This is a genomic window from Wolbachia endosymbiont (group B) of Protocalliphora azurea (assembly GCF_947251865.1).
Taxonomy (GTDB): domain Bacteria; phylum Pseudomonadota; class Alphaproteobacteria; order Rickettsiales; family Anaplasmataceae; genus Wolbachia.
Window position 1 is genome coordinate 519042 of record NZ_OX366394.1, and the last position, 230686, is coordinate 749727.

Annotated in this window: 195 protein-coding genes, 3 tRNA genes, 1 other RNA gene, 21 pseudogenes and 1 riboswitch (2 of these 221 only partly in view); of the genes and pseudogenes, 94 read left to right on the plus strand and 126 right to left on the minus strand. The window is 33.8% G+C overall.

Annotation, left to right across the window (positions count from 1 at the left end; all coding sequences use genetic code 11):
• The 15 genes from rplR to OPR35_RS02495 form a co-directional block, all read left to right on the plus strand.
• Positions 1 to 188 carry the 3' portion of a 50S ribosomal protein L18 gene (gene rplR / locus OPR35_RS02425; protein WP_213863922.1) on the plus strand. It extends 184 nt beyond the left edge of the window, so only the last 188 of its 372 coding nucleotides appear in the window; the start codon falls outside the window, past its left edge; it ends in the stop codon at positions 186 to 188.
• A gap of 12 nt (positions 189 to 200) precedes the next feature.
• Positions 201 to 713 (plus strand): 30S ribosomal protein S5, encoded by a 513-nt coding sequence (rpsE, locus tag OPR35_RS02430; protein WP_007302549.1) that lies wholly within the window; start codon positions 201 to 203, stop codon positions 711 to 713.
• Positions 714 to 716: 3 nt separating this feature from the next.
• Positions 717 to 1187, plus strand: coding sequence for a 50S ribosomal protein L15 (rplO, locus tag OPR35_RS02435; RefSeq protein ID WP_019236927.1), 471 nt, complete (start codon positions 717 to 719; stop codon positions 1185 to 1187).
• Positions 1188 to 1190: 3 nt separating this feature from the next.
• Positions 1191 to 2519 (plus strand): preprotein translocase subunit SecY, encoded by a 1329-nt coding sequence (secY, locus tag OPR35_RS02440; protein WP_213863923.1) that lies wholly within the window; start codon positions 1191 to 1193, stop codon positions 2517 to 2519.
• Positions 2516 to 3157, plus strand: coding sequence for an adenylate kinase family protein (locus tag OPR35_RS02445; protein WP_052265056.1), 642 nt, complete (start codon positions 2516 to 2518; stop codon positions 3155 to 3157). The genes secY and OPR35_RS02445 overlap by 4 nt, the downstream gene beginning before the upstream one ends.
• 59 nt (positions 3158 to 3216) lie before the next feature.
• Positions 3217 to 3585 carry a 30S ribosomal protein S13 gene (rpsM, locus tag OPR35_RS02450; protein WP_213863924.1) on the plus strand — a complete coding sequence of 123 codons (369 nt, stop codon included), beginning with the start codon at positions 3217 to 3219 and terminating at the stop codon, positions 3583 to 3585.
• A gap of 24 nt (positions 3586 to 3609) precedes the next feature.
• A complete protein-coding gene (gene rpsK, locus OPR35_RS02455) occupies positions 3610 to 3996 on the plus strand; it encodes a 30S ribosomal protein S11 (protein ID WP_006012273.1) in 387 nt (128 codons plus the stop codon).
• 20 nt (positions 3997 to 4016) lie between these two features.
• The gene (locus tag OPR35_RS02460) at positions 4017 to 5084 is read left to right on the plus strand and encodes a DNA-directed RNA polymerase subunit alpha (RefSeq protein ID WP_007302554.1); all 1068 of its coding nucleotides are present in this window, start codon (positions 4017 to 4019) and stop codon (positions 5082 to 5084) included.
• Between the two features lie 7 nt (positions 5085 to 5091).
• The gene (rplQ, locus tag OPR35_RS02465) at positions 5092 to 5520 is read left to right on the plus strand and encodes a 50S ribosomal protein L17 (RefSeq protein ID WP_010404731.1); all 429 of its coding nucleotides are present in this window, start codon (positions 5092 to 5094) and stop codon (positions 5518 to 5520) included.
• Between the two features lie 11 nt (positions 5521 to 5531).
• The gene (locus OPR35_RS02470; RefSeq protein WP_265024967.1) at positions 5532 to 5885 is read left to right on the plus strand and encodes a YraN family protein; all 354 of its coding nucleotides are present in this window, start codon (positions 5532 to 5534) and stop codon (positions 5883 to 5885) included.
• Between the two features lie 38 nt (positions 5886 to 5923).
• On the plus strand, positions 5924 to 6472 hold the full coding sequence (atpH, locus tag OPR35_RS02475; RefSeq protein WP_265024968.1) for an ATP synthase F1 subunit delta: 549 nt from the start codon (positions 5924 to 5926) through the stop codon (positions 6470 to 6472).
• Entirely contained in the window at positions 6469 to 8010 is a 1542-nt protein-coding gene (gene atpA / locus OPR35_RS02480) for a F0F1 ATP synthase subunit alpha (RefSeq protein ID WP_007302558.1), read from the plus strand. The genes atpH and atpA overlap by 4 nt, the downstream gene beginning before the upstream one ends.
• 9 nt (positions 8011 to 8019) lie before the next feature.
• Complete coding sequence (gene greA / locus OPR35_RS02485; RefSeq protein ID WP_007302559.1) at positions 8020 to 8514, plus strand: transcription elongation factor GreA; 495 nt, start codon at positions 8020 to 8022, stop codon at positions 8512 to 8514.
• Positions 8515 to 8517: 3 nt separating this feature from the next.
• Complete coding sequence (gene ribB / locus OPR35_RS02490) at positions 8518 to 9162, plus strand: 3,4-dihydroxy-2-butanone-4-phosphate synthase (RefSeq protein WP_007302560.1); 645 nt, start codon at positions 8518 to 8520, stop codon at positions 9160 to 9162.
• Positions 9163 to 9233: 71 nt separating this feature from the next.
• Entirely contained in the window at positions 9234 to 10523 is a 1290-nt protein-coding gene (locus OPR35_RS02495) for a M48 family metalloprotease (RefSeq protein WP_007302561.1), read from the plus strand.
• Between the two features lies 1 nt (position 10524).
• Here the strand turns inward: OPR35_RS02495 and OPR35_RS02500 are convergent, their stop codons facing one another.
• The 3 genes and pseudogenes from OPR35_RS02500 to OPR35_RS07495 form a co-directional block, all read right to left on the minus strand.
• Entirely contained in the window at positions 10525 to 10860 is a 336-nt protein-coding gene (locus tag OPR35_RS02500; protein WP_007302562.1) for a TrbC/VirB2 family protein, read from the minus strand.
• A gap of 95 nt (positions 10861 to 10955) precedes the next feature.
• Positions 10956 to 11690, minus strand: a complete 735-nt coding sequence (gene fabG, locus OPR35_RS02505; RefSeq protein ID WP_007302563.1) for a 3-oxoacyl-[acyl-carrier-protein] reductase — start codon at positions 11688 to 11690, stop codon at positions 10956 to 10958.
• Positions 11691 to 12163: 473 nt separating this feature from the next.
• Positions 12164 to 13104: pseudogene (locus OPR35_RS07495) on the minus strand (IS5 family transposase).
• Between the two features lie 334 nt (positions 13105 to 13438).
• Here OPR35_RS07495 and ppdK point away from each other — a divergent pair.
• From ppdK to OPR35_RS02540, 4 genes are all read left to right on the plus strand, one after another.
• Complete coding sequence (ppdK, locus tag OPR35_RS02525; protein ID WP_265025024.1) at positions 13439 to 16093, plus strand: pyruvate, phosphate dikinase; 2655 nt, start codon at positions 13439 to 13441, stop codon at positions 16091 to 16093.
• Between the two features lie 184 nt (positions 16094 to 16277).
• Positions 16278 to 17648 (plus strand): hypothetical protein, encoded by a 1371-nt coding sequence (locus OPR35_RS02530; protein WP_265024969.1) that lies wholly within the window; start codon positions 16278 to 16280, stop codon positions 17646 to 17648.
• 257 nt (positions 17649 to 17905) lie between these two features.
• Complete coding sequence (locus tag OPR35_RS02535) at positions 17906 to 18940, plus strand: efflux RND transporter periplasmic adaptor subunit (RefSeq protein WP_230609147.1); 1035 nt, start codon at positions 17906 to 17908, stop codon at positions 18938 to 18940.
• Between the two features lie 148 nt (positions 18941 to 19088).
• A complete protein-coding gene (locus OPR35_RS02540; RefSeq protein WP_231834404.1) occupies positions 19089 to 20000 on the plus strand; it encodes a hypothetical protein in 912 nt (303 codons plus the stop codon).
• A 57-nt stretch (positions 20001 to 20057) separates the two neighbouring features.
• Here the strand turns inward: OPR35_RS02540 and grxD are convergent, their stop codons facing one another.
• Positions 20058 to 20375 (minus strand): Grx4 family monothiol glutaredoxin, encoded by a 318-nt coding sequence (gene grxD / locus OPR35_RS02545; protein WP_007302570.1) that lies wholly within the window; start codon positions 20373 to 20375, stop codon positions 20058 to 20060.
• Between the two features lie 16 nt (positions 20376 to 20391).
• Complete coding sequence (locus OPR35_RS02550; protein ID WP_007302571.1) at positions 20392 to 20610, minus strand: BolA/IbaG family iron-sulfur metabolism protein; 219 nt, start codon at positions 20608 to 20610, stop codon at positions 20392 to 20394.
• Between the two features lie 119 nt (positions 20611 to 20729).
• Here OPR35_RS02550 and OPR35_RS02555 point away from each other — a divergent pair, with 119 nt between their 5' ends.
• A complete protein-coding gene (locus tag OPR35_RS02555; RefSeq protein WP_019236934.1) occupies positions 20730 to 21644 on the plus strand; it encodes a P44/Msp2 family outer membrane protein in 915 nt (304 codons plus the stop codon).
• 10 nt (positions 21645 to 21654) lie between these two features.
• Here OPR35_RS02555 and OPR35_RS02560 read toward each other — a convergent pair whose 3' ends face one another.
• Positions 21655 to 22977, minus strand: a complete 1323-nt coding sequence (locus OPR35_RS02560) for a malic enzyme-like NAD(P)-binding protein (RefSeq protein ID WP_082241867.1) — start codon at positions 22975 to 22977, stop codon at positions 21655 to 21657.
• A gap of 121 nt (positions 22978 to 23098) precedes the next feature.
• Here OPR35_RS02560 and pgsA point away from each other — a divergent pair, with 121 nt between their 5' ends.
• The 8 genes from pgsA to OPR35_RS02600 all read left to right on the plus strand — a co-directional run bounded on the left by pgsA (position 23099) and on the right by OPR35_RS02600 (position 29193).
• Positions 23099 to 23641, plus strand: a complete 543-nt coding sequence (pgsA, locus tag OPR35_RS02565; RefSeq protein WP_006012406.1) for a CDP-diacylglycerol--glycerol-3-phosphate 3-phosphatidyltransferase — start codon at positions 23099 to 23101, stop codon at positions 23639 to 23641.
• A 99-nt stretch (positions 23642 to 23740) separates the two neighbouring features.
• The gene (locus tag OPR35_RS02570; protein ID WP_007302576.1) at positions 23741 to 24697 is read left to right on the plus strand and encodes a hypothetical protein; all 957 of its coding nucleotides are present in this window, start codon (positions 23741 to 23743) and stop codon (positions 24695 to 24697) included.
• A 67-nt stretch (positions 24698 to 24764) separates the two neighbouring features.
• Positions 24765 to 25451 carry an outer membrane protein assembly factor BamD gene (bamD, locus tag OPR35_RS02575; RefSeq protein ID WP_019236936.1) on the plus strand — a complete coding sequence of 229 codons (687 nt, stop codon included), beginning with the start codon at positions 24765 to 24767 and terminating at the stop codon, positions 25449 to 25451.
• Between the two features lie 7 nt (positions 25452 to 25458).
• Positions 25459 to 26199 carry a YebC/PmpR family DNA-binding transcriptional regulator gene (locus tag OPR35_RS02580; RefSeq protein WP_265024970.1) on the plus strand — a complete coding sequence of 247 codons (741 nt, stop codon included), beginning with the start codon at positions 25459 to 25461 and terminating at the stop codon, positions 26197 to 26199.
• Positions 26196 to 27236 (plus strand): M23 family metallopeptidase, encoded by a 1041-nt coding sequence (locus OPR35_RS02585; protein ID WP_265024971.1) that lies wholly within the window; start codon positions 26196 to 26198, stop codon positions 27234 to 27236. Before OPR35_RS02580 ends, OPR35_RS02585 begins: the two co-directional genes overlap by 4 nt.
• On the plus strand, positions 27220 to 28089 hold the full coding sequence (locus OPR35_RS02590; protein WP_019236939.1) for an SPFH domain-containing protein: 870 nt from the start codon (positions 27220 to 27222) through the stop codon (positions 28087 to 28089). Before OPR35_RS02585 ends, OPR35_RS02590 begins: the two co-directional genes overlap by 17 nt.
• 76 nt (positions 28090 to 28165) lie before the next feature.
• Positions 28166 to 28268, plus strand: a riboswitch (TPP riboswitch).
• Positions 28257 to 28541 (plus strand): SemiSWEET family sugar transporter, encoded by a 285-nt coding sequence (locus OPR35_RS02595; RefSeq protein WP_010404806.1) that lies wholly within the window; start codon positions 28257 to 28259, stop codon positions 28539 to 28541. It overlaps the preceding riboswitch by 12 nt.
• Positions 28513 to 29193, plus strand: coding sequence for a thiamine diphosphokinase (locus tag OPR35_RS02600; protein ID WP_019078558.1), 681 nt, complete (start codon positions 28513 to 28515; stop codon positions 29191 to 29193). Before OPR35_RS02595 ends, OPR35_RS02600 begins: the two co-directional genes overlap by 29 nt.
• A 544-nt stretch (positions 29194 to 29737) precedes the next feature.
• Here OPR35_RS02600 and OPR35_RS02605 read toward each other — a convergent pair.
• Positions 29738 to 29908 carry a hypothetical protein gene (locus tag OPR35_RS02605; RefSeq protein WP_265024972.1) on the minus strand — a complete coding sequence of 57 codons (171 nt, stop codon included), beginning with the start codon at positions 29906 to 29908 and terminating at the stop codon, positions 29738 to 29740.
• 45 nt (positions 29909 to 29953) lie between these two features.
• On the opposite strand from OPR35_RS02605, the gene OPR35_RS02610 reads away from it, so the two are divergent.
• Positions 29954 to 31186: an IS256 family transposase gene (locus OPR35_RS02610; protein ID WP_265024688.1), complete on the plus strand. Its 1233-nt coding sequence runs from the start codon at positions 29954 to 29956 to the stop codon at positions 31184 to 31186.
• Positions 31187 to 31219: 33 nt separating this feature from the next.
• Here the strand turns inward: OPR35_RS02610 and OPR35_RS02620 are convergent.
• A pseudogene (locus OPR35_RS02620) lies at positions 31220 to 33147 on the minus strand (hypothetical protein); the annotation flags it as partial.
• Between the two features lie 41 nt (positions 33148 to 33188).
• Complete coding sequence (locus OPR35_RS02625; protein ID WP_007302750.1) at positions 33189 to 35762, minus strand: valine--tRNA ligase; 2574 nt, start codon at positions 35760 to 35762, stop codon at positions 33189 to 33191.
• A gap of 157 nt (positions 35763 to 35919) precedes the next feature.
• Between OPR35_RS02625 and OPR35_RS02630 the strand changes: the two genes are divergently transcribed.
• Complete coding sequence (locus OPR35_RS02630) at positions 35920 to 36423, plus strand: hypothetical protein (protein WP_007302751.1); 504 nt, start codon at positions 35920 to 35922, stop codon at positions 36421 to 36423.
• 117 nt (positions 36424 to 36540) lie between these two features.
• On the opposite strand, the gene OPR35_RS02635 is transcribed toward OPR35_RS02630, so the two are convergent.
• Positions 36541 to 37833 carry a cbb3-type cytochrome c oxidase subunit I gene (locus OPR35_RS02635; RefSeq protein WP_007302752.1) on the minus strand — a complete coding sequence of 431 codons (1293 nt, stop codon included), beginning with the start codon at positions 37831 to 37833 and terminating at the stop codon, positions 36541 to 36543.
• Positions 37834 to 38148: 315 nt separating this feature from the next.
• On the opposite strand from OPR35_RS02635, the gene OPR35_RS02640 reads away from it, so the two are divergent.
• From OPR35_RS02640 to OPR35_RS02650, 3 genes are read left to right on the plus strand one after another with little or no spacing between them, the layout of a single operon-like run.
• Complete coding sequence (locus OPR35_RS02640) at positions 38149 to 39258, plus strand: outer membrane protein assembly factor BamB family protein (protein ID WP_265024975.1); 1110 nt, start codon at positions 38149 to 38151, stop codon at positions 39256 to 39258.
• Positions 39251 to 40630 (plus strand): dihydrolipoyl dehydrogenase, encoded by a 1380-nt coding sequence (lpdA, locus tag OPR35_RS02645; protein ID WP_265024976.1) that lies wholly within the window; start codon positions 39251 to 39253, stop codon positions 40628 to 40630. Before OPR35_RS02640 ends, lpdA begins: the two co-directional genes overlap by 8 nt.
• 2 nt (positions 40631 to 40632) lie before the next feature.
• On the plus strand, positions 40633 to 41553 hold the full coding sequence (locus OPR35_RS02650) for a tyrosine-type recombinase/integrase (RefSeq protein WP_010401376.1): 921 nt from the start codon (positions 40633 to 40635) through the stop codon (positions 41551 to 41553).
• 682 nt (positions 41554 to 42235) lie between these two features.
• Here OPR35_RS02650 and OPR35_RS02655 read toward each other — a convergent pair.
• The 3 genes from OPR35_RS02655 to pdhA all read right to left on the minus strand — a co-directional run bounded on the left by OPR35_RS02655 (position 42236) and on the right by pdhA (position 48203).
• Positions 42236 to 45460 carry an ankyrin repeat domain-containing protein gene (locus OPR35_RS02655; protein ID WP_230609112.1) on the minus strand — a complete coding sequence of 1075 codons (3225 nt, stop codon included), beginning with the start codon at positions 45458 to 45460 and terminating at the stop codon, positions 42236 to 42238.
• Positions 45461 to 45592: 132 nt separating this feature from the next.
• The gene (gene gatB / locus OPR35_RS02660; RefSeq protein ID WP_265024977.1) at positions 45593 to 47017 is read right to left on the minus strand and encodes an Asp-tRNA(Asn)/Glu-tRNA(Gln) amidotransferase subunit GatB; all 1425 of its coding nucleotides are present in this window, start codon (positions 47015 to 47017) and stop codon (positions 45593 to 45595) included.
• A gap of 205 nt (positions 47018 to 47222) precedes the next feature.
• Complete coding sequence (gene pdhA / locus OPR35_RS02665) at positions 47223 to 48203, minus strand: pyruvate dehydrogenase (acetyl-transferring) E1 component subunit alpha (RefSeq protein ID WP_007302758.1); 981 nt, start codon at positions 48201 to 48203, stop codon at positions 47223 to 47225.
• 65 nt (positions 48204 to 48268) lie between these two features.
• Here pdhA and hemJ point away from each other — a divergent pair, with 65 nt between their 5' ends.
• The 7 genes from hemJ (at position 48269) to OPR35_RS02700 (ending at position 57678) form a co-directional block, all read left to right on the plus strand.
• Positions 48269 to 48697, plus strand: a complete 429-nt coding sequence (gene hemJ, locus OPR35_RS02670; RefSeq protein WP_254229658.1) for a protoporphyrinogen oxidase HemJ — start codon at positions 48269 to 48271, stop codon at positions 48695 to 48697.
• Positions 48698 to 48851: 154 nt separating this feature from the next.
• Positions 48852 to 50363, plus strand: a complete 1512-nt coding sequence (locus OPR35_RS02675; protein ID WP_007302760.1) for an HlyD family type I secretion periplasmic adaptor subunit — start codon at positions 48852 to 48854, stop codon at positions 50361 to 50363.
• Positions 50364 to 50919: 556 nt separating this feature from the next.
• A complete protein-coding gene (gene coxB / locus OPR35_RS02680; RefSeq protein ID WP_265024978.1) occupies positions 50920 to 51684 on the plus strand; it encodes a cytochrome c oxidase subunit II in 765 nt (254 codons plus the stop codon).
• A gap of 15 nt (positions 51685 to 51699) precedes the next feature.
• On the plus strand, positions 51700 to 53250 hold the full coding sequence (gene ctaD / locus OPR35_RS02685) for a cytochrome c oxidase subunit I (RefSeq protein WP_096097191.1): 1551 nt from the start codon (positions 51700 to 51702) through the stop codon (positions 53248 to 53250).
• 1 nt (position 53251) lies between these two features.
• Positions 53252 to 54139, plus strand: coding sequence for a heme o synthase (locus tag OPR35_RS02690; protein ID WP_265024979.1), 888 nt, complete (start codon positions 53252 to 53254; stop codon positions 54137 to 54139).
• A gap of 175 nt (positions 54140 to 54314) precedes the next feature.
• Positions 54315 to 54752, plus strand: coding sequence for a ribonuclease HI (rnhA, locus tag OPR35_RS02695; RefSeq protein WP_007302764.1), 438 nt, complete (start codon positions 54315 to 54317; stop codon positions 54750 to 54752).
• The gene (locus tag OPR35_RS02700; protein WP_265024980.1) at positions 54745 to 57678 is read left to right on the plus strand and encodes a DUF3971 domain-containing protein; all 2934 of its coding nucleotides are present in this window, start codon (positions 54745 to 54747) and stop codon (positions 57676 to 57678) included. The genes rnhA and OPR35_RS02700 overlap by 8 nt, the downstream gene beginning before the upstream one ends.
• A 30-nt stretch (positions 57679 to 57708) precedes the next feature.
• Here the strand turns inward: OPR35_RS02700 and OPR35_RS07440 are convergent, their stop codons facing one another.
• From OPR35_RS07440 to OPR35_RS02725, 6 genes are all read right to left on the minus strand, one after another.
• Positions 57709 to 58122 carry a YqaA family protein gene (locus OPR35_RS07440; protein WP_012481730.1) on the minus strand — a complete coding sequence of 138 codons (414 nt, stop codon included), beginning with the start codon at positions 58120 to 58122 and terminating at the stop codon, positions 57709 to 57711.
• Positions 58091 to 59485, minus strand: coding sequence for a cysteine--tRNA ligase (gene cysS, locus OPR35_RS02705; RefSeq protein WP_012481729.1), 1395 nt, complete (start codon positions 59483 to 59485; stop codon positions 58091 to 58093). The genes OPR35_RS07440 and cysS overlap by 32 nt, the downstream gene beginning before the upstream one ends.
• Positions 59478 to 60134 carry an exopolysaccharide biosynthesis protein gene (locus OPR35_RS02710; protein WP_007302767.1) on the minus strand — a complete coding sequence of 219 codons (657 nt, stop codon included), beginning with the start codon at positions 60132 to 60134 and terminating at the stop codon, positions 59478 to 59480. Before OPR35_RS02710 ends, cysS begins: the two co-directional genes overlap by 8 nt.
• Positions 60135 to 60248: 114 nt before the next feature.
• The gene (locus OPR35_RS02715) at positions 60249 to 60902 is read right to left on the minus strand and encodes an exopolysaccharide biosynthesis protein (protein WP_007302768.1); all 654 of its coding nucleotides are present in this window, start codon (positions 60900 to 60902) and stop codon (positions 60249 to 60251) included.
• Positions 60903 to 61028: 126 nt separating this feature from the next.
• Positions 61029 to 61196: a twin-arginine translocase TatA gene (tatA, locus tag OPR35_RS02720; protein ID WP_265024981.1), complete on the minus strand. Its 168-nt coding sequence runs from the start codon at positions 61194 to 61196 to the stop codon at positions 61029 to 61031.
• A 140-nt stretch (positions 61197 to 61336) separates the two neighbouring features.
• Positions 61337 to 62074 carry an ABC transporter ATP-binding protein gene (locus OPR35_RS02725; RefSeq protein ID WP_007302769.1) on the minus strand — a complete coding sequence of 246 codons (738 nt, stop codon included), beginning with the start codon at positions 62072 to 62074 and terminating at the stop codon, positions 61337 to 61339.
• Between the two features lie 151 nt (positions 62075 to 62225).
• On the opposite strand from OPR35_RS02725, the gene OPR35_RS02730 reads away from it, so the two are divergent.
• A tRNA-Arg gene (locus OPR35_RS02730) sits at positions 62226 to 62299 on the plus strand.
• 77 nt (positions 62300 to 62376) lie between these two features.
• On the opposite strand, the gene OPR35_RS02735 is transcribed toward OPR35_RS02730, so the two are convergent.
• Positions 62377 to 64191 (minus strand): ankyrin repeat domain-containing protein, encoded by a 1815-nt coding sequence (locus OPR35_RS02735; protein WP_265024982.1) that lies wholly within the window; start codon positions 64189 to 64191, stop codon positions 62377 to 62379.
• A 27-nt stretch (positions 64192 to 64218) separates the two neighbouring features.
• A pseudogene (locus OPR35_RS02740) lies at positions 64219 to 65221 on the minus strand (IS630 family transposase).
• Between the two features lie 192 nt (positions 65222 to 65413).
• Between OPR35_RS02740 and glpX the strand changes: the two are divergent.
• The 3 genes from glpX (at position 65414) to OPR35_RS02755 (ending at position 67938) form a co-directional block, all read left to right on the plus strand.
• Complete coding sequence (gene glpX, locus OPR35_RS02745) at positions 65414 to 66337, plus strand: class II fructose-bisphosphatase (protein WP_007302771.1); 924 nt, start codon at positions 65414 to 65416, stop codon at positions 66335 to 66337.
• A 143-nt stretch (positions 66338 to 66480) separates the two neighbouring features.
• Complete coding sequence (locus OPR35_RS02750; RefSeq protein WP_265024983.1) at positions 66481 to 67566, plus strand: hypothetical protein; 1086 nt, start codon at positions 66481 to 66483, stop codon at positions 67564 to 67566.
• A 120-nt stretch (positions 67567 to 67686) separates the two neighbouring features.
• The gene (locus OPR35_RS02755) at positions 67687 to 67938 is read left to right on the plus strand and encodes a hypothetical protein (protein WP_265022210.1); all 252 of its coding nucleotides are present in this window, start codon (positions 67687 to 67689) and stop codon (positions 67936 to 67938) included.
• A gap of 5 nt (positions 67939 to 67943) precedes the next feature.
• On the opposite strand, the gene ychF is transcribed toward OPR35_RS02755, so the two are convergent.
• The gene (gene ychF, locus OPR35_RS02760; RefSeq protein ID WP_010406370.1) at positions 67944 to 69038 is read right to left on the minus strand and encodes a redox-regulated ATPase YchF; all 1095 of its coding nucleotides are present in this window, start codon (positions 69036 to 69038) and stop codon (positions 67944 to 67946) included.
• 118 nt (positions 69039 to 69156) lie between these two features.
• Here ychF and OPR35_RS02765 point away from each other — a divergent pair, with 118 nt between their 5' ends.
• Complete coding sequence (locus OPR35_RS02765; protein ID WP_010406367.1) at positions 69157 to 70338, plus strand: hypothetical protein; 1182 nt, start codon at positions 69157 to 69159, stop codon at positions 70336 to 70338.
• Between the two features lie 395 nt (positions 70339 to 70733).
• On the opposite strand, the gene OPR35_RS02770 is transcribed toward OPR35_RS02765, so the two are convergent.
• The 6 genes and pseudogenes from OPR35_RS02770 to odhB form a co-directional block, all read right to left on the minus strand.
• Positions 70734 to 71510, minus strand: coding sequence for an enoyl-ACP reductase FabI (locus tag OPR35_RS02770; RefSeq protein WP_007302843.1), 777 nt, complete (start codon positions 71508 to 71510; stop codon positions 70734 to 70736).
• A gap of 122 nt (positions 71511 to 71632) precedes the next feature.
• The gene (locus OPR35_RS02775; RefSeq protein ID WP_264686125.1) at positions 71633 to 73045 is read right to left on the minus strand and encodes an IS4-like element ISWosp2 family transposase; all 1413 of its coding nucleotides are present in this window, start codon (positions 73043 to 73045) and stop codon (positions 71633 to 71635) included.
• Positions 73046 to 73437: 392 nt separating this feature from the next.
• Positions 73438 to 74283, minus strand: coding sequence for a hypothetical protein (locus tag OPR35_RS02780; RefSeq protein ID WP_007302842.1), 846 nt, complete (start codon positions 74281 to 74283; stop codon positions 73438 to 73440).
• 107 nt (positions 74284 to 74390) lie between these two features.
• Positions 74391 to 74809 (minus strand): annotated as a pseudogene (gene tnpA, locus OPR35_RS02785) (IS200/IS605 family transposase).
• Positions 74810 to 75103: 294 nt separating this feature from the next.
• Complete coding sequence (locus tag OPR35_RS02790) at positions 75104 to 75265, minus strand: hypothetical protein (protein WP_007302841.1); 162 nt, start codon at positions 75263 to 75265, stop codon at positions 75104 to 75106.
• Between the two features lie 68 nt (positions 75266 to 75333).
• On the minus strand, positions 75334 to 76506 hold the full coding sequence (gene odhB, locus OPR35_RS02795; protein ID WP_007302840.1) for a 2-oxoglutarate dehydrogenase complex dihydrolipoyllysine-residue succinyltransferase: 1173 nt from the start codon (positions 76504 to 76506) through the stop codon (positions 75334 to 75336).
• Positions 76507 to 76649: 143 nt separating this feature from the next.
• Between odhB and OPR35_RS02800 the strand changes: the two genes are divergently transcribed.
• From OPR35_RS02800 to OPR35_RS02810, 3 genes are all read left to right on the plus strand, one after another.
• Entirely contained in the window at positions 76650 to 77867 is a 1218-nt protein-coding gene (locus tag OPR35_RS02800; RefSeq protein ID WP_007302839.1) for a hypothetical protein, read from the plus strand.
• Between the two features lie 276 nt (positions 77868 to 78143).
• Positions 78144 to 78839: a polyprenyl diphosphate synthase gene (gene uppS / locus OPR35_RS02805; RefSeq protein ID WP_007302838.1), complete on the plus strand. Its 696-nt coding sequence runs from the start codon at positions 78144 to 78146 to the stop codon at positions 78837 to 78839.
• Complete coding sequence (locus OPR35_RS02810; RefSeq protein ID WP_007302837.1) at positions 78829 to 79455, plus strand: phosphatidate cytidylyltransferase; 627 nt, start codon at positions 78829 to 78831, stop codon at positions 79453 to 79455. Before uppS ends, OPR35_RS02810 begins: the two co-directional genes overlap by 11 nt.
• A gap of 15 nt (positions 79456 to 79470) precedes the next feature.
• Here OPR35_RS02810 and OPR35_RS02815 read toward each other — a convergent pair whose 3' ends face one another.
• On the minus strand, positions 79471 to 79680 hold the full coding sequence (locus OPR35_RS02815) for a zinc-finger domain-containing protein (RefSeq protein WP_007302836.1): 210 nt from the start codon (positions 79678 to 79680) through the stop codon (positions 79471 to 79473).
• Positions 79681 to 79751: 71 nt separating this feature from the next.
• The gene (coaD, locus tag OPR35_RS02820) at positions 79752 to 80258 is read right to left on the minus strand and encodes a pantetheine-phosphate adenylyltransferase (RefSeq protein ID WP_007302835.1); all 507 of its coding nucleotides are present in this window, start codon (positions 80256 to 80258) and stop codon (positions 79752 to 79754) included.
• Positions 80259 to 80332: 74 nt separating this feature from the next.
• Here coaD and OPR35_RS02825 point away from each other — a divergent pair.
• Positions 80333 to 80405 (plus strand) — tRNA-Phe (locus tag OPR35_RS02825).
• A 60-nt stretch (positions 80406 to 80465) separates the two neighbouring features.
• Complete coding sequence (locus OPR35_RS02830; RefSeq protein ID WP_265024984.1) at positions 80466 to 81404, plus strand: glutamine amidotransferase; 939 nt, start codon at positions 80466 to 80468, stop codon at positions 81402 to 81404.
• Between the two features lie 117 nt (positions 81405 to 81521).
• Here OPR35_RS02830 and OPR35_RS07500 read toward each other — a convergent pair.
• Positions 81522 to 82451: pseudogene (locus OPR35_RS07500) on the minus strand (IS5 family transposase); the annotation flags it as partial.
• Between the two features lie 250 nt (positions 82452 to 82701).
• Positions 82702 to 83859 (minus strand): 2-octaprenyl-6-methoxyphenyl hydroxylase, encoded by a 1158-nt coding sequence (gene ubiH / locus OPR35_RS02850; RefSeq protein WP_052264691.1) that lies wholly within the window; start codon positions 83857 to 83859, stop codon positions 82702 to 82704.
• A gap of 161 nt (positions 83860 to 84020) precedes the next feature.
• On the opposite strand from ubiH, the gene OPR35_RS02855 reads away from it, so the two are divergent.
• Entirely contained in the window at positions 84021 to 84656 is a 636-nt protein-coding gene (locus tag OPR35_RS02855) for a hypothetical protein (RefSeq protein ID WP_052264692.1), read from the plus strand.
• A gap of 225 nt (positions 84657 to 84881) precedes the next feature.
• Here OPR35_RS02855 and OPR35_RS02860 read toward each other — a convergent pair whose 3' ends face one another.
• Positions 84882 to 85550, minus strand: a complete 669-nt coding sequence (locus tag OPR35_RS02860) for a septal ring lytic transglycosylase RlpA family protein (protein WP_012481726.1) — start codon at positions 85548 to 85550, stop codon at positions 84882 to 84884.
• Positions 85551 to 85576: 26 nt separating this feature from the next.
• Between OPR35_RS02860 and OPR35_RS02865 the strand changes: the two are divergent.
• Positions 85577 to 86405, plus strand: a pseudogene (locus OPR35_RS02865) (Mur ligase domain-containing protein); the annotation flags it as partial.
• Positions 86406 to 86845: 440 nt separating this feature from the next.
• Here the strand turns inward: OPR35_RS02865 and OPR35_RS02870 are convergent.
• From OPR35_RS02870 to OPR35_RS02880, 3 genes and pseudogenes are all read right to left on the minus strand, one after another.
• The gene (locus tag OPR35_RS02870) at positions 86846 to 87196 is read right to left on the minus strand and encodes an MFS transporter (RefSeq protein ID WP_264685825.1); all 351 of its coding nucleotides are present in this window, start codon (positions 87194 to 87196) and stop codon (positions 86846 to 86848) included.
• Entirely contained in the window at positions 87189 to 88601 is a 1413-nt protein-coding gene (locus OPR35_RS02875; protein WP_264686125.1) for an IS4-like element ISWosp2 family transposase, read from the minus strand. Before OPR35_RS02875 ends, OPR35_RS02870 begins: the two co-directional genes overlap by 8 nt.
• A gap of 80 nt (positions 88602 to 88681) precedes the next feature.
• Positions 88682 to 89515: pseudogene (locus OPR35_RS02880) on the minus strand (MFS transporter); the annotation flags it as partial.
• Positions 89516 to 89531: 16 nt separating this feature from the next.
• Between OPR35_RS02880 and OPR35_RS02885 the strand changes: the two are divergent.
• From OPR35_RS02885 to OPR35_RS02895, 3 genes and pseudogenes are all read left to right on the plus strand, one after another.
• Positions 89532 to 90087: pseudogene (locus OPR35_RS02885) on the plus strand (GNAT family N-acetyltransferase).
• A gap of 253 nt (positions 90088 to 90340) precedes the next feature.
• Positions 90341 to 91270, plus strand: a complete 930-nt coding sequence (locus OPR35_RS02890; protein WP_007302828.1) for an AEC family transporter — start codon at positions 90341 to 90343, stop codon at positions 91268 to 91270.
• A 443-nt stretch (positions 91271 to 91713) separates the two neighbouring features.
• Positions 91714 to 93420 carry a recombinase family protein gene (locus tag OPR35_RS02895; protein WP_264336141.1) on the plus strand — a complete coding sequence of 569 codons (1707 nt, stop codon included), beginning with the start codon at positions 91714 to 91716 and terminating at the stop codon, positions 93418 to 93420.
• 178 nt (positions 93421 to 93598) lie between these two features.
• Here the strand turns inward: OPR35_RS02895 and OPR35_RS02900 are convergent, their stop codons facing one another.
• Positions 93599 to 94042: a leucine-rich repeat domain-containing protein gene (locus OPR35_RS02900; RefSeq protein ID WP_012481725.1), complete on the minus strand. Its 444-nt coding sequence runs from the start codon at positions 94040 to 94042 to the stop codon at positions 93599 to 93601.
• A 118-nt stretch (positions 94043 to 94160) separates the two neighbouring features.
• Positions 94161 to 95252, minus strand: a complete 1092-nt coding sequence (gene prfA / locus OPR35_RS02905) for a peptide chain release factor 1 (RefSeq protein WP_007302826.1) — start codon at positions 95250 to 95252, stop codon at positions 94161 to 94163.
• Positions 95253 to 95365: 113 nt separating this feature from the next.
• Here prfA and yihA point away from each other — a divergent pair, with 113 nt between their 5' ends.
• Positions 95366 to 95959: a ribosome biogenesis GTP-binding protein YihA/YsxC gene (gene yihA / locus OPR35_RS02910; protein WP_007302825.1), complete on the plus strand. Its 594-nt coding sequence runs from the start codon at positions 95366 to 95368 to the stop codon at positions 95957 to 95959.
• Entirely contained in the window at positions 95934 to 96872 is a 939-nt protein-coding gene (gene argB, locus OPR35_RS02915; RefSeq protein WP_007302824.1) for an acetylglutamate kinase, read from the plus strand. The genes yihA and argB overlap by 26 nt, the downstream gene beginning before the upstream one ends.
• Before the next feature lie 373 nt (positions 96873 to 97245).
• Here the strand turns inward: argB and OPR35_RS02920 are convergent, their stop codons facing one another.
• Positions 97246 to 98778: a hypothetical protein gene (locus tag OPR35_RS02920; protein WP_052264694.1), complete on the minus strand. Its 1533-nt coding sequence runs from the start codon at positions 98776 to 98778 to the stop codon at positions 97246 to 97248.
• A gap of 179 nt (positions 98779 to 98957) precedes the next feature.
• Here OPR35_RS02920 and OPR35_RS02925 point away from each other — a divergent pair, with 179 nt between their 5' ends.
• The 4 genes from OPR35_RS02925 to OPR35_RS02940 all read left to right on the plus strand — a co-directional run bounded on the left by OPR35_RS02925 (position 98958) and on the right by OPR35_RS02940 (position 103228).
• On the plus strand, positions 98958 to 100235 hold the full coding sequence (locus tag OPR35_RS02925; protein ID WP_007302822.1) for an adenylosuccinate synthase: 1278 nt from the start codon (positions 98958 to 98960) through the stop codon (positions 100233 to 100235).
• 158 nt (positions 100236 to 100393) lie between these two features.
• The gene (locus OPR35_RS02930) at positions 100394 to 102325 is read left to right on the plus strand and encodes a hypothetical protein (protein WP_264376811.1); all 1932 of its coding nucleotides are present in this window, start codon (positions 100394 to 100396) and stop codon (positions 102323 to 102325) included.
• A 71-nt stretch (positions 102326 to 102396) separates the two neighbouring features.
• Positions 102397 to 102660, plus strand: a complete 264-nt coding sequence (infA, locus tag OPR35_RS02935) for a translation initiation factor IF-1 (protein ID WP_214303387.1) — start codon at positions 102397 to 102399, stop codon at positions 102658 to 102660.
• Positions 102638 to 103228, plus strand: coding sequence for a Maf family nucleotide pyrophosphatase (locus OPR35_RS02940; protein ID WP_214303388.1), 591 nt, complete (start codon positions 102638 to 102640; stop codon positions 103226 to 103228). The genes infA and OPR35_RS02940 overlap by 23 nt, the downstream gene beginning before the upstream one ends.
• Here OPR35_RS02940 and OPR35_RS02945 read toward each other — a convergent pair.
• Both OPR35_RS02945 and OPR35_RS02950 read right to left on the minus strand, forming a co-directional pair.
• Positions 103215 to 105428: a hypothetical protein gene (locus OPR35_RS02945; RefSeq protein WP_264685466.1), complete on the minus strand. Its 2214-nt coding sequence runs from the start codon at positions 105426 to 105428 to the stop codon at positions 103215 to 103217. The genes OPR35_RS02940 and OPR35_RS02945 overlap by 14 nt on opposite strands.
• A gap of 380 nt (positions 105429 to 105808) precedes the next feature.
• Positions 105809 to 107146 (minus strand): alanine/glycine:cation symporter family protein, encoded by a 1338-nt coding sequence (locus OPR35_RS02950; protein ID WP_052264771.1) that lies wholly within the window; start codon positions 107144 to 107146, stop codon positions 105809 to 105811.
• Positions 107147 to 107784: 638 nt separating this feature from the next.
• Here OPR35_RS02950 and OPR35_RS02955 point away from each other — a divergent pair.
• The gene (locus OPR35_RS02955) at positions 107785 to 108675 is read left to right on the plus strand and encodes a hypothetical protein (protein WP_265024987.1); all 891 of its coding nucleotides are present in this window, start codon (positions 107785 to 107787) and stop codon (positions 108673 to 108675) included.
• A gap of 144 nt (positions 108676 to 108819) precedes the next feature.
• Here OPR35_RS02955 and OPR35_RS02960 read toward each other — a convergent pair whose 3' ends face one another.
• The 5 genes from OPR35_RS02960 to OPR35_RS02980 form a co-directional block, all read right to left on the minus strand.
• Complete coding sequence (locus tag OPR35_RS02960) at positions 108820 to 109092, minus strand: protein-disulfide reductase DsbD domain-containing protein (RefSeq protein ID WP_320157137.1); 273 nt, start codon at positions 109090 to 109092, stop codon at positions 108820 to 108822.
• A 131-nt stretch (positions 109093 to 109223) separates the two neighbouring features.
• A complete protein-coding gene (locus tag OPR35_RS02965) occupies positions 109224 to 110171 on the minus strand; it encodes a hypothetical protein (RefSeq protein ID WP_265024988.1) in 948 nt (315 codons plus the stop codon).
• A gap of 127 nt (positions 110172 to 110298) precedes the next feature.
• On the minus strand, positions 110299 to 110802 hold the full coding sequence (locus OPR35_RS02970) for a protein-disulfide reductase DsbD domain-containing protein (RefSeq protein ID WP_019236345.1): 504 nt from the start codon (positions 110800 to 110802) through the stop codon (positions 110299 to 110301).
• 287 nt (positions 110803 to 111089) lie between these two features.
• A complete protein-coding gene (gene groL, locus OPR35_RS02975) occupies positions 111090 to 112748 on the minus strand; it encodes a chaperonin GroEL (RefSeq protein ID WP_007302814.1) in 1659 nt (552 codons plus the stop codon).
• A gap of 89 nt (positions 112749 to 112837) precedes the next feature.
• A complete protein-coding gene (locus tag OPR35_RS02980; RefSeq protein ID WP_007302813.1) occupies positions 112838 to 113128 on the minus strand; it encodes a co-chaperone GroES in 291 nt (96 codons plus the stop codon).
• A gap of 112 nt (positions 113129 to 113240) precedes the next feature.
• Here OPR35_RS02980 and ygfZ point away from each other — a divergent pair, with 112 nt between their 5' ends.
• Together ygfZ and OPR35_RS02990 are read left to right on the plus strand one after the other, a co-directional pair.
• Positions 113241 to 114038, plus strand: a complete 798-nt coding sequence (ygfZ, locus tag OPR35_RS02985; RefSeq protein WP_006012580.1) for a CAF17-like 4Fe-4S cluster assembly/insertion protein YgfZ — start codon at positions 113241 to 113243, stop codon at positions 114036 to 114038.
• 127 nt (positions 114039 to 114165) lie between these two features.
• Positions 114166 to 114984 carry a hypothetical protein gene (locus tag OPR35_RS02990; RefSeq protein WP_265024989.1) on the plus strand — a complete coding sequence of 273 codons (819 nt, stop codon included), beginning with the start codon at positions 114166 to 114168 and terminating at the stop codon, positions 114982 to 114984.
• A gap of 755 nt (positions 114985 to 115739) precedes the next feature.
• Here OPR35_RS02990 and OPR35_RS02995 read toward each other — a convergent pair.
• A pseudogene (locus OPR35_RS02995) lies at positions 115740 to 116405 on the minus strand (IS6 family transposase).
• A gap of 75 nt (positions 116406 to 116480) precedes the next feature.
• The gene (locus OPR35_RS03000; RefSeq protein ID WP_019236348.1) at positions 116481 to 117470 is read right to left on the minus strand and encodes a ribonucleotide-diphosphate reductase subunit beta; all 990 of its coding nucleotides are present in this window, start codon (positions 117468 to 117470) and stop codon (positions 116481 to 116483) included.
• Between the two features lie 129 nt (positions 117471 to 117599).
• On the opposite strand from OPR35_RS03000, the gene OPR35_RS03005 reads away from it, so the two are divergent.
• On the plus strand, positions 117600 to 117938 hold the full coding sequence (locus tag OPR35_RS03005) for an outer membrane protein assembly factor BamE (protein WP_007302809.1): 339 nt from the start codon (positions 117600 to 117602) through the stop codon (positions 117936 to 117938).
• 30 nt (positions 117939 to 117968) lie between these two features.
• Here OPR35_RS03005 and OPR35_RS03010 read toward each other — a convergent pair.
• Both OPR35_RS03010 and OPR35_RS03015 read right to left on the minus strand, forming a co-directional pair.
• A pseudogene (locus tag OPR35_RS03010) lies at positions 117969 to 118364 on the minus strand (hypothetical protein); the annotation flags it as partial.
• Positions 118365 to 118657: 293 nt separating this feature from the next.
• Positions 118658 to 118825, minus strand: a complete 168-nt coding sequence (locus tag OPR35_RS03015; protein WP_246485284.1) for a hypothetical protein — start codon at positions 118823 to 118825, stop codon at positions 118658 to 118660.
• A gap of 95 nt (positions 118826 to 118920) precedes the next feature.
• On the opposite strand from OPR35_RS03015, the gene OPR35_RS03020 reads away from it, so the two are divergent.
• On the plus strand, positions 118921 to 120429 hold the full coding sequence (locus OPR35_RS03020; RefSeq protein ID WP_246485285.1) for a WH2 domain-containing protein: 1509 nt from the start codon (positions 118921 to 118923) through the stop codon (positions 120427 to 120429).
• Here OPR35_RS03020 and metG read toward each other — a convergent pair.
• From metG to OPR35_RS03035, 3 genes are all read right to left on the minus strand, one after another.
• Positions 120426 to 121955, minus strand: coding sequence for a methionine--tRNA ligase (gene metG, locus OPR35_RS03025; protein WP_052264938.1), 1530 nt, complete (start codon positions 121953 to 121955; stop codon positions 120426 to 120428). The two genes, OPR35_RS03020 and metG, sit on opposite strands and share 4 nt — an antisense overlap.
• Before the next feature lie 126 nt (positions 121956 to 122081).
• A complete protein-coding gene (locus OPR35_RS03030) occupies positions 122082 to 122996 on the minus strand; it encodes a hypothetical protein (RefSeq protein ID WP_096097170.1) in 915 nt (304 codons plus the stop codon).
• A gap of 83 nt (positions 122997 to 123079) precedes the next feature.
• A complete protein-coding gene (locus tag OPR35_RS03035; protein WP_052264766.1) occupies positions 123080 to 124483 on the minus strand; it encodes an NAD(P)H-dependent flavin oxidoreductase in 1404 nt (467 codons plus the stop codon).
• Positions 124484 to 124618: 135 nt separating this feature from the next.
• Here OPR35_RS03035 and coaE point away from each other — a divergent pair, with 135 nt between their 5' ends.
• Positions 124619 to 125197, plus strand: a complete 579-nt coding sequence (gene coaE, locus OPR35_RS03040; RefSeq protein WP_007302729.1) for a dephospho-CoA kinase — start codon at positions 124619 to 124621, stop codon at positions 125195 to 125197.
• Here the strand turns inward: coaE and OPR35_RS03045 are convergent.
• From OPR35_RS03045 to OPR35_RS03065, 5 genes are all read right to left on the minus strand, one after another.
• Positions 125187 to 126371 (minus strand): ribonuclease D, encoded by a 1185-nt coding sequence (locus OPR35_RS03045; protein ID WP_265024990.1) that lies wholly within the window; start codon positions 126369 to 126371, stop codon positions 125187 to 125189. The genes coaE and OPR35_RS03045 overlap by 11 nt on opposite strands.
• 84 nt (positions 126372 to 126455) lie before the next feature.
• On the minus strand, positions 126456 to 127775 hold the full coding sequence (locus tag OPR35_RS03050) for a dihydroorotase (RefSeq protein ID WP_052264764.1): 1320 nt from the start codon (positions 127773 to 127775) through the stop codon (positions 126456 to 126458).
• Between the two features lie 104 nt (positions 127776 to 127879).
• Entirely contained in the window at positions 127880 to 130381 is a 2502-nt protein-coding gene (locus OPR35_RS03055) for a lipase family protein (RefSeq protein ID WP_019236352.1), read from the minus strand.
• Between the two features lie 91 nt (positions 130382 to 130472).
• On the minus strand, positions 130473 to 131075 hold the full coding sequence (locus OPR35_RS03060; protein ID WP_007302723.1) for an RDD family protein: 603 nt from the start codon (positions 131073 to 131075) through the stop codon (positions 130473 to 130475).
• Between the two features lie 22 nt (positions 131076 to 131097).
• A tRNA-Leu gene (locus tag OPR35_RS03065) sits at positions 131098 to 131180 on the minus strand.
• 102 nt (positions 131181 to 131282) lie between these two features.
• Between OPR35_RS03065 and OPR35_RS03070 the strand changes: the two genes are divergently transcribed.
• Both OPR35_RS03070 and OPR35_RS03075 read left to right on the plus strand, forming a co-directional pair.
• Entirely contained in the window at positions 131283 to 132725 is a 1443-nt protein-coding gene (locus OPR35_RS03070; RefSeq protein ID WP_007302722.1) for a replicative DNA helicase, read from the plus strand.
• A 347-nt stretch (positions 132726 to 133072) separates the two neighbouring features.
• Positions 133073 to 134560 (plus strand): proton-conducting transporter transmembrane domain-containing protein, encoded by a 1488-nt coding sequence (locus OPR35_RS03075; RefSeq protein ID WP_007302721.1) that lies wholly within the window; start codon positions 133073 to 133075, stop codon positions 134558 to 134560.
• 14 nt (positions 134561 to 134574) lie between these two features.
• Here the strand turns inward: OPR35_RS03075 and OPR35_RS03080 are convergent, their stop codons facing one another.
• From OPR35_RS03080 to OPR35_RS03110, 8 genes and pseudogenes are all read right to left on the minus strand, one after another.
• Positions 134575 to 135225 carry a VirB8/TrbF family protein gene (locus OPR35_RS03080; RefSeq protein WP_007302720.1) on the minus strand — a complete coding sequence of 217 codons (651 nt, stop codon included), beginning with the start codon at positions 135223 to 135225 and terminating at the stop codon, positions 134575 to 134577.
• Positions 135226 to 135254: 29 nt separating this feature from the next.
• Positions 135255 to 136049 carry a hypothetical protein gene (locus OPR35_RS03085; protein WP_019078583.1) on the minus strand — a complete coding sequence of 265 codons (795 nt, stop codon included), beginning with the start codon at positions 136047 to 136049 and terminating at the stop codon, positions 135255 to 135257.
• A 36-nt stretch (positions 136050 to 136085) separates the two neighbouring features.
• Positions 136086 to 136937, minus strand: a complete 852-nt coding sequence (locus OPR35_RS03090; protein ID WP_007302718.1) for a DNA polymerase III subunit delta' — start codon at positions 136935 to 136937, stop codon at positions 136086 to 136088.
• 17 nt (positions 136938 to 136954) lie between these two features.
• Positions 136955 to 137542 carry an L-threonylcarbamoyladenylate synthase gene (locus OPR35_RS03095; protein ID WP_214303401.1) on the minus strand — a complete coding sequence of 196 codons (588 nt, stop codon included), beginning with the start codon at positions 137540 to 137542 and terminating at the stop codon, positions 136955 to 136957.
• A 79-nt stretch (positions 137543 to 137621) separates the two neighbouring features.
• The gene (locus tag OPR35_RS03100) at positions 137622 to 138140 is read right to left on the minus strand and encodes a hypothetical protein (protein ID WP_265024991.1); all 519 of its coding nucleotides are present in this window, start codon (positions 138138 to 138140) and stop codon (positions 137622 to 137624) included.
• Between the two features lie 203 nt (positions 138141 to 138343).
• A pseudogene (locus OPR35_RS07395) lies at positions 138344 to 138448 on the minus strand (helix-turn-helix domain-containing protein); the annotation flags it as partial.
• A 34-nt stretch (positions 138449 to 138482) separates the two neighbouring features.
• The gene (locus OPR35_RS03105) at positions 138483 to 138815 is read right to left on the minus strand and encodes a helix-turn-helix domain-containing protein (protein ID WP_214303408.1); all 333 of its coding nucleotides are present in this window, start codon (positions 138813 to 138815) and stop codon (positions 138483 to 138485) included.
• Positions 138816 to 138866: 51 nt separating this feature from the next.
• Entirely contained in the window at positions 138867 to 139811 is a 945-nt protein-coding gene (locus OPR35_RS03110) for a hypothetical protein (RefSeq protein WP_264376787.1), read from the minus strand.
• A 177-nt stretch (positions 139812 to 139988) separates the two neighbouring features.
• Between OPR35_RS03110 and OPR35_RS03115 the strand changes: the two genes are divergently transcribed.
• The 3 genes from OPR35_RS03115 (at position 139989) to OPR35_RS03125 (ending at position 143026) form a co-directional block, all read left to right on the plus strand.
• Entirely contained in the window at positions 139989 to 140792 is an 804-nt protein-coding gene (locus tag OPR35_RS03115) for a hypothetical protein (protein ID WP_265024992.1), read from the plus strand.
• Between the two features lie 268 nt (positions 140793 to 141060).
• Entirely contained in the window at positions 141061 to 142746 is a 1686-nt protein-coding gene (locus tag OPR35_RS03120) for a recombinase family protein (protein WP_264704252.1), read from the plus strand.
• A gap of 19 nt (positions 142747 to 142765) precedes the next feature.
• Positions 142766 to 143026 carry a hypothetical protein gene (locus OPR35_RS03125; RefSeq protein WP_265024993.1) on the plus strand — a complete coding sequence of 87 codons (261 nt, stop codon included), beginning with the start codon at positions 142766 to 142768 and terminating at the stop codon, positions 143024 to 143026.
• Between the two features lie 216 nt (positions 143027 to 143242).
• Here the strand turns inward: OPR35_RS03125 and OPR35_RS03130 are convergent.
• The 7 genes and pseudogenes from OPR35_RS03130 to OPR35_RS03160 all read right to left on the minus strand — a co-directional run.
• Positions 143243 to 144223: pseudogene (locus OPR35_RS03130) on the minus strand (IS256 family transposase); the annotation flags it as partial.
• A 14-nt stretch (positions 144224 to 144237) separates the two neighbouring features.
• Positions 144238 to 145240, minus strand: a protein-coding gene (locus OPR35_RS03135; RefSeq protein ID WP_230608967.1) for an IS630 family transposase whose coding sequence is annotated in 2 segments (ribosomal slippage) — positions 144238 to 144729 and positions 144731 to 145240 — 1002 coding nt in all. Because the reading frame shifts where the segments join, the coding sequence is not laid out codon by codon here.
• Positions 145241 to 145317: 77 nt separating this feature from the next.
• A pseudogene (locus OPR35_RS03140) lies at positions 145318 to 145578 on the minus strand (transposase); the annotation flags it as partial.
• Between the two features lie 76 nt (positions 145579 to 145654).
• Positions 145655 to 146017: a helix-turn-helix domain-containing protein gene (locus OPR35_RS03145; protein ID WP_214303409.1), complete on the minus strand. Its 363-nt coding sequence runs from the start codon at positions 146015 to 146017 to the stop codon at positions 145655 to 145657.
• 1 nt (position 146018) lies between these two features.
• Positions 146019 to 146354, minus strand: coding sequence for a helix-turn-helix domain-containing protein (locus OPR35_RS03150; protein WP_213864000.1), 336 nt, complete (start codon positions 146352 to 146354; stop codon positions 146019 to 146021).
• Between the two features lie 105 nt (positions 146355 to 146459).
• Complete coding sequence (locus tag OPR35_RS03155; protein WP_214303410.1) at positions 146460 to 147119, minus strand: JAB domain-containing protein; 660 nt, start codon at positions 147117 to 147119, stop codon at positions 146460 to 146462.
• A gap of 127 nt (positions 147120 to 147246) precedes the next feature.
• The gene (locus OPR35_RS03160; protein WP_019236353.1) at positions 147247 to 147717 is read right to left on the minus strand and encodes a hypothetical protein; all 471 of its coding nucleotides are present in this window, start codon (positions 147715 to 147717) and stop codon (positions 147247 to 147249) included.
• Between the two features lie 75 nt (positions 147718 to 147792).
• Here OPR35_RS03160 and miaA point away from each other — a divergent pair, with 75 nt between their 5' ends.
• Positions 147793 to 148686, plus strand: coding sequence for a tRNA (adenosine(37)-N6)-dimethylallyltransferase MiaA (gene miaA / locus OPR35_RS03165; protein WP_019236354.1), 894 nt, complete (start codon positions 147793 to 147795; stop codon positions 148684 to 148686).
• Positions 148687 to 149044: 358 nt separating this feature from the next.
• Here the strand turns inward: miaA and OPR35_RS03170 are convergent, their stop codons facing one another.
• From OPR35_RS03170 to OPR35_RS03190, 5 genes are all read right to left on the minus strand, one after another.
• Entirely contained in the window at positions 149045 to 150607 is a 1563-nt protein-coding gene (locus OPR35_RS03170) for a Mur ligase family protein (protein ID WP_007302714.1), read from the minus strand.
• On the minus strand, positions 150576 to 151808 hold the full coding sequence (gene metC, locus OPR35_RS03175; protein ID WP_265024994.1) for a cystathionine beta-lyase: 1233 nt from the start codon (positions 151806 to 151808) through the stop codon (positions 150576 to 150578). The genes OPR35_RS03170 and metC overlap by 32 nt, the downstream gene beginning before the upstream one ends.
• 7 nt (positions 151809 to 151815) lie before the next feature.
• Positions 151816 to 152100, minus strand: coding sequence for a BolA family protein (locus OPR35_RS03180; protein ID WP_012481743.1), 285 nt, complete (start codon positions 152098 to 152100; stop codon positions 151816 to 151818).
• Between the two features lie 72 nt (positions 152101 to 152172).
• A complete protein-coding gene (gene dnaK, locus OPR35_RS03185; RefSeq protein WP_052264747.1) occupies positions 152173 to 154086 on the minus strand; it encodes a molecular chaperone DnaK in 1914 nt (637 codons plus the stop codon).
• A gap of 73 nt (positions 154087 to 154159) precedes the next feature.
• Positions 154160 to 155908 (minus strand): Rne/Rng family ribonuclease, encoded by a 1749-nt coding sequence (locus OPR35_RS03190; protein ID WP_265024995.1) that lies wholly within the window; start codon positions 155906 to 155908, stop codon positions 154160 to 154162.
• A gap of 149 nt (positions 155909 to 156057) precedes the next feature.
• On the opposite strand from OPR35_RS03190, the gene rpmG reads away from it, so the two are divergent.
• On the plus strand, positions 156058 to 156258 hold the full coding sequence (rpmG, locus tag OPR35_RS03195; protein ID WP_012481745.1) for a 50S ribosomal protein L33: 201 nt from the start codon (positions 156058 to 156060) through the stop codon (positions 156256 to 156258).
• 549 nt (positions 156259 to 156807) lie between these two features.
• Here rpmG and OPR35_RS03200 read toward each other — a convergent pair.
• Positions 156808 to 157683: a zinc ABC transporter substrate-binding protein gene (locus OPR35_RS03200; RefSeq protein ID WP_007302707.1), complete on the minus strand. Its 876-nt coding sequence runs from the start codon at positions 157681 to 157683 to the stop codon at positions 156808 to 156810.
• Between OPR35_RS03200 and OPR35_RS03205 the strand changes: the two genes are divergently transcribed.
• Together OPR35_RS03205 and ubiB are read left to right on the plus strand one after the other, a co-directional pair.
• Positions 157675 to 158406, plus strand: a complete 732-nt coding sequence (locus OPR35_RS03205) for a metal ABC transporter ATP-binding protein (RefSeq protein ID WP_265024996.1) — start codon at positions 157675 to 157677, stop codon at positions 158404 to 158406. The genes OPR35_RS03200 and OPR35_RS03205 overlap by 9 nt on opposite strands.
• The gene (gene ubiB / locus OPR35_RS03210) at positions 158403 to 159824 is read left to right on the plus strand and encodes a 2-polyprenylphenol 6-hydroxylase (RefSeq protein ID WP_012481747.1); all 1422 of its coding nucleotides are present in this window, start codon (positions 158403 to 158405) and stop codon (positions 159822 to 159824) included. Before OPR35_RS03205 ends, ubiB begins: the two co-directional genes overlap by 4 nt.
• Positions 159825 to 159967: 143 nt before the next feature.
• Here the strand turns inward: ubiB and OPR35_RS03215 are convergent, their stop codons facing one another.
• From OPR35_RS03215 to gap, 8 genes and pseudogenes are all read right to left on the minus strand, one after another.
• Positions 159968 to 161641, minus strand: a complete 1674-nt coding sequence (locus OPR35_RS03215) for a TomO hydrophobic C-terminal domain-containing protein (protein WP_265024997.1) — start codon at positions 161639 to 161641, stop codon at positions 159968 to 159970.
• An 82-nt stretch (positions 161642 to 161723) separates the two neighbouring features.
• Positions 161724 to 162671 (minus strand): thioredoxin-disulfide reductase, encoded by a 948-nt coding sequence (gene trxB, locus OPR35_RS03220; RefSeq protein ID WP_265024998.1) that lies wholly within the window; start codon positions 162669 to 162671, stop codon positions 161724 to 161726.
• Entirely contained in the window at positions 162658 to 163257 is a 600-nt protein-coding gene (locus OPR35_RS03225; RefSeq protein ID WP_007302702.1) for a peroxiredoxin, read from the minus strand. The genes trxB and OPR35_RS03225 overlap by 14 nt, the downstream gene beginning before the upstream one ends.
• A 157-nt stretch (positions 163258 to 163414) precedes the next feature.
• Entirely contained in the window at positions 163415 to 164599 is a 1185-nt protein-coding gene (locus OPR35_RS03230) for a hypothetical protein (RefSeq protein ID WP_007302701.1), read from the minus strand.
• A 562-nt stretch (positions 164600 to 165161) separates the two neighbouring features.
• Positions 165162 to 165314, minus strand: a pseudogene (locus OPR35_RS07445) (IS630-like element ISWpi11 family transposase); the annotation flags it as partial.
• 189 nt (positions 165315 to 165503) lie between these two features.
• Positions 165504 to 166796, minus strand: coding sequence for a WD_0033/WD_0034 family tandem repeat-containing protein (locus OPR35_RS03240; protein ID WP_265024999.1), 1293 nt, complete (start codon positions 166794 to 166796; stop codon positions 165504 to 165506).
• 155 nt (positions 166797 to 166951) lie between these two features.
• Complete coding sequence (tatC, locus tag OPR35_RS03245; RefSeq protein ID WP_149168864.1) at positions 166952 to 167710, minus strand: twin-arginine translocase subunit TatC; 759 nt, start codon at positions 167708 to 167710, stop codon at positions 166952 to 166954.
• 3 nt (positions 167711 to 167713) lie between these two features.
• A complete protein-coding gene (gene gap, locus OPR35_RS03250; RefSeq protein ID WP_265025000.1) occupies positions 167714 to 168685 on the minus strand; it encodes a type I glyceraldehyde-3-phosphate dehydrogenase in 972 nt (323 codons plus the stop codon).
• A gap of 151 nt (positions 168686 to 168836) precedes the next feature.
• Here gap and OPR35_RS03255 point away from each other — a divergent pair, with 151 nt between their 5' ends.
• The 5 genes from OPR35_RS03255 (at position 168837) to OPR35_RS03275 (ending at position 173773) form a co-directional block, all read left to right on the plus strand.
• A complete protein-coding gene (locus OPR35_RS03255; protein ID WP_019236364.1) occupies positions 168837 to 169196 on the plus strand; it encodes a hypothetical protein in 360 nt (119 codons plus the stop codon).
• A gap of 211 nt (positions 169197 to 169407) precedes the next feature.
• Positions 169408 to 170265, plus strand: a complete 858-nt coding sequence (locus OPR35_RS03260; protein WP_264684803.1) for a hypothetical protein — start codon at positions 169408 to 169410, stop codon at positions 170263 to 170265.
• Positions 170266 to 170529: 264 nt separating this feature from the next.
• Entirely contained in the window at positions 170530 to 170658 is a 129-nt protein-coding gene (locus OPR35_RS03265; protein WP_019078577.1) for a hypothetical protein, read from the plus strand.
• A gap of 353 nt (positions 170659 to 171011) precedes the next feature.
• Positions 171012 to 171545, plus strand: a complete 534-nt coding sequence (locus OPR35_RS03270; protein ID WP_007302694.1) for an HK97 family phage prohead protease — start codon at positions 171012 to 171014, stop codon at positions 171543 to 171545.
• A 101-nt stretch (positions 171546 to 171646) separates the two neighbouring features.
• The gene (locus tag OPR35_RS03275) at positions 171647 to 173773 is read left to right on the plus strand and encodes a hypothetical protein (protein ID WP_265025001.1); all 2127 of its coding nucleotides are present in this window, start codon (positions 171647 to 171649) and stop codon (positions 173771 to 173773) included.
• Here the strand turns inward: OPR35_RS03275 and OPR35_RS03280 are convergent.
• Positions 173766 to 174992 carry a CCA tRNA nucleotidyltransferase gene (locus tag OPR35_RS03280; RefSeq protein ID WP_265025002.1) on the minus strand — a complete coding sequence of 409 codons (1227 nt, stop codon included), beginning with the start codon at positions 174990 to 174992 and terminating at the stop codon, positions 173766 to 173768. The genes OPR35_RS03275 and OPR35_RS03280 overlap by 8 nt on opposite strands.
• A 312-nt stretch (positions 174993 to 175304) precedes the next feature.
• Positions 175305 to 177134 (minus strand): translational GTPase TypA, encoded by a 1830-nt coding sequence (gene typA, locus OPR35_RS03285; protein ID WP_007302691.1) that lies wholly within the window; start codon positions 177132 to 177134, stop codon positions 175305 to 175307.
• 222 nt (positions 177135 to 177356) lie between these two features.
• Here typA and gltX point away from each other — a divergent pair, with 222 nt between their 5' ends.
• Complete coding sequence (gene gltX, locus OPR35_RS03290) at positions 177357 to 178691, plus strand: glutamate--tRNA ligase (RefSeq protein ID WP_052264733.1); 1335 nt, start codon at positions 177357 to 177359, stop codon at positions 178689 to 178691.
• Positions 178692 to 178922: 231 nt separating this feature from the next.
• Here gltX and OPR35_RS07505 read toward each other — a convergent pair.
• From OPR35_RS07505 to OPR35_RS03325, 6 genes and pseudogenes are all read right to left on the minus strand, one after another.
• Positions 178923 to 179858: pseudogene (locus tag OPR35_RS07505) on the minus strand (IS5 family transposase).
• A gap of 142 nt (positions 179859 to 180000) precedes the next feature.
• Positions 180001 to 181020 carry a DNA polymerase III subunit delta gene (gene holA / locus OPR35_RS03305; RefSeq protein ID WP_007302689.1) on the minus strand — a complete coding sequence of 340 codons (1020 nt, stop codon included), beginning with the start codon at positions 181018 to 181020 and terminating at the stop codon, positions 180001 to 180003.
• A gap of 5 nt (positions 181021 to 181025) precedes the next feature.
• The gene (locus tag OPR35_RS03310; protein WP_007302688.1) at positions 181026 to 181208 is read right to left on the minus strand and encodes a hypothetical protein; all 183 of its coding nucleotides are present in this window, start codon (positions 181206 to 181208) and stop codon (positions 181026 to 181028) included.
• A 114-nt stretch (positions 181209 to 181322) separates the two neighbouring features.
• Positions 181323 to 182132, minus strand: a complete 810-nt coding sequence (locus OPR35_RS03315; RefSeq protein WP_015588476.1) for a metal ABC transporter permease — start codon at positions 182130 to 182132, stop codon at positions 181323 to 181325.
• On the minus strand, positions 182126 to 182473 hold the full coding sequence (locus OPR35_RS03320; RefSeq protein ID WP_007302686.1) for an Mth938-like domain-containing protein: 348 nt from the start codon (positions 182471 to 182473) through the stop codon (positions 182126 to 182128). Before OPR35_RS03320 ends, OPR35_RS03315 begins: the two co-directional genes overlap by 7 nt.
• A gap of 3 nt (positions 182474 to 182476) precedes the next feature.
• Complete coding sequence (locus OPR35_RS03325; RefSeq protein WP_265025003.1) at positions 182477 to 183343, minus strand: 4-(cytidine 5'-diphospho)-2-C-methyl-D-erythritol kinase; 867 nt, start codon at positions 183341 to 183343, stop codon at positions 182477 to 182479.
• Between the two features lie 74 nt (positions 183344 to 183417).
• Between OPR35_RS03325 and OPR35_RS03330 the strand changes: the two genes are divergently transcribed.
• Positions 183418 to 186687, plus strand: a complete 3270-nt coding sequence (locus OPR35_RS03330) for a UvrD-helicase domain-containing protein (RefSeq protein ID WP_265025004.1) — start codon at positions 183418 to 183420, stop codon at positions 186685 to 186687.
• A 59-nt stretch (positions 186688 to 186746) separates the two neighbouring features.
• Here the strand turns inward: OPR35_RS03330 and OPR35_RS03335 are convergent, their stop codons facing one another.
• The 7 genes and pseudogenes from OPR35_RS03335 to dnaG all read right to left on the minus strand — a co-directional run bounded on the left by OPR35_RS03335 (position 186747) and on the right by dnaG (position 193772).
• Entirely contained in the window at positions 186747 to 187148 is a 402-nt protein-coding gene (locus OPR35_RS03335; protein WP_012481753.1) for a cytochrome c-type biogenesis protein, read from the minus strand.
• Entirely contained in the window at positions 187132 to 188145 is a 1014-nt protein-coding gene (locus OPR35_RS03340) for a hypothetical protein (protein ID WP_007302682.1), read from the minus strand. Before OPR35_RS03340 ends, OPR35_RS03335 begins: the two co-directional genes overlap by 17 nt.
• 7 nt (positions 188146 to 188152) lie before the next feature.
• On the minus strand, positions 188153 to 188500 hold the full coding sequence (locus tag OPR35_RS03345; RefSeq protein WP_007302681.1) for a ferredoxin family 2Fe-2S iron-sulfur cluster binding protein: 348 nt from the start codon (positions 188498 to 188500) through the stop codon (positions 188153 to 188155).
• 237 nt (positions 188501 to 188737) lie between these two features.
• Positions 188738 to 190162: a TomO hydrophobic C-terminal domain-containing protein gene (locus OPR35_RS07400; RefSeq protein WP_458694360.1), complete on the minus strand. Its 1425-nt coding sequence runs from the start codon at positions 190160 to 190162 to the stop codon at positions 188738 to 188740.
• Positions 190163 to 190216: 54 nt separating this feature from the next.
• A pseudogene (locus OPR35_RS07510) lies at positions 190217 to 190498 on the minus strand (DnaJ domain-containing protein); the annotation flags it as partial.
• A 143-nt stretch (positions 190499 to 190641) separates the two neighbouring features.
• A complete protein-coding gene (locus tag OPR35_RS03355) occupies positions 190642 to 191940 on the minus strand; it encodes a Na+/H+ antiporter NhaC family protein (RefSeq protein WP_007302679.1) in 1299 nt (432 codons plus the stop codon).
• A 98-nt stretch (positions 191941 to 192038) separates the two neighbouring features.
• Complete coding sequence (dnaG, locus tag OPR35_RS03360) at positions 192039 to 193772, minus strand: DNA primase (protein ID WP_019236374.1); 1734 nt, start codon at positions 193770 to 193772, stop codon at positions 192039 to 192041.
• A gap of 145 nt (positions 193773 to 193917) precedes the next feature.
• Here dnaG and ubiG point away from each other — a divergent pair, with 145 nt between their 5' ends.
• The 3 genes from ubiG to tsaB all read left to right on the plus strand — a co-directional run bounded on the left by ubiG (position 193918) and on the right by tsaB (position 196927).
• A complete protein-coding gene (ubiG, locus tag OPR35_RS03365) occupies positions 193918 to 195084 on the plus strand; it encodes a bifunctional 2-polyprenyl-6-hydroxyphenol methylase/3-demethylubiquinol 3-O-methyltransferase UbiG (RefSeq protein WP_052264730.1) in 1167 nt (388 codons plus the stop codon).
• A gap of 107 nt (positions 195085 to 195191) precedes the next feature.
• Entirely contained in the window at positions 195192 to 196322 is a 1131-nt protein-coding gene (locus OPR35_RS03370) for a cation:dicarboxylate symporter family transporter (protein ID WP_007302676.1), read from the plus strand.
• Positions 196322 to 196927, plus strand: coding sequence for a tRNA (adenosine(37)-N6)-threonylcarbamoyltransferase complex dimerization subunit type 1 TsaB (gene tsaB, locus OPR35_RS03375; RefSeq protein ID WP_007302675.1), 606 nt, complete (start codon positions 196322 to 196324; stop codon positions 196925 to 196927). The genes OPR35_RS03370 and tsaB overlap by 1 nt, the downstream gene beginning before the upstream one ends.
• On the opposite strand, the gene OPR35_RS03380 is transcribed toward tsaB, so the two are convergent.
• Positions 196897 to 197481, minus strand: coding sequence for an AAA family ATPase (locus OPR35_RS03380; RefSeq protein WP_265025006.1), 585 nt, complete (start codon positions 197479 to 197481; stop codon positions 196897 to 196899). The two genes, tsaB and OPR35_RS03380, sit on opposite strands and share 31 nt — an antisense overlap.
• Positions 197482 to 197716: 235 nt before the next feature.
• Between OPR35_RS03380 and OPR35_RS03385 the strand changes: the two genes are divergently transcribed.
• Positions 197717 to 198427: a class II aldolase/adducin family protein gene (locus OPR35_RS03385; RefSeq protein ID WP_007302673.1), complete on the plus strand. Its 711-nt coding sequence runs from the start codon at positions 197717 to 197719 to the stop codon at positions 198425 to 198427.
• A 182-nt stretch (positions 198428 to 198609) separates the two neighbouring features.
• Here OPR35_RS03385 and OPR35_RS03390 read toward each other — a convergent pair.
• Positions 198610 to 199438: pseudogene (locus OPR35_RS03390) on the minus strand (IS630 family transposase).
• A gap of 78 nt (positions 199439 to 199516) precedes the next feature.
• Entirely contained in the window at positions 199517 to 200164 is a 648-nt protein-coding gene (locus tag OPR35_RS03395; protein WP_007302672.1) for a heme exporter protein CcmB, read from the minus strand.
• Between the two features lie 108 nt (positions 200165 to 200272).
• Here OPR35_RS03395 and OPR35_RS03400 point away from each other — a divergent pair, with 108 nt between their 5' ends.
• Entirely contained in the window at positions 200273 to 200650 is a 378-nt protein-coding gene (locus OPR35_RS03400; protein ID WP_007302671.1) for a TraR/DksA family transcriptional regulator, read from the plus strand.
• Here OPR35_RS03400 and OPR35_RS03405 read toward each other — a convergent pair.
• The 4 genes and pseudogenes from OPR35_RS03405 to OPR35_RS03420 all read right to left on the minus strand — a co-directional run bounded on the left by OPR35_RS03405 (position 200640) and on the right by OPR35_RS03420 (position 204570).
• Positions 200640 to 201117, minus strand: a pseudogene (locus OPR35_RS03405) (transposase). The gene OPR35_RS03400 and the pseudogene OPR35_RS03405 overlap by 11 nt on opposite strands.
• Before the next feature lie 27 nt (positions 201118 to 201144).
• Positions 201145 to 202311 (minus strand): ankyrin repeat domain-containing protein, encoded by a 1167-nt coding sequence (locus OPR35_RS03410; protein WP_373051521.1) that lies wholly within the window; start codon positions 202309 to 202311, stop codon positions 201145 to 201147.
• Positions 202312 to 202643: 332 nt separating this feature from the next.
• Positions 202644 to 203867, minus strand: a complete 1224-nt coding sequence (gene ispG / locus OPR35_RS03415) for a flavodoxin-dependent (E)-4-hydroxy-3-methylbut-2-enyl-diphosphate synthase (RefSeq protein ID WP_264685037.1) — start codon at positions 203865 to 203867, stop codon at positions 202644 to 202646.
• A 73-nt stretch (positions 203868 to 203940) separates the two neighbouring features.
• Complete coding sequence (locus OPR35_RS03420; RefSeq protein ID WP_012481754.1) at positions 203941 to 204570, minus strand: TRP75-related protein; 630 nt, start codon at positions 204568 to 204570, stop codon at positions 203941 to 203943.
• A 191-nt stretch (positions 204571 to 204761) separates the two neighbouring features.
• Between OPR35_RS03420 and OPR35_RS03425 the strand changes: the two genes are divergently transcribed.
• Positions 204762 to 205994 (plus strand): IS256 family transposase, encoded by a 1233-nt coding sequence (locus OPR35_RS03425; protein ID WP_265024688.1) that lies wholly within the window; start codon positions 204762 to 204764, stop codon positions 205992 to 205994.
• A 97-nt stretch (positions 205995 to 206091) separates the two neighbouring features.
• Here OPR35_RS03425 and OPR35_RS03430 read toward each other — a convergent pair whose 3' ends face one another.
• From OPR35_RS03430 to OPR35_RS03440, 3 genes are all read right to left on the minus strand, one after another.
• Positions 206092 to 206649 carry a hypothetical protein gene (locus OPR35_RS03430; RefSeq protein WP_007302667.1) on the minus strand — a complete coding sequence of 186 codons (558 nt, stop codon included), beginning with the start codon at positions 206647 to 206649 and terminating at the stop codon, positions 206092 to 206094.
• 181 nt (positions 206650 to 206830) lie between these two features.
• Positions 206831 to 208942 (minus strand): DNA translocase FtsK, encoded by a 2112-nt coding sequence (locus OPR35_RS03435; protein ID WP_265025007.1) that lies wholly within the window; start codon positions 208940 to 208942, stop codon positions 206831 to 206833.
• On the minus strand, positions 208943 to 209221 hold the full coding sequence (locus tag OPR35_RS03440; protein ID WP_012481756.1) for a YggT family protein: 279 nt from the start codon (positions 209219 to 209221) through the stop codon (positions 208943 to 208945).
• Between the two features lie 408 nt (positions 209222 to 209629).
• Between OPR35_RS03440 and OPR35_RS07515 the strand changes: the two are divergent.
• Positions 209630 to 210570 (plus strand): annotated as a pseudogene (locus tag OPR35_RS07515) (IS5 family transposase).
• A gap of 223 nt (positions 210571 to 210793) precedes the next feature.
• Here the strand turns inward: OPR35_RS07515 and OPR35_RS03460 are convergent.
• The 10 genes and pseudogenes from OPR35_RS03460 to OPR35_RS03505 form a co-directional block, all read right to left on the minus strand.
• Complete coding sequence (locus tag OPR35_RS03460; RefSeq protein ID WP_007302665.1) at positions 210794 to 211222, minus strand: ClpXP protease specificity-enhancing factor SspB; 429 nt, start codon at positions 211220 to 211222, stop codon at positions 210794 to 210796.
• Between the two features lie 16 nt (positions 211223 to 211238).
• Positions 211239 to 211576: a transfer-messenger RNA gene (gene ssrA, locus OPR35_RS03465) on the minus strand.
• 448 nt (positions 211577 to 212024) lie between these two features.
• The gene (gene cgtA / locus OPR35_RS03470) at positions 212025 to 213038 is read right to left on the minus strand and encodes an Obg family GTPase CgtA (protein ID WP_052264985.1); all 1014 of its coding nucleotides are present in this window, start codon (positions 213036 to 213038) and stop codon (positions 212025 to 212027) included.
• Positions 213026 to 214300, minus strand: a complete 1275-nt coding sequence (gene eno / locus OPR35_RS03475; protein ID WP_052264984.1) for a phosphopyruvate hydratase — start codon at positions 214298 to 214300, stop codon at positions 213026 to 213028. Before eno ends, cgtA begins: the two co-directional genes overlap by 13 nt.
• 66 nt (positions 214301 to 214366) lie before the next feature.
• Positions 214367 to 214500 (minus strand): annotated as a pseudogene (locus tag OPR35_RS07520) (WPE palindromic element domain-containing protein); the annotation flags it as partial.
• Positions 214501 to 214620: 120 nt separating this feature from the next.
• On the minus strand, positions 214621 to 215619 hold the full coding sequence (locus tag OPR35_RS03485) for a recombinase zinc beta ribbon domain-containing protein (RefSeq protein ID WP_179943897.1): 999 nt from the start codon (positions 215617 to 215619) through the stop codon (positions 214621 to 214623).
• Positions 215620 to 215628: 9 nt separating this feature from the next.
• On the minus strand, positions 215629 to 216240 hold the full coding sequence (locus OPR35_RS03490) for an SURF1 family protein (RefSeq protein ID WP_052264983.1): 612 nt from the start codon (positions 216238 to 216240) through the stop codon (positions 215629 to 215631).
• Between the two features lies 1 nt (position 216241).
• The gene (gene bfr, locus OPR35_RS03495) at positions 216242 to 216718 is read right to left on the minus strand and encodes a bacterioferritin (protein ID WP_007302660.1); all 477 of its coding nucleotides are present in this window, start codon (positions 216716 to 216718) and stop codon (positions 216242 to 216244) included.
• A gap of 53 nt (positions 216719 to 216771) precedes the next feature.
• Positions 216772 to 217245, minus strand: coding sequence for an RDD family protein (locus OPR35_RS03500; RefSeq protein WP_007302659.1), 474 nt, complete (start codon positions 217243 to 217245; stop codon positions 216772 to 216774).
• Positions 217245 to 217886 carry an HAD family hydrolase gene (locus tag OPR35_RS03505; protein ID WP_007302658.1) on the minus strand — a complete coding sequence of 214 codons (642 nt, stop codon included), beginning with the start codon at positions 217884 to 217886 and terminating at the stop codon, positions 217245 to 217247. The genes OPR35_RS03500 and OPR35_RS03505 overlap by 1 nt, the downstream gene beginning before the upstream one ends.
• 143 nt (positions 217887 to 218029) lie before the next feature.
• Here OPR35_RS03505 and OPR35_RS03510 point away from each other — a divergent pair, with 143 nt between their 5' ends.
• The gene (locus OPR35_RS03510) at positions 218030 to 219214 is read left to right on the plus strand and encodes a hypothetical protein (protein ID WP_019236380.1); all 1185 of its coding nucleotides are present in this window, start codon (positions 218030 to 218032) and stop codon (positions 219212 to 219214) included.
• Between the two features lie 128 nt (positions 219215 to 219342).
• Here the strand turns inward: OPR35_RS03510 and OPR35_RS07525 are convergent.
• A pseudogene (locus OPR35_RS07525) lies at positions 219343 to 220283 on the minus strand (IS5 family transposase).
• 304 nt (positions 220284 to 220587) lie between these two features.
• Between OPR35_RS07525 and OPR35_RS03530 the strand changes: the two are divergent.
• Both OPR35_RS03530 and OPR35_RS03535 read left to right on the plus strand, forming a co-directional pair.
• A complete protein-coding gene (locus OPR35_RS03530) occupies positions 220588 to 220710 on the plus strand; it encodes a hypothetical protein (protein WP_265025008.1) in 123 nt (40 codons plus the stop codon).
• A 35-nt stretch (positions 220711 to 220745) separates the two neighbouring features.
• Positions 220746 to 221507 (plus strand): hypothetical protein, encoded by a 762-nt coding sequence (locus OPR35_RS03535; protein WP_019236381.1) that lies wholly within the window; start codon positions 220746 to 220748, stop codon positions 221505 to 221507.
• A gap of 24 nt (positions 221508 to 221531) precedes the next feature.
• On the opposite strand, the gene fumC is transcribed toward OPR35_RS03535, so the two are convergent.
• The 3 genes from fumC to OPR35_RS03550 all read right to left on the minus strand — a co-directional run bounded on the left by fumC (position 221532) and on the right by OPR35_RS03550 (position 227532).
• Positions 221532 to 222920 (minus strand): class II fumarate hydratase, encoded by a 1389-nt coding sequence (fumC, locus tag OPR35_RS03540; protein ID WP_265025009.1) that lies wholly within the window; start codon positions 222918 to 222920, stop codon positions 221532 to 221534.
• Between the two features lie 192 nt (positions 222921 to 223112).
• Positions 223113 to 224519 carry an ankyrin repeat domain-containing protein gene (locus OPR35_RS03545; RefSeq protein WP_265025010.1) on the minus strand — a complete coding sequence of 469 codons (1407 nt, stop codon included), beginning with the start codon at positions 224517 to 224519 and terminating at the stop codon, positions 223113 to 223115.
• 214 nt (positions 224520 to 224733) lie between these two features.
• A complete protein-coding gene (locus OPR35_RS03550; protein ID WP_179943890.1) occupies positions 224734 to 227532 on the minus strand; it encodes a PD-(D/E)XK nuclease family protein in 2799 nt (932 codons plus the stop codon).
• Positions 227533 to 227640: 108 nt separating this feature from the next.
• On the opposite strand from OPR35_RS03550, the gene OPR35_RS03555 reads away from it, so the two are divergent.
• Positions 227641 to 230686 carry the 5' portion of a phosphoribosylformylglycinamidine synthase subunit PurL gene (locus OPR35_RS03555; protein WP_265025011.1) on the plus strand. The gene runs 14 nt beyond the window's last position, so only the first 3046 of its 3060 coding nucleotides appear in the window; its start codon is at positions 227641 to 227643; its stop codon lies beyond the right edge, outside the window.

Here is a 230686-nt window from a genome sequence, read left to right on the forward strand (position 1 = left end):
AAATTAGGAATGTATGTAAAGGTAGGGTTAATGCTGAAACTATAAAACAGGTTTCTTCTTTATTGATTGAGCGTCTCCCTAGTACAAAATTGCAGCAGCGGTTCGTCTTTGATCGGGGGGCATATAAGTATACAGGATTGATTTCTCAATTTGCTGAAGCTTTAAGAAGCTCTGGATTTGAATTTTAGAAGGTTTGAAGTATGGCTGTAAAGAATTTACAAAATAATAATGATTTATCAGAACTTTTGGTTTCAGTCCGAAGGGTAACAACGGTTACTAAAGGTGGTAGAAGATTTTCATTTTCAACTTTGGTTGTTGTTGGTGATGGTAAGGGTAGGGTAGGATGTGGAATAGGTAAACACGCAGAGGTTGCTGAAGCAAGAGTGAAAGCTTTAAATGCTGCAAAGAAGTCGATGATTAGGGTGTACTTACGTGAAGGTAGAACTTTACATCATGATATTAAAGCTAAATTCTGTTCTGGTGAGATAGTTTTAAGAGCTGCAAGAGCTGGAACAGGTATTATTGCTGGTGGAGCAATGAGGTCGGTTTTTGAGGTATTAGGTATAAAGGATGTGGTAGCTAAGTCTACTAGATCAAATGATCCTCATAATATTATATGTGCAGTATTTAAGGCTTTTGATGTTATGTTATCTCCTCGCCAAGTGGCAGGTAAGAGGGGTAAAAAGATTAGTGAGATAGTTGGAAATAGGTAAACTATGAATGATGCTGTAAAATTAAATTCTATATTTACCAAATTATCTAAGAAAAAGAAGCCTAAATTATTAGGTAGAGGTATTGGTTGTGGTAAAGGTAAAACATCCGGTAGGGGGCATAAAGGGCAGAAAGCGAGAAGTGGCGTTTCTATAAATGGTTTTGAAGGTGGACAGCAGTCTATATATACTCGTTTACCTAAAAGAGGTTTTAAGCCTATACGCAAAAACTTATACTCTATATTTAATGTTGGGGATGTACAGTGCTTAATGGAAGCTAAAAAAATAGTCAAGGATTCTATCATAGATAAGGAGCTACTGCATAAGTTAGGTTTTATCAGATCTGTTAAAAGTAAAATCAAACTTCTTAATAAGGGTAAATTAAGCGAAAAATTTGTGTTTCATGTTGATTTTGCATCAGAAGCTGCAAAAAGATCTGTAGCTTCAGTTGGTGGTAGTGTAGAAATACTATCGTAAATCATGAACAGTAAATTTGCATTTAATAGTTTGGATTCTACGCTGTTATATAAAAGTGATTTACTAAAGCGTATATTTTTTACTCTAATGGCTTTAGTTTGTTATCGTTTAGGCACTTATGTTCCTATTCCTGGAATTAATCTTGATATAATCAATGATATATTTCCAAAAGAGAGTTCTGGTGTTTTTGGAGTATTTAATTTATTTTCTGGTGGCGCTTTAGCTAGAATGACGATCTTGGCGTTAAACGTTATGCCATACATAGTTGCATCCATAGTTATGCAATTATTATCTTCTGCCGTTAAAGGAATCAATGAAATTAAAAATGACGGAGAGTTGGGACGTCGAAAGATGAACTCTTATATACGCTATATGACTATAGTGTTTTGTATCTTTCAATCAATTACGATCTTAATAGGGTTAGAAAGAATGAATATAGAAGGGGTATTAGTTGTAGTTGAACCTGGTATTATGTTTCGTACTATAGGTGTCTTTAGCCTTTTAGGTGGAACTATATTTTTAATATGGCTTGGTGAGCGGATCAGTGTGAGCGGTATAGGCAATGGTATCTCATTAATCATTTTTACTGGCATAACATCTGAATTACATAATGCTTTATCATCTCTGCTAACATTAAATAAAAATGGTAGTATGTCGTTTTTCATTACCCTTTTTGTTATAGCATTGTTTTTTTTACTGCTCCTTTTAGTCATTTTTACAGAATCTTCTTATAGAAAGGTAATTGTTCAATATCCCAAAAAACAGTTTAAAAAATTACATAATGATGATTTTACTTACATTCCATTGAAGATCAATTTATCTGGTGTAATACCAACTATTTTTGCTAACGCAATTTTATTAACGCCTATTTCAATTGCAAATTTCTATAAGGGTCATGCCATTGCTGATTTTATTTTAAACTACTTTATGGAAAATAAAGTGATGTACATTATAACTTACTTAATACTCATAGTACTTTTTAATTTTTTCTATACCAATTTTATATTTAATCCAGAGGAAAATGCTGATTTTCTTAGGAAAAATGGTGGTTTTATTCCTGGTAGAGGGCCTGGAAAACATACTTCTGATTATCTTCAAGATATAGTTTTTAAATTAACATTTATTGGGTCTGCGTATTTGGTGGTAATATGTACTATACCTGAAATTATGAGGTATCATTATGATATACCATTTATTTTTGGTGGGACGAGCTTGCTGATTATAGTTAACGTTATTACTGATACTATTATGCAAGTACAATCTTATGTTTTTTCAAATAGGTACGATAGTTGGATAAAGAAATATGAGTCTAAAACAAGGAAGCTAAAGTGATTATTACAATTTTTGGTCCTCCTGGCTCTGGTAAGGGTACTCAGTCCAGTTTGTTAATAGCAAAGTATAATTTTAAATTAGTTTCAGTAGGAGACTTATTAAGGAATATTATATCTAGTGGGAGTAAATTAGGTAAAGGAATAAAGGATACTGTTGAATCTGGTAATTTAATTCAAGATGAAGTTATATGTAAATTATTGTGTGACCAGCTTGCATTAATAGATGGTGATTTTTTGTTAGATGGTTTTCCAAGAAATTTAAATCAAGCTCATTTTTTAACTCAAGTTTTGCAAAAAAGATGCAATAGGGATGTTGATCTTGTAATTGAGTTGCAGCTTGACGATAATATTGCAATTGATAGATTAAAAGATCGTCTTACTTGTTTGGATTGTAAAAGTATATATAGTATATCTTCTTTTAAGAATACTACTTGTGCTAAATGTAAAAGTACGAGATTGGAGAAGAGAATTGATGATGCTAATATGCTTGCAATTAATAAGAGGATAAGAGAATATCATTCTCAGATAGAGGGTTTGCGCGAGTATTATAAGGACAAGTTGTTAACAATTAACGCTAATTTGAGTGTTGATAGAGTAATGCAAGAGATTGAAAGTAAAATTTCTTGTAATTTGATTTGACTATAAGTTGTTTTATGGTATAAATTAAGAGTTATTATTAATAAAGTATCGAGGTATCAGTGGCACGTATTGCAGGCATAAATATTCCAGTGAAGAAGTGTGTTCCTTTTGCATTAACTTATATACATGGTATAGGTATTACTACTGCGAATATAATTTGTCGTAGCTGTAAAATTGATGAGCGTAAGCGTGTTTTAGAATTACAAGATGAAGATATAGAGAAAATTAGTAGTTTTATTAGGCAAAAATATGTCATAGAGGGTGAGCTCAGAAAAAAAGTAGCTATGGATATAAAATCTTTAATGGAAATCGGTTGCTATAGAGGATTAAGGCATAGAAAAGGTTTGCCTGTGAGGGGACAAAGAACCCATACTAATGCTAAAACTCGTAAAGGCAGATCTAAATTGCCTATTGCTGGAAAAAAATAAAATTTGTTATTATCGTGAGTTTTTATGAAAAAAGTTAAAACGGTTGGTAAGAATACAAAAAGGTTTATTACTGGTATTGTCCATATTCGTGCAACTTTTAATAATACTTTTGTAAATGTGACTGATGTTTGTGGTAATACGCTTTACCAGACTTCTGTTGGTGCATGTGGTTTTTCTGGTTCGAGAAAATCCACACCTTATGCTGCAGGTAAGGTTGCCGATTCTGCTGCGAAGAAAGTAATAGAGAGATTTGGTATGAAGGTTGTTTCTGTAATAATTCGTGGTCCTGGTTTTGGTGCAGAAGCTGCAGTTAAAGCACTTCGGAATTGTGGATTGACTGTCACTTCAATTGCAGATAAAACGGCGATACCTCATAATGGGTGTAGACTAAGGAAAAAAAGAAGAGTATAGGATATTTGGAAGGTTTTTGTATGTATTATAGTGATAATGTCTCTTTCTGTGGAAATTTAGATAGATTAACTAAGCCTAATGCGATTAAGGTAATATCAGGTGATTCAAGTAAAAAAAGTGATATAGTTCTAGAACCTTTGGAAAGTGGTTTTGCTTTAACGTTGGGTCATGCATTAAGGCGTGTAATGTTGTCTTCTCTTCGCGGTAGTGCTGTTTATGGAATAAAAATTGAAGGCGTGAATCATGAATTTACTTCGATCCAAGGAGTTAGGGAAGACATAACTGATATAGCATTAAATATGGGCATGTTGAGATGTAAGTTAAATAACACGTCTAATAAGTGCTTAAATTTGAGCGCTAAAGGGCCTTGTCAAGTATTAGCTGGAATGATAGAAACTGATGACCAATGCTCTATTGTTAATAAAGATTTGGTGATATGTACACTAGGTCAAGATGTGGAGCTTAACATTACTATATATATTGCTAGTGGAAAAGGTTATCTTTCTGTAAATAAATATAAAGAAAATGAATTTTTAAAGTCTATGAATGAACAAGATTTAATTGGTTTTATTCCAGTTAATGCTTTATATAGTCCTGTTGAGAGGGTTTCGTATAGAGTAGAGAATAGTCGTGTTGGTCAAGTTACTGATAAAGATAAGCTGATATTGTCAATTGAAACTGATGGTACAATCTCTCCAAGTCAAGCTGTTGACTATGCTGCAAGAATATTACAGGAGCAATTTCAGCCTTTTATTAGTTCTGATATGAGTTATAAAAAATCGCAAGTTTCTTTGTCTAGTGGTGCTAAAGATTTGGGCTATGATCCTGTTCTATTGCGTAAAGTAGATGAAATGGAATTATCTGTTAGATCTCATAACTGTCTGAAAAATGAAAATATCACTTATATAGGTGATCTTGTGCAAAAGACGGAAGTTGAAATGTTAAGAACTGCTAATTTTGGCCGAAAGTCTTTGAATGAAATCAAGGCAATTTTAAATAATTCAGGTTTGTCTTTGGGTATGAATATACCAAATTGGCCGCCTAAGGATATAGATGAACTGGCTAAACAACATACTGATGAGGATTAGGTAGTATATGAAACATGGAATAAAGAAAAATAAACTGTCTCGTTGTACCGAGCATAGGTTATCAATGTTAAAGAATCTATCTATCTCGTTAATTAATCATGAGCAGATTGTAACTACTTTACCAAAGGCTAAAGCACTTCGTCCATATGTGGAAAAGTTTATTACAATTGCTAAGAATAACGATTCTTTACATGGTAGAAGGCTTTTGCTTTCACGTCTTCATAATAGTAAGTTAGTAGTTGATAAATTATTAAGCGTTCTAGCTAATCGTTATCAAGACCGTAAAGGTGGATATTCTAGAATAATAAAATTTGGTACTCGAAAGGGTGATTGCGCTCCAATGGCAGTGATAGAGCTAGTTGATAGAGATATTTCAGCAAAAGGTGAGATTTATAGTAAAAATAAAAAAGGAAGCAAAGTAGTTACACAAAGCTAATTATTCTTTTTATGGTAAGTAGGTTACGCTATTTTGTAGGTTACTTTGGAGAATTGTTAGTTTCGATATATTTAAAGCTGAAATTCTATAATGTTATAAAACGTCGCTTCCGTTGTAAGTTGGGTGAAATTGACTTAATTGTATCTAAAAAAAGGGAGCTGATTTTTATAGAAGTTAAAACAAGTTTATTTGGAAAAGAAGTACCGATGTCTCATTTTCAGTGTCAGTCTATTATAAATTCTTCTAAATATTTCTTAAGTAAAAATCTTGATTTTTTAGATTATTCAGTCAGATATGATTTATGTTTTCTTTCCTTAAGGAGAAGACCTATTTATATAAAAAATGCTTGGATTGAACAATGGTAGCTAAAATAATTTAGATTTACTAGAACAGGTAATTGAATATGAAAAACAATAATTTAGTTTCATCTTATGCTGGAGCACTGTTTCATGTCTCAGGAAGCAGATTAGGTATTATAAGAAAAGAAGTAGAATTTTTGTTAGCTTTTTTTAAAGATCAAGATGTTTTTGTGTATCTATCTCATCCTATGGTTTCTCTTTTGCACAAAAAAGAAGCGATACTTTCTATAAAGGAGAACTTGAGTGAAAACTTAGTCAAATTTATTATGGTTACACTTGCAAACAAGCGCTCCCGTTTATTAATCCTTATATTAGAAAAATTCTTAAATCTTGTAAGGGAAAGTGAAAATGAATTGGAAATTACTATAAAATCAGCAGAGATTTTAAAGAAACCTGATATAAAAATAATTACTGAATCTTTGAACTTTCTTGGTAAAATAATAAAAGTCAGTCATGTGGTTGATCCTTCTATACTAGGTGGCTTTGTAGTTAGGTATGGTTTTAACGTGATTGATGCTTCGCTTAAGAGTTATTTGGATAGATTGGTTGATTTGAGTAAAATGGAAATGTTGAAAATAAGGAATTGTATATGAAGAATAGCATAAATGCCTCTGAAGTAGTAAACATAATAAAAGAGAAGGTTGAGACATTTGATAATCCTATAAAACGAGAAAATATAGGTGAAGTAATTTCAGTAACGGATGGTATCACATTGGTCTATGGGCTGGAAAAAGCAAAGTTTGGTGAAAAGGTATCTTTTGCAAGCGGTGTAGAAGGAATAGTTCTTGATTTAGATCATGATACAGCTGGAATAGTTGTGCTTGGCAATGACCGTGATGTAAAAGAAGGGGACGTTGTAAAATGTAGTGGTGATGTTGTACAGGTGCCTGTAGGTCATGAATTATTAGGGAGAGTTGTAAATGCATTAGGCGATCCTATAGACGATGGCGGAGAAATTAGAGCCAAGAACAAAATGTATATAGAATCTAAAGCGCCAGGTATTATTGACCGTAAATCTGTGCATGAACCTCTGCAGACAGGAATTAAAATTATAGATTTGTTGATTCCTATAGGTAGAGGGCAACGTGAATTAATTATTGGCGATAGACAAATTGGTAAAACCACTATTGCGATTGATACTATTATCAATCAGAAGAAGATTAATGATGAGGTAAACGAAAATCAAAAAATTTACTGTGTTTATGTTGCTATTGGACAAAAAATTTCGACAGTAGCAAAAGTGGTGAATAAGCTAAAAGAAAGTGGAGCATTAGAGTATACAACCGTAGTTGTGGCTAGCGCATCTGACTGCGCGCCTATGCAATTTTTAGCACCTTATACCGGTTGCACTATTGGAGAATTTTTCCGTGATAATGGAATGCATTGCTTGGTGGTATATGATGATTTATCTAAGCATGCTGTGGCATATAGGCAGATGTCCTTATTGCTTAGACGTCCTCCTGGTCGTGAAGCTTATCCTGGAGATATATTCTATGTACACTCTCGCTTGCTTGAAAGAGCTGCCAAAATGTCTGATGAAAAAGGACAGGGATCTTTGACTGCTTTGCCGATTATTGAGACTCAGGCTGGCGATGTATCTGCATATGTTCCAACTAATGTGATTTCAATTACCGATGGACAAATTTTTCTTGAGTCTGAATTGTTTCACAAAGGATTTCGCCCTGCAGTGAATATAGGTTTATCGGTTTCTCGGGTTGGCTCTGCTGCACAATTGAAATCTGTGAAAAAAGTTGCTGGTTCTATAAAGCTGAGTTTGGCCCAATATAGAGAACTGGAAGACTTTGCTAAATTTGGTTCTGATCTTGATGCTACTGTTCAATTGTCCTTAAACAAAGGTAAATACCTTATTGAATTATTAAAGCAAAAACAGTATTCACCTATGCAAATAGAAGAGCAAGTATTGCTTATGTATATCTTTTCTAATCTGTATGGTCAATTAAATAAGGTACAGGTGAGCAACATCAATAGGTTCGAGTGTGATCTTATCAATTATTTTCAAACTGTTCACCCTGGAGTTTTAAAAAAGTTGTCGGGTGACATGAATGATGATATAAAAGATGATATTCTTGGTATTGTGAGTGATTTTGTCACTCAATTTAATTGCGTTTAGGCGGTGATTATGACTTCATCCATTGTTAACAAGTTTCCTATTACAAGGGAAGGTTTTGAGAGTATGCAAGTCGAACTTGAGAAATTAAAGGAAGAAAAACCTTCTATCATACAGGCTATTTCTGATGCTCGTGATCAAGGCGATTTATCAGAAAATGCAGAATATCATGCAGCACGGGAGAGATTAAGTTTTATTGAAGGCCGTATAATTGAGGTAGAAAGTAAACTTTCACATGCAGAAGTGATAGAAGTAAAAAATTTGTCTGGTGATACAGTAATGTTTGGTGCAACTGTTACGGTAAGCATGCTCGGTGATGATAACAGTGAAATTGAATATGTTTATAAGATTGTAGGTGGATATGAAGCTGATGCTTCAAAGCAGTTGATCTCTACGGATTCACCACTCGGTAGTGCTTTAATTGGCAAAAAAGTTGGTGAGTATGTGGAAGTGATAGTGCCAAATGGAGAGAAATTGTATAAAATAGTTAAGATTGAGTTTAAGTAAATCATGGTACAAGTAACTTATCCTTCAATTAGTCTACCTGGTATTTCTTCTGTGGAAGATGTATTGAGGGATGCTAGTTCTGGTAAATTATTCATTTTAGTTGACGATGAAAACAGAGAGAATGAAGGTGATCTGATTGTATTAGCTGAGAAATTAGAGCCAGAACATGTGGCTTTTATGGTTAGATACGGTACAGGGATTGTTTGTTTAGCAATGACTAAAGTTCACATGAAAAGGTTAGGCCTTAGTTTCATGGAAAAAAAAAATGTTGGTGAAAATCATACTGCTTTTACTACATCAATTGATGCACGTTATGGTATTACTACGGGTGTTTCAGCTGAGGATAGAACAAAAACTATACATGTTGCTATTGATAAAAATAGAACTCAGGATGACATTATAACTCCCGGTCATATTTTTCCTGTGATTGCACATGAGGGTGGAGTAGAGCAACGTGCTGGTCATACTGAAGCAAGTGTTGAGATAGCTAAGTTAGTGGGATGTAATCATTCTGCAGTTATTTGTGAATTAGTGAATGATGATGGCTCTATGATGCGCTTACCCCAGTTGCTTGAATTTGCTGAACAACATAATATTAAGTTAACTACCATTGATAAACTTATCAGTTACGTTCAAAATTTAAACTAGCGTTTATAGATTCGTATAGTTTAAGTGTTAAAATACAAAATTCCTCAAAGTTATACAAACAAGGAATTTCCATGTCTAAGCTTTTTGTTTTACTATTTTTTTTCGTATACTGTAATAGCGCTTACTCTGTTAGTATTATTAGAGATAGTGAAGTGGAAGCGGTAGTTAAGGATCTAGCGCAACCTTTATTTTCTGCTGCGGGTATTGATAATGATAAAATAAAAGTTTTTATAGTTGATGATAGATCGATTAATGCTTTTGTAATTAACAATAATAGCATTTTCATTCATTTAGGGCTTTTACAATATTCGACTGAACCTTATGTCTTACTTGGTATATTAGCACATGAAATTGCTCATATATCTGCTGGTCATGTATTACAAATGAGTAGTGCTGTAGGTTATTTTCAATCAATAGCAATGATTAGTTATATGGTAGGATTAGTTTCTAGTATTGTCATTAACCCTCAGGTTGCGAGTGCAATCTTGCTTAGTGGTGTAACGCTTAGTTCAAGGTTGTTTTTTAACTATTCTCAAGAGCAAGAGAGTGTAGCAGATAGCTATGCTTTAAGATACCTAGATGAATCTGGCTATGATAATTTGGGTATGAAAGAGATTTTTGACTATTTTAAGAGTATTGAGCATGAAAACACTGAAGAGTATTTCCGCACTCACCCACTTAGTGATAAGCGTATATTTGCTGTACAGAATTATAAGGTTAAAAACAATATAAAACCAATCCTTGCAGATAAATTGCTGAAGTTTGAGCGTATGGTTGCAAAGCTAGACTCTTTTTTTGCTCCTATTCATGTGTTATCTAATAAATATGAAGGTAGTTCTAAGTATGTAAATGCTGTAATTCACTATAGGCAAGGAAAGATAGAAGAGGCTATTACTAAAGTTAATTCATTGATTCAAGAGTCACGCAATGATCCTTATTTATATGAATTAAAAGCGGAGATGTTATACAAAGCTGGAAATTTAAGTGAAGCAATAAAAATGTATGAAGAATCACTTAGATATTTATCTGAGAAGAATAACTATTTAGTGAAACTTGCGTTATCTCATACTTTATTATTACACGGTGAAATAGAGAAGGCAATTTTTTACCTAGAGCAGGTTGCAAACGTAGAAACAAATAACGCCTTTGTCTGGAAGTATTTAAGTATTGCATATAAACGTAGCGCTGATATGGCAATGTATTATTTTGCTTTGACGAAAAAGGCTTGTATTGAAGGTAATTTAGAGAAATTTATGAAGTACGCTGAGTTAGCTATTAAAACTTTACCGAAAGACAGTCATTATTTGTTACAGATTGAAGACATGAAGGAACAATACACACAAAAACATCCTGATTTTTAAGTTATTTTTCCCCACACTTGCTCAACATACTATCTTGTTTAATGCTATCGGGTATAATTTTCATTATAATCGCTTTGGCACCAAAAAATACACCACAAAACATACCTAGGGCAAAGAGAGCTGGCCATGGCATTCTACCAAATATTGCAAGCAAAGCTGCACCTATTATGACTACAGTCATAAGTGGCCCACCTATTCCCCAAATATAACCAATAATATTGCATATTACTTGGGCAGTTGTATCATCTATATCAGTAGCAGCATTTGCGTAATCTGAAAAAGAGAGAAACAGCACTATACACAAAGCATTAAAAAATTTTTTTATTATATAGCTCATTCTTTTGCCTCCAAGTAATAAACTAACGCGAAAATAAATTTATATATATACTTATTGTAGAGTAAAACTTATAATTTGTCCATAAATAAGTGTTGCTACATAAATAGCCCACCATTGATGTTAAGCACATGTCCCGTTATATATTTTGCCTCATCGCTTGCTAAAAACAATACTCCTGCTGCTATTTCTTTTCCTGTTCCCATTCTTTTCATTGGGATGTTATCTAATATTTTTTCCTTTTGTCCTTCATTTAAAACTTCAGTCATTTTAGTATCTATAAATCCAGGAGCAATGCAATTTACTGTTACACCGCGACTTGCAACTTCTTTTGCTATAGATTTGCTCATAGCTATTATTCCAGCTTTTGATGCTGCATAATTTACTTGCCCGGCATTTCCTGTCAATCCTACTATTGAAGAAATATTTATGATTCTTCCCCAATTATTTTTAATTAATTTCTTGCATGCTTCTCTATTTAGCTTAAATGTGGAGGTCAAATTAATATCAATCACCTTTTGCCATGCTTCATCTGTCATTCTCAACAATAAGCTGTCTTGTGTAATTCCTGCATTGCATATGAGTCCATCAAAGCCTTTCATCAACTCACTTGCTTTATTTATTAGTTGATTTACCTCTTCAGGATTTGATAAGTTGCAAGGAAGTACGTGAATGTTTTTTTCATATTTTTTAGCAACTTCTTCGAGTATTTCTTTTTTTGTACTAGAAATACATAAAGTTGCTCTGGCCTTATGCATAATTTCTACAATTGCCTGGCCTATTCCGCCTGATGCACCAGTAATCAGAAATTTCTTATTCTCTAATCCAAACATAATAATTTTTATTTGTTCCAGCTCTTAACAGAATATTAAAAGACTTGCAATAGATTTTTTGCATAACTTTCATTTAATAGAAGCTTCTTGATAAATCTTGTGTTTATTGGCGAAATTATGGCGGTTGCATGCCTTTTTTTATTTTTTTCTATTCAGCCTAAACACGCTTCGTTTAAGCGTTAGCACATTATCAATTACAGTAATAAAATCAGCACCATGTGGATTCTTTTGCCTTTTTTTGATTGGTAAATTTCTTAATACTTATAGCTAAAGTAATTTAAGAGAGCCAGCGCGTGACTAGTTCTTATTACTTGATCAGTCTTCTGGATCCCAGTGTCTGGGCACTGGGATGACAGGAGTGTGAGATAAGGCTACATTCATACTCTAACAGGTATGACGGTGTCATTCCAGCACTTGACGCTGGGATGGCTTTGTTGCACAGCTCTTCGGATAGTGGGTAATGTATAATAAATTCATGAAGCCATATCAAACTTAGCCATGCCTATTTCAGTAAATTTGTTAAGCAAATAACACTTGAGTAGCAGTTCCTTCTCACGATTAATCTCAGATTTATTCCTAAAACTAAATCCAAATATTTGCTTCAGTCGCGAGAAAAAACTTTCTATATAAGATCTCTTCCAATAATTTATCTCTTTTTTCCACCTCTTCATACCATCTTCATCATATGACTTTATGAGCTTGATTGTAGAATTTCTCTCATTCATATAATCCAACTTTGGATGCTCTACTGCATTATTTTGCGGAGGAATCCTTGTCTTTATGTCAAGCTCATCGCACAGTTTGTATAACTTCTTTCGATCTATCTGCATATATCGTGCTTATGTTATACTTGGTATCCACTCTTTCAATAAGATCACAGGCTCCATAGTGGTCGGAATAAACTCCACTACTGTATTTTGCAGCTATAACTTTTTTACTACCTATCTCTAGCATTACATCTTGTTTGCTCATAGCGGCGATACTTTCTATCTGTACCATTTGCCTTACTATGGCCTGGAATATTATTGTAGATGCTGATACCTGTACTATCTATAGCAATTTCAATATCTTCCATATCGTTCTTATCAACTCTGCAGTCGTTGATTTTGATATTAAGCTTTTTAAACCTTCTTGAAGCCTGCGAATAGCTGATAATTTGCAAAATTTTCCCTATTTGCTCAAGATATTTCTCTATAAATCCCACTGTTTGCCTAAGACCAATCCTGAATAGATAGGTTATTATGTGAATTAGAATCACTACTTTGTCGCTGTAGACATTGTTGCCACCTGCTACTTTTGGACTATTTTCGTACCAATTTTCAATGGCATCGTTGATATAATGAAAAACATTTCCCCTTTCTTGAAGAAATTTGTTATATTCATTGCAGTTACTGACTTTCATTCTTATTGGCATATTTTTCCTTTGTCGGCTAAATATCTATTTTATAACAAATTCCATCAGTAACTGCCTGTTCTTTCCTTGAGTGGTGCAACAAAGCCTGCTGGAATCCAGAAGTCTTTACTATAAATAAGCATATTGAGCACAAAATTATGCTAAAACACAACGTTTTTGTTGAGATTATGGACGAACTGGATTCCAGCGTCATGCGCTGGAATGACATCATAGAGGTCATTGAGATGACAGAAAAGAGTACTGGAATGAAAGGAAAAGAGGCTATTTAATTGTGCTGAATTTTACAAAATTTATTACTCCTGCCTGACAAATTTATTAGAATAGTATGTATAGTATGTTTATTAGTGAAAATCCGAAAAAAATGCAAGAAAAGTTAATATATTACTTTAGCCAAAGCAACTGTGAAGGTAATGCAGCAATGAGAAATCTACTAGGAGGGAAGGGAGCAAATCTGGCAGAGATGTGTAACATTGGCATTCCTGTTCCACCTGGTTTTACAATTTCCACTGCTGTTTGTCAGGCCTATTGTCAAGATAATGAATTGTCTTGTGATCTACGTAACGAGATAAAAAACTACATGGCGATGCTCGAAAGTGACATCGGTTGTAAATTCGGGGATTCAAATAATCCTTTATTAGTTTCCATACGCTCTGGTAGTGTGAATTCAATGCCGGGCATGCTCGATACAGTCCTAAATGTTGGCCTAAATGATGCAACCGTTGTTGGGCTTGCAAAAAAAAGTGGCGAACGTTTTGCCTATGATAGCTACTGTCGTTTCATCATGATGTACTCGAGTGTTGTACTACAGCTTGACCATCACTTATTTCAAGACATTGTTGATAGTGAACAGCAAAAAAGTGGAGCAAAAAGCTTAGCTGATCTTAATGTTGATGTTTTAAAGAAAATTGTTAATGATTTTAAAGAGATAGTATGTGAAAAAACTGGAAAGCATTTCCCGCAGAACGTTGAAGAGCAATTGTTAAACTCGGTTAATGCAGTATTTGCCTCTTGGAAAAACGATAGGGCTGTTTCCTATAGAAGAATACATAATATTCCTGAAAACCTTGGAACAGCGGTCAACGTGCAAGCAATGGTTTTTGGTAATTTAAATGATAATTCTGCAACCGGCGTGATATTTACACGTAATCCTTCAACTGGAGAAAAAAAGCTTTTTGGTGAGTTTTTAGTTAATGCTCAGGGTGAGGATGTGGTTTCTGGTGTTTATACTCCTATGCCAATTGACGGGGAGCAAGAAAGTACCATGGAGAAGTTGCTACCAAGTGTCTACCGAGAATTATGCGCGGTATGTGAAAAACTTGAAAGTCATAATAAGGACATGCAGGATATCGAATTTACTGTACAGGACGGTAAGTTATGGATTTTGCAGACTAGGTCTGGCAAGCGCACAGCCGAAGCTGCTATTCGCATAATAGTTGATATGGTAAACGAAGGAGTGATTACAAAAGAGGAAGGAATATTGAGAATTGATCCAAAAACTTTTGACAATTTATTGCATCCAGTTCTTGATGTTAAAATCGATCAAGAAGTAATAGGCAAAGGACTGCCAGCTTCTCCAGGTGTTGCTTCTGGATATGTAGTATTCAGTGCAAGTGATGCTGAAAAAGCTGCAGAGCAGGGTAAAAAAGTAATTTTGGTAAGATCAGAGACGAGCCCTGAAGATATTAATGGAATGAATGCTGCAAGTGGAATAGTAACAGCGCGAGGAGGTATGACCTCGCATGCCGCTGTTGTAACTCGTGGAATGGGTAAACCATGCATTTGTAGTCTAAATGGACTTTATATTGATAAAGATGAAAAATTTCTTTCTATGGGGGATATAAAAGTAAATAAAGGTGAATCAATCACCATCAATGGAGGAACAGGAGAGGTTATGCTTGGTATTCTTCCGACAGTTTTGCCTGAATTATCTCAAGAATTCAAAACGATAATTAACTGGGTAGATGAAATCAAAACAGTGAAGGTGAGAGCGAATGCTGATACTCCAAAAGATGCAAAAATTGCAAAAGAATTCGGTTCAGAAGGTATAGGATTATGTCGCACAGAACATATGTTTTTTGCTAGTGATAGAATCGAATTCATTCAAAAGTTGATAATAGCTGATGATGAAAATGAAAGGACAAATGCATTAAATAAACTCGAAGAAATGCAAAAGTCTGATTTCAAAGAAATATTTTCTATTATGGAGGGCAGGGAGGTTACTATACGTTTACTTGATCCACCTCTACATGAGTTTTTGCCCCACAATCAATCTATTATAGAGAAAATTGCCAAATCACTGAATAAGTCAGTTGAATCAGTAAAAAATAAAATAGCACAGTTATCAGAAAAAAATCCAATGCTTGGCCATCGAGGTTGTAGACTTGCTATTTCTCATCCTGAAATATATGGCATGCAAATTAGGGCAATACTCAGTGCTGCAAGTGAATTAAGGAAAGAAAAGAAGATAGAAGTGAAACCTGAAATCATGATTCCTTTTATCATGAGTGAGAAAGAGTTTATTCTGATATGCGAGTTAATAAAGAAAGAAGCCGAAAATTTCGATGTGAACTATTCAATTGGAACGATGATAGAACTGCCAAGAGCAGCACTTATTGCTGACAAACTCGCAAAACACGCAGAATTTTTTAGTTTTGGCACTAATGATTTAACACAAACAACTATGGGACTTTCACGAGATGATTCAGTTAATTTCCTCGATTCTTATAAGGAAAGCAACATATTCAAAAACGATCCCTTTGAGGTGCTAGATGTCGAAGGGGTAGGGGAATTAATCAGAATAGCTATCGAAAGGGGCAAAAAAACCAGAAAAGAAATTAAACTTGGTATATGTGGAGAGCATGGAGCGAATCCACAGTCCATAGAGTTTTTCATCAAATCAGGGGTTGATTATGTGTCATGCTCGCCTTATAGAGTACTGGTTGCAAAATTAGTGGCAGCACAGCTTAGCATAAGTTTGTTGGGTAAATAGCGATAACTAACTGTGCGAACATAGATTCGGCTAACAAGTAGCGGAATGATGATTTTTCAAATTGTCGATAAATCTAAGTCAGTTTAGCTATTTTGCTGCTGCTTTTTCTTTTCTTAATATCTTAAGAAAGATTGACTTTTTGTCTAAAATAATATAGGATAAAATAATAGTGAGTGAGGTAAAAATGTCAATATCAAAAGAACGTAAGGAATATTTACTAGAAAAGTTTAAATATGCTGCCAAAGAATTTGGCAAGTCTGGTACAAAGTCCAATCATCTAGCAGTACCAAAGGAACAGCAACTCTCTATTGATTTAGGTAATAGAAAAGTTTTTGGTATCATAAATAAGATTCTGTATTGGATAGAGAATAATTTTACTTATTTTTTTCCACGATATAATTTGTTTCCAGAAGTTGGAGTTGAAGGAAGAAAAATTCCTGGAACTGATACAAGGGTTAAGTATTTTAACTCTGATGAACAATTTGATCAAAGAAAATTTATTGGCGAGCAAGATGGGGAACTTAAGTTATACAACTTAGAGGGCAAATTATATGATACAACTGATAAAATTAGTAAGGGTAAAAAAGGTTGTGTAGCTTATGTTATCACGCTTGATGGAAAATTAGTAACTCATGAACATATTAATGTTAACAAAAGCGAATGGGCTTATCGTCATTCAACTCTTGCAGGCGGTAAGCCGATTTTATGTTCTGGTTTAATGAAAGTGGTAAATGGTAAAATAACTTATATAGACAATAATAGCGAGCATTATAAACCAGAATCAGCAAACTTATACAATGCAGTGAAAAAGTTAGAAGGTCTATTTTCGAAAGATGCGAAAGTTGTTTGCTTACCATATTGGATTAGCTTGAAAAAACAAATTCCGCTTATACGCAAAATTAATCTAGCCAAACGAGAGCCAGTAGAGGAATTCTTGAAAAGGATGGAGAAAAAAGGGAAAGATGGATTGACTCAATATAAAAGACATTTTGAAAAGATAAAGAAATTTAATGAGCAATATGAACAAAAATTGCTTCTTGCAAACTATAAGTCACCTACAAATGAACTGTCCTACAAACCAACTATACATAAAAAACACAGATTGAAATACTCTGAATATATTAACTTACACCTTAATTTTTTGAAAGAGTTTGATGAAAGTCCTGAAGTGCAAAAAATAGCAATAGAACATTCAATAAGAAGGGTTATTGGAGCAAATTATGGCCATAAGCCTACAGTTGCGCTTGCTAAGGCACAGGTAATAGATAAAGATGGAAAGCTGCAAGAAACGGACGAAATAGTAGGTATAAATGTTGCTTTTCACCATGAGAATGATCGTGATGGCTTTGCTAAACTTCTAGATTTTAAAAAGTATAGCTATATTTGCGAACCTCATTTGCAAGATAAAAAAAATAGAGCAGATATGGAAAAATTAATGCCCAATAAACATGCAGTTTTTATGAGTACAGACCAGGCTAATAAATTTATAAAGGGCACTTTACAAATTAAAATTGATAGTGTTGAGCAATTGGGTGTTGGTTTAGTGATGGGCTAAAGCTCTGTTTAAATATATATTTAGTTTTGTTACAATATTCTTATTTTCATCATATAATATGATGGAAATTTTATGCACAACTTTTTTATTTGATTAAAAATTGCATTTTTGCAATAAAAACTTATTTATTGTAAGAAAACTTGCTCATATAAAACTATTTATAGAGTGACAATAGCTGTGTTATACTTACACTTCTGATTCGAAAATTTATGCAGTTATTTCTAACAAGATTGGTCAATAAATTTTACTGTTTAAGGATGAGAAACAAAGTAATCATCGTTTCCGGTATTGCTCTTATTCTACTGTTTTTTATCAACAGTACATTTTTAAAAAAAGATCAGGCGGTTCATAGTGATAATCCAATTAGTAGTTTTTCATTAAAAACTCAGGATTATACTCCACAAAATCGCACTGTATATTTAAATTTTTCTGGTACGGTAAATCCCTTGCATAGGTTCAGCCTTGTCTCAAGAACAAGTGGTCAAGTTATTGCTATTTATTTGTCTGATGGTGAAAAAGTAAAAAGAGGCGATGTAATTTTAAAGATAGAAGATTATGACAGAGTTGAGCAAGTTGAAAAAGCCAAAGCTTTATTAAATCAGCGTGAAATTGAGTATGATTCCTCTCGAAAATTGAATACAAAAGGGTATGGAGCACAGATAAGAGTGGAATCAGCTTTTACTGCATTGCAGAGTGCAAAAGCTGACCTAAAAAGGCTAGAGTTGGATTTAGAAAATACTGCGATTAAATCCCCTATTGATGGTTATGTAGATAAGATCAACGTAAATGAAGGGGATTTTGTTAATCTTGGACATAAGATAACTGACATAGTTAATTTTGATCAGGTTCTTGTGGTGTTATATGTTTCAGAAAATGAAGTAAATAAAATAAAGCTAGGTAGCACAGCGCAAATTAATTTGCTAGACGGAAGGGAATTAGTAGGTGAAGTGAGTTTTATTAGTAAAATTGCTGAGCCTAAAACTGGATCTTATAGAGTGGAGGTAAAGGTAACTGATAATGAGATTATATCTTTGCAAGGACTGACTGCTAGTGTAAGCCTCCCTTCAGGTGAAAGATTTGCATATAAAATTCCTTCTTCGGCCTTAAGCTTAAATGACGATGGTATTCTTGGAATAAAGATTGTTGATGATAATAATTATGTAGTATTTACAGCAATAGAAATTGTTGATTATGAAGACGATGGAGTTTGGGTAGTCGCAAATAATGAAAGTAAGCCTATAAAGTTGATAACATTGGGTCATCTATTTGTTAAGCCTGGTGATAAGGTTTAGCTTTTATATACACTTTTAGTAAAAATCAGATAAAATTCCGTGTTAGCAATAATTATAAAAATACTTACTAATATACTTATCTAAGTATTGACAATTATTAACAAGAAAGCTAGTTGTATAAATGTTTTATAAAAAAAGAGTGTATTATATGCCACGTATTAGTGAAGAAAAGTATAAGCGTTATCGTGAGTTGAATAACCTTGACTTAAATAAAAAGTTAAAAGAAGCTATAAATGAGCTAGATTATAATAAGATAAGGAGTATTATTTTTGACAATGAATTGGAGTCAATTGACGATGAAATATATGGTGCATTATTTTTGAATAAATATCCTAGATTTCCCGAGTTTTTACTTATGCTAGGAGACAGTAGTTCAAGTGATGTAGTTAACTTTTTTATACAACATGTTCCAAGTAAATTTTTGTGTGGAGAAGGCCCTAGAAATAGTTTAGGTAATATTCCATGCATAGAATTTATCTTTAGTTACAGACAAGACGCAATACCTACTCTATTAGAGGCTGTTTCAAAATCAGACAGAGACGATACTATCGTATTTGGAAAAGGTTTAGTTTCTAGTGTAAAGAAGAGAATAGAAAACATTGAGAGTAATGGGAGTCCTTATTATAGAAATGAATCTTGTGCAGCATATTCTTGTTCTGATAATCCACAAGATTACTACGATGCAAAAGAGGCTATTGAAGAATATTGCACACAAAATGTTAATGGTGATTACGAAATCGTTCCAGACTATCTTTTTACTATAAAAGATCAACCTCGAGAGCTAAAGCGATTGTTTATAGATATTGCTGCTGCCATAAGAAGTGATAGCCTTGATAAAGTGCAAAGTGGTCTGAAAGCAATTGAAGCAAGTGTTCCTAAAGCTGATCTGCGCATTATTGATAAAATCAGTACGTCATTAAGTTCTCTAATAAAAAAGGCTAAACAAAATGTAAATATGGCACGCGCTATTAGTGATGTACAGGCAAATATTACTTGGCCTGGTACATTTCTTAAAGAGAATGTCTTATGTACAAATAGTGTACAAAAGTCAAAAAACTAAAGTTTTTAATCAGGCTAGGTGTGAGGCACGCCTATTTTTTTCTTGCTTATTTCCTTACTAAACAATCTGTTTTTCTTTCAATAAACTCTGTAATTCACCTTTTTCATACATCTCGCGGATTATGTCACAGCCACCAATAAACTCTCCCTTTATATATATTTGTGGAATTGTTGGCCAATCAGAAAAACTTTTTATGGACTGACGTATTTCATCATTCTCAAGTACGTTGATGCATTTAAACTTTACATTCAAATTTTTGAGAATTGATACGACGAGCCCAGAGAATCCGCATTGAGGAAAGTCAGAGGTGCCTTTCATATACAGCACTACATCGTTTTCTGCTATGTCTTTTTTTATTTGTTCAAAGTTGTTCATAAATATCACCTTAATTTTAAGCTCCAGTTTCTAGTTGCAATGCATGTATAGATTGACCTTCAAGAGCCTTATATACCATTCTATGTTGTTCTATTTTTGTCCTTCCAGAAAAACACTGGGAAGTTATTTTTAAATGGTAGTGATCATCATCTCCAGCAAGATCCTTAATCTTTATATCGGCACCAGGGAATGACTGTTTGATAATTTTCTCTAATTCATGAACTGCAACAACCATTGATTCACTTTAAATTACAATACTCTTATTCTAAATCTAAAACAACTGAGCGCAATAAAAAATTGCTACATAAAAAATAGAAGTATGTTAGCATAAAAGTGAAATTATGTGAGGTTTATATGGCGAATAAAAGATTTAAATTTACATACCTACTAACTTTGCTCACTTTTTCATTTAGGTGCTTATCTTATGATAGTGAAATAAATAATTTAAAGAATTTTTATATTCAAGCTAACTATTTTGGAGCATTTTTCAATGCAATAGGTTCTCTAAAAGGAAAAGAAGATGCAGGTGAAAATGTAACGGAAGGTGTTTTTAGCTTTAATGAGGAGGAGAGGATTGAGGCTGGATATAGTCCTAAATACGTTCCAGGACTTGCAGGTGGTGCTTCAATAGGATATGTATTCAAAAATATGAGAGTTGATCTTGAAGTTCTATATTCTCAGACTAACTTAGATGATGAAGATTACTCAGATAAAGGAAAAGCAAGATATATTGAACTTCGTCGTAATGATGATGTTTCTGTTGGAACAGAACGTAAATCACCTTGGAGAAGTGGAAAAGTTGATATTGAAATTCAAGAAAAGCCGCCTAATGTTCAAGTAAAGTTCAAAGCTGCATTTAAGATGAAAAATGAAGGTTTTAATAATTTGGCTGGAATGATCAATGTGTATAATGATTTTAACGTCGGAGAAATGCTCTGCATTCCATATTTTGGAGTTGGTGCAGGTGTAACTAAGGTTAAATTTTTAGGAAAAACCAGATATGCTTTGGCTTACCAAGCAAAGCTTGGTGTTAATTATCCACTTACAACAAACACTCAAGCGTTTGCTGGTTTACGCTATTTTGGTATTCTTGGTAACGAATTTAAAGGTATTCTGCCAGTAGCAAAGATACTAGCTGGCGAAAAATATATTCCTGCTGGTAAAAGCAATGAAGTTGATGAAACTGCACGTATGCAATCAACAACTACAACAATTACCAATAGGTTTGGCATATATGGCTTAGAGTTTGGATTGGTTTATCGCTTTTAAATTTATCCAATTACGTATGTGAAGACAATAAATTGAGCGTGCTGAGAGCCTTAGCGAGGCGAGATTTTAATTGACTTGCATACTCATTCCAGTCCTCTATTTCCTTTCTTGCCACACCTGAGGTAACGGCAGCTTTTGCAACAGCAGGAGATACCATAGAAATTAATCTTGGATCAAATGGAGTAGGTATTATATATTCACGTCCATAGCTCATTTTACGACCGCCATAGGCTGCAGATATCTCATTTGGCACTGGCTCACGGGCAAGCTTCGCTATTGCATCTGCAGCTGCAATTTTCATTTCTTCATTTATTGTCGTTGCATGTACATCAAGTGCTCCTCTGAATATATAAGGAAACCCCATTACGTTATTGACTTGGTTGTTATAGTCTGACCTACCAGTTGCAATTATTGCATCTGGCCTTACAGACTTTGCAAACTCAGGCCTTATTTCTGGATCAGGATTAGCAAGAGCAAAAATGATCGGGTCTTTACCCATGCTTTTTAACATCTCTTCGCTGAGCACATCCTTTGCAGAGAGTCCGATGAATACATCAGCGCCTTTTATGGCATCAAGTAGAGAACGTTCTTTAGTGTCAATTGCATATTTTTCCTTCCACTTATTCATGTCCTCTTTTCTGTCTTTGTGTATTACTCCTTGTTTGTCACATAGCACTATGTTCTTAGCGCCCATGGACTTTAGTATTTCCAAACACGCAATACCAGCTGCTCCAGCACCATTCATGATGATCTTGACATTCTCTAATTTCTTTTCAGCAATATCGAGGGCATTTTCTATACCAGCTGCAACAACTACTGCAGTGCCATGTTGATCATCGTGGAACACCGGAATATCCATCAACTCATTTAGACGTTTCTCTATTATAAAACAATCAGGAGATCTTATATCTTCTAGATTTATTCCCCCCCAACTTGGACCAAGATACCTTACTGCATTGATGAAATCTTCTATGTTTTCTGTGTCAACTTCTATATCAATTGCATCAATGTCAGCAAAACGCTTAAATAAAACAGCTTTGCCTTCCATGACGGGTTTTGAAGCAAGAGGACCGATATTGCCAAGTCCCAGCACTGCGGTGCCATTTGAAATGACAGCCACATAATTGCTTTTTGCCGTGTAATCATAAACAGCTTTAGGATTTTTAGCTATTGCAAGGCATGGGGCTGCAACACCAGGGGAATAAGCAAGTGATAGGTCATGCTGTGTGGATAAGGGTTTTGTTGGTATAACTGATACCTTACCAGGTTTACCACTTTTATTATGGTACTTAAGTGCTTCTTGTTTTGTGGTGTTATCTAAATCATTATTCATGCTTTGAGCTTATTGTTAGTAATTTCCTAAGTATATGGGGTTTTTATGAATGTTCAACTATTAGCTTGTGAACTCTATTGTACTTCTGTATAAATTTATCTACTACGTAGGGTGATGTGACATGCTTAAGAAAAACGTGCCTAATTTGCTAACAATTTCTCGTGCGCTCGCAATACCGGCAATAATATCAAGCTTTTATATAGAGAGTAAGTATGCAAGTCTAATAACAATATTGATCTTTATGTTTGCGTGCATTACAGATTTTTTTGATGGTTATTTAGCGCGTGCATGGAAAGTCCAATCGAATTTTGGCAAATTATTTGATCCAATTGCCGACAAGTTAGTAGTAGCTTCAACAATAATCATGCTAGTTTATAAGCATAAGATAGATGATATTACAATTATACCGTCAGTTATAATTGTTTGTAGGGAGATATTAGTTTCAGGCTTGCGGGAGTTCTTGATAGCTACAAACGTTAGTTTACCTGTGAGTAAGGCTGGGAAAATTAAAACATTTTTGCAGATGGTTGCTATAGTAGCGTTAATAATGAGTGATTATGAAGCAACTAAATATATAGGTGTGGTTTGCTTATGGGCTGCGGCTGTTATGACTATGTGGTCAGGCTATAATTACGTTCTAGCTGGCATCAAACAGATTGACTAAATTGCTTAAGAGTATACAAAGAAAGTTAATAATTTCATAACATTGACTTAGTAATTAAAATCCTATATAATGTATTAGTTCATAAGTTGGTCTGTTCATATGACTAGTATTACAGGCACTAAGTTTTTTTTAAAAAGATCCAAAGGTAAAAAAGGTGCTAAAATGGAAGATTTTTTCTGGGATTTTTGGCCAACAGTTGATGAAGAAGTCAGAAAAGAAAGAGAGGAAGAAAAAAGCAAAAAGCTCGAACAAGAACTATTAACACTAAAAAAAAGAGAGCTACATAGGAAATGTGTATCATTGGTAACAATGGTTCCATTTGCATTATTGATGGCAATTGAGCTCGAAAAAACATGTAGCGATCAGGTATTACTTGGCCTTATAAGCAGCTCATTAGGCCATACTATATTACCTTTCACAGTCTTATCCCTTATTTGCACGCTATATTTAATTTATAATAATAGAAAAATAGCACAAAAAGAACGAGAATTGGAGAATATTGAAAGTGGGAAAACAGTAGAAAAAGAAAAGAGAGACCTTCCTTGTACCGTTGATGATTACTTTAACTATGCTGATGCTGCTTTAGTTACATTAGTTATTGTGGCTAGCATAGTAGGTGAAGCATTGGAGCAAGGAATAATAGGAGACGTAGCTTTTTCAATTTCTAGTCTATTTTACTTTGTAGCGAGTGCTACTTTCTGCTATCGCGAGTACAAGAAAAGTAAAAAATATGAAGTAGAAAAAGAGCAAGACTTTGATGAGAAGTTTGAAAAAAAGACAAGCAATATGTCTTCAGCTAAGTTAATGCTCGCTGGTTCTTCTTTATTACTAATCAGGAAAATAATATTGATTTCTGGAGTAGCATTAGCATCATCTGCTGTTGGGCCTGCTTTAGGTCTGGTAGGTATTGCTCTTTTGATGGTAGGAAGTGGATTGATCACACATTCTTATAGTAGAAAGCTAGAGAACGTAGAAGTGAGTGGAAAGGGTGTTGCAATAGGTGGTGGTGCGAGCAATATAGGTAATGGTGGCCAAGAGACGCTTTTCGTTCGATGATAATGCCAAAAATTTGTTTATTTAGGTAATATTTAGTCTATACTTTATTTTGATCAAAAAAAATCTTATGTATAAGACTTTAATCATATGCTTTTTTCTTCTGACTTGCCCCTTCACGCAGTTATATGCGAATGATCTTGAACACACTGAAACTGAACTATATGAGGAGGCAGTTAAGCTTTATGATCAGAAAAAATATAAGCAAGCTATTAGAGCATTTCAAAAGATAGAGGATTTGTATCCTTTATCTTATTGGGCAATGAAAGCAAAATTATTATCTGGAGTTTCTTACTATAATATGGGTAACTACAGCAGTGCTGCAAGTGATATAGATGATTATATATACGTTTATCCAAATGGTGAAGATTTGCCATATGTATATTACTTAAGAGTATTATCTTATTACATGCAAATTAATAAAGTGCAGCTTGGGCAACAAATTGCATATAAAACTTTAGAGCTAGCTACTGAATATATTAATCTTTTTCCGAATAGCGAATATATAGAAGAGATCAAAGAAAAAGAAAAATTAATCACAGAACATATATCAAAAAAAGAGTATTCTATTGGTGAATTTTACCTAAAGCGTGGTGAATATTTAGCAGCAATTAAGCGTTTTCAAGATATGATAAGCAATAAAGATTCTAAATATTCTTCTAGAGTTATTAGTTATTTAATAACAGCTCACTTAGCTCTTGGCCTTGACTTAGAAGCTGAGCAGTATGAAAATATGTTAGTAGAAGGGGTGAATTAGTTTTCTTATGGCTGGTCATTCACAGTTTTCAAATATAAAACATCGAAAAGGTGCTCAGGATGCAAAGCGCTCGCAAAAATTTACGAAGCTCATTAGGGAAATAACAGTTGCTGCAAAACAAGGGCTGCCTGATCCCGAGCTTAATCCACGTCTTCGCTCTGCTATCTTTGCTGCGCGAAAGGAAAATCTACCAAAAGATAAAATAGAAACAGCAATAAAAAATGCAGCTGGTAACGTTGCTGGAGAAAGTTATGAAGAAATACAATATGAAGGCTGCGGACCTTCTGGTGCTGCACTTATTGTCCATGCTCTGACAAATAATCGCAACCGAACTGCTTCTGAGATACGTTATATCTTTTCTCGCAAAGGCGGTAATTTGGGAGAAACAGGATGTGTGAGTTACCTTTTCGATCATGTAGGCTTAATTGTCTATAAAGCAGAGGGTATAAATTTTGAAGATTTATTTAACTATGGAATTGAATTAGAAGTATTGAATGTTGAGGAAAATAACAAAGAAGAATTATATGTTATAACTTGTGAAGTAAAAGACTTTGGTAAAGTACGTGACGCTTTCTATACAAAATTTGGAGAACCAGAACTTGCTCGTCTTTCATGGCAACCAAAGGACCTGATTAAAGTTAGCGACAAAGAATTAATTGATAAATTATCTACATTAGTTGAAGAGCTAGAAGATAATGATGATGTGCAGTATGTTGAAGGTAATTTTATTTTTGCTGATAAACTATGAGGCTGGTAATACTTCCACTGCTTTGTATTTTACCAGCATATGCAACTGAAACATTTGCGCAGAAATACTATTGTCATTCCAGTGCCCAGACACTGGAAATTGATTGTAAACAGCACGCTATACAACATTTTCGATTAAAAAACTGTTCAAGCACTGGAATAACAGAAAGCAACCTAAACCACTTTCCAGCGTTACTTCAGCACGGGATCAGAAAAAAAAAAGCTACAGAAAGTGATAGAAAGTTGTTATTCATATCCAGTGACATAAAATCCTCTTTTTTTGACGCAGAAGGTTTGGCGCCAAATACGGTGATGAAATTAATCAACGTATATAAAGATTTTGGTATAGATTTTAAAAAAGACATTGTGCCAAAAGGTAAGTTGGAGGTTCTTTTTGAGAAATCGCTCGGTAATCAGAAAGCTGAAGAAAAAATTTTATATACTTCGCTGACAACAAACAATAAAGCCATTAGCTTATATCATTATAAATCGCAAGACGGCAAAGAAAGGTATTTTAATAAAGAGGGGGTAAGCTTAAAGAGTTTCGTAAGTCCTTTAAACGGAGATTTTCGTATATCCTCGAATTTTGGTAATAGAAAGCATCCCATTCATGGTAAAATTGCTTTTCATAAAGGAGTAGATTATGCAGCTAAACTTGGCACTCCTATACACGCCACTGCAGAAGGTGTAATAGAATATATAGGAAAGAATGGTGGCTATGGGAATTACATCAAAATAAAGCACAACAATAAATATTCAACTTGTTACGCACATATAAGCAAATTTAGTAGCGATGTAAAGTTAGGCTCTAAAGTAAAGCAGGGACAAATCATTGCTTATGTTGGCAGCACTGGTGTTGCAACAGGACCTCATTTACATTATGAAGTTATATATAATGGTAAACATATTGATCCGCTTACGATAGCTCATGGCAATGAGATAAAGTTGCCTGATTGTGAATTAAGAGAGTTTAAATTATTTGTAAGTAAGGTAGATGAAATAATCAGCAGAGAGGGTGCAAGTGAAAAAGCAATCTGATGAAGACAGTACAGATAAAAATACAATAAATGATAGAAATCTAAGTAAAATTCGGGCTTTTCCTGTACTAATAGCGCTAGGGTTAATTTTATTGGTACTTTTTGTGTATGACAGCACAATTGCACTTGGAGTTGCTGCTGTTTCAATATTGACTTTTTCTCAAGGATTTTTCGTTAATGATCCTAATGAAGCAAGAGTGATAGAGTTTTTTGGTCATTATATTGGAACTTATTTTAAGTCTGGAATATGCGTAACGCTTCCGTTTTCGAGTAAATATAGAGTTTCTTTGAAATTTCAGAATATCAATACAGAAAAAATTAAAGTTAATGATGCTAATGGAAGTCCGATAGAGATTTCAGTAGTAATTGTTTGGAGAGTGAGCAGTCCTGCGAAGGCATATTATAATGTTAATAATTATCATGATTTTGTTTTTGTGCAAAGTGACTCGGTAATTAGAGAACTGGCAAGTAATTATCCGTATGATAGCGAAAACGATGAAGAATCTTTGCGTAAAAACTCTGACAAAATTTCAAATGAATTGCGGTCAATGCTACAACAAAGATTGAATATTGCTGGAATTGAAATTGCAGAAGCAAGAATATCGCATTTGGCCTATTCATCTGAGATTGCACAAGCAATGCTGAGGCGTCAACAAGCACATGCCATCACCTCTGCAAGAAAGCATATAGTGCAAAATGCAATAGGAATTATCGAAGAAGTAATAGCCCATTTTGAAAAAAATAAAAGCTTACAATTGGATGGAAAACAAAAGGTTCAATTGATAAACAATTTGCTAGTTGCTCTGATCTCTGAGCAGGATGCACAGCCGACTATTAGTTTGGATAATAATTAGCATAGAAGCCGATTGGGTTTCATGAATGCAAGTCACTGTTAATTTCTTGATTAATAGACTAAATGATGTTATAAATTACACGCATTAGGGGTGCTCTAAAAAAGCTGAGAGTACATAAAGTACAACCCTTTGAACCTGATCTTGTTAAAACAAACGTAGGAAAATGTATGTATATAAATATTGAAGAATGCTTTGGCTTCATCGCGTTCATTACATCTCTCATTGGGTTATTGCCTCAAGTATATAGAGCATATATCACAAAACTTACTCGTGACATATCGATGCTAATGTTGGTGAATTATCTTATTTGTTCATCATCTTGGCTTATTTACGGTATTTGTCAGGGTTTAACTTTTGTGATACTCAGTAATATTGCTGGATTAGTGATCAGTATAATATCAATTGTTCAAAAATGTTACTACGATGCAAAAACTGCACGGAGCGTTTTATAACCATATGCTACATTGTAGCGTGGAGCAAGAATATCGCTCTATTGTAGTGCTAAATGGAGAAATACCTGATTCATCGTTTTTTAAACAAGATATACCTGTTATTGCTGTAGATGGAGGAGCAAACAAGCTTCTATCAATTGGCGTAAAACCTGATCTTGTAATAGGAGATTTGGATAGTATAAATCCGAATTTACGTGCTAACTTAAATACAGTATATCTACCTGATCAAGATTATTGCGACTTTTCTAAAGCAATGGCTCACTTAAAAACAGTAAAGTTATTGCCATCAATAGTAACGGGTATTATTGGAGGAGCAATTGATCATATACTACAAAATATTAACTTTTTTTTAAGTACAGATAGTATCTTTTATATGCCTTCGCCTCCCATGGTGGGGTACGCCTTACAAAAAGGTATTAGCTATTTTTCCTCTTTGCTAAAAAATACTAAAATATCCTTACTTGGTATACCGAAAGCTCAAATATCAACTAAAGGATTAAAATGGGAACTATGCCATAGTAACCTTGCTTTTCCAGGAAAGAATTCTTGCTTTAATCGAAGTTTAGGCAATGAGTTATCTATAGAAATACACAGCTGCGTGTGTTTAGCAATGATATATTTAGAAGCAGTAAATGATGATGGTGTGTATTGAGTTAAAACATTAAGAAAAAAAAAGTAGAAAAACCGTGTTAACACTAATTCTAAAAACTACAGGCGCCTGTTGTTAGCTAAAGTAAAGGTCAAATATCTGGAATTCTGGACATAAAATCCTCCTGTATAAAAAAGATTCAAAATGTACACACAACAGATGTAGCTGAATTTTTATTGAAAAATTGGTTAAAAGGTCTGCAGACCAAGATAAATTTTGAGCTCTCTAAATATCTCTACCATCATTATAATGGCATCTTGAGTATGCGGAAGCAATTTTTTCATTAAAATAAAAAATTTTATTCTACAGCTTAAAAAGGAGTTTGCTAATTTTCACACTGAATCGGATTTCACTACTCAAACCTAGAAACTTTAATGTATCAAGGTATCTGTTCAGGGGAATGTTCAAGTCAGTGCTCCCTTTCTTGTCATTCCAGTGCTTGACACTGGAATCCATTATACTCCGTAAATTTAACTGGGTGCCAGTGTCAGCTACTTTCATGACATCAACTGATTTTCCTTTGAATGCCAGTTATGCAAGAAATCTATTATATAATATTATTGTCACCCTCTTGATAGTTTGTTAGCTCCTCTCCTCCTGAGTTACTTGGTGCAATTATTTGATCATATTCAGTTGATGGTTCATCAGATCCAAACAACCATGAAAAAAAGCCACCAAAAAATGATGCAATTAGGGAATGTTCAAAAAAGTGTGTCAAACCGAAAAAAAAGTAATAAATTGATATAAAAAATGGAGGTTTGATATGAGTCAAGCAAATAGAACTACTGGTTTGGTAGATTATAAAGAATTAGAAACAAATATCCTGTCATCTATACGAGAAGGAAGACCATTGACAGGAAGAGATGGAGCATTAACACCGTTTATAAAAAGGCTGCTAGAGGCAAGTCTGGAAGGTGAAATAGAAAGCCACATGTCAGCTAAAAGTGAAGAAAATAACCGAAGAAATGGAAGGAATGCAAAAACTTTACGTACAAGTTCAGGCTCATTTGAACTATTAACACCAAGAGACAGAGAAGGAAGCTTTGAACCGCAAATAGTCAAAAAAAGGCAAACAAGCCTACATCCAGAACTTGAAGCAAAGGTCTTAAGTACATACGCCAGTGGCATGGGATACAGAGACATAGCTTCACACGTTGAGGAAATATATGACCATAAAATATCAGCAGCAGAGATATCCAATATTACTGATAAACTGCTACCAATAATCAATGAATGGCGCAGCCGTCCATTGCAATCAGTGTATCCAATAGTGTTCATGGATGGCATGTTTTTTAAGGTCAAGGAGGACGGACATTGCGTAAGTAAATGCATGTATAATATATTGGGTATAAATCAAAATGGCAGAAAAGAAGTATTAGGTTTTTATCTGGCTGAAAGTGAGGGAGCTAACTTCTGGTTGGGAGTTTTAAATGACCTCAAAGAAAGAGGAGTAGAAGATATTCTGATTGCATGTGTAGATGGGCTAAAAAGCTTTCCTGCAGCCATCAACAGTGTATTTCCCAGTGCAGAAGTGCAGCTATGTATAGTACACCAAATAAGAAATTCTCTGAAATATGTATCCAGTAAAGATGTAAAAGTTTTCATGAATGATCTGAAAAAAATATATCGTGCTTCAAGTAAAGAAATTGCTGAGAATTATCTGCTTGAGCTGGAAGAAAAATGGGGAGAAAAGTATCCTTTAGTTATAAAATCCTGGCAGAACAATTGGGAAAACTTATCCAGTTATTTTAAGTATTCTGGGCCAGTTAGGAAGCTGATTTACACCACTAATCCAATTGAGGGGTTGCATAGACAAATCAGGAAATTTACTAAAACTAAGGGTTCATTTACTAGTACAAATGCCTTGTACAAACAGGTATATTGTGCTATAAAAAAGGTAGAGCAAAGGTGGATTATGGCTCTCCCTAATTGGGCTTTAACTATGTCTCAACTTGATATTTTCTTTCCAGATAGATTGAAAATTGAGTTGAACTAAAAATGCGGCTTGACACACTTTTTTGAACGTTCCCGTTTGTACAGATATTTCTTCAATTACTCCTTTTATTTCTTGATCACTGACTCCAACATTCTTGATTAATTCCTCCAATCTATTCAAAATCTCTAATACAGTTTCCTGCGATATAATCACTTTATCTCCTTCTCTTACATTCTCTTTGAACAAATATATCATGTTTTTTGCCAAATCTTGTGCTAAGCTCACACGATTCTGATGAACTAATGAAGATTGATCATTCAAATCTGAAATTTCTTCTTTTATAGAATGCTTCTCAAATAGTAACTCTTTGTACTTTTCATGTTGAATTTGACTTTCTTCCTCCAGATTGATGCTATAATTTTCCAACTCTTCACTGTTTTTTCTAACTCTTTAATCCTACTGAAATATTTAGTTTCTTTCTCTTCCGATTGCTTACTTAGTTCTTCTAAATCTACAGTTAGTTTAATCACTTCTTGAGTTTTTTCATTTAACTTTTCTTGTAATCGTCTTTTTTCTTCTTCTAAATCCGATGATTTAAGTATTAAATCATAAGTTTCAGAACTTTCTTTTTGCAACTGCGCTTCTAACTCTGCTATTTTTTTCTCTTTCTTTTCTAAACATGTCATCAATTCTGTTACTTTTTTAGATTCTAATTCATGTGATTGATTTTTTAATCTCTGGATTTCATTGTCCTTATTACTTAACTTTTTTTGAGCATCATTCAGTTCTTGTTCTAACCTTTTATTTTCATTCATTGATTCAGCCAGTCCGTACTCTGATTTCCTTATTTGATCCTTTAGTCTTTTTACTCTGACATCTCGACCTTCAGCATATTCTTCCAAATTTTGCTTTTCTTTACTTAACTGTTGTATCTTTTCTTGCATTTCCCTTAACTTCTTATTTAACTTTTCCTTCTCTATTCTTTTCTCCTCAAATTCACTCTCTACCGAATCACTTAGCTGCTTGAGTTTTTGTGTTACTTCAGCCAAAACTTCATCTTTTTCCCTTACCTTTCCATTTAATTCCTCTACCTCTCTCATTTTTTGCTGTAATTGTTCTAATATAGTTTGATTATTTCCAGTTAATCTTGTATTTTCTTTTTCCAATTTATTAATTCTTTCGTTTAAGCTTTCATCTACAACTTGTGCAATTTTGTCTTGCATTTTAGTACTACCTATTTGAGCTTTTTTGATGCCACGCTCAATTTCTTGAGTTGTTTGAATGTTAATATTTCTATTACTATTTTCTATCACAATCTCAGATGATTTATGATTGCCTTTCTCCTTATTTCTAAATTTTATTTGATACAAGAATAAGTTACCTATTTTTACATCTTTATTTGCTTTCAATTGATCATCAGTAACACGATTACGCTCGATAAGTTCTATACCATTAGCATCAATATTAATTATAATAGTGCACTTTTTTCCGTCCTCATCACACCAATTCAGAGTCATTTCGTATGCACTATCAGTTACAACATAGTGCCTTATTCCTTCTTCAGAAACAAAACCGTGCATTCCATTTTTTCCATTGCTATGCAGAGTTGAAAACCCTGAAATTCCATTATCTTGACAGAAATTACTATTCAAAAACTCACTGACTTTGAATTTGTTTTTATTAGCTCCCAATTTAACTTCTGCACAACTACCATATATTGACACTGTTTCAACACCACTTTCAATATACCCATTCAATACTTTTTTAGCCTTATCTTGAAGCTCTAGTCTCGCCTCCTTTACATTATTGAAATCTTGGATAACGGCTTTATACAATTCATCTTCATTAAAATTGGCATTGTATTTTATTAAAAAAGATAATATGTGAAGACTAGCTACAGCAGTGTGAATTGATTTATTCTTTTCTTTTATCTTACCGAGCAAAAACAAAAACCTTTGAATGAAGTCATGATAATCATCTTTTTGCTCTTCAATTTTATTATTATATGAATTACCAATCATTATTACCTCACAACTAAATAATTAGTATAGTAATACGAATGCTAAGTTACATCAATCAATAAACTTACAGTAAATTTTCCATTCTCAGTTATAAGCTCTGCTTCTGTACCCTCAACCCATTCTATCACTTCAGCATTGCAAACTGACTGCAAATCATGCTGAGCAGAATAATTTAACTCATCCTCTTTTACACTCGCTTTTATCATCAACTTTTGTATAAGATGCTTAACTGATACGTTATTATCTGCTTTTATTTTTCTCACAAGGTTTAATATCTGCACGAAATTATCTCCCATTTCTTCAGAATACTTATCATAGATAAGTTCTTCCTTGTTAGGCCAATTACTTTTATTGTGAACGGAGTTATAACTATACAACTGATGATATATTTCCTCTGTAATGTATGGCAAAAATGGTGCAAATAACCGCAAAATAATATTGAGTACATATGCCAAACTCTGTTTCGCACTCATGTTTGCCTCGCTGTCCAATGCATCTCCATATGCACGTTTTTTAACTAACTCTAAGTAATTATCACAAAAATCTTTCCAAAAAAATTCTTCTATTGCGCTCAAAGCTTCGCAGTATTCAAACTGTAATAGGTTGTTCGTCGTTTTTTCTATCACTTTATATAATTTGGACAATATCCACTTATCCATCGTCTCACTGATGGAATTTATGCTCAATGCTTGATGTTTTTCCATAAACATGGAAACAAATTTGCTAGCATTCCAAAGTTTCGTAACAAGTCGTTTGCCAATTTTGAAGATATTTTCAGAGTAGACTGTGTCAACTCCAAGTCTTGAGTTTGCTGCCCAATAGCGTACTACGTCAGCTCCATAGGTTTCAAGCATTACATGAGGAGTGATGATATTACCTTTTGATTTACTCATCTTTTTTTTATCATCAGCCAAACACCAACCACTAATCATGATATTTTTCCACGGCAGTGAATCTGCATGATAATGTGCCTTCAAAATCGTATAAAAAGCCCAAGTTCTTATTATCTCATGGCTTTGGCTGCGCAGATCTGCAGGAAATATCTTATCATACCGATGGCTTGGTAAACCGAGCTCACTGTTTACTGCCAGTGCACTTAATTGAGGAGTGATCGCACTTGTTGCCCAAGTATCCATCACATCTTGATCTGAAGTAACTTCTTCTTTAATATACCCTTTCGGCAAATCTTTGAGTGGATCTACAGGTAAATCCTTTACTTCAGCTAGAATGATTTTGCCTTCTTCTCCCTTACGTTTTGAATACCAAACTGGAAATGGTACACCAAAATAACGCTGTCTTGAGATGCACCAATCCCAACTTAGCCCTTCTATCCACACCTCTATACGTTTACGCATAGATTCTGGATGCCAATTACATTTACTCACTTTATCTAATACTTGAGTTTTTTGCTCTAAAGTCTTGACAAACCATTGATAAGTAGGTAATATTTCAAGCGGCGCACCAGATCTTTCAGCACATTTAACAGAATGAGAAATGCTAGTGCTTTCTATTAAAAGGCCCTTTTCAGTTAGGATTTCAATAATTCTCTTTCTTGCTTCTTTAACTCTTAGGCCATTTACTTCATCGTAGATTCCAGCGTCACGCGCTGGAGCGTGTGTCTCCTCTAATGTCTGGATTCCAGTGTCAAGCACTGGAATGTCACTCCCCTTTGTCATCCCAGTGCCTTGACACTGGGATCTATTATTACCATACACTGAATCTAGACTTATCCTACCATCCTGATCGATAATAATTTTCATCGGCAGACCATGCTTTTGCTGCCAATATATGTCGAGCTCATCACCAAACGTACAGCACATAACAAGCCCAGTACCTTTATCTATTTTAACTTTATCATCAGCTATTATTGGAACTTTTGCTCCTGTTATTGGCACTACGGCTATTTTTCCAATCAGCTGAGTGTAGCGTGCATCTTCTGGATGGCAAAAAACTGCAACACATGCTGGAAGCAACTCAGGCCGTGTAGTTGCAATCTTAATCTGCTCATTTTCTTCAGTGGAAAAAACTATCGTGTTCAAAAATGACTCAAAGACTTTATCCTCTATTTCTGCTTGTGCAATTGCAGTTTTATCGACTGGGTCCCAAAGAATAGGTTGCATTTTTTTGTATGCATACTCTTTATTATATAGATCAATGAATGACATTTGAGAAAGTGCCACAGCTTCTTTACTAATTGTGTGATACTCTAAATTCCAGTCATAACTAATACCGACTGATTTAAACAATTCCTTGAATTCCTGCTTTGACTTCTCAATAACTTCATGGCACATCTCTATAAATTCTTCTCTGCCAACTTCTTTTGCACGGGTTTTATAGGTCTGCTCAACTAACCTTTCAGTGGGAAGCCCATTATCATCAAACCCAATTGGATAAAATACATCTTTCCCCAGCATACGTTGAAACCTTGCAATAAAGTCCGTATGGCAATAGCTAAATATATGACCAATATGCAACTTTCCAGATATCGTTGGTGGAGGCGTATCTATAGTGAAAGTATTATCCTTTTCACCATTCCATTTATAAACTTTACTCCCTTCCCATAATATGTTGTATTTGTCTTCAATTTCCCTAAAGCTATACTTTTCTTCTAACATAAATATTTCTCAGTTTTAAGCTTTAAGTTATCACAATTGAGCAAATACAGCAATTTTAATGTCTGCCATTTAATTTAGCCTTGTTATGATACAAATTTTTCTTGATCTTATAATTTTTAATGTATTACATAATAAATTTTTAGTATTGAGGTTTATTATGCTTAACTTTCATAACTTAAAAGAGCTTATAGATATTCTAAGTAATCCATACTATGTGCCTCACCCAGCAAAAGTAGACTTAGTAGAATTGCTTGAAGACGTGCTGGAATTAAAAGATAAAAAAAGCCCAGAAGAGGCAATAACTACATTGAAAGATAAAATAAGAAATGAACTCAAAAGTGAAATGTCGAATGAACTGAAACAAAAAATAAATACTCAAATCCAGCAGTTACAGCAAGAAAAGAAAATATTAGAAACCAAAAATGAAGCAAATAAACAACTAAAAGAAAAAGCAACATATATCGCTACTGCTAGTACTGGTCTTGCTGTTGGGTTAGTAGTGTATATTACACTTGAACATACAAATAAATTGGACATGTGGTTAATCGTTGTTATAGCAACAGTATCTGCATTCTTAGCTGGTGATTTAATAATGAAACCTAGCTCTCAAGTAAATGGAACACAAGAACCACAAGGAGTAGCAAATAAGAATTCAGTGTAGCTTGATATAGTTTTTTTCATTTCACTGCCTTTCCAAATTTGAAGCAGGTTGTTTGAGCCATAGTACAAAGTAAATATAGTAATTTTACACTAAAATTTTTAGTTTTGTTTCTGTGGGTTAGTTGGTACGAGCCTTGCCTTTAAGAAGATGTAAAATCACAATTATTACGAATAACATTCCACCAATAACTGATATAGCTCCACCCGTAATAAAACAAGCACGTGCCAACATTGATGAAATACTTGGCAGATCTGCAACTTTTCTTAAGGCACCATATCCACCAAGCCAAACAAGTCCAGTAATGTGGAGAAAATGTCCCAAGCTATATGCATAAATCTGTAATCTTACTATGGAGCTTTTTATTTCTTTACAGCCCAATTTTGGTAACAGCCAGTAGACAAAATTCATAAAAGCTATAGTAATACCAACTACAGAACCATGATAATGCGCAGGAATAGTGACATTTCCTTCAATAGTTAGCACTCCAAGCACACCTCCATAAATGAACAATACAAACGAGTGAAGAAGATAATTGCCCTTATCATTGAGCAGAGTTTTTATGTTGCAATACACTAATATTGTTAAAAAGCACGGCAGAACTGCTCCAGCAATTCTCATATGCCAGGTAAAAAACTGTATCAATTCAGCACTATCCGCCGAATAAATAAAGTATATAAACGGCGCACCTACGGTCAAAACTGTGTTTATAAATAGTGGTAAAATGGTAATTTTATTTAGACTAATATAGCGAGCATTCAGTATGATCAAATAAACTAAAAACATTGCTTGAGCAAAGGCAAACTGCAGTAAATGTCCGCCTCCCCAAAAGAGATATTCATAAAATAAATTCTTGTCTGAGTGATATAGACCTGGAGGCATATTTTTATGTGCTAAAACAACACAAAGAAATGATGACACAAGTATAATGACCAGGCCAATTTGTCCGATTGAAAGATATGAGTCTTGTTTATTTGATATGTAGGCTAGAGCTGTATTTATCAATATGCTGGTAATGAAAAGACTGAGTCCAAGTAAAAATAATTTGTTTTGTAATACAGGTATATAGTTACTTTTGATAACTTCAGTATTTGGAACAAATGCAGATATAAACATTAGCAGCATGGAAAGGATTGAGAGAATCCATGAGAAGTTAAACCAATGATTGGTGTTTTTTAAGTTTATGATGAAGAGCAGAGATATTATAGAGCACATCCATACCAAAATTGACAAATTTACGTGTATCACCAGTGCATTATCAAAGATATATTGTGCAGAAGGAATGAGAGAAGAAATAAAAGGCAATCGTAGAAAAATAACAATTATTGACAGCAGTCCAGAACAAGCAAGAGCAAGTACTGCCAAGAATATCCATTGCCTGCAAAGTGAAGCGTTATTTTGTATGTTGAGCATTTATTTTTAGGTACTATAGCATAAGATAGTATACATTTTTCAAATTGATATGAGTAGTTCAAATGAATGACATCACAACAATATCTTTCATCCTGAAAATGCTGCCTGTTTCATATTGGAGTAGTATTACTGACAGCATTAGTTTGAGCTATAGATATTTCTTTTAGTCCATACTTGATAAAAGTTATTACAGTAAGAGAATCTTTACATAATGGTATGACATTACGTTAATGCTTTTGATCCACAATTAAGAACATTTTCGTTGTGATTTACGTTTCTAGTATGTATATTAATGAATCTTGTTTTCACTAAATAATGAAAATAATAATTGTCATGATAATGTTATTGTATAGTAACTATACAATGGCAAGCGAACGAATAAGTTTAGTAGATAAAAAATTATCTCAAGGATATGTAGCTCCAATACTTACAGAAAATAGCGTTATTTTACCAGACAAGCACGGTACCTTATATTCCTTTGATATCGATAACCCAAGAGTTATAAATTGGAAATTATACCTCTCAAGTAGGAAAAAAATTGGTAATATGAGTTTATCGAGCTACAAAGAAAACGTTTTCTTCATAGTGGATAACATTCTACACACAATAGATGCGAAAACAGGAGAGATTCAATGGGAAAAAGAATTAAGAGCTCCGGCAAGAGGGAAAGCAATAGTAATAAACAATAAGTTGGTAGCATTGACTATTGATAACTATCTAAATGTATTTGATATAAAAGATGGCAGACCCATTTGGGCTTATCAAAATGGTATAAATGAGGTTCGAGGTTTGTATTCCATCTCACCAGCAATCTCCAATGATAAAATAATAGCACCATTTTCAAATGGTGAATTGATAGCTTTTAATGAAGAAGGTAAAAAACTATGGAGCCAAAAATTAGCTACAAATCTTTTAGACACACAGCTTACAGATGTAACTACTACACCTAGAGTACACGATAATATCTTAATAGCTACGAGCAACTCTTATATTTATAGCATTGACGTAAACTCAGGAAATATTTTATGGTCAAGGCCACTACAAGTAAAAAGTATATCAAACATTGAGTCATATTATAGCCCTCTTATTCCTGCAGAGAAACAAAAAGAAGGCGGAAGAATTTTCATGGTGACTAAAGATAATAAGGTAATTGGCATCGACATACAAAGTGGAAAAACAGTTTGGACATCTGATTTTATAGAGAATGTGCAATTGTTTGTTCCAATTATGTATGCCCATACGCTTTGGGTAACAAGTAATAAAGGTTCAATATTTGCTTTTCCTGGATCTGAAAGTACAGGAAGGGTAATTAAAATACCCGGTAATGTGTTTCATGCTCCAGTATTTACCCATGGTAAGATGTATATAACGACTGAAGGAAATGGTGTTTATTCTTTAGAAAATAGGTTTGTTTTTTATGACTGATTATGATTTGATTATTATAGGTGGTGGTCCAGGTGGTTACAAATGCGCTATTGCTGCTGCAAAACTTGGACTCAAAGTTGCTTGTATAGACAAAAATAGCATTTTTGGTGGCACGTGTTTGCGAGTTGGGTGTATACCATCAAAAGCATTACTCCATTCCTCTTATCAGTATGCTAGCGCGAAAAATAATCTATCAAAACTTGGCATAAAAGTTAAGGATGTAAGTCTCGATTTGAGAGAAATGATAGGCTATAAAGACGCTAGAGTTCAGGAGCTTGGAAAAGGCATAGAATATCTGTTTAACCTTTACAAAATTACTAAGATCAATGGACTTGGAAAAATTACTTCTTTTGATCAAGGCAATCTTGAAGTTTCAGTTGAAGGTAAGGTACTGAAGGCAAAAAATATAGTAATTGCAACTGGTTCTGATGTTAGTTCTCTACCAGGAATTGATATTGATGAGAAAAATATCATTTCATCAACTGGTGCATTGTCTTTAACTGAAGTACCAAAAAAACTTGTTGTAATTGGAGCTGGGGCAATAGGGCTTGAAATGTCTTCTGTATGGAGGAGGCTAGGGTCTGAAGTCACTGTAGTAGAATTTTTTGACAGAATCGCTGCAGCAATTGATGGAGAATTAAGTAAGTCTCTACTTTCTAGTCTACAAAAACAAGGAATAAAATTTTTACTTAGCACTAAAGTTGAGGGAATAAAACAAAGTAGTAACTCTTTGAGTGTGAAAGTTTGCTCTGTAAAAGATAATCAAACAAATACTATAGAGGCGGATAAGGTATTGGTGGCAGCAGGGCGCAAACCATGCTCTGAGGGTCTTGAAAAAATAGAAAAAGACAGTCGTGGCTTTATTAAAGTCAACAATAGTTATGAAACCAACGTAAAAGGAATATTTGCTATTGGTGATGTGATTGGTGGAGCAATGCTTGCTCACAAAGCTGAGGAAGAAGGGGTGGCAGTTGCAGAGATACTAGCAAGGCAATTGCCTCACGTTGATTATGAAATCATACCGTCAGTCATTTACACCCACCCTGCAGTTTCTTCAATCGGTAAAACTGAAGAAGAACTAAAAAGTGCTGGTCGAAAGTATAAAGTTGGTAAATGTCAATTTGCTGCAAACGGTAGAGCAAAAGTCACTGACGATGCTGAGGGATTCGTGAAAGTTCTGACTTGTAGCAAAGCAGATACAATACTCGGTGTACATATCATAGGAGCATACGCTGATACGCTAATCAATGAAGCAGCGGTTGCAATGGCATATGGTGCAGCAGCAGAGGATATATACAGAATTTGTCACTCTCATCCTGATATAAATGAAGCCTTTAGGGATGCGTGCATCGATGCTTTCTTTAAAAAGTAACTGTGGACCTCGGTTCAATCATTGAAAAATGGTATGATTGGCTAAAGTACAACAGGTCTTACTCACCAAACACTTTGGAGTCATACATGAGGGACCTCAAGGATCTTATAAGTTTCCTAAATACTCACATTGGTGAAGAAGTAAATGTTGGCTCTTTAGAAAAATTAAGCATACCTGAACTGAGAAGTTGGTTTACCTCTCGTTATGCAAGAGGTGTAAATGCGAGATCTAACACTCGCGCATTGTCAGTAATCAGAAATTTTTTCAAATATATAAAAAACAATTATGAAATAAATAATGAAGCGGTATTTTCTTTATCAAGGCCAATTCAGAGAAGAACTCTACCTAAAGCACTTTCAATATCTAACATAGAAACTCTATTGAAAGAAATGAAATTGCCTGATCTAGGCGAGCCTTGGGTGGTAAAAAGAGAAATTGCAATTGTCGTTCTGCTATATGGTACGGGCTTAAGAATCACTGAAGCACTGAATCTTAAGGTTAGTGATATTAGCAATGAAAGTTTAATAGTAACAGGTAAGGGAGATAAACAAAGGCAGGTATTTATTCTTCCAGTAGTAAAAAAGTGTATACAAAAATATATAAAAGCTTGTCCCCACTTTGACGAAGCGGGACATCTTTTTGTCGGGGTAAGAGGAAAAAAATTGGGAAGAACTTATGTTGCTAATCGTTTGCAAAAAATAAGAAGATTTTTAAACTTACCAGAAATTTTATCTCCACATGCATTTCGCCATAGTTTTGCTACTCATTTGCTTCAGGAAGATATTGACATAAGATCAATACAACAGCTGCTTGGCCACTCAAGCCTTGAAACTACTCAAGTTTACACTCACCTAAATTATCAAGATGTCTTCAATATGTATAAAAACTTTCAGAAGAGTTTGAATAAAAAATCGAAATCTTAACTTCGTCTTAAATCGATAATATTGCCGAACTGAGTGCTTGCAACATCATTCAGTACTGTACTTGCTTTATATAAGCAATAGTGACCAGCAGAGAAGAAAGCAAAAACGTTTTGCAAAAGGTTATGAATGAAAGAGAATAGACAGCAGAATTTAAATTAGAAGCTATGTAAAGAAACAAGTCAAGCAAATAGCAAAAGAGCTAGGCTCTGTGTACAAAATGTTAGCAGGTCAAATTAATTGAGGACGGGGATTTGCGACTAAAGTTCATGCACTTGTTGACGTACTGGGAAACCCATTCAAATTTATTTTGACCTCAGGCTAGAGGAACAAAATTACTCAGTTGACTAAAAATGTCTCTAGCTACACTATATGGCTTCTTTAAAATTTTGTTTACAGAGCCTAGAAAGAAAGCTGAGGAAAAGTAGAGGTTACCTTTACATATGAACTACATCTCAACCTGATATTGTCGTTCCTAATATGTTGGATTTCTTGCATAACTCGAATTCAAAAGTTGATGTCATTCCAGCGCGTGACACTGGAATCCAGATATTGGGTTCCAGCTGGGATGACACCTGTTTATGCAAGAAATCTATTGAAAATTGAGTTAAACTAAAAATTCAGTTTGACACACTTTTGTTAAACATTTTTGGGACGTTAAAATAAACAGATAAATAATTTTCTCTTAAGCTACTTCAACACTTTCATCATGGGTTAAAAGCAACTCCACAAGTTCTTGGCAGTTATCAACTGCACAGTCCAGTACTGTATTCCCTAAATTATTTCTAGCGTTAACGTTTGCATTGTGTTTTAGTAGCGTCCTCGTTATATCAACCTTTTGCCTAATAACAGCCAAGTGTAGTGCAGTGTTGCCATCTTTATCCTTAGCATTAATATTAGCACCTTCTCGAATAAGGCATTCTGCAATATTGCAGCTTCCAGATAAAGCAGAGTAGTGTAATAGAGTTCTACTATTTCTATCTCTAGCATTAACATTAGCACCTTTATTGATTAGAAACTCCACTATTCTTAAGTCTCCACTGAAAGTGGCTTTATAGACAACGCGGTGTAACGCTGTTTCGCCATATTCATTCTTGGCATTAACATTAGCACCTTTTTCAATTAGGCACTTCACTACATTTAATTTTCCATTCTCAGCAGCAAAAAATAATGGGCTTCTGTAGTGTTCGTCCCTAGCATCAACATAAGCATCCTCATTAATTAGGTGTTCCACTATACCCAATTCCCCAACGTCAGCAGCTAAATGTAATGGAGTCATACCACAATTGTCTTTAGCGTCAATATTAGCATACCTTTTGATTAGATATTCCACCATATCTAGATCTCCATTTATAGCAGCAATGTGTAATGGAGTCCTGCCATATTCGCCTTTAGCATTAATGTTATTATTTTTAATAATCAGGTATTTTACTATATCCAATTCCCCAGCGTAATAAGCAGCTGAATGCAATGGAGTATTATCATATTTATCTTTAGTATTAGTGCTAGCACCTTTATTGACTAGACATTTCATTACATTCAAATTTCCACTCTTAGCAGCAATATGCAACAAAGTTTGACCGTGATTGTCCTTAACATTAACAATTTTTACCAATTCACCTGGGTAATATTTTTCTATATGTGTTATTATTGCACTAATTGCTTTACAATCACCACTTTCAGCAAGCAAGTGCAAAGGGGTGCTTTTCCTTATAAACAGTGTTCCTCCATATACATAAAATGAGTTAAAGTAAAAGTTATCAATCAACTTACCGTATGTACTTGCGTATCCCCATACAAATGCAATATGGCTCATACTACCTTGTGCTAAACCACCACTGTTTATCAATTCCAAAGCTTTCCTTAGAACTTCCTCTTCTTGTCGGTTCTCTTGTAATTTTAATCTTGTTACTTTTTGTACTAGACTGTGGATATTTAATACACTTTGGTTTTGTTCACCGCCCACCATGGAATATCTCACAAGTAAACGGATGGCTAGCTTTAACTGCTTTTTCTTATAATCACTTACCGAATTTAAGAATATTTCTCTAGCGATTTTATCAGGTGCAAAATAAGCCAAAACATCTAAAATCTCTGAAGCTAATGGTCCATATTGTTCATCACTTCTTACTTTATCCATCGTAACTTCCCAAGCTGTAAAAGTTGTTTTAGTATAGTTATTATCAATTCCTTGAAATATTTTAGACTTAAGCAACTTCTTAGCTTTCTTTTCATACTCTTTTAGGTAATCACTAATTTTAAACTTCTCTATTATTCTCTGATCTTCGATATATGATATTGCTTGTTGTATAGCTAAAGGAAAGCATTGCAACCTTCTTACCAAATTTTCTATCTCCCGATCTTGCGATTTATCTTTTTTTAGTATATTAAATCCTTTTTTAACAAACTCTATAGCGTCTCTTTGTTCCAATTCTCCTAGCTTTATAACGTCTATTCCCTTTTCCAGTTCCTGATCATGCGAGGTAATCAAAATATGAGGCTTGTTAAGATCAGGAGATAAAGAAAATGGCAAAAATTTACTTATCTTTTTGTACTCTTGAACGTTATCGAAAATGAACAGGCTCCTCCTTCTTGCGAAGAAAGCATATACTTCTCTAACAATAGTTTCTATCGTTTTGTCGTTTCCATACTTATCTTTAGGGGAAATACCTAATCTATTTCTAGCTAACCTTAAGAAAGAATCTTTCATAGCTTCAAAGTTTTCAGCGTCTATCCATATAACATTGTCGTCATAATATCTTCTATATTTACAAGCATATTTTCTAGCTAACTGGCTTTTTCCCATCCCCCCAGGACCACTAATAGACGTTATGTATGAAATTACAGCACCTTTGGGATTGCGTTGTAGCGAATCATGTAGCATTCCCAATTCCTCATCTCTTCCTGTAAATAGTCTGACTGGACCTCTTACATCAAACCATACCGCTCCTAAAATTTCCTCTCTTATTTTTTCAAAAAACTCATTTATTTCTTCATGTGATAGAAACTTTCCCTCTCTTGCTTTCATCCAATCCAGAACTTCTACCAGAAAGCGACCATAAACGTTCTTTTTATCGATATTATTAAATTCTTTGCCTAACTCATTCTCAATGATTTCCGCTAGTTTTATCTCGTTAGGTTGATTTACTGCAAATACTAATTTATCAAAAAATTCCCTTATATTCTCTTCTAACTTGCCTTCATTTGTCATTCGCTCAAACTCACGTTGCCATACCTGATTTCTTTCCAATTTTCTTTTTGAGTTTTGATCTGATTTACCTTGAAGTTCTTTTATCTCCTTTTCCAATTCTTCTATTGCTTCTTTTACAGCACTCTTAAATGCCGGTTGCACTATTGAAATCATGTTATCGTGAGTACAAGAGAACTTGTATCTCGTACCGCCGTATTTAAAAAAAATATCACTAGTGCTTATTACTTCAACTGCAATTTCTATTCCTTTGTTTGGTCCCGAAGTTTTTGCTTTCAACTTTTTTATTGTATTTTGTGTTGTACTTTGAGCTAGATCGAAACCGATATTAGTACAGATAGTAAAGTCCTTTAGGTCACCATCTGCAAAATCTGGATTAATTTTAATCTTTAGATAGGAAACAAAATATTTTGGAACGCTAAATTCACCACTTTTATTTTTTGAAAGCAATTTACCTACACCGATTTTTTCGCATTCATTTTGCTTGTGTTTGTTTTGTATAAACCTATGTACTATTTTTTCATTTTTCCTATCCTGAAAAACAATATCATCAAAACCCGTAGCTGATTCCATTTCTGTAGCTAAACGGAAAGAATATCCAACATCTACTGCACGTTTGAGAAGCAGCATTACCCACTTTAGTTGGTAGATATCACCATGAAGAGACCGCTTTCTTCCCCAAGCAGGATAAGTTTCAGGCATCCTCAACCTCACATAATTTTAAAAACAGTACCAACAAATGGTAAAAAAGTTATATGTCATGATATACAGATATCGTAACAAAGACCTTGGAATATCTACGAGATGTGCTGTTATGTAAATAAAAAAATGTGACTAATTACTTAATCTCTCACTCAAAATTGAATTCACCACATCAGGGCTGGCTTTTCCCTTAGTGGATTTCATAACTTCGCCAACAAAGAATCCGTATAATCTTGTTTTACCGCTTTTATATTCTTGAACTTTATCTTGGTTGTTATTGACGATTGTGTCGATAATTTCCGATATTTGATCTCTATCGGTTATTTGCTTGAGGTCCTGTTCTTCTATAATCAAAGACGCAGGTTTGCCAGTTTCAAACATAATATCAAAAACTTGTTTGCCAAGTTTAGCAGAGATCGTTCCATCGACGATAAAGTCGAGGAGCTCGGACAAAGCATCTGCTTTAATTGGGGAGCTAACAATATCAATATTTGCTTTGTTTAAACGACCGAAAAGCTCTACGGTTAACCAGGTAACTGCAATCTTTGAATCATGCTTTTTTATTAATTCCTCAAAGTAATCAGCGGTTGCTTTATCAGAAGTGATAACGTCTGCATCGTATTCATTTATACCTAATTCATTAATGTACCGCAGTTTTTTTTGATCTGGTAACTCGGGTAAAGATGATTTAATAGAATCAATTTTGTCTTGGCTTATTTCAACAGGTAGCAAATCAGGTTCAGGGAAATATCTATAGTCACTTGAATCTTCTTTGCTTCTCATCACTTTTGTTTTTCCTAAAGTGACATCAAACAATAAGGTATCTTGACTTATTTCTCCTCCGCTTTCCAAAATTTTGATCTGCCTTTGTGCTTCATAATCTATAGCTTGTACAATATAACGTATTGAATTTAAGTTTTTTATTTCACAACGAGTGCCAAATGTGCTACTACCCTTTGGGCGAACAGAAACATTTGCATCACAGCGAAGTGACCCCTTTTCCATATCACCATCACATGAACCGATGTAACGCAAAATCTGCCTCAATTTTTTCATGAATTCTGCAGCTTCTGCAGATGAACGAAGATCTGGCTCTGAAACAATTTCCATTAAAGCAACACCTGCACGATTTAAATCTACGTAAGTTTTGCTTTCTTCATGAATACTCTTTCCTGCATCTTGCTCTAAGTGAATTCTTGCGATTCTTATTTCTTTTTCATTATTATTGATAAACACTTTACCATTTTTAACTATTGGCTCAAAGAACTGGGTTATTTGGTAACCTTGTGGTAAATCGGGATAAAAATAATTTTTCCGGTCAAAGTAAGAGCATTTATTAATTTCTGCAGAAATTGCAAGTCCGGTGCATATTGCTTGCTCTATGCAGCTATAATTTAATACTGGTAGTGTACCTGGCATTGCTGCATCAACTAGAGAAACTTGAGTATTGTGCTCAGTGCCAAATTCCGTTAGTGAACTAGAAAATAGCTTTGTCTTAGAAGAAACCTGAGCGTGTACCTCAAGTCCAATTACTGTCTCCCAGTTTTCTTTTGTCATGTATTTTATTCAATTAATAACTTTATATTCTGCAAACTAGCACAAAAAGTCAAATAAAACTCATTTAACCTATGATCCAAGAGCGGTGTATATCAATAATATAAGAGTTACTACAGTTTCTATTGACTAGGCTGTTATATAATAAAGTTAAGTGCTGCCAAAAAATATCTATAGTAGGCCAAAACATAATTTTGATGGCAACTGATTAGCTAACAAATTTATAAACATCAGTATACAGCTCATCAATCTCTGGCTCTTTACTACTTTTAGCAAAATCTTCTGACTTTTTTACTAAGTCTCGTATTTCCTTATCAATAGCTTTGCATTCTTCATCAGAAGCTATTTTATTATCTTTCATATACTGCTTTAAATTACTTATAGGATCATGATTTTGCTTCATATCTTCAACTTCTTCTTTTGTGCGATAAGTAGCAGGATCTGACATCGAATGGCCACGATATCGATATGTCTTCATTTCAAGCAAGAGAGGTCCTTTTCCCCCACGTACGTGCTCAGCTATTTCACTTGTTACCTCATAGACAGAGAAAAAATCCATTCCATCAACTTGTTTTCCAGGAATACCAAAACTCTCTCCTCTTTTATATAGTTCAGTTACTAAAGTTGATCTTTGCACAGAAGTTCCCATTGCGTATTCGTTATTTTCTATGATATAAACCACAGGTAACTTCCACAAAGATGCCATATTAAATGATTCATATACTTGTCCTTGATTTGCAGCACCGTCACCAAAATATGTGAATACAACGTTATCTTTTTTCTTGTATTTATTAGCAAATGCTATTCCTGTACCAATTGGGACTTGTGCACCTACTATTCCATGTCCACCAAAGAAATTTTTTTCAACATCAAATATGTGCATGGAGCCACCTTTACCTTTTGAACACCCTGTTTCTTTGCCGTTTAGTTCTGCCATCACAACATTTGGATCAGAATTACATGCAAGCATTAAGCCATGGTCTCTATAGCTTGTGATAAAAGCATCACCAGGTTTTGATGCAGCTTGAGTCCCAACTGCAACTGCTTCTTGCCCTATTGATAAGTGACAGAATCCGCCTATTAATCCCATTCCGTATAATTGTCCTGCTTTTTCCTCAAATCTGCGTATTAGAAGCATTTTTCTGTAGAACCCAATCACTTGCTCTTTAGTGAAATTTCCTGCTTTCATATTGACTTTCTTTTATTAAATTGAGATCATACCAGAAATTTTTAACATTTTATAATACTATCTATATGGGCTACTATCACTGGCTTGAAGCTTTTCACGTTATCTCTGTAATTATGTGGGTGGCAGGTATGCTCTATTTGCCAAGGCTTTATGTTTATCATGCATCTGTAAAACCAGGGTCAGAAAATGACAGCTTACTTCAAATAATGGAGAAGAGACTCCTTAGATATATCATAAACCCTGCAATGCTTTTCTCCCTTAGTTTTGGAATTATGCTAATGATTATTAGGGAAGCATATCGCGAAGGGTGGTTTCATGTAAAAGCGCTAGCATTATTCTTAATGTTTGCTATTCATGTCCTACTTGCAAAGCATAGGAAAAATTTTGCAGTGGGCTTGAATAAGAAAACTCACGTTTATTTTCGTGTTTTAAACGAAGCAGTAACAGTGTTAATAATAATTATAGTTATTATGGTTATTGTAAAACCTTTTTGATTTTCTAGCCTAATGATGAACCATTGAATGGAGTATAAGAATTGTTACTAAATAGTTTATTCTGATGTTCCGTAGTCTAAGTAAAGTACTTAAGGTATAGATTCTTTGTTTTTGTGTGTTATCCTGGTTAACAAGAATTCGCAGTAGTATTATAATGAGTAAGTTAAAAAAGCTTAGTGCTGGACTTTCTTTGACAGGCCTAATTGGTAGTGATGATATAGATATGCAAAGGGCAGGAAATAGAAAGAAGAAATATCAATTTTTGGATAAGACGTTCGCATGGATTGATGCGATGATAAATTTTATTTTTAAACGTGAGAGTAATAACGTAAATGAAGTCCTAAAAGTCACATGGGGACCACTATTTTTTGGTTTAGTGGTGATATTCATCTTTTTTGGAATAGGTGGTATTTGGTCAGCTATAGCTCCAATTGACGGAGCAGTGCATGCAAGTGGAGAAGTTATTGTCTCTTCAAATAGAAAAATAGTGCAACACTTGGGTGGGGGAATAATAAGCAAAATTTTAGTAAAAGAAGGTCAAGCAGTTAAAAAAGATGAGCCTTTAGTTTTATTAAGTGATGTTAACGAAAAGGCAAATTTGAGTATAATTAAAGAAAAACTCTTATCACTTTTGGCAACTGAAGCAAGACTTATTGCAATCAGGGGAGACTTAGATACGCTAGAATTTTCTGATGAGGTTAAAAGATTATCTAACGATGAACTTGTAAATAAAGCGATAAAGAATCAGGTAAAGTTGTTCAACTCTCAGAGAAAGAGTATATTAGGAAAAACTGACATACTGCAACAACGTATAAAGCAGTTAAATGATGAATTAGCAGGGCTAAATTTTCAACTAAATGCAGCCCATAAGCAATATGACTTGATAACTGAGGAGTTAGAAACAAAAAGACAATTACTTGATAGTGGCCATATAAGCAAACCACACATTTTAGCTTTAGAAAAACAGTTTGCTGAAATTGAGGGTAGAGTTGGACATTACCGTTCTGCAATATCTCAAGTACAGCAAAAGATTGGAGAAAATGAGTTAGAGATTATAAATGTGAAGAATGATGCTCAAGAAAGAGCAAATGCTGAGCTTAAGGAAGTTAATACATCTATTGCAGACTTAAAAGAGAGGCTGATGGTTGCTGAAGATTCGTTAGCACGTACAATAATTAAATCACCTCAAGATGGTATAGTTACAGATATAAGATACCACACTGAAGGTGGTGTTATACAATCTGGAGTCCCAATCCTGAGTATAGTACCATCAGATGATGATCTAATAATAGATGCTAAAGTTCTAACCAGAAACATAGAAGAGATACTGTCAGCAAAAAAGAAAGATAGCAATATAGTCTCTATCGACGGACTAGAAGGGCTGAAAGTTAAAGTAAGGCTGAGCGCTTATAGTGCACGTCGCTTAAGTTTAATTAACGGTATAGTAAACCATATTTCCCCTGATGCTCTTGATGATCCAAGGATGGGGCGTTATTATTCAGTGCGAGTGGTGATACCAAAATCAGAACTTGCTCAATTTAAAAACGTATACCTATATCCTGGTATGCCAGTAGAAGTATATATAGTTACTCAATCTCGCACTCTTTTATCGTTCTTGTTTACACCTATAATTGCAACATTCGATAGATCTTTCATAGAGAGATAATTTATTTGGCTTTTCTAGAAAATTTGTTTACAGAGTTTGATATGCAAAAAAATTTACACACAAGTAGTGTATTATTTTATAATTATTTTCTACAATATGTAAATCTTTGATTTAAGATGCAAATGCTAACGTAAACATTAAAGGTTAATTAGTAAACTCAGCTGTATAATAGAATTAAAGGAATTAGTAAGATTTTTACCTCAATGAATTATAAATAGGCAAACTTACTTAAAGTTTAATAGTGTCTGTTACTGCTTTTAGGTGTGAGGCTAGAGGGTTATTAGCAATAACAGACACTATTAAACTTATTATAGAACTTCCTTAAAGTAAATACTTAACTTAAAATATTATAATATTTTAACTTAAAATAGATTCATGTAAATGCTTTTTCCTCAAGTTAGTATCGTATTATTATATTTATTAAATGCTAAAAAAACATTAATCATCATTTACTTTTGATTCAATATTTAGCAAAACACTTGTGTAAATTCTATAATCTCTGTTTGCATAGTAAGTGTATATATATTATTATACAGTTAGTTTTACAGCAAAAAATATGGTGAAGTTACTTGCATTATTGATAATGTTTTACTCAAATATATCAATTGCTTCTGCTCCTACTTCTTGGCAATTTGGATTTCCTGCGCCTGCAACTGAGATAATGGAGGTTGTAGTTAAGTCACATTCGTTTGTGATGAGTGTAATGATTGCAATTATGCTTTTTGTATGGGCCCTGCTTGCTTATGTAGTATTTCGCTTTCGTAAGGGCAAAGTGAAAAATGTCAGTAAAATAACTCATAATATCTTTGTAGAAATTATCTGGTTTGTTATACCAACGATTATTGTTGGGGTATTGGCTTTTAAAAATGCTGAATTAATTAAACTACAGGAGAAAGTGCCAAAAGCTGACATAACACTAAAAGTTATTGGTCATCAATGGTATTGGAGTTACAAGTACCCAGAATATCAAGGTATTTCATTTGACAGCTATATAAAAGGAAAAGAAGACCTTACCGAAAGAGATTTAAAACTATTCTCTGTTGATAATAACGTTATTTTACCTATCAATACTAATATTCGTTTACAAGTGACAGCAGGAGATGTAATACATAGCTGGGGAATACCTGCTTTTGGTATAAAAATTGATGCAATACCAGGTAGGCTGAATGAAGTATGGTTTAACGTTACAAAGCCCGGTATTTATTATGGGCAATGTTATGAACTATGTGGTCAAGGTCATGGATTTATGCCAATTGTTGTTGAAGCAGTGAGTAAAGAAGATTTTAATAAGTGGATTGAAGATAAAAAATTAGTAAGTTAAGTTTGGAGTATAGATATGAGTGATGTACCAAAAGGTATAAGACGTTGGCTGTTTTCTACTAATCACAAAGATATAGGGACACTATACATTATTTTTTCCATATTAGCTGGAATTATTGGTGGATTATTATCGGTAATTATTCGTACTCAGCTAATGCACATTAATATACTTAACAATAATTACCAGCTATATAACGTAATGATTACAGGGCATGCGGTAATAATGGTGTTTTTTATGATAATGCCAGCCTTAATGGGAGGATTTGGTAATTGGTTCGTACCTCTCATGATTGGTGCACCAGATATGGCATTTCCTCGTATGAATAATTTAAGTTTTTGGTTGTTAGTTTCATCTTTTATTTTGCTTATCCTCTCGGTATTTGCTGGCGAAGGTCCTGGAACAGGATGGACTTTATACCCACCTCTATCGCAAATCATGTCTCACCCAAGTGCAGGAGTTGATCTTGCTATACTTGCACTTCATGTTGCTGGTATGTCATCAATTGTTGGGGCGATCAACTTTATAGTTACCATATTCAATATGCGTGCAAAAGGTATGTCACTAACTAAGATACCACTATTTGTTTGGTCTATTTTACTCACGTCATTTATGTTAATTGTTGCCTTACCGGTACTTGCTGGTGCTATAACTATGCTGCTCACTGATCGTAATATAGGTACCTCCTTTTTTGATCCTGCTGGTGGTGGTGATCCTGTGTTATTTCAACATCTGTTTTGGTTTTTTGGTCATCCAGAAGTTTACATAATTATTTTTCCTGCATTTGGTATCATCAGTCAGATTGTGTCAACTTTTTCTCATAGGCCAGTATTTGGTTATATGGGAATGGTTTATGCCATGATAGGAATAGCAACGTTTGGCTTCATGGTTTGGGCTCACCATATGTTTACTGTTGGGCTTAGCGAGGATGCTGCTATATTTTTTAGCACTAGCACAATTTTCATTGGTGTTATAACTGGTGTAAAAGTCTTTAGTTGGATTGCAACTATGTGGGGTGGAGCGATTGAATTGAAGACACCAATGCTGTTTGCATTAGGTTTTATTTTCATGTTTGTTGGAGGTGGTATAACCGGAATAATTCTTTCTCACGGTGGAATAGATAAGCTTTTGCACGATACCTATTATGTCGTTGCTCACTTTCACTATGTCATGTCGCTTGCTGCATTATTTGGAGCTTTCGCCGGTTTTTATTATTGGATAGGCAAAATGTCAGGTAAGCAATATAACGAGTGTTTAGGAAAGATACACTTTTGGCTCACTTTTATTAGCACCAATGTCACTTTCTTACCTCAGCATTTCCTGGGATTAGCCGGCATGCCAAGGCGTATACCTGATTATCCCGACGCGTTTATCCCTTGGAATTATATATCCTCAATTGGCTCATATATGTCCTTTCTTTCAGTTATGTTTTTTGTATTTATAGTTATACATCTCTTTAAGTGGGGCAAAAAAACTGGAGATAATCCTTGGGAAGGTGACACTTTAGAATGGACGGTATCTTCACCACCGCCTTTTCATACTTTTGAAAAACCACCAGTGATAAAATAGAATGTACACAAGTGTTTTGCTAAATGTTGAATCAACAATACTGGATTTTTGGCATTTGCTAAAGCCAAGGATAATGTACCTTGTAGTGTTTACTGCAATTGCTGGAATAGTTGCTGCACCAGGTAGCATTCATCCTTTCCTTGCACTAATATCTCTTATGTGCATTGCTCTTGGTTCAGGATCTGCAGGTGCAATAAATATGTGGTATGACAGAGATATAGACTTGGTTATGGAGAGGACAAAAAATCGTCCTATACCTTCAGGTAGAGTTTTTGCAGAAAGCGCGCTTGAGTTTGGCATAACTATTGGAATATTGTCAGTATTTATCATGGCAATAGCAGTAAATTATATTTCTGCTGCTTTACTTGCAGTTAGCATATTATTTTACGTTTTCGTATATACAATTTGGCTAAAAAGGCGTACTCCGCAGAATATCGTTATCGGTGGTGCAGCAGGTGCTTTTCCTCCAATGATTGGCTGGGCGGTTGTAACTGACTCTGTAAGTTGGGAAAGTTTTATTCTATTTTTAATAATTTTTATGTGGACTCCACCACATTTTTGGGCTCTATCTTTAAATAGATCTGAGGACTATGTAAAAGCATCGATACCAATGTTTAATGTTATCCATGGACCGAAAAAGACAAGAAAACATATATTAATTTATAGTATATTGTTGGTATTAACTAGCTTACTCCCAGCACTATTTTTGAAAAAGTCATTATTCTACCTCAGTATGGCAATTATTGAAGGTTGCGTTTTTATTTGGTTTGCCATATCAGTTATAAGGCTTAAGAATCATAGCTCGCAGAAAAAAATGTTTTCTTACTCAATTTCTTATCTATTTTCTCTATTTGCTAGTATTATTTTTTGTTCTATTGACTTATTTTAACTATGAAAGAACATAAAAACTATCTTTTACTTTCTCTTCTAATAATGCTCGTTGTAGCACTTTTTTTTATTTCCATAATAAAATTTAAAGGTGCGGCTTAAATTGCCTCTATATCTATAAAAATTGTGATTTTATAGAAGCAACGATATACTTTATTAATTCACTACAGTTAAAGATGAAGAAAAAGGAAGTGACAATATACACAGATGGAGCATGCTCTGGTAACCCAGGGACAGGAGGGTGGGCAGCAATCATATTATTTCAAAATCATAGAAAGAACATCTGTGGTAGAGAAGAAAATACTACAAATAATAAAATGGAGTTAACAGCAGTGATCAATGGACTGAAGGTATTAAAATTTCCTTGTAATATCAGTTTGTATACGGATAGCCTCTATATTAAATACGGTATAACAGAATGGATAAATAAGTGGAAAATGAACGGCTGGAAGACAAGTAATAAGAAGTCAGTAAAAAATATAGAATTATGGAAAGAATTAGATAATGCTGCTTTGCAACACGAAATTAATTGGAATTGGGTGAAAGCGCATAATGGTGACAAATACAATGAGGAAGCTGATATTCTAGCAAGAAAAGCAATAATCAATGCTTAAAAAAATTACTATATCATTTTCTATAATTTTATTATTTATATCCTGCTTCTTTATCTTTTTTAAAGGTGAGGGACCTCTAGAAATCAATATTAGTTATATTAATTTTTATATAAAGAAAAAAATATTAAAGATATTTACCAATTCGGATGTCAGCATGGAGAGTACTTCGGTTATTTGGCATCAAGATGGCAAGCTAGTCATTACAGATTTAAAAATAACAAATCCTGATTTTACAATAGAAGTTCCTGAGCTTTTCGTACACTTTAAGTTAAGTTCCAAAAAGTTCTCTCAGGTTTTAGCTGATAATGTACACATATATATCAAGAGGGAGGAGAGCAAAGAGATAACATCTGTAATGACAGAGAAGATGAATAGTACAAAAAATCTGCTAAAGACAATAAGAAAATTTTTTTTCTACTTCAATGCAGACTCAAGGATTAAAATTACTAACATTGCTATCAATAAAAGCATGGAAGGTGAATTTTTTATTGATAAAGTATATGTAGGGAAGGGGGAAGATTTCAATGTTTTGGATATTCGTGTCCATACAAAAGAAGGTAAAGGGTTTCTAGATGATTTATCCATTACGATAAAAAACCGTAATAATTTACTAAATTTCTATGGAACATTCTATAACCTAAAGTTGGGGCTATTTAACGAATTTTCCACACTAGTTAAAAGTTACAATTTGGACAAAGAAATAGGATTCAAAGGAAACTTTTCAATTAGAATTAATGGAAAGGATGAAGTTGTGGACGGAAACATATACGTGTTAAATACAGAGAGTCACTCAGGTAAAAACTTAGCCTTGACTAATGTAAATGTAAATTTGACATATAGTGATGAAATCATTAGCATAAAAAACTTTCATTTTAAGTTAAATGATACTTACCTTTCTTTGATTGGTAAAATGAACTTTGGCACAAATCATGCTTTGCTTAGAGTTAATATTAGTAAACTTGTTGCAAAAGATTTATGTACTTATGTACCAGATGGTCTAGTGAACAATGAATTTAGAAAGTGGTATTGTAATAATATTGATGGGAATATTATAAATACAATTATAAGTTTTAACGGTAAAATCGATAGTTTAATAAATGATGATCTGTCAGGTATTGTAATTGTTGCTGATATAGAAAATGGCAGCGTTCAATTTGATGAGGATTTTGAACGAGTAGAGAACTTGAACGGTGAGTTAACCCTCAAGGATAACAATCTCAAAATTATTGTAAATAGCGCTAAGTTCCAGAATTTCAATATTGATGGTGGCGAAATTGAGATGCAATCTCTTAATAAAGAGGATTCTGTTCTCACAATTAATGGTCAGGCTGTAAGTGATGCTTATGGGTTATATGAACCTATAAAATTTAAGCTGGATGATATGATGAAGATTACAAGGGACAGTATAGGTGGAATAGCAAAATCTGTATTCAGTTTTCACATTTTTAATTTAAATGCTGATGATAAAAAAGTAGATTTTTTAGCCAAATTTCATTCTGAAATTGATAATTTTGTCGCGTATAATGGCAGTCTTGGTAAATATGAGATTAAGCTTGATTTCGGCGGAGATTTTATTGATTTAAATGGCAGTGGTATGGTAAATAATACACAGCTGCTATTTGACCTCAAAAGTAGCAATAAAAATGAAAATTTTGCCTGGAGTTTGACTGGAGATTTGCCTGCTCAAATACTTAATTTCGGTGATGGCTATATCAATGCAAATATAGAGTCAGTAATGTATCAAGACAAAACAGGGTATGTTAATGGTAATATAGATTTATCAGAGCTCGAGTTGCGTTCAAGCTACTTAGGGTGGAAAAACCATTTTGAAGATCACAATGAAGTTTTATTTTCTACAAGGCTAAAAGGAGTAGGTAAGTTACTAATAGATAAACTAGATGTTGTAGGAAATGATCTAGACATAAAATTTAGCGGAAGAGTAGAAAATGGAAATCTATATTTAAATTCTAGCAACTTTAAATTACCTGATAATAATTTTAGTATAGAAATTGAATCAGGTAAGGAGAAAAATGCCATAACTATTCACGGTGAGAAAATCAACTTAAGTGATGTGTTAGGTTTACTTGGCAAAGATAGTAATCGATTAAATAACAAAATAGAAGTTACTATGAATGTTGATAATATAATTATGAAAGAAGGAATTATCATAAAAGATGCTAAGCTAAATGTAACTTGTGCTAAAGGTGATTGTAGTGGAAGTCAATTCACAGGACAGTTTTTAGAAGATAACAGTAATATACTAGTAGAACATAGTGAAATAGGGCTTGAAATATATTCGGATAATTCAGGTATGCTTTTGCGTTCTTTAGGTATTGGTAAATCAGTTAAAAATGGCAAATTATCTCTTTATCTATCTTCTAAGAGAGAAAATGGAGAACATTATGGTATGTTATCTATCAGCAATTTCTATATCAAAGATGCTCCACTGCTTACCACTTTATTATCAATGTCTTCACTGCCTGGTATTGTAAATGCTATAAAGAACGAAGGTGTACATTTTTATAAGTGTAATGCACCTTTTTCATATAAAGATGGCACTGTTGAAATTGAAGAATCTTGGCTTGAAGGAGCGGAACTAGGCATTAGCACTAGTGGTACGCTCGATATTAAGGGTTATAAATTCCAGGTTGAAGGACAAGTAATACCGGCATACTCAATTAACAAATCTTTGTTGAAAATCCCTATAATCGGAAAACTTCTGACTGGTGGAAAGAGTAGGGGGATTATTTCAATAGACTACAAAGCAAATGGTGATGATAAAAACAACAACGTATCTGTTAATCCTATCTCTTCGCTAACCCCAAGCTTACTTAAGAGGTTATTAGGAGTATTTGATCGTATTATGACAAAAAGTAATAAAAGCATTTTAAAAGGTAGTTTGAAGAAGAAATTTAGCTCAATATGACCAGAAGAAAAGTTGTTTATTGATGTTTAGTTAGATGGTAAACGTTAGATACAACAAACAGAGGAAGTTAGATAAAATAATTAAGGGAACAAGAATATAAAGGTTTAACTTGAAGTAACCGGATAAAATCTGAGTCACACTTCCAAGTGCTGGTACCCACGAAAGCAATGCAACTGCACAAATCAGTAGGTGCCTTACAATTTTTGGTGTTTTGTCTTCATTCTCTAATTTGTGATGTGATCTTCTGATAAAAATTGTTATTCTACCTAAATACCAGTTAGCTATTCCACCAAGACTGGATCCTAATACTCCAAAAAGTAATATAAGTAGTTGATCGTAGTTTGACCTAAAGCATAACATAGTGTAAAGTACAAAACCTTGATGTATGGGTAAGATAAGCGATGATACTAGGCTATCTATAAACAATAGGAGATAATTTTCCATACCAAGTTGTTGTACCATCTTCGTTGTCAGAAATTGTAACCCCCATTTGTTTCAATTGCTCTCTTATTTTGTCTGCAGTATCATAATCTTTATTTTGTTTTGCTACTTTTCTTAAGTCTATCAACCTTTCTATTTCTTGATGACTCACACCACTTGCAAACCACTCTTGATAACTTGACTCAAGAATACCAATGAACCTTGCGCTTTTAACAAACTTCTTAGTTAATTTGAGCTTCTCATATTCATTACTTGTCTTATTGATTTCTGTAGCCATTTCATGCAATATGGCTACAGCTTCAGGAATGTTTAAATCGTTTTTCAAAGCCTCTATAAAATCTTTAGAGACTTCTGTATCACTTTCCTCAATACATGTACTACGTAATAACCGATAAAACTTGTTTAAAGTTTCTTGCGACTCAGAGATAACATTTTCTGTCCAATCAAGTGGTTTTCTGTAGTGAGTTTTAAGCAGCGCATAACGTATTACTTCACCCTTTATTCCACTATCTAACAAATCCCTTACTTTGACTATATTAAATAAGGATTTGCTCATTTTCTCTTCATTTACCGTAAGAAACCCGTTGTGTACCCAATATTTTGCAAACGTTGACTCAGCAAATGCAGATTTACTCTGTGCAATTTCATTCTCATGATGAGGAAATTGCAAGTCTATACCCCCACCGTGAATGTCAAAATCTTTGCCAAGGTAAGCATATGACATTGCTGAACATTCTATATGCCACCCTGGTCTTCCCTCTCCCCATGGACTATTCCAGTGACTTGAAAGTTTATAGTCAGTTTCGTTTGCAGGTTTCCAAAGTACGAAGTCTCCTGGGTGTTTTTTATTTTCACCAACTTCAACTCTACTACCGTAGTTTAATTCATCAATTTTTTTTCCTGATAAAACGCCGTATTCAGGGTAAGATTCTACACTAAAATATACATGTTTATTGGATTCATAAGCATGACCAGCTTGCAGCAAAGACTCAATTAACTTGATAATGTTATCTATGTTTTCCGTTGCTTTTGGTTCATATGTTGGTTCTGCACAATTTATGCTTTCCATGTCTTCATGAAAAGTTTTAGTGTAATATTTGCTAATGCTTTCTATATTACTATTTTTCTCATTTGCTGCATTGATTATCTTGTCATCGATGTCGGTTATATTACGCACATAAGTAACTTTTCCATAACAAAATTTAAGCAGTCGAAATAATACATCGTAAACAACAATAGAACGTGCATTACCTATATGTGCTGTATCATATACTGTTGGCCCACAAACGTACATTTTTATATGATCTTTATCGATCGGTGTAAAGGGCTCTTTTTTTTTTGTTAAAGTGTTGTAAAGCTTAACCATATACAAAGCTTTTTAGAAAAGAAAATGCTCCAAATATAAGCTGTGGTCCTTTAACTATTACGACAAGAGTAAGTAATAACCCACACAATGATACTAATACTCCCATTATAGAGAGAAATCCATCTTTGCTCATGATACCCAGTGAAATGAGAGTTGTACCAATTGCAGGAATGAAGTTAGTTAAAGGAAGTGGGATTGCTATCGATAATGCACAAAGCAGCATTATAAATGCTAAAATATTTTCACCAGGACCACGAAAAATGAAAGACATTCTTGGTTTCATGAACTTTTCTATTTTTTTTAATGTAGGTGAAGTTTTCTCTACCACGAGAGCTAGTGTTGAACGTTGAAAAGATTTCCTTTCTAGCCAATTAGGCATCCAAGGAGAATCAAACCCAAATAGAAGCTGCAGTGAAAATAAGATTAAAGGTATAGAAAGAATGGTTGTATAGCCAGGTGGAACAGGTATAGGTACTGATAGCGGTAAAGAGAAGATGATTATTAAAATACCAAAACCACGCTCATGTAAAGCTGTTTTAATATCAAATAATGTTACTTTATCATTATCGTTATTATTAGTATCTGCAACCTCTTTTAGAATATCAGAGGCCAATTTTTTATCTTCAGTCAATTTCACACTTTTTTCCACAGTTACCCTTTAATAACAATATAACTTCTAACTAACATAGTTATTGCTATATTTCAATATCGATTATTCATTTCATGCTGTACTTCATTCTTTTATTAAAGTGTTGTAAAGCTTTTAAGTTATAAGGCTTTTAAGAAGAGAAAGTGTTCCGGCTATAAGTTTTGGTCCTTTAACTATTACAATAAGGGTAACCAATAACGCACAGAATGAAACTAACACTCCTAACGTAGATAAAAATCCATCTTTACCCATAATGCCGAGTGAAATAAGAGTTATACCAATTGCAGGAAGGAAGTGAGTAAAAGGTAATGGAAGAGCTATTATTATTGCACAAAGCAACATCATAAAAGCTAGAATCTTTTCACCCGGACCAAGAAAAATAAAAGACATTCTTGGTTTCATGAACTTTTCTATTTTTTTTAATATAGGTGAAGTTTTCTCTACCACGAGAGCTAGTGTTGAACGTTGAAAAGATTTCCTTTCTAGCCAATTAGGCATCCAAGGAGAATCAAACCCAAATAGAAGCTGCAGTGAAAATAAGATTAAAGGTATAGAAAGAATGGTTGTATAGCCAGGTGGAACAGGTATAGGTACTGATAGCGGTAAAGAGAAGATGATTATTAAAATACCAAAACCACGCTCATGTAAAGCTGTTTTGATGTCGAACAATGTTACTTTATCACTATCGTTGTTATTGGTATCTGCAACCTCTTTTAGAATATCAGAGGCCAATTTTTTATCTTCAGTCAATTTCTCACTTTCTTCCACGATTAACCTTTAATAACATTCTAACTAACATAATTATTACTGTACTTCAATCATAACTCTTCAATTCTTTAGCCTTGTTTAAACAAATGACACGCACTTTAGTGCGTGTCACGAAACATAAGGAAGCTAACGATCTGGTTCACTAGATGATAGTTTCTCTGAATCCTTAAGTTCTTGTTTAAGGTTTTTAATGCCTTTGCCTAAATCACCCATAACTTGTGGTAACCTACCTGCACCAAACAGAACTAAGATTATTATTAAGACTAGAAACAGCTGCCATGGACCTAAACTCATTTGTACCTCCGTTGAAAATATTAACTTTTAGGTATTAAAACTTGACTGAAGCCAAGTGATACATAAATTATATCACTTTTATTGAATTATAAATCAAGAGTTTTTAATTATCTTATAATAGTTTTAGCCTAACATTAAGTTTAGTTTAGCTGTAGAGTAAAAGGAAGCTCACTAAAAAATTTTGCTAACGTATCATCTTTAGGTCTGTGGTATATGTAGCTAGGAACTCCTGATTGAATAATTTTACCATTTTTCATCACGTAAATAAAATCTGCAACTTTCAACGCTTCTTGCGGATCATGAGTTACCATGAGTACAGGAATATTTTTGCTTCTAAAAAGTGACAATATATGGTGCCTTATTCGATATTTGAGCAGTATATCTAAATTAGAAAATGGTTCATCGAGCAAAACAACATCAGGATTTTGCGCCATTACTCTTGCTATTGCAACTAATTGTTGCTGTCCTCCTGATAAAGCATGAGGGTACATGTTTTCATATTTTTCTATATTAAATAGCTTTAAGATTTCCAATGCAGTAAGGTATTTTTCTTTCTTAGAAGTACTGCAAATAGCAAAAGTTATATTTTCTATTACTGTTTTATGAGGAAATAATGCAGAATGCTGAAAAATCAATCCGATATTTCTACGCTCTATAGCAATTGACACTTTGTTACTTGCAACTAATTTATCATTTATAACAATGGTTCCAGATTTTGGATTTTCTATTCCTGCGATTAATTTTAGAATTGTTGACTTGCCACAGCCAGAATGACCTAGTAAACAGGCAACACTTCCTTTCTTCACTTGAATGTTGATGTTGCTTAAAGCAAAGCCATCTTGATTACTATAAAAGTAACTAATATTGTTAACTAGCATTAATCTTTCAATTGGAATCGTATTATTAAATATAACAGTATTACATTCAAGAAATACAGAAATATTTTTTATTATTGTGAATTAATTGTACAGGGTACCTAGAAAAATGCGAGACTTTTTGCTATAATTTTGCATAAATAGCAGAAGACATGGGACTATAGCTCAGTAGGATAGAGCGTTGGATTCCTAATCCGAAGGCCGTGCGTTCGAATCGCACTAGTCCCACTTAATTTTAATAAAGTAGGAGAAACTAACACAGGTTTACAACACCGTTCTAGGAGTTAGAGTCCCAGTTTCTCAACTTACAGCGTTTGCATGCTTGGGTTTATATGCTCAACCTTATTTTCTTCCATTGCTCTATAACTTGGCAGTGTAGAATTTTTTACATGTAATCCAGTTACTATTACAACTAAAATAGCTAGGACACTGCAAACTAATGCACCAGCTAAAGATGGAACCATCACAGCAGCAGCAACAAACAATCCTGCAATAACAACTCCAACAACATCACTCCTTAATGAGGCGTAAAAACTCTCCTTACTTTTTTTGTATTTAGTTTCTTTTTCATGTGGTGGAGAAAATTGAGCCTCTACAAAGCCGTTAGCTTTCTTATCATTATTTGGTGTGACAGTTGGGCCAGTCCTTGTTGATACAGGTGCTTCATTTTTGTTATTATTGCAATTAGTACTAACAGGGAGCACTGTTGCTACAGGTCTACTAATAACATTTCTATTACTATTGGATACACTATTTGTTTCTATGTGGCATGTTTCTTGTTCCTTATTTGTTGCTGATCCATGCGGCACAATTATTTCTCGATCATTTTGTATCAGTGCTGTTGCTGCCACAGAATTCTTTTTTGAAGAAGCAGTGCAGAATGCATCATCCTTTAACTGTTGATATAATCTGTACAATTCACTTTCAGGATCTAGTTTTGATTGCTCTGCATTAACACTTTGCAGTAACGTGCTCAGAATCTCAGCATTGTCATCATCAGTGTAAGAGACAACAAAGCATAATATAGGTTTGTCTCCTTCAATTTTGCTAACGTAATACCTTCCTTCTTGACCGATTGCATTGATGATGGTCATTCCATTTTGTAAGAGAAATTTTATAACGTTCAAATTTTGATCTTTAATTGCATATTCTAGTACAGCATTTTTTTCACATTTGCTCTGAAGATTAATTCCCTTCCTTCTTAACCTTTTTTGCAAATCTTCAAAACTAGTAACTGTGCTATCCTGTTTTGTAACCCTATCTATATCAAGACACAGATTCCTAATGTCATCATTATTTAGCGTGAGACCAGTGCTTGTATTACTGACATTGGACTCCGCTCCATCAGGTGTGTTTTGCTTCTTGTTTATTGCTGATCTAAGCAGTGCAATTATTACACAGCTTGAGAGATATTTATTGTGATCAGAATTGCTGAAGTCGACTTTAAACTCAGAATCTATTTGAAGTTGTTCTCTGAGTGATAATTTCCCTTCTTCAATTATTTTTAGAAGATTTCTTATGTCATCTTCTGGTATACCTGTCATATACTTTAAAAGTAACTTAACTTTTGGTAGGTCGCCATCTACAGAGGCATTACTCAAAGCCTGAACTTTCTCTTCTCCAGTAAATCTTTTGTTATTCAAGAGTATCTTCATAACTTCAGTGCTCTCATTGTGAGGAGCTGTGTTAAGAACCTCTAGTATTTTCGTATGATCTATGTAATCTAAAAATATCTCAAACTCTTGAACTTTACCTTCATTAACGGCGGTCAACAAAGCATTCGATTTTCTTTCTTGATCAAATTTATCGCTATCCAAAAATATCTTTATAACGTTAGGTTTTTCACCTGACACAGCGTAATCTAATACAGTTTTAGAAGTAGTATCTCCAATATCAATTTTAATATTTGACTTTGCGAGCAATTCAACAATTTTTAGAAATGTATCATAATCATTTAAAATACTGCTTTTCCCTGAGCGGAGAATATCCATAAACAAATCACAAATCTTTGCATCTGTTGGACCACTTTGTTTTAGCTTCTCACCAAATTCCTGAGCAACTATATTAGGATTATCAGTTACAAATTTCTTTACATCTTCATAAGTTAAATTACCGATCATATTCAAATCTTATACCAAATTCCATTACTAATCGAACAAATAAGAAACATTACAAACTCGTTTAATAGTAGTGCTGGAAATACTGACAATAAAATTACACAGAACATCTGCAAGTAAGCCTATGGTATCGTAGACTCTGTTACGTAAAGTATTGTATTTGATATATTGCTACAACCTCTCAACAGGATTCAGTTCCGGTGAATAAGGAGGCAAGTATATAATGGTAATGTTTTCCTGAAATTTCAAACTTTTTGATCTATGCCAACTTGCACAATCCATTACAAGAAAGGCTTTTTTCGTGCCTAAATCTTTCGACATCTGCTCCAGAAATATATTCATACAATCAGTGTTTACATATGGAGCAAGTAGGCTGATTTTCTTACCACTTCTTGGATTTACCGCACTGTAGATATAGAAATTTTGTCTACCAATTTTCATTTTAACCTGCGTTCTGACCCCTTTTTTAAACCATCCGTGTCCGATTTTTGAATGAGTTCCAAATCGTGATTCATCAAAAAAACACCTCTTTTTCAGGGTGGGAATTGACTATTTTATTGAAGTATTTTTTAAACTCTTCTTGCTTGTTTTTATCTTGTTTATGGTGCATTGGCCTCGGTGTTATATAAGAAAATTTCATCCTTTGTATCTCACGGTGCACTGTTGATTTGCTAATGTTTAGGCCAAATTCCTCTGAGATTTTTATCTGCACTTCCTTAATAGTAATATTTGGATTTCTTTCTACCCATATTTCAATTTGCTCACGTTGATTTTTCTTTAATTTGCTTTTTCTTCGCCGCTGAGACGGGGCAAATAATCTTTCTACTCTACCAAATTTTAGATGCTTTATCCATTCAGTCAAAGCAGTCCTTGAAATTTTACATATTCTTGCCACAGCGCTTATACTACTTTCTTTTCCTGCTATCACCGCTTGTAACTTTTTTGAAACATATGCGTTATTTCTGACCTTTTTTAACATTTCTTTCGCCAAATTTACAACTTTTTCGTCTAATAGTTTTGACCTTAATGCCATTTATACCTCTCTATTTTATCTACTTTATTATCACTTCTTTCCCATTATTGTCTATCTGTTCTTTGCATAGTGGGAATTGGTATTACTATTATTGCTATACGCTTATTATATCAACTTTTTCATTATTCAGTCAAGTAATCTTGCAGTATCAAGTGGCATGATATATATTGATTTATGATTCTCGAGCAAATGATAGAAGATTTAGCCTATAAGTTAGTGAAAGTAACCGAAGCTGCAGCACTTGCTGCATATAAATTGGCAGGCCTTGGTAATGAAAAAAAGGCCGATCAGGTTGCAGTTGATGCAATGCGTACGGTGCTAAACTCAATGGAAATAAATGGTACAATTGTGATTGGGGAAGGGGAGAGGGACGAAGCACCGATGCTATATATCGGAGAAAAAGTTGGCACAGGAAGTGGCCCTGAGATTGACATCGCTGTTGATCCACTTGAAGGCACTACGATTTGCGCTCATTATAAACAAGGGGCAATGTCTGTTCTTGCTGCAACAAAAAAAGGTAATTTTTTACATGCACCTGATGTTTATATGGAAAAGATAGCAGTGGGAAAAAATCTCCCAGAGGGTGTAGTCTCACTAAAAAATAGGATTGAGAAGAATCTGGACAATTTAGCCAAGGCAAAAGGATGTAAAGCAAGTGATCTTATAGTAACTGTACTTAAACGTGAAAGACATGATGAATTAATAGCAAAAATTAGGAAGCTAGGAGCAAAAGTGAAATTAATAGATGATGGTGATGTTGCAGCCATAGTTTCGCTAATAAATGGCAATCACGATATGTATATCGGCACAGGAGGAGCTCCAGAAGGAGTGCTTGCAGCAGCAGCGCTAAGCTCAATCGGTGGGCAGATAGAAGGAAGATTAATATTTGACACGGATCAATTAAAAGAAAGAGCAAAAAATTTGAATATCACTGACCCAGAAAAAATCTACACCGTGAAAGACATGGCAAGAAGTGAATCAGTGTTCATTGCAACTGGAGTAACAAATGGAGAGTTTGTGGATGGAGTAAAGTTTGGCCAAGATATTTGTCTGACTAATTCATTAATAATATTGCCTGGTAAAGTAATAAAAATACAAACAAAATCAATATCTTAAACATTTGTCATATGCTGATTATAAAATTTTTATAGAAGGAAGATACTTATAATTGTCTTAAAAAAATGAATTTACATATTAATTTTAGCTTTACAACATTTGGCATTAAGTTATAGTTAAATAGTAATACTAAGAGGTGCTTAATGTTTAGTTCACTAACTAATTTTTTTACTAATACGTCTAAAAAGAAAAGTTCTCAATCTGAAGAAAATAATCATTCTTTCTCTAACAGCACAGAAAGTTTATTAGTCCAATCTACTAAAAAAAATCCTCAACTTGATGATCAAAGTAGAACTGACGTGTCTCCTCAAACAAATCTTCAATTTAGTGAGGATGATGTAAAAAACGTGCTCCAAGACTTCGAAAAATTGGATTTTAAGAACAGTAATGAGTGTTTTAACGAAATAGCAGAAGATTATGAAAGGAGGAAAAAAAGTGACCTTTTTAACTACGTAATATTGAATAAGCGAAAATACATAACAGATATATTAGATCAGAGGCTTGCCCACAAAGATCAAGAAAATTTTAGGAAGAAATTTAGTGAATATCTTCTTAAAATAAATGAGAAAATGAATTATGGGAAAGAATTTCAAAATAAACTTCAATTTTTTGAAGATAGGGTAGAAGAAGTATTATCAGATTTTAGAAAATTGAATTTTGGCCTTAAGGATAATTTGTGTAAAGATGATAAGGATAACGTAAATTATAATAAAGGCTGGCCTGCAGATCCATTTGACAAAATAGCGAATTATTATCGATGGAATAAGAACATTTTCCTTTTTAATTATGTAGTATTAAGTAAGCAAAAAGAAATAATAAGTATATTGAATGAAAAGTCTATTCCTGAAGACAAGCGAAAGAATTTTAAAAAGAGGTTGGGTAGATATCTTCTTCGAGTTGAAGAAGGGATGAGTAACGGACAGGAATTTCTCAAAACTGATAGTGCAGTTGCCTTTTTTGATGGATGTTATGTGCCATGCGCATATGCAAAACGTTCTCTTAATCATTATGATCATCTTAGTATTAATATTTCTAAGCCTGGGTGTAGCTTAGAAATCAGCCGTCTTTTCACTGACAAAATTGAAGGGATGGAAAGAAATAAAAATGAGGTAAAGATAGTAGAAATATACAGTAACGATAAAAGAATAGCAACGGTTGAGAAGAATGATAATGGAAAAAGAAATTACCGCTTTGCAAAAGATGCAACATGCGATATGAAAATTAGGTGAAGTGCAGAAGATGAGAAAGGTAATTCTGTTAACTGCTTTATTAGTTTAAATGTAAATCCTAGTGAAATTGAGATTGGTCAGGCAACTATTAATGGTAAAGATGTTGAACTAGACGAAATTTTGAAATTAGCTGAGCAAAGCGAAGATGTGCTTATAGAAGGTAAAGCTTTACATGAATTTTTAGAAGGATATCTGGAGCAAGATGTACAATCACAGGAAGAGATAATAAAGAGATGTGATGAAACTCCTGGAACTAAACTTGATAATCTGGAGATAGGGCAGTTCTCTTTCTCTCCTTTATCTGAAGAGGAGATAGAGGAAGAAGAGAGAAGAGAATATAAAAATTCACGGGCTGCATCAGGAAGGTGCTAGACTAATTAGACATTAAATCTAAAGTGCATTATATCGCCATCTTGCACGATATAATCTCTGCCTTCGAAGCGAATTTTCCCTGCATCTTTGCAAGCTAATTCGCTTCCATATTTTATATAGTCTTCAAAGCTTATGGTTTCTGCTTTTATAAAGCCCTTTTCAAAATCAGTGTGAATTACACCTGCTGCTTTGTCAGCTGTTGATCCTATCTTTATTGGCCATGCACGTGCTTCTTTGGGGCCCACAGTAAAAAAAGTTATCATACTTAGCACTTCATACATAATACGTGCTACTCCATCAAGTCCTGATTCTTGTAAGCCAAATTCTGATAAAAAATTCTGTTTTTCCTCTTCACTATCAAGATTTGCAATATCTGCTTCAAGTTTCGCTGAAATACAATAAAATTTGCTTTTATTTTCTTCCGCCATTTTTTCCACCCTTTTAGATAGTTCATTACCAGTTATGATATTCGTATCTTCAACATTGCATACATACATAACAGGCTTTGTTGTTAGCAATTGAAGCAACTTCATCTCATCTTCATCAATATTCTCCAAGCTTCTTGCCGGTTTACCTAATTTTAAAGTAGCTAATACCTCTTGCATTAATTCAAGTTGTCTCTTTAGCTCTTTATCACCTTGCTTTGCTTTCTTTTCCAATTGAGGAAGCCTTTTTTCTATGCTATCAATATCAGCTAGAATTAACTCCATTTCCACTATTTCAGCATCTGATATTGGATCTATTTTACTGTTTACATGGCTGATATCGTCATCCGTAAAGCACCTGAGCAGATGAACAATGGCATCAACTTCTCTGATATGACTCAAAAATTTATTTCCTAGTCCTTCACCCTTGCTCGCACCCTTAACCAAGCCGGCAATATCGACAACTTCCAGTTGATTGTAGATTATTTTCCCTGAGTGAGCAATCGAGGCAATTTGTTTCAAACGCTGATCTCGTATTGGCACTTTGCCAACATTTGGCTCGATTGTGCAAAAAGGATAATTTGCAGCTTCAGCTGCACTTGACTCTGTAAGTGCATTAAATAAAGTTGATTTTCCTATATTTGGTAACCCAACTATACCACAGTTAAAGCTCATATTTGCTATTTAAAGCCTTAATTATTGCATAATTAAAAAATTTTTGCTATACCTAATTAGTTACTTATTAATAAGTTAGTTAATATAATAACATATAGCTTGAATTAAGGTAGAAATTATGGTTGGGCTTAGAAAACGGAAATTACCAAATGGTTTTGACAGTATTGAAAATGCTAAAGGACGCAAGACTTCAGAGAGTAATGTAGAAAAAGAACCTTCTAATAACCAAGTAGTTAAATATGATACTGCAGGTGATGGCAATTGCTTTTTTCATGCAGTGTTTGGTGATAACAGTTCTGGTACATATAAAGCTGAAAGAGCGCAAGATATGAGAATGGAATGGCACAAATTTTTAAGTCGATTTACGTCTTTAGATGATCCAAGTATGCCAGCTCCTTTAAAGGATCAGCTAGAAAAGGTTTTTAATATGTTTTTTAATAAGCCAGGGGATTTAACTGGCAAGTCTGATAAAATAAAGGGTCTGGTTAAGCAAACAAATAGGAAAATTGAAAATGCTGAAGGTAATGTGAAGAGGTTAGTAAGTAGAGCTGTTAGCAAATTTAATATATCGCATAATCAAGCTGTGCTTAATCTAAGTGAATATGCAGAGGCTCTTGATGGCATTGGTGAGAGTGACTATAATGCCGAATATAACAGTGATTTTATTACACGCTCATTTCTTGACAAACCTGAACTCTATCAATCCTATCTAGAAGCAATAGAAAGTAAAAGTTATTTTCCTTTTATTGAAGAAATTCAATTATTAGCTTCTTTAGCCAACATTGAAATTAATGTCCATTGTAAAGTTAGCGGCAGAGAGAAACAACAAAAGTTTGAACCAAATCCTGAAATGATAAACAATGATCAACTAAATCAGATGTTTAATCGTGAGAGTTATAAATTAAATGACGAGTTATGGGGTAGTAAAGAGAGAGAAACAATATATCTTGAAGGAAATCATTACTCTAGGGCTAAAATTGTAACTCAAGAGTTAATAAAACAGCAGCAGGAGCAAGAAGACTTTCTATTAGCAAAACAACTTCAGATAGATGAAATTTTGGAATATTGTGATCTTTCAAAGGATATCTCTGAGAGAGTAGAGATTGAGAGGGAGTTTGATGAGTTATTGGCAAAAAATGCTGATGGAAAAATTGGTGATGTTATAGGGCAGTGCATTAATGATGTACAGCAACGTATAAAATGCCTTGAGGAGCCAGTCTTATCAAGAAGGTGCAGTGTGGAAGAAGCACGTGTAGAAAAAACATTTTATCAACAACAAGTACCACAACCTGTAAGATAAGTCTTCATAGTCTATATACTTCTATAGGGGGGCATTCTATAATAAAAGCCATGCTCATTTTTAACCACTGCTTAATAAGAATAAAGTCTTAGCAAAACAAACACAAGAACAATAGGATTTCTTGCTTGCAAAGCAACTCCAAGATCGGGAGGAAAAAGACTTTTTCCTTGCAAGGCAACTTCAAGAGCAACCCTCACGCACAATCCCTTAACCCAAATGGAGGAAGTAAAAATAGAAGATCAGCAGCAACAAATACTTATAAAATAATAACTCTATGGTTAATGTGCGAGATTTAATTAAAAAATGTTGTCATTCGAGTAGCTGACACTGGGCTCCAATGTCAATTACTCGGATAACAAAAAAACACAGGCTTCACATGCATCTGCAGTACTGTATTAGTCTACTATCTTCATTCCCACAACATTATACCCTGAATCAACATGTAAAATTTCTCCAGTTGTACCACTACTCAGGTCGCTTAATAAGTATAGTGCTGCCTTGCCAACATCTTCTATTGTAACATTGCGTCTAAGTGGAGAATTAATTCTATTCCATTCCGATATGGAGTGAAAGTCACTTATTCCAGAAGATGCCAAAGTTCTGATTGGACCAGCAGAAATTGCATTTACTCTGATGTTCTTTGGCCCAAGATCACATGCTATATATTTTACACTTGCTTCAAGTGCTGCTTTACATAAACCCATCACATTATAATTTGGCATAACTTTTTCAGCACCATAGTAAGATAAAGTAAGTAAACTACCACCATTTAACATCATTTTTTCGGCGCTTTTTGCTAAAGCAGTAAAAGAATAGCACGATATATGCATTGCATTGAGAAAGTTGTTTAGTGAAGTATCGACGTATTTACCATTGAGCTCATTTTTATCAGAATATGCTATTGCATGTACCAAAAAATCAATAGCACCCCACTTTTCCTCTATTTCTTTAAAAGCACTATGTATGATTTCCTCATTTGAAACATCACAATGTAGTGTTAGCTCCACATTTAATTCATTCGCTATTGGTAATAATTTCTCTTTTATTACTTCATTTTGATAAGTGATTGCAAGCTCAGCTCCGTGCTCTGAGAGAGTCTTTGCTATACCATATGCTATTGACCTCTTATTTATTATTCCGGTTATTAACCCTTTTTTACCCTGCAATATCATAGAAATTATTTGCCTTTTTTATAATTTGAAATATTAACTAGGCAAAGTCAATTATGTTTTAACTGTAGCTAACGTATAAAAATTACTTCCGCATATTTCCAACCTCATTATAATTCTTACTATTACCCACAAATATAAAGTTCGTGAGCAAGTCGCCATCCTTCTGCTAGATCAAAGAGACGTCTCCATCCTTTCCAAATAGTAATGGGTCCTGGTTCTAGATCATTTTTTCTAGCCAAATGTCCTCCAAGTTGAGCAACCCATGAAACAGCTTCTTTTATAGTAGGAGTTGCATTTGAACATGGTTTTCTATGTATTTTTACATATAGAACTTTCCATTCTTCTTCGGCTAATAAGGTAGTACACGGTAATGTTGGATCAGTTCTTGCAATTGTTGTAATAAAGAAAATTCTCCAAGCAATAATACTCATTACTGTTAAATATCGCATCAACCTTTCTGCTGTTCCAAGCCTACATTCTTCAACTTTGAGACCAGATTTTAAAATTTTATGTAATATTTCTATTTTCCATCTAAGACAATACCACCTAACTTTTTCAACAGCTTCATCAAAGGTATTGACTGGAAGATTTGTTAAAAGCATCCACTCTAGCGGACTTGTTTCAGAAGGAAAGTCTTTTTCAACAACGTAAACTGCATAGTGTGGTAATTTAAGTAATTCTTCTTTCTTATGCCTAATACTATTCTTAGATGGATGCATAATAAACTTTCCGAATCTAACTTCCAAATGTGCTGTTCTTTTTGGCTTATTATCTTTTGCAGGAACTTCAACTTTTACCGTACCTGCACAATGAGAGGATTTAATAAATTCCCATAACTTCTGCTCACCTTTTTCAGGATATCGAGATTTTCTATTTACTGCCCTATCTTTGGAAGCTCTAACTAACACTGCCGAATTAAGATTATGTGCAAGCTCAAAAAACTCATATATATCTGCTTCTCTATCGCATATAGTTATAGTCTCAGTTTGAGTTGAATCAATAATGTTGTTTGTGTTGCTTAAAGTTTCTAACCATTTTATACTCTCTTTATCTTCAATGCGGATACTGTCATTGTTCTTTTTTTTTATGTTTTCAGATTCTTCAGGTCTTGAATAAATTTTTTGATCTAGTATCCCTAGTACCAAACCTTCTATACTAACAGCTAGAGCTGTATGCATTATAATACCTTGACTATGTTTTCTTGTAATAACTCCCAATCCACTTGTTTTTTCATGGTCTGTGTATGAAATATAACTTGTATCTTGGATCACAAAAATTTTTTTATGGGCTTTTGTTCTTTCAACTGTTTTAGCAACGTGTGAAGCTAGAATATCGCCTTCTTTCACGTTCTCATTTTGAAAAAAACGATATGCTGCTTTTGCTTCTGACCAACTTCCACACGCCTGATTGATTGAGCTTTCAGGTAAACTTGTAAAACTATCAGCAATATTTACTAATCGGTCAGTTAACCTTTTATCTCCAAGTACAGCATCTCCAAATTCATTTTCAGCCCATTCATTATTCCTGTTTGCCATTTTTTACCCTCAATGTTTGCAAACTTTAATGTTGTAATACTTTATTTTTATGTCCATTTATATTTGTGGGTAATAGTAAGATTATAATTACAATTAGAGATATTTTAAGAGCTCAAAATCTATCTTTAGTCTGCAGACTTTTTAATCAAATTTATTAAAAAATATATTCTTCAGTGTATATCTGTCGTATATGCACTGCATTTTTTTCTAACTTTTTTTACACAGGAGGATTTTATGTCCAGAATTCCAGATACTTGACCTTTACTTTAAAACCAACTGGCGCCTATGGTTTTTATAAAAAGATTACAGGAAATAAAAATACTCTAGAGAACATGAAATAAGGATACTGAAATATAAGCTGCCTATATTTGCAAGCAGCTCATAAAGTCTTCTTATTTACTTACTCCTTGAGCAGAAGAAAGTTGTTTTGATATAGTCACACTTTCCATACTTGTTGAAGGATTCTGTGAAACTTTTACTATTTCAGAACCTTCTTTACGTAAGTAGGATAGTGCATCATACAAGGACTTCGCTTCGTATTGTTTTCCTACTTTTACTTCTTTATGTGCAGCTATTTGCTCCCAAGTGATATCATTGCTTTCAATAAGCTTGATAGAACCGTCATCACTAATATTAATTTTCATTTTACATTCTTTTTCTTCATCGTACCAATTCAAAGTCATGTTATATGAGCCATTAGCTACTTCATAAATTCTTACTCCATGCTCATCAACTCGTCCACGCATTCCTCTTTTTTCATCTCCAGGTAGCAACAATGTAACCGCCGTTATCCTATTGCTTTCAAAAAAATCATTAGTTAAAATATTACTAATGTTTATTTTTCCTTTATTATCATTCAGCACAGTTCTTGCAGTCAACATAGTTCTAATTGGACTTCTCACTCTAAGCTGTACAGATTCTACATCACTGTTTTCTATGTGTTGAGCAATTTCTTGCTTAGTTTCATCAATAATCTTGCCTTTTAGATATTTACCGTGATTTTCATTTTCTGAATTATAAGGAGAGCTATCAGCAAGAATTCGCCTTTTTGACTCTTCATCATCACAATCTAAATATTCAATTTTGCGGTCATGCTTGGTACCTAAAAATGGATGATCATCTGCTCTCACCCTATTATTCGGAGGAAAATTGAAAGTCCTATTCGGTTTATCACTCGATACTGATTCAGATATACCTTGAACAGCTTCAAAACTTTTTTTAAAAGAATTAGTTAACATTATATACCCCCTTATTCTATAAATAGTCTTATCTTAGAATGTTTTTAACATATGTCAATTCAACCACTATGGATTAAAATCCAAAGATTGAGAGAGAGCATAGAATGCTAACTTTCGACTTGAAAGTCACCAAATTTATCTTCTTTTTTAGAGTGATTTTCAATATAATTTTTTATCATTTCGTCAGTTACATTTCCGCTAGTCCTGACAAAGTAGCCTACTGCCCACAACCCAATATCTCTTTTTTAGCTCTGGAAAGTTTTGCTGGATTTTTCTGGAACTTTTTCCTTTTATTAACTGCACTAACTTACTAATACTTAAGTATGGGGGTACAGAAACGTATACGTGTACATGACTTGACGCAACTCTACCTCTGATAATTTCTACTTGATTATTTGCACATACTTCTTGTACAACTTCTTTAGCTTTCTTTCCAATATCTCCAACTAGTACTGGATATCGATATTTTGTTATCCACACTATGTGATATATATACAGAGTGACTGCTTTTTCTATAATATTCCACATTCTTTCAGATTTTTCACCTTAAAATTATATTCTTAAAAGGATGGACTTCAAGTCCAGGGTTTTTCTCCCAAATTTGGGACAATAAAAATTTGATATATTTGACATAAAAGCGTTTTAAATAATAAGAGCAAAATGGACAAATCTATTTCGTGAGTAACCAAAAACCGTTTTGTATTCATTCAGATAAGGAAAAATAGCAGATAGTGTCATGCAAGTAGCTGACACCCTTTTGGTGGACCACACACACAACTTTACAAACATTGCAATATGGCACATAGTAAATGATGTTATTCTATAACGCAAGACCTATACTCACCCAACCTAATGCATTACTTGCAATTTGGATCCCAGTGTCAGCTACTTGGATAACACCAAATGGGCTACTCGCATTTTTTAGGCCTAAATCACAATGCTCGTACTGACCATTTTTCGTATAAGTTACCTTTATAAACAAATGTTTGTACAGCTGTAACACCCACCTTAAAAACTTCAGAAAAACTTACTTGTCTTTTTTTAATCTGTTTAAATTTCCAAAACCAATCTATTTGGATCTTCTATGTAATTTTTGATTTTAACAAGGAAAGTAACTGCTCCTTTGCCATCAACTATTCTGTGGTCGTAAGAGAGGGAAATGTACATCATAGGTCTGATTTCAATTGAGCTACTCACAGCAACTGGCCTATTTTGTATTGAGTGCATGCCAAGTATTCCAGATTGCGGAGGGTTTATTATCGGAGTAGAAAGAAGTGAACCATATACACCACCGTTTGAGATAGTAAATGTTGCACCTTCCATTTCCGATACTTGCAGCTTACCTTCTCGTGCTTTTTTGCCAAGAGCAACTAAAGTTAGTTCAATTTCAGCAAATGACATTTGATCAGCATCACGAATAACTGGTACAACAAGACCTTTATCAGTGCCAACAGCAACACCTATGTCATAGTAATTTTTATATACAATTTCATCACCTGAAATCTCAGCGTTAATCTCACGAATTTCTTTTAGTGCTTGCACTGCTGCCTTTATAAAAAACGACATGAAACCCAGTTTTATTCCATATTTCTTTTCAAAAGTTTCTTTATACTTTGCCCTCAGATCCATGACGTTTTTCATGTCAATTTCATTGAACGTGGTCAGTATTGCAGCAGTATTTTGCGATGCTTTCAAACGAGCAGCTATTACTTGCCTTATTTTGCTCATTTTCACTCGCTCTTCTCTTCTCTCTCCACTTACTACACTTTTTGGCGATTCATATTGTTTTACCGAAGGTTGTTCAGCTTTACTCATATGGTCTATCACATCCGCTTTAGTTATTCTACCTCCCATGCCAGTTCCTTTTACATTTTCTGCACTAATTGCATTTTCTTCCATAATTTTACGAGCTGAAGGGGCATCTTTTTTATCAGGGCCTTCGCCTTTATCTTCTTTTTTCACTTCTTCTTCTACTTCTCCTGCAGCAAGTTTTGCCAGTAATTGATCAGGGCTAATTATATCATCTTCTTTCACAAAAAATTCAGTTATTTGTCCTGAAGCTTCTGCAGTTAGTTCTAGCGCCGTTTTATCAGTTTCAATTTCAAAGATCAAGTCATCTACTTTTACTGCTTCGCCGATATTTTTCTTTATTTTTACTATACCTTCCGTAACTGATTCACCACCAAGAGTTTTTGGCGCTCTGATTTCTATAATTTTGCTCATAAAATAACTTCTATATAAAACTTTCTATAAATTTATACATGAAAAGAAACATAAATAAACTAATAAATTCATTAGGCCTTATGCTTGATTCTTTCCTCCTAATACATGCAAAATTAAAATACTAAGTAAATTGAAATAAGATTATGGATTTTGATAAGGCAGGCAATGCAGAAGACTTATATAACGAAAAACTTCAACTGATATGTAAGACTTATAACAGAGAATTACTATCAAATCAAAGAGTTGTTGATGGCATCAATTCAATGGATTACAGTAAGCTTAAAATCTTATGCAAGTATCATAATAAGTTTAGTCACAAAGGTATTGAAGAATTATTATTAGATGAGAGCATTGTTAATCACATCAACGATTATGATGATGAAATGTTTAGGTCCATGCTAAATAATGCACCTGCGGAGCACAATATTCTAGAAATACTAAAAGGTGGAAAGATTTGCAATATCAACAATGAATTCGAAAGTAGTGATAGTGAGGAGAATGGAGAAAATTATGGATATTATGATTACGAGGAAGATGAAAAAAATGATCCGAATAACTTCGCTAAAGAAGCACTAGGAAATAAAGGAATTAATGAAAAACATGTTGATGATGTTCAGTTTTGCAACGATGCAGATGTGGGAATACCACCAAAAAATCAAAATGATATTAGGAATATCCGTCTTATTCAATGGATGATAGTTGAGAGTGATGGTAAGCTTAGTGAGCAAAATGTTACAGAATTACTAAAAGATCAGAGTTCTATTGATCGAATTAACTCTATTGGTGATAAAAAGCTTCAACTTATACTCAAGAGTAATAAGTTTAGTGGTGAAAATATTATGGAGTTATTAGGAAATCAAAAAGTTGTTGAATACCTCTGTTTTATTGATTATGAAAAATTTGAACTCATTCATAATAGCGATAAGTTTAATAGTAGCAATTATACTAGTAGCAGTTACAAGATTATAAGGTTGCTAGAAAATCAACAAGTTGTTGAGCACATCAATTTTATTGATTATGAAAAACTTAAATTCATACTTTGTAATGATAAGTTTCTCTTTAGCGATATTGTAAGACTACTAAAAAATCAGGAGGTTGTTGAGAATATCATTTCTTTTAACATTAAAAAATTTCGACTCATATTTTATCGTGATAATCTTAACTACGTAGATACAATAGAATTACTAGGAAATCAGAAAGTTGTTAATGGAATCGGTTTTACTCCTTTTGAAGAGTTAAAATCCATGTGTAGTCATTCTAGTCTTAGCGATATTATAAAACTACTAGAAGATAAAAATGGGCCTAGTAATGTCTTAAGTGGGACACGGAAAGAAAAAATGCAAGTCAGTTACATATCATGACATAGCTTAAAAAGTGTTTATATCCAAGGTTTTGCTTTATAAATTTAAGAGGGTGTTAAATAAACCATACGCATCAAATTAAGAAAACACGCTCAATTTAGACCATTTTTGCCATATTTCTTAGTAAAATCACTGGCAGCTGACACCGAGGTTGAGAAAATTTTTGTAATATAGACTATCAATGATTTTTCAGTAATAATATAGTTTTAGGTGGATATAGTGAACGTTTCATACAGAGATATAGACATTAAGCTAATTAGAACAGGTTGAATTCAAATGTTGAATCTAGAATCTCTGCCAAAACATCTAGCAATTATTATGGATGGTAATGGTAGGTGGGCAAACAATCAAGGAAGGGTAAAAATTGATGGCTATAGAAAAGGCAGTGAGGTTGCATTTGATATTGCTAAGCATTGCACAGTCCTGGCCATACCTTACTTAACTTTGTATGCATTTTCCATGGAAAATTGGCTCAGATCTGAAAACGAAACAGACTACCTATTTAATTTATTTTACTACACTTTAACTAATGAAGATAAAATGAAATTCATTTACAATTGTAACATTAAGTTAAATTTTATTGGCAATTTAAGTCTATTGCCCAGTAAAATATTCGATCAAATCAAAAAAGCAGAAGAAGTGACACATAAGAACGATGGTCTATTACTCACTGTTGCAGTTAGTTATGGAGCAAAGCAGGAAATTATACATGCTATCAACAACGTCATAAAAGGAAATATTGATTGCGTATTGGAAGAGGAATTTGAAAAATTTCTGTATACTAAAGATTTGCCAAAATTGGATTTATTAATTCGCACTGGTGGCGAAAAAAGGTTAAGCAATTTTTTATTATGGCAAGCAGCTTATGCTGAATTGTATTTTTGTGATACTTTGTGGCCCGATTTTTCTTGTCAAGATTTGACCAAAGCACTAGAAGATTATACGAAAAGAGAAAAAAAATATGGTAGATAATAACTTTATGGTTAGAATATTGTCCTCAATAGTAATATTACTCATATTTTCTTTTGCTACATATTTCAGTGATTTATCATTTTATCTACTAATTTTTTCAATTGCAGTTTTATCTTCTTTTGAATGGTATAATCTAACTCAGGGCAATAGAATCTTATACATTTTCGCATTACTATTAATCGCACTACCAAATGCCTCGCTAATATGCCTATATAATCTACCACAGGGAAAATATGCATTAGTATGGCTTATCTTAACTATTTGGAGCATCGATATTGCTGCCTATTTTTTCGGCAAAAATTTTGGTAAAACTAGAATTTGTCCAATCATTAGCCCTGGGAAAACTTGGTTAGGACTTTTTGGTGCAGTCTTAGCTGGAATAGTGTGTACAATTTTTGGCTCAATATTTTTGAGTTTATTTCCAATTTTTTATTCTCCAATAATTGGTTTGATAGTTGCTATTCTAGCCCAACTTGGAGATTTCACTGAGTCACTCATCAAAAGAGTTTACAATGTTAAAGATAGTGGAGGTATTATACCAGGCCATGGAGGAGTACTCGACCGTATGGATAGTTTCATTTTTACTGCCCCTCTCATTGCTATTTACATAAGCTAAAAAAATGAAGTACTATTAACCTTTGGTTCTTTCCTTCTTGCTTATTACTTTCACCTCAACAGATTGAAATTCTTCGGCACTCACTATTTCATCCATTGACTTATTACAATAAGGACAATACATTTCTCCTTCTTTGTGTAAGTATACTATTGGATGACCAGAACCATCATCATTTTCATCACCACGGCAGCAAACTATTACATTATTATCCCTCACTTTTAACATGTCTCTCCTTTAGCTTACAATATTTTACACATCTAACATACTCGTTTGGAAATAAAAAAGACAACAAATACTTATTCTCCATTTTCTACCCTATTTAGATTAATCAATTCACTTTGGACACTTTTTGACACAAAGTTGCTAACATCTCCTCCTAATCTCGCTATTTCCTTTACAAAACTTGATGAGATAAATTGAGTATCCTCAGATGCAGGAAGAAATATAGTTTCGATTTCAGGAAAGAGCTTATAATTTACCCAACTCATTTGAAACTCGTAATCAAAATCCGATACTGCTCTCAGTCCTCTAATAATAACAGAAGCATTTTGCTCTTTGGCAAACTTCACTAGCAACCCATTAAAGGATATAATATCTGCATCAATTCCTGCTCCTTTCACTTCATTTTTAGCCATGCTTGTGCGCAGTCTTATGTCAAAATTAGTATGTTTATTAACATTCTCTGCAACACCAATTATCAACTTATCGACTAGCTTACATGCTCTTTTTATTATGTCAAGGTGCCCAAAAGTTATGGGGTCAAATGTACCAGGATAAATTCCTATTTTGTTACTAATGTTCATTCTTTGTTTCTATACTTCAAAAACTTTTGATGGACATGATAACGTTTTTTATCTAAAAATGAAAGTACGTAGTTGGCCTGATAGCTCAGTTGGTAGAGCAAAGGACTGAAAATCCTTGTGTCGCTGGTTCGATTCCTGCTCAGGCCACATTCTTTTTCTTAATGTTCTATAATATATTATAATATTAATATAATTATTTAGGAAATAATGTATAAATGTTACAATAGAATATTTAATATACTATTAATTACATTTCTACTATTAAGTAATATCGCTTATAGTGAAAAAGTAAACAAAGAACCATCTGCTTTGACAGCAGAGAATGCAGTAAATTATAATATAATTGTTGGTTTATTGCAAACAGATGAATCTCAAAATATCTATGAGATATTCAATAATTTTGGGGTTAAAACTATATTCATTGACTACGACAAAATAATTAATCTAAAAGAAATCCAAGAAGAGTTCGCAAAACAAGATGAAATATTGGCAAAAAAGCTGATACTAGATCGAATAAAAGTTGAAGTTGCAAAATTTATCAAAGAGCAAAAGATAAACAGAATATTTATTTCAGATAACTTTCATTCAGCTCTTAACCCTTACCGCCAGCTTGTGAATGAAGCAATTGTAAAAATAGTAGATGACAATCCTACAATTCATTTGCTTGCCATATGCGGTGGTTTACAAGACATTATGCATGCAAAAGAAATTGAAATAACAAATGTTGTTAATGATGAGAAGAATCATTTAAAATCAGCATCCTATCCACAAAAAGAGAATATACCTCTTCAGCAGATAAAAATTGTTCCAGGTAGTAGTTTGGAAAAAGTGGTAGCTAGATTTTTACTACCTAATCAAAATGGCTGGTTTTCAACTTATTTTCCGAATGCTCATTCAGGTACAGTAAGTAATACTACAGAGAATAGAAGAAGGCTAGAGCTACTTGGATATAAAATTGTAGCGTTTGCCAATGAAGGATTAATAGAAGCTATCGAAGATAAGCATAGTAATATTTACTTTCAAAGTCATCTAGAAGCCCTTGTTGTCAAATCAGATAAAAACTCTCGTTTGTCAAGCCAAAAGGTACGTCAGGTTTCAACACTAGTTGCTATAGCGATTATAAATGATTTTCTTCATCGCGTTTAATGCTAAAATAAGGAGAATCATTTAATGTAATGCCAGTACTCTTTCTTCTTGTCATCCCAGTGCTTGACACTGGGATGGCTTTATTGCATCACTCTTCGGATAATAGGTAACGTGGAATGAAGCTATCTCAAATTTAGCCATGCCTATATCAGTAATTTTGTTAAGCAAATAACACTTGAGCTCTCTCACGATTAACCTCAGATTTGTTTCTAAAACTAAACCAAAATGTTTGCTTCAGTCGCGAGAAAAAACTTTCTATATAAGATCTCTTCCAATAATTTATCTCTTTTTTCCACCTCTTCATACCATCTTCATCATATGACTTTATGAGCTTGATTGTAGAATTTCTCTCATTCATATAATCCAACTTTGGATGCTCTACTGCATTATTTTGCGGAGGAATCCTTGTCTTTATGTCAAGCTCATCGCACAGTTTGTATAACTTCTTTCGATCTATCTGCATATATCGTGCTTATGTTATACTTGGTATCCACTCTTTCAATAAGATCACAGGCTCCATAGTGGTCGGAATAAACTCCACTACTGTATTTTGCAGCTATAACTTTTTTACTACCTATCTCTAGCATTACATCTTGTTTGCTCATAGCGGCGATACTTTCTATCTGTACCATTTGCCTTACTATGGCCTGGAATATTATTGTAGATGCTGATACCTGTACTATCTATAGCAATTTCAATATCTTCCATATCGTTCTTATCAACTCTGCAGTCGTTGATTTTGATATTAAGCTTTTTAAACCTTCTTGAAGCCTGCGAATAGCTGATAATTTGCAAAATTTTCCCTATTTGCTCAAGATATTTCTCTATAAATCCCACTGTTTGCCTAAGACCAATCCTGAATAGATAGGTTATTATGTGAATTAGAATCACTACTTTGTCGCTGTAGACATTGTTGCCACCTGCTACTTTTGGACTATTTTCGTACCAATTTTCAATGGCATCGTTGATATAATGAAAAACATTTCCCCTTTCTTGAAGAAATTTGTTATATTCATTGCAGTTACTGACTTTCATTCTTATTGGCATATTTTTCCTTTGTCGGCTAAATATCTATTTTATAACAAATTCCATCAGTAACTGCCTGTTCTTTCCTTGAGTGGTGCAACAAAGCCTGCTGGAATCAAGTTTTTCGTTTCATCAAATTTAGCATAACTCAAGTTTGCTTATAAATTTTTCTGGATGCCAGTGTCTGGGCACTGGCATGACATTATGGAATTTGAGCTCCAGTGTCAACTACTCTAATGATACCTGATTATGATGAAAGAAATCTAATGATTTATATAAACCCCATAGCATGTCGAACGAAGCTTTTTTTAAGAAAATCTGAATTTTCAACTACCATTAAACCAAGATTTCTCAGAACTTGAGCGCAAAGTATTCTGTTGGAAAATATTCTATTTAGTCCATCAGTTGCAAGTGCCATAGTAAAATTATCAAAGTATCTGTCATATGAAATTTTCTTCAATAGATAATTACTGCCAACATCAATGCCAGAGGATTTTGCAGCAGTTATTTGTCTAATAACACTCTCTACATCTCTCATTCCAAGGTTAAGTCCTTGACCTGCAACCGGGTGGATTGAATGTGCTGCATCGCCAATCAGCAAAATTCTGCTTTTATGCAGCTTTCTTGCAAAAGAAAAACTCAAAGGATAGAATCTTCTTTCACCCTCTAATTCAATTTCTCCCAAATAAGAACCAAATCTTTTTTTGAGTTCTATGACAAATTCCTCTTCGGATAAGCTCATCAGCATTTTTGAAATTTCGCATTTTTCTGTCAAAACTATTGAAGAAGTATAGCCACCTTTCATTGGCAAAATTGCAAATGGACCACCAGGAAAAAACCGCTCTACAGCTAAGTTTTGGTGATGTAATTCATGTTTTACATTAAATACCATGCTATTTTGTTTATAATCAAATTTTATCATTGGTATAGAAAACAACTCTGGCAACCTAGAGTTTTTACCTTCAGCACAGATAAATAGTGATGATATCAATTTTTGATCATTATCAAGAGTAACTTCCATGTATCCTTCGTCACAAGAGATTGTTTTATAGGAACGTGGAGAATATATATTGAGTTTATGCAAAAAATTTTTATTGATTGCATTCCATATAATAGCGCTCTTGATTACATAGCCCATTGGCTCTTCACCAACCATTTTATGGTCATAATGCACAGTAAATGGACTATCTCCATCTAATATGCATATATCAAGTATTGGTTCAGTTTCGCCTTCTAAGAGCCGCCAAATCCCTAATTTTTCTAGTATTTTTTTTGATCCTTGAGAAATGGCAAATGCTCGATTATCATCAACTGCACGTGGTAAACTATTTTTCTCAATTACGGCTACAGATACAGAGTCATTACTCAGGCCAATAGCAGTAATAAGACCAATTAGCCCACTACCTGAAATGATTACATCGTAATTCATTTTATTAACCTAAAATTATATTATACCCATTTTGAAAATAGTTTAAACGAACTTTGTAGACACTGAACTTCTCATTACTATCTTAGTTATAACCAAAATAGTAATAAAATATTAATTATTTTACACTAAATTAGGTCTAATTTTATTAAAGGAGCTAGATTATGACTACAGATTGCAAAAAAGAATTACTAAATTGCATTAGCAAGTACAGAGAAGAACTTGCAGAAAATAAAGCAGCAATTAGACAAACTTTAACTAGCGATAAAATTAATATAAGCGATTACTTTTATAAGGGTGATAAAATCTGTAACAAAGAGCTGTTTAACATAGGAAGTGAGTGTCAAGATAAAAAATATGGTAGTCGACAAGAATATACGTATGATGAGTGGAAGGAAAAAATTGAAAAACCTCATGCTAAAGATTTGCTAAAGATGTTACAAAATGAAATCAAAGGTAAAATATTAAAAAGTTTTGAAGATTATGAAAAATATCATAAAAATTCTACTGAAGCTATAAAAAGAGAATTAGACATAGATTCAAAATTAAAGGCAATACTCAAAGAAAAGCAACAACCAGAAACTGATGAAACTCGAGCATATTATGACGTTATACGAGGTTTATATGAAAATGGAGACATGCGCTCTCAACTAAAGTGCAATGATCTTGATTGTTTTAATAGAACAATAGAAGATAATCTATCTCAAAAACAATCCGAGCTAGCTGCTATAAAGGATGACTTTTTGGATAATACGCAAAATATTTTTCAACATATTCAAGTTGAAGATAGTATTTTTTAGAGAAATAAGATTATGCTATTTTTTTTAATGAAATTTCTTAAGTGGTAGATTATTTTTTACAGCTACATCTGAGGTAGCTGTCACTACCTGAAATGTAACAAATAAAATACCAATCTTAAATATTGCTATATTTCACGATAGTTTCTCAATTTAACGCACATGCTTTTGGAACATTCTCATTTGTCAAATAGTTTCTGTCATGCTACACAATCTGTAATGCAGGTTTTAACTTACTTTTACGCAATATTGATCATTCTTGAAAAGCAATCTAACATTTTCTATTCCTTGATTACGAAGCTTTGATGCAGCTGATTTAGCTACCTGAGCGTTTACAAAAAATGCTACATATCCCTTACTTTCTGCATTGTTTTGTTTTGGGTGACGTTTCTGCATTTCTTTTTCATATTGCCTTTTGTAATGAGGAGTATTTTGTATCAATTGTTCTGACCTCTTTCTTAAGTACTCGACTTTTACCTTCGCAAGCCCAGACTTATGAAGTCCTAAAACTTGTGCTGCTTTTTCTGACAAGTCTATTATTCTACCTTCAACAAATGGCCCTCTATCATTAACTCTTATAACAAGCTTTCTTCCATTTTCTAAATTAGTAACACGAACAAAGCAGGGTAGGGGCAAGGTCTTATGTGCTGCAGAAATCAAGTGACGATTAAACACTTCACCGTTAGCTGTAATTGTGCCATGATCTTCTATTCCATACCACGATGCTATTCCTACTTCCTCATAACAGCTACAGTATTTTGGGTGGTAGGTGATACCATTTATTGTATAGCTATTGCCAATTTTATAATGACCTGCGGTGTGATTACACCTATTGCTAAAACTACAACTACTCATCAAAACGAATATTAGACATAGAAAGGCTAGTTTTTTTATCATTGTACTTAGTGAAATGGTTCGATACCATGAGGATTTTAAATTATACTATAATAAATTTAGTAATAAGTAAACGTCTACTGCCAAATATGCACAGCACTAAAAAAGAAGTAATACATATAATCGGTATAGGTGGAATTGGAATGAGCGCAATTGCTGAAATTCTTCATAATTCCAGTTATAAAGTTCAAGGCAGTGATACGCGATCAAACGACAATATAGATAGGTTACAAAAATTAGGTATAGAGGTCTATATTGGTCACGATGCAAGTAGTATTAGACAAGCTCAAATAGTTGTACATTCTTCCGCAATAAAACCTGATAATGTGGAGCTAGTTGCAGCAAGAAATAACAATAAAACCGTTTTGCATAGGTCAGACATGCTGGTTAAAATTATGAAAGGTAAATATGTGATAGCAGTTTCAGGTTCAAGTGGCAAGACGACGACGACAGCTATGATTGCTTCCATTTTTGATCATTCTGGTGCTGACGCCACTGTAATTGTTGGAGGAATATTAAATTCCTATCAGAGTAATGCAAAACTTGGCAAAAGTGACATTTTCTTAATTGAGGCTGATGAGTCTGATGGAACTATGTTAAAAATTCCTGCAGATATTGCTGTTGTAACAAGTATTAATGACGACCATATAGACCATTACGGTACATTTAACGACATCAAAAATGCGTTTTCTAGATTTGTAAACAACGCGAATTTTGCTATTTTGCCTGATTCTGCAGACATCAATCATGATGCGAGTAATTCTATAAAGTTTTGGTTTGGAAATGGTAAAATTAGAGCTAGCAACATCAAACAACACAATAATAGCATAGAATTTGACGTGCTGATTAGTATAAACGAAAGTAATCGTATTCCATTGTCCACTACTCGAGTAGTTGAGAGTGGTGGAATAAAAGCAGCTCTTGATTCGTCACTTCAATGCTTGAAACTGGATTCTCGTTTCAATGTTAAACAAGATACTATAGAATTTAAGAGGACAATCCCTAGAAAATCTCTACATTCAAAAAAAGTAAATCGTACTAATGCTATTTGAACAAGCTAGCGTAAAAGTAAGCTAAATTTTTTAAGGTACAAAAATAGCAAGAAACAGTTGTTTGAAAAAAATTGGAATTTGATTGGATTGCTGAAAATTGGCTCTCAAACTTTAGACGCATGAGCAAGATAATACTCTTTAACTAATATAGATTAGGTGATTTGGAAGAGATACATCTAGAGCAGCCAGCAAAGTTACAATACATATTACCGCAATAACTAGAAATGAGAAGGATCTATATGGTGATTATAGATTTTTCCAGACCTTGAAAACAATAAATAGACAGTAAATTAGAACTACTGCAAAAAAAACAAGAATAGCTACACTGGTTGCTTGACCATCGTAAACGTAGCTTGTTAAGCCGATAAAAATAGCCATGATAGAAGCTCTAATAAATGAAATTGCAGAAGAAGTTGTGCCTTTCATTTCAGGGAAAATATTTAATGATGCATTGAAAATGACTGCTTGACAAATTCCACAGCCAATACAAAAAATAACCATAGACAGCGTTACTAAGTAGTAAGCACTGGGCATGATTATACTGAATATTAAAAGTGATAGGGATCCAATAGCAATTACGCCCTTACTATTACCCACAAATATAAAGTTCGTGAGCAAGTCGCCATCCTTCTGCTAGATCAAAGAGACGTCTCCATCCTTTCCAAATAGTAATGGGTCCTGGTTCTAGATCATTTTTTCTAGCCAAATGTCCTCCAAGTTGAGCAACCCATGAAACAGCTTCTTTTATAGTAGGAGTTGCATTTGAACATGGTTTTCTATGTATTTTTACATATAGAACTTTCCATTCTTCTTCGGCTAATAAGGTAGTACACGGTAATGTTGGATCAGTTCTTGCAATTGTTGTAATAAAGAAAATTCTCCAAGCAATAATACTCATTACTGTTAAATATCGCATCAACCTTTCTGCTGTTCCAAGCCTACATTCTTCAACTTTGAGACCAGATTTTAAAATTTTATGTAATATTTCTATTTTCCATCTAAGACAATACCACCTAACTTTTTCAACAGCTTCATCAAAGGTATTGACTGGAAGATTTGTTAAAAGCATCCACTCTAGCGGACTTGTTTCAGAAGGAAAGTCTTTTTCAACAACGTAAACTGCATAGTGTGGTAATTTAAGTAATTCTTCTTTCTTATGCCTAATACTATTCTTAGATGGATGCATAATAAACTTTCCGAATCTAACTTCCAAATGTGCTGTTCTTTTTGGCTTATTATCTTTTGCAGGAACTTCAACTTTTACCGTACCTGCACAATGAGAGGATTTAATAAATTCCCATAACTTCTGCTCACCTTTTTCAGGATATCGAGATTTTCTATTTACTGCCCTATCTTTGGAAGCTCTAACTAACACTGCCGAATTAAGATTATGTGCAAGCTCAAAAAACTCATATATATCTGCTTCTCTATCGCATATAGTTATAGTCTCAGTTTGAGTTGAATCAATAATGTTGTTTGTGTTGCTTAAAGTTTCTAACCATTTTATACTCTCTTTATCTTCAATGCGGATACTGTCATTGTTCTTTTTTTTTATGTTTTCAGATTCTTCAGGTCTTGAATAAATTTTTTGATCTAGTATCCCTAGTACCAAACCTTCTATACTAACAGCTAGAGCTGTATGCATTATAATACCTTGACTATGTTTTCTTGTAATAACTCCCAATCCACTTGTTTTTTCATGGTCTGTGTATGAAATATAACTTGTATCTTGGATCACAAAAATTTTTTTATGGGCTTTTGTTCTTTCAACTGTTTTAGCAACGTGTGAAGCTAGAATATCGCCTTCTTTCACGTTCTCATTTTGAAAAAAACGATATGCTGCTTTTGCTTCTGACCAACTTCCACACGCCTGATTGATTGAGCTTTCAGGTAAACTTGTAAAACTATCAGCAATATTTACTAATCGGTCAGTTAACCTTTTATCTCCAAGTACAGCATCTCCAAATTCATTTTCAGCCCATTCATTATTCCTGTTTGCCATTTTTTACCCTCAATGTTTGCAAACTTTAATGTTGTAATACTTTATTTTTATGTCCATTTATATTTGTGGGTAATAGTAAGAATTACGCCTGTACCGGAAATTACACACCAAATTGCTCCAAGTTTCTTTAAGATCTTACTGGAAAACAGGCTAATTAGTGAGAAAGACCCAACCATTGCACCTTGATGTAGCGCATAAATAGTGCTGGATAAACCAAAAGTTTCCATATACAAAAAAGGGCCACAAGTAATGAATGACATATAAGCCGCAGAAAAAAGGCTCTGTGCCAAAGACAACACCATAAATTTTGAACTTGATAATAATTTTTTATAGTCTTTCATCATTTTTTTTAGACTAAAAATATCACGGTCCTTTTTTGTTTCTGGTAACAGAAAAAGCAGCAAAACCCAAGAGATGAAACAAAGTATTGCAACACTTGCATAGTTACCACGCCACCCAACAATTTTGTTGATGAAACTGCCTAATACTGGTGCAATTGCTATGAGAACTGTGATAATAGAATTCATGATTCCAATAAATTTTACTGCTTCGTTGCCTTTATAGCTGTCTGCAATAATTGCAAACACAACTACAGATGTGCTAACACCAATGCCTTGAATAAAGCGAGAGATTAAAAGCCAAGAAACTGACAGCGCAAAAACACAGCCAACAGCACCGATGAGTAGCAAAGTGTTGCCTATGATCATCATCCTTCTTCTGCCATAGCATTCAGACAATGGACCAAAAAATAACCCTCCTATGCAAACGCCTAAAAAATTATAAGCAATAGTTAATTGAATTGTGCCTTCCGGTACGTTAAAATAGCGTACTATATCAGGAAAACTAGGTACAGAAATATCAATTTCAATGAACTTAGCAATTAGAGATAGAATTAATAAAAACGGTAGTAACACTTAAAATCTTTAATTAATGAATAAAAATATCACATTTAAAGCGTTGAAAGAAGAACATTTTTCACTATTATTAAAATGGGTAGAAATGCCCCATATAAGAAGTGGTGGGATACGGATATAAATTGGACACCAGAGTTAATTGAGAAAAAATATAGCAACTACGTTAAAGGATTCAAACGTTTGAAATTTAAGACACAAATTATTGAAAAACCAATGCACGCATTCATTATTAATTGTGATGGAGTTGATATTGGTTATATTCAATATTACAACAAACATGATTTCCCACCTAAACAGATCTATAACACTTTAGAACTTCCAGAAAGTTGTGCTGCTATAGACTGGTATATCGGAGAGCTGAACTATGTAGGTAAAGGAGTTGGTTCACAAGCTTTGAATATATTTTTAAACAAATTTGTCTTTAAAGTTTATGAGAATGCCTTTGTCGACCCAGGTATAGCAAATGTTTGTGCAATCCGTGTTTACGAAAAAGTTGGCTTTAAAAAATTATGGAAAGTAATAGTGCGATTTTAATGATTAAGGCAAGAATTCCTGAGAACCATTCAAGATGAGTGTTTTTTCAACAATCTACCTAAATTACTAAAAGTGGCTTATAAAAATATACAAGGAGCTTTATACAAACTTAACATAATTTAGTCATAAAAATATCATTATTAAGTCCTATATAAGAACAAATTTTGGCACTCAGTGAATCTTTTTTAACTAACTATGAACTTGATTAATTGGAAAATAAATTTTACTTGCTTTTACAATACCTTAAAATCTAATATCACTTTATCAGCAAAGATATCACAATAGGCTAGTATGTTCTTCACTCTTTTCCTCAAAATATTACCTATTTACATTACAATACTTATTGGTTACTTAGCAGGAAGATATCTTAAAATTGATAGAAATACTATATCTCAAATACTCTTTTATATAGCTAATCCAATAGTGATTTTATACGGAGTATCTCATACAGAAGTTAATTTAAAAGTAATTTCTCTGCCGATTTTGATATGGTTTATAGGTAGTACTATGTCCTTATCAGTGTATTATCTTTCTTCTTTTTTATTTAAGGACAACACGAGAAACATATTAGCGTTTAGCTCGGGCAGCACAAGCATGGGTTATTTTGGTCTACCGATTGCCATGGCTTTATTTGATGAAGATTCAGTGTCTGTGTATGTTGTCTGTTACATAGGAATGGCACTATTTGAAAATAGCTTGGGATTTTATATAGCTGCAAATGGTATCTATACTGCAAAAGAATGCATATTAAAGTTACTCAAACTTCCTTCATTATATGCGATGATTCTAGGCTTCTTTTTAAGTATATATGATATACAAATACCCACTTTTTTGACGGATGTTATGATAAATATCAGAAGTACATTTATCACATTAGGAATGGTGCTGCTTGGAATAAGTATTGCACAAATTACAAATTTTAAAGTAGATTGGAAGCTTGCTTTGACCACTATTGTAGCAAAGTACATATTCTGGCCGTTATTTGTTTTGGGAATTGTCTTACTAGACAAGCATGTTACAGGTATATATGATGAAAGCATCTATAAAGCACTGATGTTACTGGCTATTATTCCAATTTCTGGATCCAGTATAATACTTGCTAATATTTTAAATTACCAACCAGATAAAGCTACTTTATTGCTCCTAATTAGTACTGCAGTGGGACTATTTTATGTTCCACTTATAATATCATTATTTTTTACTAAACTTGTCCCTTTTTAATCAAAAATTTAAGCGCTAGGCCTATTCACAAAACTTGAATTTAGACTAGACTTCTTGGATAATCATAAAAGAAACTAATCCTTTTTTTCCTCTCCTTTCTTATTTTTTTACACAGAATAGGAAGTTATCAATTGATGGAATTTTTACACTACCGACAATGTTGCAAAAAACATAAAAATAAAACTAGAGAAAACCATTTCTCGAAAACTTCTGTGTCCAGAACCAAGAGTCCGATTTACTTATAGCGCTAATAATCAATTAACCATCGGCTTTAAGGAATGATATGAACATATTATTTCAAGGAAAAGTCATGAGAAACAAGAGATTAGCTATCCAAATTAGCTGTAGCTATGAACCTAATCGGTTAGCAGAACAATGCTTATCAGATGCTTATGAAAAGGTAGTGTCAAAGGAAATAAGTCAAAAAAACTTAAAACATAAAAATGGGATTCAAGGAGGGTCAAATGGTAACAGTATGTTTATATGCGAGAGTTTCTTCGGGGAAACAAGTAGAAGGAAATACGATAGAAAGTCAAATTGCAGCTTTAGAGAAGCAAATTAATCTGGACGGATACAGATTGTTAAGTGAGTATAAATTTATTGATAACGGCTACAGTGGATCTCATTTAGTCCGCCCTGATTTAGAAAAATTACGTGATAAAGTAACAGAAGGTAAAATTGATAAGATTTACATTCATTCTCCTGATCGTTTATCTAGAAAATATGCATATCAAATGGTGCTGATTGAAGAATTTGAAAAAGCAGGAGCAAAAGTGGTTTTTTTAAATTATGAGATTAACGGTAACCCAGAATCTCAATTACTGTTACAAATGCAAGGTATGATAGCAGAATATGAACGTGCGAAAATTATGGAACGAAGTCGTCGTGGTAAAATCTATGCAGCTAACAAAGGCTATGTAAATGTAATGGGAGGAGCTCCTTATGGTTATCGTTATATAGATAAGCATATGGGAGGAGGACAAGCTTTATTTGAGATTAACGAAAAAGAAGCTGATGTCGTTCGTAAAGTATTTTTGTGGATAGGCAGAGAAAGAACAAGTATTGGGGAAGTATGTCGTCGGCTAAATACTATGTCCATTAAGACACAAAAAGGAAAAGAACGCTGGAATAAAGGTACAATTTGGAGTATGTTGAAAAACCCTGCTTACAAAGGACAAGCAGCTTTTGGTAGAAGAAGGTTAGGAGTAAGATTAAAGCAAGTAAGACCACAGAAAGGCTCTTGTGAGCAGCCAAAAAGTAACCACTCTGTCTATCCTGTTGAAAAAGCAAATTGGATTTATATTAAAGTGCCAAATATAGTAGATGAAGATATATTTGATATTGTTCAAGAACAATTAGCTGAAAATAGAAAAGTAGCAAGGACAAGAAAAAGAGGAGCAAAGTACTTACTACAAGGTTTAGTCATATGTAAGCGTTGTAATTACGGATGTTACGGAACTTGCATGAGAAGTAGACGAGAAGAAGAAGGTGGTCATTATGCATATTACCGTTGTAGTGGTAAAGATTCTTACCGTTTTGGTGGTAATAAGATTTGTGACAATAAACCCATTCGCTCAGATGCATTAGAAACAGCTGTGTGGGAAGAGGTTAAGCAGTTATTGAAAAATCCAAACAGGATTTTAGAAGAATACAAGCGTAGGCTTTCAGAACTAAAAAAATCATCATTGGATCAAAAAAGTGACCTGCTAGAGAAACAAGAAAATAAATTAAAACGTGGTATTGCTAGACTTATCGATAGTTATGCTCAAGAATATATCAATCAAGAGGAATTTGAACCACGAATTAAAGCAATGAAACAAAGCTTAAAAACAATTAAAGAAGAGAAGAAAAAGATATTTTATCAAAAGGAATTAGAACAGGAGGTAACTCTGGTTGTGGCCAATTTAGAAGACTTTTCTTCCAATATTACGTTAAACCTTGATAACGCAGACTGGTTAACTAAACGTGATATTATCAGAACATTGGTCAAGAGAATTGAAATTAACCTTGAGGACGTAAATGTGGTATTTCGCGTAAAAGAGCTACCGAACTCTTCTGGACATAATGGAAAGGAAAATAAAAATTTGCAACATTGTCGTAGGTGTATTCGCAATAATGTCAATAGCAGTAAGATTTCCTACACCTTTTAGCAGGTCTATAGTTGAATTTGGATGTTCTATGAGCAGCAACAAATAAATGTAACTTGCCTTTTTCTATATGATGCTATTAACCGAATAGGTATTCGTTTGACATTTCCATATCTTTGTTATCATTAGTAATACTAAAGGGAAAACTAAACTTAATAAGATTTGGAAGCATATTGTTGTTCTATGATTCACGTAATGCTGCTATGCCTTCGTTGCAGACGTTGTCATAAAGTAAATTAAATTCTTTAATATTTGAAAAACTACTACCCCTTAGCGCACTCATTAATATTATTCCACTTTCAACATCAATATCATTAGAAATTAAATCAAGTTTAATAAGATTTGGAAAGTTACCATTCTTTAACAATTTAGTGATTGCTATTGAGCCTTCTGCGCCAATAATGCTAGAAGTTAATTTACACTCAGTAATATTTGGAAGATTAATATTCTCTAATGCTTCATTTAAAACTTCTCCGCACTGAGCATCAATATAACAATTAGATAAAGTCAAGCTTGTAATATTTTGCTTTTTCTGTAAAAAGTTTACTAGCTTTTCCATATATACATATAGATTATTTAACTCTAAGGTGTTACTATTAACATATTGATTAAAGTCAACTTCCATGGTTTCTGTAAGTTATAGAGCTGCTAATTATAGCATAAATTTAAATAATTGTCAACCTTATGAACAACTAACTTTACTTCTTTTTAACCTGATACCTATGCTTTGTTTCAAATTTCCATCAAAAAGTAACATTACCCCCTCCAGTCAACCTTTCTGCTTCATTTCGTGAAATCAATGCCTCAATAAATTCATCTAGTTCACCTTCTTTTATAATCTGTTCTAGTCGATGTGAAGTGAGATTAATTCTATGATCTGTTATTCTTGATTGTGGAAAGTTATAAGTTCTTATACGTTCAGAGCGATCTCCAGAACCAATTTGGCTTTTCCTCATTGTTGACCTTTCCATTTCTTTTTTTTGTCTTTCAATTTCGTATAGCCTTGCTCTCAACACTTTGAGCGCTTTAGCCTTATTTTTGTGCTGCGATTTTTCATCTTGCTGTATTACAACTATCCCTGTTGGCAAGTGGGTGACCCTTACTGCGCTGTCAGTTGTATTCACTGATTGCCCTCCAGGACCACTGGATCTATAAACATCTATGCGTAAATCTTTTTCTTCTATTTCAAAGTCAACCTCTTCTACTTCAGGTAATATTGCAACAGTAGCTGCGGAAGTGTGCAATCTTCCTGAGGATTCAGTTTCTGGCACTCTTTGTACTCTGTGCACCCCTGACTCAAATTTCAGTCTTGCAAAAACTTCTGTTCCATTAATGAGTGCAGAAGCTTCCTTATAGCCACCTATACCTGTATTAGAAATACTTATTGGCTCAAACTTCCAATTTCTTCTTTCTGCATATTTTTGATACATACGAAATAACATCGCTGCAAATAATGCTGCTTCTTCTCCGCCTGTGCCTGCTCTAATTTCTAATATTGCATTTCTTGAGTCATCTTCATCTTTGGGTAATAATGCCAACTTTAGTTTTGCTTTTACTTTCGGTAATACTATCTTTTGCTTCTCAAGAAGTTCTTCTTTTGCTAACTCTTTTATATCACCATCGCTGTTCTCATCTTTCATGATTTCTTCTAAATCTGAAATTTCCTCTTTTAATATATTATATTCATCGATTATCTCGATAATTGGTCTGAGTTCAGAGTATTCCTTTGAAAAACTAACGAATTCTTTTTGACTCAAATTGGTAGGGTTTTCCAGATTTCTCTCTACATCAGAAAACTTTTTTTTTAAGTCTTGTAAATTATTCTCTATATCCATATAGTACAGGTCTAGTTTTCAGCTGTTTAAGTAAGTAATATATACTGAAATAAAAAATTTCTTATATCAAGCAATAACACTATAATTGTCTCGAATATTTCTACCTAAGTATAATGGCAAAACAGATAACATCAATCTGCAGCTTCATATTTGGAGCTTCAGACAAAAAATCATTACCAGATGAGTCGGCTCCAGAGATTGCATTTGCTGGTAGATCAAACGTAGGAAAATCAAGTTTAATCAACTTGCTGATAAACAGCAAAAAAGCTGCAAGAGTTTCTTCTAAACCTGGATGCACTAGACAAATAAATTTTTACTCTATGTACAATGATAAGTTTAGGATTGTCGACCTACCGGGTTATGGCTATTCTTGTGCAAGCAAGGAAGAAGCAGTACAATACTTAAACCTAATTGAGTACTATCTAATTCACAGGAGAAATCTAAAAAGAGTGTTTGTGCTTATAGATAGCAAGGTAGGATTAAAAGAAATAGACAAAGACTTTGTTTATTGGTTAATATGTAATAATATTAACTTTAATATTGTGCTAACAAAAATAGATAAAGTGAATCAGGAAAGTCTAAATGCTATTCTAGAAAATACTCAAAAGTGGGTTAATAATGAACATGTATCAATTCATCAAATAAGCATTCGTGTTAAGCATAAAATCACCAAGGTAAGAGATGAGTTTTTCAAATTTACAAGATAAAAAAATGAAAAGTGATGAATCTTTAAATGGTAAGATGCCATTGAAGGAAAAAACAGAAATATTATTTGAAGTTCTGTCTAACATACCTAAATTTGTAGGCGAAACTTTTATCATCAAATGCAGCAGTGTAATAATCTCAGATGAAACGCTGCTTAGTGCTTTTGCGCATAATGTTGTTCTGTTGAAACAGCTTGGTATAAATCCGGTAGTAGTTCATGACGGAGAATATGAAATTAACTTAGTGTTAAAAATGCTAGATATGAATGATAAGTTTATAAATGGTGTCAGACTTACAGACAAAAGCACTATGAAAATCATTGAAATGGCACTGTGTGGTTCAATTAATAAAAAAATTGTTCAGCATATAAATTCTGCTGGTGGTTCAGCTATTGGACTATGTGGAAAAGATGGCAACCTCATAAAAGCTGAAAAGATAAGCACTACGCTTAGGGAAAATAGATTAAATAATATTGAAAAAATACTAGACATGGGATTTATCGGTAGACCAACTGAAATCAATCCTGATATATTATTCTTTATTGAAGAATCAGATTCTATACCAGTTATTGCACCTATCGGTTATGGAAAAAATGGAGAAACATATCATATTGATACTGATAGCACTGCAAGTGCAATTGCACTTGCAGTTTACGCATCTAAAATGATAATCTTGAGTGATACAGATGAAGAAATAAACAAAGTTGGCAATGGAAGAGTCTTGATTAAAAATTTAAAAGAATCGATTGATTGTGGAAAAATTAAAGGAGAAAAATTTGTTGAAAGGCTTATGTCATATACTAAAATGGTAGAAGAATGTGCAGGGGTTGTTCACATAGTTGATGGTAGAGTACCTAACATTATACTTGATTTATTTACTGAGAATAATTCAGGTATATCAATAATGGATGATTAATAGCTGTACTGCTTATAACCATATGAACATTGAAAATTTGGGAATAGCTTATGTCAAATTCCTATTCTCTTTTCCAGTTTTTTTAGGGTTTTTTTTTCTTGCAAGCATAATAGTTTCGTATACATAATGAAACCAAATGGTATTTTTAGCTTGATAACAGAGGAAAATAAAGAGGGCTTGGGTGTAACACTCAAATAATGATTTACCTTATGGATACCGCTAGAAAAGTTGACCAAGGTATACAATTCTCTCTGCGTCAAGTTACTCAAGATATCGAATCTACAAACGCTTTGGATTGAGTGTGTTTGGTCAATTTGAGTGCTTTAAATGAAAGGCGAAAATTGAGCATACTACGCCTCTGTACACAGTATCTTTAATGCAAATGCCCATGTGATTCCACAGATAATTTCTGTTTTTTGATTCTATCTGTCCATTTACCATTTTCCATATCTTGTTTATTGGTTGCTTTTTTTTCTTGTTCAACAATTGCCTTATCTATCTTCTGATGAATTGCATCAATTGCATTAATTGCATTTTTTTCTTTGTATACTTCGCTTTTTCCTTCAACAATTAAATTGGTAAAAATATTTACAACAAACTGCACTTGATTATGATTAACCTGACCTTTTATCGAAGAAGGTAAAGAGTTTAATTCCATCAATACTTCTGATGCTGTTTTATCTTGAGTGGAAAGCCCTAAATTATCTGCTACTTCACTTATTAATAACTCTCTGTTTTCTTTATTATCTTCCAATTTAGTATAATCACGCAGTAGATCCATAACTGAAGATACTCTGACTTCAATAATATCATCAACATCTTCACCTCCTAGAGCAACTCCTGATCCCAATAACCTCTCTCTGAGATTTTTCTTTAAAAGATTGGTAAATTTTTCATTTGCATCCGATCCTGTAGTAGATATTGTACCATCTAAATAGTTGTTTACTTTGATTTGAGTACCTAAGCTATGCTCTATTTGTATTTTTGCCTCAGGTTTAAATCCTAATTTTGCACAGAATTTCTGAAAATATTCTTTAATAGTGTCAAACAAGGTCTTGCCATTGTCTTTATAGTTTTTCAACTCTTCAGGAATAGTAAGTGATAATTTACCATCTCCATATTTTACAAGGTCTTCACCATATTGAGACTCAAGTGTAAATTCTAATGAGCTGGATAGGTCACATATTTTCTCTTCCGGATTGTCAATCGTGGTTATAGGTATTGCCATATCAGACGTCACTTTTATGCGGTTGTGGTCAGTGCAGTAAATGTTTAGCACTTTTTTAGGACTGTGTGGAGTTAAATTACAACTACTGAGTGCGGCATGAGATTCATTAAATATACCAGCCCCATACCCTGCTTGATTACAATTGGTGACTAGCTCTTCTAAAATAGCATTACTTGGAACTTCTGCCCCAGCGTACCTGAACATTTCCTTGAAAATTTCCTTTGCTAATGCACGGTAATCTTTTTTGGAGAATAGATGATAAGAGCTTCTCCCTGCGTTATAAAATCTCTCAAATTCCTTTCTATATTCATCAATTTTTTTTTCATCAGCAACTGTAGGGCTATTACAATGATTTTCCCAAACTTCAGATAGTCTATCTTGATCAAGCTCCTTAAGTACTGGTTCCATAAAAGCTTTACCTTCTTCAGAGAGGTTATCAAAATTATCACGGTTAAAAATCTCATTTTTATAATCTTTAGCTCCTTCCTTAAATGCAATAATAAAATTTTTATCTATTTCTTTTTCATTAATAATAAAATTCATTCTTTGAAAATCTAAGAACATTGTTTCACCGGAATTCGCTAATTTATTATCTTGATCTGCTCTTAATTTACTAAAATTGAATTCTTTAGCTGTGGCCTTTAATCTAACTACCGGACTCTTCTTTGCCTCTTTCATAATTAACACCTTACTATAAATATGCTGTAAGTTGTACCATATAATGATGAATAATTTTATAATATATAAAAAAGTCGATAGTCTATTTCTTTATTTTAGGGATATAGGAAAGGCGTAGATTTCTCTTTTCATTTGTAGCATGCTGCATTAATATTTACGTATTAATCTAGAAAATAGTGATGAATAATATTGTAATTGTTGGTCTGCAATGGGGTGACGAAGGCAAGGGTAAAATAGTAGATTATCTTTCTGAGAATGCAGATGTAGTTGTGAGATTTCAGGGAGGAAATAATGCAGGGCACACTATAGTAATAGATGATGAGGTTTATAAATTAAATTTACTGCCCTCTGCTGTTTTGAGAGCGGACAAAATATCTATTATAGGAAACGGTGTTGCTCTTGATTCACATGCTCTAGTCTCAGAAATAGAGTCATTGAAAGTTAAAGGAGTAGACGTAAACTATAACAACTTGATGGTATCCGAGAGCTGTCCATTAATACTTAGCGTACATAAGGACAAGGAAAAGCTATTTGAAGATTTAAACGGAAATCACAAAATTGGTACAACAAACAAAGGGATAGGGCCATGTTATGAAGATAAAGTTGGCAGGAGAGCTATACGCCTTTGTGACTTAGAAAACACAGATGAGCTCAATCAAAGAGTGGATGCTCTCCTGAGTTACCATAATGCTATCAGAAAAGGACTTAACTACCAGGTAGTTAAAAAAGAAGAAATATTAAAGGAAATTCAAGAGATTTCAGAAAAAATTCTTTTATATAAAAAACCTGTGTGGAAGATACTAAATGATTTTATGAAAGAAGGTAAGAAAATAATATTTGAAGGCGCTCAAGGCGCATTTTTAGATATCGACCACGGAACTTACCCTTTTGTTACTTCAAGTAATACCGTAGCATCGCAAGCGATAACAGGCTCAGGATTATCCTACAATGCTCAAATTATTGGTGTAGCAAAAGCGTATACAACAAGAGTGGGTAATGGTCCATTTCCTACTGAACAAAATAACGAGATTGGAGACAGCTTATTTTCTATAGGTAAGGAACTTGGAACAGTAAGCAATAGAAGAAGGCGCTGCGGATGGTTTGACGCAGTTTTAGTGCGCCAGGCCGTACAACTCTCTGGAGTTTCAAGCATTGTATTAACCAAATTAGATATTCTTGATTCTTTTGATACTATTAAAATAGGCACTGGTTATAAGTATGGCGGAAAAATGTATGATTATTTACCCGCATCACATTCAATACAAAAAGAATTAGAGCCAATATATGAAGAATTTCCTGGTTGGAAAGAGAAAACTCAAGGCAAAAGGTCAGTTAAGGAATTACCTGCAAATTTGATGAAATATGTGAGAAAAATAGAAGAATTAATAGGTGTACCAATTCATCTAATTTCAACTAGTCCCAATAGAGAGGATGTTATTAAGCTTAAAAATCTATGAAAACGTCTTGTTAACTTTTATCTAATAAAAAACGATACTTGTGTGACTTCAAGCAATCTATTATGCAAAGTAGCAGCGTAAACGTACAGTGAGCAGTGTGATTTTTCTTAAATACATGTTGATTGTTATAATATAAACATAGTTAAAGGAGGCGTATTATGATTGCAGGTTTGACTAAGGGAGACAAAGCAGTAAGAGCGGAAAAAACAAGTGATCAGCCGAGAGAACTGTCAGTTGCAGAATATGTAGTTAAGTCAATACATGACTTGCAAAAATTGCATAATAGATTATGTTCATCACAGGGCAACAATTGTGTTAATGATAGAGAGAAGTTTGTCCAAGATAGTGATGGGCTTGGTATATTTCAATTTCTCAAAAGCTATATTAATGATGCAGAAAAAAATGAGCCTTTCATTAAGAACCTTACTATAATGAAATTTCTTCGCTCAATTATAGAAGATAGGGAACTGTATAAAAAGTTATGCAGTTTCGATGATTTTCTCGATTGTGAGTTAGAAAATTTGAGAGATAAGATAAGCTTATTAGCGCTTTTGAGAGAAAAGATGGACTTTACTGATATACAAAAAGCTTATGGTAATTGGCGTTTTAGTAATCTAATAGGTGATAATGATTTTAAGCGAATGTATGTGGATGAAGCAGTAAAAGAAAGAGAAAAGCCTGTTAATGAGGACTTTGAGAAAAATATAGGTAAATACATAGAGTTAGTAAAGGAAGGAAAAGAAGTTGCAAGTAGGTATTTTGGAAAATGGAAAGAGGACTTTCAAGTTTACTGTGAAGAAATTGACAATAATAATAAAGTTTTGAATATTAACCTTACTCATTACGACAATAGTGAGCCAACAAAGATTAGTGACGTTTTACAGCAAGAGAAAGATATTAAAGAACTGAATATCTATTGCAATAAAAAACATGAAATACACGCTCATAAAAAAGATAAGAAAAGATATTATGAATTTAAAGAAGGTGCATATTATGAAATGACAAGCACTTGGGCTGCAAAAGATGGATCAGGAATGTGTACCATGATTATGAATGTGAGTAGTGATGGCATAACTGAAGTACTAAAATTTGATGGTGAAGATTTTGTGTCATCGAAGGAGATTCTAGAATTAATAAAGCAAAACGATGAATTATATATTCAAGGTCTCTCCTTATATGATGCTGTAATGGAATCACTAGAAGAGGATAGGGCTACTCCTATTAATTTTTACAATGAATCTATGGTGGCTTATCAAGGTAAGGAACCAGAGGGGAAGTTAGATCATAAAGTTGATGCTGATAATAGCCTTCCTTCTTCTCCTTCTATTAATAGCAATGCATTGGAAGTCAATTTACAGCACACTGAAACTCAACCAGAAATTGCTTCACAACAAATCAGAACTCAAGCGGAAACTAACTCACAAAAAATGGATGAATTGATTCCAGATAATCAAATGCTACCTAAAGAAAATGTTGAATTAAAGCAAGAAATAGAAGCAGAAACAATTGTAAAGTTAGAGAGGCAGTGTAGCAATTTGAACGATGAACTTGAAGAAGAGAGACTAAAGTTCGACATTGAGGAGCCAGAAAACGAGTACGAGGAATTTCTAGACGATATACTTGAACTCACTGAAGATGAAGATAATATTGATGAATTGAAAGAGAACTATATCGACGTAATTGCAGATCAAATTCAAACAATTAAAGAAATGAAAGAGGAGATAGAAAACTTAAATCATCAAGTGAAATACTTAGAGGACCAACAAGATCAAGTTACTGATAAACAAAGAATGAATGAAATCCCCAGTGGTTGTATAAAAAAATATTATACTCTAATGGGAGAAGTTTTTAATGAAACTGATAATGAGTCTAATGTTCCACTGAAAGAAAAAACAACATTATGCAGATCTTTAAGCTTTGATGGAGGATATGGTAGCGATGAGGAAAATTGTGATAATGATTTATCTTCTAACATAACTTCTATTGAGAAGGTAGTAGAGAGTAGAAGCGTAGGTAGCTCGCTTTCCTCTTGCATTGTTAAGGAGATGATTGGAGTTAAGTTGCAAGAGCAATACTCAAGTAGAGTATAAAAATCTCCTGTATTGATAATAATTTAAAATCTATAGTAGACTGAAAAAGATTATTAAATTATAATACGACAATGATAAAAGAAGACAAATCAAAAACAATTTTTGAAGTGGAAGGGGCAGTAACTGCTTTACTACCTGCAGCAGAATTTAGAGTGAAGCTGGACAATGAACATGAGATTATCTGTCATGTATCAGGGAAAGTGAGAAGAAGTAAAATACGCATAATTATAGGCGATAGGGTGTTGGTTGAGATGAGTGTTTATGATAGGAATGCAAAAAAGGGTAGGATAATTAGAAGGCTTAAAGGTACAAGTGAAAGAACGATCTCTAAATAATCTTATTCTTGCTTCATCATCGAAAAGGCGTATAGCTTTACTAAAACAAATAAATATTGAGCCAGGTTTAATTTTGCCAGCAGACATAGATGAAGTTCCTTTAAAAAAGGAACTTCCAAGAGATTACTCAATCCGTATGGCAAAAAGTAAAGCTGAGAAAACACAAAGTTCAAATCCAGATTACTTTGTGCTTGGTGTTGATACAGTTGTTGCTTGTGGTAGAAGGATACTGCTCAAAGCTGAAAACGTTGAGCAAGCAGAAAAATGCGTTCGCTTGTTATCAGGAAGAAGGCATAGAGTATACACCAGTGTGTGTTTATTAACTCCTGATCAATCTAAACAGCATATTAGGACTGTAGTTACAATAGTGAAATTTAAGCGTCTCAGCGAACAAGAAATTAAATATTATTTAGCATCAGAAGAGTGGAAAAACAGGGCAGGGGGGTGCAACATACAAGGTCTTGCAGGAATGTTTGTATTATTTTTACGTGGCTCATACTCTTCTGTAATAGGGTTACCATTACATGAAACCAATTGCTTGCTAAGTAATTACTTTAACCTATACTAATACCACTGTCCTTTTTTTGTTTTTCTTCAGCAATAAGTTTAGCCCAGATTCTATTTCTATTTGCTAATGCAATTCTATTGCGATCAGGACTATCATTGCATTCTGTTAAAGTATCTTTTCTTTCCTCTTCTACTATTCCAGCTTTCAGTTGTGCTGCATCTTTTTCTAGCAATTTATATAGTTCGCTATTTTTGTCTATAGTCAGATTAGTATTATCATTTTCTTGTTCTGCTACTTTTCTTTCTAATAACTTACGTACAGGGTCATATTTTTTACCTTCTTTTACTTCTTTCAACATACTTTCTGAGAATAAATCTTTAGTAGCCTGGTCTCTCAATCCTTTATTCAATTTTTCCAATGTATCTTTTGGTTCAATGGTTTCTAATTTCCTCTCTAATTGTTCAGGATTTACCTGAAAATTATCGTGGCTAGTGTAAGTTGGAGATGAGTAACCTGAGTCGTTTATTTCTTCCTCCGCTGCATTGTCTTTTAGCAATCCAGCTGCTAATAAATGTTCTTTTGTTTGTTCACTCATTTTCTTTTGATTTACTGGTTTTAGCGGGAATTTCTGAGTTTCTTTATCCAACCTACTGGTAAATTCCGTAAGTAGGGTATAATCTCTTTGTTCAACATTCATTAGGCTCGCTTTTAACTGTCCAGAATTTACTCGAGATTGTTCATGATTAGAGTGAGTTGGAGATGAATAGCCCGAATCGTTTGTTTTTATATCTGTTGAGCTGTATTCTAGCGATTCATTTTCTTGTTCGGTTTCTTTTTGTTCATCGTTTCCTCTTTCTTCGTTTTCCTTAGTGCTAAGATAATCTTTTTCTTGTTTATAATCTGATTGAGGTTTTGAAAGCGTTATATACTCATCTTCGTTATCGCTCCAACCATCTTCGAAGTCAGAAAATTCTTCACCATACTTACTTTCACTACGTAATAACTCATTTTTTGCTTTCCATGCAAGAATCGAAGCTACATCATTTAGTGATTGCTTATTTCCAGTATTGCTTGATTCTTTAGCGTTTTCATACTTAAATGCACCTTTAACTTTTTTGAATGCAACGTCTTGTGCTGCTGCAGTGCTTTCATTAGTTGTAGGATCAAAAATTGCACCTTTTTGCCGATTATTAGATATTTGCTCACTTTCATCTGATCTTCGGCTTCCAGATGCAGTATATCCAAACGTAGTAAATGTAGACTGCCTATCGTTTTGATTTTGGCTTACAGATTTGGTGAAAGCAGTACTGTTTGAATGATCAGAATATGGAGAATTGTAGTTATTTCCACTATTAATCCGTATTGGCTGATACTCACCTTTTTGCTGATTATTAGGTAATGAACTAGTTCTAGTTGGCAGTGACGGTGGAATCTTTTTAGCAGATGCGTTATTAGAATGTGTAGTGCTAGTCGTTGCATGCTTAAACTTAACTTCTTGATCTTGAGTAGCTTGAACGCCAACACCTTTACTAATATCATTTTCTATGAAAGTTTCAGATGATTGTTGATTCTCTTGTTCTTGTCCTTTCTCCTTGAATTGTATTTGATATAGGAATAAGCCACCTATTTTTACATCTGTGTTTGCTTTTAATTGTTCCTCAGTAACACCATTACGTTCAGTGAGATCTACACCATCTTTATCAATCTTGATTTTGATAGTACATTTTTTGCCATTTTTGTCATGCCAATTCAAAGTCATTTCATATGAACCATCGGTTACAACATAATGCCTTATTCTTTTCTCTCCTTCTTCGGCAACAAAACCGTGCATTCCGCTCTTTCCATCACTATGCAGCGTTGAAAATCCCGAAATTCCTTTCTTCTGACAAAAGTCACTATTTAAAAACTCGCTGATTTTAAACTCTTTTTTGTCATCTCCCAGTGTAATACTTGCGTGATCGCCATATATTGAAACTCCTGCGATATCATCAACATACTCTTTTAACCTTGCTTTAACTTCACTTTCAAGCTTTTGTTCGGCTTTCTTTATCTTGTTCTGCTCTGGAAGAATAACTTCATAAGCTTTATTTTTGTCTTCATCTGTCTCCAAATTCCAGACGGAGTGCTTTATTAGAAACTTTACTGCATTAAAACCAACTCTGGAATTATAAATTGGGTCGTCTTCCTTTTTTATTTCATCGAATAAAGTAAAAAATCCTCGAATGAATTCATGATATTGTTGTGTGCTTTGAGTATTCATATTTTCCCTCACTAATAACCCTCTGCCTTTTAGCCTTAGCTAGTACAATTATTACGGGAATTGATTTAGTTTTTATTAAAGAAGTTGTATTGCTAACGTGATGACATGAGCTATTTTATGTTCACATCAAGCAATTTAAGTTGTCATTCCAGTCTGGAATCTAGATTTTTCTAGACTTGATCCTATAGTCAAATTCATAACTACAAACGTTGTAATATAAGAGTAATTTTCACCAAAAAGTATGTCATTTGAGTAGCTGACACTGGGATCCAGTGGCACTCAGTTAGTGAGCATAAAAGTATTATGTTAAAACATAAAATTTTTGATGAAGTTCATGAAAGGCTGGATTCCAGACTGGGATGACAACTTAAAATATTGCTTTAGCTCTGTTTTTGCAACTTCAGGTATTTGCTACTCATAGTAAATACTTCTGGATCTTGAGAAGTGAGCTTGAGTATAGCAAGTATGTTTATGAGTAGCAAAGCAGCAATTGAAATATCAGCGATATCCCAGAGTAACTTAACTCCACCGATTGCACCAAATGGAATGATTAAGGTAAAAACTACAGTCCAGATTTTAGTGTATTTATTATCCATAGATACATAGCGTATTGTTTGTTTTGAACAAAAAAACCAAGTAAAGATAGTAGTAAAGGCAAAACAAAACATTATAGCCATAATTAAATAGTCAGTATAGGGCCAATTCATAGCTTTTCTAAAAGCAAAAATGCACATGTTAGTGCTCTCTAAATCAGTAATCCAAGAATCTGTGACAAGCAGTACCATTGCTGTAATGAACACTATGAGTGCAACTATAAAAGGAGATATTATTGTGATTAGACTCTGTTCAATGATAAATTTATTGTTATTTTTTTTAGGAGTAATCGAGGAGTGTACAATTCCTTCGAGGCCAAGTCCTATATCTGTTGCAAAAATACCTCGCAGAGTTCCTACTTGAATAATAGTCAACATTTCTAAAATTAAACCTAAAGATAAGCCAGAGTTAAAGCTACTAGTTGTAAAAAAATTGCTTGTTATTAGTTTTAGAGAAGGAAGAATATTTTCACTAAACTTAAATAATATGATACCGCAAAGTGTGAGGTAACTTACCGTCATTATCGGTATCATAGCCGATATAAAAATTTTAATTTTTTTTAAGCTGAGAGCTGCAACAACAAAAAATATTATGGCCATTACAATGCCGCCAATGACTACAGGTATATCTACCATGCTGAGTGGTATTGATAGAGAATTTACCTGAACAAGGTTACCAACTGTTATTGAAACCATCATCATAATAACTAGAAACACAACTGTAGCTTTTCTAGAATTAAATGCATCAGTCATGTAGGCTACAGGTCCACCTATAAACCGTCCATTTTTTTCTTTTCTGGTTTTTATACTTAGGTAACAAGTAACATATTTTATCACAGAAGTAACAACAATAATTATTGCCATCCATAAAATGGATCCTGGTCCTCCGGTTTTTAGAGCAACAGCAGTGCCTGAAACGTTTCCTACTCCTAAATTTCCTCCTAAGATTGTAAACAGGGCGGCTATAGAAGAAAATTTATTTTCTCCTCTTTTAGCTCCAATAAGTGAAACGGCATACGGTAGTCTAAACACCTGTAACCATTTTAGTTTAACCGATAGGTAAACACCAGCAACTAGTATGAGTAGTATTGTTGGCAGTAAGAAAACAAACTTTACTGTATCCATCTGTAAAAGAGAGATTTTTACTTGAGTATATAGCAAAAGTTGAAAATACCCAACCTATTTTCTATGTATGACTTCGGTTTCATTATTCTAGCACCTCTTAATCTTGTCATACCAATCACAACTGATTGTAATATGGTACAATGTTCATACAATGTCATTCCAGTGCTTAACACTGGAATATTGTGTTTTTACATAAGGTTAGCTGCTTTTATACTTATCAACTTAGTGTCTAATCTGGATGCCAGAGGGCTTTGTTGCATAGCAGGAGAAAAACTAGCGATTACTGACAAAATTCATTATAAAATAGCCATTTAACCGCTTAAGGATAAATATATCATAAAAAATGAGAGTCAGTAACCAAGGTAAATATAACAAATTTTTCCAAGAAATAGGAATATTTTCATTTAGGCAAGGTGTTGATAAGAAGTTTAAGCTACAAGAGCATTAAATATAGTGATGAAGCACGAGAATATCTAAATCACACATATTGAGAAGCAACCTTCAACAAGTGTAGATGAAGCACAAGCACAATCTTTAGCAGGTGAAAAGAAACAACTATAGTTTTCGTTATTGTTTAGTGTTGACCTAGAAGGTCAACACTGATATATACCTCTATATAGCTAATATGTGGAGGTAATATGGTGGTAGATAATCCAAAAGCAGTTAATAATCAGGATTATTTTGATAAAAGTAATCGTTTTTATTTGCGCTTAAAAGATAATTTTTTTAAAAATCTGAGCCCAGATAGTAAAGTATCTATGGATTCTGAAGATAAGAACGAAGAAGTTAGTATTGATGATGATGAAAAGTGGTTTAAACACTTTTCTACTGTACTTTCCAATGAAGAAGGACAGGAAAAGTATAGATATGAGGTTAATGGCAGGTATGAATATAAACATGCCAATAAGTACGATAGCAAAAATGTCGTAGGTGCAATTGCTCAGAAAATTGCAAAAGATGTAAAGGAAAGTATAAAAGATAATACTTTAGAATATATAGGAATTAAAGAAAGTAGAAAGAAAGGTAAGATTAAGCCTGCACTCAGAATTATGCTTGGCGATCCTACAAAATCAATAAATGTGGTTGATGTTTTAAATAGTGATATATGCAGAAAATATGGTGTAGATGGAATTACATTATTGCTGCCTAGTAAAAGCAAATGTGAAACAAGGGGAATACGCTGCAGAGTTGATGAGAATGGAACAAGAATTTATAAAGTAGCTAACGGCTCATATTATATGACTTTAAATTGGTATGCTGAAGGAGAAGAGTGTGAAATGAAAATTATCATTAGTGATAATGGTGCTGTAGAGTTTATTGAAAGCAATGGTGTCACTTGGGAGCAATTAGCTGCAAATAAAGAAGTAAAAGTAGGAAGACAATATGAAGCGAAGCCTTTATATGAAGCATTGTCATATTTAAAGCGAGAAGGCTCTGAAGTAATAAAAGGATTTTATCCTTCAACAAGTGTGGAAAGCATACAAATCACTACAGGAGTTAATAAGCAAGCAGCTCTTTCAAAGTTATAATTTTCGTTATTGATTGAAATGAAGCCTTTTGGGGACCAAAAGGCTTCATGATCGAAATTTTTGGAAAGATCTTTATTGGAAAATTCAGGGACAGGAATAACATTTTTAAGCTATCGTATAACTATCACTTGCTCGCTGGGAGCTCTATTTTTCATACCACTCATTTATGAGTTTATTGATATCGGAATCCATAAAATCCTTTAGTGGTTGACTGTTTTTTATCTCGGCATTTTTAGGGATACACCTATCTTTACATATTGCGTACTTTATATGAAAGTTAATATCAGCGTATTCCTGATTTGGAATGATATTAGTTTTAAAGGGAAATAACACCATATCTTCATATATGTTACTAACAAATGTAACTTCCCCAACTTTATCTTCATGTTCCTTGGGAGTAGACCAATGAATATCTATATTGTATGTTTATAGCTGAAAGGAAAGAGAGTAGGTATCAAACCTTATAAAAAAGTTAAAATACCTAAGCTTATTTTTGTATCATGAAAATTGTAGCAATAAACCTTTTCTTGAGCGTACATTCAAGAAAATTATAGCACATAATCACTACTGTAGTTATAGCTAGGGAGCTCTTCGTTATCAGTAGTTATCTCATCACTCTTTTGAATTACGCTCTCACTTTTACTAGGAGAACCTAAACATCTCATATTACCAGTGTCAGGAATTATCAACTTTACTTCTTTGTCGGAAGTCCATAAAACTTTATCTTTTAATTCAATTAATTCAGTGGGTTTCTTAGTGAGGTTCTTATAAATTGCACAGTTGTTTTTAGGATCATCTTTAAGCTTACCGTCAAAAGTTAAGAAGTGCTCTAAGTGAAGATAGGGTATTTTAGTATTGTTGCCATCTTTATCTATTATCATATTACTCTTATCAACAATTATTAAAGGTGATACCAATTTTGCAACTATAGTTTTACCTGCACATTCTTTTAGCTCTTCTACGCTACGATCTAATACTAGATTAGGACACGTTGTATTCCAGAAGAAATTTTTGTTATGAAGTGCATTTTTATTAAAATCTTTACTGTGATAACATGCACTTTTATTGTTATTATCAGCAGAGAGATCATTGTAAGGATAACCCTTACCGCTAGTATTCGTTTTACCTTTTCCACTACACCATATACCGCTAGGTAAAAAGTTTGTATAATCTATTGCATTTCCACACTTTGCATCTTCCTTACATTCAAATGTTATAGCAAAATTTGCTGCATAGTATTCCTTAACAGGGTTTGGGTTAGTATAATGCATGATGTTTTCATTGTGTATTAATTCAGGAAAAAATTCCTCCAATAGGTCCTTTATAAACCAACCAGGTTGACAAATGTGCTTAGTAAGAGTAGAATAATTTGCACGTTTTACGCAGTTGTGCATATCATCTGAAGCGTGTGCTGTAGTAATAATCACACCTTCTATTCCTTCTTCTTTTTTTTGATTAGCAGTTTCATTTATTATGTGTTTACATTGATGAGTCATGATTGTATATCAAAAAATTAATATTACTATATTAACATAATATAGTAAATAATTAATGACTTTAATTGCACATAAGGCTTTTAAAGCTCTTTCTCAACTATAGTTGTTAAGCTCTTGCTTTTTAACCTTACTTCTTGTACCACTCATTTATGAGTTTATTGATATCAGAATCTATAAAATCCTTTAGTGGTTGACTGGTTTTTATCTCGGCATTTTTAGGGATACACCTATCTTTACATATTGCGTACTTTATATGAAAGTTAATATCAACGTATTCCTGATTTGGAATGATATTAGTTTTAAAGGGAAATAACACCATATCTTCATATATGTTACTAACAAATGTAACTTCCCCAACTTTATCTTCATGTTCCTTGGGAGTAGACCAATGAATATCTATATTTGATATGTTACCCTGACAGTCAAAGGAAGTAGGAAGGCCGAAATCTCCAGGGTCTTTGTAATATATATGCCAACCTGGTTTTATTGTAACCTTTATTGCGCCTTCAATGGTAAGGTTTGCTTTATTTATCTTACCAATGAGCAGATCAAATTTTGCAACTTCTTCTTCAGCGCACAATTGAGTGCAAGAAAAAAGTAAAAGTAGGATTGAGTATATACGTATTTTCATAAATACTCTATTTATGAAGAAAATAATTTAAGTTCTATCTATTATAATAAAAATATTATATAAATCATTTATTAATATAATATTATACTAATAGTAATATACTAGCAATTATAACTTTCATATATTATTTTTTTATTTTTAAGCAGTTATAATATTAAAGAGACGTAACAAATATAAATAGTAGTGGCTTTGCATAGAAAATCACAAATTTATTTCCTTTATAAATGTAAGACTTTTTAGAACTAGAAAGATACCTTGGAGCAAGTTGCTCCAAGGCTCTTGTTTACTTAGAATCCACCCATTCCGCCCATTGCTCCTGCACCCATAGGTGATGAAGCATTTTCTTCTTTGTTTGGTAGATCAACTATCATAGATTCAGTAGTAATAAGTGCGCTTGCTACAGACACTGCCGTTTCAAAAGCAATACGAACTACTTTTGCCGGATCAATTACACCAGCTGTTGATGCATTAGCGTAGTTCATAGCCTCAACGTTGTATATAAGCTCTTTATCATTCTGCTTAATCAAATAGTCAATTATAACAGCAGATTCAAGACCAGCATTTTTAACCAATCTTTTGATTGGAGCACTGAGAACTTTTTTGACAATGTTGATACCTATTTGCTCTTCATCGCTTGAAGCTTTTAGCTTATCAAGAGCAGATGCAGCGTAAAGAAGTGCAACTCCTCCACCTGGAACTATCCCTTCTTCAATTGCAGCTCTTGTTGCATGAAGTGCATCTTCTACTCTATCTCTACGTTCTTTTACCTCTACTTCAGTTGCTCCACCAACTTTGAGTACAGCAACGCCGCCTGATAATTTTGCTAAACGCTCTCTTAGCTTTTCTTTGTCATAATCAGAGGTTGAAGTTTCAATCTGAGATTTAATCTGGTTAATTCTAGCATTTACTCTGTTTTGTTTGTCACAGTCGCTGTCTTCACTAACAATTGTGGTATTGTCTTTAGTGATTTTAACATTTTTAGCAGTACCAAGATCTTCAAGAGTCAAATCTTCCATCTTGATTCCAAGCTCATCTTTTATGACATACTTAGCACCTGTTAAAGCTGCTATATCTTCGAGCATCTCCTTTCTCCTATCACCAAAACCTGGAGCTTTTACTGCAGCAACTTTTAGACCACGTAATTTGTTGATCACTAAAGTGCTTAATGCTTCACCTTCAACATCTTCTGCAATGATAAACAAAGGTTTACCAGACTTAAAAATAGCCTCAAGAATAGGAAGTAAAGGTTGAATAATATTAAGTTTTTTTTCTGTAATCAGCAAATATGGATCATCAAGCTCCACGCTCATCTTTTCATTATTTGTAACAAAGTATGGAGAGAGATAACCACGGTCAAACTGCATACCAGTTGTAAGTTCAACTTCTAATTCTTTTGAACCCTTACTCTCTTCAACAGTGATGACGCCTTCTTTTCCAACCTTTTTAACAGCATCAGCAATGCTATTACCAATATCTTTATCACCATTTGCAGAAATTATTGCAACTTGTGCAACTTCATCCATTTTCTCTAAAGAAATTGTGCGAGACATTGATGTAATTTCCTTTAATATCACATCTTTTGCCTTCTGTATTCCATTTTTGATACAAATACGATCATTTCCAGCTGCAATTGACTTTGAAGCTTCCATTATCATATTGCTAGTCAGTATTGAGCATGTTGTGGTACCATCACCAACTTTGTCATTACACTGAGAAGCACTTTGAGCAATGGTGCTTACTATCGCAGAGTGTAATGGTTTTTCAGGCTTTATACCTTTCATTACCTTATAGCCATCCTTTGTGACCTCTGGTCCACCATATGGCTTGCTAATTCCTATTGTATTTCCCCTAGGCCCTGCAGTTGCTCCCACCGTTGAGTCAACCATTGCTGCAACTTCACGAAAGGCTTCTTGCAACTGTTCGCCTGATACTACTATGTTAGCCATTTTTATCACTCCTTAAATTAATAAAAAATTTAGAATATTAAAATACATAATGCACTATATAGCGCATTAGTTTAGTAAAATAGGGATACCTACTTGATAACAGCAAGTAGGTCTGACTCCTTCATCACGACATACTTTTCATTGTCATGCTCTACTTCTGTGCCAGCCCACTGCCTGTAGAAAACCTTATCACCAGTTTTTACAGTTAAAGCTATACGCTCTCCGCTTGAGTTGCGTGAACCACTACCAATTGCTATAACTTCACCTTTAGTAGGCTTCTTTTCAGCACTTGATGGTAGTACAATTCCACCTTGTTTTTCTTCAGTAATAGGCTTTATTAGCACGTTATCATCTAATACATTCAAATTTACACTTGACATTTATGTTTCCTCATTAATAGATTAACCTACAATTCTATGTAGTCATCTAAAGGTTACATTTCAAGGGTTGGAGTTAGTAAAAGTGTATAATTAAGATTTGAACAGAAGTTTTATGGGTTACATACCGCTAGCAAACCGTAGTCTAATATCTTTATACGGACCAGATACGAGAGATTTTCTTCAGGGTGTTATAACAAATGATATTAATAAACTAAGTAGCCAGCAGGCAATTTACTCTTTATTACTCAACCCTCAGGGAAAATATCTGTACGATTTTTTCCTCATTGAGCATGATAAATATATTTATTTGGAGTGTGAAAATGCCCATCTACAGCAAATAATTGAAAAATTAGACTTGCTCAAAACTTACCTTAGAGTGAGGATTAAAGACATTAGTTCACTATATAAGGTTGGAGTTTTGTTTGATGCTAAGTTGGCGAAGTGTAGTAGTAAGTCACAAGTTATTTTTCAAGATCCAAGGCACAAGCTGCTAGGAATGAGGATCATACATGAAGATGAAATAAAAGAACCGGTTGGAGATTTTATTCAGTATGAAAAAGTTAGAATTAAAAACCTTGTCCCAGATGGAGCAAAAGATATGGTGCAAAATTCATCATTTCCGCTGCAATATTTAATCGATAAGATAAATGGTATAAGCTTTAATAAAGGGTGCTATATAGGTCAGGAAGTTGTAAATCGAATGAGCAGACAAGAAAAATTCAGAAGGAAACTTTACCTTGTTGAGGGAAAAAATGCACTTCCAAATATTGGCACTAAAGTAATCAGTGAACATAATGAAGAAGTAGGAGAACTACGCTCTAGTGTCGACAATATTGGACTTGCATTGCTTAATACTGGAAAAAGCCACGCAAATTTATATGTCGGTGGAGTTAGCATTAAGACGTTATAAAATATCTATTCGAGTAAAAGCCCCTTTTTCTTGTTTAAGTGTTTGCAATACTAGTTAAATTCTTGACTTTATTATTTAAATATATCATAATTAAAGTATATTATTATTTTTAATAGGAGAGTTTGATATGCCATTAACAGCAAAACAGAAAGTATCATTTCAACAATTATATAAAAGCTTTAGAGATAATAGAGATATTGGTGAACTTTTAGGAAAAGTATCAAAAGAAGATTTTCTTACTATTTTTAGTGAAACTAATGAAAAAACTCAGGAGTCAATAATTGGAACTTATGAAGCAACTCGTGTAGACTATCTTAAAGCAGTTTTGAAGCGTGCGAAAGAACTAGTTTTGCTTAAAGAAGTTGTAAGAGCAAAGATTTTATCTTCTAACAATCAAGGTAAGATAGAATCTATTTCACTGATTGAATATATTACAGATCCTAGTCGCCAATATCCATCAAAAGTTTTAAATAATGTTCTAGAAGCTTTGAAAGAAGAATTTTTCGATTCTTTAAAAAAAGGTGAGCTTGAAGAAATTAAAGATGCTATAGAGAGAGAATTGATAAATGAAAAATGTGTACAGCAAAAAGAAAATCTTAAGAAATTGATAACCTCAATTAGAGACCTTATTGAAAATAGAGTGAAAGCTGAAAGCAGTACGGATAAAATAAATCCAAATGTTGAAAATAAGCTATTTAGCCCAACTAGTAAAGCAATTGTTGCTGGTGCTATTTGCAGTGTTATAGCTGGATTAGCAGTTGGTGGTGGACTTTTTGCTGCTGGTGCTTCATTACCAATATTGGCTTTAATTGGCATAGCTGTAGCTGCTGCTGTACTCACTGGACTTGTTGCTGGTGGTATTACATATAAAATATCAAAGCCTAGTGGGAATGTAGATAATGTTGATCTACTATCAGAAGAAATTTATGCAAGTCTAGACGTGTAACAGTGTAGTTAAGTAAAAAAAGGAAGAAGCTTCTTCCTTTTCTCCAAATTTTTTGAAGTATCTATTAACAGGATTTTAGATACCTTGTTTTACGATATGTATAACCATAAACTCGCACAAAAGCCCCTTTTTCCTGTTTAAGTTATTCACAGAATTGTTAATAACTAAGTTGATAACCTAGTAGAGTACATAACTTTACATTTCTGAGTACTTTGGAGATCTATAATAAATATGATCTCCAAATACTAATATATAATTGAGAATAAAAAAACTGTGGATAACTCTGAAAAGTTATATTTATTTTAATATTTTAAAAAAAAAAGAAACAACCATTAAGGGAGCTAAGCTAATACAATCATATAAAAGATTACATATTTGGTTATAGTTTTAATATTTTTCTAACAAAAGCCAATAAGGGGGTAGTCTTGGAAAATTTTTCCTAAAAGATAAAATTTTTAAGTGCTTTTGAAGTGATACTTTAGGTATTTTTAAAGTAATACTTTTAAAGTATCAATTGAACATTTTTGAGCATTAATCTGGAGGTTCAACAGGCACTTTTTTATGCTGTTTGAGAAGAGCAAAAATTGCATTTTCTCTTGCTGAAAGCTTGTGTTTCTTATATTTTCCATAATACACATTATGTAATTTTTAATACTAACAAAAACATTTCCCAAATTTTTACACAGCAACCTATCTGGTTCTGTTGCATCTATAAACCATAGAAAAGAAGATCATTAAAGCTGGGATTATAGGAGTTATAGAGCCATTAACATAGCAAAATTCTCAAAAGTAGAAACATTGTCATTAGCTCCGATAATTTGTTTTTTCTGAATCATGCGAATATTTTCTATACCTGTAATAGTAATCTTTGCGGAATGAAAATTTTTAAAACTAAGCATAGGCTTTATTCGCTTCTTGATAAACCTCTCAACAATATTATTTAGATATTTTATTTGAAGAACTGTGATTCTATAATCTTCAGAAATTTCTGCATTCAAATCATCAAGAGCAGCAGTATTACTGCCGCTTTTATCAATGACAATTTTCTCAGGAAGATAGTTACTCCTGAAGGCTTTACGAAAGAATGCAAGTGCTGCAGACTTGTCTCTACTAACACACAAGAGGAAGTCTACAGTATTACCAATAGTGCTCTATATAAATAAACCCATTTACCGTTTAATTTAATGTAGGTCTCTCCAACTACTACCAACCTGCTTCTTTCTTTTCCTTACTGCCTAATCTATCAGTGGTGATAACCCACTTTGTAACGTAGCATGGTCAATTTTTGCTCCCCTTATACTCATAATTTCTTCCAAATCTCGATAGCTCAAAGAGAATCGACATTTCATGTATACAGATAACATCGCTGAAAAGCTAAATCCTTTGAAGGATGGCAATAATTTTTGATTGATACGAAACATCTTTGCTTTATTTTTAGACAATTATATCATTCTTTTTTCTACTTCCCTACAAATGCGACAGAACCGAAGTTACTGCTATTCACTTTTTGTATCGTTTTTAGCAAAAGCTTCCTCCCAAGTGCCTTGAGTTGCTGCACGGCTATACTCTGTTACTCTATTTTCAAAGAAATTTGTATGTTCCACGCCATTTAGTATTTCATCAAGCCACGGAATAGGGTTATCTTTAACATTATATATAGATTTAAGACCTAATTGCGTTAACCTTCTGTTTGCTATGTAACGTATATAATTGCGCACTTCCTCTGCAGATAGCCCTTCAACATCTCCTAAATCAAAAGCAAGACTTATAAATTCATCTTCAAGTTCAACAATAGTGTGACATGCAGAATATAATTCTTCTTTGAACTCGTCATTCCAAATTTCATTATTCTCTTTAATAAACGTATTGAACAAATTGATAATTGAATTGGTGTGCAAGGTTTCGTCACGTGCTGACCAAGCAATTATTTGCCCCATACCTTTCATTTTTCCAAACCGTTGAAAATTGAGCAAAATTGCAAATGATGCAAATAACTGCAATCCTTCAGTGAAGGCACCAAATACTGCTAAAGTTTTAGCAACATGTTTTTTATCTTGCTTTTTACTTTCCTCAAATTCTAACATATATTCATACTTCTTTCTCATAGCATCATATTTTAAGAATGCTTGATATTCACTTTCTGGCATGCCAATCGTATCTAGAAGGTATGAATAGGCTGCAATGTGTATAGTCTCCATATTGGAAAAGCTTGCAAGCATCATACATATTTCTGTTGGCTTAAATATATTTGAATAATGCCTCATATAGCAGTTATTTACTTCAATATCTGCTTGAGTAAAAAACCTAAAAATCTGGGTCAATAAATTTTTCTCTACATTCGAAAGTTTAGTTTTCCAATCTTTCACATCATCAGCAAGCGGAACTTCTTCAGGTATCCAGTGTATCCTTTGTTGCTGCAACCATGCATCATATGCCCAAGGATAATTAAAAGGCTTGTATATTGGATCTGCTTCTAGCAATGACATAAGGTACCTAATTATTTTGAAGTAAATATTATATTAAATGATATTGAGAATCAGTCAATTTAACTTTTTTGAAATTTGACGACAGATAGTTTATCAGTGTATTATGATTTCAAATAATTAATTGACGAAATGCGAGTATTAATATCTTTTATTTTATTATTTACAGTGAGCTGCACTCACACTATTCACAATCACGGAGTTCCTGGCATTAATATTGAACTGTGGAGCAAAATACAAGTAGGTGATGATAGAGAAAAAGTGGTTCATACTTTAGGATCGCCAACACTAGTATCAAAGTTCGACGAAAATGTTTGGTACTATGTCTCATATAAAATTAAACAAGCTAACTTCTTGGGAAAAAGGAAGTACAGTAGTAAGTCTCTGCAAATTTCGTTTAATCAGAATGACGAAGTTACAGATATAAGAGAAATCAACGTTGCAGAAAGGTCTTTAGCTGTTGTTGATTGAAAATTTGCTGATCTATTTTTCATCACAAGTATCAGCACTTTGAGCTATTTCATTGTTAGAGTGGGGATAATCATCCGGATGATGCCCCTCATCACCGTAGTCCATACCCATTCCTTCTGATGGCATATCTTCTCCACCTCCACCTGAAAAATATTCAGCAAGACTTTCAAGAAATTTTATGCCAAACATATTACCTGATTTCCCAAATAACGTTACTAGACTGCTACCACTGACCAAACCTTCAAACACATTATTATAAGCAGCAATTGCTCCTTCATGAAAGTTGAACATCCACTTCATTCCATCCACAATTGTTGCAACAGAGTCACTATGACCAAGACCGAAACCACTTTTCTCACTAGCGGCTTCCTGGTGTTGCTGCTGTGCCTGCCATTCTGCAATATTTGGACCTTGTGCTTCACTCATAAACTTTTATTCTAAGCCTTAAGCTATTATTTTACCAAAAACACTGTAAAATATCAATTGTTTAAGAGAGGTTATCATAAAAATATCTAACACTAAGCTATTTTTATGATTCTGAATACCAAAACATCGATGATGTGCTGTGGTAACAAAGTGATGACTTGAGGTTTAAGATAGCTTCTATTTCTTCTTAGAAGACTGCTCCTCTCTCTTTCCTTTTTATTTTATTATCTTAATGTTAACTTACTCAAAAATTATTAACAAGTACTAATAATTTAATTGTTAATAACATTATATTAATAATAAGGAAGAGAAATTCCTACTACTGATTCATCTAATAATAAAATACCTGCATCAGTTCCACCACCACCTCCTTTACCACTCGAAGGTTTAAAGAATTGGACACCTCCACAGGATAATAAAAAACCTTCTAATTTGGCTACATCAGGAATTAGCAGTCGCACTGAACCAAAAAAAGGTCAATCTAAGAGTCCTGTTCAACAATCATCTCTTAATTTTGCAGAAAATCCACTATTTAAGAAAATACAAGAAAAAAATAATGTGGATAGCAAAAATGCAGATGAAGGAAGCAAGAATAGTACTCATGTTAAGAATCCAGAAACCAGAAATAGCGCTCAGTCATAAAGAAGAAGATAATGCGAGTGACAAAACTAAAAATGATAGAAGCAATACTAAACAGGGTGTGCCGAAAAAACCTATGACTGAACAACATAATGGTGTACACTCTGATAGTGAAAATCAAAAGTCATCTGTAGCAGAACAAAAAAAGGCAACTGCCTTAAAATATTCAATTGCTATTTTGTTATTGTGTACATCCGGTCCTGTAGCTGGAGTATGCACGTATTTTATCATTTCAGCAGTATTAAGTAGTGCTGCAGTGCCAGTTTCTTCTGCAGTTATTGCTTTTGTTTCTGCATCGGTTATGTTGAGCTTAGCTGCATATCTTATCTATTCATACCTTTCTGCAATAAACAGCGAGAAAGGAGTTGATCCTGGTAGAAAACAATCACAAGATTTACAGAAAGCAAAAGGACTTGAACATAGCAATACTCCTACACCATCATTTCCAGTAATGTCTGGAATACCCATTGTACCACTACTACCTCCACCACCTCCTCCATTGCCACAAAATGCTGCACCACTACCATCTCCGCCGCCTCCTCCTACAGCTTCCAAGTATACGGAGAAACCTAAGAATGGTGCACCGAAAAAGGCTAATGAATCTAAGCATGATCGTTCTGATCTGCTTGAACAGATAAGAAAAGGTGTTATTTTGAAGCCAGTTCCAAAGGATGGTTTAAAAATACCTCAAAAACAAGAGGAGGAAAGTGTTGCTGAAAAGCAAGAGAGCGACGTACAATCGCGAAACAAAGAAGTACATCAAATAAGGAAAGTTGAAAATCAAAAAACTGACAAAGAGCAAAACAATAGTGAGAGTATTCAACAAGGAAATTATATGAATGAGGGTTTGAAAAGCAAAGTTCTAAAGCAAAGAAATAAAAGTGGTTTTCAAGATGAAGAGCTAGATTCCTTAGACAAACAAGATGATTCTCTTTGTAGTTTGGAAGAATCACTTATAGAACCAAATAACACGTCCAATAAAGAGCTAAAGAAACCCGTAAAACCGCTAAACTTACCAATAGTATTAAAGAATATAATGTCCAGTGAAAATCCATTACTAAATAGCCCTAGTAATAATTTATTGAGCAATAGTAGTAATGTATCTGATGATGAAGAGTGGGATACATCCCAAGATTCTATGTCTTTTCAGTGTGATAATATAAAACAAGAGAAAATGAAGAATAGGGATAATTATCCATATTCAGCTTCTTCTTCAACAAAACCAGGTGAGGTAGAAGATTCATCAAATCCTCCTGTAGCCGAGATCATAAAGCAGCTTGATCAAAACAAAAATAAAGTCATTTCTTCCAAAGTAGACAACGGTATAAACACATCAAAACAGCAAGGTACCTTTGTTGATTCTGTTGAACTAAGCAAATTAACTACACAACGACCAATTCAGCCTGGTTTACTAAGGGTTCTTTAAATATCAAACCTCAAAAAAATCGGCGTAGGCTTAGGTAATGTAACACCTAAGCTTACACATGCGTTGCACAGAGATTTTAAATCACGTTGTTCTTTTGGAGTCTGTAATTGGTCAAGTATTATTTCTGCTGACTTTGGAACAATTGGCTGCAATAAAATACCAATTATTCTGATATATTCGAGTAATTTATAAATCACTAAATTCATGCGCTCTCTATCGGTTTTACTGAGTGTCCAGGGTGCACTTTTATCTATGTAAGCATTGGCCTTGGAAGAGATATTGATAATCAGGAGTATAATCTGGTTAAATTCATACTTTGATAGATGATCCATTACTTGATCAATTATGGCTTTGCAATTTTGTAAACTCTCATCATCTTTAAGCAAATTGCGATCGACCACTGGTACAACTCCAAAGCATTGCTTGTGCAGAAATGAAATTGTTCTTTGCACTAAATTGCCTATATTGTTTGCCAGCTCTGAGTTTATGCGGCTGATCATGTTCTTCTTACTGAAATTACCATCTTGACCGAAACTTGCTTCCCGAAGGAGAAAATAGCGTAGTTGATCAACACCAAACTCTTCTGCAAGATTAATTGGATCTATAACGTTACCAAGGGATTTGGATATTTTTTCCCCCTCGTTTAGCCACCAACCATGAACTGCAATTTGCTTTGGCAGTGGTAAATCTGCTGCAAGAAGAATAGCTGGCCAGTATACAGCGTGAAAACGCAATATGTCTTTACCGATCACATGAATGTTGAAGGAGTTTGTCCAAAACTTCTTATATTCCTCATCTTCTATATTAGGAAAGCCTATTGACGTGAGATAGTTAGTGAGCGCATCTATCCAAACATAAATTACGTGCTTGTCATTCCCTGGTACTTTTATTCCCCAATTAAAACTAGTACGAGAAATCGAAAGGTTAGTAAGTCCTGATTTTACAAACGATACCACCTCGTTTTTTCTGCTCTCAGGAAAGATGAAATTCGGATGATTTTCGTATAACTCTAGTAATTTATTTTGCCAACTTGACAAACGAAAAAAGTAGCTCTCTTCTTTTATCCACTGAACTTCAGCGCCTGTTGGTGCTCTGCCATCTATCAACTCTGATTCCTGATAAAACGCTTCGTCACGAACTGAATACCAACCTGAGTAAGAATCCAGATATATTTGCCCTCTCTCTTCAAGCCTATTCCATAGAGCTATAACTGCTTGTTCATGACGTTCTTCTGTGGTGCGGATAAAATCATCAGAATTAAAGTTCATTAGCTCAGCTAATTTTCTGAACGTAACACTTATTTCATCTGTAAATTCTTTTGGCTCTATTCCCTTTGTTTTAGCTGCTTTTTCAATTTTTTGTCCATGTTCATCTGTACCAGTAGTAAATTTGACGTTCTTTCCAGCTAATTTCATAAATCTAGCTGTAACATCACAGATAAGGGAAGTATATGCGTGGCCGATATGTGGCTTGTCGTTTACGTAATATATTGGCGTAGTGATGTAAAAGCTCTCAAATTGCTCCATTTTGTACTAGTTTAAAGCTTTATCGTATCTGCACTAGTAATAAAAATCAATACATATCCTACCAGACAAGCAATCTGAAAATCCATTATACCGCTGCGCGTTGCAGCGGTATTCTCGATTAGTAACTTATGGTTTAGCAGCACAACCTCCAAACTGTTGTGTCGCATTAGGATCACCAAATGCATACCCAGGTGTGCCATCATAAGAAGGAGCACTTGAAGCAGTATTAGGATCTTGAGGAGAGTAAGGAGGTGGTGGTTCAAGATTAGAAGAATCTCCCAAATCATATCCAGGTTCTGATTTATGATAGTTAATTACCGCTTCTTCAGCCTTCTTAATATTTTCTGACTCTTTCTCATGTTTCATATGAAAAGCCACACCACCAGCAAAACATACAAGAGAATTAATACCAAGAATGACTAAACCCCAAACTGGTAAGACTGGGTTAATAGCGCAACCTACCAAAGCTGCTAAAGAAATTGCACCAACTGCAAATTCTATATTTCTGAACATTTTAAGTTTATTATCCAGGTAATCTACCTTTTCTGATTTTCTAGCCGTTTTTTCGCTGCTGTTGTACCAAACACACATTAAAGCATGGAAAGCAACACACGTAACTACAGCTACTATCCCTAAAGCTAATAATTTCCTGTTGTCTTCTGCGTCTTTTTTCTTATCTTCTCTGCATGGCTGGTTACTGCTACCGGAACCAAGGTTATTTATCACTGTAGTATGACCACTAAACAGGTTGCTAAGTAGTAAATAATCCCAAAAATCTAAACCTCTATTATTGTGTACATGTACGTGTGTAACCTGAGGGCTTGTAGGTTGTTGCCTACTATCACGTCGATCACTTCCTATATTGTGTTCATTAGTTGGGTTATAGCGCCTAAATTCCTTATACGCATTTTCAAAATTTTTATCACTCCAGTTCTCAATATTTTGCATACCACGAGAACGTAAAAATTCTTGAACATTCTTATCACTGCCATTTTCTTTTATATAGGCAAGTGCGTACCTTTTTAAAACACTATCGCGCATAGATATTCCCCTCAAATTAAGATTAAATTAATAAACAATTATTACTATAAATTATATAGAATAATGTCTTCTTGTCAAGTTAGTCATAAACCAACCAATATTCTATCTACCAATTCTTTTACTGTCGGTATGCAACCATTTTTATAAAATGGGTCTTGCTTAAATTTGTACACATTGTGCCCAGAAAACATGAGTTCATTTTCAACATTGCCGTCATGTACAATGTTTTGCAGTGTCTTTTGTATACAGAAACTCCGTGGATCTGGCTTTCGCCCTGTTGAATGGTCACCATGATCTTTCCAATTGCTAAACAGACAATGGCTCAAACATCCCATGCAATTAATTTGATCTTGTCTTATTTCCGCAAATTTGCCTGGCGTCACAAAAATAACAGTTGTATCTGGAGTTTTCATTACCTCTGTATACCCTGCTTTAATCCATGCATTTGCTAGCTCTTTGTCTTTTGCAGTGAGGTAAATCTTTCTACCTCTGCTACCCATTGCAAATTCATTATTAAACTCTCCACTCACATTTTCTGAAAATTTCATTTGACGTGAATTTCGTTCCTGTAGCTCATATATGAAGCTATTTCTTACTGCAGATGAGTAAAATCCTGTTGGACTAAATTTGTTTAAAAATACATCACCTTCTTCTAAAGTAAGTAACTTCTTTTTCCATTCTGTAGAAATCGGACTTTCTTTTGTTAAAAGTGGACGAGTGCCAAACTGAAAAGCTATTGGTCCGATTTGTAAATTGTCAAACCAATGTTCCCAATCCTTCAAATTCCACACTCCCCCCGCCATAACAATTGGCGTTTCAGAAAGACCGACCTCATTCATGAAAGATCTAAGCTCTGCAACTCTTTCAAATGGAGCCTGCGGTAATTCTGGGTCTTCACTATTACTGAGTCCATTGTGACCACCAGCAAGCCACGGATCCTCATATACTACTCCACCAAGTAAAAAAGAAGATATTTTTTGGTAAGCACGTTTCCACAACGCTTTAAAAGCGCGCGCCGATGAGATAATAGGGTAGTAATAAACTTGATATTTAGCTGCAATTTCTCCAAGCCTGTAAGGCATACCAGCACCGCAAGTGATGCCATGAACTAAACCTTTTGCTTTTTCTAATATGCCATGAAGGACTTGTTCTGCTGCTCCCATTTCCCAAAGCACATTCATATGTATTCTTCCACGGCCCTTTGATATTTCATTCGCTATTTTTGCTTGACTAACTCCAGCCTCAATACTATACTTAATTAATTCCTCATGCTTTTCATTTCTTGTTTTACCTCTATAAATCAGCGGCACCAACTCACCATTGTCATCAATAAGTTTAGCATTTGCACCAGAAAACGTACCAACAGCATCTGCTGCAGCAAATGCTCCACTTGACCTTCCATCACTGACTGCAATGCCTTTGCCGCCCTCGATGATTGGCCATACTTCCTTCCCTGAAATTGCTATCTTTTTTATCTTATTTTTCAAAATTTCCTCTTAATCTTTCACTCTATTTTACTTGATTGCTAAAAAAATAATAGCTTTTCTTTTAATGCACACAAATTCAGTTTTAAGTAGACATAACAGCTACGACACATATTCTTTTTAAGAAGTCTTTGATATATGATAATAGGTCTAACAGGTGGAATTGCAGTCGGAAAGAGCTTTGTAGCCAATTGCTTTAAAGAATTTGGTGCCGCTTTGTTTGATGCTGACTCTGTCGTACACCAGCTTTATAAAGTGGACAAAAACATAATAAGTTATGCAGAAGAAAAATTTCCTGGGGTAGTAGTAAATGGAAAAATTGATAGAACAGTATTGTCTAAATATTTTTTAGCACATGATGAAAATTGGAAGCAATTCCAGTCTTTAGTACATTCCGCTGTGCAAAATGAATTAGAATTTTTTATTGCTCATGAGAAAGAAAACAACAGAAAACTTCTAGTTCTAGACATTCCACTCCTGCTGGAAACGAGATTCCATTTGTATTGCGATTTTATTGTTTTTATCCATGCAGATAGCGTTGTGCAAGCTCAAAGGATTAGTGAGCGTAATATGGATAAAAAAAAGCTGGATCTAATGTCTAGTATTCAGCTCCCTATTGAAGAAAAAAAGCAAATGAGCGACTTTATCATCGATACCAGCGCAAATGTTCTTTCTCAAGTGAAAGATATAATAAACTCGTTAGACCTCAACACGTGATACGGTTATTCTCCACAAGATTACTCCGAATTTTAGCTGTACTATCAGCAGATTTTACCATTAAAATTTCAAACCTTGAGCCTGCATTCAAAAACGATTCTACTGATCTGCCGAAAAAATCATATCTCCATCCCTTGAACAATTTATCTATCTTCCCAGATATTGATCCAGCTAACTCATCTTTTGACGAAACTAACTTTCTCGATATGTTATTTTCCTTACATTTGCTCTCTAAAATAATCGAGAGTATATCAAAGACAGATTTATCATAATTATCCGACAGAGTATAATTTTGCTGCACAAATTCCTTCTCATTCTCATTGAAAATATCTATAAATTCTAATAAATCTTCCTCTTTTATATTTTTTGTGTTTCTCTTAAGGTCATCTAAAATGTCATCAATATGTTCCACGTTTTTTTCAATTAAACCAGTTATTACGGCATTATTGACTACCTTATTACGATTTATATTGTAACGCTGTGCTAAGGTCTCTTGCCACTCACTAACTGCTTTAACAGTTAACATCAACCTTGGATTTGCTTCATAATTAAATTTAATCCTCTTCCATGCATCTTTTGGATTATGCAAATACTTATTAACATCAACTATTGATTCCATCTCTTCTTGAAACCAGCCTATCCTATTATTTTCTTCAAGTTTATTGCACAATATTTGGTGTAGGTCATATAGGTGTATCACGTCATTTACTGCATAATCTAATTGATCCTCAGATAATGGCCGTTTTAACCAGTCTGAATTTTTAGCTTTAATTTTATCCAGCGCTACCCCCTGATATTGCTCTACTACTTTTGAATAACCAATAAAGTCGTGATAATAATGACAAAACATAGCAGCAACTTGGGTATCAAAAATGGGAGTAGGAACACATTTAAGCACGGTGAGTAAGGATTCTATGTCTTGCCGACAACTATGAAAAACTTTGGTTATTTCTCGATTCAGCATTATTTTCTTAATAAGCGATAAGTCAATTCCCGGTACTAACACATCTACAATAAAACTCTTCTCTCCGTAAGAAATTTGAATTAGTGATAATCTAGGATAGTAGGTTAAATTGTTTCTAATAAACTCTGTGTCCACTGCTATAAATTTTGGATCTTTTGCCATCAATTCTTCACATGCATTCTCCAGCTCCGATGTCGTACTAATTAGCATATATTTTTTATTCAGTGGCTATATTTTACCACTTATATTGAATATTTACAATTGATTGAAATTGAGAACGCAACTGTATGATAACTAATCCTTCTGTAAATATACAGTTTTGCCAGACACAACGGTACGTATTACGCGCCCTTTCACTTTGCGTCCATCGAAAGGGGAATTTTTTGATTTACTAGCAAAGTTGTCAACTTTAATTTTCCATTCATGATCCAAATCAACTAAAATTAAGTCCGCTGCAAGGTTTTTCTGTATGCGGCCACGTGGCACATGTATGATATCTGCAGGCTTATATGTCAATTTTGCAAGCACATCAAGTAGACCCATTTGTCCACTGTGATATAGTTCAAGTGAAATGGGCAGCATTGTTTCAAGGCCAACAATACCAAATGCAGCATTTTCAAGTGGCAAATCTTTAGAACTAAGATCATGCGGAGCATGATCGGTTGCAATACAATCAATCACACCTGTCTTTAAACCTTCAATCATAGCTAAACGATCTTCCTCTGTACGAAGTGGCGGATTCATTTTTGCGATTGCTCCATGTTGCTTTACTATATCTTCAGTTAAAGTAAAGTGATGAGGAGTTACTTCACATGTAACATTTAACCCCAAATCTTTTGCACGTTTAATAGCATCAAGTGAATCTTTTGAAGAGACATGTAAAATATGGTAGTGTACATTTTCTATGTTCTTCATTAGCAGTATATCACGAGTTACCATAACCGATTCCGATGCACTCAAGATTCCCTTTACTCCCAATTCTTCAGAAATCTTACCCTCGTTAATTACGCCACCAGCAGATAGATTCAAATCCTCTGCGTGTTGAGCAATAGGAACACCAAGCATACTTGAATAAAGCAGTGCCTGTCTCATAATCATTGGATTCATAACTGGCATACCATCATCGGTGAACCCAACTGCACCTGCTTCCTTTAAGAGTGCCATTTCAGTTAATTTTTCTTCCGAAGTGGTGATTTTAGCGTAAAATTCCACATTCACATGCGAAGTTTCAAATGCTCTATATTTCAAATACTGAGCCAAGACAACACTATCAATCGCTGGAACAGTGTTTGGCTGACAAACTACAGTTGTAACGCCCCCTGCAGCTGCAGATTTGCTGCCTGTATGTATAGTTTCTTTATGCTCTTGACCTGGTTCACGAAAATGTACGTGAATGTCAATAAGGCCTGGCATTAGAACAAGCCCTTTACAGTCTATTATTTCATCAACTCCACTTGTTGAAAATAATGATTCGCCAAAATCAACAATTTTACCCCCTTCAGTCAATAATGAACCTTTTATATCAAGTTTAGTTTCCGGGTCAATAATACGAGCATTGGTATACGCAATTTTATAGCCTTCCTTTTGCCCTGTCTGCAATAAATTCCAAATCATATTTGAGTATCGATTATAAAATAAATCTAAAGTTTTTTTAGTAAAATACAACCAAATTAAAGTGATGATATAAAACTAGCAATAAAGAATATTTAAATTAATACTCAAGCAGCTATTCTATAACTACCATTTTCGATTTCAACGTTATTAAGTGCGGTATTTGCGTTATAAGAACAGTAACATCCTACTGCAAGAAAAGTTAATGCAGCTACAGCAAGCGAAACACACATTGCTAAATGAACCATTGTTAGACTTGTACCAACAGCAAGTGCTCCAGATAATACAAAAGAAACAGAAGCATAATTACCTTGCCTTTTACTGTAAGTTCTTGCTTTCAAGAATTTTTCACTTAGCTCTTCATTCTTGCTTTCAAATTGCTTCTGTAGACTCTTCTCTAGTACTTCACTTTTGTTTTCAATTTCTTGCAGCTTTGTCTTTAAGTCGTTATTTTCATTTTCGCGTTGCATTATTTGATCAGCGAACGATTGTCTTGCATCATTCAGCTGCCCTTCCAACTGATCATTTTGTGTAGTCAATTGAGCTACCCGACCATTTAGCGTATCAGCAACCTGTGTTAATCGGGTTACTTCATCAGTTTTATCAATTAGACCTTGCTTTGCATCATCCAGCCGCCCTTCCAATTGATTGTTTTGTATAGTCATTTGATCTACTTGATCTTTTAGCCTTCCAATCTCTTTTTTCTTCTTTTCAAGCTGAGCTCTTGCTTCATTAGATTCTTTGCTAAGTTGCATGACTTTACTAGTTTCTTCAGCTAATTTTTGCTTTGATGCTACAAGTTGAACTTCTGTTTGCTCACATTTCCTTTCAAGCTCCCTTGCTTGACTAGACAAATTACTATTTTCCTGTTCAAGTTGAGCTTTTACTTCCCTTAGCCCTCCCTCACTCTCTCTGAATTGAGCTCTAGCATCCTTTAGCTCTTTTTCTGCACATTCTACCTTTTCTTCTAGCTTAGTTTTTGCTTTCTCAAGCTTCTTCAGTTGATTAGTCAGATTACTATTCTTTCTTTCTAATCCAGCATTTGTTTCTTCAAGTTTTTCTACAGTACCGTTAAGCCTAGTTACTTTGCTAATTTGCTCATCCAACTCTGCTTTGTTTTCTGCAAGCTGATCTTTTGTCCCTTTAAATTCTGCAGTAAGTTTATCTACTTGATCATTGAGTTGATTAGTCTTCTGTTGTTCTTGTGTTAATTTTCCTTTTTCATCATCTAACTCTTTAGTTTTTCCAACCAAACTTTGTTGTATACTATTTAACCTTCCCTCTAGTTGAATTTTTTCATTAGTAAGCTGAGCTACTTTTTGTTTTCCTTGTCTAAATTCCTCTTCTAAATTTGGAGCACGTTGAATTGGTATCTCAGAAAGCTTAATGCCTTCATTTTCTTCTCTGACTTCTTCAAAGAATTCCTTATCATCCACATCAACATATGACAAAACTGCATGGTAAAATAGGCCACAAATATAAGCAATATGACGATACTTAGATGCTTCGCTATCCGATTTAAATTTTTCCTGCTCTATTTTCTCAATAAGGTTATAATAGGTATCGATTTTATGATAGTGTAGTTCTAAATACTCCAGAGTTTTACCTGTTTCTAATTTTAATGGTTTACCTACATGTTTATAGTGCATACCAGCATTACCATGTGGCAAACATGGTACCGGATCTGATTGACAAGCTACTCTAATAGTATTATGTCCAAGACACTCATTGTAAACTTCAGCAGCACCATTGTAGAACACTCTTGGAGAGCCAAAAGTTGCAACATGAACATCTTCAGCACCTTCTGTTTTATTAAGACATAAAGCAGTTATACTAGCAAGAGCACCTCCCATGCTATGGCCTGTAACATTGATTTTTAAATCTTTGATTGCTAATCCTTTATCATTAGCATGCCCTTGTAATATTTTATGTACGCTGGGCCAAGAACGTTTGAATAGAGAGTAAAAACCAGAGTGAACATAATTATCTCCAGACAAAAATGGCAACTTAGTTAAAGAAGCACGCAGATCTTCCTTCACATCATTTAAATCACGAGTGCCATGGTAAGCTATATCTACTTCGTTATCTTTAATAAAAATATAACCAGCATCTCGATTATATGAATTTTTACCAGTTAAAGCATAGCCAACATCGTGTTGCTCTAATTTATAATCAACATCTGAGCAATATTTATCTTCAATAAGTTCATTATCGTAAAATCTTATAATCTGATAACCTTCTTCTTCAAACTTCCTTTTAGTTTTGTATTTACCTTTCTCTAATTTTCTATCCACATCACCATAGGAAATTTTGCTAAAGGTACACATTTTCCATAATTTTTCTTCATCAAATTCTGCAATTTGCCCTTTTATCAGATCAGCAAGGTCAGAAGCATCCTTTAACTCAGCACCTTTAAAATCTTCTATCTTCTTCCATGCTTTAACTAGGTCAGAAGTTCCTAGCCCATTAAGGTCAAAACTTTGAGCTTCTAATTCGTTCTTAAATGGTTCTAGTGCCTCAATTACGCATTCTTTTATTTCATTATCATCAATATGTACAATACTATCGCTAATAGAATCCATACTTTGATCATGAGTAATACTTGGCATATTTTTTACCTACTATTTTAGTATATCATTAATTAAGCATTTGATCAAATTTATCAATAAAACTATTAAAATTTTCTTATTTTAAACGAATTTAGTTCATTTTATCACACTTAAGACTTTTGTTTGTGACAACTGCTGTATTTGCAATCTTATCGTGCCAAGTTTGGCAGCGTTTATCGAAACTTGCCCATATGAAACCCAAGAATAATGGTGCAGTTGACAATATGAAGGAAAAAAACCTCTTTGTTGCTTGTTTCAGAGTCAATTTTTCAAAAGTTTGTGCATTCACAACTCTAAGTCCAAGTAAGAATTTTCCAGGTGTAGCGCCAAATCTTATCCACATATATGCTACATAACTAAAAAGCATAATAAATTGAACTATCTGATTTAGAACTAGTAACTTTATTAGTTTACTCTGCATTGCTGTTTCCTCTGCAGATAGTGGCACCTGCATTTGATATTTTGCAGCAATTTGGCCTAATATTTTACTGCTCTCCGAGCTCATAAAGAGTTGATTTAAGGCCTGACCGCAAAACTGTAAAAATAAAACGATGATGATTAAATCAAGCAGCACTGACAAATAGCGTCTAAGTCCCGTTACGTAACATATTCCATTTTCATCTTTCTTTATCCTTTGAATAGCATTTATAGAAGAAAGAATGGCAAATGAACGATTAAAAAACTTGTGTAACATAAAGCACTTTCCAATGTTTGAGTGCCCCTGGCCGGACTTGAACCAGCATGCTCTTGCAAGCAACAGATTTTGAGTCTGCCGTGTCTACCATTCCACCACAGGGGCCTATTTTAATGCTATAAGCAACACAGGATTAGTCAAATTTTTTCTCTTTTAAGTCGAGATTGAATATTCTACAATAATCAATCATTACTCTAAAAACTTAAAATGAATGAATTAGTTAACCTTATTAATTCAAGAGAAGAAATATGTAAATTGCCACATAATTTAGAAGCAGAGCAAATGCTCATTGGTGCAATGATTCGTGATAATAGAATTTGTGATGCAGTTGAAGATATAATTGCAGCAGACAATTTCTACGATCCACTACATCAAAGCATTTTTACCCAGATATCTAAAACCAGAAAACACGGCATAGTTGCCAATGAACTAAGCCTTAAGATGTTTTTTGAAAATGATAAAGCATTTGCCGAATGTGGTGGAGTTGAGTACCTAGCAAAGCTTGCAGCGAAGGCAAGTATTGCTCTTGATATCTATAGCTTGACCAGAATAATCCGTGATACTTATTTAAGAAGATGCTTAATCAAGCTCGGACAAGAGACAATTGACGATAGTTATAACTATGACATCGAAAATCCTGCACAGGTACAAATTGAGCAAGCAATGACAAAATTGTTCAATTTAGCAGTAAAAAAGCAAGGTGAGAAAACATACATAAAGCTTGCAAGTTCAATTAAAGATGTGGTTGAGAAGATTAGCAAGCTGAAGAATAACCCAGAGGCTCTAGGTATTACAACCGGACTTCAAGATCTAAACCAGCTTCTTGGTGGTTTGCAGAAATCTGATCTGTTAATTATAGCTGCAAGGCCCTCAATGGGAAAGACAGCATTGGCACTGAACATCGCACTTAACGCTTGTAAGATTTTGCAAAAAAGAACAGATAAACAACACTACGTAGCTTTTTTCTCACTTGAAATGTCAGCAGAGCAATTAACCGCAAGATTGATTACTATAGATTCAGGCATTGGTTATTATAAGGCACTGACTGGGAGAATTAGTGATTTTGAATTACATGAATTCATTAATGCTAGTACAGATCTATCAGAATTACCTTTCATAATAGACGATACTCCTGCTCTATCAATTAGTGCCCTTCGTACCAGAATACGACTGCTATATCAACTATACAATGTAGAGGTGGTATTTATAGATTATCTGCAATTAATTCGAGGAACAACAAAAAGGAGTAGTGAAAATAGAGTGCAAGAAATCTCAGAAGTGACGCAGGGTTTAAAAGCAATTGCAAAGGAACTAAATATTCCCATTGTTGCACTATCACAGCTCTCTCGTTCTGTTGAGCAAAGGGATGATAAAAAACCACAACTTTCTGATTTACGTGATTCAGGAAGCATAGAGCAGGATGCAGATATAGTAATGTTCCTCTATAGAGAAGAATATTATGAATTAAGAAAGCAACCAAATGAAGGAAGTAATAAACATCGAGAGTGGCAAGAGAAAATGGAGAAAATTAGAAATATTGCAGAGCTGATCATTGCAAAACAAAGAAACGGGCCAATTGGCAGTGTGAAGCTACATTTTGACTCCAATAGAGGTGCATTTAAAGATTATACAGAAAGATATAGTCTGTAGCGGTTTTGAGTAATTCTGGAAGTGTTTAACAAACCATACGTGCCAAATTAAGAAGCTATCGTGAAACATAGCAATATTTAAGATTGGCATTTTATTTGTTACATTTATTTTTTTAGGAAATTCTTATCTAGGATAAGATGATTTTTTAGAAAGATCTATAAATTACTAACCTTATTACTTAATATATAAAATAGTTTTTTCTTATTTCCTTTCTTCCTTACGCCACTTTTTCTTAACTTGATGCGTATGGTTTATTTAACACTTCCGATATACAACTAAAAAATAGCAAATTCTCTGTAACTTGAATATAATTTTAGCTTTACCTAAACAGAAAGATGAATTACTTAATGGATTTTGTTTTAATATCTCTTTCCTTGCCACTTTTTATTACTGAGAATTATTTGTTAATTACTGCGTTGATCCCACTTTTAAGTGCATTAGCTATTTCTTTTACTAGTAAATGGCCCAGAGTGAACAATAGCATTACTGTTGTTTCTTCTATGCTTCTATTTGCGTATACATCTCTATGCACTTTATATTTGGTGTATGGTGATCATTCTCAATTTATTCTCATGGACTTTGGTAATAATTTGCATATTAGTTTAAAGTTAGAGTCTAGTGGAGCAATATTCAGTTTATTAATATCATTTTTGTGGGTACTAACCAGTATATATGCAATATGTTATATGCGAAATAACTATGCTGATAGTAACTACTCGAGTTTTCTATGCTTTTTTTCAATAGCGATTAGCTGTGCAATGTTTATTGCTTTTTCTGGAGATTTGCTCACTACATTTGTCTTTTACGAGCTTCTAACTATTAGTACATACCCTCTGATTACTCACAACTCAACAAATGAATCAGTAATTGCAGGACGCTATTACTTTGGTTTACTATTTTTCTCTTCTTTAGTGTTATTTTTTCCTGCAATAGGTCTCTTATATAATGAATTCCATACTTTAGACTTTGTAAGAGGTGGAATATTCAAGTTTGATACTTCGTTCATAACTTTTATTGCAGTGTGTTTTGCTATGCTGATTTATGGAATAGGAAAAGCTGCATTAATGCCAATGCATTTTTGGTTGCCAAAAGCAATGGTTGCACCAACTCCTGTAAGCGCACTACTACATGCTGTTGCTGTTGTGAAATCAGGAGTGTTCATCATCATCAAAGTTATATTATACACTTTTGGCATCGATAATATGCAACGTTTTGCACAGCAAAGTTGGTTTGCTGGAGGATGGCTTCCGTACGCTGCTGGATTTACTATTATTACTGCATCGTTAATTGCATTAAAGCAAAAGGAATTAAAGAAATTGCTTGCTTATTCTACTATCTCTCAGTTGTCATATATTATATTGTTCGCTTCAATTTTTAGTGAATTTAGCATGAGGATTGCAATTTTTCAATTAGTTTGCCACGCATTTGCAAAAATCACTTTATTTTTCACTGCTGGAGCAATAATAACGAAAACAGGTGAGAAATACATAGATAGAATTCACGGTATAGGACGTAGTATGCCAATTAGTATGATAGCATTTACTATAGGTGCATTGTCCATGATAGGGGTACCACCTGCTCCGACTTTTTGGAGCAAATTTTTCATTTTTCAAGCTGTTTTTAACTCTAGTAATGTAACACTTTCTGTATTTGTAGCTCTGGTGTTAATTGTCAGTACTATACTCAACGCTCTATACTTCTTACCGATAATTTACAATGCCTTTTTCTTAAAACCTTCTAGAAATTATTTTATTAAAAAGACACCAATGCTTCTAATTTTACCTCCAGTTGTTACTGCTGTATGCACTTTAGTTATTTTTTTAGCTACCAAGTAATTTTTTAAATGTAATCAGCTGTATTTATAGCCGTTAACAATAAATTTAAATGGTATTATACCAGTTAGAGTTGCTTTCATGTTTGATAAAGTAAAGCTAACCTCCACAGCATAGTCTTTCATTTTCTTATTTTGCTCAGCTGCAAAAAGTACAGTGGCATTTCCAGCAAATTTAACTAAGTCCTTGATCGATCGGTCAATAGATAGTGTTGTTACGTTTATGTTGGTAATTTTTTTTGTGGATGAAACAGCTTCATTGTTTACTTTTTCCTGAAAGTCTTGATAGATTTTATATATAGAATTGTTTTTTATAAAATTTTCTTGATACTTTGATTCAACGATCTGAGAGGACTCGTATGCTTCGACGTATTGACTTACCAAGTACCTTGCTATGGAAGTGTATTCATCTTCTTTTTTACTAAAACTAAGTTTATGTATTGTAGAAAACTCATCTTCTGTGTGGTTCGTGTACTTCACAAAATTTAAATCTTTTTTAACAGGAAGTAATAGGTATATGTTTAGTAATGATAAAAATAAACATACTAAGAGAAGTAACGTTATTAACGCCATCCAAGATCTTTCTACAACGCAGAACAGGTATCTGTGGCAATACCATTCTACTGCTTTCCTGAAATAACTTTTGTTTTTTACTGATTCAACTTCCATAACCTAATTATAATAACTCTAAAAAAACTTTAAAATATGTCTAAATTTTCCAAAATAGTATGAATGATTATATCACCTTGTTCTGCAATAAGATGAAATTTATCAATTTTCTTCACATCTAAATTTATCATTTTTACACTGAAGCTTTCAGGATCATAAGTATTACTTTCTGCACTTTTGTGATAATTATAGTAGTGTAATTTATTTTGATCATCAAAATAACCAAATTCATCAGCAAGGGTTCCCACTTTTCTGCCTTTACCTTCTCTGACTAGCTCAAATAGATCAATTACATGGTTTTCAGATCCAGGCTCAATAAGACCTTCTACAGCAAAAAATTTAGGTGCATGACCAACATACTCCTTAAATTTTAGATTATTAGTCTTTTTTACACTACCAAAATCCACGAATTTATATTCATCTGAAAGATCAGAATATTGTGGATCATACTTTTTATATTCAAAAAACTCATTACCTAAAAAATTACAAAACGTTAGTTTATAGTCATCATGATTGAGTTTAATAACTTTAAGATAATGAAAATCTCTAGGAATCTTTACTTCTTCTTTCGTAATATGATTAAGTATGACTAACTCGCCACTGAGCATGCGATGGCCAATTTTTGGCAAAGTAGCTATATTGATTGCCTTATTGAGCTTAAAATTTGCTTCATAGATACCACTTGACAGCTCCTTCCCTTTTTCTAAAGTGACGTCTTGGTCTAAAGCTGTATTCTTGAGTAAACTCAATTCTTTCTGCATGTTCAATATGGTTTTTGTTAAAACTTCTATTGATTGCCATAAAGTTAATTTATTATCAGTCAAACTATATACTTTAAGTATTAAATTATCAGGATTTTATCATGAATTTATGTTAAAAGTATTATATTTTTGTGTCATGATGTTAACTACATTAGCTAAAACATGCTTTTTATCTAAGCGAAATTGCTTTGCAGCAACGAAAAGTTCATCTATTTCTTTCCATTGACTTAGCAAAATTTCAACATTATTTACTTCTTTCTTTATACTTTCTAAAATGGAGGTTTGAATGATATGTGATGCTAGTTCTAGCTCAATTTCACTATTAATTATTTTATTAACTATATCAGAATTATTTAGATTACGGAAAAATGTATAAAAATGCTTATGTGACTCATAAGCACCACTGTTTATTGCATTTATTATTACTCCCGGAGTTCCAGGAAACAAAGTAATGATCTCACTAAATATTTTATCGTCGAATTTACACTGAGATGAAACAACCTGCTTTGTTTCATCGTAAGTTAACGGAAGTAAATTCAGCTGAAAGCACCTACACCGGATGGTGGTTTGTATATCATATAGTTTATGGCTAATTATAAGTATTTTAGAATTTTGTGGCGGCTCCTCTAATATCTTTAATATTGCATTTTTAGCATTGCTAGTCATTGCCTCCAAGCTATCTATTATAGCTATCTTATATTCTGATTGAATGGGGCTTAGGTACAGAAAATTTTTCATTTCTCTCACCTTTTCCACTCCTATTGTATCACCTTCAACAATGTGTAAGTCTAATGCTACTTCATCGTAATTTTTGATAAGAAACCAATTAGAAAAGGATTGTGCAAGTGTTGCTTTTCCTATGCCTTTTTTACCACAGATCAGCCAAGATTGAACAGACAAGTTGTTCATTATCTTTTTTTTTGCTTGGTTGTGGCCTATCACCTTTTTCATTCTTTCTCCTATAGATCTTAGTTTGAAAATTCGTTATTTATTGTTTGTAATGAAATTTTACCTTTTCTTAAAACCTTAATCTTGTCTCCAGTTAAGTCAATAATAGTAGATTCTATACCAGAAACTAATTCATCATCTTCAATTACTGCAGATAAGTGTTGCTTAATAGACTGAGGTATATCTCTTGCTTTGCATATACTTTTTTCTCCTGAAATGTTAATACTAGTTGCAACTACTGGAGTTTTCAGTTCATTTAATATTGAAATCGCAATAGGATGATCAGGAATTCTTATGCCTATACTATCTTTAAAGAACTCATTTGGTAATATACTGTTATCTTGAAGTGGTAAAATATAGGTCATTGGTCCAGGAGAAAAATAGTTTATTAAATCGATATACTCTTCCTTTACCTTTGCTATATTTATCAAACTATCAATATTACTAACAAATACAGAGAGTGGCTTGTTTTGAGAACGCTTCTTTATCCGGTATATTTTTTCTATAGATTCTTTACCTAGCGCATTACAAGCAAGAGCATATACTGTCTCTGTTGGAAAGCATGCTAACAAATTATTTTTTATTGCATTTATTACTTCAAATACCATATAGCTAAAACTTATGTCTACAATAGCTCTGGGTTTACAGTTATCTCGCTATATGGTAGCAATTAAGATACCGAAATGGCTACTGTTGTATACTTACAGTAAATTTTATTAGCAACTGCTCGTTTTGACTGCTAGTACAACATTGCATAATTCTATTATGGCTATTTTGATCAAAATTTGCAAGACTTTTTATGCGAAATACTATATACAAGTGATTGTGATTGATTTCAATTTGATGAATTAACATTCTAATAATATTTTGCTTAGTCTGCCAATCCACTTGATCAAGCTTTGATTCAACACTTGAGGAAAAGTTTTTCAAGCTATCTGTAACAAGGCTCAATTCTTGTTGTAGTTTTTTTTGATCAAGCGTTCTTTCTTTCTCTTCTTCAATTTCTTTCAAATGCTGTTTCATTGTTGTGATTCTTGGTTCAAATTCTTCTTGGCTTATAAACCCTTTAGCATAGCTATCAATAAATTTTTTGATACTTAATCTTAACTTACTTTCTTGCTTTTCACGTGTTTGATTATGTAAAGGTTTTTTGTTCTCTGATAATCTACGTTGATATTCATTTGCAATCCTATCTGGCTCTTTCAAGATACTCTTGACTTCTTCCCATATAACTCCATCTAATATATCAGTGCGTATTGATTTATTATCGCAGATTTTATTGCCATTGAATTTGCTAGAGTTTGTACCAGAGCAACGATAGTAATAATATGTCGACTTTTTATGAACGTGGTTTGTACCACAATCTCTCCGCTTTCATATCCTTGTACATGCTGAAATGAAATTTCAAGCTTTTTTCCTAAGTCTCTTTGACTAAAACCACACATTAGCCTTCTTTTCCTTATTCTTTCACCTATTTGTTTATCGATAGGATGTTGTTCAGCTTGCACAATCATTTGTTAATATCTTAACTTATATATCAAAGCAATACTAACTCTCATTGTAACCTTGAGAAAAAGATTTGACTAACGTATAAACTACACTACGCAACCTTTTGCTCTTAATTTCGTTATATCCTTTGACTAGCTTTAACACCTCTTCATCGTAAGCTTCATGTGAGCTGGCATGCACATCAGTAAAAAAGTCAGCAATATCAATCGATAGAGCTTTTGCTAAGTCGTATAATCTACTAGCTAAAATGCAATTTGAACTATTTTCGTACCTTTGTATCTGTCTATATGAAACACCTATTCTTTTTCCTAACTCAGTTTGTGTTAAACCACAGTATAACCTAAGTTCCTTTATTTTTTTGCCTAATTCCATTACTAATTTTAACTACTCAATTTACAACAAATTTTATGAAGTGGAAAAAAATTAGCAAAGTAATTGCTTTAACAATTTCTGTCTCTCGTTAATTAAATTGCTTGGCCTTATATGTTTTTTCTCAATTTCCCTCATCTCTTTTTCTCGTTCTGCAATGCTATTTCGTATTACTTCAGCCGAATATCTGCTTTTACCACTTGCAAACTCTGATCTTAACCTTCTAACCTTATATTCAAGCTCAGCAAATCTTTCATGCTGCTCAAGAAGTTCTATCATGTGACTGATTTTAGAACTTAGCTTTTCTTCCTCTACATCTCTCACAATAAAAGAAAGTAGAAGCTTATCTATTTGGTAATCAACATTTGGTTGAGCAGCAAATAGATCAATCATGGCTTTTACATCAGTGGGATTTGCAACTAATAAGCTAAAATTACTACATAAAAAACTATAGAACTTTATCGTCTTCTCAAGATAATTTTTCATATCTTGTGATAATTGTAATTCTTTGTGAATTCCTGACAGCAATATTTTTAATTCTTCCAAGTATTCTACATCAAAATTACCTACTTCTTGAGGTAGAAGGATCATTAGCAGCTTTTTTACAAGCTCAACATCATTTGATTTTACAGCATTATAAAGAGCTTTTCCTTTATCTTCTTTTAAATCATAAAGCTCTGATGAGTTATCTATACTGAATAGATATTCAGTATTTCCTTGAGGAGAGTAGATTAAAATATCCACTTCTCTTAGCGGGTGATCATCATTAAACTTTTCTAACAACTCTTTATCGGTAGTTTCCTCTATTGCCACAGCAGCTTTACTGATCTTTTTCAGTTCAGAAACATTATCTCTTGAATTTTCAAGTATATCTTTAGCCTTATCTAGAAGCTGCTCATATAGAATTATTTTTTCTTCATTATCAAGTAGCTGACAATGCTTCTTCAACTTTTCAGTGGAGTAAGACAGGAGATCCATTTCTTTCAACTTTACAATCACAATAGCCCATTTTTGTTGAAACTGAAATAATTTTTATAGGATGTGTTTTTCTAGTGTAGATGCCCGCAAAACTTGTTATTATAATATACAGTAAATCAATAAGTCGTATAATATTAACAATTAAATAATATTTATCACGATATGATCGAATAGTAATGAAATTAAGTGAGGGTTACAATGAAAAAAATAAATGGTAAAAAATTGTCTAGTAAAATGTTAAAAGCAGTAGAGCGAATAGCAAAAGAAGGGTTATTACCTAATTTTATAAAAGCTGCTCCAACAGCAAATAAAAAGATCAGTAAATTGCCTATCTTAACATATCCTGAGGAGCTCAATCCATTTCGATCAGCTTTATGCAAGATAAGGCTAAGTGAATATGAAAATATGAAACTAAATGAATTATTGGAAAAAGCTATTGCAGCTGAAAATATAGACAAATTAAGTAAAATTGTCGATGAAGTTTTGGATTTAGGAATAAGAATAAATGCTGCCAATGAGGATGGCTTTAGCTTTGCTAACGTTACAATGTTTAAGATGTATCGTGATGAATTCAAAGGAAATAAACAAGAGGATATAATCAGAAAGTTAGCCTTAAATGGAGCAGATTTTAATGTACAAGTTGATAAGAACATAACTGAAAAAGTGCAAAAAGAAATTGAGCCACAAATATATAGTAGGCTCAAAAAACTCAGGGAAGTTGGAGAGAACGCTACTATAGAAGGAACTGTTGAAAATGTAGAAATCGATAATAAGACCTTCTATATGGAATTTTCGCATAGCTGCATAGTTGATGTTGCAAAAGTTGTAGAAGGTGCAAAAAATTTGGGTCTAAGCAAAGGAGATTTAAATCTCGGTGGCAATATTATAAAAATAGGTGACGGTGAAGTTGAAGTAAAAACTGGGAAGGACGGCAAAAGAAATTACATGGATATATCCGATAACAGCGCTTTTACACTACCGACAATGTTGCAAAAAACATAAAAATAAAACTAGAGAAAACCATTTCTCGAAAACTTCTGTGTCCAGAACCAAGAGTCCGATTTACTTATAGCGCTAATAATCAATTAACCATCGGCTTTAAGGAATGATATGAACATATTATTTCAAGGAAAAGTCATGAGAAACAAGAGATTAGCTATCCAAATTAGCTGTAGCTATGAACCTAATCGGTTAGCAGAACAATGCTTATCAGATGCTTATGAAAAGGTAGTGTCAAAGGAAATAAGTCAAAAAAACTTAAAACATAAAAATGGGATTCAAGGAGGGTCAAATGGTAACAGTATGTTTATATGCGAGAGTTTCTTCGGGGAAACAAGTAGAAGGAAATACGATAGAAAGTCAAATTGCAGCTTTAGAGAAGCAAATTAATCTGGACGGATACAGATTGTTAAGTGAGTATAAATTTATTGATAACGGCTACAGTGGATCTCATTTAGTCCGCCCTGATTTAGAAAAATTACGTGATAAAGTAACAGAAGGTAAAATTGATAAGATTTACATTCATTCTCCTGATCGTTTATCTAGAAAATATGCATATCAAATGGTGCTGATTGAAGAATTTGAAAAAGCAGGAGCAAAAGTGGTTTTTTTAAATTATGAGATTAACGGTAACCCAGAATCTCAATTACTGTTACAAATGCAAGGTATGATAGCAGAATATGAACGTGCGAAAATTATGGAACGAAGTCGTCGTGGTAAAATCTATGCAGCTAACAAAGGCTATGTAAATGTAATGGGAGGAGCTCCTTATGGTTATCGTTATATAGATAAGCATATGGGAGGAGGACAAGCTTTATTTGAGATTAACGAAAAAGAAGCTGATGTCGTTCGTAAAGTATTTTTGTGGATAGGCAGAGAAAGAACAAGTATTGGGGAAGTATGTCGTCGGCTAAATACTATGTCCATTAAGACACAAAAAGGAAAAGAACGCTGGAATAAAGGTACAATTTGGAGTATGTTGAAAAACCCTGCTTACAAAGGACAAGCAGCTTTTGGTAGAAGAAGGTTAGGAGTAAGATTAAAGCAAGTAAGACCACAGAAAGGCTCTTGTGAGCAGCCAAAAAGTAACCACTCTGTCTATCCTGTTGAAAAAGCAAATTGGATTTATATTAAAGTGCCAAATATAGTAGATGAAGATATATTTGATATTGTTCAAGAACAATTAGCTGAAAATAGAAAAGTAGCAAGGACAAGAAAAAGAGGAGCAAAGTACTTACTACAAGGTTTAGTCATATGTAAGCGTTGTAATTACGGATGTTACGGAACTTGCATGAGAAGTAGACGAGAAGAAGAAGGTGGTCATTATGCATATTACCGTTGTAGTGGTAAAGATTCTTACCGTTTTGGTGGTAATAAGATTTGTGACAATAAACCCATTCGCTCAGATGCATTAGAAACAGCTGTGTGGGAAGAGGTTAAGCAGTTATTGAAAAATCCAAACAGGATTTTAGAAGAATACAAGCGTAGGCTTTCAGAACTAAAAAAATCATCATTGGATCAAAAAAGTGACCTGCTAGAGAAACAAGAAAATAAATTAAAACGTGGTATTGCTAGACTTATCGATAGTTATGCTCAAGAATATATCAATCAAGAGGAATTTGAACCACGAATTAAAGCAATGAAACAAAGCTTAAAAACAATTAAAGAAGAGAAGAAAAAGATATTTTATCAAAAGGAATTAGAACAGGAGGTAACTCTGGTTGTGGCCAATTTAGAAGACTTTTCTTCCAATATTACGTTAAACCTTGATAACGCAGACTGGTTAACTAAACGTGATATTATCAGAACATTGGTCAAGAGAATTGAAATTAACCTTGAGGACGTAAATGTGGTATTTCGCGTAAAAGAGCTACCGAACTCTTCTGGACATAATGGAAAGGAAAATAAAAATTTGCAACATTGTCGTAGGTGTATTTACAGTAACACTTTGCACTAGCCTAGGAGAACTAAATTTAATGGTATATCATGACACAGAAGACTATCATCAAGTACAAATTGAGGTAGAAGATGAAGAAATGTGGAACGAGCTGCAAGAAATAGGAGAAATCATAGGACAGGGTTGTTTATTTGGTGGAATGTCTGTTAAAGAAGCAGTAGAAAAAGGCAGTTTTACTAGATGTGGAAGGTGGGGCGACCAAAATTCTAAAAGTAGTGAGACCTTTTCTTGGGTGAATAAATTAAAAGACAACAAAACGACATTCGTAGGACGTTTTTGATTGGAGACAAGTGGCTATGTTTTACATAGCTACTTGTATATCAGAAATAAATGGTTAACTATTACAAAGTAAGGTGGTTTTTAAAACTTAATCTAATTTACCATAAATAATTTACTTTAATTAGTATTGCTTGTAGAAGTGTTTTATATTATAAAAAATACCTGAACTTTAAAATTTGTACTGGGAACGTTCAAAAAAGTGTGTCAAGCCGCATTTTTAGTTCAACTCAATTTTCAATCTATCTGGAAAGAAAATATCAAGTTGAGACATAGTTAAAGCCCAATTAGGGAGAGCCATAATCCACCTTTGCTCTACCTTTTTTATAGCACAATATACCTGTTTGTACAAGGCATTTGTACTAGTAAATGAACCCTTAGTTTTAGTAAATTTCCTGATTTGTCTATGCAACCCCTCAATTGGATTAGTGGTGTAAATCAGCTTCCTAACTGGCCCAGAATACTTAAAATAACTGGATAAGTTTTCCCAATTGTTCTGCCAGGATTTTATAACTAAAGGATACTTTTCTCCCCATTTTTCTTCCAGCTCAAGCAGATAATTCTCAGCAATTTCTTTACTTGAAGCACGATATATTTTTTTCAGATCATTCATGAAAACTTTTACATCTTTACTGGATACATATTTCAGAGAATTTCTTATTTGGTGTACTATACATAGCTGCACTTCTGCACTGGGAAATACACTGTTGATGGCTGCAGGAAAGCTTTTTAGCCCATCTACACATGCAATCAGAATATCTTCTACTCCTCTTTCTTTGAGGTCATTTAAAACTCCCAACCAGAAGTTAGCTCCCTCACTTTCAGCCAGATAAAAACCTAATACTTCTTTTCTGCCATTTTGATTTATACCCAATATATTATACATGCATTTACTTACGCAATGTCCGTCCTCCTTGACCTTAAAAAACATGCCATCCATGAACACTATTGGATACACTGATTGCAATGGACGGCTGCGCCATTCATTGATTATTGGTAGCAGTTTATCAGTAATATTGGATATCTCTGCTGCTGATATTTTATGGTCATATATTTCCTCAACGTGTGAAGCTATGTCTCTGTATCCCATGCCACTGGCGTATGTACTTAAGACCTTTGCTTCAAGTTCTGGATGTAGGCTTGTTTGCCTTTTTTTGACTATTTGCGGTTCAAAGCTTCCTTCTCTGTCTCTTGGTGTTATACCAAATTCCATTACTAATCGAACAAATAAGAAACATTACAAACTCGTTTAATAGTAGTGCTGGAAATACTGACAATAAAATTACACAGAACATCTGCAAGTAAGCCTATGGTATCGTAGACTCTGTTACGTAAAGTATTGTATTTGATATATTGCCACAACCTCTCAACAGGATTCAGTTCCGGTGAATAAGGAGGCAAGTATATAATGGTAATGTTTTCCTGAAATTTCAAACTTTTTGATCTATGCCAACTTGCACAATCCATTACAAGAAAGGCTTTTTTCGTGCCTAAATCTTTCGACATCTGCTCCAGAAATATATTCATACAATCAGTGTTTACATATGGAGCAAGTAGGCTGATTTTCTTACCACTTCTTGGATTTACCGCACTGTAGATATAGAAATTTTGTCTACCAATTTTCATTTTAACCTGCGTTCTGACCCCTTTTTTAAACCATCCGTGTCCGATTTTTGAATGAGTTCCAAATCGTGATTCATCAAAAAAACACCTCTTTTTCAGGGTGGGAATTGACTATTTTATTGAAGTATTTTTTAAACTCTTCTTGCTTGTTTTTATCTTGTTTATGGTGCATTGGCCTCGGTGTTATATAAGAAAATTTCATCCTTTGTATCTCACGGTGCACTGTTGATTTGCTAATGTTTAGGCCAAATTCCTCTGAGATTTTTATCTGCACTTCCTTAATAGTAATATTTGGATTTCTTTCTACCCATATTTCAATTTGCTCACGTTGATTTTTCTTTAATTTGCTTTTTCTTCGCCGCTGAGACGGGGCAAATAATCTTTCTACTCTACCAAATTTTAGATGCTTTATCCATTCAGTCAAAGCAGTCCTTGAAATTTTACATATTCTTGCCACAGCGCTTATACTACTTTCTTTTCCTGCTATCACCGCTTGTAACTTTTTTGAAACATATGCGTTATTTCTGACCTTTTTTAACATTTCTTTCGCCAAATTTACAACTTTTTCGTCTAATAGTTTTGACCTTAATGCCATTTATACCTCTCTATTTTATCTACTTTATTATCACTTCTTTCCCATTATTGTCTATCTGTTCTTTGCATAGTGGGAATTGGTATTAATAGTTCAAATGAGCCTGAACTTGTACGTAAAGTTTTTGCATTCCTTCCATTTCTTCGGTTATTTTCTTCACTTTTAGCTGACATGTGGCTTTCTATTTCACCTTCCAGACTTGCCTCTAGCAGCCTTTTTATAAACGGTGTTAATGCTCCATCTCTTCCTGTCAATGGTCTTCCTTCTCGTATAGATGACAGGATATTTGTTTCTAATTCTTTATAATCTACCAAACCAGTAGTTCTATTTGCTTGACTCATATCAAACCTCCATTTTTTATATCAATTTATTACTTTTTTTTCGGTTTGACACACTTTTTTGAACATTCCCTTTGTACTATTTGTTAGCAAGAGCCTTTATCACTGAATGCACAATATCACGCAATGTTTCATCTTTAATTTTTCTATATTCTCTTACTAATCTTGATATTTCTTCGCTACCTACATCACTATGGAAGGCATTATCATGCAAGTCTTCAGAGGCTTTGGTAAAAAAATATGACATATCAACCGATAGTGCTTCTGCTAACTTATATAGCCTATCAACTATAAGCCTTACCTCTCCAGTTTCATATCCTTGTATATGCTGAAATGAAATTCCAAGCTTTTTTCCTAAGTCCCTTTGGCTAAAACCACACATTAGCCTTCTTTTCCTTATTCTTTCACCTATTTGCTTATCGATAGGATGTTGTATGGTCACTTTACGTATCAGATAATATACTTTGGGAAAAAGATTTTACCAATATATAAACTACACTACGTAACCTTTTGCTCTTAATTTTGTTATATCCTTTGACTAGTTTGAGTATTTCTTCATCATAAGCTTCATGTGAGTCAGTATGCATACCAGTAAAGAAATCAGCAACATCAATTGATAGGGCTTTTGCTAAGTCATATAGCCTACTGGCTAAAATGCAATTTGAACCATTTTCGTACCTTTGTATCTGTCTATATGAAACACCTATTCTTTTTCCTAATTCAGTTTGTGTCAAACCACAGTATAACCTAAGTTCCTTTATTTTTTTGCCTAATTCCACCTTTCATTACTAATTTTAGCTGTTCAAGCTTACATTGAATTTTTTAATTTATGAAGTAGAAAAAAAAAGAAGGAGAGCTAAAGAACTCTCCTTCCGGTCTATAGGTTACAATAAACCACTGTCATAAAAACTAAAGTGGCTCTTCTGTGTTACGATTATATGATCTATCAATTTCATTCCTACATTTTCACAAGTTGCAGCTAATGTAAGTGTGTTATCTTCATCCTCTTTAGATGGCTCTATATCTCCACTTGGATGATTATGTGAAATTGCAACAGATGCTGCATCAATCAGTAATCCCTGTTTTATTATTTCCCTCACATATAGAGGTACTCTGTCTATAGTTCCACAATCTTGAATATACTCATATATTAAATGACCACTTCGATCTAAGTATACCACTCGTAAGCTTTCCTTTCGTGACTGCCCTATTGCTGCTTTAAAGTATTTTAATAGCTCTTCTCTATTATCAAGAATCGACAGCTTTTTTAACTTACCTTTCAATATCCTATCAAAAATCTCTTTCAGACAAAAGATATTTGCTATTGCTCCATCATTCATTCCTGTAACATTTTTTAGTTCATGAAAGTCAGCATTAATTACCCTTCCTAAACTACTAAAGAGCTCAATTAGCCTTTTTGCCACTTCTCTTCCTTCTGCATATTCAGATAGAGTACGTTCCAGTAGCTCATGGTCAAGTAAAGACCTGCCTCTACTTGATAAAATGCGAGTTTCCAATTTTTCTTTTCTCTCACTATTATTCATAAAAACCTCCAAGGTCAACATTATATACAAATTCAGCGCCAGCTTTCTGACGCAATAGTTCTCGAGGAATAACCCTTTTGAACTCTAAATTTGCAATGTTGTCCTTGTTGCTTTTACAACAGATTTACTACAATCCGAACTCCTCATTGATTTTATCGACTATCGTCTGTGGTGGATCATCTCCCCATCCTGAATATAAAATCTCTCCATAATCTGCAACATCTATAGAGCCAGTTCTACTTTTTGCCAGAAACATTTCTCTTTTATCTTTATCAACTAATACATAGTGCCAAGCTGATCTTCCTCGATCTTTACCACGAACTAGATATATGAGATCTGATCTACTTCTTCTTGTTGCATCAGCAAAGGATCTTTCATTGATAGTTCTGCTTTTACTCTTTATGCCGCCACTTTCAGAAAAAGCTTCCTTGGCTTCAGCTTTTTTGTTTGCCAATTCAGAAATTTTTCCTTTTGCTCCTAGTGCATGTTCTTTGGTATTTTGAGATGAATACTTACTGGAAAAACCTCCTCTTGTCTCATTAGAAGTCCTATTTGTAAAACGCTTAGTAAACGAGTTATCGTTATCATTTTCTGCCATAAAAGTCTCCAAATTTTAGATTGTAGAATCCAAATTTTTACTACACCCTATCATAGGTTAGTTAAATTAATATAAATGAAAGATAATATAGTAATTATTACAGGAATTACAGCCTCAGGTAAATCAGAATTATGCGATAACTTGATAAAAAAGCATAAAAACATTAGCATAATAAACTGTGACTCAAAGCAGGTATACAAAGAGATTCCCGTAATTACTGCTCAACCACCAAAGCAGAAAGAATTTTATAGGCTATACGGTTATGTTTCAGCAAGAGAAAATTATTCCGTAGGTTTATGGATAGAGGATTTAAATAGGGAAGTTAACAACGCGCTGAAAAATTCACGAATACCGATCATCACTGGAGGAAGTGGGCTTTACATTAGCAGCTTAATCAAGGGATTATCATCGATTCCACAAATAAGCCAGGAAGTGAGAGAAAACGTAAATGAACTTAGAAAAAATTTAAGTAAAGAGGAATTCTACAAATTAGTGCTAAGCAAAGATCCAAGGATTCAAGGTAAAATATTTATTAATGACTCACATCGCCTCTCAAGAGCACTTGAAGTTATCACTGAAACTGGCAAGACAATCTTTGTATGGCAAGAAAATAGACAGCCTCCTTTGTTCAATAATTTTAAGGTATATACAATTCTACCTAAACGTGAGGATATATACCGAAAAATAAATTCTCGTTTTATTGAAATGGTTGAAAATGGAGCAATTGATGAAGTAAAAAACCTACTTAGCATGAACCCATCTCCACATTTGCCAGCTATGAAAGCACATGGAGTACCAGAAATTATAAGATACTTAAAAGGGGAGATTACTTTAGACGAAGCAATACAGATTGCTCAAACAAACACAAGGCATTATGCAAAACGCCAGTACACTTGGTTTAAAAATCAATTTCCGAATTCTCAAGTGATTGACTGTGCAAATAAATTGACAGAATTTGGAATATTTTGATTATTATGTATTATATTGCTATGCCTATGCAAACTTTTCTTGATAGTATTAAACTTTTTTCTTAAAGAACTTTCATCATTGCCTAAATTGTGATTATTAAATTCTTTGTAAAAATATTCTTACTTATGAAGCGCTACTATACCTGTAAGAGCCTTTATCACTAAATGAACTATATCACGCAATATTTCATCCTAAATTTTTCTATATTCTCTCACTAATCTTGTAACCACAATCTCCACTTTCATATCCTTGTATAGCTCTTCTCATAATAGTAGGAACAAGATAAGATAGTGATTTAGTGTAACAAGAAGGTAAAAATGCCAGCAGCGTACAGTTATGACTTAAGGAAAAAAGCCATTCAGGCGTTGGATGAAGGAGAGAGCAAAACAGCAGTAGCAAATTTTTGGCCCTCTCTAATAACTTCAACATCACTAAATTCAAGGGATTGGCCTTCTATTATTTGGAATCTTTCATGTCCTTTTCCTGCAACTAGCAGAATCATATTTTCATCATGTGCTATATTTATACCTTTCTCTATAGCTTTTTTTCTATCTCCTATCTCCAGTGCATCAGGGCAATGTAACAAAATATCGTGACGAATTTTCCCCGGATCTTCATCGCGCGGATTGTCATCTGTGACTATAACTTTACCTGCAAGCATTTGTGCTATTTTACCCATCTCTGCACGTTTTGTTTGATCACGATTCCCGCCACAACCGAACACTAGAACTATCTTTTTATTGAAGTGCCATTTTAAAGACAACAGAGCTTGTTTGAGTGCACTTGGAGTATGAGCGTAATCGACAAATGCAAAAGTGTTCACTTTTTCCATTCTTCCAGATGGAGAAGCGAGTTTATCTATACACATTCTTTGATAGTCCATACCAGATGAAATAACTATACCGATTGCACACAACAAATTATATGCTTGAAATTGCCCAAAAATCGGAAAAAATGCGTTATAAATTTCATCACCGATTTGAATTGTCAGGTATTGACCATTGGCAGTGGGTATCTGCTTTAATAAAGTAATGTCAGAGTTTTTTTTTCCATAGGTTATAACTTTGTTGCCACGCTTTTCAGCTATGTTGAGCAACTCTCCATATTCGCCTATATCTGCATTTAAAATCGCTGTTTTTTCTTTTGGCAATACCTCATCAAACAACCTTTTCTTGGCCTCAAAATACTCATCGATACTTTTGTGATAGTCCAAATGATCTTGAGAGAAATTAGTAAAAGCTGCAGCATTGAGCCTGAGTCCATGGATTCTGTATTGATCGATTCCATGGCTTGAAGCTTCTAATGCTAAGTGTTCTACGTTCTTATTATTTATGTCACGCAATGTGGAATAAAGATCATCTGCACTTGGCGTTGTAAGGCTATTATCTTTTCTATTATTATTGACACATGTTCCCAGTGTTCCTATAGACGCTACATTATCTTGCCAAATCTGGCGACAAAATTCCACCACTGAAGTTTTACCATTCGTACCAGTTACAGCAGCAACATATTTAGGTTGTTTGAATTGATAAAACCTGCTGACTATTTCACTGTATATTCCTTGAGGGTCCGAGTGGTAAAGCACTGCAAAACTTGGAGTACTTGTCATTCGAGTAGCGGACACTGGAATCCAGTTTTCATTATACAATTGTCTAGTATGCTTGTTTACAATTAAATTTTCTGGATCCCAGTGTCTGAGCACTGGGATGACATCTTTCTTGGCCCCTTGTATTACAACGTCTACACAGTTGTGTACACATCCATTAGGAAGACATGTTACGTGTTCTTTACTCCTTTCTGACACACAAACAAAAAGGTAACCTTCTTTAACTCTCTTAGGATTACATGTGACGCCTTTGATTTCAATATCAAAGTCAGCATTTACAATGTTATGCAGTAGCTCTTTCAGTCTCACAATCATCTTTAACACTTGAACATGGCAGTCTTATTAATGCAGTATTCAAGTCAAAAATCAAATCTTCAGGATCTTCTAGTCCGCAAAATATTCGCACAAAACTTCCACCATAATCTGAATTCATTACAGATCTTGACATAGATCTATGTTCTATTGGTAATATCAAACTGTCACATCCTCCCCAAGAAGCACCGATGCCAAAAATTTTCATGTGATCAACCATGCAGCTTAGTTCCTCACATGAATATTCTCTATCGAGTACTATACTAAATACGCTACTTGCCCCTTTGAAATAACTTTTCCATAAATCATGCTGAGAATAGGAAAAAAGTGCGGGGTATAAGACTTTTTTGATTTTTGGATGTTTTTCCAGCCACTTTGCTACTTGCATTGCTGTACTTTGATGCTTCCTCATGCGTGTTTGCAGTGTTCTAAGTCCCCTGTGTGCAAGGTAACAGTCATGCGATTGAATGGTGACTCCATAATTTTTATAGCTCTCATAAAGCAATTTAAAAATTTTACCTTCAGCAACCATAGCTCCCATCACTAAATCTGAGTGACCGGCTAGATACTTTGTCACCGCGTATAGTGCAACATCAATTCCATAATCAAGCGGCTTAAACAACAAAGGAGTGGCCCATGAATTGTCACAAACGGTTACGATTCCACGTGCTTTAGCAACTTTTACTATATGCTCTATATTTGAAATCTCAAACGTTATAGAACCAGGAGTCTCAATCATGATGAGTGAAGTATTACTCTGAACTAAATCAGTTATATCCTGTGTCGGATTATAAAAAGTTACTTCTACTCCTCTTTTTGGTAGCTCATTTTCGGCAAATCTCTTTAGCCTATAATAACTATTATCTTGTATCAGGACATGTGAACCTGCTTTAGTGAAAGTCAAAATAGCAAAAGTAAGTGCAAATAATCCAGAAGGGTAGATGAGTGCTTGTCCCCTACCCTCAATTTCAGCCAGTGCATTTGAAAAATAATGAACAGTAGGCGTACCAACATTACTATAGCTGTAATCCCTTGCAACACCATCATTGATCACATCATATATACTCTCCCCATTCGCTGCACTTAAGTAATCCTTGTAAGTAGGAAATAATATGGTAGAAGAATGATAAACTGGTGGGTTCATCGATCCTTTATAATCATTAAATTTTCTTCCTGCTTTAACTAATAAAGACTCTTCTCTCACGTTTCTACTATTTATTTTTTAGATTGTATTCGCTTTGCGTATACAAGTGAAGAGAAATCGCATGTAATCGCTCTATTTCACTCTTTAATAATTCATAGATCAATTTATGCCTCTTTAAAGAGCTCATTCCAGAAAAGTCGTTAGATATTAATACTAATTTGATATGTGAAGGTAGTGTCGAAGAAGAAACAAAATAATGATCTACATGCTTTGCTGATTCATCGATAATATTAATATCAATTACACCTATTGAATCGCGTAATTTTTCTTCTATTGTCTTAATAATATCCACAATAGTTCCTTTAAGCAACAATACGCTCCTCTTGTCATCCCACAGTATCTGGGCACTGGGATGACAATCGAATTACTTATTCTCTTCTTTATTATCCATGTCTTGATAATCAGAATCTACTACTTTTTCTTCCTCATTATTTGTTGTGGATGAGCTTTCTCCACCTTGTTGTTGTTGAGATTCCTTATACATAGCTTCTCCAAGCTTCATAGAAAGTTGAGAAAGATTAGTAACCTTCTGTTGTATTGAATCAGCATCATCAATATTATCAGACTTACTAACTTCCTTTAATTCATTAACTGCATTCTCAATAGCAGATTTATCTTCTGGAGAAATTTTATCACCATATTCTGTCAAAGATTTTTCTGTAGAATGAACTAAACTATCCGCTTGATTCTTCACTTCAATAAATTTCTTACGCTTTTCATCTTCTTGTGCTTTTTCCTCAGCTTCTCTCACCATCCGATTTATTTCATCCTCCGATAAACCACCTGAAGACTGAATACGTATTTTTTGCTCTTTTCCAGTAGCTTTATCCTTTGCAGAAACATGCGCTATTCCATTTGCATCTATATCAAATGTCACCTCAATTTGAGGAACCCCGCGAGGAGCAGGTGGTATTCCTTCTAAACTAAACTGACCAAGCAGTTTATTATCAATCGCCAATTTTCTTTCACCTTGATGTACCTTAATTGTAACGGCTGTTTGGTTATCTTCTGCAGTTGAAAACACCTGAGATTTTTTTGTGGGAATAGTAGTATTACGTTCAATAAGTGGAGTGAATACTCCACCTAGAGTTTCAATACCAAGAGAAAGTGGAGTTACGTCAAGTAGTAATACATCTCTTACATCACCTTGAATGATTCCCGCCTGTATTGCAGCTCCAATTGCTACAACTTCATCAGGGTTAACCCCTCTGTGTGGATCTTTGCCAAAGAATTCTTTAACTTTCTCTATGACTTTTGGCATACGAGTCATGCCACCAACAAGAACTACTTCACCAATTTGACTAGCAGACAAACCAGCATCTTCAAGAGCTTTTTTGCAAGGAATTATAGTCCTTTCAATTAAATCATTCACTAAACTTTCAAGCTTTGCTCTTGTTAGCTTCATATTTAAGTGTTTTGGGCCACTTGCATCAGCTGTAACAAACGGTAGATTTACTTCTGTTTCCATTGCACTTGACAATTCTACCTTTGCTTTTTCTGCAGCTTCTTTGATTCTTTGCATAGCCATTGGATCGTTTTTCAAATCAATGCCATTACTTTTCTTGAATTCACCCAGTAAATAATTTACTACTGCATTATCGAAGTCTTCCCCTCCAAGGTGAGTATCACCATTTGTAGCCTTTACTTCAAAAACTCCGTCACCTATTTCAAGAACTGAAACATCAAATGTACCACCACCAAGATCATACACTACTATTGTGTGTCCGTGCTTTTTATCAAGACCATAAGCAAGTGCTGCAGCAGTTGGTTCGTTAATTATTCTGAGGACATTTAATCCAGCAATTTTTCCTGCATCTTTTGTTGCTTGACGTTGAGAATCATTGAAGTACGCCGGCACTGTTATCACAGCATCCTTTACTTCTTCCCCAAGATAAGCCTCAGCTGCTTCTTTCAGGTTTTGTAGTATAAATGCACCAATTTGACTAGGAGAGTATTCTTTACCATCAGTTGTTTTAACCCATGCATCACCATTTTTTGCTGCAAATACCTTATACGGTACACCTAGATTCTTCATTTCAGGATCGCTATATTGGCGACCTATCAATCTCTTAGTTGCAAAAAAAGTATTATTTGCATTGGTAGTTGCTTGCCTTTTTGCTGGAGCGCCAATCAACCTTTCTCCAGATGAAGTAAATGCAACTATAGATGGAGTAGTTCTTGCTCCTTCTTTATTCTCAATTACTTTTGTATCCTTGCCTTGCATTATTGCAACACAAGAATTTGTTGTTCCAAGATCTATACCTATTGCTCTTCCCATAATGAATACTCCCTTTTAAATATTATCTGATGTAAAATATATAAGTATAAAACTCGTTAATTACAAGTCCCGTTTAGTTGTTAGAGCCCAAAAGGCGCGAAAGCCATTTAGTTAACCAAAAGTTGCCCGGTAGTTTACCAGCTTCTTTATCCCTGCTATTCACAATTTGACATCCAGAATTCTGCAATGGCTTATAATCATTAAAATTAATATGGTCTCCTTGCTTTAAAATAAATGTATCTGCATCTAAACTATTATCAATACTAACATTTAATGTAATATTGAACTCTTTTTCGATTGTAGAAACCATATCACGCTTATTATTAAAAATGTGCGCTATAACTGCACTGCGTGCTATTAAATCAAAGGACTTATTTTGATTTTTATTAGCAATATGTTGCAAATCCCTTAGTATCGATGCAACAACCACTTCGTTTGATTTCACTCTTCCAATACCTTTACAGCGTAAGCACTCTGTAGTATTAATTTCCTGTATATTTGGTTTAATTCTTTGTCTTGAAAAGACCATTAAACCAAAGTCATTGATAAAGCTAAATTGAACTTTAGCTTTATCATCTTTAAACGCCTGCTTGATAGCAAATTCAACATTTTTGCAATACTCAAGTTTCAACATGTCAATAAAATCAACAACTATTAACCCTGATAAGCCCCTGAGATTCGCTTGCCTTGATATTTCAGATAATGCCTCCATATTAGTTCTATAAGCTGTTTCTTCTATGTTATCTTCTCCTGTCATTTTCCCTGAATTTACGTCTATTGAAACAAATGCCTCAGTTAAGGTTATCACCAAAGACCCACCAGATGGCAATTCTACTCTATTGCTATATAATTCAGAAATTTGATCTTCGACTCGATAGTAAGTAAAGATTGGAACAGAACCTCTATATAATCTAGGACGCAATTTTCCTTGTAACACATTTTTAGTGTATTTTCTTACCGCTTCACAAACTTCTCTATCAGATACTATAATTTCTGTATCATTACTACAAAAGTCACGTACAGATCTCATAACTACATCTGCTTCGTTGTAAATTAATGATGGAACATTTAAAGAAGAGAAGTTTTGCTGGATATTTTGCCATAATAAGGTCAAATTATTGTAATCTTGCTCAATTTCTTTCTTACTTTTTCCTGCACCAACAGTTCTTACTATTAAACCTGAGCCTTTTGGTAAATTTATTGAATTTAATATATCCTTTAACTGTTTTCTAACGTTGGTATCTTCAATTCTGCGAGATACTCCACCCCTACTTATGGAATTGGGCATGAAAACACAGTATCTACCGACCAAAGTTACGTATGTTGTAAATGAAGCTCCTTTATTTCCTCGTTCTTCCTTAGTTAATTGAACTAATAACTTTTGATTTACTGAAATCACATCTTGTAACTTATATTTTCTATGTAAAGGTACCCCCCTCACAAAACCACTGCTGGATTCATTACTAGCTGTAGAATCTAGGCCTTCTTCTGTGCAATTATCATTTGAACAGTCCACACCGCTCGAATAGTCTTCATCAGGGAAAATTTCCTTCTCTTTTTCTGGAATATTAAAGTAATTTAGAGATATCTCAGAAAAAGACAAAAAACCTTGCTTATTTTTTCCATACTCAATGAACACGGCCTGCAAAGCAGGCTCTATACGCTTTACATAAGCAACGTATATATTACCTCTTAATTGTTTTTTTTCCTTGAATTCTTGTTCAAACTCTACAACCCTACCATTAACTAGTAGGGCAACCCTTACCTCGTTAGAACAGGTAGTACTTTCTATCAACAATAACCTTTTGCCATCACTCACCACTTATTTACCGTCTACTTTCCATTCTGAAATGTTCTTATACTACTTAATATATTATTGATTGTCAAGAATTTTGCGACCTGCATTATTGGGTTGACTTTCAGTGTTTTGTGTTCTAAACTTGCATAGAGTTTATTATATCACTAACAATTATGGCGAAAAAAAATGCTTCTTTGCTTGTCAAGCTAGTTAGCACTGCAACTAAAACAACAAAAACTGGAGAAGAGAAACTAACAGGCTATTTTTGTGTAAAAAAACGTAATCCTAAGAACCTTCCCAAAAAGCTCGAGTTTAGGAAGTATGACCCAGTGGTCAGAAGACACGTATTATTTAAAGAAGAAAAATTAAAGTAAGTTTATTGTTATATATAGTTTATAATCAAGTTATACTCTAATAATAGAGCTCAGAGATATAATGGAAGGGAAGGTGAAACTCATAGTGTTGATCATTACACAATTAATAAACATAAAGTATAAAACACAGAAAACGCTCTAAAACCTAAAGTGTCACACGTTAGTAGGTCAAAAATCTAAGGGTTTTCCTTAGAGGGTTTATTGGACTAGATCGGATCAATATATAAACGTAAAAATAACCTGAGCTTGCCTAATATAAAAAGGTTCATGTAATTTGAATACAGAGTAAGCAGTAAAATGGCAAAATAAAATAGATAAAAAAATAGAAGTAAATGCAGACACTGATTTTTCATAAATCAAAAGGTGTGCTAAGAATTCCAGCATCACGTGTATAGCCGTGCGGACATTGTGGTAATTTGCGTAGTAGAAGGTGTCATCCCAGTACTTGATACTGGGATGATATACTTCTGGTAGATAATGTCGGTATAGTTGTGATTGGAATAGAAAGCACTAAGTTTGCAATGCTATCTGAATAGATAAAAGAACTCATTACTCAGTGAAACAAGACTTGAAATTTTGTGCAATGCTGCTGATTATATCTAGATATGCATCCTTTCCAGGCTCTACATCTGATCCAATAGGATCAAGAATCACCATTTTTACGTCACTAGAAAAGACATTAGGCTTTATGCTATCCTCTCGTGAATGAGAAACAATACATTTAACGTTTTCCTCTTTCATTACCTTTTTTAATTTCATTAAACTCTTCATACCTATGTAAGAATCTTCTTCTATAGAAAGAATGGCGCTTGGGTAACTTAAATCAAAATATTTTTCGAAATATTGATAAGCATCGTGAGTAACTATGTATTTTTGATTTTTTAACTCATCCAATTCTTTCGTAATTTTTTCTACTTCTTGGTCTATCTTTCTTATAGCCTCCTCTGCGTTAGTATTGTATCGATAGGCATTTTCTTTATCTATATTAGATAATGTTGCACTGATAGAAAGTATCATACTTTTTGCATTTTCAGGACTCAGCCAAATATGCAAATCTTTTTCATCTTGAATGTGACTAGAAAATGAATGTGTTCGAGCAGGAAGTAGATCGATTGCACTTGATAGCGGTATTAACTTCTTATTTTCTTTAGCGAAAGTTTTAATGAATGTTTCCAAAGAATCATCGATATAAAATATAATATTGCTAGATTCTAATTTACTTGCGTCTGAAGGCCTGAGCATGTAGTTATGTTCAGACACTACTTCGTACATTAGTAGTTCTGGCTTTGAAATTCCATCTGTAACAGAAGCTACAAGTGAGTGTATAGGTTTGATTGTAGCTACAATTTTTAAATTGGATGAAAAGGCACTATTGTAGTATAATGTAAATGAAAGTAATAGAAAAAAAAACAGTAAATGTCTCATATAAATGTTGAGAAGAAGTCAATTTTTGCCAAAAAATTAAGTAGTGTCAATAACTGCATTCTAAAAATAGAAAACCTTACTCTTTCATACGATAATAAAAAAGTTCTTGATAATATCAACATATCAGTACAAAGAGGAGATATAGTTACAATACTTGGTCCAAATGGCGGAGGTAAAACCTCTTTAGTGAAAGCAGTTGCTTGTATAAATAAAGGTTTTATTGGCAGTATTGTATTCGCTGACAATATAAAAATTAGCTATATGCCACAAAATTTTAGTATTGGTAATTTGATGCCAATAACAGTTGAGTCTTTCCTTTTCAATAGCTCCTCGAAGAAATTGAAGAAAAATCAACCCATTGTTACAGAAGCAATAGAATTGGTTGGTATCGGTAACATCCTAAAAAATCAAGTATTAGAAATCTCTGCAGGACAAACACAATTACTGCTGCTTGCACGCTGTTTAATTTCAGAATCTGATTTGATCATTTTAGATGAGCCAGTCAGTGCAATGGATATTAACGCACGATCTAAATTTTATGATATTATAAATAAAATCGCAAAAGAACGATCAGTGTCGATTCTCATGACTTCTCATGACCTTAACTCTGCTCTACCATCCTCAGATTACATAATTTGCATAAATAATACTATCTATTATCAAGGTAAACCTGATGAAATTATGGAGATAAATGAAATATTTGGCAGTTACGCAGCGAAATGATTCAAAATATTCTACGTCTTCTGCAAATAACTACAGTGCTAACACGCTACAATGTGTTACCTTATTTACTTCCACCATCAAAAAAATCAATAAATAAAATACAAGGTCATAAACTAAAGCGTGCTCTTGAAAGATTAGGTCCGGTGTTCATTAAATTTGGGCAATCCATTTCATCACGCACTGATATTTTAAATGAGGACATAACAAATAACTTGCTATTGATATGTGATAGATTGCCATCATTTTCGTATAAAATAGCAGTTAAAACTATAGAAAGTGAGTTTAATTGTAAATTAAGCGATATTTTTTCAAGTTTTTCTGAAAAGCCAATTGCAGCAGCATCAATTTCTCAGGTGCATAGAGCAGTTACAATTGAGGGTAAGGAAGTTGCTGTAAAGGTTTTGAGGCCAAATATTGAGAAAACATTCTCAAGGGATATAAAAATGCTTTCTTGGCTTGCAGAAATTGCAGAAAAATTTAGTGAACAATCAAAAAGGCTGAAGCCAGTTGAATTAGTCAAAACTTTTGCTGAAATTTGCCGATTAGAGTTAGATCTACGCTTTGAGGCTGCCCACTCTTCGGAACTGAAGGAAAATACTAAACATGACAGAGGTTTCTACGTACCTGAAATAGATTGGAGTAGAACTTCAAAAAAGGTTTTAACATTAGAATGGATGGAAGCTATACCAATATACGAAGTTGAAAAGCTGAATAACCGAAAGCAAATAGCTATCAATCTTATAGAATCTTTTTGTAATCAGGTATATAGGGATTGTTTTTTTCATGCTGATATGCATCCTGGAAATTTAATGATCGATAGTAATAACAATATTATTGCCCTGGATTGTGGAATCATGGGTAGAATAGATCGTGAGACATGCTATTACGTTATAGAGATACTCAAAGGCTTTTTAAATAGGGATTATGATCACGTTGCAAAAATGCACTTTAGAGCCGGTTATGTTCCATCACAGCATAGAAATTTTGTTACAGCTTGCAGAGCAATAGGTGAGCCCATTGTTGGACAGCCTATACAGAAGATTTCATTTGCTCGATTACTTACTCAGCTACTAAAAATAACTGGTGATTTTGATATGAAAGTTCAAACACAATTGTTATTGCTGCAGAAAACTATGATTTTATTAGAAGGAACATGTAGGAAAGTCTATCCAGAAATCAATATGTGGAAAGTAGTTGAAACATGGATAAACAATCAACATGAAAGTAAAATAGGGTATAGGGAAAAAATTAAAAGCTCTTATCCCATAAAAGCAATTCAGGGAATATTTAGCCTTATAGAAAAATTAAACCTAATAGCTGACAAAAAATTACAGGTGAAAAATAAATCAAATGGAAAAGCCTACTTTTTACTTTGGTCTGTAATTATAATTCTCATCGTTAAACTTTTAATTTCTTGAACTAAAAGATAATAGAAGCAAGTTTACAACAACTATTTCAGTCTTGAAACCACTCAGGTTTACATTCACTCGAATTATCAAGGTATTTTCAGGATGTACAAAAATTTTCAGAAGAGTTTAGACAAGAAGTAAAAACCTTAACTCTATCTTAAACTGATAACATTACCAAATTCAGTGCTTATCACATCACTCAGTACTGTACTTGCTTTATATGAACAGTAGCATCCAATTGTAAGGAAGACAAATGCAGCTACAGCAAGTGAAATACATATTTCTAAATTCGATATTGTTAAACATGCACCAATAGCAAACGCTCCAGATAACACAAAAGAGGCAGAGGCATAGTTACTTTGCCTTCTATTATAAATGCTTGCTTCTGAAAGTTTTCTGTTTTTGTTATTTAAGTCTTGATTTTGAGTTTGAAGTTCTGATCTCTGTTGACTAAAATCCCTTTTTAACTGTGAAATTTTGTTAGTGTCTCTTTCACTTACAACCCTATCCAACTCTTGCTCTTTTTTTCTAAGTTGAGTTTTTGTTCTTTCAAGCTCATCTCTAAGGTTTTTAAGTTGACTTTTTTCTCTAGTAAGTCGAGCTACTTGATCAGTGAGAGTGTGAATTCTTTCCTGATTACCCTGCCTTACTTGTCTCAACTCCTTTTCTAACTGTGAAATTTTGTCAGTGTCTCTTGTTCTTTCATCTACGGTCCTATTCAACTCTTGCTCTTTTTCTGCAAGTTGAGCCTTTGTTCTTTCAAGTTCACCTTCCAGGTTTTCAAGTCGCTGCAATTCTTGAGCAATAAACTCATCGTTTATTTCTGATTGAACATTATGTGTATTTGCTACAGGTTGCTCTGCACTTGCAGGAAATTTCTCATTGAGATAATTTTTAATAGATTCACTTGGATTATTAACATTCCCCAACACAGCGTTGACAATTGCACGATTTATGAAGCAGTGATCTTCTACTAATTCTTTTACATCACCCAAATCTTTTCTATTAATAGCATCAGTTAATCGCTCTTTCATAGCTTGTTCAATGATTTGCTTCAATCTTGAATTTTGCTCTATAGCTGGTATTGGTTTTATTTGACTAAAATCTAGCTCTTTATGTTTTAAAAGTTTAGTCAATACTTCCTCGTTATCTTCTGTTATTCCTTGTAAACATGATTTGATAATCAGGCTAAGTGGTGTTTCTATTTCTTCATTTGAATTTCTTTTCCAACAATTAGGGTTGAGTTCTTGATTTAATAGTCTTTTTGCTCGGTCAATATTTCTGTTAGAAAGAACATCTAATAATTCTTTTCCTGTTTGTGCTTTTTGTATTTCTATCGTAAGGTGCGAAAAATTTTTATCCTGTACTTGTCCAATTTTTCTAATATATTCTTCAGGAGTATGAGAGAAATTACCTTGAAAATCTATACGATGAATATTTTTAATATTCACATTCAAACCAGTATGTCTAAGTAAAATCTGTACAAAATTTCTATTTTCCATGCGCAAGGCTAGATGTAGAGCTGTATTGTTTTCTTTAGTTTCTTGAGCATTAATCTTTAAACTTTGATGTTGCAAAAGCAACGTCATCATTTTCAAGTGTGTAGGACTATCATCACCATTCATGATAATAGTCATTAATGGTGTATATCCCTTATCAAACGCATTAACATTCGCACCTTCTGCTAGAGCTCGCTCAAAATCTCCTAGATTTTCATCATCAATAGCTTCAAATAATTTTGTTGTTGATTGTCCTGAAGTTGTTTGGTTTTGAGCTCGTCCATTAACAAACCTTCTTTCAAAAGTTACATTACTTCCCGAAAGCATACTAAATTCTCCAATTTATTGACATAATTATAAAAAAAACAAAGAAAATTGCAAGTAGTTTAGTTAAAAATTTTAGAATTAATTATGATTCCAAAAACTTTTCCGCATCAAGTGCAGCCATGCACCCTGTTCCTGCAGCAACTACTGCCTGGCGATATACCTTATCTTGAACATCACCAGCAGCAAATACCCCTGCCCTACTGGTTAGAGTTGTTCCAGGTTTCGTAATTATATAACCTTGCTGATCCATTTCAACAAAGCCCTTAAAAATACCTGTATTTGGTGCATGCCCAATTGCAATGAACACTCCATCTACTTTCAATTCCTGGGTTTTATTGATGTCTGTCGATTTAATTGTAATGCCAGTAACTTTTTTAGGATTTTCTTCTCCAAGAATCTGCTCTACGGTATGATTCCATATTACCTTTATCTTATCATTTTTAAAGAGCCTGTCTTGCATTACTTTCTCTGCTCTTAAGTTATCACGCCTGTGTATCAGTATAACTTCCTTAGCAAATCGAGTTAAAAATATTGCTTCTTCAACAGCAGTATTTCCACCACCAACCACAGCTACAACTTTATTTCTAAAAAATGCACCATCACAAGTTGCGCATGCCGAAACTCCGTAACCTTGAAATTTCTTTTCACTCTCCAGGCCAAGCCACTTCGCTTGCGCACCAGCTGCGATTATAATTGCATTCGAATAGTAGTCACTAGCATTACCACAAGATCTAAATCTATACTCATTAGAATCCTCAAGTTGTTCTACACTTTTTATCTCATCGTCTATTATTCTTGCTCCCGCCTTCTCTGCATGCAACCTCTTTTGTTCCATGAGTTCTGGACCTTGTATAGAAATAAAACCTGGATAGTTTTCAACATCCGTAGTAATTGTAAGCTGACCACCAGGTTGCATTCCTGTTACTACAATTGGCTCTAAATTTGCACGTGCTGCATATATAGCAGCAGCATAACCCGCTGCTCCAGATCCAATAATAAGAACTTTTGTACTCAATTTATAATTCTGCACTGTGTGAGTTTAGATAATCAGCCACTCCTTCATCGCTTGCCTGCATCGCAGGCTTGCCTTTTTTCCACCCTGCTGGACATACTTCACCATGCTCTTCATTATGTTTTATTGCATCAATGATTCTAATGAATTCATCGATATTACGCCCTAAAGGAAAATCATTTATCGATTGATGACGTACAACAAATTTATCATCAATAACAAAAGTTGCTCTTAGTGCAATTGAGTCATCATATAAGACCCCATAGTCTCTTGATATAGACTTTTTGATATCAGACACTAAATTGTAGCTAACCTCTCCAATACCACCATCATTAACTGGAGTGTTTCGCCATTTATAGTGTGAAAATTTTGAATCTATACTTATTCCTATCACTTCAACATCACGTTTTGAAAAATCTTCTATTTTGTTGCTAAATGATATCAACTCAGTTGGACAGACAAAAGTAAAATCAAGTGGATAGAAAAAAAGGACAGCATACTTATCCTTTATATGTTTACTTAAACAGAAATCATCAACTATTTTTCCACTAGCAAGAACAGCCGAAGCAGTAAAATCGATAGCGGATTTTGTTACAAGATTCATAACTAACCTATTCATTCTTAATATTTATAATTTTATACCTTGATACATTTACATGCAAGTTTTCTTTAGCCCCAATCTTATAAAAACTTCCTCTTATGGCTGTGAAAATGTTATGATAAGAGCTAATTTTCATGAGTAGGGAAATACCCAAATATTACTATCTTTCACCTTTTCTCCCTTCAAATTTTTTAACCATTTCTTTTACACTTACATTCGTGGAAGGTAAATTTTTGCTGGCAAGATGGTTGATCGAAGATTTTTTATTCCCTACTGGAAATGAACGAGATTGTTTTCTCTTCACACTGATATCCGTTTGTGTTACTGAAGCAGTTTTGTTTTCAGCAGGCAACACGTTCTTTACTTGATTTCGCTCAAATCTTTCTTTTAATGCCTTTACTTTACTACTCTCGCGAGTCACTTCTTTTTTCATAGCAACTACTAGTACTTTTGGTCCATCAGCTTTTTTTGCTGATTCTTTACCATCTTGATTTTCAGATTTTAGTGGTAGTGTAGGGTTACTCTCAGCTGATTTTTCCACTACTATTTTTTGCTCTGTGCTTACTTTTTCGCCTAAATCTTTAGGCTTTGGTGGTACTGCAGGTTTATCTTTTTTCGGTTCTTGTCTAATTTTTTGATTGATAGTAAACATTTTCTCTGGTACTGGTGGTACTCTTGGTGGTTTTGGTGGTGCAAGAGATTGAAGTTGTTGTTTCTTCCTATTTTCTCTTTTTGCTTCTATATGTTCTTTAGGAATTGTTGCATAAATCGGCTCCTCTTTAATTGATTGTAGATTACGCAAATCTTTTGTTAAAGATTTGCTCTTTTCCTCTTGATAATTTGATATTTCTTCATACTCAGGATCTTCGTTTAATGAACCTCCATAACCTGAATCTTCTCGCTCATATAAGAGATTTTTCTTTTGCTGTCTATTTTCTAAATTTATTCCATATGACCTATATTTATCTTGACTTCTTTCTATTCGCTCTAAATCTGAAATTTTTTGAATAACATCTGTATATTCGATTGCTGTTCTAGCAGTTGAAGGAGGCAATTTATCTTTTATAAAATTACTTATATTCCTAATCGAAACATCTCTTCCTAATATTCTATTGAATATCCTAAGAATTAATGGCTTTTTATTTGCCTTCTTTACACAATTATTCAAGTCATCACGTATAACAAGTTTAGCTACATCTTCTGCCTTATCTGTAAAACCCTCTAAAGCATGAGATAAATCTGTTACTGTTTTACCATATTGTTTCTCTGAATTCCCTAGCTTTATAGCTTTGATCAGAGAATCGAGATTTTTTTTATAATCCTCACTTTTAAATGGATCATTCATACTAATTGTAATATTTTATTGAAATATAGATCTAAAATATTAAGATCTAGTGAATATTACTTTTTTAGTTCATATATAGCTATAGTTATACGGCGATAATGCGTAGCAGAATAACGATTTCGTCATTCTAGTATCTGCTTTTACCCCTTATCTAGGTGTGTAAAAGTGAAATCTAGTTTCGCTATATAACACAGTCTCATACAAGTAGCTTCTCGATTGAGAGTTGTCTTCTGCATTGAGCTCAACATTATTTACTACTTTTTCAGTAATAATTTCGGCAAACTCAGGAGAAAGTTCTTTTGCAGAAAATGCAGCATGTACATCATTTTTAACAAAGAAACACGTAGCAAGTGCAAATACTGCTGTTGGTACATAGCACCAATATACTAAAAAAAGTTGTAGAAGCTACTAAAGTAAATATTGCTTGAAGCATAATATACTGTTTATCAATGCCAACATATTCAGCCATCAATTTTCTAATTTTGTTATTGCTGCCGTATGGCAAAAAAATATCTTAATAAAAGCTGTTACACTATTACTAGCAAGATATCAATCACGCTCTATTGGATCTACATTTTGATTTAAAATCGCCTATTTTCTTGCACCTTTTTGCCATTCATAGAATGTTAACTTTAAACCTCTTGGCTACAAATGCTCTACTTTCCCCTACATCCAATGCTTTTTTCCTTAAATCATAACTATATGCTGCTGGCATTTATATCTCCTCGCTACTTTACCTATTCCATCATGTTCACACTATTAGGAAAAGAGCTATAATTTTCAACACTAACAAAACTACTTCCTAATCTTTTACGCAGCAACCTATAGAACTTAATGCTGTGAATATATGATCAACAAAAAAAACTTTGAGAAAAGGAAGAATAGACTTCTTCCTTTCACTTAATTACGCTGTTATACTTGACCCTATACTAACTCCTTGCTCTACATTAGCTCCATCTAGATTCTTACTAGAATTTGACATTACATATGTAATACCACCAGCAACAAGTCCTGTTACTAGAGCAGCAGCCATAGCTATGCCAATCATAGTCAATATCGGTAATGCAGCACCAAAATACAATCCTAACCCAACTGCCAATGCAGCTATGGCACCACAAACACTACCAATGATTATTGGTTTATTAGTAGTTTTTACTGTATCTTTAGTTATATTTCCTTCAGTTTTAGGTATGCTGCTTTCATCTACTAAAGACTGTTCTTTACTTTCGTAATCAGGCTGGTTCTTTCTAATTAATGTTATCATATCAGCATTTCGCTGTGGATCTAATGATACTTTGAAAGTCTCCTTGTTAAAAATCTTAGAAAATATTTCACACTTGTCTTTATTTTCGTGATTAGGCACGATCCTTTCAAGGGTTACTTTCCAATCCTCTTGCTCTTGCTTTTTACATATCTCCTCAACTCTATCGTGCATTTCAATTTTGTTAGGATCATCTTTACTTTCACAACTAGATATGCTCTTTGGAAGTATTTTTAGCCAACCATCAATTTTAGCTTTTTGCTCTTCATCTTGCTCTTGATTTTTTAGTATTTCTAAAATATTCTTGGTTTTGTTAAGATGATCTTTTTTTATACTAGCGAAAACTGCTTCTAACATATCATTATCTTGAGCTACATCTATAATAGCTTTAATACTTTTCTGACTAACTTCCTGATTATTAAAATTTATAGCACAGCTAAGCGGTGTTAGAGTATGTTCTTGATCACCTAAACTCCTGATCTTTATATTCGCAGCAGTAAGAACTTTTTCTAATAACTCTTTATCTTTTTTGGCTATATCTAGAATAGTGTCAATGCCTATCTGATTATTAAGAATAATAGCATGGACAAGTGGTGTTGAAGTATATTCTTGACCATTTGAGAGCTTGATCTTTATATTCGCAGTAGTAAGAACTTTTTCTAATATATCTTTCTCTTTAGCTACACTTAGAATATTTGTAATATATCTCTGACTATTTAACGAGTTCTTAAGATTTATAGCGTAGGCAAGCGGTGTTAGAGTATGTTCTTCACCATCTTCAAACTCTATACATTTCACAGTAGTAAGAATTTTCAGCAAATCCTCTTTTGAAAATCCTGTAAGAAGATCAATAATATTCTCATGTTCTTCCATCGCAGCCTGTAACTTACCATATAATTCTTGTTGTGTTCCGTTTAACTCTTCATATTTTGGCATATAAAATTCTCCTATTCAAAATAATAATATACTTTAATTATTATATATTTAAGCAAACAAGTCAATAAATTAATAAAATGCTGTGGTGCCAAAAACACTCAAACAAGAAAAAGTGCTCTGGTGCTCATTCTTTGTTTATAAATAATATTCTTGATTCAATCCTTTGCTTTCTTCTCAATATATCTACATATCAGAATAGACAGCTCATATAATACCAACATTGGAATTGCAAGCCCTACTTGGCTTAGTACATCAGGTGGAGTTAAGATTGCAGCAATAATGAAAATTACCACTATCGCAATTCTCCGTTTATTTGACAAACTTTGTGCAGTGATTAGCCCTACTCTCACCATTAAGGTTAGTATGACTGGAATTTGAAATGCAGTACCAAAAGCGAACGCGAATTGAAGAACAAGGTCTAAATATTCACTAACTGATGGCATAAACTCTATTGGTATACCGAAAGATTTACCGCTATGTTCAAAAGCAATAAAAAATTTCCAGGCTAAGGGAAATATGTAGTAGTAAACTACAGCGGCTCCCGTTACAAACAAAACCGGTGTTGCAATTAAGTATGGCAATAACACCGCCCTTTCTCTTTTATATAAGCCAGGTGCTAGAAACATATAGAATTGCCATGCAAACACAGGAAAAGAAAACAACAGTGCACTCATTATTGCAACCCTGAGATATACAAAAAACGCTTCTGTTAAGTCTGTATAGATTAGAGAAAAATCATCACTATCTTTTGTAACTTCTATTAAAGGTGCAAGTAAAAAGCGGTATATATTTTCTTTAAAGTAGTAACAAAACCCGAAGGTAACACAAAAAAATAGAAAGCAAAAAATAACCCTTTTTCTAAGTTCCGCAAAGTGCTCATAAAATGAAGCATATTTTTGTGAGTTTTCGTTCATACTTTACAATAAAGCTATATCTAACATTCTCAGTGAAAAAGCCCATTCATTATCGTACCACGCTGCAACTCTACAGATATCACCTGTGACATATGTACCAGCTAAATCCACAATTGCACTATAAGGGTTATGGACAAAGTCTATTGAAACTAAAGGCTCGTTACATACGGAAAGCACATGATTTGCTGAATTTTTAAATATTTCGTTTATTTCTCCAGCTGTTACCTTCTTATCAGTCGTAAATTTAAAATCAACCATAGAAACGTTGCTAACCGGAACTCTAATAGCAGTACCATCTAGCTTACCCTTTAACTCAGGAATAACAGAACCAATTGTTTTTGCTGCTCCAGTTGTAGTTGGCACCATAGAAAGGCCACAAGCTCTTGCCCTGCGTAAGTCTCTATGGTTGCCATCAAGAATATTTTGATCATTCGTATAGGCATGTATAGTGGTCATAAAACCGCTTTTTATACCTAAATTGGAGTGTAAAATGTGTACAATCGGAGCCAGACAGTTTGTAGTACAAGAACCTGCTGAGATCACTGTATGCTCCTTTTTTAGCATATCGTTATTTACGCCGTAAACTACAGTTACATCAGCATCTGAAACTGGAGCAGAGACAATTACTCTCTCTGCATTATGCTTTGCTGCTTCCGCACGCTTGTTGAATGCACCAGTGCATTCAAGCACTACATCAACATTCCAAGGAATATTTTCAGGGCTACGTTCTCTATATAAAGAAAATTTCCTGCCATTTATAGATAGCCAATTTTCAGACTCGTTAAAATCAATATCGCCGTTAAATTTGCCATGAACAGAGTCATATTTAATCAAATGTGCATGCTGCTCAGCACTGAGCGACCCATTTACCGCCACAACTTCTATTTGCTCGCTATAGTTTTCTACTTCAAAAATAGCACGCAATACACTTCTGCCTATTCTACCAAGACCATTAATTCCTACACGAATTGTCATTTTTCCATCTTAAAAGTTTAATTATACGGAATATTGCCTGATATTTCATTCTATTCTTTTAGTTGTTAATCCTAATGTTATAATATATTGATTGACTAAAGAAACTGTATCACTTAATTAATAATGTCTAAATTTTAACTTGGAGTAGGTTATGCATGGATTACCAATGACAAATTCAGATAATCAGTATCAGCAAAGAAAAATAGAAGCATTGCAAAAAGAAAATAAAGGACTGTCAGAAAAAGTGAAAACACTACAGAAAATGTCAGTGCTGCAAAATGAAATGCTAGTAATGCTACAGTGGAAATCAATAACAGAGAAACTGCGCACAGAAATATTAAAAAAACTGCTAGAAGCACCTCAAGAAGCAGCAGCATTTCAATTAGAAGAAAGAGATGAAGATCAGCAAGTAATAGAAGACATACTGGATATGCAAGAAGAATTTGAATCTTTACAAAATTTGGAAAGTACTACTATTGAACAAACAAATATTCAAGGACAGAGCATATAAACTTGTAATAGTTTTAAACTATTACATATAACTTTCTCTACTTCCTTCTTTATCGTTATCCAGTGTTGTGGCACTGGGTGCTCCGCTCTTTTTGTATTTTACGACTAAGGATATCATTTTTTAGTGCTTATTTCTTAATATATTAATATAAATCTTGATTAAGTGACTATAGTACTATATTATTTAATAATATATATTAATGTTAATTATTATGAGCTTAGAACAATTAAAAAAATTACAACAAGATTTTCTTGGAATAATTTTTCTCATACTTGCACCAGCTAGTGCAGAAGAAGAAAGAGATATGAAGGAGCGAGCATTAGAGATTATAAGTATATTAAAAGATCATATTAATGATGATATAGAAATGAATAATCTGAGAATGACAATTTTAGACTACATTGTCTTTTGTGATAGTCAAGATAACGTAAGGTTAAATAACAGATCGTTATTAGACTTAGAAGATGCCGTCAAAAGTATTGGAGGGAAAACTTCACAAGAGTTAGGGCGAGTAAATCAGATTCCACAGCAACCAAATAGTATTGGGTTAGCGGTAGCAGAAGCTACAATACAATATGAGGCGCATGTGAGAGAAATGGAAGAGAGAAATGTAAGGATTATCACCTCAATTGGAGTATTAGGTATAACAGCCTTAGGAGTTAATCTTGGAAAATCAAAAGTGAGTGAAATTATTGGTGCAACACTTGGAGGACTATTATCCATGCCAATAATGGTCATGTTACCAGCATCAATAGCAGTAGCGTTAAAAAACAGTAATTCAGAGCTTAGAGAAGTAGTACAATATTCTCTTGATGCAACAAGTAAACCGTCAAGGATTGGGTTAGTAGCAGCTTTAGGAGCAGGCGCGATGATGTTAATTAACAATATAACTAGCAGCAGCACTGAAACAAATATGGAATTATTAGGCCCTGGTTTTATAGCTGCAACTGGAGCTGGAATTGGTGCTGCATTGTCAACGGCTTTAGCGAGAAGGATGTTTGCTACTATCTCCACAAATTTGGAAAGTACTACTATTGAACAAACAAATATTCAAGGACAGAGCATATAAACTTGTAATAGCTTCAAACTATTATAAATAACTTTCCCTACTTCCTTCTTTATCGTTACCCCGGGTGTTGTAAAACTGGGGTAATACCTTCCGCTACGCAAATCACCTACAAAACACAATCTTTTTATTCCCCCAAATAATTAGTTGTGAATTTAAGCAATCATATTAATATAGTAAATATTTACTTAATATACTAGTATTTACCTTGACTAAACAATTATAGTGCTGTATAATTTGTACTTAAGCTTTAATAGTGAGGTGTTGATGGACGCACAAGAATTAGAAAACTTACAGAAAAGTTCATCAACAAAATCCCAAGATGCTGGGGAGAAAACATCAGAAGAGTTGGGAAGAAATTTAAACCCGAATGAAGCCAATAATGATATATTCTAAAATCTATCAAGAATACGAGATGGACAGAGTCATTAATGAATAGTTTTATAGCCGCTGTTTCTTTGGGATTTGGCTTCCTTCTAGGAAAAATTCTACAAACGAAGCTGTTTCTACAAATCTGGAAAACGCTGCTGTTGAACAACCCAATGTGCAACAAACCCTACCCTTATGTATATAAAATGACAAATTTTATAACTAAAAAAGTACTTCCACATTTTCAAAGCACTGCATACAATAGAATTATATTGTAGTGCCTTATACTCATCCTGAGATATAGGAAAACAATCTATACAACATTTTAAGCTGGCTCAGAGCGCTGGCAAACCCAATACCATAATTTACAAGGAGGACTTATGAATAAGAAATTTCTCTATTCACCATTATCAATAAAAAGCATAGAAGAAAACGGAGTATTTTCTGGCTATGCGAGCGTTTTTAATATAGTTGATAAGCAAAATGATCTGATATTACCAGGAGCATTTAAGAATAACTTAAATAAAAGTCAGATAAAACTTCTTTGGCAGCACAATCCGAGCGAGCCTATAGGTAATATTACGGATATTTGCGAAAATGATATTGGCCTATATATAACTGCACATTTGCTTTTTGGTATTCAAAAAGCAGAGGAAGCATATTTAATGCTCAAAACTGGAACTATTAACGGGCTTTCGATTGGCTATATACCAATAGAGTATGATGTTGATCATGAAAGCGGAGCTCGAGTGTTAAAACAAGTGGAGCTATGGGAAGTTAGTTTGGTCACTTTCCCTGCAAATTTGGCAGCTCAGGTAATCAACGTGAAAAATCAGCACAATGAACAAGAAATGTTAGCAAGAGCAATAGAAAAAGCAAATTCTGTGCTTACGAACATGTGTATTTCTACTTAAAATCTATAAAAATTTTCACACAATTTAACATTTATATTATTATTTATTTAATAATTATATTAATATATATAACTTCAATACTTTAAAAATTAGGTAATTTTATGCTAAATGCTAACAATAAGGTTAATTACGAACCTAAACAAAAGGAAAAAAAATATAGCTTATCCACTGTGCTTGCTTGGCTATATCTAAAAACAATTGGACGAATGTTGCCAGAAAAGTGGAATCAATGGGCAAAGAGTATCCTACATTACAATATTGCAGATAATGTGGTTCAGACTGATGATCTTTTAAATTCTAACAGAGAAAAGGAATTGAAGGATGAAAATGAGAGATTAAAAGAAAAGTTGAAAGAAGGTAGTAAGAAGGAGGAAAATCAGTCAAATTTAAATCAGGAATTAACTAAAAAAGAGAAAGAAATTACTAAACTTAAAGAACAAGTAAAATCATTAGGAGAGGAAAAAGAAATATTTGCTAAATTTTTTGCAGCACAAGCACAGCAGATTGAAGACTTAGAATTAGAAAATGAAGAGTTAAAGTCTAAACTTGCAGGACTTAAAAAGAACTATAGTGAATTGGTAAAAATTGCACGAAAAAGAGGAGAAGAATTTTTAGCACAGTTCAAGGAAAAGTCTGAGGAGATATTACATTTGCAGAAAGAATTAATTGAGTGCAGCAAAGAATTTGCAAATAAAATAGAAATGCTCTCAGTAGGGTTAGAAGAAAAAGATGGGAAAATAGGTAGTTTAACGCAATTAAATGAAAGATTAGAACAAGAGAAAAAGGAAATGGAGAATAAAAATAATGCACAACAGCAAACTATATTTACAAAAGACCAAAAAATAAAAGAACAAGACGATTTAATAAAGTCATTTCATGAAAATAAAGACATAAATGAAACTGTGAAGAAAGAGAATGAAAACCTACGAGTGCAAAAAACAGAACTTGAGAATGAAGTTAGTAAGTTAGAAGACGAATCTAATGCTAAAATAAAGGAATTAAAAAATCAACTTGAGGAGAAACAAGCAGAATTAGAACAAGCTAAGAAAAAAAATACTGAAGTAGAGGACCTTACAAGAGAATTGGAAAGTACTCAGCAACAATTAGAGCAAGAAAAGACTAATCTAAATACCATTGAAAAAGAGAAAAAAGACTTAGAAGGTGGAGTTAAAGAATTGAAAGAAAAATTACAGATATTAGAAAAAAATAGTGCTGAAATAGAAAAACAAAAGACCGATTTAGAGAAAAAATTAGAGTCTTCACAAAGAGAGAATAAAAAGTTACAAAAACAAGTTGAACATCTGAGTCAAGAACGAGAAAAAGCAACAAGTATCGCAATATCTTCTGTTGAAAATAATGTAGAAACACTTAGTGAAACATTAAAAAATCAACAGATTGAAAGTTCAATAGCTGAAGATGGACCACAAGAGTTAAAAGAAAAGTCAAATAATGTTGATACAAAATTAGAAGGGATTGATGAAAAAACTAAAGCACAAGCAAAAACTAAAGAGGTAGATAAAGTTAGTACAGTATCTATTGCAAAATCAACTGCTTATTCTATAATTCCAAAGAGTTTATCTAAGCTTCGCGGGAATAAGAATCTCGATAAATTTTTATCTGATCAAAATGAAAAATTGAAAAAAAGTTTTCCTGAATTTAAAGGAGAACACTTTTGCCATAACGTGCTTGAGGAAACTATAAAGTCTCTATCAAATCAAGGTGATGGTAAATTTGAAAGTGATAAGTTACTTGCACTGTTGGAAGAGAATTTGATTAAATCTGGAAGAGCGATCATAGAAACTCAAGTTAACAAAGTTGTTATAGAAGTTGGTAAAAAACATTCTATCGAACAGGTATTTTTTGTTGAAGAGTGTGCAAAAGGGTTATATTTAAATGAAGAAGATAGTAAATCAATACTAAATTCTTTCACAGATTTTTTGGCTAACAGAAATGATAGCAATAATGATTCAGTCAAAAAATTTGTTGTGCAGAAGTTAACGGAAGCTGAAATGAAATGTTTTTCAGATAAGATTCAAGGATTACAACTAGCATCAAGCATACGAGATAAATTTTTATCTCCAGATCAGAAAATGTGCGTTCAAACTTCAAAAGAAAACAATGAATATGAATTAACAGATAAAGCTAAAAAAGAATACACACCTAACTCTTCCATGAGTCACACTAATAGCACTCCGGTAAGTGTGAAGCAAGAAGCAAGGTCTAGATAAAACTTTTAGCATAAAGCAACAGCTCCTCCTTTGTTAAAGTGTAGGAGCTGTCTTCCCAGTGTTGTCGTAGCAATTCTAAGTTTCTACCTAAACTTTTTCCTGGTTGGTGACCTATGATTATTAAATCATCCCCAGATAAAGGAAATTTTGGAACATTGAATATATTGGCAAATAAAATATACTCATCAACATTTGTTCCAGACTCAATACCACAAATCTTCATTAAGTCACAATATAATTCCTTACCAAATAAAGATATATATTTCTTTTGCTCTTTTTCTGAAAGCTCTGTTTTGATATTGTTTGATAATAAAAATAATATTTTTTTCTTTTGCTTATTTGAAAGACGTAAAAACTTGCTCACTTCTTCCCCAAGACTCGCTCTATCTTCAGCAGTCCTAATAAGCAAAGCTAATTTTGTTAGTGCATCGATTGTGGGATCTAGGAAAGGCGTATGGACATACGCTGAGGGTTTTATAGGAGGTTTAGTGTTGATAAGAAGTGGTGAAGATAAAATTTCGCATTTTACTTCTTTTGGAATAATTTTTTGTAAAACATCAGATTTTTGCATGCTCTTAAGTGTTGGAGCAGGATCATTGCATTCCAAGAGTTTAAATATTTCTTCTCTTATTCTCTCTCCAGAGAGGTTTTGAATCATGTGCGAATGCTTTTTGCACACATCCAATATTTCATCACTTAAATCTCCTATGCATATTTTAGCGTGAAAACGAAACGCTCTTAAAATACGTAGATAGTCTTCCTTAATCCTATCTTCAGCGTTACCTATAAAGTTTAACTTTCGTGTTTTTAAGTCCTGAATGCCACCAAAGTAGTCGTATATATGGCCATGCTTGTCCGCATAAAGAGCATTAAACGTAAAGTCGCGCCTTGAAGCATCAGCTTGCCAATCATTAGTAAATTCTACCTTCGCATGTCTACCGTCACACTTTATATCATGCCTTAGCGTTGTAATCTCAAAGGATCTTTTATTTAAAATCGCAGTAATAGTTCCATGTTTTAAGCCAGTTGGAATAGTTTTTATGTTACGGAGTTTTAACGCTTTAACTGCTTGATTAGGCAGCAGATTAGTAGCAAGATCGATGTCGTGAATGTCACGCTGTAAAATTGAATCTCTAACACATCCACCAACAAGCCTTGCCTCACCACCAAATTTCTCTATGGCCTCAATAATTATACTAACTTCGTGATCAATTTTCATATATATCATGTTACACAAAATGAAAAATTTTCGCAAAAAGCCTCATATAAAAATATACAAGCGGAGTGGTAAAATAAGGGGGTAAAGTAAAAGTAAGTCTACAACAAACCCAGTGCCTAGAAACTTATAAGTATAAAAGTAATGTTAAAATACAATGTTTTCGATGATTATAAAAAAGCTGGATGAGCCACTTGCATGACACCTTTGTAGCCTTCTCTTGTCATCCCAATACCTGCTCAAGTAACTGACACTGGTTCCCTTTATGATGGTGTTATCCGAGTAGCTCATCCAGATTTTTATCAGGAACGTTGATTACTCTTTATTCTTCGCCCTTCCTGCACGTTTACGTTCATTTGGATCGAGGAACTTCTTACGCAAACGTATAGATTTTGGAGTTACTTCTACCAATTCATCATCGTCTATATATGCTATCATATCCTCCAGTGTCATTATTTTTGGTGGAGTAAGCTTTATAGCTTCATCGCTACCTGAAGCTCTTACGTTTGTTAATTGCTTACCTTTAAGTACATTTATTTCTAAATCATTGTCACGACTATGCTGACCGACAATCATACCACAATATACCTTATCTTGTGGCTTAACAAACATAATTCCCCTATCTTGCAGATTGAAAATTGCATACGCTACTGCTTCGCCTTTGTCTGTTGAAATTAAAACCCCATTACGCCTTCCGGAAATTGAACCTTTATGTGGAGCATAACTGTGAAATAAACGGTTGATTATACCAGTGCCGCGAGAATCAGTTAAAAATTCTCCTTGATAGCCAATTAATCCCCTTGATGGCACTAAAAATGTCAACCTAGTTCTGCCACTACCAGAAGGTCTCATGTCAGTTACTTCACCTTTTCGAAAGCTAAGTTTTTCCATGATGATTCCACTATACTCATCATCTACATCAATTACTACTTCCTCTATAGGTTCAAGTTTTTTGCCATCTTCTTCTTTAAACAGCACTCGAGGCCGTGAAACTGAAAGTTCAAAACCTTCCCTTCTCATATTTTCAATCAGTACCCCAAGCTGCAACTCACCACGTCCACCTACTTCAAATGCTTCACCACTTGGAGCCAAAGTTACAGTAATTGCAACGTTTGTTTCTGCTTCTGCATATAAACGATCTTTTATAACAGTTGAGGTAAGTTTTGTTCCCTCTTGCCCAGCAAAAGGTGAGTCATTCACGCTTATAGTAATCGCCATTGTTGGCGGGTCAACTGGAGTTGAGCTGATCGCAGTTGTAACTTCTGGTGCTGCTATAGTGTCTGAAACTGAAGCTTTCTCAAGTCCTGCAATGGCAATGATATCACCAGCTACAGCTTGCTCTACTGGAACGCGTTTTAAGCCAGAAAATGAGAGTAACTTAGTTAATCTCCCTCGCTCAACCACTTGACCATCAAGATCAATTACCTTAAGATCTGAGTTAACTTGCGCGATTCCTTGGTAAATCTTTCCTGTCAATATTCTGCCAAGAAATTTATCAGATTCAAGTAAAGTAACTAGCATAGCAAAAGGTGCATTTTGATCATAAACGGAAGGTTTTATGTAATCTATCACCGTTGAAAATAATGGGCTTAAATCTTTTCTTTCATCAGATAGCTCCTTAGCACACCAACCATTTCTACCTGAAGCATAGAGTACTGGAAAATCTAGTTGCTCGTTGGTTGCATCAAGGTTAAAAAATAACTCATATATTTCATTTAGTACTTCATCAATTCTGCTGTCTGGTCGATCAACCTTATTGATTATCACAATCGGTTTTAAATTTGCCTTTAGTGCTTTTGACAACACAAACTTAGTCTGTGGCATTGGACCTTCTGCAGCATCAACCAGTAGTAATACACCATCTGCCATGCAGAGCACCCTTTCCACTTCTCCACCAAAATCCGCATGTCCTGGTGTATCAATGATATTGATTTTCTCATCACCCCACATTATTGACGTACATTTTGCAAGTATTGTAATCCCACGTTCACGTTCTTGATCACCACTATCCATCACTCGTTCTTGAACTTCTTGATTCTCACGAAACGTGCCACTTTGTTTTAACATGTTATCAAGTAAAGTAGTTTTTCCGTGGTCAACGTGTGCAATTATTGCAATATTGCGGATTGATTTAAATTCACTCATTTCTTATCATTTCAAATTTAATTTAATAACAAGTATACGTATAATATATTTAGAGTAAATAACTAAAGCCGTGCTTTCAGAGTATTTTAGGCAGATCATGGAACTCTAACAAAAAGGTTTCATGTTCGCTGTACTTTGTAGCAACTAACACCAAGACAAAGAAGAATCTTGCTTTAGCAGTACATTTATATAAAATTAAAATAAACTAAAGTAATCATTTAAATGCTAACAAGATTCGCTCCAAGCCCAACTGGCTACCTACATGTAGGAAACATACGCACTGCACTCATTTGTTGGATGTACACACGTAATCAAAATGGAAAATTTTTACTACGTTTTGATGATACTGATCTTGAGCGTTCAGATATCAAATATGTAGATAATATCATAGAAGACCTAAAATGGATTGGCATAAATTGGAATTCAAGTTTTAAGCAATCAGAGCGTTTTGAGCGCTATAACGAGGTGTTCTTACAGTTAATGAAAGAAGGTCATATTTATGCATGTTATGAAACAAGAGAAGAATTAGACACTAAACGAAAATTGCAATTAAAACAAGGTCTTCCCCCTGTTTACGATAAAGGTGCGTTGCTTTTAACTGAGCAAGAGAAAATTCGTTATGAGCAAGAAGGACGAAAACCACATTTCAGATTTAAATTGGATAGAAATAAAACTGTAAAATGGAATGATGAAGTTAAAGGCGAAATAAATATTGCAACAATTCATATCAGCGATCCTGTAGTAAAAAGAGAAGATGGAATTTATACGTACATGCTACCTTCTGTTATTGATGACATTGACTTTAATGTAACCCATGTTGTACGTGGGGAAGATCATGTAACTAATACCGCAGTTCAGATTCAAATGATTCAAGCATTAAAAGCGAAAATTCCTATCTTTGCCCACCTTCCCTTACTACACTTTGATGATAGCAAAATATCGAAACGGAAAGGCGGGCTGGATATTAAGTCCATAAGAGAAGATGAGATTGAATCAATGGCGCTAACTAGCTATTTAGCAAAGCTTGGAACATCTGATCCGATAGAAGCTTATATTGATATGCAGTCTTTAATTGACTCATTTGATATCAAAAAATTTAGTTCAGCATCTTTACAATTCAGCTTGAGTGAAATGTATAAGCTAAATAGCAAAGTGCTACAACAAATGCCATTTGAAATGGTGCAAGATCGTTTAAGTCAAATTGGCTCAGAGTTTTGGTATTTTATAAGGAGTAATATAGAAAAGTTTTCTGAAGTGGCCAAATGGTGGAAAATATGCAAATTTGGTATAGAACCTGTGGTTCTTAATAAAGAGTTTATAAAAATAGCGCTAAGCACATTACCTCAAGGTGATTGTAATGAAAACACATTATCAGAGTGGGTTAAAAATATTCGACAGACAATTGATATAAAGGCAAAAGATCTATTTATGCAGTTGCGCCTCGCTTTAACAGGAACAGAAACAGGTCCAGAACTCGCTAAATTATTAATTTTTATCGGTAGAGAGAGCATTATTGCAAGGTTAGAAGAAAGCCAAAGAATTATACAAAAGGTTTAAATGCACCGAATGTATTTTGAATGACACCAATAAACATTGTTCAGAAAATGTGAAAATATTAGATTTCTTGTCATTCCAGTTTCTGCTCCTGTCATTCAAGTAGCTAACACTGGAATCCATAATCTCGCCAAAACGTTGTATTTTAAAATAACTTCTATACATATCCCATATTTCTGGATCCCAGTGGGCTTTGTTGCATAACACTTCATGTAGTGGTGATTTACGACAAATTCATGTAACTATTTCAAATTTAGCCATACCAAAATCAGTAAATTTGTTAAGCAAATAACACTTGAGTAGCAGTTCCTTCTCACGATTAATCTCAGATTTGTTACGAAAATTAAATCCGAATATTTGTTTCAGTCGCGAGAAAAAACTTTCTATATAAGATCTTTTTCCGTAGTTTATTTGCCTTTTCCACATCTTTATATTATCTTTATCATATGATTTTATTAGTCTAATTGCAGCATTTCTCTCTGCCATATAGTCTAACTTTGGATGCTCTACTGCATTATTTTGCAGAGGAATTTTTGTCTTTATCCCAAGTTCATTGCACAATTTATATAATTTCTTTCGGTTATATGCCCTATCTCCATACAGTGTGCTTATATTGAGCTTCAACTCTTTCAATAAGATCACAGGTTCCGTAATGATCAGAATAAACTCCTCTACTATATTTTGCAGCTATGACTTTTTTGCTACCTATCTCCAGCATTACATGCAGCTTTCTTACCTGTTTATAACTGCGATACTTCGCTATTTTCCTTACTGTGACCAGGGGTATTATCTGATACTTGTACTATCTATGGCAATTTCAATACCTTCCGTATCATTTTTGTTAACTCTACAGTCACTGATCTTAATATTGAGTTTTCTAAACCTCCTTGAAGCTTGTGAATAGCTGATAATCTGCAAATTTTTTCCTATTTGCTGCAAATACCCTTCTATAAACCCTACCGTTTGTCTTAAGCCAATTCTAAAGAGATTAGCGACTATATGCACTAAAATCACAACTTTATCGCTATAAATATAGTTGCCACCAGCCATTTTTGGACCTTTTTCGTACCAATTCTCAATTGCTTCATTAATAAAATGAAAAATATTTCCCCTCTCTTGGAGAAATTTGTTATATTCATGGCAGTTACTGACTCTCATTTTTTGTGACATATTTTTCTTTCGTAGGTTAAATGCTTGTCTTATAGTGAATTTTGTCAGTAACTGCTAGCTCTTTTTACTTGAGTGATGCAACAAAGCCATCCCAGTGTCAGCTACTTTCATGACAACATTTAGTTGTTTTTTCTCGTCTACCTTATTTTACTACTCTGCTGAACGAATAACACCAATAGTTAATCTCATGCTGAAAGATCATTTTATGGTCCAAGTCAGTTCTTTTACAAGTCACTTCCAAGCTCATCAAATTTTCTAAGATCTTCTTAAGTTCTGAAAGTTGCAAACTTTTCAAATGAGATTTAAAACTCTGCAATTGTTTGAAGAACAATGGAGGACTCAGCTGGTCAATTGCAGCTTGTTCATTCATTCCATTTTGTATTAACAGCAAAACGCTTTCTAGCCGTAGAAAATAATTTGATATAATACGGATTAATGCTATCGGTGAAAAATTCTCTTGTAATATCAATACATCGGAAATTTTGATGAATTGTCCCATGTCTTTACTCACTATTGCAGAGCACAGATTATCAAGTGTAACATAATCATTGCCGGAGGTTGAAAAGCATAGATCTATATCAGCAAGTTTAAGATCTTTTCTTTTTCCTAGATATAAAACTAATTTTTCAAGCTCTGAATATATAGGCAGTTTGCTATGATTAAAATAAGACTGCAAGTGGTAGATTATCTCACTTGTGCACTCTATATCATTTTGTTTCAAGTAACTTGATATAATATCACAAAGATTACTACCGCTGTCCTTATAGCAGGTAATGACACCGAAAATTTTTGAGCTTTCCATATAACTTTTAGTTGTAGAACTATATGGAAGATCATTTGCTATCATTACTATATAATGATCGCCTATATTATGATCCAATATGTTTCTTAACTCTTTAGATATACTTCCACTGACATTTATCAGCTTAACTAACCTTTTTTTAGTAAACATCGAAATGTTTGCCAACTCGGAAAATAACAAGCCAGGCGACTTATTCACTACTGCAAAATCCATCACCTGAACTGAATACTCATTCAAGTTGGCAATTATTTCCTGTACAAAAATATCGACCTTACTATTGTCACTCCCATGAATTAATACACCACTTAAAGTATCCGGTTTCTCAAGGAATTTTTTAACTTTAGATGGCGTGATTCTCATGCCATCTATATTATATTATCACTATTTGGTGGTACATCATTTGATTGCACATCAGTTTCCAACAATTCTGAGCTTTCTTGATTTGCTGTATTCTGCATATCATCAGACACTTCTTTCTTTCCCGTAACATAATTATAAAAATTTTTTATAGGCTGTCCTATATATCTAGAAAAAAATCCTTCGGCCATATCTTTCACTCCACAAATTAACAATTAGCACATAAAAACAACGTAGCAAAAACTACTTTACGCTCAGATAGTTACACTCATTTGTTAATGAATTATGAACTTCCGAGACCAAAATTAAGTCGATCTACTTAACACCAATCTTATAAAATAAGCAATGATTAAATACACAGCTGCGATAAGTATAATTGCAGGTCCAGTTAATAAGTCAAAACTTGCAGATAATATCAAACCTGATACTCCAGAAATCACAGAAAAAACTGTTGCAACAATAATCATTTGCATTGGAGTTTTTGAAATGAGTCTTGCTGATGCAGCAGGTATTAACAAAAATGCAGCAATGAGTAATATTCCTATTAATTGAGCAGAAATTGCAATAAAGATAGCGAGTATAATCAAAAATTCTAGCCTAACAAAATTAACATTTACTTTCTCAACTGTTGCCAAATCTTGATTAATCGAAATCATCAGCCAATAGCGCCATCTAAATATTAATATCAAAGTAACTATTACGGAGGTTAGAAAAATTGATATTATATTACTTTGGTCAATCATTAATATGTCACCAAAAAGTGAGCTAATAATACTATTATTACCTGATGGAAGAAAAGACATAAGTATTAAACTCGATGATAAAACTACATTGGTAACTATGTTCAATATCGTATCAGCAGAGTATAATTTATTAAAATTAAGAGAAAGTAGTATAGCAAACATAATTGCAATGAGCATTATACTTACCGATGGGCTGATATTAAAGATCAAAGCAAGTGCAATACCAAGCAATGAAGAATGGGACAAACTATCACCCAAATACGATAACCTTTGCCATATCATAAATGACCCTAGAGCTCCTGTGACTAGGCTAATCATAATTACCGCAATTAGACTGTTTATAAAAAAACTCTGTGTAAATATCTCTAACATGCTATCAGATAACTGACAACAAATCTATCTTCAGATATTAAAACGTTATGGGTTCTGCATGCAGAACCCGTCGTCATAAATTCAAAATTTAAATTCTTTTGCTCCATAAGATAAGACTTCATTGAACAATCGCGTATCTTACCAGTACCTATTATCAAAATCTCTATTTCCTCTGTTAAAAAAGATTTAAAATACTCCTTGTTATTTATATCACTTTCTTTCAATTCAATCACCTTTTCAGGAAAAATTATAATTGAGCCATGATATTCTTGATTATTTACCCAAAATCTTTCTTCCCTGTAACCATCTATAAGATTTTTCTTCTTGGAAATTAAGGGCATAAATCAAACCATTAATTCCGTGTCGCACACCCACCATTCTGGATATTCCTTTTTGATATTTGCCGCTGCAGCTTTTGCACTTTCTTCACTATCAAACATTCCAAAACACCCTACACCACTACCTGACATACGAGAAAGTATAGAGCCTTCTTGTGACTCTAGTGTTGATATTACATTCTGAATTTCAGGTACAAGACTTATTGCTGCTTCTTGCAGGTCATTTTTTGTCTCTTGAAGAAGCTCTAACAAATTCTCCTCAGTGTTATCACTCCACTTAATTGGCTGAGAGAAATCCTCTTTATACTTGGAAAATACTTCTGATGTATTCAAAAACTTTTTTTTCGGTTTCACAAGTACCAGACTTGTGGGTAAAGAGCATTGTTTAATGGGGCATAATTCCTCACCAACACCTCTGACAAAAACTGGCTTACTATCTATACTTGCAGGTACATCAGCACCAACGCTTAAAGCTATATCATTTAAAAATTGCCTATCAATGTTCCAAAGCTCTCCCAGCATGCGTATCACAGCTCCAGCATCTGAGGAACCACTACCAAATCCCGCAGCAATTGGTACATTTTTTACAACCTTCACAGTGACTTTAGTGCGTACAGGAGCATGCCTAAGCAGTAGACTCACTGCTCTCGTTATAGTATTATATCGATAATTTATTCTAAACTCAGAATTTACAAATTCAACTGTAGAGTTATCATATCTAAAGTTTTTTTCTCCTACTTTTATCTCTAAAAAATTAGAAAGTTTAGCAAAGACAACCAAACTTTCAATTAAATGATACCCTCTTTCTTCTCTATTTATAATATGTAAAAAAAGATTGATCTTTGCAGGAGCCTTTACACAAAAACTTTCCATCTGTATATCTTCACTAACACTATCTTATTTACTATACTTGAAATGCCACTTCAGTCAAACTTTATACACTCCTAATGAGATCAAATGCCATAAATCCTAACTTCTCTGTATGGGTAAGTGCATCAGCTGGTACAGGTAAAACAAAGATCTTAATAGACAGAGTATTAAGACTTCTATTAGAGAATAAGAGAAATATTCTCTGCTTAACATTCACCAATGCTGCAGCAAATGAAATGGAGGATCGCATTTACAGTACACTTAGTAAGTGGGCAATATATCCAGAGGGTATATTGGTCGCAGATTTAGAACAATTAGCCCAGTGTGTAACCAGAGAAAATAAAGATTATTTAACAAGAGCAAGAAGGCTTTTTTCTGAACTGGAAAATCTTGGTCTTAATATTCAAACTATACACGCCTTTTGTTACAAATTAATCTCCAGCTTTCCTACAGAAGCTGGTATCGCTCCAAATTGTACGTTGAGCGAATGTAAAGAATTGCATTCCATCATATTTGAAAAAACGCTTCATAATGAAACTGTGCAGGACGATATAAATATCATTGCAGCTGAATTTGATGAAAACAAGCTGAGTGATTTGCTCTATACCTTATGTATAAAGAGATCAGCTCTAGAAAATAATTTAGGGTATATCAAAGATAAACTAAGTGCCCCAGATAAGATTCACGATTTACAGAGTGAAACGATTGAGCAGATAAAAAGATTAGCTAAAATATTAAGTGAGGGCAGCAAAAGAGATCAGAGTTACAGTGCGATACTTTATGATTGGTGTAATAGCAGAAAATCGTCCGTACCAAATGTTGTCATCCCAGTGCTTGACACTGGGACCCAAAAAAAAAGAAATATGGATCCCAGTGTCAGCTACTTGGATGACAACAAGATAGAGAACTTAGCTAAAGTATTTCTCAAATCAGAATCGTACGAAAAAAAGAGCATATCATCCATTATAACAAAGGGTGCTTTGGAAAAATTTGAAGACGTAGAGCAAATGATAGAAAGCATTCAAAATGCATTGTTTACCCATGTAAAGGACATAAATTCTTATCAAATATTCGGAAGAACCAGTAGTTTACTTAGTATATTTAAAGTATATGTTGATCTATATAATAGTGAAAAATCAAAGAATGCACTGCTTGATTATGATGATATCATCAATTTAGCAACAAATCTCCTTAGCAATCCAGGCTATAAAGATTGGATATTGTTTAATCTAGATCAAAAAATAGACCACATTCTTGTTGATGAGGCGCAAGACAATAGTATCAGTCAATGGAAAATTATAACAAATCTCTGCAATGAATTTTTTACCGGTGGTGACGAAAAGAGAACTTTATTCGTTGTTGGGGATGTAAAACAATCCATTTACAGATTTCAAGGAGCAAATCCCCATCTATTTAATTACATGCAGCAATATTTTCACACGAAAACCGGTGGCAGAGATTGGGTATCATGTCAACTTGAAAAGTCATTTCGCTCAACTCCAGAAGTTTTGATGCTTGTAGACAGAATATTTAACAATTTTCGTGAAGAAATATCTTTCAATGATAACAAGATAAAACATATTCCATATAGAGAAAACGATCAAGGATACATTGAAATTTGGCCGTTACTGCCAAGATATGAAGAGGAAGAGCAGCAAGCCTTACAAATTCATTTAACACAGAGGAAAGATTATGTAGTAAAGGATCGATTACTTGCTCAGGCAATAGCCCAAAGAATTCACAATTGGTTAAACGAAGGGCGGATTTTAGTCGCCAAAGATCGTCATATAGAACCAAGGGATATTATGATTTTGGTACGGCAGCGAAATGTGTTAGTTGATTACATAATAAGTGAACTAAAAAAAGTAAATGTACCAGTTATAGGCCGAGATTATTTTAGAATTATGGATTACATAGCTGTGCAGGACTTAATAGCTTTAGCTGAATTTTTGCTCCTCCAGGCAAATGATCTTGCTCTTGCAAATGTTTTAAAATCACCGCTATTTAACTTCACTGAGGATGATTTATTCAATATTGCATACGATCGTAAAGAACAGTCGTTGTGGGAAAAACTTCAAGATTATCAGGAGATTATCTCTAATGAATTAAACTATCTAATTAATTTATCTCAGACAAAATCCCCCCTTACACTATTCACTCATATATTGCGCACAGGCAGGAAGAAATTTGCTGCAAGGCTAGGTCTTGAGTGCTTCGAGATTCTAGACGAATTTATGAACCTCGTATTGCAATTTGAGCACCCATCTCTTCAAGCATTTGTTCAGTGGATCAAAGAAAATAATCCTGAGATTAAAAACGATATGCAATCAAAACTCAATGCTGTACGAATAATGACAATTCATAAATCAAAAGGTCTACAAGCTCCAATAGTGTTTTTAGTTGACACAAATACGGTACCAAGAAACAGCGAAAATATTTTGTTTGATGCAACGGAAGCACCATTTTGGTGTGGCAAAAATAGTAATGCTTATTGTAATCAAGTAAAAAGAGAGAAAAAACTAGAGGATTATAACGAATATTTGCGTTTGCTGTACGTGGCACTTACGCGTGCTGAAGATGAGTTATACATTTTAGGCAAAGAGCCAGTGCAAAAGGGCTCTTGGTATGATCTAGTTATTCAATATGGAGCATTATATGAGAGGAAAAAACTATACTTACAGCCGATATTTAAAGAAAAAGTTGAAGTGCTATGCATGAATGCAAACTACCCTTCTATTTATAAAAAACGTGATTATTTTGATGTTCCAGTGATTTCACCTCCATCAAACCTATCAATGTCATTGCAGCACGTAACGCTGGAACCTGGAGAAAAAAAGCCAGTGTCAAGCACTGGGATGACAGATGAGAATGCTGGAATGACAAAAAGGAGCATTGGGACGACAGACAGCTATGCAAGAGGCTTAATAATTCACAGTATATTGCAATATATGCCCAAGATAGAGAAAGACAGGAGAAAAAATTGGGTTAGGAAATATCTTGATAGCATAAACACTAGTGAAGATAAGGATGAAATTTACAGCAAAATATTAACCTTTAATGAAAAATATGATTACCTGTTCGACTTGGAGGGCAAATCAGAAATTCCACTTAGTGGAACAATTGACGGAAAACCAGTATTAGTGCGGCTAGACAGACTGTGCATAACAGAAGACAAAGCAATCATAATTGACTATAAATCACACCATAACGTTTCTATTTCCTCATCAAATGAAATAAAAAAGCAAATGTTGATCTATAAAACCTTAGTGCAAGAAGTCTACCCAGATAAGCAGGTAGAGTGCGTGGTTATTTGGATGGAAGATTTAACCTTACAATCTTTGATCTAAACTCAAATGTTCGTATAGTAGCTACTTGCATTTGTTGTAAACTCACTTTTACTCTATAGTTATCTTTTTACTACTTTATCTATTTTCTGAACTGATTTTCGTACTAGAAAACATCCAATAAGAAGAATTATAAAAGGAGTAAACCATAAAATGTAGGTACTAGATTTTACAGGTGGTACAATGATAATTGAATCTCCATAAGAATTTTTTAACTCTGAAACTATTTGCTCGTTAGTATATCCATCACTGATCTTCTTGCGAATTGTCTTACGCACACCATATGCAACTTGAGACTCAGATTCGGATAATAATTCACCAGAGCATACTGGACACTTTATTACTGCAAATAAGCTACTTGCTCGCTCTTCCATGCTTTCGTCTCTTAGTTTATCATCCAAAGTAAAAGCATTTATGCTTAAATGGAATATCAATGTAAAAAGTAAGCTAATTACTATTCTCATTCTTGGTGAATTGAGTGATAAAATCAGTAGTGGATAATTTTCCAATAAAGCCTGAACCTACATTATTGTCGTACTTTATTGAAAATTGAATGTCGTTATTAGTGATTTTTTCTGATAAGGAAGATATTGATTTTTCCAATTTATCTGCAGTCTTTGAATCATTAGTCACAAACGAAATTAATTCTTTATAATTTGATATGGCTACATTGATTTTATCTTCAAATGAAGATGTAACTAAATTGTAATTACTTACTCCACCATTCGCAGCAATAGAAAAGTTATTACTCTCAATCAAAAATTTTTCTATGTTGAAATTAATCTTAGAAGCTGAAATATGGTTTACAAATTCATAATCTAATTTAGCGTCGACACTAAGGTAATTTTCAGGACTTGCAGTATGTTTATAACGGTAAGTATAAAAATCAAATTCTAGTTTAGTATTTTCATTCAGTTCTTTATCAAAGTGAAATTGAATGTAATTACTTTTATCATTCACTTCAGTTATAACACTTTGCTGATTTTCTAAAACATCACATTTTAATCCATAATCTTCGTAACGAAATGTATCTATATAGTCTATTACAGTGCTATTTCTGTTGAATTTTAATGAAGATAGTAAATCATTTAGTTTAACAACAAAGTGGCTACTCACGTGTGTGTGACACTTTATATTCTTTTTCTCATCACTACGGACAGCAATGTTTACTTTATTGCTTGGTATATAGATATATACTGACTTATCAAATAATCTGTTTTTTATCATTAAAGCTTCAGATGAAACAGTTAATTGCTCATTAGAAAATTTTGGATTCGTTACACGAAAAACTAGGTTAAAAGGAAACCCCTTAAAATCATGTGAAATATCAACTTTTTCGTCATTAATGTAATCAGTTAAAAGACTTTTTACCTTAAATGCAGAAAAATACCAAAAACCACTATAAGCTAGAGGAATAAACAAAGGTAAGGAGATGAGAATATAGATAAAAATTTTACGCATTATCCTCTTATTTATCTAATGATATATTTCTTGTACCTCTGGGCACGGTTACGCACAAACCGTCAATATCTTTTGTGATTTTTATTTGGCATCCAAGCCTCGATGTCTCTGTTAAACCGAAAGCTAGGTCCAGCATATCATTTTCCTCATCAGATATAGGGTTATGTGTTTCTACAACATCATAAAATTTTGAATCAACAATCACATGGCATGTAGAACAAGCAAGAGAGCCTTCACATGCACCTTCAAGCAGATCTGGATCACTTCTGTGGGCTAAATTAAGCAGAGTTTCTCCTTCTGCAGCTTCATAGCTTTTCTTACTTCCATCAGGTAAAATAAAAGTAACGGATGGCATACTATTAAAATCTCTATTAACTTTTCTATATTCTACAAATAATAACTATTATTTGCAAACTCTTTGAAATTCCATCGCCTATCTCTTGTAATCTGTATTCCTATCAAGAAAGTAAGATAGATACCACCAGCATCTCACAGAGTTGCAAGTATAGAATTTTCTTAGTTTTAGATTTTACTAAATATATTACTGAATTAACATTATTAAACTTGATCTGCCATTTCTTCTGATCTTAAGTTATAATTTTACTAATGCCATTTGATTAATTGCAACTTCAGCATTGCTATCTTTCAATAAATTTGCAGGACTATTACAATGGTATGTGATTGCAGCAACAACAAGACAACAAACTCCAATTCCTATCCCTAACGCTAACATTCCTGAGTAGACTGCAATAGCTACTTCTAAAGCAACTCCTACTACTGCTAACGTAGAAGCAACTATGATAGAAGTATTACGACACTTAATACGAAGCTCATTTAGTTTATCTAATGCAGGAGTACCATCTTTATATTTTAGCTCTCTTAGTACATCTTTATTTTCACATTTGTTAAACAACTTCCAAGCATAACTTAACCTTGACGCTTGACCATAAAACCCCTTCTCAACATATTCAACCAAGAGATCAAACGGAGTTTCACCTTGGTCATTGTTAACATCAAATCTCGCACCTGCACTCACAAGTGATTCAACTTTGCGAAGCATTGACGTATAGGGCTGTAAGTTTCTTAAAGCATGATGTAGAGGTGTATTCCCATTTTCATCCTGAAAATTATATTTCTTTCTATGTAAAAAGCAATCAAAAATCTCTTTTTTCCAATTGTGTTTAACAATACCTTCTAAAATAGTACTTGAAATCTTTATGTTATTTTCAACTAGAAGATCTAGAGCTTTTTTATGCTTATATCTAACAATAGTATCTACTAGTTCATTCAACGCAGAAGTACCTTCTAGCTTCTTTAGCTCATCGGTTTTACAACCACTAAGCACCACCGAAAGATTATTTAATTTTTCTACTACTTTTTCCTTACGAGAGAAGTATGTAGCATAATTGACCAAGAGATCAAATGGAGTTTCATCTTTGCTATTTTTAACATCAAGCCTTGCACCTTTACTAAGAAGTGACTTGACAAAACCTTGGTATTTCGATTTACCCAAATCCAACCATTTTAATGTATGATGTAAAGCTGTATTTCCTTCTTTATCTTTATAGTTGATATCTAATTTATCTAAGTACTTATTAAAAAAATAATCCAAAAACTCTTCAGATTGGTATTCATAAGCATAGCTTAAGATTTCATTTCGTGATATTTCTATCCTTCCTTCAAAGAGCTTGAAAAATGCCACACGATCGTACATAATAGCAATTTGCACTAGAAATGTAATGTCACCAGCATCAATTGTAACTTTCTTTATTATATCATCACACTCTTCATACTTATTTGACTGGATATGTAACAACAATCCCAGAATAGTTCTTACATATTCGGATTCAGTTGGTTCTTCAGTCTCTTTAGCTTTGCCCATCTTGCCTATTTCTTTTAAACTCTTCTTTAGCCTTTCTATTTTCTCTTCGATTAATTTTTGACTTTTCGAACAATACATAATATATATTTCATTAAAAAATTTTTCTCTTTTCTCTTCTTGTTTAAGTTTACTCATCTCTTCCCGCAACAACTCCAGTTCATCACTACAATCCCCATACTCATACTTTCCTCTATCGTACTGGCTTTTTTTTGTTGGGTCAGATAACACTTTGCGTGCTACTGATATTTCCTTGAACTTTGTCAATTTCTCTTCAAGTTGAGCCCGTTGATCTTCTTCCGACTGTGATAGTAGCCTTCCGTCCTTCTTCTTTCCTTCTAGCCTATCTAGCTCTTTCACTTCCTCAAGCAATTTATCTGGATGAAGCTTCAATGCTAATTTGCGATATGCTTTTTTTATCTCACCATGAGTAGCATCTCTTTTTACTCCTAATATTTCATAATAATCAGGCATTTTTTTCTCCACTATTTTGATACATTTTTTATAACATTAGTAATACTATGTCTTTAAAAGAATTGGTACTATATAAGTATTTTAGCAAAGATTATAATATTTGTTAATTTATCAACAAATTGAGTGAAAATTTAAAGAGTTGTTTATGGTAATTGAGGAGCTACAACCGCATGACGTCTGCCATTAATCACTATTTCACTTATTGCAACTGCTGCAAAAACAAAACAATAATATACTTTTGTTAGTACGATGATAGGTGACAGAGAGGCAATGCTGCTTGCTAGTAATACGTGAGAACCATAAGGTAAGATACTTTTTGTGATAGAAGTAAATATTTCTAATAAATACGCACTACGGTGTGGTGCAATGTTATATCTTTGTGCAAGTCTTTTCGCAATATTACTAGTTAATAAAATAGCAACAACATTGCTGGAAACTAAAATAGTAAACAGAGATGATATTCCCGCAATCATAAATTCAGCTTGAGTTTTTGTCATATTCACCTTATCGGTGAATATATCTATCTTTTTCTGACTGTATTCGTACATTAAGTGGCTTAATCCACTACTGAAGAGAATAAATATCATTACTTCATTCATCTTATAAAAACCCCTATATATGTCACGAGAATATTCAATAAGAGAATAATCAAAAAAAGCTATTCCTAATATCCCAGCAATAACCATATTAATAGCTAATGTTACTAGAGTGTTTATTTCAAATAAACCCATAATTATTAAAGATATATAAGGGATAATTTTGACTATGGATAAATAATTCAGACTTGAGATAGAAACAACTTCTGTACTATTTGAAATTATTACTAGATAAATAAGTATTATAAGACCTGTAACAGATCCTGTCTTGAAAGTGAGTTTTATTTTATCCTTTACTGAAGCTCCTTGTGAAGAAGTAGCAGCAATAGTAGTGTCAGATATCATTGAAAGGTTGCTGCCAAACATAGACCCACCTATCACAGCTCCAACACCCACTGCACAATCAAAAGCTCCATTTTGTGCTAAATTAACAGCTATTGGTGTTATAAGTGCAATAACTCCGATTGATGTGCCGATTGCACTTGAAATAAAAGTAGAAAGTAAAAACATTCCAGGAAGTAATAATCTTGCTGGAAGAAATCGAATAGTTAAGTTAGTAATAACATTTATACTACCAAGCGATTCAGTAACAGTAGAAAATGCTCCAGCAAATAGAAAAATCAAACATACGGTAAGAGTAGTTTTATTACCCATACCTTTTATAAGAGTATCAATACTATGTTGAATTTTGTTTTTATTGAATAGAACAGCAAAAAATAATGCTGGTAATAAGCAAACTAACGGTGAAATTTGATGAAGAGGATTACCAAGTCCGATAAAAGAAAAATAAATACCACTTCCAAGGTATAAGGCTAGAAAGATAATAAGAGGAAGAAATGAAAACACTTATCGTAGTTGAACAAACCAGAAATATACTAGAATAAGCTATTTTAAGCAAATACTAATACAGTGTTTTTCTAATAATTTTGAACATCTTAAGCCATCTACTTTTGAATAAATTCCATTTGCATTTCTTGTATACTATCCTCTATTTGCTTTATTTGTTCTATTAGCCTTTCCTCTAAGTCAAAATTACCGCCCAGCCTTGCTTTAATTTTTTCTTCTTGTAATACATTTAATTCTTTCCGTAATACTATGTTATTCCAGACAGTTTCTGCCGATCTCTTCTCACTTAATTGACTATTTAGTACGCTAGTTTTTTCAAATATAAACTTTATAACACTAGACTCCTGTAGCAGAATTTCTTTATTAAAGTTGCTCTCATTAGTTACCATATTAATTACGCACTGTTGTAATTTTTTCATCTCATTAGTAAATTCGAAATGAGAAAATTGCTCAAAAAATATAGGACGGTTCAAGATTTCAGGAAATTCTACGGCTATACGCAAAATTATGGCCTGATTTTGCTCTGCTTCAATTAGCTCTGGAGATTTATTGTAAAGATACTCACCTTTTGTTGCTTTGCTATTAAAAATCAGCTTTTTAAAGTTTCTTCTTAATTCACTGACCTTATTGTAAAAATAATCTCTATAATACCTTCTAATACTGCTGTTACCGATAGCATTGACATATTTCATGAACTTGTGCTCAAGAATTGAATATTTTTCCGGAGCAAATTTTTCATAATTTTGCAAATTGCTACCAATTATGTGATGCCATAAATATTCAGAGTGCAGTTCTGTTGAGTGGTTAAAAGCAGAGAGTACGTCTTCTGTCTTATATTCTAGCTCATTGCATATATCGTATGGGTCCTTATTGTTTGGCAAAGTTACGAACTTCAATGTGTATCCAGGCTCCAGTATCGGTAGAACAAGTTCTGCAATTCGAATAGCAGCATGACGTCCGGCACTATCGCCATCCATACAGATGGAAATTTCTTTAGCAAATTTCCATAGATTTTTTATCTGCTCTGCAGAAATTGCGGTACCAAGCGGAGCAACTGTATTGCTAATTCCCGCTTGATGTAGTGCTATTACATCCATATATCCTTCAACAACAAATAGATGCTGTTTTTTGCGTATTTCACTCAAAGCAAAGTTTAATCCATATAAATTTTCTCTTTTCTTAAAGAGCTGACTCTCTGGGCTGTTTAGATACTTCGGCTGTTGCTCAGAGTTCAGCGCACGTCCGCCAAAACCAATAACTTTGCCCGTGATGTTGTGTATAGGAAATATCAGCCGATCATAGAAATAATCACGAGAATTCTTATTTATTAACCCAACATCGATCAAAATCTCGTCTTTAATACCAGAGGAGTTCAAATATTCCTTCAAGCCAGAACTTGGTGCATAACCTATTCTAAATTTATCTATGATTTTGAGTGAGATCTTGCGCTGCCTTAAATAAGCCATAACACCTCGATTTTTCTGCGCGAACCAACTTGCAGCTAAATTCAGTGCTGAAAACAGTTTGTCATTTTCTTTAGCAAAGCTGAGGTTTTTGGGTAACTCAACACCTGCAACAGATGCCAAATTTTCCAACGCTTCCTTAAAACTTAAGCCCTCAGTTTGTGAAATAAATTCAAACGCATCACCATGAGCTGAGCAACCGAAACAGTAATATAAGCCCTTAACATTGCTGACCGAAAAAGATGGAGTTTTTTCGTTATGAAATGGGCAGAGTCCAACAAAACTATCTCCTCTTTTTATTAACCTAACTTTTTTTCCTACTATGTCGGACAACAATAATTTTGACTTTATAATATCTATATGATCCATTTTACCGAATGAGTAGTGGTAGGATAAAAATTATATAGAATTTATGCATATCTGACTCGAAATTTATTCAGAAAGATCAGAAGAGCTTGACAAAAAGCTCAAAATAAATTACCCATATAAATACCCTTAAGTTGCAATTTCTTATATGTCAGATGTGATATCAGTTGCTTCAGACCACGCAGGTTATGAACTAAAATCAGAAATAAAGGCTTACTTGGAAACTTTAGATTATACAGTGATAGACCGTGGCTGCACTGCTGAACAAAAGAGTGTAGACTACCCTGACTATGCTGCTGAAGTTGTAGAAGATATAACAAACAAAAAAGCAAATTATGGAATATTAATTTGCGGTACAGGTTTGGGCATGAGTACTGTGGCAAATCGTTTTGAAGGAATCTACGCTGCTTTATGTAATAGTGTTGAGATCGCAAAATTAGCTCGCGAGCATGGCAACGCGAATATACTTTGTCTTGGTGCAGGGTTTACTGCGAGTGGATTAGCAAAAGACATAGTCAAACAATTCCTCGAAACAGAATTTTCAAAAGAAAGTAGACATAAAGAACGCCTTGATAAACTTAGCAATATTAGCAAGAAAAAAACCACAAAAACTTATAACGAAGATGAAATATCAAAATTCGCTAAAATAGCAGGTGAATGGTGGAATGAGAATGGCAAATTCAAGCCATTGCACATGATGAATCCTGTGAGAGTATCATACATCGTTGAGAAAATAAAAGAATTAAAAAAATGCGATTTAAAAGAACTATCATTGCTCGATGTTGGTTGTGGTGGTGGCATTTTGTCAGAGTCAATGGCGCGTATTGGTATTAGCGTTGCAGGAATAGATGTATGTGAGGAAAACATAAAAGTGGCACAGTTGCATGCGAAGAAAGTAGGGTTAAATATAGAATACACACACACTAGCATTGAAGAGCTAAGCAATGACAAGAAGTATGACGTGGTTTTGTTGATGGAAGTGGTTGAACATGTCGATAATTTAGAGTTTTTCATGAAAAAAGCAATAGAGCTGTTGAAGCCAGAAGGGCTAATTTTTATATCGACGATAAATAGAACTATTAAATCCTTCTGTCTTGCAATAGTCGGCGCAGAGTACATATTAAACTGGCTGCCAAAAGGCACACATAATTGGAATAAATTTCTCAAGCCATCAGAAATTGCAAATCATCTAAGAGAGAACAATGTAACACTACAAGATATGACTGGTATGGAATATAATGTAATAAAGCGTGAATGGAACTTGACCAAAGGTGTGGATGTTAATTATATACTTTGTGGAAACGTTGTAATTTGAAATCTCATTCAAGTACTAGAAGGTAATGCAAATATTCTAGGCAGTTTTACTTTACTTAGCAGCTAATTTATCATATGTATTTCCATAGGGTATCGCTATATTAGAATATGTTACAATTACTAACCTTACTTGCTGTTATCACTTCGGTTGTATTCTTTGGTCATCTAGTTCCAATGGAAGTGAAAACCTTCTTGTATTCAATAAGCCTTAGTATAAAAGAGATCTTACTATTTATAATGCCTTTTATTGTTTTTGCATTAATCTTTAGTAGTGTTAACAATCTTAAGCAGTCGGCTATAAAGTTTATATTGTTACTTATTATAACGATTTTCTTGTCGAATCTAGCTTCAAGTTTAATAGCTTATTCTGTTGGGCATTTCATCACACAAAACACTTATTCAATACAAGATATAACATATGAAGAAACAATTGTTCCTTTATGGTCATTTAGGATACCTGCATTGCTTTCTAATTTTTATGCCCTTGCTTGTGGATTTGTGTTAAGCATATTAGTGTCCACAATATTACCAAAAAAAAGCAAAGAGCTCTCGAACAAAATGTTAGATTTAACTCTCTTTATTTTGAAGACATTTTTGACGCCAATTATTCCAATGTTTGTACTTGGTCTTGCTTTAAAAATGGAACATGATCAGGTTTTACCCATAATATTTAAGGATTACTCAATAATTTTTATTATTATATCATCTGCAACCTACCTTTATGTTTTTCTCTTATATGGAGCAGCAAATTCGTTCAAGATCACAAGCTGGATAGCTAGTATAGGTAATATGATACCAGCATTTATTACTGCAATGAGCACAATGTCTAGTAATGCAGCTATGCCGCTTACTCTTGAAGGAAGCAAAAAAAATGTAAAGCAGCATGATATAGCATCGTCTGTTGTGCCAATAACCGCTAGCTTTCATTTAGTAGGTGATTGCTTTTTTATTATAATACTATCAATGATAATGACTTTTGGTGGTGCATTGTCTGCAACAGACTATGTGACTTTCCTTCTCTACTTTCTGTTATTTAAATTTGCTATTGTTGCAGTTCCAGCGGGAGGGATTATGGTAATGTTGCCCGTTCTTGAGAAGTATCTTAAATTCTCCCCAGAGATGCTTTCATTAATTACAGCATTGTATATAGTGTTTGACCCAATAATAACTTCAGCAAATGTTATGGGTAACGGTGCGTTCACTATGATGTTTACAAAGCTCTATGATAAGCTTAAGTGATGTCCATTCTAGCAATTAATACTGTAGGTGCTGGTAGTTCAATAGCAGTAATTGATTACGATGGTAATTGTTTTGTAGAACGCAATTCTGCAAACAATAGTCATGCAGAATCATTTTTTCAAATACTGAATACTTTGTTTGATAAGCATAATTACAGCTACGATAAAATAGACCATTTAGCAGTGATAGTTGGACCAGGAAGTTTTACTGGAATCAGAGTTGGTATATCAACTGCACAAGGTATAAATCTTGCTACAAATAAGCCGTTATATGGGGTTAGTGCCCTGGAAGCTCAAGCATATGCAATATCGCTACTTTGTACAAATAGCAAAAAAAATATTAAAGCTATAATCGAAGATGATCAAAAGTTTTATACGCAGTTATTTGATTTCAATTTGTTACCGCTATCAAATCCTGCTGTAGTAAGTGAACTCCAGCCTGAAACGCACTGCATTACATATATGGATTGCAGTTTACCAAAGTTGGATGCTAGCCATGCAGGGCTATTAGTCCGTTATAGACTAAAAAATAAACAAAAATTAAATGGAGTTGAGGCTCTATATTTAAATGAGCCTCAGTATATGAAATCGTTGCCTATTGCGTAAACACTATTAATTTGGCCAAGTTTGTATATCTGACTTACTATTTCTTCTGCTACTTCTTTTATACTCATATTTGAATTTTCTACCTCTATAGCATTTTGTGGTACAAATAAATCTTCCTCCCTAAATTTAATACTATTTATATTAGTAACCTTCCTATTTTTTCTTTGCTTTTTTGATATAGTACGCTCTTGTAATATCAATGGATTGCACCTAAGTACTATAGGGAGGATTTTTGTGCTCATTTTTTTACTAAGTTCTACTACTGAGTTATATATTCTTATGTTGTAATCATTATTTTTAATTAATTCATCAACAAATATATAATTTTTTGAGTCAATAGGATAGGCTTCTATTGCCTGAAACATAACATGTGTAGTGTTATATATTCTATCTCGAGCTTCTTTGGAAGTTTGATTATATTCAAGTCCACTTACAATTACTGCATTTATCATACTAGATAATACTATTGCTGTAGAAAGTTTACCACTTCCTGGAAGACCAGTGATATATATGAAAAATTTTGTTAGCTGTTTTTTTATCTCAACGTTTATCATATTATTTTTAATATTAAAACCTACAATTATAATAACATAAAAACAAGGCTTTAAAACATATGAAACATTACATAAAAAGTCGCTTTTATAGTTAAAATACTATGTAATCTAGAAATGTAAACTCTAATCACCTAAGGCAAGTAAAAGTGCTTAGTATTTTAACGTAGGTTCACCTTTTAGTTTGTAATAAACTTTTTTTTACGTATAAATCTTTAGAAAATTTTAGTCAAGAGCTATGTTATTAACAAATAGTGAGTTGAAAAGAGACCTAGTTAACGCCTATCAAATTTTATCTTATCTTAAATTAGATGATCATACGTATACTCATCTCTCTGTACGTTCTGAAGATAAAAAGTCATTTTATGTTTATCCGTTTGGTATACGTTTTTATGAAGTAGATGAAAGTTCATTGATGAAAGTATCGTTTGATGGGAATATAATTGAAGGCAAAGAATATCAATATAATAAAACTGGCTATGTAATCCATGGCTTCATTTATCAAGCAAGGAAAGATATTCAAGCAATTTTTCATCTACATACACCTTCTATTGTAGCAGTTTCTTCTCTCAAGGATGGATTACTCCCAATAAGTCAGTGGGCGCTGCACTTTTATAATAAGGTATCTTACCATGATTATAATTCCCTGGCACTTGATGATACAGAAGGAAAAAGATTAATAGCTGATTTGAAAGAAAATTTTGTGATGTTAATGCGCAATCATGGATCTATAACATGTGGTCAGACTATACAAGAAGCAATGTTTTATACGTATCACTTAGAACAAGCTTGTAAAACTCAATGCCTGATGCTAGCAATGAATAGGGAGTTGTCAATTCCAAGTGAAGAAATTTGCTCAAAAGCCGTAAAGGATCTTCTGTCTTTCGAAAGCAATCTTGGTGAGAGAGATTGGCACGCATGGGTTAGGTTGATTAAAGGTAAGTTATAAAAGTTTCTGACTCTTCGATAGATATTAGATTTCTTGCATAACCAGCCAGTCTGAAATCCAATAATGGTTTCACACGCTGTAATTCATGCAAGAAGTCTAATGTCTCCATCTCTACTTAAGTTAACACCCTTAACTAAGCAGATACAAGTAAATATAGCCCTTCCCATAATAGTCCAAAAAGGTCATAAGAAAGAAGAATCGACAGCATGACGAAAAGATTTGAATAAAGGAATGTTTTTTCTGGTTCTGTTTTTTATAGCAAACCAATAATGCTCAATTTTGTTGAAATCTGGAGAATATGGAGGAAGATATAAAATTTCTGCACCAACTCCTTTAGCAAATCTTATTAGACTTATGAAAAGTAGCATTATCAAGGATAACAGTTTGTCCAGGTTCCAAAATCGGTGTCAGAAACTGCTCAAACCATTTATTAAAGATATCCATATTGCAGTGGCCTTTAAAGGTTAACGGAGCAATTATTTTTCTTCCACTTAAGGCTGCAACCATGCTAATTCGTTGAGTTTTCTTTCCAGATTTTAGGGCATAAAACCGCTGTCCTTTCTGGCAATACCCATAGGTTCAGTGTTATCAATGCCAGACTCATCTATATACACTAATTCTTTAGGTTCTTTTGTTGCTATAACCTTTGAAAATTGAGCTCGCTTTTCTTCATTTCTTTCTTTATATCCGTAGGTCTTTTTTTTCTTGTGAATCCTATATTTTTAAGTGCTCGATGAATTGTTTGTCTACTAATATTGCCCCAGCATCTCTGACTGAGTTTTGCCACCTTGCTCATTTGCAAATTCGGCAAATGCATTCCAGTCGGTAATTTTATGCCACGCTTCCAAGCTTTTTTGATTGAAAATCTCCCGTTTTCTCACGTCTTTTCTTCCACTCATATAAAGTTGTTTTTCCGATCTTAAATCTCTTGGCAACAGTTTCTCCACTCTCTCCTTCATCCAATGCTTCCATTACCTTTTTTCTTAAGTCATAACTATTTGCTACTGGCATCCTTACCTTCCACTACTATCAATCCATATCTTACTCTTTTTGGACTATTATGAGAAGGGCTATAACTAGTAAGTTTTTTCAATCCTGCTCCACAGCAAATTTTAATGCTATGTGAGTAGTTATAGTGCTGTTAACAATTAAAATGACAAAAACTAAGATGGTGATTAGTAGTGTATAAATATTCAAGGATAAATTTTCAAATTGAGTTAGCAATTTGAAATATACAAAAGTTGGCATTATCATTGGCAAAACAAGAATTTGCGACACTCCTGATGCTAAGTTATTTCGACCAATCATCAATGCATTTCCAGTAGCTGAAATATTAATGATTATCAGCGTATTAAATAATAAAGACACTCCAACTGCTATTGAATGTTCAATATTATTGCCTAGAATTGCAAAGCTGAACATGAAAGAAATCACTGAAATCGGTAACCCAAATAACAACCAGTGAGCGAAGATTTTATAAGCAACTATCAGCCTAGAAGAGAGTGGCTGTAAAAAGATTTGCTCTAATATTCCATCATGATAATCAGATGTAAATAAATTATTTGTAGAGATCTGCAAAACAAATGTAGCACATATCCATGTTAATGTTAATATGACTTCTTGTTTACTGTTGTTTTCAAGTGTATATGAAGATAAACTTAACATTATAATAAAAATACATACTATATAAGTAAGATTATTATCATTTATTACTAATTTTTTTACCAAACTAATCATACCAGGATTTTAAATGTTTATTATAAATTATAGTGTTTACTTTGAGGGTAGTATAATTTTTTGTGTTTACAAGTTATATAAGTTTTAATATATTTTATTGATAATGCTATGGAAAAATTAATAAAAATAAAGTTACCGGAAGATTACGTTCCTTCAGAAAATGAAGAATATATGAACGTAAAACAACTGGAATACTTTAGCTTAAAGTTACAATCAATACTCTCTGAACTGGAGAAACAAGATCTAGAAGATAGTAGTATTTATTCTGATAGTGAAAATGGAGAATTAATTAAGCGCCGAAAAGATAGAAAAGAAAAAATTAAGGAGGCGTTGGAAAAAATAAAATTAGGCATTTATGGTTACTGCGATGGAACGGGAGAAGAAATAGGAGTCGAAAGACTTAAAGCTAATCCGCTTGCTATGTATTGTATTGAAGAACAAGAGAGAATAGAAAAAGAAAAGAACGTGTATAACATTAATGATTAGAACTTGTTCGCGAATTCAAGCATATTTCTCTCCTTAACATAACTCTACTCATAGCCAGATATATGAAATTTTCAGTGAATAAATCTTATTCTTTCGATAGTCTTCTATTCCTAAAGCAAAAGTCCTTTCTACAACCCACCTTCTTGGCTGCACTTTAAACCCCTCATTGGTAGTAGCTAAGGCGGTGTGTCTTTGTTGACTTAGAACCTACATGAAGGCCTTTTGACAATCTCAATATCCATACCATATTCTTCCTTTATATGATTTTTTAAATTTTCTCCTTGGTATCCCATCACATAGTAAATACCGCCATTTACACCTATACACAATACATAGAAAATTGCTTCTAATATTTCTCTTTTGCTATACTTTGACGACCTTCCTCCTTTCCTGTATGATACTCTGGAGTAGCTTTCTATTCTTGTCCATTCCCTTTGACTTAGGTCTGCTGGATGCTTTTTTCTCATCTTTACCCAGCACTAAAACTTTAGATATTATAGCCTTTTACTAATCTCTGGACAAGCTCTAGCTTCGGTAAACTCAGTAGAAGGTTCTTTTGCAAAAAATGCAGCATGTACAGCATTTTTAATGAAAAAACACGCGGCAAGTGCAAATATTGCTGTTGGTATATAACACCAAGGAGAAGCTATACTAAAAAAAGTAGCAGAAGCTACTGTTAAGCAACAACAAGTCAGTATCGTTTGATCACGTAGATAACGTCTATCAACTCCACCGTACTCAGCCATCAACCTTTTAACTTTATCATTGTTACCGTATGGCAGAGTAAGCGTTTTAATCAAATTCATTACACCATTATTAGTGAAATATGGAGCACACTCTATAACTCTGGAGCCATTAACCTTCTGATTAGGATCAGCACCATACTTTAGAAGCAACTCTACATATTTTTCGCGTTTATCGTTGTCACAATTGATTGCTTGATATAATGGAACTCGACCATTTTTATCTAACATATTAGGATTAGCACCATATTTCAAAAGTATTTCCATAGTATGATCATCATCACACAAAAACGCTTTAAACAACGGATTTTTACCATTTTTATCTAACATATTAGGATCAGCACCATATTGTAACAATAACTCTACAATTCTGCTGTCATCGATAACCCTACAATAGTATAACGAAGCTTCATTATGTAATAGCTTTATATTAGGATCAGCACCATTTTCTAAAAGAAGTTTCAAAATACTATAATTTCTTGAATCTTTAGCTTGCATTAAAGCAATAGATAATGGAAAGTAAATATAAATAAGTTTTTCATTGATGTAATCACCAAATCTTCCATCTTTACTGCTTTTGAATTTGGAAAAAAGCTTTTCAAGAAACTTTATATCCTGATTATATAGAGCCCTACTTAAGTAAAACCTCAAATCTCCAGGCGAATTAATTTCATTTAAATTTTCGTCAGTTAGATTTGTAACCTCTTCTATGCTTTCCTTAGTAAGAAATTCATATGCAGAACCTAGCTGCTTAAATTTTTCTTCATTTTGTTTCTTCACAACCTCATTTTTACCTGAATGTTTATCAGGATGATATTTCAAGGCTAATTTTCTATACGCTGATTTAATTTCTTGTTCACTGGGCGCATCGCTTGATTGAAAACCTAATATTTTTAAAGCTTCCTTTCTACCTACAATAAATTCCCCACTGAAATATGTTAAATTAAACGTAACCCAAAATTTCAAAAAGTAAAGCTTTTTATGTCAAATTACGTCTATTTCATAACTGTACAAATATTGTAGATCAGGAAACTTCAGTCCTTGATACTGGAATAACATCTCTATACTACTTAGAGTCAATCTCAATATTAAAAAATTTCTCAAATAGAAAAAAGGCAAAAGGAACCCTGTCAGATACTATCTAGTTTTTAAATTGGCGTTCTTTATTGTCTAATTTGACATCCACTCAATAGATACCATTTTTGCATTTAATTTACAGAATGTAGTCTAAGTACAAACTTGTGAAAGGCTTATGTGTAATGCTTCTCCACATAATCACTAATAATTTCCTTAAATTCTTCAAAAATATTATCACCTTGTAAAGTTTTGAAATATTTGCCGTCTTTGTAGACTGCTGAAACAGGTTTTTCTCCATACCCAGGCAGGCTGATCCCCAGATTTGCATGTTTGCTCTCTCCAGGACCATTTACTATGCATCCCATAACAGCAACGTTCATATACTCTACACCAGGATTCTTTTTCTTCCATACCGGCATATGAGTTTTTATGTAGCCATTTACTTCCTCAGTTAATATACGAAAACGATCGCTACTTGTGCGTCCACAACCAGGACATGAACTCACCTGAGGGTTAAAGTAGCGCAAACCTATAGACTGCAGTATTTCCTGACATACTACCACCTCATTAGTGCGTGATTCACCAGGGCGCTGAGTTAAAGAAGCCCGGATAGTGTCTCCAATACCATTTTGCAATAAATAAGTAAGCCCTGCTGTGGTATTTACTACGCCTTTGTTACCCATACCAGCTTCGGTTAAACCCAAATGCAGCGCATAATTGGAAGATTTTGCAAGTGCCGTATAAACTAAAATTAAATCCTGCACTCTACTGACTTTACATGAAATGATTATTTTCTCTGCATTAAGGCCAATCTTTTCAGCTTTTTTTGCACTACCAAGAGCAGACATTACAAGCGTCTTACGTAATATAACATCAGAAGTTTTTGGATTACTAGATAAGGAGTTTTCATCCATTAATTTTTGTGAAAGGTACTTATCAAGACTACCCCAATTTACTCCAATTCTGACAGGAAGATCATGCGTTATTGCATACTCTATAATTTTTTCGAATTTTTCATCACGTTTATCACCAAAGCCTATATTACCTGGATTTATCCTAATTTTACCCAGAATTTTAATGTTGTCTGGATAATCCTGAATCAGCCTGTAGAGCTCATATTGTCCACAGCCTACTAATATCTTACCATCAAAGCCTTCTTTATTTATTTCCTCTACTATATAAGGTATTGCTTTTGCTACTTCCTCTGAGTTCAAAGCAATTCGCACCAATTCTGAACCTGCATGCGCTAGTTCTATTACTTCTTTTGCATATTTCTGAGCACTACTTTTTATGTTGTCAGAATCTATATGTGCACCAAGTGCCATGGATTGAACAACTATAGGATTATTTCCACCTATCTTCACTTGTCCAACTTTTACAGTATGAGTTTTATGCATGGAAACCGGCGATGACTCATATGCATCATCACTCAATGTCAGGTCTCTATCTAGCATATTATTAATCGTGACACTATTTTACTGTGTCAACTACACTGCCAAATGAACTTGAACCATTTAAACTATGCTGTGGTGTTCTATTTAGATCAGTAATAGAATCATGAGAGCACGTTCTTCTTGATGGAGTTTCTTTTATAGTAACATTTATAGGGGAAACTTTTTTTTCTCGTGTTGAAGTAACTTTTTTCCCTTTTTGTTGTTCACTTTTTTTATGCTGCTTACTTTCATACTGAGAAACTGGCTCTTGATCTATAAATACAGCACCCTTTAAACGTGCAAGATTAATACCATGCTGATTGATCATAGCATCCTCCCCATCTTCAACTATGCAAGCTCCCACGTTGTTTGGCTCGTTATCAAGGCTAGCAATTTTTTTTTCTTTTAATTTTTTGATTAGATCTTCTTTATTCATAGCTAGATCTTGTAACTTTTTTTTCTTGAGGAGCTCCCTACGCTTCTCATACAGTTTATATGACTCAGCAAAATCCTCGTCTGCATGAAAGTTTGCACCACCAGGGTTACCAGGAGGTATGTACCTCTTACTGAACTTTACCTTAGACTTCGCTTCAACATTATGTACAGTAAAGAAACTAGAAACCAAAAGTATTAATATAAATAAAACTTTAGAAAAGATCTTAAGCATACTATAGTGAATATTGTGCTTTAAAAGATACCAATTAACAAACTTCAAGTAAATCAGAATCTCTACCAACTTTATAATACAAACATCTTTCTAAAAAATTTACTACCAAAACCTACATAATGGGAATGTTCAAAAAAGTGTGTCAAACCGAAAAAAAAGTAATAAATTGATATAAAAAATGGAGGTTTGATATGAGTCAAGCAAATAGAACTACTGGTTTGGTAGATTATAAAGAATTAGAAACAAATATCCTGTCATCTATACGAGAAGGAAGACCATTGACAGGAAGAGATGGAGCATTAACACCGTTTATAAAAAGGCTGCTAGAGGCAAGTCTGGAAGGTGAAATAGAAAGCCACATGTCAGCTAAAAGTGAAGAAAATAACCGAAGAAATGGAAGGAATGCAAAAACTTTACGTACAAGTTCAGGCTCATTTGAACTATTAACACCAAGAGACAGAGAAGGAAGCTTTGAACCGCAAATAGTCAAAAAAAGGCAAACAAGCCTACATCCAGAACTTGAAGCAAAGGTCTTAAGTACATACGCCAGTGGCATGGGATACAGAGACATAGCTTCACACGTTGAGGAAATATATGACCATAAAATATCAGCAGCAGAGATATCCAATATTACTGATAAACTGCTACCAATAATCAATGAATGGCGCAGCCGTCCATTGCAATCAGTGTATCCAATAGTGTTCATGGATGGCATGTTTTTTAAGGTCAAGGAGGACGGACATTGCGTAAGTAAATGCATGTATAATATATTGGGTATAAATCAAAATGGCAGAAAAGAAGTATTAGGTTTTTATCTGGCTGAAAGTGAGGGAGCTAACTTCTGGTTGGGAGTTTTAAATGACCTCAAAGAAAGAGGAGTAGAAGATATTCTGATTGCATGTGTAGATGGGCTAAAAAGCTTTCCTGCAGCCATCAACAGTGTATTTCCCAGTGCAGAAGTGCAGCTATGTATAGTACACCAAATAAGAAATTCTCTGAAATATGTATCCAGTAAAGATGTAAAAGTTTTCATGAATGATCTGAAAAAAATATATCGTGCTTCAAGTAAAGAAATTGCTGAGAATTATCTGCTTGAGCTGGAAGAAAAATGGGGAGAAAAGTATCCTTTAGTTATAAAATCCTGGCAGAACAATTGGGAAAACTTATCCAGTTATTTTAAGTATTCTGGGCCAGTTAGGAAGCTGATTTACACCACTAATCCAATTGAGGGGTTGCATAGACAAATCAGGAAATTTACTAAAACTAAGGGTTCATTTACTAGTACAAATGCCTTGTACAAACAGGTATATTGTGCTATAAAAAAGGTAGAGCAAAGGTGGATTATGGCTCTCCCTAATTGGGCTTTAACTATGTCTCAACTTGATATTTTCTTTCCAGATAGATTGAAAATTGAGTTGAACTAAAAATGCGGCTTGACACACTTTTTTGAACGTTCCCTACATAATCTAAAGGAAATTTAAGGTGTTACAAATTTTACGTAACACCCTTTCAAGAAGAGCATTACACTCTTCCTTGCTGTAAGTTATTCTTCAGTTTTTCGGTATCATTCACATTATTAAACTTTCCGCTTGGCATATCTTGAGACAAGTCGTTTTTCTTCTCTTTATCAAGCTTAACTCCCTGATAGATACAGAATGCAACAAAACTAGTTACAGCTATTGCAGCAACAGCACTGACTATGGCACAAGTTAGTATTGCTTGTTCTTGTCCCCCTACCATGTCTGCAAATGTTTCTACTTTTTCTTCTAAGCCTGTAAATTTTTCTTGCAAGCCGCTTAAGTGCTCTTGCATAGCTTGAAACTGCTCAGTACCAATCTTGTCTTCTAATGCACCAAAAACTTTTTCAAACTGCTCAACATCTATCTTTTGAGCTTCTTGCCACTCTTTTAATGCACTAAATACCTCTTCAAACTGTTTAGCATCTATCTTTTGAGCTTCTTGCCATTCTTTTAATGCGCTAAATACTTCTTGAAACTTTTTAGCATCAATATTTTGACTTTCCTGCAATGCTGTTACATCCGATTTATCAAAACCGAATACAAATTTGGTTATACCCATTTTTAACCCCCTAGCTAATTAATATATTACTATTGTACGTTTTTAGTAGTTAATTTAGTATTAAACACTATACAACTGGGATCCAATAAGAAATATCTGGTCATGCGCTGGAACTTTTGAATTCCAGTTATGCAAGAGATCTATTGATCTTAAAATAACTTTCTTTGGTTTAAGTTAAGGGTTATTCTACCAATATCTCTCTCTTTCCTGAGTAACTCGGAGCACTGACAATACCTTCTTTCTCCATTCTTTCAACAATATTTGCAGCTCTGTTATAGCCTATTCTAAGTTGCCTTTGAATGTAACTAGTTGAAACCTTTTGATCTCTCTGAATGATGGCCACTGCTTGCTTGTATAGATCGTTCTCTTCATCTTCTGTTTCACCTTCTGATTCCGCGAAAGAATTTTCATCTTCTTGAGTGATTTCCTCCATGTAGTTTGGCTCACCTTGCGTTTTCAGATGATCAACTATATTTTGCACCTCATCATCACTTACAAATGGACCGTGCACTCGAATAATCTTACCACCAGAGGCCATATAAAGCATATCACCCATACCGAGTAACTGTTCGGCCCCTTGTTCACCAAGTATTGTACGGCTATCTATCTTAGAAGTAACAGCAAAACTAATTCTCGTTGGAAAGTTTGCTTTTATCACACCTGTTATCACATCTACAGATGGGCGTTGTGTTGCCATTATGATGTGTATTCCTGCAGCACGAGCCATCTGAGCTAAACGTTGAATAGAGCATTCTATATCTTTGCCAGCAACAAGCATTAAATCTGCCATTTCATCTACGATCACCACAATATACGGAAATGTCTCCATTTTAAGTGGTATTTTTTCAAATAAAGGTTTACCCGTTGTTGAGTTAAAGCCAATCTGTACAACGCGCTCCAACTCTATTCCGCTATTCATCGCTTCTGTAATTTTTTGATTATAGTTTATTACATTGCGCACATTTAAATATGACATCATGCGATAGCGATTTTCCATCTCTTTCACTATCCACTTAAGAGCAATAACAGCTTTTTTTGGCTCTGTTACCACTGGCGTTATTAGATGCGGTATTGCATCATATATTGAAAGCTCGAGCATTTTGGGGTCGATCATTATCATCTTGCATTCATCAGGACTTAGTCGATAAACAAGCGACAGAATCATCGTGTTAATTGCAACCGACTTACCTGACCCTGTAGTTCCGGCAACAAGCAAGTGGGGCATTTTAGTCAGATCTGCAATAACTGGTTTTCCGCTTATTTCCTTGCCAAGCGCAATTGGAAGATTTAAGTTTGCATTTTGGTATTCTGGCGATTCAAGTAAATCACGCAGCATTACAATCTCTCGCTCCTTGTTTGGCAATTCTATTCCCATGGCATTTTGTCCACGAATTATTGAAATACGTGCAGAAAGTGCACTCATTGAACGTGCAATATCATCTGCAAGACCAATCACTCTTGCAGATTTTGTACCTGCTTGTGGTTCAAGTTTGTATAAAGTCACAACCGGTCCATAACATACACTTATAATTTTTCCTTGCACGCCAAAATCACTCAGAACCTGTTCGAGCAGAGATAAATTCTTATTGCTCTCTAATGCATTCAACTGTTTTCTCTGCAAAGATTCTTCTGCTTTGGAAAGTAAGTGAATGCTTGGAAACTCAAACTCGCTAGAAGGTGGTTTAACAATTTCTTCGGCAGCTTTTTTCTTTCTTTCTTTCGGTTGTTGTTTAGTGGTTATATATTTTTCCTCTACTACTAATGGTGCTATTGAATAATCAGTAGTTTTACGTAACCTGAAAAACAGAACCTTTGTAAAAAGGGAAAATATTTTTTTACATAGGAAAAGCAAAGAATAAACCGTTCTCTTCCAACCAATCAATCCTACAATACCTATTGATGCTACTACTGTGAATATGTAAAACGGGCAGTGGTCAATTAGAGCATTACCGACTATTCCACCGTGCATGTATCTAGCAGTAATGCCAAGCGAAAGTTGCGACAATATAGCATATATTGCTACATTGATTAACGTTAGGTAGATAATTTTCAGCAATGATGCTCTGAAAATTAAAAAGTAAACTATGGTTGTAGCTATTGTAATACTAGCGAGTCCAAGAAATTGAACCAATATATCAGCTAAATATGAACCTACTACTCCGCCCAAATTTGTTACTTCCTGATTTGTAGCTGTATTTAAGGATGGATCTTTATAATCATAGCTAAAAACCGATATATATATATACATTAATAGTGACAAGTATATCGCTGATTTTAGCTGTTTTTTTAACATCTACTTAAAGTAATAAGTAATTGTATATTTTACAAAGTGAATTGCTATTATCAATATCATCACGGATAAATCTAATCCATTGAATGGTTGTATATACCTTCTGATAACCTTTAGTGGAGGATAAGTGAGTCTGTTTAAAGTTTGCATTATGCTGCTTACAATCTCATTATACATGTTAACTACATTCAATTTAATCAACAAATCGAGAGCAATTGAGCATATTAGAACGAAGCTGTAAAGATCAAGTAACAGGTTAAGTAAGTATATGATTGGATGCATATTACTAATTTACACTAAAACCTATTATGTGTAGTGATATGTATAAAATCAAGCCCCACAATAATTTTTATGCTGAAATAGGTGTAAACAATAAGCTATAAGATATTATACCCTTTGATTCCACGTGGATAAAAAACTTATTGATAAATTAACGGAGAGATGTGTACTGTATGAATAGCTTTTTGATCATGTTTATTACATGCAGGATAAGTGTTCAGGTACGTATGAAACCAGCGCTTCTTTTCTTGTCACCTCTTGTTACCTAAATAGCCTCTGTTCAAGTAGCCCCTTTGTTGTCATCCCAGTGCCCAGACACTGGGATGGCTTTGTTGCACCACTCAAGGAAAGAACAGGCAGTTACTGATGGAATTTGTTATAAAATAGATATTTAGCCGACAAAGGAAAAATATGCCAATAAGAATGAAAGTCAGTAACTGCAATGAATATAACAAATTTCTTCAAGAAAGGGGAAATGTTTTTCATTATATCAACGATGCCATTGAAAATTGGTACGAAAATAGTCCAAAAGTAGCAGGTGGCAACAATGTCTACAGCGACAAAGTAGTGATTCTAATTCACATAATAACCTATCTATTCAGGATTGGTCTTAGGCAAACAGTGGGATTTATAGAGAAATATCTTGAGCAAATAGGGAAAATTTTGCAAATTATCAGCTATTCGCAGGCTTCAAGAAGGTTTAAAAAGCTTAATATCAAAATCAACGACTGCAGAGTTGATAAGAACGATATGGAAGATATTGAAATTGCTATAGATAGTACAGGTATCAGCATCTACAATAATATTCCAGGCCATAGTAAGGCAAATGGTACAGATAGAAAGTATCGCCGCTATGAGCAAACAAGATGTAATGCTAGAGATAGGTAGTAAAAAAGTTATAGCTGCAAAATACAGTAGTGGAGTTTATTCCGACCACTATGGAGCCTGTGATCTTATTGAAAGAGTGGATACCAAGTATAACATAAGCACGATATATGCAGATAGATCGAAAGAAGTTATACAAACTGTGCGATGAGCTTGACATAAAGACAAGGATTCCTCCGCAAAATAATGCAGTAGAGCATCCAAAGTTGGATTATATGAATGAGAGAAATTCTACAATCAAGCTCATAAAGTCATATGATGAAGATGGTATGAAGAGGTGGAAAAAAGAGATAAATTATTGGAAGAGATCTTATATAGAAAGTTTTTTCTCGCGACTGAAGCAAATATTTGGATTTAGTTTTAGGAATAAATCTGAGATTAATCGTGAGAAGGAACTGCTACTCAAGTGTTATTTGCTTAACAAATTTACTGAAATAGGCATGGCTAAGTTTGATATAGCTTCATGAATTTATTATACATTACCCACTATCCGAAGAGCTGTGCAACAAAGCCCACTGGGATCCAGATTGGCACTAAGTTGGTAAACATGAAAGCGCTTTATAACGTTTTTGATGTGAAAGCTAATGTCAGCTACTCAAATGATACCATTTGTTATAAACTCACTTTTACTCTATGGTCTTGTCGATATCCTGAACAGATACAATATTTTTTATTTATAAAATGAAGTAACTACTTATCGTAAAGTTGATCTATAGATATAATACTACCATTTGATGACTTTTCAGCACATTTCTCACTTTCATATTCTTTATCAGAATCAACGCTAAATACTAAAGTATCTCCTGAAATTTTATCATGAAACTCACTAATAGCAAAAAACGGTACAGTGACTTGTTCTTGTTTTCCACGAAAGCTCAAACTGACGCTAAACTTATCTTCAAGAACTTTTAGACCAAAAAATTGATGCTGTAATATAATAAGCATTTGAGTAGGGTATGATTCTTTCAAGTAGTCTGGCATGACAACACCATTAAAGCGCGTAAAAAATACTATTTCTAAGTGAGGAGTAAAAACATTATCTAATATAGTATTCAAAGCCTTTTTGATAACTTGAAATTTAGCATAACTAAGCGACTTCTGATAATCTGTTTTATCCATATAACCCTTACATGTTTGGGGGAACTTCTGTTACCCGGCGTTCCCTAAACCGTGCTTATAGCAATGAAGTTATAGTGCCTAAATTAAGCAGCTAATGCAACATTGTCTTCAGCAGCAAAGTTATCGTTTGCATCTAAATTGTGAACTCTTAGCGGTGGTATCTAACCGAGCAAAGCTACCATCTTTACTATGCATGTCGATCCTTACTCGCCCCCGTATCAATCAAAAAATATGGTGGAGGCGCCGAGTACTGCCCTCGGGTCCAATACACCTATTACAAGGTAATTTTATTGCCATAGTGTATAAAAAATACACATGCTTATTATACAGTAGTATTGAATAAATGTCAAGTTATTGAACTCCAAATTGATTGGCAACTAAAAAACTAATATAAAAATTACTTCGCCTATTTATCTAATCTTAGTATACTCACAGTAGAGGTATTTTTAGAGCTCAAAATCTATCTTCGTCTGCAGACTTTTCTATCAAATAATCAAACTAAGTAAAGAATGTAGCGTATCTTCTTCAGCGCACATGGGTGCACACATATGCTTAATCTCTGTCGTATGTACGTTACATTTTTTCTGTTCTTTATTAATAAATATGGGGGATTCTATGCCTAATTCTTAACAAAAAACTACTCAAATGCTTTTGTAGCTATTGAATTTCTGAGTTCAAGAAGGCAAGAGACAGTGTGAGAAATGGCACAAGCCGAAAAAAAGATAAGTTGTGGAACAAAAAATGCAGACAACTGTGGAAAATTACCCACTGGAATCCAGACTTTGATTGTCAAATAAAAAATTCACATCTTAAAAGGATCATATACATTAATTTCCTTAATTTTCACTTTTTCATTTAATAATCTTAAGATGGGCTGTAAATCATCGTCGATTGATAAGCACAGTACTTCTCTATCAAGATAATTGGCTAAATGATTCTTCTTCTCAAGAATTTCTGTTTCTTCCAATAAGTCACATTTATTTAACACTACAATTTCCTCTTTTTCAACAAGATCGCTATTGTAAAGCTTCAGTTCATTATGCGTACAATTATAAGCTGAAATAATTTCATCGTGAGTTACATCAATTAAATGCAGTAAAATTTTGCACCTTTCTATGTGCTTTAAAAATTTGTGTCCGAGCCCAACTCCAAGATGAGCATCAGCGATTATTCCAGGAATATCTGCTATTACAATTTCGCTATAATCCACTTTTGCTACACCTAAATGTGGTCTTATAGTAGTAAATTCATAATCGCCTACTTTCGTATCAGAATTCGAGCAGCGGGTTAAAAATTTAGATTTACCTACATTTGGCATACCAATAATGCCAACATCAGATAAAACTTTTAGCTTCAATACTATGTTTCTTTCCTCACCAGGCTGACCATGAGTAAAATGCCTTGGTGCCCTATTGGTGGAAGATTTAAAGTTAGTATTTCCAAGTCCACCTTTTCCACCTTGTACTACTTGAAATTCCATGTCGGGTTTATCAAGATCTACTATCACTTCCTCACTTTCTTCATCGATTATTTGTGTACCAACTGGAACTTTAAGTATAATATCTTTTCCTGCCGTGCCAGATCTATCTCTACTCGTACCACTTTTTCCACTACTTGCTTTAATATGTCTTCGACAACGAAAATTAAGCAAAGTGTTGAGATTTGCATCACTGATGAAAATTATGTCTCCTCCCTTGCCCCCATTACCACCGTTTGGGCCACCAAATTCAACGAATTTTTCTCGACGAAAACTTGCGCAGCCATCGCCACCATCACCTGCTTTTAAATATAATTTAACTTCGTCTATGAAGTCCATGCTAACCCACAATAATATTTAGCATTTTCTCCTAATGAACTTTCTATTCTCATTAATTCATTATACTTTGCAAGCCTATCAGAACGCGACAGCGAGCCAGTCTTGATTTGTCCACAATTCGATGCAACCGCTATGTGGGATATCGTTGTATCTTCTGTTTCACCTGAGCGATGCGAAATAATAGCCCTATAGCCATTTGATTTTGCCATTTCAATAGCAGCAAAAGTTTCCGTAAGCGTTCCTATTTGATTTGGTTTAATTAGTACAGAATTTGCCATTTTTTCCTCTATTCCTTTACTTATTAGTTCACAATTTGTAACAAATAAATCATCTCCAACCAATTGAACTTTATTCCCAAGTTTTACAGTAAGTAATTTCCAACCTTCATAGTCGTCTTCATTCATTGCATCTTCTATAGAAATTATTGGATATTTGCCTACAAGGTCAAAATAATACTGAACCAATTCCTCTGAAGTGAGTTCTCTGTTTTCAAATTTATAAACTCCATCTTCATAAAAAGTAGATGCAGCAACATCAAGACCCAGTGCAAAGTGATTTTTCATCGAATAACCGGCAGATTCAACAGCCTGAATTATCAAATTAAGAGCTTCTTCAGTGCTTCCAATGTTTGGTGCAAAACCACCTTCATCTCCTACGTTTGTGCTATAACCTTTTTTCTTAAGAATGCTGCGCAAGTTATGAAATACCTCTGCAGATATTCTGATTGCTTCACTGAAAGTTTCAGCACCAACCGGAAGAATCATAAATTCTTGAAAATCGAGTTTATTATCTGCATGTACTCCACCATTAATGACGTTAATTAGCGGAACTGGCATCTGCTCTTCCCCTACTCCCAAATACTTATATAACGGCATTTTAAAGCTGTTTGCTGCTGCTTTTGCAACAGCAAGAGACACACCCAAAGTTGCATTTGCTCCAAGTTTAGATTTATTTTTTGTTCCATCTAGTTCAATTAAAACTTTATCAATTGCACTCTGGTTTGCTGCATCCATGCCAATGATTTTATTTGCTATCACTCCACTCACAGATTGAACAGCTTTCAGCACTCCTTTACCACAATACCTTTTTTCATCTTGATCTCTCAGCTCCAATGCTTCTAGTTTACCGGTCGAAGCCCCAGAAGGGACAGCGGCTCTACCTGTTGCTCCATCACATAGTTCTATTTCTACCTCAATTGTTGGGTAACCCCTGCTATCTAAAATTTCTCTTGCAAATACACTGCTGATCGTCTTTTTCATCATGCTAAACCTCCACTAGATTCACAATTGTGTTCACGTTCGGGAAATGTCACCCCAGCGCTGTAACATTTCAGTGTACGAACATTGCAATATACAGGTAATTTGAGTAGCGGATGGTCAGTGCTTGACACTGGAATCCAGTTTTTATTATACAGCCACTTATTTAAAGTTAAGTCTTCTGGATCCCAGTGTCTGGGCACTGGGATGACACCATTCTTAATGGAAGCTATCCCCATATCGCAATGTCTGTACAGTTGTTTGCCTAGACACTGGGATCCAGTTTTACTACACAATTTTATCATATAAATCACCAATGCTTAAGTTTATTTTACTAGCAGCAGCTTTGCAGTTTCTTTCGCTAGTTTAGCTATATTACTACCAGCACCAATAAATAATACTACATCTCCTGAACTTGTCGAATTACTAATAAAATGTGAAATGAGTAAAGCATCATTCATAATCTTCACATCATTAAACCCATTACTGATCAAGGTTTTTTGTATATCATCAATTCCACAGCCAGGAATAGGCTTATCTTCTGGAGGATGGACAGGAGTGAGAATTACATAATCAAACATCATGAAAATTCGTACGAACTCATCAAAAAAATTACGAATACGAGCAAAACGAAGCGGCTCGATAATTCCTGTTACCTTTCCTTTAGTGGTCAAACGTGCTGCTGACAGGGTTGCCTGTATTTCATTTGGATGATGAGCATAGTCCTCAATTAACTTAACACCTTTAATATCGGCAATTAAAGAAAATCTCCTTGCTACTCCTTTAAATTCCAAAAGACCTTTTTTAATCTCTTCATCACTAATTCCAAGTTTCACTGCAACTGATATTGCAGCCAGGGCATTGCTAACTTTATGCATTCCTATTGCATTTGATAGCACTACATTCTTTATAATTCTGGTACAAGGTTGAATATCTTCTTTTTGTCTTTCGAGAGCGAGTTCTTTTAATCGAAACACCATATGTACATTATCATCATCAATTTCAATACGCTGAACTAACTTTCTAATTATATTAAATTTAGTCTCCCAATCTACCTCTGATAAATCACACTTTTCCTTCGTTATATGCCCTCTTAACATCTTCACTTCTTCCCATACTACCCCTTCTAGTATATCTGCGCGTATTGATTTGCTGTTACATTCACCAAAACGTTTTCCAGGACAACGATAGTAACTTCTTCCTCCCTTAGCATTACTCATTCCATAATAAACGGATTTGCAACACTGACATATCACTAACCCTTGTAATAAGTATTTTCTTCCACTTTGTTGCATTTTTTCTATTTGTAGCTTTTCTTTTTCCACACTGTATCTCTACGACTTATATATATTTTGCCTATAGTAAAATACGCACATAATGAGCCAAATCAAGGAAAGTGCAAACCAAGTAATTGCGTATTCAAGATGCTTTATTGGCTGTATAGTCAATTTGCCACCAAAATTGTCTTGCCACAATATACATTTCTCTAGCTTAATACCTAGATCATTGGAGATTTCTTCTGTACTTAAGGTAAACCATGTATTTGAAGCAATATCATTTTTGATAAACCAATTTTTGCTACCATCACAATACAAAACGCCATCAGCAGCTACTTTTTCAATTTTTGCTTTTTCTTCTTTTTTTTCTCTGACTATTCCTTTATTTATTAACATGTAATGTCCATTGATAAGCAACATAGGAGACAGCACATGATAGCCACGTTGACCTGCGAAAACATATAGTTCTATATCACTTAAAATTCCGTCGATTTTAACGTTTCTGTAGTTAAACTTTGAAAGATTATCACTAGGCAGTAGATGAATAACTGGAAGATCCATATTTTTGATAATATTATTCTTCCAGCTCAATCTAAATAACTGCCATAACCCGAGTGAAAAAAGAAGTAAAAAAGGTATAATGAAAATAAATACTGTTTTTCTTAACACTCTATATTTGTGTTCTCAAGTAATTTTCAATACCCATAAGCTCAATAAGGTCAATCTGTTCTTTGATCCAATGTAAGTGCTCTTCCTCATTTTTCAGTAGTCCTTCTAATAACATTACACTCACGAAATCCTTTTCTTTTTCAGCAACGGAAATTGCCTCTTTGATGCCCTTGATACCTTCTTCTTCTAAGTTAGAATTATCTTCTAAGATTTTCTGCATTGTATCTTTTGTGAACTTTCCTTCATACTTTGAGATTTTATTTGTATCTTGAAAATTTGGCATGCCCTTAAGCAGTAAAATTCTTTCTGCTAGCCTATTTGCATGCTCAAGTTCTTCATTAAGCTCGTTTTTCATCTTTTCTGCAAGTTTATTAATTCCGCTATCTTTAAGAATCGCAAAATGCAAAAGATACTGGCGTACAGAAGTCAGCTCATTTGTAAGTAATTTATTTAAATGTTCTACTATTTCTTTATTCATAACCTTTCTTTAGCTAATATACCAATGTAATCTACATAACAATCAAGGTCACATCAATTTATTTTTCTCACAACAATCGTATCAAATAGCACATCATGAAATGCCTGTTTCCTCTGAGAGAAGCAAGCAACTAAATACCAACTGAAGGTAAGCATCACTATAATCACTTCTAGTGTACTTAAAGCATTTACTGATGTTTGAAAAAGTTTGATAAAGGTGATAATTGAATTATTTAGCATAGGAAGAAAAAACTGAGAGATAGTGCGATCAAATGCTAAGCTCAAACCTATTTTAGAACTATCTAAAGTGATAGTATATATATTCATTAACTGTTGACCAGGAGTTGCTTGAGCTGTTGAAGATATAAAATATGTAAAGTAGCCACAATTTATACACATGTATGACAGGTGTAAAATTAATGGAAAATCCCCTAATGACAACACAATTAGTAAGGTTGGAATTAATAAAATTGCTACATCTATTAAATATGCGCAAAAGCGCCTGTGTACACTAGCGATCTCTGTCATTACCACCTATCTTTCAAATACTTTACTATGAATTCTGTAAGTTTATTAAAATGTTGAAAATATAACAAATCTTCATAACCTCTTATTGATTGTCCGTATACAATAGGTAAGCAATTTGCATTTTGTGCACATAGAATGTCTGTGATGCTGTCACCAACAAAAAACACATTTTCTCTATTTACAGGTAGCGTACTCTCCTCTAGTGCAAATAGCAGTGGAGTTGCAGATGGTTTATCTTCTGCAGTATCACATGATCCAACTATTCTTTCAAAGTAAGAATCTAGTTTAAAGTAGGCAACTTCTTGACGTAAATTAGTATTTTTCTTATTGCTAACTATCGCTAGGTAAATATTGTGGCTTTTCAGCGTCTGGAGCATTCCCTCTACTCCCTCGTTCAGAGTAATATTTTGTAACAGTGCACTATCTAGGTATTTTTGATATATCTGGTTCGCTTTTTTCCACTGATCACCAAACAAATTGACCATGTAGCTCTTTCTTGATTCATGAGAATTTCTATCAACAACTTTACTGCCAGATCCCATCAAATCTAAAGTATGCTTAATAGCATTAGAAATATTATCTTGAGTGTCAACTAAGGTATTATCCCAATCGAATACTACTGCTAACGGGCTATTTTTCATTTTTATATTGTGACGTATTTTAAGTTAATAAGTAAATGATATTTTGATGAAAAAAGCATAAATGAGGTGCTCCTTGTGTCTTAACCATTTTTACATAATTAACTAATATACTGATTTTAGTATAAGCTTTTATTTAGTTGGGTATGACACAGCTTAAAGATACACAAGATATTGAGAAGAAATTCAAGGATGTCTTTGCTGGTGCTTTTCCAGAAGGTACGTCGCTGGAAGATAAAGTGAAGATTATCAATGATTTCCGCCAGGAACTTAAAGCTTACAAAAGGCAAGTAACCAAAGAAAATCCCGGGAAAAGGTTAAAAGATATTTCTGCAGCAGATAATTCTTCACTGGGAGATAAAATCAAGACTATTGCAAAATTAAATCGTAGTCTTAGAGATCGAATGAACCGTGCAGCTAAAAAAGTAGCTAAAGATTTTGAAAAGATCGTCGAATTGAATCGGGAACTTAAAGATGTTTTTCCAGAAAATTCTTCATTGGAAGATAAAGTAAAAATTATTGTTGAATTGCACCGGGAGCTTAAAGCTCAAAAAGGGCGTAAAGATGAAGTGAAGATTATTAAAAAATTGATTCATAATCTTGAAGGTCGAATGGATCGTGCAGCCAAAAAAATAGCTGAAGATTTTAAAAAGATTGCTGGATTTAAACAAAAATTCGAAGGAAAAGACGTTTTTACAAGTAAAAAAGTTGCAGAGTTTGAAAGTAATAAAAAATCTCAAACTACATTAGAAGGCAAAATTTCTGATCAAAATAAACAAGAAAAGATTTCTGTGCAAACAGACAAAATTCGTGACTCAGTTAGCGAAATAAATACTTCTGGAAGATCTGTTTCAGAAGATAGAAACTTTCAACAAGAAAAGATTTCTGTTCAAACAGATACAGTAACTAAGTTACAACCTTCAGTAAGCAAAGATCCTATAAAAGATAAACCGAGCGATAAAAAGCCTAAAATTTCGTTAAAACAAGTCTCAGTGGATAGGAATGCTACAGAAAAAAAATCTAATAATAAAAAATCTCAGTTGAGTGAAAAGAAAAATATAGCTCAACCGAAAGAAAATCAAAAAGAAGAAGGCTTTTTGGTACGTTTTCTGAAGAAAATATTCAAAAAACTTTTTGGTGAAGATAAAAAGAGTGTAGAGGATATAAAAGGAACTACTCAAAAAAGCACTTCAAATGATGAAGGGCAACAACAAAATAAGCTCCTTTCAAATCAAGACCAAAGCGCAAGTGAAGGTTTAAAGCAAATTGATAATCCATTGGTAACTCCTGTCACGAAAGTAGAACAAACAAAGACAGACCATGAAAGATAATTCGCCTTAGATTTCTTGCATAGTCTGGGGTCTAATTTGTCATCCTATGGCTTGACCATAGCTAAAAATCTGGATTCCAGTGGGCTTTGTTGCACAGCTCTTCGGATAGTGGGTAATGTATAATAAATTCATGAAGCTATATCAAACTTAGCCATGCCTATTTCAGTAAATTTGTTAAGCAAATAACACTTGAGTAGCAGTTCCTTCTCACGATTAATCTCAGATTTATTCCTAAAACTAAATCCAAATATTTGCTTCAGTCGCGAGAAAAAACTTTCTATATAAGATCTCTTCCAATAATTTATCTCTTTTTTCCACCTCTTCATACCATCTTCATCATATGACTTTATGAGCTTGATTGTAGAATTTCTCTCATTCATATAATCCAACTTTGGATGCTCTACTGCATTATTTTGCGGAGGAATCCTTGTCTTTATGTCAAGCTCATCGCACAGTTTGTATAACTTCTTTCGATCTATCTGCATATATCGTGCTTATGTTATACTTGGTATCCACTCTTTCAATAAGATCACAGGCTCCATAGTGGTCGGAATAAACTCCACTACTGTATTTTGCAGCTATAACTTTTTTACTACCTATCTCTAGCATTACATCTTGTTTGCTCATAGCGGCGATACTTTCTATCTGTACCATTTGCCTTACTATGGCCTGGAATATTATTGTAGATGCTGATACCTGTACTATCTATAGCAATTTCAATATCTTCCATATCGTTCTTATCAACTCTGCAGTCGTTGATTTTGATATTAAGCTTTTTAAACCTTCTTGAAGCCTGCGAATAGCTGATAATTTGCAAAATTTTCCCTATTTGCTCAAGATATTTCTCTATAAATCCCACTGTTTGCCTAAGACCAATCCTGAATAGATAGGTTATTATGTGAATTAGAATCACTACTTTGTCGCTGTAGACATTGTTGCCACCTGCTACTTTTGGACTATTTTCGTACCAATTTTCAATGGCATCGTTGATATAATGAAAAACATTTCCCCTTTCTTGAAGAAATTTGTTATATTCATTGCAGTTACTGACTTTCATTCTTATTGGCATATTTTTCCTTTGTCGGCTAAATATCTATTTTATAACAAATTCCATCAGTAACTGCCTGTTCTTTCCTTGAGTGGTGCAACAAAGCCATTCCAGCTTCACGCGCTAACTTAAATTATTTATAAAATTTGTTCCGGTAAACCTAATTTGGGTTAGCTATAGAAAGCAAAACAGACACAAATCAGGAAAAAAATTAATAGAATTCCTGTTTTTATAATAAAAATAATTAATTTTTAAAAATTTTATATTGATTTTATCATTAAATCTCATATAATATTAATATATTAACTTTGATGGTGGTAAAGAAATGCATGGTAGTATAAGCAACGAAGTGGTGAAAAATTTAAACAAGTTAATTAACTCTCACCAAACAAATAAACTTAGAAAGGCATTTAATAACCTTAGCACTAACCATAAAATGAATATATAGAGCATGTTAAAGCAAAGCCTCAAGGCTCTAAAGCTATGTCCGGCATACTAAATGCACTAGACAAGGAAGAAGCACCTTCTATCTTTAATCAGTTACCTCAAGAGTTTGCTTTCAATACACTCGATTGTATTAATCCCACATCGACTTTATTTAAAATTCTATTTAATCAACTGAATCCCCAACAAAAAGAAGATTATAAAGTAAATTTAGAGACAAAATCAACTGTCAAAGCTAAGCTTGTCCTAAAGAATTTTTACTTAAGCAATAAAGAGAGTTCAAGCAACTTAAGTACTGAAAACTCCAATGAACCGTTAGTACAAAACAGAGATGATTTGCCAGCAGCACATTTCTCTCTTATATCTCCTGCGTTCGAGGAAACAGTTGTTGAACATACATTTGATACTAGACTAGAACTTTCTTCTGACAAAGAGAATCAATCATGTAGCCAAACAGTAATTCCATTTCTGGGTTTTGCTGAATTCGATAATCAATTCTGCAATACTGTAACAGAAAATTCGACAGTTAGTAGTAGTTTAACGTCGAATGAGCATATATCAGATAGCCTAGAAGGTGAGCAATTATCCCCAGAGTATTATAACTATTTGATAAATGGAGTAACTAGTCTGCAATCCTCAAATGTGAATCCATTGCCAGAGTTCAGTTTCTCTCTAAGCTCTGTTACGCTAGATGAGATGGTTAAGAGATATGGCTTTAATCACAATGACCACGCTCTAAGTGATTTAGAAGAGGTATATGTAGAGCAACCAGCAAAGTTCCATACATATTACCACAATTAACTAGGGACAAAAAAAGGTGGTAGTTTAACCTACCATCTCCTCTGGTTTCACTATCCTTTCAAACTCCTCCTCAGTGAGCAGTTGAAGTTTTGCTGCTGCTTCCTTTAGAGTGATATTTTCTTTATAAGCAAGCTTCACTATTTTTGCTGCATTGTCATATCCTATATGCGTATTTAATATAGTAACTAGCATTAACGACTGATTTAGTAAATCCTTTATTCTTTCTTCGTTTGCTTTAATATCAACTACGCATTTCTCTGCAAAATTTAAACTTGTATCAGCTAAAAGTCTTATAGACTGCAAAACATTGTAAATTATCACCGGCTTAAACACGTTCAATTCAAAGTGACCATTTGAGCCACCAATTGTCACGGCAACATGATTTCCCATAACTTGAGCACATACCATAGTCACTGCTTCGCATTGAGTTGGATTCACCTTACCCGGCATGATTGAAGAGCCAGGCTCATTTTCTGGTAACATTATTTCTCCAATCCCGCATCTTGGACCAGAACCAAGTAGCCTTATATCATTTGCAATTTTCATCAAGCTTACTGCTACTGTATTGAGTGCTCCACTGAGCTCAACTAAAGCATCATTTGCTGCTAGTGCTTCAAACTTATTTTTTGCTGAAATAAATGGAAAATTAGTGATTTTTGCCACTTCTTTAGCAAAATCCTCAGCAAAACCCTTTTTAGTATTGATTCCCGTGCCAACCGCGGTACCACCTTGTGCAAGTTCATATACATTGCTTAGAGTTGACTTTACTCTCTCTATTCCCTTTTTAATCTGAACTGCATAGCCAGAAAATTCCTGCCCAAGTGTTAGAGGAGTTGCATCTTGCAGATGAGTACGCCCTACTTTTATTATATCTTTAAATTCATGAACCTTATTATTTAGCGCTTTATATAATTCTTCAAGATTGGGAATAAGCAAGCGGTTTATTTGCTCTGCTACTGCTATATGCATTGCTGTTGGAAAAGTGTCATTTGATGACTGACCACAGTTTACATGATCATTTGGATGCACTGGAGACTTACTACCTAAATCACCGCCCAAAATTTCTATTGCACGATTGCTGATCACTTCATTCACATTCATATTGGTCTGCGTTCCAGAACCGGTTTGCCAAACAACAAGCGGAAATTGATTATTAAATTTACCGTCTATTACCTCCTGTGCCGCTGTGCAGATTGCATCCCCTACTCTATTATCTATGCTACCCTGTTTCATGTTAACACGTGCTGCTGCAAGTTTTACTATTGCTAGCGCTTTAATCAGGGGCTCTGGCATTTTCTCTGTACCAATTTTGAAATTTTCCAAAGAACGCTGAGTCTGAGCTCCCCAGTAACGTTCACTTGGTACTTTTACTTCTCCTAAGCTATCTGATTCTATCCTAATTTTTTTATCCATATTTCCTCCTTCTAGTGCTTGACGTTACCTACATATATGAATTAATTAAATCAAATTGTATTTCAGTGTCAAGTTGAGACATTTTTAGTGAAGACCTTAGAAAATTTTCAAGCCATATCTTTTGCTTCTATTATTTTTTTATTGTTATTAAGGCAATCATGCAACCTTAAGCAATAAACCTACTTTCACTCTCTATAAGGCTATTCTACTTAGAGCTTGAATAGTGAAAACATCTTTAAGCGCAGAAGCTATACCTTTGTTTGCTTTCTCTTTTTTTACTTCTACAATCATATAACCCAACATTGCACCTAACGCTAGACTAACGGTCGCTGATGCTGCACAAACTGTAATCACTGCTCCCGCAGAACATGATATTGTCATACCTGCAACATAACCTACTATACCACTAACACCAATGCAGACGTATTTCTTCCGTAGCTCTTTTTGTATATGACTTTTCAGATATTCTTTTACATCTAAATGCCCGTTTCTAGTAGCATAATTCAGAGCAGTGTTTTCATAGCCATCTTTCACATTAACATTTGCTTTTGCTGTTTCTATCAGGTACTTTACTACCTCTAAATAGCCACTTCCAGCAGCCCACATTAGAGCAGTTCTTCCATAGTGATCTGTTGAATTAATATCTTTTTTCTGTTTTTCTATCAGGTATCTTACTGTTTCTAATTGACCATTTTTGGCAGCTGAAAATAATCCTGCATGATTGTTAATCATTTGTGCAAATGATAATGTTTTTAGTTTAGGGGGTTGTAACTCTTGAGTATTAAAGTTTAATTGTGCTGGAACAATTTCTACTTCAAGCTCTACATGTTCTTTTGTGAAACGATCAAGTAGCCTTTTTACCTGATCAATTGTTTGAATTCTTACCTTATAATACCACGATAAAGAATTGATTATTTCCCTGTTGTTAAGAAAAAATATCACTAATTCTATTTTACCTGTTAAATCTTTAGCATAGATTGAGTATTCTATATTTAATCTATCTTGTGCAATATTTCGTATTGTCTCACTCTCTGTCCAAATTCTTACCTGTTCATTAATTCTCTTACTTACAAGAAAATTATATAATTCACTATCTTCTTCCTTCATTTTATTGAGCTCATCCTTACAGTCATACCAATAAGATGATAACTCTGGTATACAAGTAGGAAGAGGCAAGCGAGGTATTGACATATCAAGATTAGCTATTAAATGATATCTAGTTAGAAGCTTTGCTATCTCCGTATGGCCATTTACAATAGCATATGTTAGGGCAGAGAATTGACCTTGACGTTTCACATTTAAATCAGCTCCATTTGCTATTAGAAGTTGTACTACCTCAAGATGACCATGGGCAGCAGCATGAATTAGAGCAGTTATGTTTCCCGGAGATTCTGCATTAACATTTGCTCCCTCTTCTATCAAGTATTGTAATATCTCTAGTTGACCATTGTCAGCAGCCCATATTAAAGCAGTTCTCCCATAATCATCATCTATTGTATTAATAATTGCTCCACCCTGTATAGCTTGCTGAACAAAATCTAGCTGTCCTTTTTTAGCAGCATCAATTAGCTGCGCATTTAGCTGTTTTTGTGATGGCATATACCCCTCTAAAATAAATATACAATTTAAAGCTATTTTAGCCACTATTCAAGTTTTAATGGCTAAAATTGATTGAATCACTTTTTAGTGTTTTTTTATGGTTGTTTGAGTCTAGCAAAGATGAGTCTATATCACAATCTAGTAATTCTCCTACTGCACTTAGTAAACCAGCTGTACAACCAGCTATTTTGATCTGGATGAGAGGAGATATAATTTATAACCACTCCCCTATCCTTTCTAGTTGTTTGTAGATGTTAAATCTCAGGAATTTATCAAAATAAGGAGAGGCAATGAAGGGAGTAGTATCTCTTAAATAATTAGATAAGAAATCTGGTAGAATATTCTGAAATTCATGCATTTTTTGTCTATAATCTTTCAAAGCAATAACCTTTATTTTATCATAATCAAGTTTCCAATAAGCAAGCTCCGAGACTTCTTTTTTTGTTGTGTATTCCACTGCTAAAGCTTGTAAAATTAATTGCGGGAAAAATCCTGACATAACTTCCTCATTGGAAGGTGGTGAACCAAGTTTATAGTCTATAATTGCTACTTGCCCACCTGGTAGATACTCAACTCTATCACATCTTGCTGTCAATAAAATTTCTTCTGTCATTCGAGTATCTGACCAGCTCTTATTACACAATTGTCTGGTGTGTTCATTTGCAATCAAATTTTTTGGATCCAAGTAGTCAAGCACTGGGATGACACCCTTATTCTTAGTGGAAGTTGTACAGCATCCGCGCAGTTGTGTGTCACGCGCTGGAATATGAAATATCGGATAGGAAAAGCTCTTCTCCAACTCAACTTGATTGTTTCCAGTCCTATCAAGCTCAACAAAAGATTGAATTATCCTCTGCAACCTTACCCACCACATATTTGAAAAGTGGAATCGATTAGACGAGAATATTTCTCGTGCAATATTCATCAGCGACTTTTCGTTGCGTAAATATCTTGCAAGAATATTGTGTACCATAGTGCCAAACTCCAATATCGATGGCTTAAAATTTAAGTCTTTCAACTGTCTAAGGTTCAGTATGTATTCAACATAAAATGAATAAGGGTTACGAATCAGTTTTTCTACCGCACTGCAAGACATCACTTGCATTTTTGCTTGCCTCACTTCAGTTTTAGGTTTTGGCATAGGCTGAGTACATGGAACAATGCACTCAGGTGTATTTAATATTCTTAGCCAATTGCGATAAGGATATTTTGGTTCTTGTAACAGAACTTCCAAACGGCGCAATAGAATTGATTTTCTATCACTCACTAGCCTCGTAATATAAACCTTGCCGGCACCAAATAAATTGCGCAAAGTATACAAAAAGTACCCTTGCTCTTCTTGCACAGAAGGAAGGTTAAATTTTTCTCTATTCAGTGCACTCAAAAACGGATTCTGAAAATTTGGTATATCATTAAATCCAGCAAGTACTACAACCTTATTGTGATATAAGCTGAATTTATCTAAGTTATTTTCTGGAGAAAAAAACTTCCTTTTTAAAAATAATATCAGGATTTGGCTATATAACTCTAAGGAGCATTTTATTGCTACATCTTCACATGCATTTAAGAAATCACGAGTAAAATTACCTATTTCACCATTTAGCTCTAAAAAATTGATATTAGAAAGGACATTAACACACTGCAAATGAGCTGATGCCACATCAAAAATGGGATAATTTACAAGATACAGTAAAGGATTAAATATAATCTTTAACTTACTGATAATAATTAATATATCTTCTTTATGTCTTAGCTTTTTACAAGTATTAATAGCGTTAATAATATCCTTAAGACCATTTGTATTAAAGCTACGCAATACTTCTATCTCAAACTCAGATAAAATACGAGTGTACTCTTCTTGAGCGTAACCAAAAGTCACTAGCCTATGTTTAAGAAGAGAAAGCAATGCCACACCGTTCCATTTTGAGTTCAAAATCTCAATACTATAAAGCAGAAGCGTCACATAAGAATAGTTTTCCGATATGGTACACGCCATACGATCTGCAAGTAATTTATCAAAGACAAACAAAGAAGCGTTTTCATAACCTTCATTCTTTATAATTAGTGACGTCACTTGTGCTTCTTCCTCCCTTGAATCACAAGTGATGACTTCAATATTTTCAATTGATCCGCCACCAACTTCACTTAGATCAGCAGTTGTATCGAAGATATAATCAAGATATTCCTCAGGACTTCCTGTTATCCCAGCCCTTTCTTCTGTCATCCCAGTGCTTGACACTGGGATGACACCAGAACACGCTTCTGACAGAAAACTAACATCCCTTCTATCCACTTTTAAATAATCGAGTAAATCTTTCAGGCAATGTTGATAGTGTTTTTTATCAAGTGATTTCCAATCTTTTTCGTTCATTTTCAAATTCAGGTTAGGTAGAATTATCTTTCCAAATGGCAGGTCATATATAGCCTTAATCAATAACTTGTAGATTTCACCCTTTCCAATTCCAATAAAGATCATATGCTGATCTTTCTGCAGGAAGTTTATCATATTGTTTATGTAGTCATTCTTATGCTTTAGTATATCTATTACTCCCAAACCTTTTAAAGTTTTACTCCAAGTTTTGATAAGTAAATTTATGAAATTCCCTACTTTTTTTGAGTGCTCATCAAGTTGATAATCACCCTCTATTTGGGTATATTGAAGCAATGACGGCAAACTGTAAACCAGATCGATTGGAAAATTATCATTGTTTTTTTTATTCCACTCCAATATAAATTGAATGAGTAGCAGTGTTCTTTTTGTTGGGTTGATAACTTTAACTCTATCAAGATTTAATATTAAATCTTCTTCATCAATGTTTTCTAGTGAAACTATCTCTGGCAAAATTATAGTTCTGTAATTCTTGAATGCACTCAGCAATGCTATAACATCCCTCTTGCAGGGAAGTATGATCTTTATCTCGGGAATTTTTTCTCTTTCATATTCAGAAAATATGTGCTGAACCAGCACATCAAAAAGGGACTCATTCACATTAACAGTAAAAACTCTTCCCACTAACAGTAACAATTAATACAACACTTTTATTGTATAGAAATTATTTAAAATATAAATGTGCTCGCAGTTTCTTATGCTATGATATATTAAAGTCTTTCACAATATTACATGGCAAACATCAGAATAGAAGTTTTTAATAAATGTGAACAAGTTAGCCGCAGAAGGGTAGTTAATGTTTACTTGATTTACATAAGCAAAGAATTACCATCAAAATTACATGAAGAAATTTGTGGGCTATTTTATAATAAAGCCATACAAGACTGCCGTTATTATTCCTACAATGAAAACCTTGAAGAAGTTCAATATAACTTCATAGAATCACAAGCAAAGTGGGGCTTGGAGATAAGCTTTTTACCTGGCATGACCGATAACGTAGGAAACACGGCAAAACAAATTGTTAGAGAATATCTAATGAGCAAACGCCACATTGATGAAAGTGTTTCTATCAAGGCAAGAAGTTCAAAATTGATTCTAAGTCAAGGAGGTTTTCCAACCGAAGATGACATAAAACAGGAATTCAATCCTATTACTGAATATTGCACACTTTTCCATAAAGAAAACGGCAATTGCCATTGGAAGTATTACAGTAAACAAAATACCCCAGTTGGTGTCATTACAGCGCGTGACCAGGAAAAAAAAGAATGGATTCCAGTGTCAAGCACTGGGATGACACCAGGTAATAATGGAGCAAAATCTGTCAAACTCAATGTAAGTGACCAAGAGCTTGAAAAAATCAGCAGAGATGGAATCGATGGTAATGGCACTTTAGGGCTCTCGCTGGCAGCAATGAAAGCTATAAAGGATTACTTTAAAAAACTCGGTAGAAATCCATATGATATTGAACTTGAGTCTCTGGCACAGACTTGGTCTGAACATTGTAAACACAATATTTTTTGCTCCCCTATTGATGAAATAAAAGATGGTCTATATGCTCATTATATTAAGCGTGCAACGCGTGAGATAAATTCTAACATATGCGTGTCAGTTTTCTCCGACAACGCAGGAGGAATAATTTTTGATGACGATTACTTGATTGTAGATAAAGTTGAAACTCACAATAGTCCTTCAGCTCTCGATCCGTTCGGTGGAGCAATGACTGGAGTGCTTGGAGTTAATCGAGATATAGTCGGTTTTGGCAAAGGTGCAGAACCTATCATGAATACTTATTACTTTTGCTTTGCCAAAGAATCAAAAGGCAAACTTTATAGAGATAAAGAGCGTACTGATGAGATCTTACCACCAAAATATATAATGAAAGAAGTGATTCACGGTGTTAATGTTGCTGGTAATTGCTCCGGTATTCCAACGCAACTTGGATCGGTATACTTTGACGATAGATTCTGTGGAAAGCCATTAGTTTTTGTTGGAAGCATCGGAATTATTCCACGGAATATAAATAATGCACCTTCACACATAAAAGAACCCAAAAACGGTGATAAAATCGTAATTATTGGTGGAAGAGTTGGAAGGGACGGAATTCACGGTGCAACTTTTTCTTCAGAGGCATTGTCGGGAAACAGCCCTTCAACAATTGTGCAAATTGGTGATCCTATAACACAAAAAAAATTATCCAACGCCGTCGTAAAAGCAAGAGATCTTGGTCTTTATAATGCAATAACGGATAATGGAGCAGGCGGTCTATCATCGTCCATTGGTGAAATGGGAAAAGACGGATTTGAAGTTGATTTGAGCAAGGTTCTCCTTAAAAACGATGGTATGGCTCCGTGGGAAATATGGATATCAGAATCACAAGAGAGAATGACCTTAGCAGTGCCAGAAGAAAATCTTCCTGCGTTTAAGCAAATCATGAAAACACATGATGTGGAGGTCTGTGTAATTGGAGAATTCAACAAAAGTGGCAAAGCCGTTGTTAAATGTCCCCCAGGAGAAGTAATAATGGACATCGAAACTGAATTTCTGCATGACGGTAATCCCAAAGTGCATTTACAGACGAAACCGTGGTCTAAGGAGTCTGCTGTATCCTTTCCTGTCATCCCAGTGCTTGACACTGGGATCCAGCAGGTAAAGCCTGCAAACATTTTACGCCAAAACCCATACGATGGTAGAGCTGAGCGTGAAATGGATTCCAGTCTCAGCTACTTGCATGACACCTTTGAACTAAAAGAAATGCTAAGCAGACCAAACATACGCAGCAAAGAGTTTATAGTGGTGCAATATGACCATGAGGTTCAAGGATCGTCAATACTGAAACCACTGCAAGGCAAGGGAAGAGTGTGCAGCGAAGCTGTTGTCTCGAGGCCAGTCCTTTCTTCAAACAAAGGTGTTGTAAAATCGCAGGGATTTGGCTCAAGTTATGGAGAAATTGACACTTATCACATGGCAGCATGTGCGATTGACACTGCCATACGCAACTACGTAGCTGCAGGAGGAAATATAAATCATCTAGCGTTGCTCGATAATTTTTGCTGGTGTGATGCTTATAATCCAGAAAGATTGTGGCAACTAAAGAGAGCTGCAGAGGCTTGTTACGACTTTGCAACTGCATTTAAAACACCATTCATATCCGGAAAAGACAGTATGTTCAATGACTTCAAGGGATATGATGAAAATGGCGAGAAAGTGATGATATCTGCACCACCTTCACTACTCATTTCAGCAATTGGAATTATAGACAATATTGAAAATGCGGTATCGCTTGATGTGAAAATGCCAGGGGACTTGATATATGTGCTTGGTACAACCTACGATGAGCTTGGTAGATCTGAATATCAGTTATATAGTGGAATAGATAATAACAACGTGCCAAAAGTTAATGCAAAGAGCGCTAGGAAGTTGTATGAACGTTACAACCAGGCAATAAAAGATGGCATAATTGTCTCTGCAATTGCACCAAACTTAGGCGGCTTAATTATTGCTTTGGCAAAATCGCTAATTGCAGGAGACCTTGGTGCTGAAATTGATCTTTCACTAGTACCAATAGGAAAAACACAAAATACAGACATAATAAACAAGATAATAATGTTTTCTGAATCGCAAAGTAGAATATTAGTAACCATTGCCCCGCAAAATCAGCGGAAGTTTGAAGAATTGTTTAAAGGTATAGTTTTTTCATGTATTGGAAAAGTGACAGAGGAGAAAGCTCTCAATATAAAGGATATTATAAGAATAGATTTGAAAGACTTAGGTACTAGTT

Coding starts and splice junctions, on each gene's coding strand:
- rpsE (WP_007302549.1), top strand. CDS start 201: ATGGCTGTAAAGAATTTACAAAATAATAATGATTTATCAGAACTTTTG.
- rplO (WP_019236927.1), top strand. CDS start 717: ATGAATGATGCTGTAAAATTAAATTCTATATTTACCAAATTATCTAAG.
- secY (WP_213863923.1), top strand. CDS start 1,191: ATGAACAGTAAATTTGCATTTAATAGTTTGGATTCTACGCTGTTATAT.
- rpsK (WP_006012273.1), top strand. CDS start 3,610: ATGAAAAAAGTTAAAACGGTTGGTAAGAATACAAAAAGGTTTATTACT.
- OPR35_RS02460 (WP_007302554.1), top strand. CDS start 4,017: ATGTATTATAGTGATAATGTCTCTTTCTGTGGAAATTTAGATAGATTA.
- rplQ (WP_010404731.1), top strand. CDS start 5,092: ATGAAACATGGAATAAAGAAAAATAAACTGTCTCGTTGTACCGAGCAT.
- OPR35_RS02470 (WP_265024967.1), top strand. CDS start 5,532: ATGGTAAGTAGGTTACGCTATTTTGTAGGTTACTTTGGAGAATTGTTA.
- atpH (WP_265024968.1), top strand. CDS start 5,924: ATGAAAAACAATAATTTAGTTTCATCTTATGCTGGAGCACTGTTTCAT.
- atpA (WP_007302558.1), top strand. CDS start 6,469: ATGAAGAATAGCATAAATGCCTCTGAAGTAGTAAACATAATAAAAGAG.
- greA (WP_007302559.1), top strand. CDS start 8,020: ATGACTTCATCCATTGTTAACAAGTTTCCTATTACAAGGGAAGGTTTT.
- ribB (WP_007302560.1), top strand. CDS start 8,518: ATGGTACAAGTAACTTATCCTTCAATTAGTCTACCTGGTATTTCTTCT.
- OPR35_RS02495 (WP_007302561.1), top strand. CDS start 9,234: ATGTCTAAGCTTTTTGTTTTACTATTTTTTTTCGTATACTGTAATAGC.
- OPR35_RS02500 (WP_007302562.1), bottom strand. CDS start 10,860: ATGAGCTATATAATAAAAAAATTTTTTAATGCTTTGTGTATAGTGCTG.
- fabG (WP_007302563.1), bottom strand. CDS start 11,690: ATGTTTGGATTAGAGAATAAGAAATTTCTGATTACTGGTGCATCAGGC.
- ppdK (WP_265025024.1), top strand. CDS start 13,439: ATGTTTATTAGTGAAAATCCGAAAAAAATGCAAGAAAAGTTAATATAT.
- OPR35_RS02530 (WP_265024969.1), top strand. CDS start 16,278: ATGTCAATATCAAAAGAACGTAAGGAATATTTACTAGAAAAGTTTAAA.
- OPR35_RS02535 (WP_230609147.1), top strand. CDS start 17,906: ATGAGAAACAAAGTAATCATCGTTTCCGGTATTGCTCTTATTCTACTG.
- OPR35_RS02540 (WP_231834404.1), top strand. CDS start 19,089: ATGCCACGTATTAGTGAAGAAAAGTATAAGCGTTATCGTGAGTTGAAT.
- grxD (WP_007302570.1), bottom strand. CDS start 20,375: ATGAACAACTTTGAACAAATAAAAAAAGACATAGCAGAAAACGATGTA.
- OPR35_RS02550 (WP_007302571.1), bottom strand. CDS start 20,610: ATGGTTGTTGCAGTTCATGAATTAGAGAAAATTATCAAACAGTCATTC.
- OPR35_RS02555 (WP_019236934.1), top strand. CDS start 20,730: ATGGCGAATAAAAGATTTAAATTTACATACCTACTAACTTTGCTCACT.
- OPR35_RS02560 (WP_082241867.1), bottom strand. CDS start 22,977: ATGAATAATGATTTAGATAACACCACAAAACAAGAAGCACTTAAGTAC.
- pgsA (WP_006012406.1), top strand. CDS start 23,099: ATGCTTAAGAAAAACGTGCCTAATTTGCTAACAATTTCTCGTGCGCTC.
- OPR35_RS02570 (WP_007302576.1), top strand. CDS start 23,741: ATGACTAGTATTACAGGCACTAAGTTTTTTTTAAAAAGATCCAAAGGT.
- bamD (WP_019236936.1), top strand. CDS start 24,765: ATGTATAAGACTTTAATCATATGCTTTTTTCTTCTGACTTGCCCCTTC.
- OPR35_RS02580 (WP_265024970.1), top strand. CDS start 25,459: ATGGCTGGTCATTCACAGTTTTCAAATATAAAACATCGAAAAGGTGCT.
- OPR35_RS02585 (WP_265024971.1), top strand. CDS start 26,196: ATGAGGCTGGTAATACTTCCACTGCTTTGTATTTTACCAGCATATGCA.
- OPR35_RS02595 (WP_010404806.1), top strand. CDS start 28,257: ATGTATATAAATATTGAAGAATGCTTTGGCTTCATCGCGTTCATTACA.
- OPR35_RS02600 (WP_019078558.1), top strand. CDS start 28,513: ATGCAAAAACTGCACGGAGCGTTTTATAACCATATGCTACATTGTAGC.
- OPR35_RS02610 (WP_265024688.1), top strand. CDS start 29,954: ATGAGTCAAGCAAATAGAACTACTGGTTTGGTAGATTATAAAGAATTA.
- OPR35_RS02625 (WP_007302750.1), bottom strand. CDS start 35,762: ATGTTAGAAGAAAAGTATAGCTTTAGGGAAATTGAAGACAAATACAAC.
- OPR35_RS02630 (WP_007302751.1), top strand. CDS start 35,920: ATGCTTAACTTTCATAACTTAAAAGAGCTTATAGATATTCTAAGTAAT.
- OPR35_RS02635 (WP_007302752.1), bottom strand. CDS start 37,833: ATGCTCAACATACAAAATAACGCTTCACTTTGCAGGCAATGGATATTC.
- OPR35_RS02640 (WP_265024975.1), top strand. CDS start 38,149: ATGAAAATAATAATTGTCATGATAATGTTATTGTATAGTAACTATACA.
- lpdA (WP_265024976.1), top strand. CDS start 39,251: ATGACTGATTATGATTTGATTATTATAGGTGGTGGTCCAGGTGGTTAC.
- OPR35_RS02655 (WP_230609112.1), bottom strand. CDS start 45,460: ATGCCTGAAACTTATCCTGCTTGGGGAAGAAAGCGGTCTCTTCATGGT.
- gatB (WP_265024977.1), bottom strand. CDS start 47,017: ATGACAAAAGAAAACTGGGAGACAGTAATTGGACTTGAGGTACACGCT.
- pdhA (WP_007302758.1), bottom strand. CDS start 48,203: ATGAAAGCAGGAAATTTCACTAAAGAGCAAGTGATTGGGTTCTACAGA.
- hemJ (WP_254229658.1), top strand. CDS start 48,269: ATGGGCTACTATCACTGGCTTGAAGCTTTTCACGTTATCTCTGTAATT.
- OPR35_RS02675 (WP_007302760.1), top strand. CDS start 48,852: ATGAGTAAGTTAAAAAAGCTTAGTGCTGGACTTTCTTTGACAGGCCTA.
- coxB (WP_265024978.1), top strand. CDS start 50,920: ATGGTGAAGTTACTTGCATTATTGATAATGTTTTACTCAAATATATCA.
- ctaD (WP_096097191.1), top strand. CDS start 51,700: ATGAGTGATGTACCAAAAGGTATAAGACGTTGGCTGTTTTCTACTAAT.
- OPR35_RS02690 (WP_265024979.1), top strand. CDS start 53,252: ATGTACACAAGTGTTTTGCTAAATGTTGAATCAACAATACTGGATTTT.
- rnhA (WP_007302764.1), top strand. CDS start 54,315: ATGAAGAAAAAGGAAGTGACAATATACACAGATGGAGCATGCTCTGGT.
- OPR35_RS02700 (WP_265024980.1), top strand. CDS start 54,745: ATGCTTAAAAAAATTACTATATCATTTTCTATAATTTTATTATTTATA.
- OPR35_RS07440 (WP_012481730.1), bottom strand. CDS start 58,122: ATGGAAAATTATCTCCTATTGTTTATAGATAGCCTAGTATCATCGCTT.
- cysS (WP_012481729.1), bottom strand. CDS start 59,485: ATGGTTAAGCTTTACAACACTTTAACAAAAAAAAAAGAGCCCTTTACA.
- tatA (WP_265024981.1), bottom strand. CDS start 61,196: ATGAGTTTAGGTCCATGGCAGCTGTTTCTAGTCTTAATAATAATCTTA.
- OPR35_RS02725 (WP_007302769.1), bottom strand. CDS start 62,074: ATGCTAGTTAACAATATTAGTTACTTTTATAGTAATCAAGATGGCTTT.
- OPR35_RS02735 (WP_265024982.1), bottom strand. CDS start 64,191: ATGATCGGTAATTTAACTTATGAAGATGTAAAGAAATTTGTAACTGAT.
- OPR35_RS02750 (WP_265024983.1), top strand. CDS start 66,481: ATGTTTAGTTCACTAACTAATTTTTTTACTAATACGTCTAAAAAGAAA.
- ychF (WP_010406370.1), bottom strand. CDS start 69,038: ATGAGCTTTAACTGTGGTATAGTTGGGTTACCAAATATAGGAAAATCA.
- OPR35_RS02765 (WP_010406367.1), top strand. CDS start 69,157: ATGGTTGGGCTTAGAAAACGGAAATTACCAAATGGTTTTGACAGTATT.
- OPR35_RS02770 (WP_007302843.1), bottom strand. CDS start 71,510: ATGATATTGCAGGGTAAAAAAGGGTTAATAACCGGAATAATAAATAAG.
- OPR35_RS02775 (WP_264686125.1), bottom strand. CDS start 73,045: ATGGCAAACAGGAATAATGAATGGGCTGAAAATGAATTTGGAGATGCT.
- OPR35_RS02780 (WP_007302842.1), bottom strand. CDS start 74,283: ATGTTAACTAATTCTTTTAAAAAAAGTTTTGAAGCTGTTCAAGGTATA.
- odhB (WP_007302840.1), bottom strand. CDS start 76,506: ATGAGCAAAATTATAGAAATCAGAGCGCCAAAAACTCTTGGTGGTGAA.
- OPR35_RS02800 (WP_007302839.1), top strand. CDS start 76,650: ATGGATTTTGATAAGGCAGGCAATGCAGAAGACTTATATAACGAAAAA.
- uppS (WP_007302838.1), top strand. CDS start 78,144: ATGTTGAATCTAGAATCTCTGCCAAAACATCTAGCAATTATTATGGAT.
- OPR35_RS02810 (WP_007302837.1), top strand. CDS start 78,829: ATGGTAGATAATAACTTTATGGTTAGAATATTGTCCTCAATAGTAATA.
- OPR35_RS02815 (WP_007302836.1), bottom strand. CDS start 79,680: ATGTTAAAAGTGAGGGATAATAATGTAATAGTTTGCTGCCGTGGTGAT.
- coaD (WP_007302835.1), bottom strand. CDS start 80,258: ATGAACATTAGTAACAAAATAGGAATTTATCCTGGTACATTTGACCCC.
- OPR35_RS02830 (WP_265024984.1), top strand. CDS start 80,466: ATGTATAAATGTTACAATAGAATATTTAATATACTATTAATTACATTT.
- ubiH (WP_052264691.1), bottom strand. CDS start 83,859: ATGAATTACGATGTAATCATTTCAGGTAGTGGGCTAATTGGTCTTATT.
- OPR35_RS02855 (WP_052264692.1), top strand. CDS start 84,021: ATGACTACAGATTGCAAAAAAGAATTACTAAATTGCATTAGCAAGTAC.
- OPR35_RS02860 (WP_012481726.1), bottom strand. CDS start 85,550: ATGATAAAAAAACTAGCCTTTCTATGTCTAATATTCGTTTTGATGAGT.
- OPR35_RS02875 (WP_264686125.1), bottom strand. CDS start 88,601: ATGGCAAACAGGAATAATGAATGGGCTGAAAATGAATTTGGAGATGCT.
- OPR35_RS02890 (WP_007302828.1), top strand. CDS start 90,341: ATGTTCTTCACTCTTTTCCTCAAAATATTACCTATTTACATTACAATA.
- OPR35_RS02895 (WP_264336141.1), top strand. CDS start 91,714: ATGGGATTCAAGGAGGGTCAAATGGTAACAGTATGTTTATATGCGAGA.
- OPR35_RS02900 (WP_012481725.1), bottom strand. CDS start 94,042: ATGGAAGTTGACTTTAATCAATATGTTAATAGTAACACCTTAGAGTTA.
- prfA (WP_007302826.1), bottom strand. CDS start 95,252: ATGGATATAGAGAATAATTTACAAGACTTAAAAAAAAAGTTTTCTGAT.
- yihA (WP_007302825.1), top strand. CDS start 95,366: ATGGCAAAACAGATAACATCAATCTGCAGCTTCATATTTGGAGCTTCA.
- argB (WP_007302824.1), top strand. CDS start 95,934: ATGAGTTTTTCAAATTTACAAGATAAAAAAATGAAAAGTGATGAATCT.
- OPR35_RS02920 (WP_052264694.1), bottom strand. CDS start 98,778: ATGAAAGAGGCAAAGAAGAGTCCGGTAGTTAGATTAAAGGCCACAGCT.
- OPR35_RS02925 (WP_007302822.1), top strand. CDS start 98,958: ATGAATAATATTGTAATTGTTGGTCTGCAATGGGGTGACGAAGGCAAG.
- OPR35_RS02930 (WP_264376811.1), top strand. CDS start 100,394: ATGATTGCAGGTTTGACTAAGGGAGACAAAGCAGTAAGAGCGGAAAAA.
- infA (WP_214303387.1), top strand. CDS start 102,397: ATGATAAAAGAAGACAAATCAAAAACAATTTTTGAAGTGGAAGGGGCA.
- OPR35_RS02945 (WP_264685466.1), bottom strand. CDS start 105,428: ATGAATACTCAAAGCACACAACAATATCATGAATTCATTCGAGGATTT.
- OPR35_RS02950 (WP_052264771.1), bottom strand. CDS start 107,146: ATGGATACAGTAAAGTTTGTTTTCTTACTGCCAACAATACTACTCATA.
- OPR35_RS02955 (WP_265024987.1), top strand. CDS start 107,785: ATGGTGGTAGATAATCCAAAAGCAGTTAATAATCAGGATTATTTTGAT.
- OPR35_RS02965 (WP_265024988.1), bottom strand. CDS start 110,171: ATGACTCATCAATGTAAACACATAATAAATGAAACTGCTAATCAAAAA.
- OPR35_RS02970 (WP_019236345.1), bottom strand. CDS start 110,802: ATGAAAATACGTATATACTCAATCCTACTTTTACTTTTTTCTTGCACT.
- groL (WP_007302814.1), bottom strand. CDS start 112,748: ATGGCTAACATAGTAGTATCAGGCGAACAGTTGCAAGAAGCCTTTCGT.
- OPR35_RS02980 (WP_007302813.1), bottom strand. CDS start 113,128: ATGTCAAGTGTAAATTTGAATGTATTAGATGATAACGTGCTAATAAAG.
- ygfZ (WP_006012580.1), top strand. CDS start 113,241: ATGGGTTACATACCGCTAGCAAACCGTAGTCTAATATCTTTATACGGA.
- OPR35_RS02990 (WP_265024989.1), top strand. CDS start 114,166: ATGCCATTAACAGCAAAACAGAAAGTATCATTTCAACAATTATATAAA.
- OPR35_RS03000 (WP_019236348.1), bottom strand. CDS start 117,470: ATGTCATTGCTAGAAGCAGATCCAATATACAAGCCTTTTAATTATCCT.
- OPR35_RS03005 (WP_007302809.1), top strand. CDS start 117,600: ATGCGAGTATTAATATCTTTTATTTTATTATTTACAGTGAGCTGCACT.
- OPR35_RS03020 (WP_246485285.1), top strand. CDS start 118,921: ATGTGGATAGCAAAAATGCAGATGAAGGAAGCAAGAATAGTACTCATG.
- metG (WP_052264938.1), bottom strand. CDS start 121,955: ATGGAGCAATTTGAGAGCTTTTACATCACTACGCCAATATATTACGTA.
- OPR35_RS03030 (WP_096097170.1), bottom strand. CDS start 122,996: ATGCGCGATAGTGTTTTAAAAAGGTACGCACTTGCCTATATAAAAGAA.
- coaE (WP_007302729.1), top strand. CDS start 124,619: ATGATAATAGGTCTAACAGGTGGAATTGCAGTCGGAAAGAGCTTTGTA.
- OPR35_RS03045 (WP_265024990.1), bottom strand. CDS start 126,371: ATGCTAATTAGTACGACATCGGAGCTGGAGAATGCATGTGAAGAATTG.
- OPR35_RS03050 (WP_052264764.1), bottom strand. CDS start 127,775: ATGATTTGGAATTTATTGCAGACAGGGCAAAAGGAAGGCTATAAAATT.
- OPR35_RS03055 (WP_019236352.1), bottom strand. CDS start 130,381: ATGCCAAGTATTACTCATGATCAAAGTATGGATTCTATTAGCGATAGT.
- OPR35_RS03060 (WP_007302723.1), bottom strand. CDS start 131,075: ATGTTACACAAGTTTTTTAATCGTTCATTTGCCATTCTTTCTTCTATA.
- OPR35_RS03070 (WP_007302722.1), top strand. CDS start 131,283: ATGAATGAATTAGTTAACCTTATTAATTCAAGAGAAGAAATATGTAAA.
- OPR35_RS03075 (WP_007302721.1), top strand. CDS start 133,073: ATGGATTTTGTTTTAATATCTCTTTCCTTGCCACTTTTTATTACTGAG.
- OPR35_RS03080 (WP_007302720.1), bottom strand. CDS start 135,225: ATGGAAGTTGAATCAGTAAAAAACAAAAGTTATTTCAGGAAAGCAGTA.
- OPR35_RS03090 (WP_007302718.1), bottom strand. CDS start 136,937: ATGAAAAAGGTGATAGGCCACAACCAAGCAAAAAAAAAGATAATGAAC.
- OPR35_RS03095 (WP_214303401.1), bottom strand. CDS start 137,542: ATGGTATTTGAAGTAATAAATGCAATAAAAAATAATTTGTTAGCATGC.
- OPR35_RS03105 (WP_214303408.1), bottom strand. CDS start 138,815: ATGGAATTAGGCAAAAAAATAAAGGAACTTAGGTTATACTGTGGTTTA.
- OPR35_RS03115 (WP_265024992.1), top strand. CDS start 139,989: ATGAAAAAAATAAATGGTAAAAAATTGTCTAGTAAAATGTTAAAAGCA.
- OPR35_RS03120 (WP_264704252.1), top strand. CDS start 141,061: ATGGGATTCAAGGAGGGTCAAATGGTAACAGTATGTTTATATGCGAGA.
- OPR35_RS03125 (WP_265024993.1), top strand. CDS start 142,766: ATGGTATATCATGACACAGAAGACTATCATCAAGTACAAATTGAGGTA.
- OPR35_RS03155 (WP_214303410.1), bottom strand. CDS start 147,119: ATGAATAATAGTGAGAGAAAAGAAAAATTGGAAACTCGCATTTTATCA.
- OPR35_RS03160 (WP_019236353.1), bottom strand. CDS start 147,717: ATGGCAGAAAATGATAACGATAACTCGTTTACTAAGCGTTTTACAAAT.
- miaA (WP_019236354.1), top strand. CDS start 147,793: ATGAAAGATAATATAGTAATTATTACAGGAATTACAGCCTCAGGTAAA.
- OPR35_RS03170 (WP_007302714.1), bottom strand. CDS start 150,607: ATGATTGTGAGACTGAAAGAGCTACTGCATAACATTGTAAATGCTGAC.
- dnaK (WP_052264747.1), bottom strand. CDS start 154,086: ATGGGAAGAGCAATAGGTATAGATCTTGGAACAACAAATTCTTGTGTT.
- rpmG (WP_012481745.1), top strand. CDS start 156,058: ATGGCGAAAAAAAATGCTTCTTTGCTTGTCAAGCTAGTTAGCACTGCA.
- OPR35_RS03205 (WP_265024996.1), top strand. CDS start 157,675: ATGTCTCATATAAATGTTGAGAAGAAGTCAATTTTTGCCAAAAAATTA.
- OPR35_RS03200 (WP_007302707.1), bottom strand. CDS start 157,683: ATGAGACATTTACTGTTTTTTTTTCTATTACTTTCATTTACATTATAC.
- ubiB (WP_012481747.1), top strand. CDS start 158,403: ATGATTCAAAATATTCTACGTCTTCTGCAAATAACTACAGTGCTAACA.
- OPR35_RS03215 (WP_265024997.1), bottom strand. CDS start 161,641: ATGCTTTCGGGAAGTAATGTAACTTTTGAAAGAAGGTTTGTTAATGGA.
- OPR35_RS03225 (WP_007302702.1), bottom strand. CDS start 163,257: ATGAATCTTGTAACAAAATCCGCTATCGATTTTACTGCTTCGGCTGTT.
- OPR35_RS03230 (WP_007302701.1), bottom strand. CDS start 164,599: ATGAATGATCCATTTAAAAGTGAGGATTATAAAAAAAATCTCGATTCT.
- OPR35_RS03240 (WP_265024999.1), bottom strand. CDS start 166,796: ATGCCAAAATATGAAGAGTTAAACGGAACACAACAAGAATTATATGGT.
- tatC (WP_149168864.1), bottom strand. CDS start 167,710: ATGAACGAAAACTCACAAAAATATGCTTCATTTTATGAGCACTTTGCG.
- gap (WP_265025000.1), bottom strand. CDS start 168,685: ATGACAATTCGTGTAGGAATTAATGGTCTTGGTAGAATAGGCAGAAGT.
- OPR35_RS03255 (WP_019236364.1), top strand. CDS start 168,837: ATGCATGGATTACCAATGACAAATTCAGATAATCAGTATCAGCAAAGA.
- OPR35_RS03260 (WP_264684803.1), top strand. CDS start 169,408: ATGAGCTTAGAACAATTAAAAAAATTACAACAAGATTTTCTTGGAATA.
- OPR35_RS03265 (WP_019078577.1), top strand. CDS start 170,530: ATGGACGCACAAGAATTAGAAAACTTACAGAAAAGTTCATCAACAAAA.
- OPR35_RS03270 (WP_007302694.1), top strand. CDS start 171,012: ATGAATAAGAAATTTCTCTATTCACCATTATCAATAAAAAGCATAGAA.
- OPR35_RS03275 (WP_265025001.1), top strand. CDS start 171,647: ATGCTAAATGCTAACAATAAGGTTAATTACGAACCTAAACAAAAGGAA.
- OPR35_RS03280 (WP_265025002.1), bottom strand. CDS start 174,992: ATGAAAATTGATCACGAAGTTAGTATAATTATTGAGGCCATAGAGAAA.
- typA (WP_007302691.1), bottom strand. CDS start 177,134: ATGAGTGAATTTAAATCAATCCGCAATATTGCAATAATTGCACACGTT.
- gltX (WP_052264733.1), top strand. CDS start 177,357: ATGCTAACAAGATTCGCTCCAAGCCCAACTGGCTACCTACATGTAGGA.
- holA (WP_007302689.1), bottom strand. CDS start 181,020: ATGAGAATCACGCCATCTAAAGTTAAAAAATTCCTTGAGAAACCGGAT.
- OPR35_RS03310 (WP_007302688.1), bottom strand. CDS start 181,208: ATGGCCGAAGGATTTTTTTCTAGATATATAGGACAGCCTATAAAAAAT.
- OPR35_RS03315 (WP_015588476.1), bottom strand. CDS start 182,132: ATGTTAGAGATATTTACACAGAGTTTTTTTATAAACAGTCTAATTGCG.
- OPR35_RS03320 (WP_007302686.1), bottom strand. CDS start 182,473: ATGCCCTTAATTTCCAAGAAGAAAAATCTTATAGATGGTTACAGGGAA.
- OPR35_RS03325 (WP_265025003.1), bottom strand. CDS start 183,343: ATGGAAAGTTTTTGTGTAAAGGCTCCTGCAAAGATCAATCTTTTTTTA.
- OPR35_RS03330 (WP_265025004.1), top strand. CDS start 183,418: ATGAGATCAAATGCCATAAATCCTAACTTCTCTGTATGGGTAAGTGCA.
- OPR35_RS03335 (WP_012481753.1), bottom strand. CDS start 187,148: ATGAGAATAGTAATTAGCTTACTTTTTACATTGATATTCCATTTAAGC.
- OPR35_RS03340 (WP_007302682.1), bottom strand. CDS start 188,145: ATGCGTAAAATTTTTATCTATATTCTCATCTCCTTACCTTTGTTTATT.
- OPR35_RS03345 (WP_007302681.1), bottom strand. CDS start 188,500: ATGCCATCCGTTACTTTTATTTTACCTGATGGAAGTAAGAAAAGCTAT.
- OPR35_RS07400 (WP_458694360.1), bottom strand. CDS start 190,162: ATGAGTAAACTTAAACAAGAAGAGAAAAGAGAAAAATTTTTTAATGAA.
- dnaG (WP_019236374.1), bottom strand. CDS start 193,772: ATGGATCATATAGATATTATAAAGTCAAAATTATTGTTGTCCGACATA.
- ubiG (WP_052264730.1), top strand. CDS start 193,918: ATGTCAGATGTGATATCAGTTGCTTCAGACCACGCAGGTTATGAACTA.
- OPR35_RS03370 (WP_007302676.1), top strand. CDS start 195,192: ATGTTACAATTACTAACCTTACTTGCTGTTATCACTTCGGTTGTATTC.
- tsaB (WP_007302675.1), top strand. CDS start 196,322: ATGTCCATTCTAGCAATTAATACTGTAGGTGCTGGTAGTTCAATAGCA.
- OPR35_RS03380 (WP_265025006.1), bottom strand. CDS start 197,481: ATGATAAACGTTGAGATAAAAAAACAGCTAACAAAATTTTTCATATAT.
- OPR35_RS03385 (WP_007302673.1), top strand. CDS start 197,717: ATGTTATTAACAAATAGTGAGTTGAAAAGAGACCTAGTTAACGCCTAT.
- OPR35_RS03395 (WP_007302672.1), bottom strand. CDS start 200,164: ATGATTAGTTTGGTAAAAAAATTAGTAATAAATGATAATAATCTTACT.
- OPR35_RS03400 (WP_007302671.1), top strand. CDS start 200,273: ATGGAAAAATTAATAAAAATAAAGTTACCGGAAGATTACGTTCCTTCA.
- ispG (WP_264685037.1), bottom strand. CDS start 203,867: ATGCATAAAACTCATACTGTAAAAGTTGGACAAGTGAAGATAGGTGGA.
- OPR35_RS03420 (WP_012481754.1), bottom strand. CDS start 204,570: ATGCTTAAGATCTTTTCTAAAGTTTTATTTATATTAATACTTTTGGTT.
- OPR35_RS03425 (WP_265024688.1), top strand. CDS start 204,762: ATGAGTCAAGCAAATAGAACTACTGGTTTGGTAGATTATAAAGAATTA.
- OPR35_RS03430 (WP_007302667.1), bottom strand. CDS start 206,649: ATGGGTATAACCAAATTTGTATTCGGTTTTGATAAATCGGATGTAACA.
- OPR35_RS03435 (WP_265025007.1), bottom strand. CDS start 208,942: ATGTTAAAAAAACAGCTAAAATCAGCGATATACTTGTCACTATTAATG.
- OPR35_RS03440 (WP_012481756.1), bottom strand. CDS start 209,221: ATGCATCCAATCATATACTTACTTAACCTGTTACTTGATCTTTACAGC.
- OPR35_RS03460 (WP_007302665.1), bottom strand. CDS start 211,222: ATGGATAAAACAGATTATCAGAAGTCGCTTAGTTATGCTAAATTTCAA.
- cgtA (WP_052264985.1), bottom strand. CDS start 213,038: ATGGACTTCATAGACGAAGTTAAATTATATTTAAAAGCAGGTGATGGT.
- eno (WP_052264984.1), bottom strand. CDS start 214,300: ATGATGAAAAAGACGATCAGCAGTGTATTTGCAAGAGAAATTTTAGAT.
- bfr (WP_007302660.1), bottom strand. CDS start 216,718: ATGAATAAAGAAATAGTAGAACATTTAAATAAATTACTTACAAATGAG.
- OPR35_RS03500 (WP_007302659.1), bottom strand. CDS start 217,245: ATGACAGAGATCGCTAGTGTACACAGGCGCTTTTGCGCATATTTAATA.
- OPR35_RS03505 (WP_007302658.1), bottom strand. CDS start 217,886: ATGAAAAATAGCCCGTTAGCAGTAGTATTCGATTGGGATAATACCTTA.
- OPR35_RS03510 (WP_019236380.1), top strand. CDS start 218,030: ATGACACAGCTTAAAGATACACAAGATATTGAGAAGAAATTCAAGGAT.
- OPR35_RS03530 (WP_265025008.1), top strand. CDS start 220,588: ATGCATGGTAGTATAAGCAACGAAGTGGTGAAAAATTTAAACAAGTTA.
- OPR35_RS03535 (WP_019236381.1), top strand. CDS start 220,746: ATGTCCGGCATACTAAATGCACTAGACAAGGAAGAAGCACCTTCTATC.
- fumC (WP_265025009.1), bottom strand. CDS start 222,920: ATGGATAAAAAAATTAGGATAGAATCAGATAGCTTAGGAGAAGTAAAA.
- OPR35_RS03545 (WP_265025010.1), bottom strand. CDS start 224,519: ATGCCATCACAAAAACAGCTAAATGCGCAGCTAATTGATGCTGCTAAA.